This window comes from Paenibacillus sp. SRL342 (assembly GCF_984798905.1).
The window spans coordinates 1-230,686 of the sequence record NZ_OZ481790.1 but is presented as its reverse complement, the minus strand read 5'-3'; the positions used below and the strand labels follow the sequence as shown (position 1 = coordinate 230,686).

Sequence of the window (230,686 nt, the reverse complement as noted above, 5' to 3'; positions counted from 1 at the left end):
TTTTTGGATGATTCCTCAAATATTGATGGATATATTCCCGGAATACACCGACGTTTGTCAGTTGTCTGCCATTCACGTTGCTTTCGGTATTCACCTGGTGCTCCATGTTGTAAGCCTGAATTTCTTTCAATTTCGCCGTGACATAATCAGTCAGGTAGTGGATTTTCTCAAATTCAGCCACCATCTCTTCCGTACAAAAACGGATACTGCTGATATCAATATAGATACTCCGCTTAATCCTTCTGCCACCGGACACCTGCATCCCTCTCCAGTTACGGAACGAATCCGAAATGAGGGCGTAGCTTGGAATCATCGTAATCGTTTTATCAAAATTCATAACCTTTACCGTATTCAAAGTAATGTCGATGACGTCACCGTCCGCATTATACTTTGGCATCTCGATCCAGTCACCAACACGCACCATATCGTTCGACGATAGCTGTACACCAGCCACGAGGCCCAAGATCGAGTCTTTGAATACCAGCATTAATACTGCCGATAACGCCCCCAGTCCACTGAGGATAATGAGCGGGTTCTGTCCGATCAGGCTGGAGATGACGATAATGCCCCCGATAATGAACAGGACAATCTTGGCTACCTGAATGTAACTCTTGATTGGGCGAATCTTCGACACCTCATAGGTACGATAGATATCATCGAACACATTCAGCAGAGCATTCAGAACCGTAATCATGATGACAATCATGTAGGTCATTGCTGATTTTTCAATTATGGCCTGATAGGGCGAGAAAATATAAGCAGAATAATAGATTATAATGGCTGGTACAAGATGCGACAGTTTCTGAAATAAATTTTTTTGAACCACAATATGGCCCCACTTGAAACGGTTGTTACTTACGATACGATGAACCGTCTTCAGTACCACTCGCTTAGCAATCACATTTGCCAATATCGAGATCACTGCTATAAAAATAATCATAATGATGTTTGAAAGATAACCAATGGAGGGTCCACTCATGCCGAGTTCTTCTAGTTGATTTCTGATAAAGTCCATTGTTTCCTCCTGACATAATCTAGTTTAGCCTATTATTATAAAGTAGTTTGAGAGGGCAAGCAAAGTTTGATCTCCCGCTCCGTTCTTCCTATGCATTATATATATTAAAAAAGGACCCTGTCATTCAAAGAATGATGGGCCCACTTGATTATGTCGTCTTTGCATCATGCTCACTAGAAATGTCTAACAGCTCACTCACCGTCACCATACGGTACCCTTCCGTGACCAGTTCCTCCACCAGCACACGAACCGCCTCCACCGTCTGGGAACGATCCCCGTACCCGTCATGAAATATGAGCACGCTACCAGGTTTCACCGCAGACCGGGTGTGCTCCAGAATGTGCTCAACACCGGGATTGTCCCAATCCCTCGCATCACCGTTCACCGCACCAATCGTGCGATATCCACGCTCCGCTGCCAGAGACAATATATCATCGTTTACGCCAAAATACGGCGGTCGGAAGCTGCGGGCAGGTTGCCCCGTAACTTCTTGAACAAGATTTTCTGCGCGTTGTAGCTCCTCCCCGGCTTCCTCCAGCGTCAACTTGGTCAGATCCGGATGCGTGTACGTATGGTTAGCGATCTCATGCCCTTCCCGGTGCACCTCCGCCGCAATCTCCGGGTGGTTCTCCATCTCTTGGCCAATCATGAAAAACGTCGCCCGCCCACCCGCACGGCGGAATATCTCAAGCACTTGAGGTGTATACACCGGATGTGGCCCATCATCAAACGTGAACGCCACAACTTTTTCCCGAACAGACTCCTGCACTACCATCGCGGTATTGACCATAAATAATGACCCCTCTCTGCAACTGCCTGGCTACTTACCCCCTTATTATTCCATGTCCACAGGCTCCGGTCTAGTCCAGAGATCACTCCTTGCGAAGTCCCGAATCAAGCCGATATCCACCAGAAAGAGAGTACAGTGAGTGAGCAGCAAGCCCCTTCTTACGCTCCCCAGTCCAGCCTCCAGCTAACCTTTGATCGCACCTGCGATCATACTCTTCTGCACCTGTTTGTTCAGCAACAGATAGATGACCACCGTTGGCACCGTCGTAATCATCAGTCCAGCACCAATGATACCCCATTGCGTAATGTACGTTCCCACCATCGACATCATGCCCACCGTCAACGTCTGGTAAGCCGTGTTATTGATAAACGTAACTGCAAACATCAGCTCATTCCAGCAGGACAGAAATGTGAAGATCGCTACAGTTGATATGGCCGGACGCACAAGTGGCAGGATAATGGAGAAAAACGTCCGGTATACGCCGCAGCCGTCGATAACCGCCGACTCTTCCATCTCTCTTGGGATACCTTTGAAAAAGCTACCCAGAATGAATACCGCCATCGGAATGCCAAATGCCACATAAGGAATGATCAGAGACCAGTAGCTGTTGAGCAGGCTCAGATTCTTCAAAATAATAAACAATGGCAGCAACGCCGCATGAATCGGCACCATCATGCCCAGCAAAATAATCGTCATCGTCAACCCGCTAAGCTTCCAATTCATTCTCGTGATTGCGTATCCCGTCATGGAGGACAGGATCAGTACCAAGACAATGGAGGCCGCAGTAACCAGCACACTATTCATAAAATAGGTCAGCACATGGCCGTCGGACATTGCTTTGGTGTAGTTGCTCCACAGAAACGCTTTGGGCAACCCGGCTACATCACCGCTGAAAATCTCACTGTTATCCTTCAGGGAAAACAGTGCCAGCCAGATGAGCGGGTAGATCTGCACAATCGCGACGAGGATCAGAAACGCTTGCAGGAACACTTTCCCGATCGGTCCGGAGATGGACCTCGGCTTGGGCTTTTTTTTCAACATGACTTCTACGGTACTCATGCCTTTTGCCTCCCTCTACTCCGTTTTGAACAATGAATTAATGAGGATCGTACAGACCAGACACTCCACAATGATAAAGACCGAGATTGCACTGCCATATCCGTACCGGAACGTATCAAAAATGGTAGCGTACATCAGCGTGCTCGGCACTTCAGTGGTGTAGAACGGCCCGCCTCCAGTCAGCACATAGATCAAGTCAAACACCTTGAATGCGCCGATGACCGAAAAAACAAGGCTTACCTTCAGTATTGGCTTCATCAGCGGGATCATGATGGACCACGCCGTGCGAATACGGGAAGCACCATCCATTCGGGCAGCTTCGAGTACGTCCTGAGACACGGACTTCGCTCCTGCATACATCAGCAGCATGTGATACCCTACGTACTGCCACAAGGTCGGAATAAACGATGCCGCCAGCGCGGTGTCCTTCTGCCCCAGCCAGTCCTGTGCCAGGCTGGATAAGCCGATACTTTGCAGCAGCACATTCAGCAGGCCGTAATCGGCATTGTAGATTTTTGACCACAACTGGGCAATAACCACCGTTGAGATCAACACCGGGATAAAATACACGGTCCGGTAGAAACCTTCCCCCTTGACATTGGACGCCAGAATTAGTGCGAGCACCAGCGAGATCGGCAGTTGAATGAACACCGAAGCACCCGCGAATAACAGGGAGTTCTTGATCGAATTCAGCACACGGGTATCCTTAAACATCTCTACATAGTTGTCCAGACCAATAAATGTACCCCTGCCTACGCCGTTCCAGTCCAGCAGACTGTAATAACTGGAGACAAAGATTGGAATGAGCACAATGCCACAGAACAGAATCAGGGTGGGCAGTACAAAGACAGCTATCGTGCCTTTATTGGAAAATACAGAGTTCATTGTTGTTCTCCTCTCAAAGGCGTGACCGGATATTCCGGACCACGCCTTGTTTGGGTTCATCTTCATTGTTAACAGGCTTCAGCTTGGCAAGCTCACGAGCGTACACATGTAAGGATTACGGTTGCGCACATATTAACCTGCGCGACCTACAGGCTCAGCTCTGTTGGTTTGAGCTGTGCCATCTGTTTGCAGAACTCCTCCGGTGTTACATCGCCGGCAAGCAGCTGGGCAATCAGGTTTTTGTGCGCTTCGGCAGACTCCGCTGGCAGAATGTTATCCCACCACGCAATGAATGAGGTCGCCGTTTTCATAATATCTGCCGCAGACAGATCAAGGGAGGACAGGCTGGACGTGTCGAGTGCATCTGTTTTCCAGCTTGGCAGACCCGCTCCAGCCAGGAAACCTTGTGTACCAAGTTGCTCGCTCAAATACATGAGGAATTCCACGGCTTCCTTCGAATGTTTGGTATTCTGGTTGATGTAGAAACCATCGACGGCTCCGCCGAAGATTTCGGTACTTGTGCCTTTGCCATCTTCAAATACCGGGAATGGAATCACTTTCACTTTGCCTTTGACTGCGGAGGACGGGTCCTCAATTCCTGCATTTACCCAGTTGGCCTGGAACATCATTGCCCCGTTGCCTGCATTAAATGCCCCAAGCATCTCGTCATAGCTCATGCTGAACATACTGCTGTTGAACGCCCCTGCTTGCGCAAGCTGCTGCATTTTGGTCGCGGCGGCTACAAAGTCGGGCGAATCCCATTTCGACGGATCTTTAAAGGCTTCCATCACCGCAGCATTGCCTGCCTGACGCATCGCAATAACGTCGTACCAGTACATGCCCGGCCAGCGGTCCTTTTCCCCAATCACAGCCGGGGTGATCCCCGCCGCTTTCAGCTTGGAGACTGCATCCAGCAGTTCGTTATAGGTGGTCGGAATCTTGGCACCCGCCTGCTCGAACAGTTCCGTATTCACGTAAAGGTTGGCGATATGTGTGTACACGGGCAATGTGTAGATTTTGCCGTCCATATTGATCGCCTCAGCCATACCCGGACCCATTCGTTCTTTGATATCGTCCGTCAGGTAACTTGAGATTTCCAGTACATTGCCGGATTTAATATATGGCTGCATAAAGCTGCCACCACCCATGCCGTAGAACAGGTCTGGCGCTTCACCAGCTGCAATCGATGTTTTGACTTTGGTTTTGTACTGTTCTCCTGTCGTGCCCGTACGTTCAACCTGGATGTCCGGATGCTCGCTGTTCCATTTCTCAACAATCTCGGGCAGCAGTTTGGCCGAAGGATCGGTATTGCCGACCGATTGATCCCATAGCGTCAGCTTAATCTTGCCATCGCTCTCCCCCTGTGTACCACCGGACGAACCGGATGAACATGCCGCCAGACTGCTTACAATTCCCAGAGTCAGAATTAGACTTGCTGATTTTTTTAATAGCGCTTTCATCTCTATGGACCTCCCTATGTGTTTTAGTTGGTTCTAGCCCATATTTTAGGCGAACCGTGCGTTGTTCTCCATTTAGAAAACAGGCATCGATTTGTAATATTCGAGCATATGTGAAATCGGAAGTGAGGGTGCGCTCACACCTTCTCTACACTCCCGGGTTTACATCTCGTTTTTCAGGTTTTTACATTCCGATATTCGTTCATGGACCGACCGATATGTTTTTTAAACAAGACGCTGAAATAATGTGGGTCCGGGATGCCTACCTGTTGCCCGATCTCATACCCCTTTAAATCGGTCTGCTTCAGCAACGTTTCGGCCTTTCTCATACGAAGCTGCGTCATATATTCCACAAACGTCTGCCCGGTCTCTTTTTTCATCAGCCGCCCCAGATGGCCCGAACTTACGTAAAAAGCAGCCGCGGTGCTGGAAAGCCCCACTTCCGCATTGCCCATGTTCTCTTCAAGATAAGCCATCACCCGGTCGATCAGATTGCCTTCTTTGGCCTGTCGCTTAGCTTGTATGGCATCCGATACCGTGCGGACATGCTGCTCCAGCATGCTTTTTAGTTCAGGCAGATGACCTGCTGTAAAAATGGCCGCAACGGCCTCTTTGTTCAATGCGTGTTCTCCCTCAAGTTGCTGCTCTATGGCAGCACGCTGGCACTCCGTAACCACATCCATGGCAGCCATCCGAAACTGTGAAACGTCCGAGAACGGCACAGACAGCATACGCTCCAGCAACAATACGGCTTCTTCCCCCGCACCAACACTGACGTAAAATTGCAGTTGTTGGAGCAGCTGAGCATCCGAGTGGTAGGGCCTCTTACCGCCTTCGATGACCAGATCCTCGAAGCAAATAACCTGATTTTTCCCCACAAACGCCTGATAATCGAGTGCACGACAAGCTTCCCGGTATCCCACACAGGCCCTTCCCCATCCTGATTGCCATTGCCCAATCCCTACGGTCACATCAACTTCACACCCTTCGAGCTTAAGTGTATGTTGAAGTTCTTCCTGAAGCTGCTGTACCTGAACGGCAAATTCCGTATCCGCACCAAGCGAGAGTACAACTATCCGGTTATGTGGGTCCATGACGATAATGGTTTGCGAATCCTGCGGATAAAATGCCTGCACCTGCTTCATGCCTACCATTCGCAGCAGAATATGTATTTCCTCGGCAGTATGTGGATGACCTTCTGTCTGATGCTGGCTTAATTGGGACTGACCGTGTTGTTGTTGAGGCCCTCGTTGTGCTTGGTGTGTTTGGTGATATGATTCGGACAGATGTGGATATACCTCTGGTGCAGCTATCTTAGCTTGCGGTACAGCAACCTCCACCTCCATTACTGCGATGCGTGATCCTGGTTCACCAGACGAGATAGGAATACCGAAGAAACGCGCCTTCTCTTGTAGTTCATCCTCAGGTATCACGTTACTTAACCATTGATTTACAAACCTCTCCCTGAGATAAGGCAAGCTCTGCTTCATCTCCTCCCGCAGCTTCATCAGCTCGTACTCACGCCCCATCTCCTGCTCGATTGCCACTCGTAGCTTCGTCGTAACCTGTAATAATTCAGAAGCACGGATGGGTTTCAAAATAAAATCGGATATGCCCAGCTTCACACTCTGACGAGCATATTCAAATTCATCATGTCCCGTCACTACCACGATTTTTATGTTTGGGTAACGCTCCATGAGGATGCCGCTCAGTTCAATGCCGTCCATCTTGGGCATGTATATGTCCGTGAACACAATGTCTGGACGCAACAGCTCAACCTGATTCAAAGCCTCTTCAGCATCGGAGGCCTCACCAATGATGCTCATGCCTTGCTGCTCCCAATCGATACGCATGCGCAGCAGATTTCGGATGAGGTACTCATCATCCACAATCAATACCTTTAATGGTTCCACAGTGAATTCCATGATTCATCGGCTCCCTTCGGGATCGTTATGATAATGGTGGTTCCTTTTCCAACCTCGCTCTGCAGCTTAAGTCCATCTTCTCTGTCATAAAAAATCCGAAGCCGCTCCATCGTCCCCCATAAGCCAAAGCTTGGATTGTATTTAGCGTTATAGGTAGGATTAGAAGTATCAGAAGAGTTAGAAGAGTTAGATGGGTTAGATGGGTTAGATGGGTTAGATGGGTTAGATGAGTTCGAGCGATTAGACCTGTTCATTTCTGTGCGTTGAACCTGTTGTACTTCTTCCTCGGACATGCCGACTCCGTCGTCAGTGATCGTTAGAAGTACTCTCTCTTTGGATCGACGAGCTTGAATACGTATCGTGCCTGGGCTGCCTTTGGGACGAATACCATGATAAAGAGAATTTTCCACCAGCGGCTGGAGTACAAGCTTGGGAATCATCACTCGTTCACAGTCTGAATCGATATCGTACTGCACCTCAAATACACCGGGATATCGCACCTGCTGGATCGTCAGATAATTGCGTACAATCTCAACCTCCTCGTGCAGCGTAATCAGTTCGCGCCCTTTGCTGACACTCAGCCGATAGTAACTTCCAAGCGCTTCTAACAGCTCACATACCTTATCGTTCATGCCGGACATCGCCAGGGAGGTAATGGAATCAAGTGTGTTATATAGAAAATGCGGCTTGATCTGCGCCTGAAGTGTATTCAGTTCTGCTCGGCGGATCGTCTGCTGCTCCTGAATGATGCGTTTCAGCATCTGGTCAATCTGCTCAATCATCTGGTTGTATCCTCCATATAGCTGTGCGAACTCGTAACTGTTCAGCTCAACCGTCACTTTGCGGAAGTTGCCACTTGGCGCTTTCTGCATGGAACGAAGCAGCTTGTGAATCGGCTTAATGACGCTGCGGGAGATGATAAACGAACTGACGAAAAAGACAGTCCCGTTCACCGCCAGTAGGATCAATGCAAGCAGCACCATGGATTTATTACGGGTATCCGTAGCCCGGTATGGACTCATGCTGATGAATTTCCACTGATCATCACCAGCCGAACGATACGTCACAGCATATTCCTGACCACCCGATTGCAAGGTGATGAAGCCGGAGGATTGCTCTTGAAATGTTTGTTTTAACTTGGCCTGATTGGCCTCTAACATCTCGTGCATCCCTTCCTGTCCAGAAGCCGCTGACATGGGTTCGTCGGATACAGCAGGCACGGCCTTCTTTCCATCGGTTACGTTCGTTGCGATCACCCGCTGATGCTCATCCAGGATGGCCACCTGAAATGAATCCGGTGCAGACAGGTTGGCATAGGCTTGAGCAATGGATTTTCCCTTGATGTTCATGACCAGAAATCCAAGTGGAGACGTATCATCCAAATCTCGAATGAGGCGAATAAACGAGACCACCTCTTGCCGATCATTCTCCCCCGTTGCCGAGACTCCGCTGTCGTTGTTGCCACCATTCAGCCTGAGCAGATATCTTCCGTTATGTTTCAGTGCCTGTTCGTACCAAGGCGCTTCCTTCACATTCGCTTCCATAAACGTGGGCCATTCCTGTGTACCAACCGAGAATCGGTGCCCCGAATTATCGTAAATATATACTGAATCGATAATTGGAACCGCTTGCATAAGATTAGTCAAATACGCGCTGACCTTGGACTGTGTTTGTAAATTGGAGTACACATTGCCCTGCCGCAGCAGGTTCTGCAAGTTGGGATCGGAGAAAATCATTTTCGAATAATTGTTCACGTTCTCGATCATCAGATTAACGTTGGTCTCAATAGATGTAATTGTCTGCAATGATGCTTCATTGATCTTTCGCTGCGTATCATTTTCCGAGATACGACTCAGTACCAACGCACTGAACGCCACCGTTAGCAGAATAATGATAAAGTAGGCAAATGGGATTTTAAAAGCGAGTGTCTTGGGCTTGCGTTGAATATACTCTTTGAAACGGGGAGTCCAATTCTTCTTCATTGCACTGGTGTTTGCTTTTGTATTTGCGTTTACTTCTGCATCGGTCTCAACATCTGATTGAGCTGTTGCTTTCACTTCTATTTTTCATCTCCTTCTGTTGTTGCTCCTGCATCTGTTGTTGTATCTTTTGCTCTGTGTTTCACTGTGACCCTCCCTTGGTTCCGATGTGTGATGGGTTTATCCGATGTGATCGGATGACCTATTGTGATATCCACCACTCTCTCGGATTTTATACAATTGTATATTATAGAACTGTGCATGGAGGAGGCTCAACTCTTTTTATCGCATACGGATGGCTTGACTGAGTGAAGTAGAATGAGGCTTTGGAAAGACGATTGCTGTGAACGCTGTGGGTGAGGCCCCGTAATTGGAGCCGCAAGGAGTACTGCCTTATAAAATGTTGGAGGTACAGATAATAAGTTGTGGGTTTGTGCCGGATGGAGAGTGAGGCGAGGGAGAGGCGGAGGGTCTGATTACACAAAAACGATGATAAACGTCTACCTTGATATGCGCATACTTTTGAGCAAGATTACAATATCTACGGGCATAATCTTACTACTTACAGAGTGTTGATCGAGTGGTTAAGGGTGGTAAATCCAATTATCGTTTTCTCGTATGATGAATTTAAGTGTAGAAAGTGTCGGGGGCAAACCGCCCTCGGGCAGGACAAGTACAGAGTCCGTTATGGTAAGAAACAGCGAATAGTGATCAAAGCGAGAATTCGGTAACGCCTTTTTTGGAGGCATATTTCAACGTGTAGTTTCCTTCTGTGCCATATGGCATCGTAGCGATTTGGATGCGGGTGTAATCCAGCCGACTCTCTCTCAGCACTTTTTTAATTAGCGCTATGCTCCGATCTTCGTCCGTTACCACACAGAAAATGTTCATTACATATTCCTTTAGATCAGCCACACGGCTACCCATATCACATCCATCCACCTCTCCCAACTCCGCCTGGGTCAGAACAGTTTCCAGATATTCCATTACCTTTTCCTTCAACCAATGATCTCGTTTGCTGCCCTGCGCGCTCTTCAGCGGATATTGCACCACAAGCCAGTATTTTTCACTCATTTAGCTTCACCAACCAATCTTTATATGATAGGGCATTACGTTATGTGCGGGCACTTGAACAATAAGGATGCATATGTCAGCCTTACATTCCTCCAGTTCAAAACGGGCTAGATAATTGACCTTACTGCTTTTTGGAATTGTACTGCCCTTCCATTTGCAGGATGAGGAACATGGTGATGTTTAATGAGATGTGAGCTTAACGTGTCTGCTGACTTTCTGCCAATAGCCACGATCTGAGCATCAGGATTCAGTTGCATAAGCTGTCTGGCAAATACCACACCATCCTCCAACTCTGCCAAAGTCGGCGTTCGATTCGTCATCCTGTTTTCAGAAGATTGATAAGGATGAAAGGGATAGATGTTCCAAAATATAAAGTCCGTTGGTTTCCACATTGAACTGGATAACACTTCGCCCCATATGATGGATGCTGTCGGTTCTGCGAATCCATACAGTGCCTGACTCCGGTTAGGTTTGGCGATATTGGGCAGGCTTGTTCGAACACCCGGCTCGCCTGAAAAAATCATCTGGTGATTCACCAGTGAGTGATTCCCGGTAACCATTCGCTCGGACGTCAAAGGTACGCCGGAGAACCTCGCCCCTTGATATCCCACAGCTTCAGCTATAAAAATGTACCGAGCCTTGGACATTCTTGGTTCCAAATACCTGACCAAATGTTCAGAACGAATCTTTACCGCTTCGGGGCCGATATCATAACCCATCACATAATCTCTCCAAGGATTAATCACATTTACTGGCGAGACATATGCTTGTACCCCTGCAACAAACTCGTGGCTCTGTTGCTGTGTTTGGCTCATGCTTTTTTGCCTCCTTTGGGAGATTACAGAGTATATCGGGCTTGCATCAGCTTATTTTACAAATATTATATCATAAACAGAAAAACCACCAACCAGAACGCTGGTTGATGGTGGATAGAAACTGTAGAAAACTATTGCGGTATAACTTCTTCCCACTGACCATTGGTGGTTTCTTTGTAGGTAAGAAGGTTTCCATCATACTTTCCCTGAATAAAGTTAGAACCCGCTTCTTTCCATTCCTTAGTAACAGATATCACAACTTTAGAATCCTGTAAATTTATTGAAACATACTTTCCTCTTGATAAATTTATCTCAAAGGCTACTGGATAAAAATCGTACCAGAATAGTTTGTCTGATTTCTCTCCCAGTATACCCGCATCACCACCTTTAGAGAAATGAGGACTGATGACTCGAAACCTGAACTCTAACCACTTTCTGGGATCTAAAGGAAATTCATAATGACTATCGGGCTCCACTATAATATATGACTTTTCAGGAACTGGGTGTTGAACTTGAACTTTGTGCTCGATTATTTCTTTTGATATTATTCGAAAAACTAAATATACCAATATGAATAGTATCGAAGTAATTACAGGTAATTTAGACTTGTTCCTCAAAAAAACACTCAATCCAAGACCAATAATTAACGGAAACCATATCCATGGATCTCCCAATGTAATGGCTTCCATAATATATGATTTATCGCTAAGGGGATAGAATGCTGGTAAATCATGTCCCATATAGTCTAAAAATAAGTGTCCAAACAAGACAGACAAAATAGAAGATCCCCAGATTAATTTGAAACTTGTCTTTTTATAGAACAGTTTTGTCAAATAGGCTATTCCTAAAACTAAAAAGGGTGTAAATAATACCGAATGGGACCACGGAGCTACACTTCTATCCCCAAAAATATCAGGGATTATTCCACACAATGCACCCGAACATAGACATATCATAAGATCTTTCCATGTATTCCTTGGCAAAAAGCAGTATGCAATTACCGCCCCAAGAAGAGCATGTGATAGAACATGAAAAAACAAATATAAATACGGATCCAAAATAACTACTCCTTTACTCTGTTAGCATCAACAATATGATATTTAATGTTAAACATTATAAATTAGTTTTTCATATAAAAGACCTGAGAGTCGAACCTCTTCCAAAGGTCTGCGGGGAGTAGTCTCCGTTTGGATGTATCCAATCTACTTTCTCTTATCATAATTCGGTCTAGTTAAAAGCAAACTTTGGATACCTGGATATGTTTCAAGCAAATATGTACCTGATAAGGTTGTCTCTTTCAAAAAGCGTTAACCGCTTTTAATAAGCAACTACACTTCTTTTGCTGTTTCCATATGTTTTAAAACAAATGATCCAGAAAATGTCGTTTCAATAGCGAAGTTTACACTACTTTTAATGAGAGATCGGATCCTTTTCACAGCTTCCCTGCCAGCAGACAGGTCAGCACTGCGCGGATTCTCTGGCTTCAACTCTCTTGCAATTTGATCCGGATCAACCAGTTCACCAAGCCACTCTCTCATTTGCATACTGAGTGTACTTTTCCCTGCTCCATTGGTTCCAGCAAACACAGTCATAACTGGTCTGATTTCACTCATGATACTCAAACTCCTGGCGTTTCCCAGTAGCATCAAATATAATTTCAAATTTATTTCCTTCAGCATCCTCACGAACGCGTTTGTTGTTCTTTATATAATAAATAGAGGCACCTGATTCTTTAGCTTGTTTCCGTGCATGTTGAATTGCCTTTTTCAAAATTTCTTGGAGCTGTTCTCGATTTTCAAACATCTTGAGTCCCCCAATCTAAATTTCTGTTTATTATATCATAAACTAAAAAACCACCAACCAGAACACTGGTTGATGGCTTTTGACTCTAATGGAGGCGAGGGGAGTCGAACCCCTGTACTATCTATTTTAACAAAGATTAATATAAACCTCTCTATCTCAAAAAACCTTATCAAACGCATTTTTTAACCTGGGTAACCTCTGTTACTTTTTAACACGTATTAAAATTAATTATCAGGTTTTCTTTTCTTTGACTACTATTGTCTACAGAAATCGGACAGGAGTTTTGAGAATGTCAATTCTCAGGAATGCTTCTATTCATATAGTTTATCAGGACTTCCTCAATCCCAATCTCACCTTGAGAATTAGACAGCGTTTCAGCTAGATGTGCCATTGCTTCATTAAGAAAGTCGTCAGCAAAAACTTCGATACCTTGCTCAGTTAGATTATTCAGTCCCTCAATGTTATCTTTTTGTTGAGTTGATATTACCGTTTGATTTAGAATAAATGCTCCAAGCCCCACTGTCATTGAAGCCAAATCAGTCTCATCTACTTCTCCAGGATAAACCTTCGACAGTACATAAAGAATACCAATAATGCTGTACCTTGAAATCATATCAATTGTTGTCTTGTTTTTTTCATCATCTTCCAAAGATAGGATTAGGGATAACACATCTGGATGTGCAAAGCTACATAAAAAACGATAAATATATTTTAGAAGGTCACTACCTTCACCTATTCTATTAATAGCATAATTAGGCCCAGGACTTCTACCAAGGATTTTAAATGCATCAGGGGATCTTCTAGAAACTGATGACTTATAATATGTATATTGATATAGTCTCGCTGCACTTTCAAATGTTACCCTTAACAGTACGGGGGTTTCTAAGTAGTAGACATTCTCTCTCAACACCTTAATACTTTTGATAGTCGAAATCATGCGCTTTATTAAAGCACTTTTATAATTATCATTATCACTTTCGTGAGTTTGCACAATTTTCAGTAATTTTTCAAGATAGTAATCAGTTGGTTCTACCTCAGTAGTTGAATAGTTTCTAAATAAATTAACCAAATCCATCAGTTCCACCCCTATAATTTAATTATAAAATTCAATAAGATTAGTGTGGGTGTTCCACACATATTTATTACTAGTTGAATTGTGATTAAAAATCCAAAAAAGGAAAGGAAGCAACTTTAAAAGTTTGCTCCCAATTGTAACAATGCTCAAACATAATATTGAATTGAATTTTTAAACGTAATTTGTATCAATTAGCGAATTACTTTTCTCCGTTTTCCTCCATTATCGACAAAGTTGTGTCAATAATATTCTCTACTACTGCCGTTTTCCCTACAAATCCATCACCAGTTAAATGCATCTTTAGATCACTTCGCAACCTGTGTTTTCTTTCATCCGTCATTGAGCACCAAATCATTTTTCGGTATTTATAGTCAGTTCTTAGCTTCAACAAAGCATAAAACTCATCTTTGAATTGAGAAATCAAGTGAAACTTTACAACATCATAAATCGTTTCAAGAAACTCTCTAATGAAATCATCCTTATCTTTATAGTTTTCATCAAGGAATATTGAAACTTGTTGCGTCTCCATCACTTTCATTATGCAACTCTTAAATTCTAGTGCTGGTTGAATTCTCCTCCATCCCTCGCGATCAGAATACATTTCTTCTATAGCTTTTTGCAGAGGACTCCAAATAAGTAGACGATACTGCAAAGGTATCATTTCTTCTATTCTTTTTTCAGTAAATTCAGTAAATATGTCCTGCATAAGACTTGTTCTATATAAGAGTTTGATAAACCCATCTTTAAATCCTTCAGGGTATCTAACTCTAGTCTCTTCAAATTTAATCGACAAAATTTTAAGCATAAGAATTTGTGGAGAATAATCCTTGAAATACGGATAAACTTGTTTCTTGTCGCATAAATAGATATTTTCATTCCCTACAATTTTACTAAGGTGCTGCTTTTCCGACACTAAGTATTCATCATCTATATGAGCCTCAAATTTTATAATATCTATGTCTTCAAGAATCTCACCGTTTAATTCTTCTTGTTCAATGTCAAAAAAGGTCTCAGCGTACCTTTCAAGACAAGTATCAATTCTACCATAGATTACTCTTGTTCTTTTGCCGTAACCCAGTGCATTAATAAACTCTACATTACCATTCAATGAATCATCTTTCTCATCCAATCTAGTGTGATATAAAATGATGTCTGGTTTATATTTTTGAAGATTACTGGAAATTTGACTTCTGACATCATTTTTTTTTTGATTCAAGCCAACTGTATCCACTACTCTTATTGTAGGAAGTTCACTTAACACATCATAGTAAGGAAGCTTAATTTCAGCAGATGCGATAAAAGGTGCAATAGTATAAAACCCTTCTACATTCGTCATGCTTTTATTGTCAAATATTACGGATAAAAATCTTTTTGTTTCAAGTTTTTCCTTCTTTGTTTCTCCAATTTCTTTAGTAATAACATAACATGTTCTTGTATTCCCACTAAGGTCTTTCATTTTAGATTCTTTAAATACTTCGTTATAATCGCTCTTGAATTTATTCATCCTTTCTTCGAGCAGATTTTTAACCTTCTCTATTGTTTCCCTCGCCTCGTTTGTCTCCATCAAAACCATTAATCTTCTATCTAATTCACCCGCTTCAACTTTGTTTTTCTCTTCATATGCGACCTTTTCTATTCCTCTTATAATTACTTCATCATATTCGCTTTTTTCATAAGATGAACTGTTTAGCAACTTCCGTTCTACGGATAAGAACATGTTTCTCAAACCACTATCAAAATCTATACGCAACTTTTCAATTTCATTCCCAATTGCTCTGTTTAAGTTAATCGTATTATCCTGTGTTTTTTTCAATCTATCTACAAGGTCTACCGTCGCCTGTTCAAAGGCATTATTTGCTTGTGGGTTATCAATTAATATGTTCCCCATTGCATTGAATGTCTCAATATATAAATCTGAAATAATATTTTCAATACCATTAATTATCTCCATACTATCCTTTAAGAAAGCATATACTTGAATTTCTGTTTCGGAGTTATTGTCGTTTAATGTTATCCCCGTTTCAAATGAGGTGGTCTCTCTTAAGCTCACTAACGGTGAAAAACACGAACGATATTCTTGTTTAACCGCACCGTTTAGAGTAAAAGATGATTTACCAGCAGTACTCACCCCCATGTTCAAAACTGTGAAACATTTTTTTAACCCTTCTACTTTCGCCTCATCAAAATCTACTATTCGAAGGGCCAATTCCAGAGATCTATTGTCGAACCTCCCCTTCAATCTGTGTTTAGTACTATACATAAGGGCATTTTCCAGAAAACTCTTTGTATACTCACCGTTAACAAGTACATTTACTTCTTCAACGATTGCTAGCGCTTTTTCTGTTGTTAATTCATCACCAAATATCTTACCTATTGCAAACTTCGAGCTTTTTCCACTCTTAGAGAATAAAATTTTGTGATACCCGTTATCCGAAATTAACGAACCACTAAATTCATCTGTACTTGTCATAAAGAGCGCTCCTTCTTATATTGACTTAATAAAACATCCAAAACTAATCTTAAATACAAGATACACAAAAAAGAAAAAACAGTCAACTTATTTCTCCTATAAAACATAATAACAAATAATATTTAAGTATTATTTTATTTAAAATGATAAATTCACATGTTTTTTTCTCCATCAAAGGTATAAGAGCGATCCTATTAAGAATAGGATCGCTCTTATGCATTACTTTCTATCCGATAAATTTCGGCTAATCAATCTTCCATGATAACAAATAAAACTTCAATTAATCTCAAATCTATATTTACATCAATTTGTCACCGAAATTACAGTTTAAACACCTCATATTCTTTAACTCTCCTATAAAACGTTCTATGTTTCATTCCTAATTTTTTCATAGCAACTGTAGCTGAGACCAATCCAGTTTTCCATTCCTGATACACTTCAACAAATGCTTCGTTGACTTCAATCTTTGGACGACCAAACTTAACCCCTTCACTTTTAGCTACTTGAATCCCCTCTGCCTGACGTTGCTTATTTTTCTTCCTTTCCTGTTCAGCTACATACGCCAGTAAACTCAAAAATTGATCCTCCATTACTTTTCCGAAATCACCCATAGTTTTGAATTTTCTTGAATCAAATAGTGTCTCGTTATCCAGGCAAACGATATCCGCTCTCACTTCACGAGTAACATACTTCCACTCATTTATGATTCCCTCATAATCACGCCCTAATCGGTCCAAAGCATCTATATAAATTAAGTCACCTTCGCGAATCATTAGACGCATAGCTTGATATTGTGGTCGATTAAAGTCTTTCCCACTTAGCCTATCAACAAATATATATCTTTCATCAATTCCAATCTCTCGAAATTTCAAAAGTTGCCTTTCTGGATTCTGATCTTTAGCTGATACTCTCCCATACGCCATCTCCAACAACTACACCCCCAAAAAATTGTGTGCCAAAATATATACGCCATCCGTGGCACATGCCAAAAGTAAATTATCGATATTTTGGCACGTTAAGAAACCTCCTTTTGGAACGTGCCAAAACGCATGCTTTAAGACACACAAAAGAAAGCAGTACTGATTCCCTTTTGTGTGTCTATTTTCATATCACCGACCCCTTAATGCATCACTCATTAGGTTTAATGTATCCTTGTGAGTTTTATCAAATACATGAGTATATATTTTATTAGTAGTGCCTATGTCGGAGTGACCCAATGCTTCAGAAATTGATTTTAAGTCCACTCCCTCATTGTGTAGCACACTCGCGAACGAATGTCTAAGATCATGAAGACGAATTTTAGGAAATTCACTTTTTTCAAGAAAGTCCTTGAACTGCTCTGTGACTGAGTTCACACGATATGGCTTTCCATTATCATGACAGTAGAGGTAACCAGATTTATCATACTCAGTTCCAAACAATATCTTCATTCCCTCATGTTTAGCTTTTAAATTTGATAGTAAACAGTGAAGGTCATCACTCATATGAAGTGATCGCCTGCTTTTATCTGTCTTTGGTAGTTTTGTTATCACCTTGTTACCTGCACTTGTACGAACCTCTTCAATATGAATTTTCCTTTGATCCAGGTCAACATAATCCCATCTAAGGCCAACGATTTCTTCCCTTCTTAGCCCCAAATGTATAGCTAGGTTAACTGGAACCTCCAATCTTGTATTCTTTACCTTTTCCAGCAGTACAAAGAGTTGTTCTTTAGTATAAGCTTTCCCTTCGAATCTTTTCTTTTTTGGTAAAGATACAGCATCAGCCACATTCCTATGGACTAATTGCTGTTTCAAAGCATAATCCAGAGTCTTACGAATGAGTGCGTGATGTTTATGCACTGTATTTGGTGATAAATCTTTATCCTCCATAAGAGCTTTATAATATTGTTGAATGTGTCCCGGCTGGAGCTTTTGCAGTTCAAGAATTTTGAAAAAAGGAGCTATGTGCTTATTTAGAATATTCAGATACCCATAAATCGTAGTCTCCTCACAATTGTACCTCACATAGTTATCCATCCAATGATGGATTGTCTCTACAAAAGTCATCCCACTACTCATTACCATAAGATTACGGCTTTGATTATACTCAAACTCGTTAAGGAGCTTTTCAGCTTCCTTTTTTGATTGAACTGTAACGTATTCTCTTAATCTCTTACCGTTTAAATCTTTACCTAACTCAAATGTAACTCTATATCTGTTTCCTATCTTTGAGATACTACCAGCCACTCTAGATTCCCCCTGACGTTATTAAGATACTGAATTTTGCTCAATCCAAAGATTAAGTCCTTTTACAGGTATGAGAATTTTCCTACCCACTATGACCTTGGGAAACCCCTCCTTCTTAACCAGACTGTATAACGAATTTCTTCCAAGTGGTAATATTTCATAAAGCTCATCAATTGTGTAAAACAATTTTTCAAAATTGACCATTTTTACCATCTCCATTTAATAATATATTAATAAAAAAGCGGGAAATACCATGCTTTTTAATCCAAATCAAAGTATTGAATCGCTTCATAATCCTAAATTTCCAATGTCGTAGCTACTCTATGAGACACATTGTAGACTGTAAGTTCTACGTGAAAAACGTCTTAGAACTATGCTGTGTAAGGCTTTGCTGGTAGTCGTAGCTACTGTAGCCTGTATTTTTATGAATCCTTTAGCATAATGCCTCGAAATCCCGCTAATGGTGTGGTTCCGTCTATGCGGAACTTCCCTGGTTCTACTCCAGTTTTCACAACTTCGTTAAAGAACTCCCTTGGACTCATAGCCTTCGACTGATTATTTTTGCAGTAACTAATGTAAGCATCGTACAACACTTTTCTATGAGTTTTAAGTTCTCTATCACCTACATCGATCAAGCAACAGTCTTCTACAAACCCTGTAATTCCCGACTCAAGTATGAATTGCTTTTTAAAATCTATAGCATCACTACTCTCTGTGAAGATAAAGTTCCGCTGCTTCAACCTTTTTAGCCCTTCAAGAGCCCAGAGTATAATATAAGACTTTTCTTCTAAAATTTTTTCTAACAGGTCTTTATCCCGTCTCTCCTCTGGTATTGAATGGTTAAATATTATAAACAACATTCTGTCTGTTAACGCCCCTGTCGTATCCACTTTACTTAAACTAGGCATGTGATTTCCTGCCGCTACAATCTTTGTTTTACTATAAAAGTAAAAGGGATCTTTACCCTTTTTTTCTGCGGCAATTAAGTCTCCACCAGTTAAGGCTTTAATAACATCGACACCTTTAAAACTTCCCTCCTCATTCATCTCAGGAGAGATATTTAATTTGGATTTGAATAACTCAGCTGCCATAAATCGATTAGCCCCAAGTTGTTTGAGAGTAACCGCTGTAGTGAAGCTTTCACCGATTAAACTTCTCCAGATTCCTAACCATAAAGATTTGCCTGAATGGGCTTTTCCTAACAAAATGAAAAACTTCTTTGCGTTGCAGTAATTGCTAAGAATATACCCAGTAATCTCTTGAAGAGTCCTTTGCTTATCAATATTGCCTTCAGTACAATCATTAAGAAACTCATCAAAGTAGTTAGCATATTCGTAATAATTATTTGCTAGTCTTTCCTCATAGTATCCATCAATGAAAGTAGTAAATAGATAATCCGAATGGTGTTCCTGGAAACTATTATCCTCCAAGTTATAAACACCATTTCTAAAATTAATCAGATGACTGTACCTGTTGAATTTTTTACCTTCTATCTGTAACTCGGGATTACTTTCTATTCGATGTATCACTTCAATCATTCTGTTTTTATTCATCTTTTTATCAACGTCAGTAGGAATGTTTCTTCGAATATGAATTGCCAATTGCAATTCTGTCACCTCTTGAAAATATCCGTACAAATCATTATATACGTATATTTTTTTATCACTACACTTTATGATAAGTTTTTTAACAATTTCAGTCGCTACCTTATAAGTAACATCGTCACCTCTATTCTGATATAGACGATGGTCTGGTATGTCACTGATCTGATTGTTACTGACATGACTGTCATTATCTTTAACGAGATGCGATATAGACTGCCCCTTTCCTAAACTCTTGGTATTGTCTAGGTTGAACTCTTCTTCATCACTAAATTTCTGTATAAAAACTTCTGATGGTACACTTTCCTTTCTAACTACTCTTACATAGTTATTATCCAATGTTTCATTTCTTTCCAAATACCCTGAACTAACAGTTCTCATGGTGTTAGAGATATCGAGACTAAAATGATTTTTCTTTTGACTCATTTAATTGACCCCCACTTGGTTTTTTAGATTTTCGTAAAAAGAAGAGAATCGATTATTCATCATACTAAAAGCAATTACTCTTAACTTATCTCTTAAATTTGCTGCTGTTACAAACATATGACTAATCTTTTGTTCAAGGCTTCCATCATAAATTGTTAGTTGAAGAAACTCTGCACATTCAACCATTACGACCATAAATATATTGTTAGAATCATCATCGTTCTTCAGCTTTAAATACCTATCATTTTGAACAACATGTAATTTTATATCTTTTTTTCTGCAATCGAAAGTAACCCTTAAAAAGTCACCTTCATCAACGCCCTGAGACCAATAGGAATTAGATTGATGTGTCATTATAACCTTATTGTCACCCTCTACCAATCCAATGAATAAATGTCCTTGGGCTAAGACACAATCATTGATATACATCATTGATTTCTCCTTTTCAATCATGTGACACTGGATATCATCTCGATCAATTCTCTTATTGTCGAATAGTTTAATTTCGTTCTCATGTACATTTGGTATTTTCATCTTTTACAAACCCCTCTCAATTTGTCTTAGCAACTTACAAATTGGAGTATACCCTATCATTTTTAACTGTAAGAAAGGTAAAATCATTTTTTATACACTAAAAAATAAGAAGGGAAATACACTAATTATTGTTAATTAGTGTATTAGAAAATACTTAATCTTTCATACCTAATGTTGTAGTAATAAACGAGTTATATGCTGTTATAGTTAAAAGATCTAAAATATCATTTTTTTCCTTACCAGTTTTGAATATCGTCTCAACGTATGTGGAGATATCATCCAATACGATATTATCAATAGTTTCTAAATCATTTCTAATCAATTTTATATTATAAGGAACTCTCGTAAGCATTTTATCGTTTATAGAGCCAAGTCTTATACTCCTAATATACTCAGTATATTCATGGATTAAATTATTTCCCCAAACATCACTCATTTTTATGAATTCATAAAGGAACGCAGAAGAACCTATATCTGTGTAATCTTTCTCTGACTTCAAATAAAAATTATCTAAGATTTCTTCTTTAATAAACTCTTTTAGTAATGGCAATATAAAATATCTAATTTTCATTAAAACTAGAACAAATAATTCTAAGTAATCTAAACCATTTTCTTTTATTGAATTTAGAATCTCTCCCCTTAGAAAGGGGGATTCAATGATAAATACAGAAGCTAAGGCTCTCATTTTCACTTTTTTTTCTGGATCATTTTCATCAATTTCATTAAATATTGAAAGAAGATCCAGGCCTAAGAATACACCAGTATCTGATTCAAATGCGTAGATCTCATCTAAAACTGATATGTCTTCTAACTTACATAACATCCTTAAAAAAGATTCTGTATTGTCTTTAATTAGTGTTAAATCAGATTGGGTTAGTCGTATAGAATTCATAATTTTCTTCAAAGGTTTTTTATGACGTATACATGTATTTACATAAACGTTATATATCGAGCCATTTTTCACAATTTTATTCCCTTGCATTAGTTTTATAATATCTCTATGTATGTATACATCACTACCCCATATCTCAGTTAGATATTCCTGGATAATATCCCCGTAAACTTCGCTGTAATCATCTACAGAAGTAAATAGAAGATCATCATATACATCTGCTTCATCGAAATCATCAATTTCGTGTATGTTTTCGTGTGCTAGCAATTCTTTTTCCGTACTTTTTTTCAACATAAAAATAGCACTTTTAATTAATGACAATTTAAATTTCTGATTATCTAGATCCAAAACACCCAATATACGATTTACTTCATTTCCAAAACGAATAGAATGTATCAAGGTATTTAGATCTTTGGGCTTTTGCTCACTCCCTAGTTCTAACTTGAATTCCAAAACTGACATAAGAAGTTTCATAGAAGTTGCATCATATCGTAGCAATTTTATTCATCCGTTCTTTTTTTAACAAAAAATATATCATTGCCTTCAAAGACCAGCTAGACATTATTTGGAGATAAACTCTCAATCAACTATGAAAACCACAAAAAAAGGTGTTCAGAAAGAACACCTCTTAAGTACATCAAAGCTTCAAACTTTATATTTTTCTATCCAGCCGCTCCAGCGTTTTGTCCTAAGCTCATATTAGGAATCATTTTCTCAAGGAAATAATAATACGCTTCATCATCTAATTTTTGATATGCATCATAAATATCTTGAGTAAAATTGATAGAATATACCTTATTTCCAACAAAGGCCATAAGTGTTGTAGAATCACTACTCACTCCTGAGTCATAAAAACGTTCCTCAACAATATACGCACTCTCAGCTCCTTTTACAGATACTTTTTTTAAACTTGATAGAGTCCCGCTGTATGTCATACCTAAAAGTTCTAAGAAGTCCTCCCCTTTGATTCCATCATAATTTTCCCATACGGTTCCAATAATTGAAGCATTATCGGTATAGTAGAATATCGTATAATAATCAACATCGACCTTACCTTCAATTTCATCTGCTCCTGAAATAACTCCTTTTCCGAAAGGTATTACTACAGGAGTTCCCCATGAATTAAGAAATGTTGTTTTGTAGGAGTAATATTGCTTTCCTCCATCATAGTAAATGCCCTCCTTATTATTTTGCTTTCCAATATGCTGGCCTGCATACCAAGGAGTATAGCCTTCAGTTTTCTCCATCAAACTAATGAATGAGCTGGCTCCATGCCAAGTAACAACAATTTTAAACTGCTCTAAGAACCTCAGAGGAACAACAGCGGTTCCATTAATAACGGTAGGTGCCACAGAAAGCGATACTGGTTTCCCGTTTACTTGTGCTTTTAAATTATCGGGTTTCAGTACCGCAGTACTGCCCTTGTACTGCAATGTAATTTCCTTACTAACGCTGTTCCATCCACTTTTCCCACCAAAAAGCTTCATCACACTGGCTACTGGCAAGTAAGTTGAACCATTCTTAATGATAGGAGTACTACCACGCTTATCAAGCTCTTGATTTTGACCATTAACGATAACATTATTAGAGCCGACATGAAGAACAACATGAACTGGAATACTATCGACACTTTCTGCACGAGCTATGTTTGTGTTTACTGAAAAGTTAAACACCATAAAACTTAGTGTCAATATAGATACAATAGCTCTCCTAAATGTGAGTTTCATTTTTACCCCCTGAGTATATAAGCATTGTCTACACATCATCAATTAATTAAAGATACTTAAGAATACGGCTGGTGCTTTGGCTTATCAATCTTTTAAGTCTATCTTGCTCCTTCATCAACTCTTTTACCTGATAGTATTTATCATAATCCGTCTGAGATATTTCCCGGTATATAGGGTACTCCTTCTCAAACCCTCTGTTATCTACAAGTTTAGTTACTCCATTAGGCACTACGCTTGTTTCATAGATTCCTTCTCCAGATAAATTAGAGCCTTCGCTCAATCGCAAAACAGCTCCCCACTCCTCGGAAGCAGAGTAACCAAATAGTTCAGAGTAAGAATAGCTAGAGATATAATAACTGTCTGAATAATTTCCATTGGAGATTGTGAGATCCCCAATCTTGGTATCCGCATCCTTAATTCTGTAACCGATATATCCTTTTATTGTCTGTATTTCAGATTCATCCTTTATAGCACCGTAAAACAGCCGTGGATGTTCCTTTTGGAAATTTACAAAGTCTTTGTTTGCTTTAATTAATTTTTGGGTCTCATCAACAATAATACCAACATTGCTGTCTTTGAGTCCCGTAATTCCATTTATAAAATTTATCTTATCGTATAATTTCTCCAGCTTATCAACTTTTGGACTAGTATATAAATCCTTGTTTTCTTGAAAAATCTGAATGTATTTTTCTTTCGTGCGTTCTTCAATGTATTTCTTTATTTCTAAATTTTCTGATGAATTATATATCTCCAGAAGCTTCTCAGTTTTCTCCTTTTTTAGACTCTTGTCGATTTCCTTTATAGTTTTCTGATAAGTATCTTCTGGCTCTGAATTAAATAAATTGCTGAACCAATTAGAAAAAGATGATTCATTATCTGTGTTATCTTTTATTTCACTAGTGTTATTCATCTCAACAGGTTGTTGCTCTGGTAATACTTCTTCTTGCTCTGTTTGATTTCCCACTGTACTTACAGTTTCTTCATCCTCCGCCTGTTGCTCTAATTGTTTATCCAATGTACTTATGCTTTTTTCTTTAGTGGCCTTTCCTTCTAATTCTAATTGGATCTTTTCTTCTTTTGCTAGAGCGACTTGCTTTTCAGCTTCTCTTTTTTCCTTATCTTTTTGTACTTGGATAGCCTTATCCTTACGTTGCTCCTCTTGTTTAGCAATGAATTCAGGTGAGTGCATACCGTCTAGAGCTGCCATGCTAGAAAACAATCCTGTTAGCACTATTACTAACGACAATATCCATGCCATTATTTTCTTAATTACAGTGCCGTTACTAAATAGAGGTAATTTATTTTTTATATTCCCTAAATTTGATATAAGTACAAACGGAATAAAAACAAGGAATACAAATATGACAAACCCCTGCCACCTTGAGACGGTATTATCCAAAGCCGATACTGTCGAATCTCCAGTCCCTATGAGTACAATAGCTAAAAGAACTATGCAAACATATAGAATTATCGATACAATCTTCTTCCATCTTTTGTTGGATCTGAATCCTGGTAATTGAGAAACTATTTTCTTAACCAAATGAATACCTCCATAGAATCCTCATTAATAATTTGGATTTCTCTATCCTGTCACTGCTATGTATGAGATTGTCCTCCCTCCTAACATAAAGGAATAAAGCTAGAAACCAGCATATAAATGCCTGATCATCTTCTAGCAAGATGTCAAAACTATAATATATAAATTAATAGTGTTTCAGTACGTACTAGACTTACAGATATTAAAAGATCTAGTCCTATAGATGCACTAATTATACGAAATTAAAAGCTTATAGTAAATATTTAAAAAGCTTATGGTTTGTTATGTTTCCTCCTCATTTTATCTACTGTTGTATTGAGAGGGGCTGAAACAAAAATGGATTACGAGCTTTTGGGAAAGAGAATTCGTGAAGAAAGAAAAAGACTTAATCTTACTCAAGAAAAGCTGGCAGAAAAAATAGATTTATCTGAAGCGTATATTGGTCAAATCGAAAGAGGGGAACGAATTCTGTCCCTTGACACGCTGTTAAAAATCACGGATCAATTTGGCGTAACAGTTGATTATCTTCTAAATAATTCAATAGATTTGAACGATGACCAATTCTTGAATCAACTTAAAAAAATCATGATAGATCGTTCAACTAAAGAGAAAAAAATGATATTAGATGTCCTTAGAGTAATGCTGACACATGTCGATGAGTTACAAGAGTAACAAGTCAATTCAGAAGCATATATTTCTATATAAAGTTATCTGTAATTTTGGTCAAGATAATATGTAATAATAATACAGCATCATACAATTATAGGTAATAAGAACCACTACATCAACTCTTTTATGCATAATTATTATCAAACTAAATTCTGTTTATAGATAACTATCCCCTATTGTTAGATAACAATATCCAAAAAAAAGAGAGTTGCCTAATCGACATAGAAACTCTCTTATGACTATTCTATTATTTCCTCTTCACTTCGGAAATTTTACTTCGATTGTGTTCATCAGCATACTTCTCGTGCAAATCTTTTGCAGTTTTGAGTACGTCGAATCCATTTTCCAACGTTTTGATAATGGCATCAGATGCCGCATTTTGTGCTTGTTTCCAACGATTAATCAATTTATCACTCTCCTGTTTTTTTAGACTTGGTTGCAACTGATATACCTGCGCCAGCCCCCAAGATGTAACCTAGTGCTGTTCCAGCTCCAGGTAAAACCAGCGTCCCAACAGCTGCACCTGTGGCCCCACCAACCAATGTCCCTGATGCCACATTTAATGTCTCTACAATTACTGATACAGGCCTTTTAATCAAGTTTCCTCACCTCCTTTCCATAAAACAAAAGAACACGTCACATATGTCCGTGTTCCTTCAAGCTATAATATCGATTTTCTCCAATAATTATATGATCCAACACGTCGATACCAATGACATTTCCTGCCTCAACCAATCGCTTTGTTGTTTGAATATCTTCTTGAGAAGGTGTAGGATCTCCACTAGGATGATTGTGAACACAAATAAGAGAAGCACTACAATGCCTGATCGCTGCATTGAATACTTCTCTAGGATGTACGATAGATGCGTTTAGTGTGCCGACTGAGACAACCTCTTTATGAATAAGCTGATTCTTACTATTCAACAACAGGCATACAAAACTCTCTCTATTCAGAAACTTATACTCAACACCTAAATAATTAAAAATATCGATCGGTTTACGAAATGTAAACAGTTGCTCCTCAGGGGATATCATTTCTTCAACAAGTTTCACAATAGCTAATATTTTCTTTACTGTTAGCATATCGGCGCTTGTTGCTTGTAACAACTGTTTTTCTGTAACGTTCATTAGTAGTGCTTTTGTAGGCAGTACTCTAGATACATTATTGATAAGTTCACATTCTTCCTCTTCTCCAAGAGAAATAGCAAGTAAACTTTTCAGGACTGAATTCATTTGAACCCTCCTCCAAAACGCGTTAAATAAAAAGGGACATGACCCAAAGAGCTAGGTCATGTCCTATTATCATACCTCTATAGTATTTAGATTAAGAAGCTCATCAATATTCCACTTAGGGGCTGTAAAGTCGTATGGTACACCAGCATATGTTTTCAAGACTGCTTCAATAATAATTCGTGCCCCCTCAGGAGGAACAGCCATTCCTACTTGTTGGCGAACTTTGTCTTTTGGCCCCTTAAATTCGAAAGAGTCAGGAAAAGACTGAAGTCGAGCGCGTTCTCTATTTGTTAATGCACGTGGTTCTTCCCAGTGATACATATGAGTACCACCACCTCCGCTACCAGTGACTGTATAAGATGGTGAGACTGTATCAAGTCTACGATAAATTTGACTCATCCTAGCCCCCCTTACATTCAACCTTAAATGTTCAGGGACACCTTCATACCATGCATTTTGTCCAGGTGGGATAGATTCTAGAAACTCTATTACCTTTTTTGTATGCTTGGGCATATCGTGATTCAAAGCCTCATCAGGTATTGGTGGATCCGTTATTGCTTCGTACGCAGTTTTAAAAGGGAATTGACGACCTGGACCATGAGTTGGCGCAGGTACTTTAAACTGTACATTTAAATCATTTCTAAAACCTACAATTAAAATGCGCTGTCTAGACTGTGGGACACCGTAGGTAGCAAAGTTGTACAAATGAGGAGTTATTCGATAACCAGCTTCCATCATCTCTCTTAAAATCTGCTTAAATGCTTGTCCTTCATTTGCACTTTGCAGACCACCCACATTTTCTGCAATAAACCATTTTGGTTGATACTTTTTTAGAACCTTGATCCCATAGGTGTATAAAGGTCCGAATTCACCATTAAATCCCTTTTTCTCACCAACAACACTAAAATCATTGCATGGAAAACCATATATGAAAGCATCAATATCACTTAAACTATTTAAGTCTAATTCAACTACATCTCCATGATATACAGTCTCTGGTTTATCCGGACAGATGTTATGTCTATAGGTTTCGCAAGCACTGATATCGTAATCATTGGACCATGCATGTTCAATTGAGTATATTTCACCATTTGCTTCTACTTTGGCATTTTTTGCAGCCCACGCGAAGCCGCCCGGGCCATTAAATAACTCGCCCTTTTTAAAAATCAAGATACATCCCTCCTGCCAACTTAGATTATCGTATTATACCATACTTTTAAGCACCGTTGTTTATATAATACATTTTATACCATATTTAGATTATCAATATAATAATATATAATTAAATGTTGTAGGTTTGCAGTTGATTCTTTTAAACAGTGATTTTATTCCAGAGATACGAAGGTATTCGAAAAAGAAGAGTCGCAGATTATATCTGCGACTCTTGAATTTCCATTAGGTGATGTATAGTTTCTTTTAAATCTAACCATCCACTCATGTAAATTTCCTGCTCTTTAAATGTATTTTGCTTTTTGATGCCAGACCAACCAATCAGAATACCTCTTAGTACGTTTTCGTCATTCAAGTAAATCGATTCATAATCTTTAAAGTAACCAAGTAACTTATATACTCCATCCACTAAATATTCTCTTTTTTTAGATCGTTTCACCTCTAAGATATAATATTTTCTACTTGTGGATTTTTCATCACTAATTTCTATAATGATATCAGGTCTTCGTAATTTATTGCTTAATCCGTAGTTTCCCATAATATCCTTATAACGACTTGATGAAGAAAAGAGCTGCGGTAAACCTTGATAATATAACCTTAAAATAGAATTATTTTTAGAAAATTCACTCACAATTCTTGAAGATCCACCAATTAATCCAATATTATTTTCATTCCATCCATTTTCATTTAATATCTCCATTGTTTTAAACAACACGGCTAACTCATAGAGTGTATTTTTATCAAGGGGCTCAAGAACTTTATGCGGTGCCTTTTTAAACAAATATTTCAGAGGGTCTCTTTTGCATAGATAATAATCCATTGCAATCTCAGCAAGTTTTGAAAACCATACCCCTCTCGTCTTATGGACGTTACCTATAAACTGTTCACTCAGATCAAGCATCTGTCCAATACTCTTCATATAGGGATTTTTCAGCAGTTTTTTTGAACTAGTGTACATCCATTGAAGATATTCGCTCCAAGAACTCTTTTCTATGAACTCTTTGTCAAACACAATCAACGAATCACTCCGTTTAACTTTCCCATAAATTAAAGTTAGAGATTCTATTTCCATTATCATATACAAGAGAAGCCGGTTTTCAGGAAGATCAAACTCTATAGAACGTTTATCGACTACAAACGTAGACGGATCATTTCCTCTAGCCATTCGCTCTATATAAGTTTTTTGCCAAAGGACTCTCCCTGTAATTTTACCTCTTGTAGAATAAGATTGATTATTCGACTTTTTTTTAAGGCGATTTATCAGCGCAGGTGCAACGTCAGTCAAAAAGTTTTTTGCTTCTTCAGACATGAGAAAATGAATTTCCGCTAACATTCCTAGCTCTTTAAGATTGAGCTTAGTAAGCTTCAAAAAAGCCTCTTCGGGGCTACCTATCCTTCCATTACTCTGAATATATCTCCATAAGTACTTTGATGTAGAATCAATCATCTTTCTGTGAGTAGGATTATCCCAACAATCTACTCCATTATTCAGCATCCTCTAAATCCTCATCACTTTCATCCTCTACTTCTATAGAAAGAGCCGGAATTACTAAATAATTCTGATTAATTTCAAAAAAATCACATAAGTATTTTTGGAATTCAACTTTTTCAGATTCATTTAAATACCTTATGATTTTCTCGAAAAATATCTTCAGCTTTTCTGGAGTCAAACCTTCGAATTGTGGAGTAACAACCCCACAAAGTCCATCCAAAAAACCTTCGGAATCAGTTATTTCCAAGTAATTAATAAGCTCTAGGATTATTGATGGTCCTAAAGGTCTTGGAGATACACTAAATACATCTTTGACAAACTGAATACCTTTGGGTTTGATATTAGATGATTCTATTAAAGTGTGTATAAAATTTTTCTCTGGAATTGGTAATTCAATGAAAGCAAAACGTCTCATAAACGCATAAGAAAGAGAAAACAGACTATTTTTATCGTACGTGTTCATAGTCCCAATGATACGCCAGTTCCTACCCATATAATATGTTCCTGACTTGAAATAACTCTTCGGTTCCTTGCTATTCATAACCTTTACATATTGCCCATCAACTTCAAAAGGGAGCTCTACATCTTTGCCTGAAAGTAAAGTAAATAACGGACCAAAGGCTTTATCAATTTCTGCACGATTAATCTCATCAATTATTATCCACTTATTTTCTCGAAGACTTCTGAGTACAATTCCTTCATGGAAATCAAGCTTTCCATCTTCTTTAGGCATAAAGCCTCCAATTGTATCAAAAGTACTCCAGTCAGAAGTCGCTGTTGTAATTATACTTCCACTAATAAAATTAGTTTGAACAGCTTCATCCACAGTACGTTCAGCTATCGTAGTCTTTCCAGTCCCTGGCGGACCAGTTAGAATGATATGTTTACCCATATTAATAAAATTTCGAAGACTATGGACTGGTCGCTCATTCATTTCGAAATTAAACATGATATTTGATATATTTGGATCAAAACTAATTGGAACTTCCTCTAGCTCATCTTCCTCAACCATAATAGAATTTGTCAAAGGAGCGGAACCAAAAGGAACCGATTGAACAAGCAGATATTCTTCATCATCCTTGACGCCTCCAATAAATGCCTCTCCGAATATTGCCTCAAGATAGGATTCGCTCAATGGATATTTATCCAATATTGCTCTTACCAATGTAGACACCTTAGACTCCGAAATCTGCGAAATGGCCTGATTAGGTTCCCATTTAGTTATAGGACCAATCCCAATAATATTAAATGCGTTACGATATTGTAAGAGGTCTTCTCGCTTCATGGTCTTATCTAAAAGATAATCAACATCAATTTTTATCTTAAAATATTTGTTTTTTTTACCTCCAAATTCATAAGGTTCCGAAACAATATGGCCTATTCCAGCTAACCCCGTATCCCAAGTAACTTCAGCTTTACCCGAATCTCCCCCAAATACAATAAAGACTGTCTGTCCTAATTTAAGTTGATCACTAAAAATATTTAACCCATCAACTTCAATATTTGACTCTTTATTCTTTATTGCATTTACAATCGAAGGTGTCTTAGTTTTAATACTGAAAAAGTTCATTTTATTACTATCAGTCAACATTATATTATCAAATGTCTCTTTAAGCTTTTCATCACTAATATCACGATATTTCATATATAGATTGTACATTTGCTTATTTTGTTTTTCTAAAGGTTCTTGATGCCAACCCTTTCTCCCATTATCAAATAAGGGATCTAATCGATCTTGATTATTACGTATAGTACGTAAGTTTTTATCATATCGCTTTGATAACTCTTCATAACACGTTTTACTTCTTTTATATTCTGGATCACTTGATTTTTTTTTAGAAAAATACAAATTCACTAAAAACATTTTTTCCGTAGAAGACATACTATCAAAATTCATTTTAGGAACTCCCATCAATATGTAATATTCTATATCTATTATCCTACACTTTTCTTTTATTTCCTACAAATTTCAAGTGGTAATGCCCTTGAATTTTCAAAAAATGATATATATGCCCTATAAAAAAGGATTCAGTCATATTATGTCGAATAGTTTATTGTTGATGTTTCATGAAATTTAGAAAGTTATTCAAAAGGAGGGAAAATATGCCTAATGCTGGAGATTCATTTATAATTACATTACAGGATGCCCACTTAAAATGGGGAAGTCATAGGCACACTTCTACAAGGGGAACAGTTTATGGAGAGGGTTATCTTCAAATACCCAAACATGTTGCAACAGCTTATGATATCTTCAATAGTAATAAGGCTAGTGCAAACACAATCTATATATGTACCTCTGTAGATGGATTTCTAAGAAGTGTATCTCTGAAAGCTTCTGGCTCTACTTCTAAAGGAGACCCATATGCAAAACAGTTTCAAGGTAGCGGTGATTTGAAATTACTTGGGGATTGGTTTCATGAAGTGAATGCAGTAACTGGGGATAGAGTAGAAATAGTTTTTACAAGTTCGACTGAAATTGTAATCAAAAAATTGTAATGATATAACTAAATCTAATAATACTTTTTTAGTTAGTAAGATAATACATGGATCTATGCCACAGAAAAAGTCTCTCTAAAACCGTCAAAAAGGCCGAGCCTCTAGAATTTCTTCTAAGGCTCATTTCGCGTTCCAAGAGACGTATTGCTTTGTATTTTCGAGTAAGCAAAAGTTCTTCAGTAACCTCGATAGATCTTTTGCCTCCTTAAGTATCCGATAACTATTTTATTAATACAATAACATCCTAAAGCCGGTCAATTCGTTTCCATTAACAAATATTTTATCTTTGGCTACTACTTCATTAAGTATACCTATACTTGGATGGCCATACCTATTCGAAAATGCAGAAGAAGACATAAATACATCTAAACTACTACAATCATTAATTATGTTTGAGTTCCAATTATGCTTTGAGCCATGATGCGGTAATAGCAAGTATGTTATTTGGCTTAGTTCCCTACTATAGTGATATTTCCACTCTTTGTAAATATTACTATTTTTTAAGCATATATCTCCTAAGAGCATTTGCCCAGTATATAATTCCGAATCCCCAGCCCTATTACTAATACGCCAGAAAATACAGTGTTCATTACTTGATATAATAACAGAGGAGCAACCTTTAACTTTTGATTCGACAGAACTAATAGTGTTTTCCATTGGATTATGAAAAACAACAAGTGAAGTATTGTTAAAATCTTTTATATTCTCATTAAAACAATTAGTATAGCAATCTCGAATTTTCTTTCTATTTTCTTTCACTTTTATTTGAATTTTAAGTTTCTCTCTATTTTTAACATCCAATATCTTGCTAATTTTTTTTTCAAAATTCTCCAATGCTTTAGAACTAACCTCTACGTTAAAAAACTTGAATTTCCAAGTTTTATTTAGCAAAGCGTAATTATTATGCTTTAAAATAAAAAGACTTTTATCATCAATTTTATCTTTGTAGTTTTTATCTTGTTGCGCTAGTTCTTCTGTGAGATTGGTGTCTCTTTCCATATTACTGAAATTGAATCTTTCGTTTTCTTCATTATTTTCAATATCGAGACTTTCAAAGTCCGTAGAGCTTGGTTCCCCTTTACCAGGAGCGATAAGAATAACTCTCTTAACCCTTTTGTCATTCAAAAAAAATTTAACAGGGTCCATAATAATATCAAAAGTAGTTTTGGTCTTACCGTGTCGGTCTTTTGTTAACAAGATAGCTTTTTCTAAATTATTTATGTATGGCAAAACTACAGTATCCACTTCGAAATTTACTAATAATTTCTCAATTCCATTTATGTGATCTTCGTGAAAATGAGATATCATTAGTAGATCAATCTGTTTTCCCTTTGATCTCAGATCAAATTGTTTAATAGTCTCTTCTAGCCTCTCAATATTATGAGAACCACAGTCATACACGACTAACGCATCTTGTATATTTCCATTGTAAAATAAACCTTGACCGATTGGCTCACATGTAAATTCTGCTTTTCTATTCAAAATCTCACCTCACTAAGTATTCACTAGCTAAGATATCTCTGTCATTTTAAACTAATAAAGATAATGCACCCATAGTTAATGTAGTCAACCCGTCTACTAATTCTAGAATTCCACTATAATCTTAAGCCCTTGTCTACTTTCTGTCTACAATCTTATCCCTGGAAATAAAAAAACCCGCTCAGTAAGCGGGCTTTTTGAATGGAGGCGAGGGGAGTCGAACCCCTGTCCGAAGATAACGGCACATAAGCTTCTACGGGTGTAGTCACAGTTTTGATGTCACCCGAGTATCGCCCCGTAACCGGCTATACGTTGGGTCAGCCTGATTGTCTTCTTCAGCACACCCCAGGCGGAGATGTGACAGCGTATCCCACTACTTGTTAGCCCCTATCCCTGTCACATGGGCGATGCAGGGTAGAAGCACGCACACAGTTTCTTAGGCTGCGAAAGCGTAGTTTGTTTGTTGTTTGCCGTTTAATAGGCTTTAGCGTTGATAAAGCGGACGCGTCCCCACTACCCGCTACCCATGCTCGAACTATCCCCGTCGAATCCATAAACGCCCCCTCAATGAAGAAGGGCTCCAGGATTAATCCGTGAATACGGAGCAAAGGTGCTGCACATCTTTTTCCTCCAAGGTAAAAAGATGCTTCTTTCAAACTCGGCATTCCTGTCTGCTACATGAGTAATCATAACACAGGACACATCACCGAAATAGTACAGATTGCTGGAAGACATTCCAGCATGCTGAGCACGTGTACAAAGTTATCCAATACAACAGGCTCAATCGTCTACATATTATACCGCGTCACCAATCGGAAGTAAAGTTTACCCAGATTGGATCACGAACAACGGCACCTTAGTATCTTACCCACGTTTCAGGCAAACTACGCAAAGGCTAAAAATTTAGATTCATCAACGTGCCAAGCTCCATGCTCCTACCGAATTCCCTTCAACACATATCAAAGGAAATCACCACATAATACACTTCAGCAACTCACATCACATTACCTTTCTCATTACAAATAAAAAAGCCTCAATCTTGCCCATTGCAGGACAAACCTTGAGACTCCTTAACTCATACATCAATCTTCCTAACTTCATCACAAAAAATATCTTCTACACTGAAAAGTAAAGCCTTTAGCCCAGCGCTCCGCTTAACGCGCAACCTTCTGCTTCTCGCGCAGTACCCGTTGGATATCACGTTGAGCATCCCGCTTCGCGGCAGTTTCACGTTTGTCGTATTGCTTCTTACCTTTACCCAGTCCAAGCAAAAGCTTTGCATAACCGTTGCGGATATAGATTTTCAGCGGCACAATGCTGTACCCATCCTGTTTCGACAGTCCGAGCAGCTTGTGAATCTGCACTTTATGCATCAGCAACTTGCGCGTACGCGTTGGATCGAGCGGATTATTTCGGTTCCCTTGTTCAAAAGGACTAATATGCATATTGTGAATATGAATCTCACCGTTTCGAATCGTGGCAAATGCATCACCAATATTCGCACGGCCGTTACGAAGAGATTTGATCTCCGTTCCGGTAAGCACCATGCCCGCTTCATACGTATCTTCAATGAAGTAGTCATGGGAAGCCTTTTTATTCTGTGCGAGCACTTTACTCTGTCCATCATTCTTGCCCATGTCCTCACTCCTTCTCCGTAAAATAAGCCGGTACCATGCTCTATAGCAGCGCACCTAATGTTGCACCAAGGTACCACGTGCCAGACCTTAATTGTAGCAAGTACGGCTGTTAAAATCAAGAAAGAGGCGACCTCTGCCGCCCCTCCTCATTACACCACTTTCAGACTGTGCGAAACAACACACCGGCTGAAGTGACTATTTTCTCCAACGCTTAACCTGGAGGAACGAATTGTAATCCATTTCTCCAAGTTACGTTAGCTTTATTTTTTCTTTTTCCGTACAAAAGCTGCCGTACCGTTACCAGCTGCACCTTTGCTCTTCTTCCGCTTGCGTCGTGGTGCTCCACCTTCCTGAGCGCCACCAGGAGTTGCATTTTCTCCAATAAATACGCCGCTCGGCGAAGTGTTTTTGCGTCCACTTCCGCCTTTGCCACCTTTACCGCCGCCCTTGCCGGACTTAAAGCTTCCTTCGCCACGACCGCTGCCGCTGTTCAGGCCACTTCCTTGTCCACCGGTTGAACTACTATCCGATCCACCCGATGTAGAGCTATATCCGCCTTTACCTGAGCCAAAACCAAAGCTCAACGCGCCTTTGCCCCGGCCAGTTGATCCACCAGCATCACCCGCACGACGCTCACCTTTAGGTTTGCCGCCGCCTTTACCTGCGTAGCCACCGGATGAGCCTGCGCCCGCGCCTGCACTCGCTGCTCCACCGCGACCGCCACGTCCACCTTTGCTGCTTTCTTCCGTTGATCTGCCACCACGGCTGGCGCCAGCAGCGGATGATCCGCCTTTGCCGCCACGCGAACCGCTGAAACCACCCGGTCCACCCTTGGCACCGCCGCGTCCGCCGCCGCTACTAGGACGTCCACCTTTACCGCCACGTCCACCACCGAAGCCGCCAGGACGTTCAGCGCGAGGTTTCATATCCACCATTTCAAAATCAATCGTGTACTCTTCCATGCTTACACGTGCCACACGGATCTTCACTTCATCACCGATGCGGAAGACTTTCGAGGTACGTTCACCAATCAGAGCCATATGTTGATCGTCAAAATGGTAATAGTCGTCCGTGAGCGCGCTCAGGCGAATCAGACCTTCAACCGTGTTCTCCAGTTCAATGAACATACCAAAGCTGGTTACACTGCTGATCATACCTTCGAACTCTTCGCCTACTTTATCGAGCATGTACTCGGCTTTTTTCATTTTCTCCGTATCCCGCTCAGCTTCTACCGCCACACGTTCACGTTCCGAAGACTGCTGCGCAATATCGGACATACGTGCTGCCAAATATTCCTGACGGTTCTCCGGCAAAGCACCATTATTTTCAATGACTTCGCGAATCACCCGGTGAATGACAAGATCGGGATAACGACGAATTGGAGAAGTGAAGTGACTATAGAATTCTGCCGCGAGGCCAAAGTGACCTGACATTTCAGAATCATACTTCGCCTGTTTCATGGAACGGAGCATCATCGTACTAATCACGGTTTGTTCTTTCGTTTCTTTGATATCCTCAAGCAACGATTGAAGCGCCCGTGGATGAATCGCATTGCCACGTCCTTTGACCTGGTGTCCAAAATTCGCCGCAAAGGCGAGGAAATTTTGCAGTTTTTCCTGATCCGGATCTTCGTGCACACGATAAATGAACGGAACCTTCAACCAGTGGAAATGCTCTGCCACTGTTTCGTTCGCTGCCAACATGAATTCCTCAATGATTTGCTCGGCAATCGAACGCTCCCGTTTCACGATATCTATCGGTTTACATTCTGCGTCCACAATGATTTTGGATTCTTCAAAATCAAAGTCAACCGCACCACGGCGCATACGCATAGCACGCAGCTTCAAAGCGATCTCTTTCATCAGATGGAAATCATCTACCAGATCCTTATAACGCTCGAGCAATTCCGGCTCTTCACCTTCAAGGATTTTACGGACATTAGAATACGTCATCCGCTCTTTGGTTTTGATTACACTTGTGAAAATGTCATGTTTTACAACCTTCATCTGGTCGTTAAACTCCATCTCACAAGACAGTGTCAGACGATCTACCTGTGGGTTCAAACTACAGATCCCGTTGGACAAACGCTGTGGCAACATCGGAATAACCCGATCCACCAGATACACACTGCATCCACGGTTGTAAGCTTCCTGATCAAGCTTGGAATTCTCCTGCACATAATAGCCAACGTCAGCAATATGAACACCCAGACGATAGTTACCGTTAGGCAGCTTCTCTACGTTAACAGCATCATCCAGATCCTTGGCATCTTCGCCATCAATCGTGACAATGTTAAGTCCGCGCAGATCACGGCGACCCTGTTGTACAATCTCTTCATCCGTGATGGAGTCGGGTGCTTTCTCCGCCTCTTCTACCACCTCATCAGGGAAAGCTTCAGGCAACTGATGCTTGCGAATGACGGACAAAATATCAATACCCGGCTCATCCTTATGACCGAGAATCTCGATCACTTCACCCTCGGCTGCCGCACGACCCTCCGGATAGCTGACGATCTTTGCTACGACCTTCTGTCCATCAACCGCCCCAGCAAAGTTGGTACGCGGGATGAAAATATCGCGATTAATCCGTTTGTCATCCGGAATGACAAATCCGTACACTTCATGGCTTTGGAACACACCAACGACTTGTGTTACAGCACGAGTAACAATGCGAACGATCTCACCTTCAAGGCGACCGCCAGAAGGTCCTTGAGACGTGACTTTAACCAATACCGTATCACCATTCATCGCACTCTTCATATCATTGGCATGAATGTACACATCCGGGTGCTCCCGATCCTCAGGAATGAGGAAAGCGAACCCTTTGGCGTGAGCCTGTAAACGTCCACGTACCAAGTCCATGCGCTCTGGCATACCATAGCGATTGTTACGGGTCAGCAAAACTTTACCGGATTCCTCCAGCGTATTAAGCATAATCAAAAAGGCTTTGAAATCAGCTGCATCTTCGATCGCGAAGTGCTGTTCCAACTCCTGATAAGTCATGGGTTTATAAGCGGTCTCCCGCATGAAGTCGAGCAATTGTTGTTCTGTTATCATTAATATATTCACCTCGGGAAACATAAAAGTGTAATCAAGTCTCATCTCTTTATGTATCGGAATTCTTACCATTTTCATGATACATATTGCCGTTGTCGTGTAGAGTGTAGTAGTGCAACCATACTATCTCATACCCTAGTATACACGAATTCAATCCGGACCATCCGTACCTCGCAAAAAAACCACAGTGGCCTGACGCTCCGTTATAATCACGCTTTCACATATCTCTACAGACATTTTATGCGGCACATATACAGTACGCATCTGGAAAAGGACTAGACCCGAAAAATTTTCTGTACACATGACATTCATTATAAGGAGTGAATTCGCGTAACGAATAAGCGAGGGACATACCATGCATGATAGGGGTGTTTCACGCTAAGGAAGGAATTCTGAACAGAAGTTGAGAAGAAGACCGAAATCATGGAGTCTATTAGTCATTGGAAAAGTTTGGACGCGTAAGAATTTATTAAAAAACCCCCGTTTCTCCACGAAACGAAGGTTTATCAATTAAGCCATTAGCTTAAAAGCTATTCATTGCCGTGCTGATCCAAGTCTTACTTGGAAACCACCGTAACAATAATAGACAAAATCATAAATCCTGCACCCAGTACCACCGTTGCACGTTGCAGGAAGAGATCCAATCCGCGCGCTTTCGTTTTACCGAAAAGATGTTCCGCACCACCGGAGATGGCACCCGCCAAACCAGCGCTTTTCCCGTGCTGCAGCAATACTACAGTGATTAGACCGATCGAGAAAACAACGAGCAGCAATTTCAAAGCAATATCCATTCTTTCCACCTCCTACCCATGTGGGCATACATCTCACCATAAAAACAGTTACTTTAATTGTAACATAGCTATGGTTGTACTACAAGTAGTACAGTTTATACAATGCCCTAAATTTCACCATCTGCTCGCTCCTTACGTTATGCCATTACATCGTTGCAATAAAAAAGACAAGCCGGTTACCCGGCTTGCCTGTAACAGCTGGATATCCAGCTTATTTTTTAAGGTTGTAGAATCCTTTAAGACCATTGTATTGAGCCAGTTCACCCAGTTGATCCTCAATGCGGAGCAATTGGTTGTACTTCGCGATACGGTCTGTACGGGAAGGAGCACCCGTTTTGATTTGACCAGCGTTAGTTGCAACAGCGATATCAGCGATTGTGCTGTCTTCGGACTCACCGGAACGGTGGGAGATTACAGCTGTGTATCCTGCGCGTTTAGCCATTTCGATTGCATCAAATGTTTCAGTCAATGTACCGATTTGGTTAACTTTGATCAAGATGGAGTTACCGATACCTTCGTCGATACCTCTGCCCAGACGCTCAGTGTTTGTTACGAACAGGTCATCACCAACGAGTTGTACTTTGTCGCCCAATTTCTCAGTGAGCAATTTCCAACCATCCCAGTCATCTTCGGACATACCGTCTTCGATTGTGATGATTGGGTATTTCTCAACCCATGAAGCCAGAAGGTCAACATACTCAGCGGAAGTGTAAGATTTACCTTCGCCAGCAAGTGTGTACTTACCATCTTTGTAGAACTCAGTGGAAGCAACGTCCATACCCAGGAATACGTCAACGCCTGGTTTGTAACCAGCTTTTTCAATTGCTTCGATGATTGTAGTGATTGCTTCTTCGTTTGAACCAAGGTTTGGTGCGAAACCACCTTCGTCACCTACAGCTGTGTTCAAGCCTTTTGAGCTCAATACAGATTTCAGGTTGTGGAAGATCTCTGCGCCTACGCGAAGAGCTTCTTTGAAGCTTGGTGCTCCAACTGGAAGAACCATGAACTCTTGAACGTCGATGTTGTTGTCAGCATGCTCACCACCGTTGATGATGTTCATCATTGGAACTGGCAATGCTTTAGCGTTGAATCCGCCCAGGTAAACGTACAATGGCAGGTCCAGAGCGTCAGCAGCTGCGCGAGCTACTGCCATGGATACAGCCAGGATTGCGTTAGCACCCAGTTTACCTTTGTTTGGCGTACCATCCAAAGTAATCATCAATTTGTCGATACCCAGTTGATCCAATGCATCCATACCGATAACTTCTGGAGCGATTGTTTCGTTTACGTTTTTAACAGCTTGCAGAACGCCTTTACCGAGGTAACGGGATTTGTCGCCATCGCGAAGCTCAACGGCTTCGTGGGCACCAGTGGATGCACCGGATGGAACGATTGCGCGTCCGATTGCGCCGGACTCCAGGTATACTTCAACTTCTACTGTAGGGTTACCGCGGGAGTCGAGGACTTCGCGAGCGTACACGTCAGAAATAATAGTCATTTGTTATAATCTCCTTTAAATTTAAATTTATTATAAATTAGGACCACTTGTGTTTTCCCTTTTCCACTACGTTAGCAGAATTGTCCTCTGATCGCTGTTATCCCCTGATTCCTTTGAACTTATTTTCATAAGTTGGAATCATGTGATAAAGGCGAACGCTAACGCTTCTTCAGACAATTTCTGCTTCCTTCGTTCAGGGGTAAACTCCAAACTTCCCAATTTCATATATGTTGTTGCGTAACTTATTTACGGGTAGAGATAACGGATGTACCTGTCATCTCAGCCGGTTTAGGCAATTGCATAAGGTCAAGGATCGTAGGCGCGATATCTGCCAGGATTCCACCTTCACGCAAGGTTACATTTGCATCCGTAACGATGAATGGAACCGGGTTCGTTGTATGAGCTGTGAACGGACGTCCTTGCTCATCGAACACCATATCCGCGTTACCATGATCCGCAGTGATCAGTACAACGCCGCCTTTGGCAAGTACTGCATCTACAACACGGCCCATGCACTCATCTGTTACTTCAACCGCTTTGATGGTAGGCTCCAGCATACCGGAGTGTCCAACCATGTCAGGGTTAGCAAAGTTCAGAATGATGGCGTCATGTTTGTCTGCTTCGATCTCACGAACACATGCGTCAGCCACTTCATACGCGCTCATCTCTGGTTGCAGATCATACGTTGCAACTTTTGGTGAGTTGATCAGTACGCGAGTTTCGCCCGGAAGCTCCACATCACGACCGCCGCTGAAGAAGAAGGTAACGTGCGGGTATTTCTCAGTTTCTGCAATACGCAGTTGTTTTTTATTGTTCTGTACCAGAACTTCACCCAGGGTGTTGTCGAGGTTCTTCGGCGAATAAGCCACATAACCTTCAACCGTCTCGCTGAACAAAGTCAAGCATACAAAATGCAAGCCCACAGGGAACTTCGGACCACGATCGAAACCGCGGAAATCCTGGTTGGTGAATACTTGCGACAACTGGATCGCACGGTCAGGACGGAAGTTGAGGAAGATAACGGAATCGCCGCTTTCTACCAAACCTACCGGCTCACCATCCGCTTTGACGATAACCGTTGGTTCAACGAATTCATCAAATACGGACTTCTCATACGATTCTTCAACCGCTTTGAGTGGGTCAGTGTATTTTGGTCCATCTCCATAAACGATGGCGCGGTATGATTTCTCAACCCGTTCCCAACGTTTGTCACGGTCCATCGCGTAATAGCGACCTTGAACCGTTGCGATTTTCCCTACACCAACTTCTTCAATCTTGGCGATCAGCTTCTGCATGAAGTCTTTACCACTGTCTGGCATAACATCACGGCCATCCATGAAGGCATGAATATATACATCGTTCATTTCTTCTTTTTTGGCCAGATCCAGCATAGCAAACAGGTGGTCGATGTGACTATGTACGCCGCCATCGGACAACAAACCGTAGAGATGAAGCTTTTTGCCGCTTTGTTTCGCTTCGCGAACAGCTTTGACAAGTGTTTCATTGTCGTAGAACTCGCCGTCACGAATGGATTTGGATATACGGGTCAAATCCTGGTATACGATCCGGCCGGCACCAATGTTCAGGTGACCTACCTCGGAATTCCCCATTTGCCCTTCTGGCAAACCTACAGCTTCACCGCAAGCAGTCAGAGTTGTATGTGGGAATTGGCTCATGAAACGGTCGTAGTTCGGTTTCTTGGCTTGCGCTACCGCGTTGCCTTCCACCGTGTTACGCAGACCAAAGCCATCCATGATGATCAGTGCTACAGGTTTTGGAGCTGTCATCTTACTTCGCCCCCTCAACAAGCGCGATGAACGAAGCCGGCTGCAAGCTGGCACCGCCAACAAGTGCGCCGTCGATGTCGCTTTGTCCGAGGTATTCTGTTACGTTTTCCGGTTTAACACTGCCGCCGTATTGAATACGAACTGCATTCGCAACCGTCTCGTTGTACAGATCCTTCACCAGCGTACGGATGTAAGCAATAACTTCATTCGCATCTTGGGAAGTGGATGATTTGCCTGTACCAATCGCCCAGATTGGCTCATAAGCGATAACAACTTGTGCCGCTTGCTCTGCAGACAGACCTGCAAAAGCAGCTACTGTTTGCACTTTGCATACGTCTTTTGTTTGGTTCGCTTCACGCTCTTCAAGCGTCTCACCAAGGCAAAAGATTGGAGTCAATCCGTGACGGAATGCTGCATGCAACTTTTTATTAACAGTCTCATCGGTTTCCGCAAAATATTGACGGCGCTCCGAGTGACCAATAATGACATAATCCACACCCAGGTCTTTCAGCATCACACCGCTGATTTCACCTGTGAATGCACCGTTATCTTCAAAGTGAAGATTTTGTGCACCAATTTTGATGTTTGTGCCTTTAACGGCTTCTACCAGGGATGGCAGATTTGTAAACGGTGCGCAGATTACAGTCTCCACGCCTTCAACTTCCGCTTTTCCTTTAACTTCCTGAATGAAGTCATTGGATTCGGAAACCGTTTTGAACATTTTCCAGTTACCTGCGATAATCGGTGTTCTCATGGGTTTCAACTCCTTCATGCTATAGACTACTAAAACTTACTTGTCGTTCAATGCCACTACGCCTGGAAGTACTTTACCTTCCATGAACTCGAGCGATGCACCGCCACCTGTAGAGATGTGGTTCATTTTGTCAGCCAATTTGAACTTCTCAGCTGCTGCTGCGGAGTCCCCGCCACCAATTACAGTGTAAGCTTCTGTCTCAGCGCAAGCTTCCGCTACTGCACGAGTACCGTGGGAGAATGGCTCGATTTCAAATACGCCCATTGGTCCGTTCCACACAACCAATTTGGAGTTTTTGATTACGTCAGCATAGATCTCACGTGTTTTAGGACCAATGTCGATACCTTCCCAATCTGCTGGGATACCATCGATGTCAACGATTTGTGTGTTTGCTTTCGCACTGAAATCGTCGGATACTACGATATCTACCGGCAGGTAGAAGTTTTTACCCAGTTTTTTCGCTTTTTCGATAAAACCGAGAGCAACATCAAGTTTGGAATCATCCAGCAAGGATTGTCCAATTTCATGTCCTTGTGCTTTGAAGAACGTGTAAGTCAGACCGCCACCGATGATTACGTTGTCTGCAATGTTCAGCAGGTTGTCGATTACATCGATTTTGTCCTTAACTTTGGATCCACCAATGATAGCTGTGAAAGGACGCTCAGGGTTGGAGATTGCTTTACCCAACACTTCAAGTTCTTTCTCCATCAACAAACCGGACACTGCTGGAAGCAAGTGAGCGATTCCTTCAGTCGAAGCGTGTGCTCTGTGAGCCGCGCCAAACGCATCGTTAACGAAAACGTCAGCCAGTTCAGCAAATTGTTTTGCCAGTTCCGGATCGTTTTTCTCTTCGCCTGCGTGGAAACGAACGTTTTCAAGCAACAATACGTCGCCGTTGTTCAGTTCAGCGATTTGAGCTTTAACAGCGTCACCAACAGAACCGTCAGCTTTAACAACTTTTTTACCAAGCAATTCAGACAAACGCTCAGCTGCTGGAGTCAAACGCAAAGATTCAACCACTTCGCCGTTAGGACGACCCATGTGGCTTGCCAAAATGACTTTAGCGCCTTTTTCAATCAAGAAGTTGATTGTAGGAAGCGTTGCACGAATACGTTTGTCATCTGTAATTTTACCATCTTCGAGCGGCACATTGAAATCTACACGGACAAAAGCCCGTTTTCCTGTCAATTCGATATCGCGTACACTTTTTTTGTTCATCTGTATTTCCTCCGCACCCATGTATTTGGTGGACCAATCAAGAGCTAAAATCCCTCGTCAATCCTGGTGTTTTTGAGAAATTTGCAAAATGTAGATATATAAAGAGCGGAAACAATATAGCATCTGTTTCCGCTCTATGTTATTGCAGATATTACTTGATCATTTTTGCAAAGTGCTCCAAAGTGCGAACCAATTGTGCAGTGTAGGACATTTCATTGTCATACCAAGCTACAGTTTTAACCAATTGTTGGTCGCCAACAGTCAGAACTTTAGTTTGAGTTGCATCAAACAGGGAACCGAAAGTGATTCCTTGGATATCGGAAGATACGATTTCGTCTTCTGTGTATCCGAAAGTTTCTGGATCGGAAGCTTCTTGCATAGCTGCGTTAACTTCTTCAGCAGTTACTTTTTTGTTCAGAACAGTTACGAGTTCAGTCAGGGAACCAGTAGCTACTGGTACACGTTGAGCTGCACCATCAAGGATGCCTTGCAGTTCTGGGATTACCAGACCGATTGCTTTAGCAGCACCAGTTGTGTTAGGGATGATGTTTTCAGCTGCTGCACGAGCACGACGGAAGTCACCTTTAGGGTGTGGAGCATCCAATGTGTTTTGATCGCCAGTGTAAGCGTGAATTGTAGTCATCAAACCTTGAACGATTCCGAATTTGTCTTGCAATGTTTTTGCCATAGGTGCCAGGCAGTTTGTTGTGCAAGATGCGCCGGAGATTACAGTTTCAGTACCGTCGAGGATTTCATGGTTTACGTTGTAAACGATGGTTTTCATGTCGCCAGTAGCTGGTGCGGAGATAACAACTTTCTTAGCTCCACCTTTCAAGTGTTTCTCAGCTGCTTCTTTAGTTGTGAAGAAACCAGTACATTCCAGAACGATATCTACGCCCAGGTCGCCCCAAGGAAGTTCTTCCGGGTTACGGTTAGCCAATACTTTAACTTCTTTGCCGTTCACTTTGAAGAAGCCATCGTGTACTTCAACATCGCCATCGAAGCGACCTTGAGTTGTATCATATTTGAGCAAATGAGCGAGCATTTTAGCGTCAGTCAAGTCGTTGATTGCTACTACCTCGATGCCTGCTACATTTTGAATACGGCGGAATGCCAAGCGTCCAATACGTCCAAAACCGTTAATACCTACTTTAATCATGAGTAAGTTCCTCCCAAGTTTTGATTAATTTTTTTATGAAACTTATATATTCAAGACAGACGGTGAAGTCCGTCAAGACAACAATAGTTGTGATGCAAAGTAAAACCTTATTCCATTTCAGCAACGATGACTTCGGCAGCAGCCTCATCAATAATCAGAATATCTTCCTGTCCAAATCGCAACACGGAATGTATAGCAGCAGCTTTGCTTTTGCCACCTGCAATTCCAATCACAACATCGGTTCGTTCAATATCCTGAAGTCGCATACCCAGTGTAAGCATGGTATGTACCACCTTACCCTGATCATTAAAGTAATAACCGAAAGATTCAGATACGGCTCCTTGCTCCTGAAGTTCATCTATAATCTCCGTCGCAAGTTTACGTCTTGTAGCCATCTCCACGGCATCACCAATTCCATGAATAACAATCCGCGATTTCCGAATCAGCTGCAGAATCTCCTGAACACTGGGGTCCTGGATTAATGATTCATAGGCATGATCACTAAGCAAATCCGGTACATGCAGGAGTTTGTATTGCGCTCCAACCCGTTTTGCCATTGTGGATGCAATCGTATTCGCCTGAATTTCAAGGCTTTCTCCAAGTCCACCGCGTGCCGGTACGAACCAGACACCTTTGAGCGATGTTGGCGGAGTCAGTTGCTCTGCGACTTCAGCCGTTGTTGATCCGCCAGTAACGGCGACAACGTCGTTGTCACTCATGATATTGCCGAGAGCCTTCGCTCCGGCTCTGCCCAGTTCCCTTTTGGCAAATGGAGAAACGTCCGAATCACCAGGAACCACAACTACCTTTTGCAGACCGTAGGCTTGCTTGATGCGCTCTTCCAGCTCGGATAATCCGAACAACTCTTTGGCTACGGGCTCTAACTGCTGCAGCAAATCATACCCTGCCTCGCTGATCTTCATTCCTGCACTGTCAATTTCAATAAGTCCCTGAGCCTTTAACAGATCGGTCTCAGCCCTCAGAACCCGCTCGGTCATCTGCATGGAATTAGCTAACGTTCTCCGTCCGATCACATCCGATAACATGATCTGTTGCAGAATCGTATACCTCTTTTTCAAGATATCCATGAGATCAGGCAGAAGCTGCTTTTGTACTTCTAAAATCGTTCGCATGCTTTCCACTCCCGCAAGTTCTCGTTCTAAGCTCTCTTTCGTGGCCCTAAAACGTCCCGGGTTAACTTTTTAAGTCCCACGTCTATTCTACCTAAAACTGACGTGACATGCAAGTGTTTCAACGTGTTATTTCGACACGCATTCAGCGTTTGTACGCGCCTATTTTCACAATCCTAGACTTCCATGATCAAGGACTAGCTCACGCATACCATATATAGAAGAAACAAATGAATTCAATCTACATATCGCTCAGAATCACATTTCATACGGCATGTCCAAAACCTCTAATAGCATTTACTTAAATGCACTCTTTATCCACTCTTCTTCATCATGATCATTTTTAGGTTAATCCAAACCAATACCACAACGAACTGCTTGCAATTAAATATTTCATGAGCTATAATCATTATTGCTGTCACATAATGTGCGCCCGTGGTCCAATGGATATGACGTAGGCCTCCGAAGCCTGAGATCCAAGTTCGATTCTTGGCGGGCGCGCCATTTTTATTTAACAGCTCATAACCCATTTAACCAATGAAACCGGAAAGGTTTCTTTTTTTTGCAAGTTAGTTTGACTTTCTTTGACTTTTTGTTTGGAATTGTTTATTATGTGGGTAATACGGTAACAGTTTAAGTATAAACACCAATAACATTTACATTCCGAGGAGGTTTTTCACGTGAGTTTTATTCCAATGGTCGTTGAACAGAGCAACCGGGGTGAGCGCGCCTACGACATCTACTCCAGATTGCTGAAGGATCGTATTATTTTCCTTGGTAGCGATGTTAATGACGTAGTGGCTAATGCCATTATGGCACAGATGTTGTTCCTGGCTGCGGAAGATCCGGAGAAAGACATTCACTTATACATCAACAGCCCAGGCGGATCGATTACAGCCGGTATGGCGATTTACGATACAATGCAATTCATCAAACCGGATGTATCTACCATCTGTGTAGGTATGGCGGCTTCCATGGGTGCATTCTTGTTGAATGCCGGTGCAAAAGGTAAACGTTTTGCATTACCAAACAGTGAAATTATGATTCACCAACCACTTGGTGGTGCACAAGGTCAGGCTTCTGACATCGAAATCCGTGCTCGTCGCATTTTGAAAATGCGTGATACGTTGAACCGCATCATCTCTGAGCGTTCAGGTCAACCGCTGGAGCGGATTGAGAAAGATACAGATCGTGACTACTTCATGAGTGCTGCTGAAGCCGCCGATTACGGTATCATTGATAAAGTTATCGAAAACGTAGGATCACAAGGCATCTAAGTGTGACGTAGACCACGGTCTATGCGTTAACATCATCAACACCCGCGTAATCAGCAACACTTCGTGTGTTGTCTATACGAGAAGAAGCCCTCATCATGATCATGATGAGGGCTTCTTTTTTTCATTTTATAAGGAATAAGGAAGATAACTTAAGAGTGCATAATAATGATTTCTTTATTTGGTTTTAGATACATTACTGAAAGGTTCTGTGCCTTTAGGGAGAAGCTCTTTATACGTAAATGGCATTTCAGGGAATCCCTCTGCGTACGCCGTATATTCATACAACTGGAAGAACACGACTACACCCGTTGGTGTCACATAGAAATCTTGATCTTTATTCAATCCTTTGTAACCGTCGAGGTATCCACCGCGGGCTTTCAGTTGTTCACCCACTTTTTTACTCAACGTCTCGCGCATGGTTTTATTATTTTGCAGCACATCATCTAACGTAAGCTCCTTGCCTGTGTCCAGTGCAAAGGTGTGGCCCGTACGGTATGTCATACCATGAGCGCCAGCATAATCCTCGTATCGTTGTGTAATGAGTCCCAGCACGCCTTTTTCGTTGTACGTTACTACATAGGAGCTCTCAAATGCATATGGACGGTTGGCTGTTGCACCGCCGAATTCAGATGTCTGTTTCTTGAAGTCAGTTACATAAGCATCCACTTCATCTTTCAGCACTTTGTTAATCGCCGCTTCAGCTTCTTTGCTGGCAAGTCCACTCACCTGCGGATATTGAACATCTACTTCGGCATTTTTCACAGTGACATTAACTGTTGCCGCTTTAATTTTTACGTTATTTTGTTTCACCTTGCTGAGTGTCAACGTTTTGGTTTTGCCATCCCAGTTCCCCTGTACACCCAGATAATCTCTCATTGCTGAGAATGGAATATACAATCTGCCGTTGATCAGCTTTGCGTCCACTTGAGGATAATAGTTGTTAATTCGAACACTCGGTTCGCCATCCGATAGGCTGATCGTCATCGTGTTATTGGCTGCTGTCAAAGCGTACTCTTTGGTTTTGGCATCATATTTCAGCGTTCCACCTGCCACATCTTTAACTGCCGTAAGAGATACCCAAGTTGAGCCACCTTGAAGAAGTCCTTTTTGAGTCAGTGTTTTCCCACCCGATTTCAGAGTTACCTCAGCTGGGGTTGTCACTTTAGAGGATACCGATGCTGCCTGAACCGAGCTGTCCTGCCACACCGAACCGCTACCTACAATAATTCCTGCCGCAAGCAATGCACTTGTCCATTTTTTCCATGATGTCATATATAAAACTCCTCTCTGAATTCACAATTAGGGATCATTGCGTATGTAATCCTGACCTGATCGCATATCTCATACGCTCACCTCTCTATTATAATTAACCCGATTTCGGAAAGGTTTACAGCTCGAGTTACAATGTTGATGAATATCAGGCGGAAAATATATGGGGATATGACCTTTTTGTCACGAACAACTATACAAAAAAGATACCAATATACAGCATTTCATGTTGCTTCAAAAAGGTACCCTCCTATCTAACTTCATCAAAGTTTGCCTTTCCAACAAAAAAAGACTCTGTCCACAGGACAAAGTCTTTGTCATTATTCCGTTGTACCCTTCAAATAAAGGTTACTTGAGCTTACAATCCTAGTTGCCTCTTGTTTATTTCATTTCATACGTGATATTCAGGATTGTGCTTACTTTAACCTGGCCTGTTTCAATCTCAGTGCCACCTGCTGTATCTTGTGCTTTGGACATTAATGCCTCACTTGCATAGAACACAGGCACATTGGCATCACCTTGGCTTACGGAAAGAACAGCACCCAGTTGACGTTTAACTGCTTTTGCAATGGCGCCAGCTTTCACATCTGCATTGGCAACAGCCTTCTCAATCACTTGGGACTCATAACTTTCCGGGTTTTCTACAGTAAAGCGCACATTTTCAATATTGTTGGCACCCGCACCCGAAGCAGCATCGAGCAACTCGCCGATCTTGTCCATCTCACGATATGTGACAGTCAGCGTATGATGCGCTGTATATCCTTTAATTTGTTGTCCGTCTTTTTCGCTATACGTATAGTTGGGTTGTACAGAGAACTGACTCGTTTGAATGTCGTCTGCACTGATCTTCCACGTATTCTTCAGCAAGTTGGATACCTTTTGAACTTTGGCAGCATTCGCTTTTTGAGCAGATGCAGCTGTCTCTGCAGTACTGTTCACACCAATGGACAGATACGCGATATCAGGCTTCACTTGAATCTCACCTTTACCCACAACATTAATCACATTCTGTTGTACTCCCTGAACCTCTGCAGCGTAAGCATAGTTACCTGGTGCAACCCATGCCGTTCCTCCAACAAGCAACGTACTTGCCACCAGCACCGCACCAAACGGTTTCATCCATTGTTTACCCATTACGATAGCCTCCTTATGTGTTAACATCTCAAACTTTAAACGATTTGATACCTTAACAGACGGGACAAATTCCATAATGTTGCACTTGACGATAGCATAAACGTGAAAAACGCAAAAAAGCCCCTTTCGGGACTTCTTCATTGGATTGATCATATCTTATTGGTTTTCGAGCTCTTCCTTGCTTACCAGACTAACTAAAGCGTTTACAGCCTGTTCGGCATCCGCGCCTTCTGCACTAATCTGGATTTCCGTACCTGTGCTAATCGCAAGGCTCATGATCCCCATGATACTTTTTGCATTAACTTTTTTGTCGTCCTTCTCGACGAACACTTCAGACGAGTACTTATTCGCTTCTTGAACGAACAGTGCCGCAGGTCTGGCATGGAGACCCGTTTTCAAACGGACAACTACCGGGTGCTTTGTCATGGAAACTTACCCCCTATTATGAAATCTGGACATTAAATACACAATTATATTTATACAACATTATACCATTAACCCGTGCAGGACACTAGAAGAAAAAACTCAGGGTGCTTTGATGGACATTATCTTGCCCTATTTCATCTTTTGCACAGCGCATCCAATATCCTAAATAAGTCCTCTAGACCCTTAACGGTTGACTTTCCCGACCTTTCTGTTCAGCAGAAACAGCCGACCTTGTTACTTTACCCTACTCCGTCTTAACCATAACGTTCTGTGCGTACTTTCTCAGCCAGCTCATCAATTTTACGAAGCCGATGGTTCACTCCTGACTTGCTAACTGTACCTTTAAGGAGTTCGCCCACTTCCTTCAAATTGATATCTGGATGAGCCAGTCGAACCTCCGCCACTTCGCGAAGCTTCTCAGGCAGCGACTCCAGACCAACTTCCTTTTGCAATAACCGAATATTATCGATTTGTCTTACCGCCGCTCCAATGGTTTTGTTCAGGTTGGCGGTCTCACAATTGACAATTCGGTTAACGGAGTTACGCATGTCTCGCATAATTCGTACATCTTCAAACTTGAACAAGGCCTGATGAGCACCAATGATGCTGAGCAGCTCAATGATTTTCTCGCCTTCCTTAATGTATAGGATGAATCCTTTTTTCCGTTCTATACACCGGGCATTCAGATGAAATTCATTGGCCAGGTCAACGAGTGCCTGACAGTGCTCTTCATACATGGACGCAATCTCCAGATGGTACGAGGAGCCTTCCGGATTATTAACCGATCCACCGGCCAGAAATGCACCGCGAAGATAGGCCCGTTTACAACAGTTCTGCTGAAACAACTCCGTATTAATTCCTGGCGTAAACAGAAAACCTTCCGATACAATATGAAGACTGTTGAGAATCTCCTGTACCATGGTTGGAATACGAACAATATATACATTGTTCTTTTTCAGCCGCATTTTTTTGCGGACCAGTAATTCCGTATGCACTTGAAAATGCTTTTTAAGCAGAGAGTATGCCCGTCTTGCAATGGCGGCATTCTCCGTCGAAATATCCAAGATCACTTTTTTATTCGATAACTGCACTGCACCAAGCATACGGATGAGGGCTGAAAGTTCCGCCTTTTCGCAGCACGGTTCGCTCTCGATCATGGTTAACTCTTTTTTGGTCTGTGCTGCAAACGACATGGGACTTCACCTCTTCCGTAACATCCAATTTTGTACCAGTTGGTAGATGTGATGACTCAACTTGTCGGCATCATGACGCAGATAGGTTTTGAACAGAACAAGGGTATCTGCAACCACCTGATAGCCGGCACTTTCGAGTACATTCATATCCAGTACAACCGGTTTTGCTCCTTTTTCCGCATACTTATTCTGCACTTGCAGCGGAATATCACCATTATTTACGATAACATAGTCGAAGAGCTGATGACCTATATGCTCGTGTACCGCCTTAAGGTGGTCACTTACCGTATAGTTATCTGTTTCTCCCGGCTGTGTCATAACATTACAGATAAACATCTTCACCGCATCAGCCTCTACCACAGCCTCAGCCAGCTTAGGTACGAGCAGATTGGGAAGGATGCTTGTATAGAGGCTGCCCGGCCCGATTAGAATGGCGTCAGCTTGACGAATGGCCTCTACTGCCTCTGGCAACGGCTCCACGTGATCCGGTTCAAGGAAAACACGTTTGATGCGTCCACCCGCCTCAGGGATTTTGGACTCACCTGTAATAATTGTCCCATCTTCCATCTCCGCATGCAACACAACGGCCTGACCGGCTGCTGGCAACACCTCACCTCGAACGGCAAACACGCGGCTAAGCTCCCGCACTGCGGTCACAAAGTCGCCCGAAATATCCGTCATTGCAGCCAAAATCAAATTCCCCAAGCTGTGGCCTGCAAGCCCCGCGCCTGTGTTGAAACGATACTTTAACATATCTGAAAGCAATGGTTCTACATCAGCCAGTGCCGTAAGCACGTTGCGAATGTCGCCCGGAGGCGGCATCTGTAGCTCATTGCGCAGGATGCCTGAACTTCCACCGTCATCTGCAACTGTGACGATGGCCGTGATATCCAGCGGCTTTTCTTTCAAACCGCGCAACATCACGGATAATCCGGTTCCGCCGCCCATTACAACTATTCTCGGACGTTCTCTTCGTGGTCCGGCCTCTTTCATCCCTTCACCCTCTTCAATGACGGTCCCGGTCAGCGTCGCGATGGCTCACGGTGACAGCTTCTGTCTCGCTGCTTCCCAACATCTTGCCCAAATATTCCGATATTGCTACCGAACGATGCTTGCCTCCGGTACAGCCGATTCCAATAATAACCTGGCTTTTGCCTTCCTTCCGGTATTGCGGAATCAGGAAATGCAGCATATCCAGCAGTTTCGTCAGAAAGGCCTGTGTCTCTGGCCATTTCATGACATATTCATAGACATCACTATTCTGCCCCGTATTCGGACGCAAATGATCAATATAATGCGGATTCGGTAAAAAACGTACATCAAACACGAGATCAGCATCAATCGGAATGCCATATTTGAATCCAAACGACGTAATATTCACCGACAGCATTTGGCTTTCCAGATGAGAAAAGCGGGATATGATGCGTTCTTTCAGTTGAGCAGGCTTCATTGTGCTTGTATTCAGTACCTGAGTCGCAGAGTTTTTGAGTTCCTCCAACATCTTGCGTTCCAGTCGGATGCCGTCCAGCGGCATGCCCTCAGGAGCCAGTGGATGTCTGCGCCTACTTTCTTTGTAACGCTGAACAAGTACAGAATCTGTAGCATCCAGGAATAAAATCTCGCAATGAATGGTAAAATGATCTTTAATATAGTTCAAAGACTCGGACAGAGCCGTAAAGAATTCACGCCCGCGCAGATCGATAACCAATGCAACCTTACCAATCTTGCCGTTTGACTGTTCAATTAGTTCCGCAAATTTCGGAATCAATACCGGCGGCAGATTATCCACACAGAAGAAACCCAGATCCTCCAGGCTTTGTACTGCAATGGTTTTACCTGCTCCGGACATACCCGTAATGATAATGAGCGTGGCGCCTGTGCCTGGTGAGCCTTCACCTTCAAGCATAAATGTCCCCTCCTTATCATATTGCTGTCTTCATATATTGTTACGAGGTCACTAGGAACGCAAGAGAAGACCTGCCGCACCTACAATACCTGCATTATTACCAAGTGTAGCTTCCAGAATCTGAACCCCTTCTTGGAGTGGTTCCGGTGTCAACTTAGCAAATACGGTACGGATTTCATCGAACAAGAAATTACCTGCTTTGGATACGCCACCACCAATGATGAACATCTCCGGGTTAATGACAGCCGCTACAGTAGCCATGGACTTGCCCAGGTAGAAGGCCGCACGATTCACAATGCGCTGTGCCACTTCATCGCCTGCCTTGGCAGCATCAAATACTTCTTTGGCTGCAATCTTGTCGACGAGAGCCAGTGACGTATGATCACCACGTTCTACTGCATCCTTTGCCATACGGATAATACCCGTTGCAGACGATACTGTTTCTACACATCCCATTTTACCACAACCGCACTTGATGGCCTCCAGATCAGGTACAACACTGATATGACCCAGTTCTCCCGCCATACCGGAGAAACCCTGATAGATGTTGCCATTCAAGATCAAGCCTCCGCCAACACCCGTACCGAGTGTATAACATACGCAGTTGTCTACGCCTTTGCCAGCACCTGCCCATACTTCACCCAGTGCAGCCACGTTTGCATCGTTATCTATTTTGATTGGCTTGCCCAGACGTTCCTCCAGAATCGAACGAATGGCCACATTCCGAAATCCGATGTTAGGGGCATGAACGATAATTCCCTCGCGTACATTCGTGAAACCGGCCACTCCAGCACCTACACCCTCAAGCTGTTCCCAGCTGTACGGTGATTCGGCTACGATATGTCGGACATACTTCTCGATGTTGGCGATGACCGTGTCTACGCCCTTATCCACTTCAGTCGGTCCTTCATACGTATGCATTAGCTGACCTTGTTCATCGCATATACCGACCTTGATTGCTGTTCCGCCGAGATCGACCCCAACGTAGATTTTCTCAGACATGCTGCAAGCCACCTTTATCTATCTAAAATAGTTTAAGTCCTACGTACCAACTATAATTGAAGGATACGCCTGGGTCAAGACGATAAGAGCTTGTATACATCATGCTTCACCAGGGTTGTGAACCACATCACATAGCATTTTTGAATACGTATACATCCTCATTACCTTCATTTATAAACGCACGCTTTATTCCTTCCTCCATAACAGAGGAAGCCTCAACTCATGATATTGCATCTTCACTCGTTCCATTCATAAAAGATCAACATCGTCCCCTCATAGTGGTGACTCGTCTTATGCACCCGCCACCTGTCATTCTCATGCAGAAAGTTATCTAATGACGGTATTGCCAACAAAAAAGTGCCTTCTACATATAGAAGGCACCCTTACTTTTATGAAAATTCTGAAGTTGTAGAATTGGGGTTAAACTCAGTTGATTTTTCTGCGTTATAACTTCGTTTCCACACGTACCGGCTCTTCTGTCTTCTCCATCTTGTTCACATCCAGAATATCGAGCAGGAAGACAAAGATCGGAATACCAATGATCAGTCCCCAGATCCCCAGGAAGTGTTGCGACAGAATTAGTACGATAAAGGTGTAGAACATTGGCAATTTGGTCTTGTGTGCCATCAGTTTTGGATTCAGGAAGTACGTCTCCAAAGCATGAATAACAATAATCATGATAATTACAATAATGCTTAATTTCAGTCCACCCATCTGATACCCGATCAGACAGAGCGGTACAAGTGAGATGATAACTCCCGCAACGGGAACCAGACTGAGCATGAACACCAGAATAGTCAGAGCGAACAGATACGGGAAGCCCAGAATCCATAAGCCAAGTATCGTCAGCACCGTATTAAACACCGCAATAAGAAGCTGTGCCTCAATGACTTTACCAAAAGAAGACACGAATTTGTCTCCCAGATAAGCCACTTCATTGTAGAACCATCCAATTTTACTTGTTTTGAACTTGGACGTGAACTTGGATATCTCCTGCTTCTGCAACAAGAAGAACAGACTCAGAATGATGACGAGCAGAATAAACTCCAGCCATTTGCTCAAAGCGAAAATATATTTCAATGCATCATTGGTGTAATTTTTAATATCGAAGGATTGAAGATAACCCGCAATTTTGGATGCAAAATTATCACCGTCTGCACTATCCAGAAATTTCATAATCTCGTTGGTCAACTGAACGACCTGATCCACGATCCGTGGTGAATATCTGGATATGCCAAGCACAATGACTGCGATCACGATCATATAGAGCAGAATGACCACAACTTTATAATTGATCGGAAACAATCGATTCAGACCACCTGTAATGAAATGCTGTAACCTGTTCATGACATATGTCACCAGGAACAACAGCAGAATCATGTGCAGCATACTCCCCATACTGAACAAAATTAAACAGAACAAGAGCAAGATCAAAAACCGTCTCACTGTCGCATTCTGTAACCAATCTTTTATCATTTCCCCCAAAATCTTCACCTCACAGCTAATATGCCCTATATGTATACGAACTCATGCCCACTGTAGTTTCAAAAAAAGAGAAGCCTTCCGGCTTCTCTCATTCATGAGACTTCCCGTTGTCTCTTATTCCTAACATATGCCTAACCTCAAGCATGTAATGCTTATTTATCCAACGTTTCGCTCCAATCATGAACAATGCTTCCTTCAAGGAACTTCTCACAATCCATCGCGGCCATACATCCTGATCCTGCAGCTGTAATAGCTTGACGATACTTCGTATCTTGAACATCACCACAGGCGAATACACCCGGAATATTGGTCTCCGTTGTTCCCGGTTTAACGACAACATAGCCATGTTCGTCCAGAGTGATCGCATTCCCAAGGAATCCTGTATTCGGTGTGTGACCAATGGCAACGAATACACCATCTGCTTCGAGCAACTCTTCCTGCCCCGTTTCGTTGTTGCGCACCTTCAGTCCTTTGACACCCAAAGCTTCTGGTACGACCTCGAGTGGAGTACGGTTCAGCGCCCACTTCACCTTTTCATTGCTGCGAGCCCGATCCTGCATAATCTTGGATGCACGCAATTCATCCCGGCGGTGAACCAATGTCACGTCTGTTGCAAAACGAGTCAGGAAACTCGCCTCCTCCATCGCGGAGTCTCCGCCGCCCACGACCACGATTTTTTTGCCTCGGAAGAAGAAGCCGTCACATGTCGCGCATGTACTTACACCACGTCCCACATTTTCCTGCTCACCCGGAATACCGAGATAACGAGCGGAAGCACCTGTGGAGATAATGATCGATTCAGCTTCCAGTTCACCAATTCCTCCAACTTTTACCTTGAAGGGTGGTTTGCTGAAATCAACCTCTTCTACCCAACCGTTTTTGAATTCTGCTCCAAAACGTTCAGCTTGCTTACGCATGTTGTCCATCAGTTCCGGACCCATGATACCTTGCGGGAAACCGGGGAAATTCTCAACTTCCGTTGTCGTCGTCAATTGACCACCCGGCTGAAGACCTTCGATAACCAGTGGTTTCAGATTAGCACGAGCCAGATATATCGCTGCTGTCAGACCCGCAGGTCCCGTTCCGATCACAATCGTTCTGTATTTAGACATATAGATACAGCCTCCTTAATTAAGGTGAGAATGTGTTGTACTAGCGATGAACTTGCCAAGATGATATCCTACAGGCGTTTACGAGGCCCATTCGTTAAGTTTACCCGTTTTCCCGGTTGTTGTATCCTTCACCTGATGATGTCTTTCTGAAAACGAGTTAAAGCGAACTTTTTCTATACAAGTGGTGGCTTGCTGTTACAAACCGAATGAATCTGTTTAGCATACTTGCTAACCGTTGATGCCGATATCCCATACCGCTCAGCAATGCTTTGATAGGTAACGGGCCGTCTGTGATTCTTCGCTGCCAAATATTCCAGTCCTGCAGCCCAACCCTCAATCTGCTTCGTACCTGGAACCTCCGGATGTACCCGGGATACATAATCCGTCCAGAGCCGTTCCATCTCTTGCTGCAACTCAGCCTTGGCTTCAGACATCTGTAACGCACGATCAACAACAGCCTGCCAATGGGAGGTTGATCCATTGTCCGATTGCTCTGAAGTGGATTGAACCTTCCCAATAGACTTCAAGGCTACAGGAGAAAAGGGACGAACCACCTGAGAATTCCGATCCTCTTGTTCAGCCGATTTCAATCCGTTCAGTACAGCTTGTGCTGCCTCAAGCAGATCCTGTTCTTCTCCTGGCTCTTCAATAAAGGATTGCAGAGCCTGTTGCACCTCATAGTCACCGATCATCCCAAGCGCATGAATTACCTGTAGCTTGGTTGCCCGATCACCATGACGCAATGCCCAGAAGAAAGATGAGCGAATCAGTGGATCATTTTTCATTTCTTCAGGTATGCCACTACCATAGTTCTCCCACTGTCTGAACTGCTCATCAAATGGCAGATGATAGTGATAACTCAGCTTCTCTGGCTCTTGCTCGCCTTGTCTTACAGCCTTAAGACCTGACAGATAATACCGGGATACTTCGGAACCCGGATCAAGCTTGGACACATGATGCCATAAACGCTCAGCAGCATCGTACCGTTCTGTATTATAAGCCGCCACGGCTGCATAGTGAGCAAGTGCCGGATCAGCAGCTGTCTCTTCGTCCTTGAGCAAACGCCGGAAGTGAACATAAGCCGTATCGTGTTGGCCCAGAATTCCCATTGTTGTCGCCAGTTTGTAGACTTGTTCGTGCTGAAATGGCACGATGACCCGCAATTTTTTGATCAGAAGCAGCACTTGATCAGCCCGGTTCTCATTTTGATGGAAAATGGCCAGATTACAGAGTGCATGCAGATTACCTGGTTCCTGTTCAAGCACTTCGGCAATGGTCTCTTTTGCTTTGGGAAACAGGCCCATATAATAGTAGGCGAGTGCCAGATTGTTACGGGCAGCCAAGTAATCAGGATAATCAGAAGACATGCCTTCGAGCAATTCAGCAGCCTGTGCAAATTTCCCTTCTTCCAGCAGTTCCCGTGCCTGATCGTGCTCCACTACACCTTTGCGTGATTTGATTCGATTCAGTTTGGTCGGACGATCCAGCTCATAGTACAGAAGCTCCATCATCTCTTCGGCTTCCGTCATGAACTGACCTTGGGTGTCCTCCTCCAGATAGGTAACAAGTGCTTGCTCGGCTTCCTCAAACCGATCCATATTTGCATAATTGTTCGCCATATAAAAATAGCATTCCGTCATTGACGGATCTACCACTTCCAGCACGTTAGCCAGAATGGCATTGGAGGCTTCGTAATCCCCCTTCTCCGATAATATACCCGCCATATTGCAATGATTTACCGGATTTTCCGGTTCGTATTCAACAGCTTTGCGAAAATATTTTAATGCCTTGTCGACATGATTTCGGTCCAGCGAGCGGACAGCTCTTTCAAAGAAGAAAGAAGCATCCAAGTGAATCGGTATAATATTGGCAAGGTGTCCCTCAGCCCGCACTAGCTTGCCCTTCATCTTCCAAGGCACCTCCTCTTTGCATTTCATTCATACTCTTCAGTATACCACATCTTAAGGCCCACTTCTCAATATGTAGTTTCATGTCGTTTATGAAAAAAATGCAAATAAAGACGACATTCCATCATACACGGATGAAATGCCATCTTTATTTTTTGTAAACAGATAATACTCAGGTAACTACATCAATTGAAACTGCATTAGATCAACTAAAACGATAGACTTTGTTAACATCCGAAGAATAGAGTATCAATCGCTTTAATTTTTCAACGCCATCGAAGGTGAAAGTGAAATATGAAGGGTCTTATAAAAAGGCGTCATGAAATTGACCAGCACAACCTTGCATTTGTCCGGCAGTTTTGCCTCACGTACCGTTGCCGCCAGATGACCCAGTTCGCCCCCGGTGATCTCCAGCCAGTCTTCTCCGCAGGTATAGCGTAATGTACCGCCTTTCCACAAATAATGACCCTCACTCGTTTCAATCGAGTCTTCACAGATCAGCTCACCTTCGCTTCCGAATACAAAGGATAACTGCATCATGATGTCCGCCGGTTCCTGTCCAGATAGATGCATGCTCCATCCGTTTTCAGTTGGCAGTAATTCTGCTCCTACACGGAAGGTCTGCTCATGAGTAAGCTGACGACTCTGATGAGGTAACAAGTACCATGGACTGATGGCTGATGCAGCCGATTCTGGCAGCAGGTTTGCAGGGATTGGGCCGTAGTAACCTTTTTTCTGCTCACCAGTTAGTCGATACCCTTCGGACAACCTCGTCATTTGCTGCATAGGTACATACCCTGGATTAAAGTAAGAAGCCAGTTGCACAGCCAGCAGGCGCACCTTGCCATGACGAAGTGCGAAGAAAGAAGGAACTTCTGTCATCACAGTCACACTAGTAGCGCCATCCCGAATTCGAGCTACCGGAGCACCAAAATCCGTATGCATCCGACTGTGAGAGATACGTCCGTGATGTCCTATTAAATCCATCTGCTCCAGATATTCTCCCCGGAGAAAATGTTCATTCAGCATGACCTCATACTGTTCCGGTAATGCATCAGGTGCCTCAATTGTCTGCTGAAGCTCAGGCTCAAGCATCAACCGAATGAGCGTATTCACTGAGCAAACTCCCGGATCTGTTAATGTATCTCCCGCCCAGGCTGCCATGCCAGCAAAGAGTGGATCACCGTCCAACCGCGCCAGAATGGCATACGGCAGATAGTAAGGTGACAGATCATGAACACTGCCCAGATCCTGTCGACCTGAATAGTCCGTAACAATCTCACCTGTAGGATGCACAAGGTACACCATCATGCGAAGATTGAGCCTCACCGGTTCAAGCAGTTCAGGACGATTGAGCAGACGCGCTGCATGAATTAACATGATGTCGCTAACAGCGCTGTATATCCCATTGCTCCGCTCCGTCCACTCTCCATCGGGTGTAATATCCATGCCTTCATCCATCCACTGCTCTGCGCGCTGCACAGCTTCCTCCAGATCAAATAGTTCATGCAGGAAACCAAGCGCCGCGCATAGCACCCAGCGATGATTTGGCGTATGACAGCCTCCCGTTAGCATGGTTGGGATTGTCCGTTCCAGAAACAGCCTCATATTGTCCAATACAGGTTGCAGCGGCTCCCATTCCTGTTGCAGAAGAAGCTGATACAACTGCGAATACCCTACAACGACAAATGCAGTATCCGGAGGGGAATGGTAATTGGTCCAGCCAGGTGATATTGAGCCGTCTTCATGCTGGAAGCGAAGTACATATTCCGTAGCTAACAGCAGTCGATTTAACAATGCCTCATCCCGGTAATAGACGGAGTCCGGATTGGAGATCGCAGCTCCCCAGTAACACATATCCGTGGGCGTTCCTGTCGTATGGTTGACCCAGGCAACACCTGTGAAGGGATCAATTGTCCCTCCATAGTAACGGCTTTCCGGATCAAGCATTTGCCGGGTTATGCCTCTTTCTACCGCTCTGTCATTACTGTCCACCAGTTGTTTGTACATGTGCAGTCCCTCCATACCAATGCATTCTCCCGATGTGCAAAGTATGTTGCTTCAGCTCTTCGATTCAGACCGGGAGCTGCTTCCCATACCGCCCGTAACGTGAGTTCATTTTTTCTCGTCTGTATTTATCATATTTTTACAAAAGTCGCTAGAATTCCGTTCTTGTTTCACCAAACTTCATGTGATTTTCATCACCGAGAAAACCGCCGTTCAACACACGTTTTTAACACGCAGAATGTTCCTAACTTCACGGCTCCTATTCTGCTACTCTGCCAATCCAAGCTTCTTCATAAGCAAGTCATGACTCTCGTGGATCTCTTCTGGCTTACAGGCAGACTTTAACTCGTATACCTTCACCTGTGCCCGGCGAATCATAGGCAGATAGGCATCATAGAAATTCATGTCCTTACTGTGTACATAAGGGCACCAGTGGTCAGAGAGACCCAGTGTCTCATGAATATGAACACCAACGATATCATCCATCAGGCCCTGCATTTCCCCTACACTGTCATAGAGGCCCAGTCGATCCATCATGATGGCATGACCGGTATCGTACCAGATACCAACTGGAGCCCCTTTAAGGGCCGTGATGATGGTCTTCGCTTCGGCCAGGGTAGGAATCTGTTGTGGTCTGGATCTTGTCTCGATTCCGAAACGAACATCCAGACCTTTGGCTGCAGCTCGATTACAGACCTCATCCAGGCTAACAATAATCTTTTGTACATAATCAGAGCTGAGTGCCTCCCGCCGTTCCATCAGTTCTGCCCATTTGCTTTGATACTTCGGGGAATCCGGACCTTCCTCGTGATAGAGCTTTCCAAGATCTTTGCTGATATCCTCAGGAAAAGGTACTTCCCCAGGGTGTACGACTACAGCTTTAGCACCATAACGATGGGCACATTCTGCCGACTCAACAAGTAACTCTATTGCGCGCTGACGTTTAACCTCATCCTTGAATCCAAGCAGGACTGAATCCGTACCATAATCGGGATCAGGGTCATGTGGAAACGTATTATGGACACTGGAGATACCGATGTCTCCGCGTTCAATCATGGGCTCAATCGTCGTGAGCATTTCCTTCGTTACGTTATAGTTGAGTTCGACCTGGCGAAAGCCAAGTTCGGCAATCTCCCGAATCATGGCTTCCCCGACATCATGTTTTCGGATATTCCAGCATGTGGAGAACGAATATATACCCTTATCTATGTGCTGCATCTGTTTTCCTTCTCCTTCCCTCTGGCGAAATGGCTATAACTCTTGCACCAGCCTTAACTCAACCTTTTACCGCGCCAAGCATCGCACCACTGACAAAATACTTTTGCAGCCACGGATAGACGAGTAGAATCGGTACAGTTGCGAATACCACTGTTGCTGCCTTGAGACTTTCCGGAGTCAGTGGTGTGCGGTTAGCACCTTCCATTAATGTAAGCTCACTCACCATATTGTTTTGAACCATTTGGAAGAGCTTCAGTTGTAGTGGATACAACTTTGGATCATTAATATACAAAAGTGAATCTTGGAATCCATTCCAGCGACCAACCGCATAGAATAGCGCTAATGTGGCAAGTACAGGCATGGATAATGGCAGTATGATTTTGAATAGCGTGTGTACATGCGAGCTGCCGTCAATTTCTGCTGATTCTTCCAGACTTTCAGGAATGCCTCTGAAAAATGAGATCAGGATAATGAGGTTAAATGGACTAACCAGTCCTGGCAAGATCAGTGCCCAGACTGAATTGAGCATGTTTAGATCACGAATGAGCAAATACTCGGGGATCATCCCGCCACTGAAAAACATCGTAATGATGATGACATACATAAAGAGCTTGCGCCCTTTTAATTTTTTCTTGGTTAGCGGGTATGCAGCAGCAAGTGTGAATAACATACACAACACTGTAGTAGCCACTGTCAACACAGACGTAAAGCCCAATGAGTAGAGCATAGATTGATCAGAGAATACTTGAATATACGCATCCCAGTTAAATTCTTTAGGAAAAATGGTCACTTCTCCCGAAGTAATAGCCCGGTTAGAACTTAGAGATATCGCAATGGTGTGTAAAAATGGAGCCAGACAGAATATAACAAACAAACTGATAAAGGAGATATTAACGATATCAAAAATCCGATTTGAGGTGCGTTCACTCATATGCGCACAGCTCCTTTACTGATGGTCTATACATACAAGCCGATTGGCGTATCTTTCATGCTTTGATAACTTATAAGATGCCTTCGCCGGTTGCCTTTTTTGAAATATAGTTAGAGCCAAGTACAAAGATTAGCCCTACAACAGCCTGGAATAGTCCTACGACAGTTGCAAGCGTGTATTGTCCTGATTCAAGGCCGACCCTGTATACAAAGGTACTAAGTACATCAGAATATTCACGTACCGCTGTGTTACCGATAATATAAGGTCGATCAAAGCCAATGCTGACCATATGTCCGAGATTAAGAATGAGCAAGGTCACGATGGTTGGTTTGATACTTGGCAGCGTTATGTGCCAGATTCTCTTCAGCCGCGATGCTCCATCGATCTCAGCTGCTTCAAACAATTCCTTGTTGACGCCGGTTAATGCGGCCAGATATAGAATGGTTCCCCACCCTGCACTTTGCCAGACACCTGTGAATAGGTACGTCACAAGCCATGGATTTTTCTCTGTCAAAAATGGTATCGAATTAAAGCCCATACTCTCCAGTACACCGTTAACCATACCGGATTGATTACCGAACAATTGGTATACAATTCCCCCGATGATAACCCAGGAGATAAAGTGAGGAATGTACAGAATCGTTTGCGATATTTTTTTGAACCATTTGAATCGAACTTCATAGAGCATGATGGCCAATAAAATTGGAGCAGGGAACGAAACAAGCAGGTCGAGGAAATTTAGCATAAAGGTGTTTCGCAATGTGGTGTAGAAGTCCCTCATTCCAAATACTTCACGGAAAGCATCGAAACCGATCCACTCACTCCCGTTGATGCCCTGAAACAAGTTGAAATCCTTAAAAGCGATCTGAACCCCGTACATTGGGCCGTAACGAAAGATCAAGAAGTAGATCAGAGGCAGTGAGATGAGCGCATATAATTGCCAATACCTTTTCAAGTATGTGATGGTCAAGTCGGTTTCCTCCTATCAACAGAGAAACGGCTGTGCCGCCATACTGGCGGCACACGTTCCTTCCAAAGTTATGCGGTAAATTACATATTGATTTAGTAATCACAAGATGAATCTGTTTAACGCTTACTGAAGTGCTGCTTCAAGTTCTTTCTTCAGTTCTGTTCCACCGAGTGACATGAAATCATTCATTTCTTTTTCATATACAGCTTCGAAGTCTGCCGGTTTAGCCATCGCAGTTTTCACAATAAGCACTTTCAACTTATCATTTAGCGCTGTACCATATTTAGATTCTGATTCAATTGGTTTGCTGAAGATAACCGGGCCAATCGTATCCGTATTAGCGATATCAATGGACTGTCTCATCAGCTCTTGGTTACGCTCTGGGAAGCCTGCAATCCATGCGGCTTCATTGGCTGCCTGATCTCCAACAACTTTACCGTTGGCAATAATGGCCATGTCACCACCGTTGTAGATACGATCTTTGACATCCTGTGGTGCATCATCTTTAACAACTGGAACACCATCAACCATATCGTAATTTTCACCTTCGACACCGGTGTTCATCTCCAGCAAGTTCGTTCCAGAAGCCATCCAGTCTAGGTATTTCACTGCTTCAACCGAACGTTTGCTGCTTTTCGGAATCATGATGTACATACCATTGCTGCCATAACGTGATTTGATGTGTTTGTTGTCCACATTCGAATTGGTGTAAGCGTCAACTGCTACAACTTTGCTATCCGGTACATTCTTTTGCAAATTATCAAGCATACCATCTGCATACAGAATCTGACCTACGTCCTCAGACATGTAGCCAATATTACCGTTCTGGAAGTCTTTGACCAATTGCGTTTTTTCTTCATCCAGACTGAAGTCTTTGCTGATCAGACCTTCATTGTAAAGTTTGTTAAGGAACTGCATCGCATCTTTGAAGCCATCATGCAATGGTAGTTCGTAACGCTGACTGTACGTAAGCCCATCTTGTACGGGTTTGATAAAGGAGTAAATCAATGTTTCGTACTGCGCTGGGGCAAGTGCCATACCCATTGGGATGTTTTTGCTGCCCAGATTGCCCGGATCTTTCTCTTTGAATGCTTTCAGCGTTTCGTACAGCTCATCCGTTGTCGTTGGAGCCTTCATGCCGACTTTGTCTAGCCAATCCTGACGAATATAAGAATTGTAGCGGGAAGTAATGGCACGTTTACCCGGAATAGCGAATTGCTGACCTTCAAGCTGACCGAATCTCAACAGGTCTTCGCCGAGATATTCTTTTAAGTTAGGTGCATGTTCATTAAGCAGTTCACCTACTTCAGTTAGACCACCTTGCTGAGCATAACGGTAGAACACACTGGAGTCGTATACAAACACAATATCTGGAACGTCGCTTGGGCTGGCCATTAACACGTTGAGCTTGGTTGTTTCTTCTGAACGTTGAACAGGTACGAATTGCACATCAATGTTATTCGGATCGCCGAATTTCTCTTGAACAAATTTAGTTAAATAGTTGTTCGTGATCGTATGTGGAGAAGGACTGTTACCACGATCGAAAACCTCCACTTTCAAAGTAACACGCTCACCATTAGTTGTTGCCCCGCCTTCTGCTGATTCTTTTTCTGATGCAGACGAGCACCCTGCAAGTAAGGACACTCCCATTACCATCGTAAGTGCCAGACCCATCCATTTCTTCTTACTCCCCTTGGTTGCTTTTCCAATCATTTTGTCATCCCCTTTTACTTTGCGTGAATGTTAAGGCTTGCTCCGAGTATTCCACATCTTTCCGAACTCTAGCAATAAACCAATTTCGGAAGCGCTTACAAACGGAATTTAGTTTATGCATTAAGCCCATTTTCTCAGACTGATTATTTTCCCGAAGCTGTGCCGCTCTAGGCTGTAATTGCTCTCAACGCCTCACGACCTGGAAATGCCTGTCCCAAGTCGGATAAACCATTTTCACACACTGCCTATATTCGTAAACGGGAAAAAAACAGGAATATTAGCTTGCTATCCTGCGAAAACAGTTGCATCCGATCTCGGGCAGCAGAGAACTGTTCAACGAAAACAGGGCGAACCTCTGCAAACCTCTCTCCTAAGTGGAAAGTGACTGCATGAAATTCACCCTGTGTTATCCTGATGTACAATTCTCAGAATATGTTCACTTTTGCGTTACTCTTCGGGTTCTCGATGTTCACGTTTCAAACGACGATAATCTCCTGGTGTAATACCCGTTACCCGCTTAAATACACGTCCCAACGTAATTCCATTTGCATACCCAACCTTCAGGGCAATATCCTGCAAAGAGTAATCGGTATTGAGCAGAAGCTGCTCCGTCTCCTTCATGCGCAGCTCTGTAACAAAATCAACAAACTTCATGTTGAATTCTGTCTTGAACAAATAACTCGCATGTTTGCCCGTAATCTGGAATCGATCGCTCAGATGTTTCAATGAAAGATCAGGATTTGCAAACTGTTCTTCGATATAATTTTTCATTTCATTAACCATGGCTTTGTAACTCTTGGTTTCCGTTACCGCTACATACGTTCTGAACAAGTCCGTCAGACCATCAAACAAAAGACTTTTCACATCGGTAAGCGTCACTGCCTCTTCCACAGCACTCAACCATCTGTTGATGTTTTCTTCGGACAGCTCTTCCTGGAGTCCTTCCGACATCATGGCCACTTCTCGGCTAAGCATCTGTAACATGGCCTGAATCAGAGAACGAATCTCATCATCCGGCAGTTTGTTCTGTTCAAATGCCGTAAAGATCTCCTCCAACTGTTCCCGCCACTGTCCACTCGACATCCGGAATCGCTTAACAAAGTCCGCAATCATCTGCAGATAGGTATAGGTATCCAGCAAAGGATGCTGTGTTTCACCGCAGTCGGCTTGGCCGACATCTCCATTCATCAACAGTTTACGCTGCATTACCGCTTCTGCAGCTGCATAGGAATCTCGTATTGTACCGATTCCCTGAGCGATAGGTCCAATGCCAAAGCTTAAGGAAATGCGTAGATTTTGTTCTACCCAAGATTTGCATTCCTCAGCTACAACAAGAATCTGCCCAGACATATCCATGTTGTTATCATTCTGTTCTTTGAACACAAAAAGGATTGCAATTCGATCTACACTAATCCATTCCGTCCAGCATTGGACTCCCGTATTACGTGACAGCTCTTGCAAAACGTTCATCAAGGCAAACTTCAGCGTATTTTGTTCGCCTCTCGTGTATCTCTCCTGAAATCCCTTCTCATAACGGTTAATCTCTCCAACAACAACGACAAAACGCGACGAGTCACGCACTTCATTCAGTGGTGAGAGCTCTTTTAATTGCTCTGCTGCATTTTCCATGTGTTCACCATGCAACAGGGCATTGAACAACTTGCTGCGCTGCATGAGTACATTTTCCCTGCTTTTTTTGTCATAATCCATCATATGATTAATCAGATTCTCAAGCACACCGTCAATCATCTTCATCTCATCCGTGCGAGCACCTGAGTGTTCAAACGCCCGAATCTGATGAGACTCAATACGGTTCATGATGATCTGAATGGGTTTATAGTTACGGCGAGTAATGTACACGATATATACAATTGCACAGATAACAGTCACAATAGCAATGATTACCCATACATAAGATATAACAGATACCCAGCCAAATAAGTTGCCGGCCTTAATTCCACTGGATATTGTCCAGCCCAGTCTTTCTAGCGATAGCCTATTCAGTTCCTGACCGTCTATCGAGCCCTCTTGGTCCGAGTGTGCATTATACACAACCTTACCGTCCCGATCCGTAATCGTCAGGAATGAGAGCTGACCATTAACCATACTATCTACACTCTGTTCAATGCTGCTCATCTTGATATTAATGACCAATGTGCCCTGCGAGCCAAAAGGCAAAGGCATGTCCTTGTTCACGGTTAATACGCGAATAGGAGTACGTTGGACAGAATCCGCATCAAATTCCCGAACCGGCTGCCAGCCCGAACCTATAGACCCGTTAACCATTTGATCAATCCATGCGTTATCCGAGTAACTTTCTGCTTCTTTGGAACCACTTACAGTCAGAACATGTTCATTTCGCTTGTCATATAGATAGATGGACTGAATCCATGAGGACGAATTGGATAGCTCACGTAAATTCTGCGCAATTGCATACACCGTGTCCGAGCTAGTTAGGTTTGTGTTATTAAAATAGAGTTTGTATGCCTGCTGACTCTGTACCGTCTCCAGAATGGATAGTTCAATATCCCTGATTGTGCGATCCACTGTGTCGATCATATAACTGGAGGAGATCCGGTCTGCTTTTTTTGTTTCTTCTTTAGAGATGTCATTGATGAATACAAACGCGATGAAAATGAGTATGGTCACCGTAAGAAAAAAAATTGGGAAATACGAAAACAATAACCGGTAGTACCAATTACGAGACAATAGACCCCACTCCTCACTCCACGATGCCAATGTTCTCAGCCGTGGTTCTACTGTTCAGCATCCATCTCGCCTTAGAGGCTGAATACTATATGATAACGCTATCATAACTGATTTTATGTTATTATAGCACAAGCCTCTGAGCAGCAAAGCAAGAATTGAATTCAAAGAGCCAAAACAAAAAAAACCGTGCTGAGCAGACAACAACTCAGACACGGGACAGTTCATCTGGCAGCACACCGTTATATCCTCGATGCTCTAAATGCCAGAATCTTTAAACAATGTGGCCATAGAGCCACCATCCACAATAATGCGTACGGCGCGGGCCAGCATTGGTGCAACAGGTAACACTTTGAAGCATTCGGGGTGGTCATCTGGCAGTGCGATCGAGTCCGTAACGACCACCTCTTCAATTGACGGGTGATTCAATTTACTCACTGCCCCATCGGAGAACAATCCGTGTGTTGCACATACATATACATTTTTGGAGCCACGTTCCTTCAACCCTTCCACAACATTCAGAATGGTTGTTCCGGTGTCGATCAGATCCTCAATAATAATAGGTGTCCGCCCTTCTACATCACCAATGACATGGGTAATCACCGATTCATTATGGCTTGGACGTTTCTTGATCATAATGGCAAATGGAGAATCCAGACGGTTCGCCAGCTTCTCTGCCATCGATGCTCGTCCCGCATCAGGGGAGACTACAACAGGGTTCTCAATTCCTTTGCTTAACAAATAATCACTAATTAGATCCAGTGATGTCATATGGTCAACCGGAATGTTGAAGAATCCCTGAATGGCCGCTGCGTGCAAATCGATTGTTACTACTCGATTGGCGCCAGCTGTCGTTAATACATCTGCTACCATCTTGGCCGAGATTGGTTCCCGTGGAGCGGATTTACGCTCTTGACGAGCATAACCATAATAAGGAACAATGATGTTCACAGTGCGTGCGGAAGCCCTCTTTGCGGCATCAATCATCACAAGCAACTCGACAAACAGCTCATTGATCGGATGAGACAACGACTGTACCAGAAACACATCACAATTACGGATCGTTTCTTCATAATGAACGTATATTTCTCCGCTCTTGAACCTGGACAGCTTGATCTTGCCCAGTTGTACACCCAGCTTGTCACATACCTGTTCTGCCAGCTTAGGGTTCGATGAACCGGAAAAAATACGTAACGAATGCTGCATAATGCCCTCCCGAGGGTTGAAATCCCTATATAATCCCTTATCTAAAAGCGATTGTTCAAAAAGACCGGATTTCAGTACCGAGAAGATGGGATAAAGCTAGAAATGGAGTAGCGGAGCGTAGGCAAAACTACGTGAGCAACGGACATTTCGGCTGAATTCCAGCTTCGATGCTGAAGATGCCATTAGGCATCCTTCGTAATCAAAGGCGGACTTTTTGAACTACCTCTAAAAGGTTATTTCCTACCCTCATTATACTCTAATGGCTTATACATTTAAAGGAATGAACGAGCGATGACGGCCTTCGAAAACAGCGACTTCCGTACAGCCCAACTCATGTAAAAGTGCTTCAGCTTCAGGCAAATAATCGCCCAGCTTCATTGGGTCATGTGCATCAGAGCCCATGGTTAATGGAATACCCAAGCGAATGGCTTCCGTCAGCATTCTGCGACTAGGGAACATCTCGGCACAAGGCTTCGATAACCCGGAGGCATTCAGCTCCATGGCGCAGCCACTTTTGGCAATAGCCTGCAGCGCTGCGTTCTCCAGTGAGATACGTTCTTCTGTCTGCTCTGTTGAAGGAACAAAACCAAACCGTTTAATGACATCCGTATGACCCATAATATCGTACATGCCCGTGGCGGCTGCTTTGCTTACGGCATCGTAGTACTGACGATATACCTCAAGGATGTCTTTGCCCTCCCAGTGATGGGTCTGGCGGAAATCCGTAATGTCCCATTCCCCGAGGAAATGAACAGAGCCAATCACATAATCCCATGGATAACGCTCAATGATTGCACGGATCTCTGTTTCCCAGCCTTCAATATAGTCACCTTCCAGACCAACACGTACGTCAATCTGCCCGCGGTAACGTTCTTTCAGGGAGAAACACTCCTCCACGTAACGCGGCAGTTCATCCATAGGCATCGCCATTTCCGGATAATATTGAGCCGGATCGACATGCAACAATGGCATGTGATCGGACAATCCAATCTGGGAGAGTCCGATCTCCACACCACGCTGCACGTACTCTTCCAGTTTGCCAACGGCATGTCCACACCGCTCATGGTGTGTATGATAGTCTATACGCACGAAACTCGCCTCCTAATCGCGGCGAGGCCGTTCATGACGGCGGCTCAGCTCTGACATAATGTCGTCCAGCGGCAGCTTGCGCTCTTGTAACAGGACGAGCAGGTGATACATCAGGTCACTGACTTCCAGACGAAGCTCGTCATTATCTTTATTTTTGGCGGCGATGATTGTCTCGGACGCTTCTTCACCGATTTTTTTCAGTATTTTGTCTACACCTTTATCAAAGAGATACGTTGTATATGCACCCTCAGGACGCTCACGTTCACGCTCTGCAATAACGGATTCCAGTTCAGCCAATACCTCAAAGCGACTTTCGGAACCGGAACTTGCAGAAGCAGATGCCGCACCCGCTTCATCCGAAGCCTTGTCTGCCGATTTCTCTGGCAAACCAATGATTTCATTATGGAAACAAGTTACCGCCCCTGTATGGCAAGCCGGACCGTTCGGTTTCACCTCAACCAACAAGGTATCACCGTCACAATCATATTTTAGGGAAGTAATCGTCTGCACGTTGCCAGATGTTGCCCCTTTATGCCACAACTCCTGACGCGAGCGTGACCAGAACCACGTCTCACCGGATTCTAGCGACAACTTCAGAGATTCGCGATTCATATAAGCCATCATTAAGACTTCCCGAGTATCCATATCCTGCACAATGGCAGGAACCAATCCGTCACTCCAACGAATGTGTTCCACAACCTGCTCCAAGGATAGCTGTTCCTTGATTTCATCGCTCACTTTAGTCACGGATCTCCACCCCTTGTTCTCTCAAATGTTGTTTTAACGCCGGTACGGCGATTTCTTTGTAATGGAAAATCGTTGCGGCCAGCCCTGCGTCCGCTTTGCCTGTGGTAAATACATCATAGAAATGAGATTCCTTGCCCGCACCGCCCGATGCGATGACTGGAATACGCACAGATTCGGATACCGCTGCCGTCAGCTTCAGATCAAAGCCGTCTTTTGTTCCGTCCGCGTCCATACTGGTGAGAAGAATCTCCCCCGCGCCCAAGCTCTCAGCCTTTTTAACCCATTCCAGTGCCTTGATCCCGGAGGGTTTCCGTCCACCATGGGTATAGACTTCCCACTCGCCCCAAGCTTCGTTATACTTGGCATCGATCGCTACCACGATACACTGCGAGCCAAAGCGACGTGCACCATCGGCAATCAACTGCGGATTAAGTACCGCGGCTGTATTCACTGCAATTTTATCCGCTCCCGCACGGAGAATCCGCTTCATGTCCTCTACCTTGGAGATGCCACCGCCTACTGTAAAGGGAATTGCAATCTCGCCCGCTGTCTGCCGCACGACTTCTTCCATCGTTTCGCGGCCTTCCACTGAAGCGGAGATATCGAGAAACACCAATTCATCCGCGCCCTCGCGGTCATATAGTGCCGCCAGCTCTACCGGATCACCCGCATCGCGGAGATTAACGAAGTTGACGCCTTTGACGACCCGTCCGTCCTTCACGTCCAGACAGGGGATGATTCTTTTTGCCAGCATGTTACCTCTTCCTCTCTATCCGAATATCTCTTACTTATTTACCGCACGTACTGCTTCAGACAGATCGATGCTTCCCGTATACAGTGCTTTACCCACGATTGCTCCACCAACACCATCATCCGCGTGGCGACTCAGACGAAGCAGATCATCCATTACACTCACACCGCCGGAAGCAATAACCGTCCGTCCGCTTGTCTTGGCTAGAGATACAATCGCTTCCACATTAGGACCCTGCATCATGCCATCACGGGAAATATCCGTAAAGATAAACGTTTCTGCCCCATATGCCGCCAATTCCTTCGCGAGTACCTCTGCTTGTACTTCCGATGTTTCAAGCCATCCGCGGGTTGCCACGTAACCATTACGAGCGTCGATGCCAATTGCCACTTTGTCACCGTAACGTCCCAGTACTTCCTCTGTAAATGCACGATCCTCAATCGCTGCTGTTCCAATGATCAGCCGGCTAACACCCAGACCCAGCAAACGTTCTACATCAGCTACCGTACGAAGTCCGCCGCCCACCTGAACAGGTACGTTCACAGCCGAGGCAATCCGCCCGATCAGCTCATCGTTAACAGGGCGCCCTGCTTTCGCACCATCCAGATCCACCAGATGAACGTATGTACCGCCTTGCTTCTCCCAGGATAGAGCCACTTGAACCGGGTCATCGTTATACACGGTCTCCTGATTATAATCTCCCTGCACCAGTCTTACACATTTGCCGTCCCGGATATCAATCGCCGGATATAGGATAAAAGATGACATACAAGGCCTCCTGAATATGAATTAGATTTGTACGCTTTCTATAGTTAAGAAGAGATGATATTTTACCTTTGTACAGGTGATCCTGTCAGAGCCAAAAAGTTGCCGAGCAGCTTCATACCAAGCTCTCCACTTTTCTCCGGGTGGAATTGCATGCCGAAGTTGGATCCTCTGCCTACAATGGCTGTCACCGGATGTCCATAATCCGTTACTGCCAGCAGATCGTCCCTGTTTTCAGTAAGCGCATGATAGGAATGGACAAAATAGACGTGACCTGCCTCAAGCCCCTTAAATAGCGGATTTTCCGCGTGCAGGAATTCCAAACGGTTCCATCCCATATGAGGAACCTTCAGCTCTCCTGGTGCGAATCGCACCACTTTACCTGGCAAAATATCCAGTCCTTCATGCTCGCCATGCTCTTCACTTGAGCTGAACAACAATTGCATGCCCAGACAGATACCGAGCAGTGGCTTGGACCCGGCAGCGGCTTCCTTCACCACCGTATCCAATCCACTCTCCCGCAGATGAACCATCGCATCACCAAAAGCACCTACGCCTGGCAGAATGACACCATCTGCGCCAAGAATCTCTTCCCGGTCACCCGTGACCAGCGCTTCGTAGCCAAGACGTTCGACCGCTTTGCCGACGCTGTGCAGGTTACCCATACCGTAATCGACAATTGCAATCGCCATCGTCTACAGCACTCCCTTCGTGGAAGGCACACCTGTTACACGTGGATCAATCATCGTTGCTTCATCCAGTGCACGTCCCAATGCTTTAAAGATCGCTTCAATCATGTGGTGGGTGTTCTGACCATAGTGCACAATGACATGTAACGTAATCCGAGCTTCCAGCGCCAATTTCCACAGGAATTCATGTACCAGTTCCGTGGAGAAACTGCCTACCTGTTGGGAAGGGTATTCTGCACGATATTCAAAGTGAGGCCGGTTGCTCACATCAATAATGACCTGAGCGAGTGCCTCGTCCATCGGTACAAAAACACTGGCGTAACGCTTAATTCCGCGTTTGTCACCCAACGCTTCTCGTAACGTCTGTCCCAGACAGATTCCGATGTCTTCAACCGTGTGATGATCGTCGATATCAATATCTCCACGGGCCTGCACGTTCAGGTCGAATTGTCCGTGCTTCGTGAACAGATCCAGCATATGGTTCAGGAAAGGTACATCCGTTTCAATCGTGGATTGTCCTGTTCCATCTACATTAAAGGCCAATTGAATATTGGTCTCATTTGTTTTGCGGTCAACCTCTGCTTGGCGCACTGCACCTTTGGTTTCAAGTTCCACACCATTATTTTGCTTATCCATTGTCCGATTCCGCCTTTCCTTCCTGTTCTAACCGTACAGCAATTGCACGGGCATGCCCTTCAAGACCCTCATGGCGGGCCAACTCTATAATAGCCGCTCCGTTCTTCAGCAGCGCTTCTTTACTATAATAAATCAGACTCGATTTCTTGATAAAATCATCCACGTCCACTGGCGAACTGAATCGCGCAGTGCCATTGGTCGGTATAATGTGATTGGGTCCTGCAAAATAATCCCCTACCGGCTCCGAGCTGTACGGGCCGAGGAAGATCGCACCGGCATTTTCGATCCGGCCAGCATAAGCCATCGGCTCCTGCACCATGATCTCCAGATGCTCCGGTGCAAGCCGGTTCACCACGTCGATTCCCTCATCGATGGAATCAACCACAATAATAGCGCCATACTGCTCCACGGATGAAGCAGCGATATCCCGCCGCGGCAGCACTTCAAGCTGCCGCTGCACTTCGCCCTGCACGGCTTCCGCCAGCGTGGCCGAATTCGTGACGAGAATGGCCGATGCCATCTCGTCATGTTCCGCCTGCGACAACAGGTCGGCGGCGACATACACCGGATTCGCCGTATCATCGGCGAGCACCACAATTTCACTCGGCCCGGCGATACTGTCGATATCGACCGCACCGTACACCTCGCGCTTCGCGAGCGCCACGTAAATATTGCCCGGTCCACAGATCTTGTCGACCGGTGCAATACTCTCCGTGCCGTAAGCCAAGGCGGCGATAGCTTGAGCGCCGCCAACCCGGTACATCTCGCTCACGCCTGCTTCCGCAGCAGCAACGAGAATGTACGGGTTTATACCTTCGCCACCGTTCGTTGACGGCGGCGTCACAAGAACAATCTCCGGCACACCTGCCACCTGTGCCGGAATCACATTCATCAGCACAGACGATGGATATGCTGCTTTGCCGCCAGGTACATAGACCCCGACTCGCTTCAGCGGTCGGATGACCTGGCCCAGCAGGCTGCCGTCCGGCTGCCAATCCATCCACGAGTTGCGTTTCTGTTTCTCGTGAAACGCACGAATGTTGGCGGCGGCTTGCCGAATCGCCGTCACAAAGGATGGCTCCACGGCTGCATAAGCCGCCTGCAGCTCTTCCTGCGGCACGCGCAAATCCGCGGCCGTCAGCTTTGTGCGGTCCAGCTGCTCTGTGTAACGCAGCAGGGCCGCATCACCCTCACGGCGAATGTCGCTGACAATGCGCCGTACCGTCTCATTTTGCTCCGGCGTGCCATACTCCACTTCCCGCTTCAGATCAAACTCCCGTGCAGGTACAATTTTCATACGTACAACCTCCTCATCCTCTGTAATACCTGCCTTCTTGTGGCCGATTTGCTTCTTTATTTTGTCTCTTACTCTTAATTTTGCTTCTGCTTCTGCTTTGTATGTTTCTCATCTATGTTTCCAACGCAGTACTTCATCCCCGAAAGCTTCCCGCAGAAATCTCATTCGATGCCGGAATGACCTGTTGAAGTGCATCACACAAAGCCTGGATTCGTGCATTTTTCATCCGATAACTTACCCGATTGGCGATAAGACGGCTAGTGATGTCCAGAATGCCTGTCATCTCCACCAGTCCGTTCTCGCGCAGCGTCTGACCTGTCTCCACCAGATCGACGATCCGGTCTGCCAGACCAATCAAAGGCGCAAGCTCAATGGAACCATTCAGCTTGATCACCTCGACCTGCTGCCCCTGCTCCCGAAAATACTGTGAAGCAATCCTTGGATACTTCGTTGCAACACGTTGCTGTATGCCTGGCTTCCAGTCGGGGAGTCCGATCACAGACATACGGCACTGGGCGATTCCCAGATTCAACAGTTCGTACACGTCCCGATCTTCCTCCAGCAGCACATCTTTACCAACAACTCCGATATCGGCAACACCGTACTCCACATACGTTGGAACATCTACTGGCTTAGCCATAATGAATTCCATTCCCGCTTCCGGTACTTCGATGACCAATCTGCGTGTATCGTCCACGTCTTCTGGAATATCCAGCCCCGCTTCACGAAACAATTTGGAGGCTTTTTTATAGATTCGGCCCTTCGGCATGGCCACCTTCAGAATATCCGACATCTCAGCGTCCTCCTTCTTCAGATCCGTAAGTAATAACCTGCTCAGCCTCAGCGGTTCTTGCTTCAACCGATACGGCACTTGCCCCAGCCCCGTCTTCAGGAAGAAGGAGTGTCACTACATTTTGTCCCATACTGCGTAATCTTGCCGCTTCTGTTAGTGCCTCAGCCCGACGTTTCGGGGTATATTGGATAAGTACCGGTTTTTTCTCTTCAATCGTAATGCCATGAACACCATCAATAATCCGGTTTGTTTTCAGTGCAAATCCTGTAGCTGGCAATGAACGACCAAACTGTTGTAACAGATTATCATACCGTCCACCGCTACATACCGGAGATCCCAGTTCGGCTGCATACCCTTCAAAGGTCATGCCCGTATAATAGGAGAAATCACCGATCATCGTCAGATCAATCAGCACATGATCGGATACACCGTACGCTTCCAATACTTCGAATACGGCACACAGATGTGCAATTGACTGTGCTGCTTCAGCACTTGAACTTAGCTCTACCGCATGTGTGCATACTTCCTTGCCACCACGCAGACGAAGGATCGCTTCGAGCTGTTCTTTCAGCTTAGGCTCCAGATTCAATGCTTCAATGGACTGGCGGTAGCCGACATAATCGCGTCCGAGCAGACCTTCCTTCAATTGCTCCTGCTCAGCGGTCTGACCTGGAATCACTTCCTCCAGTAATCCGTTCAGGAATCCCATATGGCCCATCGCTATTTTAAAAGAAGACACGCCCGCTGCCTGCAAAGAGGCAATTGCTAACGCAACAACTTCTGCATCCGCCTCAGGTGAGTCGTCTCCCACCAACTCCACGCCCGTCTGGAAAAATTCAGCCTCACGCCCAGCTTCCTCTTCAATAGAACGAAATACGTTCGCATGATAGGACAGACGCAGCGGCAACTGCTCATCTTTGAGCATGGATGAAACGACGCGTGCAATCGGAGCCGTTAGATCCGATCTGAGCACCAGCGTGGTTCCCCGGCTGTTTAGCAATTTAAATAATTTTCGATCTGATGTAGAGCTTGCCACACCTACCGTGTCGTAATATTCAATCGTTGGTGTGATGATCTGACGGTAACCCCAGCGTTCCATACATTCCAGTACATTGCGTTCAATCGTCCGCAGCTTGGATACTACATGTGGTGTATAGTCGCGGAATCCGGTCGGTTTTTCAAAACCTTTTGGTTTGGACATTGGTAATATTCACCCCGAGTCAGTAGTTTAAGAGTAGTGCTCGTTCTATTTCAACAGGATTTATGTAGTGTAAATCCCCATTCTATCTTGTAACCCTGAATCACCGTATTGCTGCAAAAACCTTCAACTATTGGTTTAGTTCAACCTTTATCACGTTAAATTCCCTCGAAATACTTTCACATGGTAAAGTGCTAACAAACTAAAGGATATGGGATATGATAACATGAAATCCGCACTACCGTCAACAATACCAAAGCTTGATTGCCCATGGAACGACATATCGTTTTATATACACACCGTTACGCCTACCAATCGGTATTTATATACGAAAAAAGCTGCCATAAGCAGCTTTTTACTTCAACCCATCTTCATTCCTTACTTACTTTATTGGCTCATTACTTTATTGACTCAATGCACACTACCCTGAGAAGAATCATCCGTGTTAAAGACCGTTTCTTCCGTAGAAGCTGCCGCACGGGATAAATCACGAAGTGGATTACCTCCAACAAAAGCTCCTGGTGCAACATCCTTATGTACGACTGCTCCAGCAGCCACAACGGCTCCATCTCCTATGGTTACCCCGGGAAGAATCGTTGTGTTAGCACCAATCAGTACATTTTCGCCGATATTCACCTCACCGAGCCTGTACTCCTTAATGAGATACTCATGAGCGAGAATCGTTGTGTTGTAACCGATGACCGAGTTTTCGCCGACCGTTATTTTCTCCGGAAAAAACACATCGACCATCACCATCAGGCCAAAGGCCGTGTGTTTTCCCACCTTCATACCGAGCATTCGGCGGTAAATCCAGTTCTTCACCGATAGGACCGGACAATAGCGGGACAACTGGATCCAGATAAAATTACGAACGCCCTTCCACGGACTCACTGTCTTGTAGATATGCCAAAGTGCATTCTGGTCCTCTACCGGATAGCGGGTTACTTTTCTCATGAACGTCCCGTTTCAATACGGATGAGTTTCAACAAATCTCTCATGTCGTGCAACATATGATCGGGTCCATATCCGTTCAGGATTGTTTCCCCTTTAAGGGACCATGCAACCCCCGCCGAAAGAGCGCCCGCATTTTGTGCCGATTGGATATCCACTGGACTGTCACCTACCATCAGCGTTTTAGCAGGATCTGCACCCAGTTCCGTCATCGCTTTCAGTACAGGTTCAGCGTGCGGCTTTGGATTCGTTACATCGGTCACTGTTACAATTGTCTTCATATATTTCAGTAGATCAAAACGTTCTAGCACCTTTAATGTGGATGGGCGAATTTTGGTTGTGACCACACCCATCACAATGCCGGCCTGATGCAGCGCCTCTACTACCTCAATAACATGTGGAAAAGGTCTAACCATCGCTTCATGATGGATATCATTATAAGCACGGTAACCTTTCACGTACTCGGAGACTTCCTCCTGGCCAGAGAAAGTGCGCATTTGCTGCTCCAGTGTGCCACCCATATGTGGAATGATCTGTTCCCGTGTCCATGGAGCTGAATGCTCCCATCCCCCCATGACATGCTGGAATGAGCTGATAATCAACTCATTGGTATCAATAATCGTTCCGTCCAGATCAAACAATACCGTGTCAATCATGTTGCATTACTCCTTTTTATCATCAACTTGCTTGGATTCATCTTTGGCTGGAGGTGTTATCTTGTTCTCTTTGCCAGCAACTGTTCCCGTATGCTCCATATCATCTGAGGTAACTTTGGACGATACAATCGGATCACTATAACGAACATCTGCTTTACCTGTCACTCTTCTCACCACAATGAATATAACAGCAACAATAATGATGCCAATCGCGAGCAGTTGCGAGATTCTTACGTTACCGTAAGCAGGATCAAGATATCCTTGTTCAAAGCCCATTGCAGTCATTGGAGACCACAGCCCGTTCACTAATGAAGCAACCCACTGCGGGGCCTGAAAGCCCAAACTGTCTGTACGTAAAGCTTCAATGAAGAAGCGACCGATAGAGTACCAGATGAAATAAGACATGAACAGTTCACCTGAACGCAGAAACTTCTGACGACGCAGAACCAGCAGCAAGACCAGACCAACGAGACTCCACATCGATTCATACAAAAATGCAGGGTGGTGGAATACGCCTTCTACGTTCATTTGATTCACAATAAAGTCCGGCAGATGAAGCTTGTCTCTCAAAAATGATTCTTCTACAGGACCGCCGTAGGCTTCCTGATTCACAAAGTTCCCCCAACGTCCGATCAACTGTCCAACGAGCAGTCCAGGCGCACAGATATCGGCCATACGCCAGAAGTTATACCCTTTACGACGGAAGAAAATAACTGCACAGATGATTGCACCAATAAGGGCACCATAGATGGCTATACCACCATTCCATATCTTAAAGACATCCCAGAAATTATCCCTATAATCTTCCCATTTAAATGCGACGTAGTAGATGCGGGCACCAATGATGGCAGAAGGCACGCCCAGCAGGACCATGTCCATGAACACTTCCTGTGGAATATTGTATCGTTTGCCCTCCCGGATCACGAGCAGGAGTCCTATAAGTGCCGCGGCACCAAGAATAAGCCCGTACCAGTGAACCTTTAACGCTCCAATAGAGAACGCAATCGGGTTCAACAGTAATAATGTATCCATTCATTCACACTCCTATTTATTCAATCAATCGCACGCATGACGAAGGGTTGGCATGCCCTGCGCCTTAAGAGAAGCAGTACATGTCAACCATTTATCTTCATTTCCTTGTATAAAATATTTCTTAATCCATGTCTTCCATATCTTCCGAGATGGTTGCTGTCAGCTTGTTTGTAAACTGCAGTGCAGCATTAAGACCCATCTGTTTCAGGCGATAGTTCATACCTGCCACTTCAATAATAACTGCCAAGTTCCGTCCCGGACGAACTGGAATCGTAACGAGAGGTACATCCGTATCAATGATACGTGTAGTTTCTTCATCCAGACCCAGACGATCATATTGTTTATCCTGCTGCCATGCTTCCAGACGTACAACCAAGGTAATCCGTTTGTTATTCCGAACCGCACCAGCCCCGAACAATGTCATGACGTTGATAATACCGACACCTCGAATTTCGAGTAAGTGGCGGATCAATTCTGGTGCAGTACCGTGCAGCTGAAAATCTGACGTTTGGCGGATCTCTACCGCATCATCGGCAATCAATCGGTGTCCACGTTTCACCAGTTCAAGTGCTGTTTCACTCTTACCAATACCGCTACTACCTGTGATCAGCATACCTACGCCATAGACATCACAAAGTACACCGTGAATGGTTGCTGTTGGTGCCAATTTCTTTTCCAGGAATCCCGTGATCCGGCTGGATAGAATCGTTGTAGCCATATTGCTGCGAAGTACAGCCAGATTCTGCTCTTCACTAATATCAATCAGCTCTTGCGGAACTTCCAGTCCACGCGTGACAACGATACACGGCGTCTCTTCCGTACAAAGACGTTGCATACGATCGCGCCGCTCTTGCTCAGGTAACATTGCAAAGAAAGCTAACTCCGTTCTTCCAAGCAGCTGTACCCGTTCTTGTGGATGGTATTCAAAATAACCGGCCATTTCCAGACCAGGACGGTTCAGGTCATCTACCGTAATGACTCTTTTCAATCCGTGAGATCCAGAAACAACCTCCAACTGAAATTGCTGCACGAGTTCAGATACTTTCACTTTTTTCGCCATTTGTCTCTTCCTTTCAGCATTAGCTGTCCCTCTATGTACATCAGATCGTGTATCAGTTATTTCCATTATTAGCGCATTCACAACATGGGGTACAGAATACATACCCTTCCAACAGTCGATTCTCTCAAATAAATGAAGACAGACCTTCAAATAATCTTAAATGAATTCCGGGATGAATGCAATCGCAGCCTCCGACAACCATTAGTAAGAAAAGTCTTCTGATCGAAGCACCTTCTGGGATACTACATTCGGAGTTTAAGGGGTGTTTTTCTTACGATTATTAATCCTTCAACTCTGCCGAAACTTATAAATTCATTAATCTTAAAAAAGCCCCTTCCAGCAATAACGGAAGGGGCTCTCATTACAATGTATAATTGCGTTAACTGTCAGGTTCCATCGTCACCGAGGAATCCCAGTATTATTTGTCTTGAAGAAGTACGTTCACTTCAGTCTCTTTGTCAAAGATATGAACTTTGTTCATGTCGATGGCCATTTTAACTGTAGAACCATCACGAGTGTTAGAACGTCCGTCTACACGTGCGATCGTTGTATCATTACCAACACCGCTCAAGTAGAGGAGCATTTCGTGACCCAGGTTCTCTGTAACATCTACGTGTGTAGAGAATACAGAGTTCGGGGATGCTTCCAGGAATACTGGCTCTTCGTGAATGTCTTCTGGACGAACACCCAGAATCACTTCTTTGCCAATGTATCCTCTAGATTTCAACACTTGTGCTTTACCTTGCGGGATTTCAACATCCACACCAGGAGCTATGAAATGCATGCTAGTACCTTGCTCAGCGAGTTTACCCGAGATAAAGTTCATTGTCGGGGAACCGATGAAACCAGCTACGAACAGGTTAGCCGGCAGGTTATACAACTCTTCCGGAGAAGCTGCTTGTTGGATGATACCATCCTTCATAACAACGATCCGATCACCCATCGTCATAGCTTCGATCTGGTCATGCGTTACGTAGATAACGGTTGTTTCCAAACGTTTCGCAAGTTTAGTGATCTCTGCACGCATTTGACCACGCAGTTTGGCATCCAAGTTGGAGAGAGGCTCATCCATCAAGAACACTTGTGGATCACGGACAATCGCACGTCCCAAAGCGACACGTTGACGTTGACCACCGGACAGTGCCTTAGGTTTACGCTCAAGCAAATGCTCGATATCCAGGATTTTAGCTGCTTCACGTACACGTTTGTCGATCTCATCTTTTTTAACCTTACGCAATTTCAAACCAAACGCCATGTTTTGATATACGCTCATATGCGGATACAAGGCATAGGATTGGAATACCATCGCGATATCGCGGTCTTTAGGTGCAACATCATTAACGACACGGTCACCGATATAGAGTTTACCTTCAGAAATTTCCTCAAGGCCTGCGATCATACGAAGTGTTGTTGATTTACCACAACCGGACGGACCTACCAGTACCAGAAATTCTTTATCTTTAATGTCCAGGTTAATGTCAACTACAGTTGCTTTATCAGAACCCGGGTATTTTTTGAAAATATGCTCTAAACGTACTCCAGCCATGATTGTTGCCTCCTCAGAGATCATTTTGTAATCGAATACAATTTGTATTTTTATAATACCCTATCTACGTGAGGTTTGACTATTCGCAAACTGCACAAAAATATCAATGCTTTTTCGTCACTTTGTACATTAGTAGTAAAAACTGCACTAGAACGGCACTTTCGAAGTGCCTCACATCATAGCCAATCTCCTGTTTGATCTTGTCCAGACGGTATACCAACGTATTACGATGAATGAAAAGTCGTTTCGCTGTCTCGCTGACATTACAGTCCAGGCTAAAAAAAGTCTCCAGCGTAGCAAGTGTCTCACTGTCATTGAAGATAACCGTGTCTTTGCCAGTTTCCTTTATAAAACGTATACGTTGATCATCTGGAATGCTCGCTACCAACCTCTCCAGGTGAAGATCCCATGGGAGATGAATATGCTGCGTAACATGGAATGCTCTCCCTAAGTGAACACTCTCTCTAAGAAGAGTTGTGACCGATACAAGTTGTTGCGCAGGAATGCATGGCAGAGATGCAGACAGATGGAACACCCCAGCCCACTCACTGGCAACCAATTCATGCAACCCCAGACAAAAAGCGTTCAGTGAGTCCTTTTTGGCCTCCGTTGTATCTTCCTCGGCTTCTTCTGTAACAATTTCTTTATCACCCATGAAAATCCACTCTTGCTCCCCCAAAGGAATCAAGACAATCTCCTCGCCAAAGTAACTCTCAAGCAACTTGTTGAGCTCCTTGGATCGTAAACGATGGGCATCCGGTGTATCTCCTTGCAGCAAGAAGAGAATCTTCTCCGTATTCAACTCTGCTGCCACTACAAAGCGATCAGGAACAGCTTCAGCTTCCTTTTCGGTAGGTTGTTCAACCTGCTCTTTAAGCCAGAGACCCAATTCAGTCAAATACTGCTCCCTATCATTCTCATATACAACAGGTTGTACCTCATCGGGTAGAGCCGTGTTAGTACGGATTACAAGCTCGATCAATTGCCGTGTTTCCAAGGTAATAGATCTTGCAGCGCATCCCCAACACACGACGGTCTCTTCTTTCTTATTCATCCGAACCTTAAAAAATATACGCTCTCCCGTATTCAAACTGATCACATCGGATGAACTTGGAGATGCAGATTGATCAGATAACTCCTGACTCTCACCTTCATCATCACCAAAAGTCTCTGAATTCTCATGATGACCAATCAGATTTTCCACGGATTGCATCCATTCTTCTATTGTAATTTCATATTCGTCCAAAGTTGTGCCAATAATGACTTCAATTTGCTGTTTTAGATCAGGTATGAGCTTCATATAATGAACGTCACCACTCTGCATGTTTTCTACTAGTTTATCATATCTTGCCGAGTATTAATAAAAATCCATATTGAGTTAAAATCACATAACAAAAAAGAGCGACTAATCAAATTAATGATTAATCACTCTTTTCTTAAAGATGAGTCATGAAGGGCTCGAACCTTCGACACCCTGATTAAAAGTCAGGTGCTCTACCAACTGAGCTAATGACTCATAAAACTGGTGGAGGATGATGGATTCGAACCACCGAACCCGTACGGGAGCAGATTTACAGTCTGATGCGTTTGGCCACTTCGCTAATCCTCCAGGGATTAAAGGTGGCTCGGGACGGAATCGAACCGCCGACACGAGGATTTTCAGTCCTCTGCTCTACCGACTGAGCTACCGAGCCATATTTAATTTTTAGGATTAATGGCGGAACCGACGGGATTCGAACCCGCGATCTCCTGCGTGACAGGCAGGCATGTTAGGCCAACTACACCACGGTTCCAGGCATTAATGGTGCCGGCGAGAGGACTTGAACCCCCAACCTACTGATTACAAGTCAGTTGCTCTACCAGTTGAGCTACACCGGCGTATATGGTGGAGGCTGAGGGGATCGAACCCCCGACCCTCTGCTTGTAAGGCAGATGCTCTCCCAGCTGAGCTAAGCCTCCTGGGTAATATGGTAGCGGCGGAGGGGATCGAACCCCCGACCTTACGGGTATGAACCGTACGCTCTAGCCAGCTGAGCTACACCGCCATATTAATTATGTCTTGATTGCTTGTCCACCTTTAGGTAAAGATGGCGGAGAGAGAGGGATTCGAACCCTCGCACCGCTTACGCAGTCTAACCCCTTAGCAGAGGGTCCCCTTATAGCCACTTGGGTATCTCTCCGAATAACAATCATCAACATCATTCAAGGATTGCTCCCTGAAAACTAGATTCGAAACGAAACACGCGAATTACAACTTGCTATTGGATAAGCCCTCGACCGATTAGTACTGGTCAGCTCCATGCATTGCTGCACTTCCACCCCCAGCCTATCTACCTCGTCGTCTTCAAGGGGTCTTACATACTGGGAAATCTCATCTTGAGGGGGGCTTCACGCTTAGATGCTTTCAGCGTTTATCCCGTCCGTACATAGCTACCCAGCGGTGCTCCTGGCGGAACAACTGGTACACCAGCGGTACGTCCATCCCGGTCCTCTCGTACTAAGGACAGCTCCTCTCAAATTTCCTACGCCCACGACAGATAGGGACCGAACTGTCTCACGACGTTCTGAACCCAGCTCGCGTACCGCTTTAATGGGCGAACAGCCCAACCCTTGGGACCTACTTCAGCCCCAGGATGCGATGAGCCGACATCGAGGTGCCAAACCTCCCCGTCGATGTGGACTCTTGGGGGAGATAAGCCTGTTATCCCCAGGGTAGCTTTTATCCGTTGAGCGATGGCCCTTCCATGCGGTACCACCGGATCACTAAGCCCGACTTTCGTCCCTGCTCGACTTGTAGGTCTCGCAGTCAAGCTCCCTTATGCCTTTGCACTCTTCGAATGATTTCCAACCATTCTGAGGGAACCTTTGGGCGCCTCCGTTACTCTTTAGGAGGCGACCGCCCCAGTCAAACTGCCCACCTGACACTGTCCCCGCACCGGATTACGGTACCAGGTTAGAACCTAGATACGATCAGGGTGGTATCCCAACGTTGCCTCCATGCAAGCTGGCGCTCACACTTCAAAGGCTCCCACCTATCCTGTACAGATCGTACCCAAATTCAATATCAAGCTGCAGTAAAGCTCCATGGGGTCTTTCCGTCTTGTCGCGGGTAACCTGCATCTTCACAGGTATTAAAATTTCACCGGATCTCTCGTTGAGACAGCGCCCAAGTCGTTACGCCATTCGTGCGGGTCAGAATTTACCTGACAAGGAATTTCGCTACCTTAGGACCGTTATAGTTACGGCCGCCGTTTACTGGGGCTTCGGTTCACAGCTTCGGGATTACTCCCTAACCACTCCCCTTAACCTTCCAGCACCGGGCAGGCGTCAGCCCGTATACTTCGCCTTACGGCTTCGCACAGACCTGTGTTTTTGCTAAACAGTCGCTTGGGCCTTTTCACTGCGGCCCCCTCGTGCTATTCACACTACCGGGGCACCCCTTCTCCCGAAGTTACGGGGTCATTTTGCCGAGTTCCTTAACGAGAGTTCTTCCGCGCGCCTTAGAATACTCTTCTCGCCTACCTGTGTCGGTTTGCGGTACGGGCACCATCACCTGGCTAGAGGCTTTTCTTGGCAGTGTGAGATCATGACCTTCGCTACTATAATTTTCGCTCCCCATCACAGCTCAGCCTTACAATGTGCGGATTTGCCTACACATCAGCCTCACTGCTTAGACGGACATCCATCAGTCCGCGTCACTACCCTACTGCGTCCCCCCATTGCTCATAACGGCTTACGGTGGTACAGGAATTTCGACCTGTTGTCCTTCGACTACGCCTTTCGGCCTCGCCTTAGGTCCCGACTTACCCTGAGCGGACGAGCCTTCCTCAGGAACCCTTAGGCTTTCGGCGGATCAGATTCTCACTGATCTTTTCGTTACTCATACCGGCATTCTCACTTGTATAATGTCCAGCGCTCCTTACGGTACACCTTCAACCCTTATACAACGCTCCCCTACCCCTGATGCAAAGCATCAAGCCATAGCTTCGGTGGTGTGTTTAGCCCCGTTACATTTTCGGCGCAGAGTCACTCGACCAGTGAGCTATTACGCACTCTTTAAATGATGGCTGCTTCTAAGCCAACATCCTGGTTGTCTGTGCAACTCCACATCCTTTCCCACTTAACACACACTTGGGGACCTTAGCTGATGGTCTGGGCTGTTTCCCTTTTGACAATGGATCTTAGCACTCACTGTCTGACTCCCGGAAGTAAGTCTATGGCATTCGGAGTTTGACTGAGCTTGGTAACCCTTGCGGGCCCCGCACCCAATCAGTGCTCTACCTCCACGACTCTGTTTTCCGAGGCTAGCCCTAAAGCTATTTCGGGGAGAACCAGCTATCTCCGAGTTCGATTGGAATTTCTCCGCTACCCCCACCTCATCCCCGCATTTTTCAACATGCGTGGGTTCGGGCCTCCAGTGCGTGTTACCGCACCTTCACCCTGGACAGGGGTAGATCACCCGGTTTCGGGTCTACGTCCACGTACTAAGTCGCCCTATTCAGACTCGCTTTCGCTGCGGCTCCGGCTCTTCACCTTAACCTTGCACGGGAACGTAACTCGCCGGTTCATTCTACAAAAGGCACGCCATCACCCCTAAAACGGGCTCTGACTTTTTGTAAGCACACGGTTTCAGGTTCTATTTCACTCCCCTTCCGGGGTGCTTTTCACCTTTCCCTCACGGTACTGCTTCACTATCGGTCGCTAGGAAGTATTTAGCCTTGGCAGATGGTCCTGCCGGATTCATACGGGGTTTCACGTGCCCCGCACTACTCGGGATCCGTCTCGGAGGGAACCAACTTTCAACTACAGGGCTTTTACCTTCTTTGGCGGGCCTTTCCAGACCTCTTCGCTTAACCGGTTCCTTTGTAACTCCATGTGAGACGTCCCACAACCCCAAAGAGCAAGCTCTCTGGTTTGGGCTTCTCCGCGTTCGCTCGCCGCTACTGACGGAATCACTATTGTTTTCTCTTCCTCAGGGTACTTAGATGTTTCAGTTCCCCTGGTATGCCTCTACATAACCTATGTATTCAGTTATGAGTAACTGGAAATTACCCCAGCTGGGTTTCCCCATTCGGACACCCCCGGATCAAAGCTTGCTTACAGCTCCCCGAGGCAGTTTCGTTGTTCGCCACGTCCTTCATCGGCTCCTAGCGCCTAGGCATCCTCCGTGTGCTCTTAGTAGCTTAACCATTTTGTTCCGGTTTCGGTCGTTCGCTTCCCTTGGTTTGCTTGCGCAAAGCCAAAAGTCACTCTCACCCGATACCATCACAAAAGCAATTTAACTACCTTTATACACTTGACTTGTTTGCACAAGTTCAGCTTAAAGGAATGTTCTAATTCGCGTTTGTTTCGTTTCGATATCTAGTTTTCAAAGAACAAACTTGTAAAACATTTTTGGTGGAGCCAAGCGGGATCGAACCGCTGACCTCCTGCTTGCAAGGCAGGCGCTCTCCCAGCTGAGCTATGGCCCCATATAAAGTTTAAAGGTATAGATGGTGGGCCCTGGTGGACTCGAACCACCGGCCTCACCCTTATCAGAGGTGCGCTCTAACCAACTGAGCTAAGGGCCCACATTACATATACTATTTTAACCCAAAATGGGTTACGCTTGGCGGCGTTCTACTCTCCCAGGACCCTGCGGTCCAAGTACCATTGACGCTGAAGGGCTTAACGGTCGTGTTCGGGATGGGAACGTGTGGAACCCCTTCGCTATCGCCACCAAACGTTTGAGAGTTTAAGCTCTCAAAACTGAGCAACGAGTGAGTTGCTTTGCTCTTCATTTCATCCACACCGAAGTGATAGACCAAAATGAATCGCTGTTGTAGGTTCTAAGAACCTACTTATTTGAATGTTTCCACTCGGGAAACGATTCTCCATAGAAAGGAGGTGATCCAGCCGCACCTTCCGATACGGCTACCTTGTTACGACTTCACCCCAATCATCTATCCCACCTTCGGCGGCTGGCTCCTTGCGGTTACCCCACCGACTTCGGGTGTTATAAACTCTCGTGGTGTGACGGGCGGTGTGTACAAGACCCGGGAACGTATTCACCGCGGCATGCTGATCCGCGATTACTAGCAATTCCGACTTCATGCAGGCGAGTTGCAGCCTGCAATCCGAACTGAGACCGGCTTTGTTGGGATTGGCTCCATCTCGCGATTTCGCAGCCCGTTGTACCGGCCATTGTAGTACGTGTGTAGCCCAGGTCATAAGGGGCATGATGATTTGACGTCATCCCCACCTTCCTCCGGTTTGTCACCGGCAGTCTATCTAGAGTGCCCACCCGAAGTGCTGGCAACTAAATATAAGGGTTGCGCTCGTTGCGGGACTTAACCCAACATCTCACGACACGAGCTGACGACAACCATGCACCACCTGTCTCCTCTGTCCCGAAGGAAAGGTACATCTCTGTACCGGTCAGAGGGATGTCAAGACCTGGTAAGGTTCTTCGCGTTGCTTCGAATTAAACCACATACTCCACTGCTTGTGCGGGTCCCCGTCAATTCCTTTGAGTTTCAGTCTTGCGACCGTACTCCCCAGGCGGAGTGCTTAATGTGTTAACTTCGGCACCAAGGGTATCGAAACCCCTAACACCTAGCACTCATCGTTTACGGCGTGGACTACCAGGGTATCTAATCCTGTTTGCTCCCCACGCTTTCGCGCCTCAGCGTCAGTTACAGCCCAGAGAGTCGCCTTCGCCACTGGTGTTCCTCCACATATCTACGCATTTCACCGCTACACGTGGAATTCCACTCTCCTCTTCTGCACTCAAGTCACCCAGTTTCCAGTGCGATCCGGGGTTGAGCCCCGGGATTAAACACCAGACTTAAATGACCGCCTGCGCGCGCTTTACGCCCAATAATTCCGGACAACGCTTGCCCCCTACGTATTACCGCGGCTGCTGGCACGTAGTTAGCCGGGGCTTTCTTCTCAGGTACCGTCACCTTGAGAGCAGTTACTCTCCCAAGCGTTCTTCCCTGGCAACAGAGCTTTACGATCCGAAAACCTTCATCACTCACGCGGCATTGCTCCGTCAGGCTTTCGCCCATTGCGGAAGATTCCCTACTGCTGCCTCCCGTAGGAGTCTGGGCCGTGTCTCAGTCCCAGTGTGGCCGATCACCCTCTCAGGTCGGCTACGCATCGTCGCCTTGGTGAGCCGTTACCCCACCAACTAGCTAATGCGCCGCAGGCCCATCCCCAAGTGACAGATTGCTCCGTCTTTCCAGTTTCCTTCAGGCGAAGAAAACAACTATTCGGTATTAGCTACCGTTTCCGGTAGTTGTCCCAAACTTGAGGGCAGGTTGCCTACGTGTTACTCACCCGTCCGCCGCTAAGTATCAAGGAAGCAAGCTCCCTATCAACTCCGCTCGACTTGCATGTATTAGGCATGCCGCCAGCGTTCGTCCTGAGCCAGGATCAAACTCTCCAATAAAGTATTGAAAAGAGCGATAAGCTCATTTTGAATCTGACGAGATTAAAAATCTCATTTGTGCTCCAGTCGATCCAAGCCAAGGCTTGTCTCCAACTTTTGCGTTCATTCTGCAAGCAGAATGTTTACTCACTCGTTGTTCAGTTTTCAAAGATCAAACTCGTTTTTTCGTCACCATTTTCTCTCAGCGGCGACTTTTATAATATATCATACTTCGTTTGTTTTGGTCAAGTGTTTTTTTGAAATTCTTTTTCGAAGTTCGTAATGAGCTCCTTCATTTCATCTAAAGCATCTAACCAAGCAAGCAAAGCAACGAGATATAATGTACCATATAAATATCCTGCGAGTCAACTATCCGAACAAAGAAATTTTCAACCCTAATAATAGCCCCACACCTGGCAATCCCAAAACAGTTACAGTCCCTATCGTTGCAGGGTTCAGCGGGATGTAGGTTCCTGTAATCCAGCCAGAATAATTCACGATATATATCCCTACTGCAGCCAACACCAGATGAATTCCAAATGACGTGAAAAACGATAACCCTATCCGCTTTCTGAATAAAATAACGATAAGCCCCAGTAATGATATAACCAATACACTTCCCAGTATGATACTCTTCATATGTTACACCTCCATGTTTAATGTAAACGCGTCTACATACTAATCCCCCGTTGTGATGTAACATCATCATTAGCTCTGGCTCGCTTTGCTCTTCTCAAGTGGATCTGGTACTTCCGCTCAGCTGCCTCCAATACATAAATGGCATAATCAATCTCATCCTGCCCCTGTGCATCTTCAAACTGTCTCATAGCCCGTTCCCATTCCTGCTTAGCCATCTGAATATCTGCATAGATCTGATCCGCCTCAAGTTCCTTCAACATTCTGTTGTGTTTCTCTACCGAGTTCCGTGTATTTCGCCACAAAAACATAAACTCTCCCCCTCCTGATCAGCACAGCATATTCTCATACTTATCAGGGAAAGGACAAACTTAGAACTCGGACATTCATTTTCTTCATAAAAAAAAGAGAGCCCTAAGGCTCTCTTTGCACATCGAAACTTATTTAGCATCCGAAGTTACCAAGGAAGTCCGCTGCGTAAATTGAACACACTAACGCATCTCCCTGCGCCCTTCCAACGCTTTGGAAAGGGTCACTTCATCCGCATACTCAAGATCGCCACCTACAGGCAATCCATGCGCAATCCGGGTCACACTGATCTCAAACGGACGCACCAAGCGGGAGATATACATCGCTGTAGCCTCCCCCTCAATATTGGGGTTTGTCGCCAAGATGATCTCTTTTATACGTTCATCACTTAATCGAATCAGGAGTTCCTTCAAACGAATATCGTCTGGGCCAATTCCCTCCATAGGTGAAATCGCGCCCTGTAACACATGATAGTACCCATCGAATTCCTTGGTGCGCTCCATGGCCACCAGATCTTTCGAATCCTGAACTACACAGATTACAGAGACATCCCTAGACTTATCCTGACAGATGCGACATGGGTCCGTATCAGTGATATTACAACATACAGAACAGTAATGAAGATTACGCTTCACACTTACGAGCGCTTTGGCAAAATCGATAACGTCATCTTCCTTCATGTTAAGCACATGAAAAGCTAAACGCGCTGCCGTCTTGGGACCTACACCCGGCAACCGGGTGAAGGCATCAATCAGCTTGGCTATTGGTTCGGGATAATACAATCGATTGTGTCTCCTTTGACAGGATCAATTTTTAATTAAAATAATCCCGGAATATTCATGCCGCCTGTGAACTTGCCCATATCCTTGTTGGCAATCTCATCGGCTTTGGCCATTGCATCATTAACAGCTGTCATAACGAGATCCTGCAACATTTCAACATCTTCCGGATCTACCGCTTCAGGTTTAATCGTGATAGCAAGCAATTTCTTGTGTCCGTTAACTTCAGCCGTCACTACACCGCCACCAGAAGTACCTTGGACTGTTTTGTCCGCCAGTTCCTCTTGTGCTTTCAGCATTTGCTCCTGCATTTTCTTCACTTGTTTCATCATTTGGTTCATGTTGTTCATAATTGTTCATCTCCTTTGTTATGGTTATCGCGCTATGCGCATTATTCTTTGATCACTACAAGGTCCTCACCAAAGAGCTGGATAGCTTCATCAATCCAAGGCTGTTTGTTGCCTGAACCGCCGTCTTCATGCTCAGGTTCAAGCTTAAAGTCCTCCTTTGGCGCTTCAGAAGCTCCCTCCATTGCTCCGGTCCAATCTTTGAGCATCATCGTCACCAATCGTGCAGGACGCCCAAGCTGTTCCGACAACACCCGCTCAATGACTTCACGGTTAGCCTGCTTCTCCGTTGTTTCACGGTGAATGTTGTTTTTGAAAGCAACCAACACATTGTCTTCAAGCAATGATACCGGCTCACCATCCACAAACCAGGCGTGGACGGTAACCCTCTCTTCCTTCACTCGTTGCAGGATCTGACTCCATTTTTTGCTGATCTCTGCGAACTCAGGGGCTCCCTTGCGTGCAACATACTGATCCAACTGTGCAGGAAGCTTCGCAGGCGAATTGCCTCTCGATACCGGCGCTCTTGTTGCCGGGCGAGATGGAGCACTCGATGCACCTTCTCCACCAGACAAACCACTTTTCAGTGCACGATCCAACTTCTTCTCCAACTCAGCAAGCTGCTGCTTCAAGCGGTTGATCTCTCCTCCATCGGCAGGTGCTGCATGAGCTGAAGCTCCCACCTGAATAGAAGCCTCACCTTGAGCTGGAATACTACACAGTTTAAGCAATGCAACTTCAAATAATGTCTGTGGTTGTACTGCATATTTCATTTCACTCTGGTACCGATTAAGGGTGTCAATCATGTGGAACAGTTGTTCCCTGGTGAATGACTCCGCCATATCACGGAAAGATTCCGGATTAAGTACCCGGTCCGTCAGTTTATCTGCATCAGGTACCATCTTAATCATAAGCAAATCACGGAAATAATACAGCAAATTCTCCATACACTTGTCTGCACTCTTTCCTTCATGCATGAAACCTTCAATCATCTGTAAAATATGACCAACATCACCTTTGAGCAGCGAAGTAGCCAGTTTGGCAAATTGCTCTGAAGCAATGCCACCCGTCATGTCCATAACCTGCTGGTACGTTACTCGTCCATCCGTAAATGAAGAGATCTGATCCAGCACACTAAGTGCATCCCTCATTCCACCGTCCGATAAACGGGCAATGTATTGGAGCGCATCCTGGTCAGCTTCCATGCCTTCCTGTTCACAAATCAGTGTAAGTCTTGCTGTCTGCTCTTCCAGGGATACCCGGCGAAAATCAAATCGCTGACAGCGCGATATAATGGTAGCCGGAAGGCGGTGTGGTTCCGTTGTTGCCAAAATAAACATCACATGTGGCGGTGGCTCTTCCAATGTTTTGAGCAAAGCATTGAATGCCTCCGTTGTCAGCATGTGCACTTCATCAATAATATAGACTTTCTGCCGGACTTCGGTTGGCGCATATTTAACCTTTTCCCGAAGATCACGGATTTCCTCAACGCCCCGATTGGATGCAGCGTCAATCTCCTGCACATCCATCACAGCGCCAGTCGTAATTCTGCGGCAAGCTTCACACTCGTTACAAGGTTCAGGCGCAGGCCCACGTTCGCAGTTCACAGCTTTGGCCAAAATCTTGGCGGCACTTGTCTTTCCCGTTCCTCTGGGCCCGCTAAATAAGTAGGCATGGGAAGTCCGCTGTTCACGAATCGCGTTCTGCAAGGTCTGAATAATATGCTGTTGCCCCACCATATCTTGAAACGACTGGGGACGCCAAGCCCGGTATAACGCGATATGCTCCATGATGCGTTACCTTCCTTCCACTTCGCATTCGAGTCCTTTGTCGTTCCCCTATTATACTATATTCTAGGGTGAATCCAAACTTTATCTGACTCATTCATGCGGTTTATTAAGACATATCAAAAAGACCTCTGCATACATACTACTGCAAAGGTCTCTACATTTAAAAGGTAAGCCGTGCACCTGCTATCGATATTTGCGATCCAAGTGGCACCCCTGAACAATAGCTCGGGCTAGGCAACCCTCCGGCACAAGAGTGATCTCACTTATGGCTGCTTCCTTCCGGACCTGACCAGGTTCATGAGTACTCATTGCGGAGGACCCAACCGTCAACACCACGTTTAGGGACCAAACCTCACATCGGCAAAACCTCTAGCAGGAATTCAACCTCGCTATAGCGGATTGCGAGTTACAGGGCACCGCTACCTCCCCATCTAGCACGGTAAGAAATAGTATAACGTAAGGTTATCCAAATTGCAACCAGAGGAACTCGTAAGCAAACATGCTTACCTATAAAATATATAAAAACCCCTGCCAGATCAGCAGGGGTGTGTTGGATGCAATTAGCAGACAACTCCAAGAATTGTCCAATTAGATTCCGTATTTCTTCTTGAAACGATCAACACGGCCGCCAGCATCGATAAACTTCTGTTTACCTGTGAAGAACGGGTGGCACGCGGAGCAAATCTCTACACGAAGTCCGTCTTTAACCGAACCTGTCTCAAAAGTATTCCCGCAAGCGCAAGATACTTGACCAATCGTGTAATTAGGATGAATTGCTTCTTTCATTACCTTTCACCTCTTTCCGCCCTGAGCCTCAAGCGGACCCAGAGTAAATGGCACAACTCTGAGATTATAACACGGCCTTGTGCCTGTTGCAATCCATTATTGTTATGAGGTAATCAACCGTTTTGGACGTGCCATTCCAGCGGGTGGAACATGGGTATACGATCCGATCACAACATCAGGCAGCTCGTCTTCAAAAATCTCAATCATCTGCTTCATGCCCAAGATATCACCTTGAGCAGGAGGAATTAATTCCAGATAGCTCTCTGGATCAATATTGAGATTACGCATCTGAATCAAGCGTAGATCGGTTCTTCTCGCAAACTCAATCATCGCCTCAATCTCTTCTTCTCGGTCTGTTACGCCTGGGAAGATCAGATAGTTAATGGACGTATATACACCCTGCTGCGCTGCGTATTTCATTGATTTCTCAACATTGGCTAAGGTATAACCACGCGGTTTATAGTAGGCGTTATAGTGGTCATCCAGTGCACTAATTGTACTTACGCGCATCAGATCCAATCCAGCATCTACAATACCTCTAATGTGATCGTTCAGTCCGGCATTGGTATTAATGTTGATATACCCCATGTCCGTTACGGAACGCACTTCGCGAATCGCTTCAATAATCAGCTTGGCCTGCGTGGAAGGCTCCCCTTCACAACCTTGTCCAAAGCTAATAATGGACTCCGGCGTCTTCAGGTGTTCCAGCATAACCTCCACAATCTCATCCACACGTGGTCGGAAGTTCATACGTGTCTGCGGGGAAACAAAGCCGCTATCATCCGGTTGCTCGGAGATACACCCGAAACAGCCCGCATTGCAAGAATAGGATACCGGTACTCCACCTTCCCAACGATTCAGGAACGTGTTTGATGAAGTTAGGCATTCATATCCAAGCGCACAGTTGGATAGATGGGTATAAAGACGGTTCTCGGGATATTGCTCTGTCAATCGTTTAACCCCGGAACGTACATCGTCACGATCACAGTTGAGCGGATTCCATTGGTCAGGACTATCTGACTTCGCAGCCGTGACATAGAAACCGCCATCTTTCCAAACTACTGCGGAATAGCCGAATAACGGCAATTTATACTCTTTATCCGTCTTCACATAACCAGGGAGACACAAACGAGTGAATCCCTGTGGAAGTAAAGCACCTACCGCCTGTGTGTCCGTTGGCATTGGAAGCATCTCACCTGTGTCCGGGTCCATACCAATCGGCCGGGTACTCGGGAGTCCAACCAACGTTGCACCCTCTGGCAAAGGGATGAGTTCGTCTTCCATAATCTCAACGATCATATCTCCACTGCGGGCAAGCCCGTACAGGGAAGGATGATCAAATACATTACCTTTTTCATCTGCGTATACTAAATACATGATGTTCTCCTCACATCTAATGGGTTAAACCTAACGACGAGTGTATTGTAACATTCACAGCAATGCTGCAAAAAGAAAGTGATTAGTCAAACGGCAATTACGTCGATGTACCTGACGTAGCTGTCTGTCTAGGTGAACGACGGGTTGTTGTTGTCCCGGAATTGCTTGTTGGACTATTACCAGCTGAATCAAATGCCGCCAAAAACTCTGCATTTGTCTTGCTGTTACGAAGTTTTTTCAGGAATCCTTCAACAAAGTCATGGGAATCATTCATGTTTTTACGAATCGCCCAGATTGTATCCAACTCTTCCTTGCTAAGCAACACTTCTTCACGACGTGTACCCGAACGACGAATGTCGATTGCCGGGAATATGCGGCGCTCTGCCAGACGACGGTCTAGATGAAGCTCCATATTACCTGTACCCTTAAATTCTTCATAGATGACGTCATCCATACGTGATCCAGTATCAATTAATGCCGTTGCCAAGATGGTCAAGCTTCCGCCTTCTTCCACATTCCGGGCAGAACCGAAGAAACGTTTCGGACGATGGAATGCAGCTGGGTCAATACCACCACTAAGCGTACGACCGGATGGTGGAATAACCAGGTTATATGCACGGGCAAGACGTGTAATGCTATCCAGCAGGATAACGACATCCTTTTTGGCCTCAACCAAACGAAGCGCACGTTCAAGCACCAATTCCGCCACCTTAATATGATTCTCAGGCAGTTCATCAAATGTTGAAGCCACAACTTCCCCTTTTACCGAACGCGACATATCCGTTACTTCCTCTGGACGTTCGTCAATCAACAGGACAAACAGTTCAATTTCAGGATTGTTAGTTGAGATGCTGTTGGCAATTTCTTTGAGGAGAAGCGTTTTACCCGCTTTGGGAGGTGCTACGATCAATCCGCGCTGTCCCAATCCTACCGGGGCGAGCACATCCATAATGCGTGTGGACAAATGGCTGGGGGATGTTTCGAGAACCAGTTTTTTCTGCGGATACAGTGGGGTTAGTGCCGGGAAGTGAAGTCGCTCTGCAGCCGCCGATGGATTCTCACCATTTACAGCGTTGACTTGCAACAAACCGAAGTATCTCTCATTTTCCTTAGGCGTTCTACACTTACCTGATACGAGGTCACCTGTTCTGAGGTCAAACTTGCGAATCTGAGAAGCTGAGATGTAGATGTCTTCCGTACTTGGCAAGTAGTTGATAGGTCTTAAGAATCCGTAACCTTCAGGTAAAATCTCGAGTACGCCTTGCATGAACATCAGGCCGCTCTGTTCAGCTTGTGCACGTAGTATAGCAAAGATTAATTCTTTCTTTTTTAACGTACCATAGTAAGGTATCTGATATTTTTTGGCCAGTTTGTAGAGGTCCGTTAGTTTCATTTCTTCCAAATCGGAAATTTGTAGATCCATATAATAACCACCTATTCAATTAATAAGTCCGTGTGAAATGGATAGTTTCGCTAGATGTTCGGCTATAGAGCGCAGCGTCTGCCACAATCTCTTCTGTCCATTGTACGGAATGTAACCGTTATAATGCAAATACTTGTCTTTGAGTGTAAGTTTCCGGGTGGGATGGCCAACATTCGGCAGATCCGCTATTGAGTGAACGATGCATTGAGGCGATCAATCCGGATAGACCGGCTGTGGAGCGCAGTTCAAACAAAACCGGGGGTTGGGGATGAGAAATGATGTTCTTACAGCCATATGAAGTTTAATTCAAAAAAAGACCCTCCGGTAAAGGAAACAGAAACATTTCGTCTTATGCCGGAGAGACTGAGAACTCTATTAAAACAGGTTTACCCAATCAACAAAAAGATATGCAGTTCAGTTAAAAAAAACATGTGTAGGACCGAACTATGCATAACGCTTCCTATTAATCAGTTTCCCGCCATACATCTGCACCGAGCAGGCGCAGATTAGTCACCAGATGATCATAACCGCGGTCGATATATTCGACCCCCGTTACTTCAGTCACACCTTCACTGACAGTGAGACCTGCAATTACCAGCGCTGCCCCAGCGCGAAGATCGGATGCTTTTACTTTGGCTGCGTTTAATGCACTGCCTTCAATAATCGCTGACCGTCCTTCTACTCGAATCTTTGCACCCATCCGCACTAACTCAGGCACATGCTTGAACCGATTACTGTATACAAAGTCGCTCAGGACGCTCACACCGGTTGCCTGTGTCAAAACACTGGTCATGGGTGACTGTAGATCCGTTGGAAAACCAGGATATACAAGTGCCTTCACGTCAACGTGGTTATAGCTTGGTTTACCAATGACACGTATACTTTCATCCAATTCCTCAATACCAACACCCATTTCCAGCAGCTTTGCCGTTAAAGCTTCCAGATGTTTGGGAATCACATTGTCAATCAGAACATCTCCGCGCGTCGCCGCTGCAGCGATCATATACGTACCTGCTTGGATACGGTCCGGAATGATGGAATGACGGCAGCCTTTAAGCTCCGAGACCCCTTCAATACGGATCGTTTCGGTACCTGCACCCTTGATGCTGGCACCCATGGAATTCAGAAGTGTTGCTACATCTATAATCTCAGGCTCTTTAGCCGCGTTTTCGATAATTGTAGAGCCTTTGGCACGAGTAGCCGCCAGCATGATATTAATGGTTGCGCCGACACTGCTTACATCAAGATAGATTTTTGCTCCGCGCAGCTCTTTGGCATGCAAATGAATGGAGCCGTGTTCGTTTGTTACTGTTGCGCCAAGCGCTTCAAAACCTTTGATATGTTGATCAATTGGCCGAGGCTCAAAATTACAGCCCCCTGGTAAACCTATGGTCGCTTCTTTGAAACGCCCTAGCAATGCACCCATCATATAATACGAAGCGCGAAGCTTCTTCACGGGACCATTCGGCATAGGAATGGATTTGATGTCAGAAGGGTCAATCTTCATCTGACTGCCTTCCCAAGTCACACGTGCTCCGAGTTCCTCCAAAATTTCTGCATAAACCGCCACGTCACTCAAAAGTGGCAGGTTGTCCAACACGACTTCTGACTCGGCAAGCAATGCTGCAGGAATAAGCGCAATGGCGCTGTTCTTGGCGCCGCTTATAGTTACAGTTCCCTGTAACGGACGTCCGCCACTAATCATCAATTTTTCCATAAAGCTTAATGTCCCCCTACGTGTTTTGCAGCCGATGAACGGCAATACGTGCTGTTGGCTTCCGATGTAGAAATAAGGTGTGAAAATGGAAAGACACCGGCTAGGCGGTGTTTTTCCATTTCACAGTATGGAACTGGTAAAGATAAATTACGCTTTGTTGTTAGAACCAAACTCGCGGATTTTACCTTTAACGGTTTCTTTGATTGCTTCACGGCCTGGTACGATGAATGTACGTGGATCGTAAGCATCTGGTTTAGCAGCAAGCACTTCACGAACCACTCTTGCAAAAGCAATTTGGTTCTCTGTGTTTACGTTGATTTTGGATGTACCCAGGGAAATGGCTTTGTCGATGTCGTGTTTAGGAATACCTGTACCACCGTGCAATACGAGTGGAACTTGTACCGCGTCACGAACTTCTTCCATTTCTTTGAAGCCCAGGTTAGGCTCGCCATGGTAAGGACCGTGTACGGAACCAAGAGCTGGTGCCAATGTATCAATACCTGTTTCTTTAACGATACGGATACACTCGTTCAAGTCAGCATACATAATGCCGCCGATAACGTCGTCTTCTTGTCCGCCTACAGTACCTACTTCAGCTTCTACAGAAACGCCTTTAGCGTGTGCATATTCAACAACTTTTTTAGTCATTTCGATGTTCTCATCGATAGAGTGGTGGGAACCGTCGATCATAACGGATGTGAATCCAGCATCGATCGCTTCTTTACACTTGTCGAAGCTTGAACCGTGGTCCAGGTGAATTGCAACTGGAACGGTGATTTTCATGTCGTGAATGAGTCCTTCTACCATTTTAACTACAGTGTAGAAGCCACCAATGTGACGTGCTGCGCCTTCGGATACACCCAAGATTACTGGGGATTTCTCTTCTTCAGCAGCACCAAGAATCGCTTGAGTCCACTCAAGGTTATTGATGTTGTATTGACCAACTGCATATTTTCCTTCAAGTGCTTTGTTCAACATGTCTGTCATAGATACTAATGGCATGGTTTCAATCCTCCTAGGGGTTTGGGTTGTGTCTATGGTTTTTAGCCGAAATCACATACGGGCTTATTATACCACATCCCATGTCAAATACTAAACAAGCATTTGCAAAAATGCTGTGCTTTGCAGCACAGTTTTCATAGACACCGCTTTATAACTTCCACATTTCCAATATTCCCCGGATGTAGGAGTGAATTACCCAATTCTCCCACCAAGCACCTTCTATGTTCTCCACACGCAAAAAAATCCTGTATCAACAGGATTCAGCTGCATTTATTGGCAGTACCATTGCGAAGTTGCATATTCACAGCCACTCGCATCTCATCGATATCAAACGGTTTCGTAAAGTGCATGAGCGCTCCGAGATCTGTTGCTTCCTTAATCATGTCCAGTTCACCATAAGCGGTCATCATGATCACCTTGATACCCGGATCAATCTCTTTAATATGCTTCAGGATTTCAAGACCTTCCATCCCAGGAATCTTCATATCGAGCAATACCAAGTCAGGCTTGTCATTATTCACAATCTCCAGAGCAACCTTGCCGTTGGGTGCTTGAAACGTGTTATACCCCTCACTGCTGAACACTTCCATTAACAGGATTCGAATACCATTCTGGTCATCAACAATCAAAACTTTTTTATCTTCCACTCTGTAACCTCCTAGAATTAGGAAAGCATGCACATCATCGAATCTGGATAACTATCCCATAGTCGTCATGATAAGTATTCTACCTCTTCCATTAAAATCCTGCTACCTTCACAAAATGACAAAAAGCATTTCCATCTGCTCTTTATACAAAAAAAAGGGATGTTCCGGCAGCCGCTATGGTTGCCAGGAACATCCCCAATAATCTATTACATTAACACTAAAAACATGTATTACTTCTGCGCATTCTCCAGAGAAGCTTTTACAAACTCACGGAACAATGGTTGCGGACGGTTTGGACGGGAAGTGAATTCCGGATGGAATTGTACCGCCAGGAACCATGGGTGTCCTGGAAGTTCAACGATCTCAACCAGACGTCCATCCGGAGATGTACCCGAGATAACCAGTCCTGCTTTTTCGATCGTTTCACGGTATTCATTGTTGAACTCATACCGGTGACGGTGTCTCTCATATACCAGTTCGTCATCATAACAAGCCATCGCCAAAGAACCTTCTTGAAGCTTACAAGGATACAGACCCAGACGCATCGTTCCACCCAGATTCTCGATATCTTTTTGCTCAGGCAACAGATCGATCACCGGGAATTCCGTAGCCGGATTAATCTCGGAACTGTTCGCGCCATTCAAACCAACGATGGAACGTGCATATTCAATAACGGAAACCTGCATACCCAGGCAAATACCGAAGAACGGGATTTGTTTCTCACGAGCATAACGGATTGCCGATACTTTACCTTCAATACCACGATCTCCGAATCCGCCAGGAACAAGGATACCGCCAATACCATGCAACAGGTCGCCTACATTCTCATCCGTAATATCTTCAGAAGGAACCCAGCGGATTTTCACATCGGCATTGGATGCAAATCCTGCATGAGACAACGACTCAACAACACTCAGGTATGCATCATGAAGCGCTACATATTTACCAACAATAGCGATCTCAACTGTATGCTCCAACTTGTTGATCCGGTCAACCAGTCCTTCCCACTCGCTCATATCCGGTGCAGGAGTAGTCAGTTTCAGGTGATTTACCACGATCTCATCCAAACCTTCTTCACGCAGGTTCAGAGGTACTTGATACAACGTGTCTGCATCACGACATTCAACCACGGCATTCTCATCAATGTCGCAGAAGAGAGCGATCTTGGCTTTCATGTCTTTAGACAATTCATACTCTGTACGGCATACAATCACATTTGGTTGAATACCGATGCTTCGTAATTCCTTAACACTATGTTGCGTTGGTTTTGTTTTCACTTCACCAGCTGCTTTGATATAAGGAATAAGTGTTACGTGGATATACATCACATTGTCGCGACCTACATCACTTTTGATCTGACGGATAGCTTCCAGGAAAGGCAAACTCTCAATGTCGCCCACTGTTCCGCCAATTTCCGTAATAACCACATCCGAACCCGCTTCACGCCCAGCGCGGAATACCCGCTCTTTGATCTCGTTCGTAATGTGTGGGATAACTTGTACCGTTCCGCCCAGATATTCCCCGCGCCGCTCTTTGCTGATGACGGAAGAGTATACTTTACCAGTCGTGACGTTGCTGTTTTTGGAGAGATTGATATCAATAAAACGTTCATAGTGGCCAAGGTCCAGATCCGTTTCCGCGCCATCATCCGTTACAAAAACCTCGCCATGCTGATAAGGACTCATTGTCCCTGGGTCGATGTTAATATATGGATCAAATTTCTGGATCGTTACCTTAAGCCCTCTGTTTTTCAGCAATCTGCCCAGAGAAGCAGCCGTAATCCCTTTGCCCAGGGAGGACACAACTCCGCCCGTCACGAAAATATACTTTGTCACTGTTATTACCCTCCTAATATAAGTACAGAAATTCAGGCGATATATGGTGTTATCGTAACCTGTTTCCCAGGTAATCATCGTTAAAAAGAGCAATGGCAGAAATTCCCTGCATCTGCGAACTGCTCTTTCTGCGAAGACGGTTTAAATAAACATTGTTTTACAGCAAAAAATGGTGCAAACATTCCGGTAGCCTTCATTCCATTTCGTGTTTTTGATATACAAAAACGGGCCACGAAATGTTGGCCGGGAGCATGTGGAATTGAAAACATTTTGCAAAATTATGCCTCTAAAAATACAAAAAAAAGTACTCCCGCAGGACGGGGCACCTTCTATAAAAAACATAAATATATTGTCGCTCATTCATAAGCCCATGCAATAGTTTACCCGTTACCCCGTCTGCTGTCAAGGCTGACTATTCCGGGGAAACGGGTAAATTATAGACGTCAAAAATGACTACCGATTATCAGAATCGTCGTCAAATTCATCCTCGTTTTCGGACTCTTCTTCGTCTTCTTCGAGGTCTTCATCTTCCAGATCATCATCTTCAACCAGCACTTCTTCTTCGCTGTCTTCTTCGTCAAAGATGTCATCTTCGTCTTCATCTTCTTCGTCTTCTTCTTCTTCTTCTTTATCCGTGCTGTCGAAGTCTTCATCACTGTTATAGCTGTCTTCTTCACCGAAGTCTTCATCTTCCAGATCATCGTCTTCATCGTTGATGATACGCGGACGCTTCGCACCCGTCATGGAATCTTCTGTTCCAGCTACCGGATACCAGCGCTTCAAGCCCCACAGACTTGTACCGACGCAAGCAAAACGGCCATCGATATTAATCTCGGTATATAGCTGGGCGATAAACTCGTTGATTTCTTCATCAGTCATTCCGCGCTGCTTCGCTACCTCATTCATCAAGTCACGATAGTAATACGGCGTATTAGCCGCTTTCAGCACCATAAAGGCAAGGTCCACCAAAGGGATCTCTTTTACCTTTTCTTTATCAATTTTCAAATTGAGCGAGGTACTCACTGCAGACACTTCCTCTCACACAAAATTCACTTTTTAACCCCTACGAACTGGACTGTTACGTATAACATATCCATTAACAAACCTAAGTAAAACCTATTTAGCGTTAAAAAGCAAGTTTTTATGTACGGATGTGACGCAAATGCGGAGAGCAGCAACAATATGTCCATATATTAAACGTGAAGTGGCATCGATCCCACAGAAATATCCTCTATTGCCAAAGAGACAACTCCATCATAAAAAAGACGGAGTCCCCTCCGCCTTCTGACTGTATACCCTTGGAGGATTACTCCTCACCAGGTTCCCCGCAAGAGCCCTCTAGCTCTCCATCCATCATATGTCTCTGCGCCCGTTTTGACACGAAGAGAATGTGTTTTTGTAAAAAAAGGGCAAGTTCCCCATGCGGCGGGATGAGCGCATTCATAGAATACCTCAGCATGTTCATCCCGAAGGGGGCTGCCCATTATGGACTATACTGGTTTATTGCATCAATTGATTGACGGAATGCGACGCCCTGAACCAGAACAAGGAGGGCGATATTTGATCCGATTTGCCAAACCGCAGCAGTACGAGGCCTGTCTCGTAGAATTGTCCCGAATGCGGAATGAATTCACCGATCTTGGGGTTGTCCGTTCCTCGCGACTGGCTCGTTCCATTATCGCTCCAGTCCAACGCCCGGAGGACCTATACCGCTATGGGGATGAGATTACAATTGAAGCAGACGTACCCATCTCCCTCCATGCCACCGCACTCCACAGCAAACCAAGCAATGCCCAGGGCATACCCTGGGGAGTGAAGCAGATTCGGGCGCCCAAAGTATGGTCTGTTTCTACCGGACACCGGATTAAAATCGGTGTGATTGATACAGGTGCTGATTATCACCATCCTGATCTTCGTTATTCCCTGGCACGCGGAATCAATCTGTTAAACCGCAGCCTGCTTCCTCATGATGATAACGGACACGGTACCCACATTGCAGGGACTATCGCTGCTGCCAACAGTACCGCAGGCATGATTGGTGTAGCGCCACGCTCCCTGATCTATCCAGTAAAAGCATTTGACCACAACGGATCGGCTTATGTATCCGATATTGTACTTGGCATCGACTGGTGTGTGCGCAACAAGGTCGATATCATCAATATGAGCTTTGGCATGAAAACACGCAGCAAGGCGCTTCTTGACGTTGTCAATCGTGCGTACCATGCTGGAATCGTTATTGTTGCTTCGTCAGGAAATGACGGCAAACGCCGCAGTATTGATTACCCTGCACGGTATCCCCAGACCATATCTGTTGGGGCAACTGACAAAAACAGACGTATTGCATCCTTCAGCAATCGTGGCGCATATGTGGATGTCTATGCACCCGGTGATAAAATTGTCTCCTCCTGGGTACAAGGCAAACATCACGAGATGAGCGGCACATCCATGGCGACGTCCCATGTGAGTGGCGCTATCGCCTTGCTGCTCTCCAAACATCCGGGGTTATCCCCTAGTGAAATCAAGACACTCGTCAAACGTGCTACGATCCCGCTGCGCGCCCGCAAGACCACCACCGCAAAAAGCAAGGTGCGCGGTGGTGAGATTGATGCCCTGAAGCTAATGCAAGAGGGCGGTGAGTGAGCCAGCTCTGTCAGCCGTCAGCAGAACTTGATTGAGGCTCGTGGCGAAACGCAGTAGCCCGGCCCAGGCAGTACGCACGAGGGAGTATTACGTAGCGGCTGAGACCCTAGATTACGCCTGCTATGATGTCAGGGCAGGCTAGTGTGCCTTGGATGGGTCAGGCATTCCGTTTTCTTCAACTCAGGGTACACAACAAAAAAAGTCTCCATGTACCACGTTGAAGGCACTCAACGTGGACATGGAGACTTTTTGCCTTAGGCAGAGCGGGATAGGCCGCGAGCCTGGAATTTACATTTTGTCAGGAGCGGTCACGCCTACCAGACGAAGCGCTGTTGCGATAACGGTACGTACAGCACCGATCAGTGCCAGACGTGCTTGAGTTTGCTGCGCATCTTCCGTAATGACACGTTCTGCACGGTAGTAGCTGTGGAACAGGGATGCCAGCTCGTATACATAACGGATGATACGATGAGGCGCATATCCTGTTGCTGCTGCCGAGATTTCCTCAGGCAGCTCTCCCATTTTGCGGAGAAGGTCATACTCGTGCTCTGTTGTCAGCTTGGACAGGTCAATCTGTGCCAGTGGCAACAGCTCAATACCCTGTTCTTCAGCCTGACGATATACGCTGCATACACGGGCATGCGCATATTGTACGTAGAATACCGGATTCTCATTGGATGTCGAAATCGCAAGGTCCATGTCAAAGTCCAGATGGGAGTCCATACTGCGCATTGTGAAGAAGTAACGGATGGCATCAATGCCGACTTCATCCATCAGATCTTCCATCGTTACAGCTTTACCTGTCCGTTTGGACATCTTCACTTTTTCACCGTTCTGGAACAAGCTCACCATCTGTGCAATCAAGACCACCAGTTTCTCAGGGTCATTGCCCAGTGCTTGCATCGCGGCTTTCATCCGTGGAATATATCCATGGTGATCGGCACCCCAGATGTTAATCATCGTGTCGTATCCACGAGCATATTTGTCGCGGTGATAAGCAATATCTGGTGTCAGATAAGTATACGTGCCATCGTTCTTGATCAATACACGTTCTTTGTCGTCACCGTACTGCATCGTTTTCAACCAAGTTGCTCCATCTTGCTCATAGATCTCATTGCGGTCACGCAATTCATCAAGTACTCGCAGCACTTCTCCGTTGTCATACAGGGAAGTTTCGCTGAACCAGATGTCAAAGTTAACACGGAAGCGATTCAAGTCACGTTTGATCTTGTCCAGTTCCTTCTCCAGGCCAAAGTCACGGAAATAAGCCGCACGGTCACCCGGATGCATGGACAGCAATTCGTCACCCTTTTCAGCAACAAGTTGCTTGGCGAATCCTTTGATATCTTCACCGTGATAACCGTCTTCAGGCATCTCAGCATCCTGACCCAGCTCTTGCAGATAACGAGCTTCAATGGAACGAGCCAGATTAAACACCTGATTACCTGCATCATTAATGTAGTATTCACGGGTTACATCATATCCTGCGTAGTCAAGGATGTTACATAGTGCATCACCTACAGCTGCTCCACGGGCATGGCCCAGATGCAAACTGCCTGTCGGATTGGCACTGACAAACTCCATCTCGACTTTGCGTCCTTCTCCGATGTTAATTCTTCCGTAGTCTTCACCCTGCTCCTGCACAAGCGCAAGTACTGGGTAAAGGTAACTCTTGTCCAATTTGAAGTTGATGAATCCTGGACCAGCAATCTCAGCCTTCTCGATTCCGGCTTCTGCCAGATTCAGATTGGCAATGATCTCTTCAGCAATCTGACGCGGATTGCGCTTGGCAATCTTGGTCAGCTGCATGGCAGCATTGGTTGCCAAGTCCCCATGTGTTTTCTCGCGCGGCACTTCCAATGTGATGGCTGGCAATTCCTCCTGCGTAACAATTCCGGCCGTCACAATGGCGTTGCCGATGGCCGTGCTTACCCGTTCGTTAATCGTATCTAGTGGATTACGTGTCATGAAATTGGTTCCTCCTGTATATGCAAACTAATCGCGAAATGTCCGGATTCTTCATCAAAGCGGTAAAAGTCGTAGCTCCACGCTGCGCGTGCGCTCAATCCCTGAATGGAAAGTTCCAGCTTCTGTGTATGCGTGGACAGGGCAAACGACATGTATGGTGATCGGTAGAAACCAGGAAGCTTCCGATTCAACTCAAAAGTCTGCTCCGATTCCACCTCACCGTGACGTATAATCTTGATGGATTGTCCGCCCAACTTCAATGTTGTACGGGTTGTACCTCCCTCAGGTCCAACCTGCGGTTCTTCATAACGAACATAAAGAACGGACCCTTTTAACACAGCTTCACCCTGCATTTCCTGCAGCACATCTTCACCTTCATAACGGCTGTGCAGCCGGATGTGTACCGGTCGCATGTTCGACATGAATGTTAACCTCCATTATATTCGAGGCGACGCAAAATCAGGCACGGCTGGTGAGAACAGCCCTTCCCGTATTGTTGTGTCGCTATACGCGCTCATATTCCCGGATAGCTCGCTATCCTACACTCTACTGTATAACTATATCCAGTTCCCTCGCTCAATTCAAATCCAAATTCAGAGTTTTTTCCTCATCAAGCCAAAAAAGAAGAGCCGCACCTGTAAAGTGCAACTCCCTTTTGCTTCATTATAATAAGATTCGTTCATCCGATCAGGCCCATTGCGATTCATAAGGAAAAGGACATGTTGACTCACTCAGCTTCGCTCGTACCTGTACGAGACAACCACAATGCCGACAAGTTGTGCCATATTGCAATCCCGGACAAGCAGAGCAGATGGAGAGCCGACGTTCATATTCCTCATCCTGTACCGTCGGACGCGAACGCGAGGCAATCTCCACAAGTCTGGCCATTTTGGCATCGCTAATCTTCACATCGTACTGATCATTACAGCCCTTGCAAGGTTCCTGCCTTTTCATCATTAACCCTCGACAGCGATGACCCCAACCGATGCTGGTGGAAGGACAAAACGCAAGGTGTTATTCTCCAGTGTGAGTCCTTCCCACGCCACAGGCTGAACTCGGTTCGGCTGTTCAAAGGTATTGAATGCACCAAAATCAGTATGGTGCAGAATCTGCCCGGTTACTTTAGCGGCTTGAGCTGCGTCCAGCTGGCATACAACTTCCAACTCATCCGTGTGGCTAAGATTACAAGCCGTCACGTGAATGACCCCATCCTTGTTGCGGGAGGCTGACAAGCTGAGCTGAGGAATGGTTTCTTCTCCGAAGGTATACCCAGGGCTTTCATAATTCAAATCCAGTCGCTGCGCATCCATATGAACCTGATACATATCAAATACATGATACGTAGGGGTCAGGAGCATTTTGTCCCCTTCCGTGAGCACAAGCGATTGAAGCACATTGACGATCTGCGCAAGATTTGCCATGTGTACCCGTTTATTATGTTGGTTGAAAATATTCAGATTAACACCTGCAAGCACAGCGTCCCGCATCGTGTTCTGTTGATATAGGAATCCTGGATTGGTTCCCGGCTCAACGTTATACCACGTACCCCATTCATCCACAATAATGCCGACTCTGCCCTCTGGATCATATTTGTCCATAATCTCGGAGTGCTTCACCAGTAATTCATCCATATGGAGCGTTTTTTTCAAGGTGGTAAACCATTCAGCTTCACCAAATCCTGTAGCTGCGCCTTTATCATTCCACTCTCCTGTAGGGATAGTGTAATAATGAAGACTGATTCCATCCATAAAGCGAGCAGCCTCCCGCATCAGGACTTCCATCCATTCATAGTTACCTTCGTTCGGTCCGCAAGCGATTTTATAAATCTCGTTTCCGGAATAGTTACGTACATATGTAGCATACCGGCGATATTCATCCGCATAATATTCAGGGCGCATATTGCCGCCGCATCCCCAGTTCTCATTTCCCACGCCAAAATACTTCATTTTCCACGGTTCTTCCCTACCATTACTCTTACGCCAGTTCGCCATCGGGGATTCGCCGTCAAATGTGATGTACTCCACCCATTCCTGCATCTCCTGCACTGTACCGCTACCCAGATTGCCACTAATATATGGCTCCGTGCCGAGCAACTCACATAATCTCAAGAATTCATGTGTACCAAAGTGATTGTTCTCTTCCACACCGCCCCAGTGTGTATTGATCATACGAGCACGCTCACTCTTCGGACCTACACCATCTTTCCAGTGATATTCATCGGCAAAACAACCGCCTGGCCAGCGAAGTACTGGAATATTAAGCTTCTGCAAGGCCGTTAATACATCATTTCGAATCCCATCCGTATTCGGAATAGGTGAATCTTCTCCTACCCACAGCCCCTCATAAATACAACGTCCCAAGTGTTCGGAAAAGTGACCATATATATTGCGATTTATTAATCCTTTATCAGAATCCGCCTTTAAAATAACATCAACCATGATTTCAACCTCCATATAATGTATTGTTATCGCTTACAATAACTCGTTTTAGAGTAGGTTTCAACCGTTTTTATTTCTACACAAACAAGCCTCTTCCTGTGTAATTGATTAGGAAGAGGCTTGTTTGTTATAGAAATTCATACAGAGACTTACCAAATTGATTTTTATACATTTCTAATTTGGATTTGCCCGTTTATTATTTCAGAATAAGAGACTACTTAATCCTGCTCTGAAGGCAACAACATTTTTTGTGTCCACGTCGTTCCACCATCTGTAGTCTGATAGATCACAGGAGAGTTATCACTTGTGACTACGAGCCAACCCGTCTTGGCCGATGGGAACGAGATACGGGAACTGTATCCCGGATCTTTCAGGTCAATATTTTTCCACGTGGAACCTGTATCATAAGAACGTCCAATACCCACTTTGCCAGCTGCGGGTGAACCTGCAGACAGATACGCCGTCTGATTACCAATCAACGCCATGTTGCCGGGATGACCACCCGGGTTGGCTGGTCCGTTTCCTTTGCCCGTACTGTTTGTACCCGGTGCAGGACCTCCCCCTGCTGTGGATTGTGCAAATACTTGGGTCCAGTTCTTGCCTTGATTACCGCTCGCATAGAGGGAGTACGATTGTTGGGACATGCCTGCATCACCATACAAAAGGGCCCATACTTGCTGGCCATGTGCATACAGATCCCCTCCGCTCCATGTGTCTGAGACAACTCGAAGAGAGGTGGTCCACTTCTTGCCGCCATCACTCGTTTGCTTCAGATGATATCCCGATCCAGGTACAACCACGACGGCATACCCTTGTTTCTCTGTTGCAAAGGCAGCTGCACGCGTGTTGGCAGGTGTATTCATTTTACTCCAGGTTACCCCGCCATCCTTCGTCTGATATGCACCATTATAGGTGTAACCATAACCTACATCTTTATTGCGAAAATCAATTCGCTTGAATTGAATGCCCGGCGTATCGAGCCGCGTCCAGTGCGATCCCCCATCATGGGTACGGATCAGATAGGTTGCAGGTGAATCCTTCACTCGCGCCAGCGCATATCCGTTCACATTATTCGGAAAATCAAGCTGAGTGAATTGCCACTGCCCGGTATATATGGACTGCCACGTACATCCTGCATTCGAAGTACCGATCAGGAAGCCTTCACCCCCAGCTCGTCCAGTCGTATCATTAAGAAAATCAATGTCAGTAAATTGCAGGTGTTGCTCTTCCACACCGCTGACCTTTTTCAATGTAGCAGATAGTCCATGATCTCCCTTTCCACATGCCTGTGAGGATGCAGCGTTAGCACCTGATAACGTATGTACCGGTCCCATCCCCCAAGCCAGTGTTAACGATAATGCGAGTGCACCAATCCGTTTCCATGTCATTGTACTCTTGGTTGTCATCGTAACACCTCCTTTTATGGTTTTACCCAAATTTGATGGTTCTAACGTAACAATCTGATTAACCCCGATGACAATTTCGCAAGAAAAAAACCACCTTTACCCATGATTGGATCATGTAGGCAAGGGTGGTTCATCACCAAACATTGTGTACTCTAAGTTAAATGGGATACGTCACCACAGCAAGGATAACAAAACTGACACTTAAGAAAAGGCATAAATATTAAGATGGAGTCATGCCAAGGCAGGAAACCTGCATGTGCGAGCTATACTAACACAAGCAAAAAATGGTAGAGACACGGGAACATACGTGCTATAATTAATGTTATGGACTTTTGAATATTGGTGGATGTTTTTCAGACCACGGCGCAGCTTCCCGAAAGGGGGTGACCGTCGATGGTCAAACTTGTGGCGCTTGATGTAATCCGATGGATTGCTGCGATCCTCAGTATTGTACTGAGTGGGCGGAAGCTTTACCGTTGGTTGCGCAAAAAGTTTCGTAGCAAGCGAAAACCCACCTCATAAGGTTGGATGCCTGACGGTGGGTTTCGCTTGAATAACAGTATTTAGTTCATGCGCGCCGTGGCAATCCACAGCCTTTCGGGTCCTAAGAGTCTTTACCGTTGGCAGCGGTAAAGGCTCTTTTTAGTATATGACCGAACCGAATCACCATATACTTCACGAATGTAATATATCAATTAATATACTACTGAATACTTATGTAGTCAGTATAGCACAGCTCTGTCCAAAAGTTAACAATACAAAAACGCTCTCCCCTGCGCAAAGTTGAAACCGCGCAGACAGAGAGCGTTATAATTATCGGTTATTCTGTGATTATTTCACGAATCCAAGCAGCATTTCACGGATCAGCTTTGCAGCTACAATCTGTGTCTGTTGTGTTGGATCATAGATTGGTGCAACTTCAACCAAGTCACAACCAACGACATTCACATCAGATCCTGCGATCATATGAACGGCTTCCAGCAGTTCCTTGGACGTAATGCCGCCCGCTTCTGCCGTACCTGTTCCTGGTGCTGCTGACGGATCAAGCACATCGATGTCGATAGTTACGTATACCGGACGATTACCCATCTTCGGAAGAGCTTCCTTCATCGGAGCTGCCACTTCAAATGGATAGAAGTTGATGTTCTCGCGACCATACTGGAACTCCTCACGGGAACCGGAACGGATACCGAACTGATAGATGTTTTTGCCCCCCATCAACTCAGCCGCTTTACGCACTGGTGTGGAGTGGGACAATGGCTCGCCTTCATAGTTTTCACGAAGGTCAGCGTGAGCATCAATATGAATCAGGATAAGATCCGGGTATTTCTTGTACATCTGTTGGATGACTGGCCAAGTTACCAGATGCTCGCCACCGAGTCCCACTGGGAATTTGTCGTCAGCGAGCAGACTGCCGATGTATTCATGAATTACCTCAAGGCTGCGTCCCGCGTTACCGAAAGGCAAGAGCAGGTCTCCAGCGTCAAAGTATGTCATGTCTACAATGCTTTTGTCGAGATATGGGCTGTACTCTTCAAGTCCAACCGATGCCTGACGGATATGAGATGGGCCGAAGCGGGAACCCGGACGGAAGCTGACGGTGTAATCCATTGGCATACCATAGATAACCGCTTTGGAGTTCTCATAATCCTCAGAGCTGCAAATAAATACGTTTCCTGAATAAGCTTGATCCAGTTTCATTAATGATTTCCCCTTTTATTTCGTTAAATCTTCCACGAATTTAGGAAGTACAAATGCTGCTTTGTGTAGACGCGGAGAGTAATACTTGGTATCCATCTCCGGGATTTGTGTCTCATCCACTTCGAGCGGGTCATGTTTCTTGCTACCCATGGTGAATGTCCACAAACCACTTGGATAGGTTGGAATATTACAGCCGTACACATGTACGATCGGGAAGATTTCTTTGACGTCTTTGTTCACCTTCTGGATCAGATCGGCCTTGAACCAAGGGTTGTCCGTTTGGGCAACGAAGATTCCGTCTTCTTTCAATGCTTCGTAGATGCCTTGATAGAACCCACGCTCAAACAATGGCGCAGCCGGGCCTACAGGCTCCGTCGAGTCTACGATGATCACATCGTATTCATTTTTATGTTCAATAATATGCATGTAGCCGTCGTTTACGAGCACTTCAACATTAGGCTCGTCCAACTTTCCGGCGATTTCAGGCAAATATTTTTTGGAGTATTCAATGACTTTACCGTCAATTTCGACGAGAACTGCTTTTTCTACAGCTGCATGTTTAATGACTTCACGAATGACTCCGCCATCGCCACCACCGACAACCAGAACTTTTTTCGGATTCGGGTGAGTGTTCAGCGCAGGGTGTGCCGCCATTTCGTGATATACGAATTCGTCTTTTACAGTCGTCATCACCATGCCATCAAGAAGCAACATGTTACCGAATTCTTCGGTCTCTACCATGGCCAAATCTTGAAAATCCGTTTTCTCTGTAACATAGGTCTGCTTAATCTTCGCGGTGATCCCGAATACCGGGGTCTGTTTCTCCGTAAACCACAATTCCATAATCTCTACCTTCTTTCCGTAAAGTTAATGATCAGCCATACCCGACCAAGTGCTGTGCACTATAATCGGTTCGCCCAAGCACGTCCAGCGTTCGGCGCCATATCGCGTTATCATTGCTGGCCTGCGGGAAAGGTCCGCGGTTCACTTCATTATATAGATTAAATTGACCAGAGCGTGCAGAGCGTCTGACTAATCAATGAATCAATGACCATTCGTCTGTTCGTCCTTACGCGCTTTAGTATCTTGTGCCGAATCTTACCTTTTCATTACCCTTTTGCATTATACGCGATTGACGTTTATACTGCAAAACGGTTTTTAAGGCGAAAATGCTACATTTTGTTTGCTTATGCACCCGATTGAATATCCCTGCCAATCAAGTCCCATACTGGAAGAAAAGAGAGGAGCCCGTTCCATGACCAAGCCAAATCAAAAGACCCGCAAACGCGGGTTCCGTATACAAAAATTGTTTAAAAACCTGTCTCTGCTCGCCGTGCTCGCCATACTTGCTACCGCTGCGGGATTGGTTTACCTATACGCAACCAGCCTGCCCCTAGCAGACTCTGATCGGAATTCCAGATTACTGGACAGTCAAGGTGAAGTCATCGCTACCTTCTCTGCAGGTGGCAAAGACTCTGTACCCGTTCAACTGGAGGATATCGCTCCAGATCTGGTCAATGCCACTCTGGCTGTAGAGGACCGCAAATTCTATAATCACTACGGGTTCGACGTGCAAGGGATGGGACGGGCTGTGCTTGTTAATCTCGAACATATGCAGATGTCGCAGGGTGCGAGTACATTGACTCAACAGCTGGCGCGTAACCTGTATCTGTCTCATGAGAAAACATGGACTCGCAAAGCCAAGGAAGCCATGTACACGGCGCAATTGGAGATGAAATATAGCAAGGATGAAATTTTGCAGATGTATTTGAACGAAATCTATTATGGGCATGGTGCGTACGGAATTGAAGCGGCTTCACGAATGTATTTTGGCAAATCAGCCAAACAGCTGGATCTTGCAGAGAGCGCCATGCTGGCAGGAATCCCGAAAGGACCTACCTACTATTCACCCTATAACCATATGAAGAATGCCAAAGACCGACAGAAGATTGTGCTGAATGCCATGGCGGATATCGGCAAGATCACCCAGGCTGAAGCCGATAAGGCCTATGAGAAAATGCTTTCGTTCAAACCGGAAAGTGAGCGTAAAACGGTGGAAAGTGCCCCGTATTTCCGTGACTATATCCGGAGTCTGGCTATCAAAGAGCTGGGAATCAGTGAGGCAATGCTGGATCATGGGGGATTAAATATCTACACCACCCTGGATCTGCGTGTACAAAAAGCGGCTGAAGATGCTGTAGCAAAAGGTATGGATGCCAAAAGCGAGCTGGAGACGGCTCTCGTGTCCATCGACCCTCGTACGGGCTACATCAAAGCCATGGTAGGCGGCAAGAATTACCGGACCAATCAGATTAACCATGTACTGGCGACAACGCGCCAGCCAGGTTCGGCGTTTAAACCCATTATGTATCTGGCAGCCCTGGAATCCAAGCAGCTCACCAGCGCATCCATATTTAACAGTGAACCTACCCTGTTTCACTATGACAATGACCGCAAAACCTATAAACCCGGCAACTTTGGAGACAAGTATCTGGGTGAGATTGATCTAAGACAAGCGATCGCCGCTTCAGATAATATCTATGCGGTGAACACCATTATGCAGATCGGTCCTGAACAGGTTGTGAGTATGGCGAAAAACCTTGGCATTACAAGCAACCTGAGCGCCGTACCTTCTCTTGCACTGGGAACGTCACCTGTCAGTCCGCTGGAGATGGCGTCAGCCTTTTCCGTCATTGCTGCTGGTGGACAACGGACGCCACCTGTCGCCATTCTGCAAGTAACAGATGCCGCAGGACGTGTACTCTATGAATCGCCTCAAACCAAAGCTGAGACCGTCGTGGAACCTGCAGCAGCTTATGTCCTGACTCGTTTAATGGAAAGTGTCTTCGAAAATGGAGGAACGGGCAACCGGGTGTCTAAGGCGATCAAACGTCCGGTTGCCGGAAAGACAGGGACGACCAATACGGATGCCTGGCTGGTTGGGTTCACACCCGAGCTCTCCACCTCTGTATGGGTAGGGTACGACCAAGGCAAAGCCATCTCGACTTCGGATGGTCGCCGGGCGGCGCCGATCTTTGCCCAATTCACAGAGCAGGCTCTTGCGAGCGTACCACCCAAAATTTTCACCGTGCCTGATCATGTTGTAAGTGTCTATATCGACCCGGAATCCGGAAAGCTGGCAGGCAACGGCTGTGAAGAGAAACGATTGGAAGTCTTTATTGATGGCACTGAACCAAAAGAGGTTTGTCATGGTACGACGGATGATTCGGATTCTGGAGAAGATGAGAAGACCCGTCAGGTACAGAATCAACAAGGCATACAGGAAGAGAAACATTCATGGTGGGGAGATTTCAAACGTTGGTGGGTAGAATGACGCAAATGCGCTATGACTTAGTTGCGCCACCTATAACCCCTGATTATATTGAACAATTGGAAATTCTCTCTGGATGAAAAACTCATAATTATTCAGATCGATGAATACGATTATTTCACAAGCAAAAGACCCCCAACCGAACTTTCCGGTCAAGGGGCCTTCTGCTTTTTTTTGCTTTTATAACTTTGTTGAAAATGATTTGCCTTAGGCGAGTGCTTCCTTCAATACATCTGGAGAAGCATTCCACCACTCTTCGTTGTGTGAGATCAGCAGTGTCTTAAGTGCAGCTCGAGCTTCAGGTCCAAGCTCATCCAGCATGAAGCGACGCTTCAAGGCATAATCCATGCGATTCACATGTTCGGCCAGCAGTTTCCATCCACGTCTTGCTTCTGTATCAATCCACATCTCACATGCCGTTGCTCCACCATACAGTTGGCCTTCCTCCGTGCGATCGACAGCTACCCACACCAGCCATACCTGGCGTCCGTTGGGCACATCCTCACGATTGGTAGAGAACTTGATATTGCGTTCCACTTTACTCTTCGCATGCATCGCACCAATATCGATTTTGGCTTCGCCATTATCAATAATGACCGGGGAAAGGTTATTCAGTTCAATGGAACCTGCACCGAAGCCTTTATGCTTGCTTTTTGCACTAACGATATTCAAGGCAATCTGTTTTTTGCCGTTTTGCTCGTTTTGGTCCATGTTTATAGCCTCCAAGGGTTGATACAAATATTTTAACTAATAATTGCCCCATTGCAAACATATACATGCTGTAGATGCTTGTCAACGGGAGGTATTTAACGATGATTCCACGACGCGCCAAGAGCTGGCTCACTGCATCCCTGGCCCTGTGTGTACTTGCCGGAGGGATATGGATCACTCTGGGTTATAATCGCTCAACTCATTCCGAATTGCCAGTACTCGCCCCCGAATCGGGCAAGCCCAAGGCAATAGCTCCAATTCCAGCACCTCCAGAGAGTGTACAGACCCCTACAGCCGAAGTGTACAGCAACCGTGTTGTGGAATACCACATGGATGTGAAGCTGGTCGAAGGAAACGTATTGGAAGGGACTCAGACGATCACCTGGACTCATCCAGGCAAAAAAACCGTCAACGAGCTTTACTTTCATATGTATCCCAACGCCTTCTCTTCTGCTGACACCACCTTTATGAAGGAATCCGGCGGAAAGCTTCGGGGTGATGTCATGCCTACCAATGGTTACGGCTCCATGAACATTACCGAAATGAAAACGGAGGACGGGCTCTCTCTGCTGCACCGGATGCAGTACGTGCAACCAGATGACGGAAATATCAAGGACACCACCCTCATTAAAGTACGCCTGCCCAAACCCGTCAAAGGCGGGGAAAGTATCACACTCCACACCCGATTTGAAGTGAATCTGCCAAAGATTTTTGCCCGGATGGGAACTGCTGATCATTTTGTCATGGCAGGTCAATGGTTTCCCAAATTAAGTGCCTATGAACCTGTAGGCAGGCGTGGACGAACAACGGAAGGCTGGAATCTGCACCAATACCATGGCAATTCAGAGTTTTACGCCGACTTCGGTATATATAGTGTGCGTATTCGGGTGCCTGAAACATACAAAGTTGCTGCTACCGGATTTCCAACGCAGCAAGCCGTGGTGAAGAATGGAGAAAAGGTCTATCAATTCTACGCCGATGATGTGCATGACTTCGCATGGGCAGCCTCACCCGATTTTGTGTACGCAGAGGAGCCATTCTCCGCACCCAATGTGCCTGGTGTACGAATCAAGTTATATCTGGACCCAGCTCATCAGGATCTGAAAGAACGTTATTTCCATGCTGCGAAGGCCGCTCTAGCCAATTATAGCAAATGGTTTGGCCCGTATCCTTACGCTACCTTATCCATCGTAGTTCCACCCAAAGCGGGGAACGGTGCTGGAGGTATGGAATACCCTACGCTAGTTACGGCCTTTGGAGCCGATGACACTACGCCAGGTTATGACCTGGAACGTACCGTAATCCACGAGATCGGACACCAGTACTTCTACGGCATGGTTGCCAGCAACGAATTCGAGGAGGCCTGGCTGGATGAGGGATTCACCTCTTATGCAGAAGACAAACTGATGGAGCAGGAATACGGATTGATTCCGAATCTGCCGGTACAATCGGGACTGATTACGTCTCCTTCATCCTTAACACAAGAATCTTGGAAGTTCGATTCACAGAATGAGTACGCCGCCAATGTCTATACACGTGGCAAGCTTGTATTGCTTGGTATCGAACATCAAGTCGGTGCCAAAAAGATGGAACGCATTCTCTCTACCTATGTGAAGAAATACCGCTTCAAACATCCCACTTCGGCTGATTTCCAGAACGTTGTGGAACAAGTGACCCGCACTTCCTGGTCTGATTATTTTGATCAATACGTCTATGGTAACGGGATGGCTGACTTTGCTGTAGAGAAGATTCGTGTTACGCCCGTACAGAAAGACGGTCAAACATTGTACGAGTCATCCGTGACGATCGCAAAAAAGGGCAGTGATTACAGCGCCGTTCCTGTTCGCATTGCTTTTGAAGACGGGCATATCCTCACCAAGCAATGGAATGGACAAGAAGATCGCATCACGTATAAATTAACTCACACATCCCCCGTATCCTGGGCCATGACCGATCCCCTGTACTCGATCGTGCTGGAGAACCGCCATATGAACAATTTCCTGAAATCCGGACTGGATGAGCAGGCAAAGTCCCGCTGGAGCATGAGTGTAACCAAACTAATAGAAGCCATATTCGGAGGTCTGTCATGGTGAGGTGGAAACGGTGAAAGCGAAAATACGTGAAGGCTGGTTTCTCGTCCGTCAGCATATGTTCATTGCCGCACTCTTATTTCTCTATCAACTCATTTGGGGATATTTCTTCTATCGAATGGTACAGTCGGCGGTCATCCCACTACTCCTTCGCTATCCAGATGCTGATGCCGGTGAGCTGAGTACACTTTTGTTCAAAATGGAAAGTCAACTTAACCTGTCTACCCATCCGGAGGTTCATCGTTATCTATGGATTCTAGGGGGCATGCTGCTAGTTCGCATGTTGATCAGCCCCCTCATTCAGGCAGGACTGCTCTACTCACTTCAGCACTTTAATTCTACAGAAGAGCGCATCCCCTTTGTCCGCGGAATCAAAAATCTGTGGAAACCGATGCTGCTTCTCCACACTATACGTACATTATTGATCCTTCTGCCCGCCTACTGGCTCATACCGAAGCTCTACTCCATTCTCATGGACGGATTTCACTCGCTTCAATTACTTTTGCCTGGTATACCTTATGTTGCTGCTTGGATTGTATATGGTTGGATCATCCACCATGTCATACTCTACATGCAGTTCGGTGTGTCGGCACCAGAAGGAGAAGGCGGGGCTCACGGTACCCTCAAAGCACTCTGGATTGCAATGCGTCATCTCATCGCTGTAATCGGCATTGCACTCCTGCTGGGCGGAGTACACCTGCTCGTCTTTGGGGCCTTCACTTCAGCCTCATGGTTATTAACGGGACTTACCGGACTTATACTACAACAGACGTATCCACTTGCCAGATGTCTATTGAGTCTGTGGAAAATATGCAGCCATTTCCGATTATGGCAGTCCAAAATATCCAAAGGTGAGAGCAGATAGTTTAAAAATTGTTACCATCACATGTTAAACTCATGGCCTAATATGTACTTATAAATAGGCAAACCTCAACCTTTCCCCGTCAAAGGTCGAGGTTTTTTTTGCTAAATTTGTTGCTAAACGTTGCCAAAGCCGTACTCCTCTGTTACAATAATCGCAGTGAGTTTTTAGTAACAACTTTGTAATCTTTACATTCATATTTGTAACTACTTAAAATTAAATCGTCATTTCTTGATTTCGCAGGTGCATAACTAGCATAGCCAAATTCCTGGCACCTGGGAAGCGGGGGAACCAGTTATGGGTGAATTGATCTTGCTACAGAGGGATCATAGGGGACCTTCAACCGAATCCTTAAGCTAACCTCGCAGGCATTGGAAGGGGAATATCTCTTGTTCAAGAAGAAATTAACCGCAGCTGTACTTAGCATCACATTCGCTTTATCGCTTGGTGCAGGTAGCGCATTCGCAGATTCAAAGATGGACACAGTAATTGATTCAGCAATGGGAACTACATACAAAAGTGGGGGAACAACGCTTAACGGCTTTGACTGCTCCGGATTTACACGGTATGTATTCGACAAGTTGGGTATTGATTTGGCACGTCAATCCAGTTCCCAATTCGATATGGGTGATTCCGTATCCCGCATGGAAATGAGAGCTGGTGACCTGGTGTTCTTTAATACAACAGGTAAAGGCGTATCTCATGTAGGAATCTTTGTAGGGGATGGAAAGTTTGCACACTCCTCTTCTTCCAAAGGCGTTACGATCAGTGCATTGAGTGAAAACTATTGGGCCAATCGTTATGTTGGCGCGAAACGGATTATGAGCACGGACGCATATGAATCACTGGCCCTTGACTAGGGACAAGCTGAGCAACATGATGCTGTAACCATTAACCATACTGGAACGAAGCAAGAAGCATAACAGAACCGCCCGGTACATTCTCCGCAGGAATGTATCCGGCGGTTTTTTTGTGATTCAATCCTTATTCATGTTGCAAGTTACTCAGGGCATATCCTGCGACATCAACAGGTTCATTTTGCGTTCGTTCGTCCGTGCCCTTATGATGTTTTTACCCATCCCGTTATAATATAAACGGAATTACCGGAACTTTTGTTTCATTTTTTTCTTGGGAAGGAAGACTTGCTAAATGAACATCTCTTTTGTAGAGTGGACAAAGAGTTCTGTTTCAAGGAAAGGAGCATGCGGGTGTATGAAGGAAACCCCTGTGACGTTTCACGTTGTACCCATGCGAGAAGAACATGCGGAGCTTATCTGCAGTTGGCAGTATGACCCGCCTTACAATATCTACAGCTGGCTCCCCTGGGAGCAGATGAAAGCTCTGGAAGTGGAATTCGGAGATGCGCAGCTGCGGCAGGAGCAATACGCGATCGTCCTGGATCAGAACGATCGTATATGCGGGTTTGCTCAATACTTCCCACTTCAAGGGGTAACCCGGATTGGCCTTGGCATGCATCCAGAGCTGTGTGGTCAGGGTCAAGGGACAGATTTTGTCACTGCCATTGTACAGGAAGCCATTCGCCGAAATCCCACGAATGAGATTGATCTGGAAGTACTCACTTGGAATGCTCGTGCCATTCAAGTCTATCTGAAGAGTGGATTTGTCACCCATGATACCTACGAACGACAGACCCCAAGCGGCTTGAAGCCCTTTCACTGTATGGTTTATGAAGGGCCTCGCGGTTAGAATCCATTGTAAAACAACCAAATTTGCCCCTTGTTATGTGATTAGTTCAAAAAATTCCCACAAAATGCTATGATGTCAGTACAGGTTCCGTTATAATGATATGGATAGTTTCAGGTTAGATGATCTTTCATTCTGGAGGGGACATAAGGGATGCACAAATGGATCATGAGCGGAGTATTTTTTGCAGCATGCGCTTTAGCTATTGTTTTAATGTTTACGCTTCCAGGGAAAGAAGAAGTGGCTGAAGAAGCCAAACCAACCATGCCGGAAGTAACATTGGATGCCGGACAGGCTGAGGCACTGGTCAAAGCCAATTGTATCTCCTGTCACGGGGATCAGCTTCAAGGTGGCGTAGGACCTGCTCTGGCAAACATCGGCAGTCAGGATGATCTGGAGAAGATCTATTCTACGATTGTCAAAGGTAAAGGTGGTATGCCTTCCTTCAAGGGCAAACTGCAGGATGAAGAGATTGCAAATATCGCCATATGGCTGTCAGAGAAGAAATAATCTCTGCACGAACTACATAATGAAGAGGCCCTTAATCCCCTTTTGGGAGAATAAGAGCCTCTTTGTTATACCAATTATTAGGCATCTGCCGCGTGCTCGGCCAGAAAGGCCTCAACTTCACTTGCGGACGGCATCCCGGACTGGGCGCCGAGCTTCGTCACGGATAACGCGGCCGCACCCATGGCGAAGCCTACGGCCGCGTCCAAAGTCTCACCGCGCGCGAGGGCTACCGCCAGCGCGCCGTTGAAGCAATCGCCAGCGCCGGTCGTATCGACGGCGCTTACGGCGTAGCCGGGCGCACGGCACGCGCCGGCACGCCCTGCTTGTACGCGGCCACCAGGCGCCGCCGCGTACACAGCCCCCTCGGGGCCGAGCGTCGTAACGACAGCGGCCCCGAGGGATGCGGCGAGCTCTGCGACCGCCGCATCCAGGTCTTCCGGCCGGAGATGATCCCGGCCGGTAAGCACGGCAAGCTCGCTGCGGTTCGGCGTGACAACGTCGACGCACCGCAGGAGCTCCTGGGGCAGACCCGGCACCGCGGGAGCCGGGTTGAGCACCACCAGTGCGCTGCCTTCAGCCGCCAGTTGGGCGGCGCGGGTAACCGCTGGCAGCGGGATCTCCAGCTGTAGCAGCACCGCTGCGGCTGCAGTCAGGCTTTTTACCGTATCCGCCTCTTCCAGCATCTCAGGCACCACTTGCCCATTCGCACCAGGAATAACAATAATCCGGTTGTCTCCCCTAGAGAGCCAAATGGACGCCGTCCCTGTAACCGTGTCTTCCAATACGCGAACCTGCGAGGCATCTGCACCACTTTCCGTCAGACTGTGCAGCAGACGTTCGCCAAAACCGTCCGATCCCACCGCACCAATCATCGTAGTCTGTCCACCCAGACGCGCAGCAGCAACAGCCTGGTTGGCCCCTTTGCCACCAGCGAGATAATGCAGTTCCTCACCGCTCACAGTCTCTCCCTCTTCCGGAATCATGTCTGTCTTCACCACGAGATCCATATTGAGACTGCCTACGACAGCAATGAGAGGTTGTTTCTGATTATAGTCTGACATGTATGGTTCACTCACTTCTGGCCGCGCGATAATAACTGACCTCGTTATTCCGACCTCATTTTGTCATAAGCTTCGTTATATTGTCCTGCTTCCTTGATATCTACAGATGTGATACCACCCGCATCCCATGACGTCAGACGCAGCGTAACCGTTGTATAGTCAATCGTAATAAAAGGATGATGATTGAATGCTTCCGAGATCGCAGCGACCTCATCCACAAATGCAATCCCTTTCATGTAGTTGGAGAACACGAATTTACGTACAATCCACCGTCCCTCTTCCAGTTCCCAGCCTTCCAGCCTTCCCAGATGAGCTTCGACTTCCTCTTGCGAAAAAACCATGCGTTATCTTCCTCCCCATAGGATGGTACATTACAGACGTGTGTCCGTATAACCACCGACACCTTCGGTGCGATCAACAGCAACCTCAAAGGCCAGGCTCACCGCCATGCGGTTGGCCCATTTCACGACTAACATCTTACCACGGACTAGCTTCAAAATCCAATCAACTACGTGGCTTAGAACCAATAACCATAAGGCTTTGAGGGAAATTCCAATTCCATTTACACCCCTGAAAATGCATATAAACGCACTAAATTAAAGGTACAAACGTCAACTCTTCTTCCCCGATCAAAATATGAATGCGGTGCTGTTCCTTATCATGGATGACCACGCCACTTCCAACCGGAATAACGGACTCCTCGCCCAGCGCATAGAACAGATCCTCAGCCAACGCCTCATCCACTTCAAGTTGGTCAGATGCAGCCAGTCTCTCCCACTCTTCCGCGTCCATTTCAAAGAAAACATACCGATCCGGTATGCGTCCGATTGCCGTTGTCAGATCTGTCAAAATTCCTTCATAATCCCGTCCATGCTTTACGCCCATTGGCTTTTCACTCCTATTCGGCCCCTAAGGAGCGGATTTGATCTTATTATACCTGAAAATAGCCCTTAAAAAAAAAGGCCTTCTGGTCGATAAATACATATATGACCGTTTTAACTGTTTTAGCAACCGTAAGGAATGCCTAACATTGAACGGATTGCGGCCAAAAATTCGTCCGGAAGCCCGAACACAGCCGCTTGAAAGGATTCAATTTTATCTCATGGATGAGGTGTATGATGAACATTTCAACGATTATTGGACTAATTTTGGGGCTGGTCTCCCTTGTATTTGGTATGTTCTTGAAGGGTGCGCCCTTAATCAACCTGGTTAACAATCCCGCAGCCTACATTATTATCTTTGTTGGTACGGCAGGAACCATCTTTATCGCATTTCCGATGTCTGAAGTTAAAAAAATCCCTAAGCTTTTCGGGATTGTTTTCAAAAATCAAGTACTTATTGATCGCGTATCCCTGATCGGCACATTTATGGATTGGGCTTCCACTACCCGTCGTGAAGGTTTGCTTGCACTGGAATCAAAAGTAGAAGAGATTGACGATCAGTTCCTTCGTGGCGGTATGCGTATGATTATAGACGGCAACGATCAGGAATTTGTAAGTGATGTACTCATGGAAGATATTCATGCTACAGAGGAGCGCCACCGTGGCAGTGCCTTGATCTTCGCTCAGGCGGGGATGTACGCACCAACGCTTGGGGTTCTCGGGGCCGTTGTAGGTCTCATCGCAGCACTTGCCGATCTCAGTGATATGGAGAAACTCTCCCATGCGATTGCGGCAGCATTTATCGCAACACTCCTTGGTATATTTAGTGGTTACGTGTTATGGCACCCGATGTCTAACAAGCTGAAACGGATGTCCAAGCAAGAAATGGAGATCAAGCTGATGATGGTTGAAGGACTGTTATCCATACAATCCGGTGTCTCCACCATCGCCATCAACCAAAAGTTATCCGTATTCCTGACACCTTCCGAACGTAAACAACTGGAAGAGAAGGAGGGATCATCAGGTGAAAAAGGCTAAGAAGCACGAACCACATGAAGAGCATATAGACGAGAGCTGGTTGCTCCCCTATTCCGACTTGATGACCTTGTTGCTTGCTCTGTTTATTGTATTGTTCGGCATGAGTTCAATCGATGCAGCTAAGTTTGAGCAGATGGCTTCCGCACTAAACAGTGCATTAAATGGAGGTTCCGGAATTCTGGACCATTCGTCCATGAATCCGGATACGCCAGGTGCCGATTTAGGTAAGAACAAACAGGAACCTACAGAAATCACCAAGAAAACACCAGCTCAGATTACAGATGCACAGATGGCTAAGAAAGAACAAGAAGACCTGGAGAAACTCAAAGAGCGACTCGACAAATATATCTCGAAGAACGGGCTCTCGGACCAGCTGAACACCAAGCTGAATCAGTCTGAATTGAAGATCACCATCAGTGATAACGCCCTGTTCTCCTCAGGCCGAGCAGATGTGAAGCCTGAATCACGATCCCTGGCCAAAGCAATCTCAAGCATGCTGCAGGAGTTCCCTGAATATGAAGTGGTTGTATCCGGTCATACCGATAATATTCCCATTTCGAACAACCAATATAAGGATAACTGGGATCTAAGCGCAGATCGTGCGCTCAACTTCCTGAAAATCCTGTTGCTGAACACGCAATTGGACCCTTCCAAATTCACACCAAGTGGTTATGGAGAGTATCACCCGATTGCCAGCAATGACACCAATACCGGACGGGCACAGAATCGACGTGTAGAGGTATCTATCATTCGGAAGTATCAAAGTAACAATACAAATGTAAAAGCTGTTGGCGAAGGAAACTAGAGGCCTGCAGCGATTCATTAACCAAAGACCGTTCTCCAGGTACAAGGAGAACGGCCTTTTTGGTTTATATAATGCTTATGCTTTGGTTTATCTCTACATTTTTTCACACTATTTGCGAAGGTTCCCTGTCGTTATTGACCCTATACCAAAAAGCCCTGCGCTCCTTTTCGGAAAGCAGGGCTTCAATCAGTTAATTAGTCAAAGTCGAATCAACTATTCCAGTGAATAGTCCAACAGACCGCCCAGCTCAGCTTTTTCAGCAGCGGTAAGCTCTCTCCATGCACCTGTCGCCATTTCTCCAAGATGAATATTCATGATCCGAACACGCTTCAACTTACGAACCTCGTAGCCAAAGGCACTACACATCCGCCGAATCTGACGGTTCTTTCCTTCAGTCAGGATGATACGGAATACTCGATCCGTCATCCGGGTCACTGTACAAGGCAGGGTCATTTCACCCAGGATCTTCACCCCAGTGCTCATACCTCTAAGGAAACTCGGGGTTACAGATCGATCAACAGTAACGATATACTCTTTCTCATGGCGTCCTTCTGATCTAAGAATCCGGTTAACGATATCACCATCATTGGTCATCAGGATCAAACCTTCTGAGTCCTTATCCAGGCGCCCAATTGGAAAGATACGTTCATCGTGTCCGACAAAATCAACGATATTGCCCTGAATATGCTGCTCGGTTGTGCTTGTGATCCCGATCGGTTTATTCAGCGCGATATATACGTGTTTTCTCTTTTCCTTGATTGGCTTGCCGTTGATTCGTACATCGTCGCCTTCTTCTGCCTGACTGCCCAGTTCAGCCTTAACTCCATTAATGGTTACCTGACCACTATCCACCAACTTATCTGCTTCGCGCCGGGAGCAGTAACCTGTTTCACTAATAAATTTATTAATACGCAAAAGGTAATCTCACCTCATCTATTTCTCTTCATCTGTAAATGGTTCATCCGTTATCTGATCTACCTCAATAACTTCCGGTTGTTGCTCGGATGCAGGCAGTTCAATAATAACCGTTGTTCCCTTGTTCATGATGCTTTTAATATCCATCATGCCCTTATGTGATTGAATAATGCGCTGACTGACCATCAGGCCAAGCCCTGTCCCAGACTCTTTATTCGTAAAGAAAGGCTCCCCAAGCTTGGGCATCATCTCTTCCGGGATACCAATGCCTTCATCCCTGATCTCAATTCTGACGCGTTTCGACTGCTCGTCATGCTTGAGCTTGATATGGATGCTTCCTCCATTTGGCATGGCCTCCATACCATTTTTCAGCAAATTGATGAATACCTGCTTCAATTGGTTCTCTTCACAGTGTACCATAGCCGAATCGGATGAGGCACGCAGTACAAATTCTACACCATGCAGATGCGCCTGACTATCCAGTAATGAGATGACATCGCCAAGAATAAAACGAATATCCCGATTCTGAAAATGAACCGCCTGCGGTTTCGCCAAAATCAGAAATTCACCGACAATAAGGTTGATTCGATCCAGCTCCGATAACATCAGATCCAGATGACGATGATTCAGCTTGTTGCTCTCTTGCTGTAACTGTAGGAATCCACGCAGCGTGGTCAGTGGATTACGAATCTCATGTGCCACACCTGCTGCAAGCTGGCCCACGGTTGTTAGCTTCTCAGAACGCCTGAGCAACTCTTCCATCCGATTACGACTTGTAATGTCCCTGGAGACGCTAATCAGCGCTGTAATCTCTCCAGCCTCGTCTCGCACCGGAGCCGTACTGACACTGACCTCTACTCGGGTCCCGTCTTTCTTCATCCAGGTGGTTTCGTTGGACGTAATGGACATCCCTTCAACGAGTTGGGCATGCTGACGTTTCATTTCTTCTTCTGCTTCTGGCGGGATGATCTTCAGATTACGACCTTCCACTTCACGACTTCGAAATCCATATAATTGTTCAAATGCCCGGTTAACCCGAAGCACCTTTCCTTCAAGATCCGTAATGTGAATGGCATCCGCTGTCTGATTGATAATGGACTCCAGATGTTCTTTCACCGCCCGATTCTCTTCATACATCTGTTTCAGACGGCTCGTATAATGGCCTAGATTACGAATCATGGCATTAATACGATTGGCCAGTTGACCAAGTTCATCCTTCCTCCGTACTTTCAGACGGAAATCAAAGTGCCCTTCCGCTACATCATTCACTTTGCCCAGTATGGATTGGATCGGACGCGTAATATACCCTGCGAGCAGATAGCTGCCAAAGATCACGATCTCCAGCAAAACCAACGATATGGAGGCATGGCTCACCAACTGCTCAGATACCATGGAGGATATTTGCTTATAGTCCATGACAATACTGATCACATAGGAAGACTGATTGGGTGTGAAAATGGGAATAAAACTCTTCAATACCTTCTGTTCGTGCGTTTCACTGACAAAAGATACATTTTGCCCTGTTCGAATGGCGCGCACCACAGCACGATGATCCTCATCCGTAGAACCATACTGGTATGTACCAAAACGAATCGGTCTGTTATTCAACTTGCTAAAGTTCGAATCTCTTCCGTCATCACCCATGTTCGGGCTGCCAAAAGTCAACGGATTGATGCCTGTAATCTCCAGAATGGAGGGATTGACCTCACGAATTTTATTTAAAATCTCATCCGGACTAGAGATTTTCACATAGTCATCAACTTCCGTATTATTATAGAAAGGATTGATTATGTAGTTTCTCTTTCCATCATGGTAGTAACCCCAGATATCAATATCCGAAGGACTGGATGTCGAATATTCGAATCCATCTGACCAGAAATGCTCCAGCTTCTGCCCTTGGGGAATCGTCACCTGTTGTTTTTCAAACAACTGCTTAAAGGCCTGATACCAATAGGTCATGGATTTGGTGGATAGCCCGATTTCTCTCGGATCTGAAGAGCGGCTAACAACGATGTCATCATCCGTCTGCTCCATTAACGATATATGTGAGACGCCGACCTTTTGGCTCAAGCGTACAAGTTCTTCATTTGTGATATTATTAATATCCGGGTCCAACTCTTCCGCTGCCATGACAGCAGCAAGCCACAGATTGTTTCCAATCTGCCGTTTTACATAATCCGAACTGTATTGATTCTGTTCGACAGCAATTGCAATCTGCTTTGCAGTGAGCACCATCTTGTTTTCACTGTCCTGCCTCAGATTCTCTTCTGTAGTATAATAACTCAATGCGATATTCAACACTAAAATAACGAGCACTGAGCACGACATAATCATGGATAATTTCGTTTTAATAGACAAGTTTTTTTGTTCACCTCTCGGCTTGTACCCTCTGGCGATATATGGCAAAACCTATCTCCATCATAACGCTTGTATGTCTTTTTGAAAAGGATAATTGACCTGTGCCCAAAAGTTACCGAATGACTGAAAAGCTTGAAATTCGTTGTTTTTTGCATTTTTGAACTCTACAATGAAATTAAACACTATATTTATCCACATACCCACAGGCTTGTGGATAGTTTGTTTATAACTATGTGAGCAACTACACGGTTATCCACAATTCTATACACAACATGTTAACAACCCGAATACTTGTTCGCTGAATAAACGATTTTGGAAGGAGTTATATAAGTAATGACTGACCATTCTCTCCAGCCCGATCTTGGGAATTTATCTGAGGAGGCTCAACATGAGCACTGGATGCGGGAGGCCATTGCCGAGGCCTACAAAGCTGAGGCTCTTGGGGAAGTGCCGATTGGAGCTGTAATCGTACAAAATAACCAAATTATCGGTCGGGGATACAATCTGCGTGAAACTACCCTGGATTCCACCGCCCATGCAGAGATGGTGGCTATTCGTCAGGCCAGCGAGACCATCGGAGCTTGGCGTTTGTTGGATTGTTCTCTGTACGTCACACTGGAACCTTGCCCGATGTGTGCAGGTGCAATTGTACAATCCAGGGTCCCCCGCGTAATCTATGGTACGGCTGATCCCAAGGCAGGCTGTGCAGGTACACTGATGAACCTGCTACAGGAGCCTCGTTTTAACCATCGCACCGAGGTGATCCAGGATATCCTTCAGCCTGAATGCTCCACGATGCTAACTCAATTTTTCAGACGTCTGCGTAAAAAATAACATTAATCATTGAATATCAACATTCCAATCGGAAAGGAAGTGTGCTGTAATGGCACTAACACTCTATGATACAGCCAACGGTATAAGCCTTCGGTTGCTCACACCCCAGGATACACAGTCCTATCTGGACCTGATTCAGATCACACGCGTCCCCTACCAGGCTGTAGAACCCGTGCGAGACGATGAATTCTATACACTGGATGCTCAGACTCGGCGGATTGAGGATCGGGTCAAGGCAGCAGAAGAAGGTACAGGATATCAATTTGGAATCTATACCATTAAAGACAGCCTGTTGATTGGACAAGTAAGTATCAACAATGTCGTACTGGGCGTTGCCAATTATGCGGATATGGGTTACTTTATCCATCCAGATTATCAGGGTGGAGGACGAATGACAGCAGCGGTTAAACTGGCAGTAGCTTATGGCTTCCGTGCGCTGAAGTTAAATCGGGTTCAGGCTGCGGTATTGCCCTCCAACAAAGGTTCACAGCGCGTACTGGAGAAGAACGGATTCCAGTTTGAAGGTACTGCTCGCAAATACCTCAAGATCAACGGCAAATATCAGGATCATCAGATCTATGCTGTACTTGCTGAAGACTTGGACGAACTTGCGAATTAATTGATTTAGAATTCCACCACAAAGCTGTCTGTATTTCCAATTCAACAATATAAAAATTTAATGTACAAAACCGCACTACTCTAGTTATGTAGGAGAGAGTGCGGTTTTATTTGTATAGATCGCCAGCCACGATTCAACTTCAAAGATCAATTATTTTGCGGATATCCCCTTACGCTGTGTAGCAAAAAAAACCGCCTGTATCCAAGCGGAAGGAGATTATCCTTCACTTGAATCACAGACGGTTTGAACTCAGCGAGATTAGTATCCGTATGAAGCGTTCATCAGTTCTTCGAACTCTTGCATAGTAATTACGTCATCGCCAGTAGGGATGTTGATTTTGAATGCTGCTTTTTCGTTAATCTTGGTGTACGTATTGGAACCGGTAAATGCCAATTTCACTTCGTCTTTTGTATCTTCTGGCTTGATCAGCACATCAGCGACCATCTTTTGATATACCGGGAAGTCGTTTTTGTCCAATGCGAAATCGATGTTGAATTGGTTAATTGTCAGAACATCTTTCAATTTGTCCAAGTCTTTAGCCATTTCAGTCTGATCCGCTTCAGTGATCTTCAGATCTTCTTTAGCTTTGTCGATATCAGCCTGATCCATTTGCAGCATTTCACGATATTCTTCTTTGGACAGAATATCCAATACTTTAGGCATTGCTTTTGTTACCAGTACAGTAACTGCTTCTTTAACATTGTCATTATTCACCGAGAATTGTACAACCTGCTTCGCATCTACACCTTCAGGAAGTTGTGCATCTTTGGTGTCTAGATTTTTGAAGAATTTAGCTTGATCGTACTCGCTCAGCACTGCGTCCATAACTTCGTTGCTCAGCTTTTGAGTTTTGGCTGCGTCCATAGCATCCGGGTTCCATTCCGTACCCTCTTGCTCAGCCAGTTCTTTCAGATCCAGCTCCAGGAATTTGCCAACAACATTCTCCGGAATCGGGAAGAACGGAATATTCGGCACTTTCACATAGAGTTTCTCTGCCGTCATCACCATTGGAATGTTAAAGGTCATACCCATATCGCCTTTAAGCTCGATGCCAAGAGTCATCTCGGTCTGCATTGGCTCACTTTGGTATACACCTGTTACATTCAACTGAGCATCCTTCAGCATGCTCATAAACTGAGTCATAGTAGGATCCGTTTGTGAAGCATCCCCAGGTTTATAGCTCAATTCATTAATTGTAAAGTTGGAACTCATTTCATACGAAGTCAATTTGGAAGCATTGGCCGCAGCCGTCTTCAATGCCTCTTTTGGTTCCTGCTTGCTGCTACATGCTGTCAATGCCATAGATACGGTCAACAGCAACGTAAGAAGAAGCGCCCCCATACGTTTAGTCATTTGTTTCTCTCCTCTCGTGATAACCCCAAAAAAAGTAATTCAATATCAATGATATACCATATCGTCAGATACCGAAACCTAATTTGGGAAAAATGTGATCTTTCCTCTTTAAAATGGCTACAAAGACCTATGTCAGCTTTGGGAATAAGCATGTCCTTGTCTTTATATATGTATGAATACGCAAAAGCCCCCTGTTAGGTAACAAGGGACTTTTGCGTGAATCTGTTTCTTCTATTAACCTTGGGGATTCAAATGATCCACATGATTTTGATTTTTTACTTTTTTAGAACCGGATAATGGTTCCTGCATGGAAGAGCGTTTGGATGAATGACGATGCTGTTCGGATGCTTGCGCTTCCGGTACGGGAATTGTTTTTGGTTTACTCATATTATTGCCCCCTCATCATTGTTAGGAATGGGATGGGTCCCTATCTTCCGTTTTGTCATGATTCAGTGCATCCTGATGACGGCGATCATTAATATCTTGCTGAATTTGCTGGGCATGATGACTGTTTACGGCAGGCTGCTCCAGATCATCGACTACATTTTGCAGGTTTTTGTCTACTCCCGCTTTGGCTTTAGTCAATTGAGTTCACTCCTTCAGATTTCAGGCTATTATCTCGTCTGGGATTGTAACGACTGGGCGCATTCATGAATGTGCCGTGTATAATCGTGAGCCAGTTCCTGAATCGGTTCTGTACGCTCATCCGTCGTTCGTCCATCCCGTTCCACATCAATCAGCTGTACGCTGACTTCACGGGAATCGACATATGCACATTTGAAATCAAAAGAGTACATCTCGTGCCCTGCTGTAGCAATGTGTATCCGAATCGCCTGCTGATCGGCTTCATCGGCCATTACCTGAGCCTGGTCTCCAACATTCAGGACTTGAGGCAAACGTTCTTGCCAAGCCCCTACAAGGTCTGTCTGATCGATGTTTAACTCGCGGTTCATCTTACCACCTCCACTCCTTTAAAGTGCGGCGATGAGGATGTTTTTATACATATTAACCTCATTCCAAATATAATGTTGTACTGTGCAACGTATACATCAGTCACCAACCTGTATACTCACTACATTTAACAAACTCACAACGCAAAAAAGGACCCAAGCGAGATCGCTCGAGTCCTTGTTATAAGTGTAGTATGGCGGAGAGGGTGGGATTCGAACCCACGTGGAGTTGCCCCCTAACGGTTTTCAAGACCGCCCCGTTATGACCGCTTCGGTACCTCTCCAGGGAATTAACTTTTATAAACTTGCCACGAAAAGTATCATACCACATCTCGACATTATAATGCAACCTTTTTTATATAAAAAATGATGATCCTGTATTAGACAACTGCCTCCGTTATACAAAACACTCCAATCCGCCATTCAGAAATGACGGATTGAATTTGTATTCCTCTTGATGAGGATGGTTAACTAACTCTTAAGAGCGACGTGCAATTACACTTGTGCCACCCATATAAGGACGCAATGCTTCAGGAATAACAACCGTACCATCTTCCTGTTGATAGTTCTCCAGGATAGCGGCTACCGTCCGTCCAACGGCCAATCCTGACCCGTTCAATGTATGAACAAATTCCGGTTTGGCTTTTGGCTCTCTGCGGAAACGGATATTGGCACGACGTGCCTGGAAGTCCTCACAGTTGGAGCACGAAGAAATCTCACGATAGGTATTGCTCTCAGGCAACCATACCTCAATATCATACGTTTTAGCTGAAGTGAAGCCCATATCTGCGGTACACAATGTCAGAACACGATACGGCAAGCCCAACAATTGAAGCACACGCTCCGCATTTTGAGTCATTTGCTCCAGCTCTTCATACGAAGTCTCTGGAGTAGAGAGCTTGAGCAGCTCTACTTTGTTAAACTGATGCTGACGAATCAATCCACGTGTATCCCGTCCAGCGGAACCGGCTTCAGAGCGGAAACAAGAGCTGTATGCCACAAAGTGCTTAGGCAATTGATCTACATTCAGAATCTCTTCGCGATGGTAGTTCGTTACCGGAACTTCAGCAGTAGGGATCAGATAATATTCAGTATCTTTTAACTTGAACAGATCTTCTTCAAACTTAGGCAGTTGACCTGTTCCAAACAAGCTGTCCCGATTAACGATGTATGGAGGCAGAATCTCTTCATATCCATGTTGATCACTGTGCAGATCCATCATGAAGTTAATCAATGCACGTTCCAGACGCGCACCCAGACCTTTATAAAAGGTAAAACGGGAACCTGTTACTTTGGCAGCCGCCTCAAAATCAAGAATATCGAGATCCTGCGCAATTTCCCAGTGTGCTTTCGGTGCAAAAGTAAATGACTTCGGCTCTTCCCAACGACGAATCTCAACATTGTCGTCTTCAGAAGCTCCAGTAGGTACACTTTCGTTAGGAATGTTCGGAATCGCCATTGTGAGATCATTGATCTTCACTTCCAGTTCCCGAACTTCTTCGTCCATAGCTTTGATTCGATCAGAGACATCGCGCATCTCCACAATCAGATCATCAGCATTCTCACGATTCTTCTTCAGTCTAGCAACTTCCGCGGAGACTGTATTCCGACGACTCTTCAGCGTTTCACTCTCTTGAAGCAATTCCCGACGCTTGGCATCCATCTCGGTAAATCCAGCGATAAGATCCAGAGATTTGCCACGTTTAGTCAATGCTTCTTCTACACGTGCATACTCATTCCGCAATATTTTCACATCAAGCACGATATACCCCTCCTAAATAACCTCACAACGTGAAGCCTTATGTTAAATCCATTCTCAAAACTCTACTGTATATACCTTACTATATACTTATCGGAACCTGTAACCCAAAAAACAACCTATATCCCCGGTGTCACCCTCCGCTGCGATTCCCGCTTTGAAGCAGATACAAGCAACATCAGGCATCCGTTCAGATGCAACTGCCATCCAGTGGCCTTACAAGGCTTCTGGGGAAGTGATCCGATGACCGGGAGATCATAGGTTGTACATCATGTATTATTTAGAGTCTACCGTATGTTTGTAGGATCTGGCCATGTCTACAAAATAAGTATGCAGACGATAGTCATCCGTCAATTCCGGATGGTAGGAGCAAGCCAGCAAATGCCCCTGACGAGCAGTAACAATCTCATCCTTGTATGTGGAGAGAACTTCGACCTGGTCTCCGACACTCTCGATCAAGGGTGCCCGTATAAATACAGCTCTTACCGTTTCCTCAATGCCTTTGACTGGCAAATCCGTCTCAAAACTTTCTCTCTGCCGTCCAAATGCATTTCGGGATACAGTCATATCCATTAGCTCCAAATGAGCTTCTTCTTGCCCTGCAATGTGTTTAGCCATAACGATCAAGCCAGCACAGGTACCAAATACCGGTTTGCCCTCAGCAGCAAACGCGCGAATGGCATCCATAAACCCATACTTGCGCATCAGTTTACCGATCGTTGTGCTTTCCCCGCCAGGAAGGATAAGACCGTCCAAGTCCTCCAATTGCTGGACCTGTTTGATAGCTATACCTTCTGCTCCAGCACGTTCAATACTTCGAATATGCTCTGTTACAGCTCCTTGAAGTGCTAAAACGCCGATCTTCATACGCTCATTCCCCTTCTCTTACCAGCCACGATCTTGCATATGGTAAACGAACATTGTACTTTTTTTACTTCATCATACGTGAATTCTAACTTGATATTTTACCGGAAAAATTGTAAATATACAATCCATCCGGTCGGAAATATAGACTAAAAGAGATTTTTAATTCCGTCAAAGAGATCCACGAAGAAATCTTTCACAGCACGGAAGAACAAACGGAACCATCCGCCTTTTTCAGCCTCTTCAGCAGTGATCAAGTTCACTGTTTTTTCCTGAGGTTCAATTCCTTCTGCTTTATACGTGTACGTTACTGTACCAACCTTTGTACCTGCCTTGATTGGTGCTACCAGCTTGTCAGCCTCAGTTACGTTAGCTTTGAAGGTCACATCCAGGTTCTGAGTACCTTTGGGAACAACGAAACTTACCGCATTATCTGTTACGACAGGAACCGTTGTTTCTTTACCTTTTTTCAAAGGTACCGCTTCCCAGCCCGTCACTTTGGTCTTGCCTGCGACAGCCTGCTTCACTTCAAAGTTGTTAAATCCATAGTCCAATACCTTTTTAGTTTCTCTGAAACGTGCGGATTCCGAATCTGTGCCCATAACAACACTAATTAGACGCATACCGTTACGTTCTGCTGTACCTGTAAAGTTATTACCTGCGTTCGTGGTATGGCCTGTTTTCATTCCATCCAGACCTTCATAGGCATAGCTTTTGAAATTGGTTATATTTTTATTCGCTTCCAGCATCCAGTTGTAATTGATAATTGGGGCTTTATCATTTGGACGGAACTTGTAGGATTGAATCGTTGTAAATTCTGTGTAGTCCGGGTGATCCATAATGATGTATCGGCATAGAATTGCAGCATCCAGAGCGGACATCACAGTTTCCTTGTCTTCAGCTGGGCGGAAGTCGGCAGGCATATCTGCTCGATCCAGACCGGAAGAGTTGATGAAGAAGGTATCCTTCATGCCCATACGCTTCGCTTCATCATTCATCATTTTCACGAAAGCTTCTTCCGAACCGGCAACATGTTCTGCCAAAGCAACCGTAGCATCATTGGCAGAGCCAACAGCCATAGCAATATAGAGATCCTTAACTGTGTGCTGGTCACCTTCCGCGAGGAAAATTCGCGACCCGATACTTTGTGCAGCATTCTTTTTGACAGTTACAATATCGTCCCAGCTGAATTTTCCTTGTTTGACCTGTTCTGCGACAATGTACTCTGTCATCATCTTGGTCATACTTGCAGGTGGCATCGCTTTATCCGCATCAACATTAAGTAGAATCTGTCCCGTTGAGGCTTCCATAAGCACCGCTGATCTAACCTCAAGCCCAAGTGAGTCTACCCCAGGCACCTGTACAGCTTTCTCCGTCTTCGTTGTTGTTGCCGCAGCAGTCAGAACCTGACCGGAGTTATCCGCAGCAGCCATGACCGGCATTACTGCAGACATGCAAAGCATGTTAATTAGCATTACCGATGCTACGCTCTTTTTGAGCATTTGGTGTTTCTTTTTATTCATGTGTTTGGCTTTCAATGATGAATACTCCCTTCGATCCAAAGCATTGTTAATTGCTTCAGTGCAGCTTATGCTGCGATTTTCTTGTTCCCTAACCTGCGTGGTTGATGTATGAGATGTGTACTATATGCGCTGTATCGAACGAGCAATATTATTGCTCCTAAAGTTCGTTATCGATTGTCACTTAGTCCGCATTTTGCAAATGCTTATGTAAAAGGACGTCCGCGCTTCTGTTTAACTGGCAGCCTTTTCTGGCACTGCATTTGCTTTTCAAAACCATATTCATAGATTCACGTCAAATAGCCGCCGCAACGCCTTAATCCACCCTTGGATCGTCACCGCTTGTTCTATTCTATCACAGGGGTATCTGCAAAAAAAGACAGACCCGGTGAAAATCACCGAGCCTGTCCTGGAAATGATTAACTCTCTTCCGATTACAACGAGTAGTTAGGTGCTTCTTTGGTAATCTGTACATCATGGGGATGACTTTCGCGCAGTCCCGCACCTGTAATTCGGATAAAGCCTGTATCGTTACGAAGTTGCTCCAAGTTACTTGTACCACAGTATCCCATACCCGAACGCAGACCACCAATCAGTTGGTGGATCGTATCAGACAGTGGTCCTTTGTAAGCGACACGACCTTCGATTCCTTCCGGAACCAGTTTCTTGTCATCATCTTGGAAGTAACGATCTTTACTACCTTGTTTCATTGCAGCCATTGAACCCATACCGCGATAAACTTTGTAGCTACGTCCTTGGAAGATTTCAGTTTCCCCCGGGCTTTCCGCTGTGCCGGCAAACAAACTTCCCAGCATCACCGCGTGTGCGCCTGCAGCCAGTGCCTTCGTAATCTCACCAGAATATTTAATTCCGCCATCCGCGATAATCGGAACTCCATATTCGCGTGCCACTGTTGCACAGTCGTAGACTGCAGTTACTTGAGGTACACCAATACCAGCGATTACACGTGTTGTACATATCGAACCTGGACCAATACCCACTTTGACTACCGAAGCCCCTGCTTCGATCAGATCACGAGTGGCTGCGCCAGTAGCAACGTTACCTGCAACGATAGTCAGACTAGGGAAACGTTCACGAAGCTGACGTACAGCTTCAATGATATTGATGTGGTGTCCGTGCGCCGAGTCTACCGTAATCAGATCGACACCAGCTTGTACCAAAGCATCTGCACGTTCAAATGTATCTTTGGAAATACCAATCGCTGCACCAACCAACAAACGTCCTTGAGCGTCTTTGGCTGCATGAGGGAATTGAATGGCTTTTTCAATATCTTTAATGGTGATAAGACCTTTCAATGTGTTTGTCTCATCAACTAATGGAAGTTTCTCAATCTTGTGCTTCTGAAGGATACCCTCAGCTTCTTGTAATGTGGTGCCAACAGGAGCGGTGACCAGATTCTCACGAGTCATGACTTCGCTAATTTTGATGCCGTAATCATGGATAAAACGCAAATCGCGGTTGGTCAAAATACCAACCAGCTTCTGATCTCCTTCAATAATAGGTACACCGGAGATCCGATATTTCGCCATTACTGCTTCCGCATCAGATACCAGATGATCTGCAGTCAGTGAGAATGGATTCGTAATAACACCACTCTCCGAACGTTTAACACGGTCTACTTCTTCTGCCTGTTGTTCAACCGACATATTTTTATGGATAATACCGATACCGCCTTCACGTGCAATGGCAATAGCCAATGTCGCTTCAGTTACCGTATCCATGCCCGCACTGATCAAAGGAATATTTAGCTTTACAGTATCGCTCAAACGAATAGATACATCTACTTCTTTAGGCAGTGTCTCGGATTTCCGTGGCACTAGCAATACATCATCAAAGGTGAGGCCTTCCTTACCAAATTTATCTTCCCACACGCAAGTGTTCCTCCTTATGTTTGCTCAGCTTTACGGTCCAAAACCCGAAGATTCCAGGCTGTATTTTACGCCGAAAATACGTTTTCTGAAAAATTTATTATTGCCATCTTAGCAAAGCGATATTTAGACTGTCAAGGAAAAGTACTTGGTTATATCAGGTGTATTGCCTGATGAACACAACTGTTTTTCCAGAGCGGACAAGTCTAGTTGTTACGCAAAAAAACGTCAATTCGTATCGAATAACGTTACTTTTATACATACTATTGTGCTGATAAATCACCAAATTCAATCTGTATTTTAATACCATACTGCATAATATAACTATATAATAAAAACCACCACCGAATAACATCGGCAGTGGTTCTTTGCTTGGCGGCGTCCTACTCTCCCAGGACCCTGCGGTCCAAGTACCATCGGCGCTAGAGGGCTTAACGGTCGTGTTCGGGATGGGTACGTGTGGAACCCCTCCGCCATCGCCACCAAACGCGTAGCTTACATTTCAGAGTGTTGTTCTCTGAAAACTAGATTCGAAACGAAACATGCGAATTATCACTTGCTATTGGATAAGCCCTCGACCGATTAGTACTGGTCAGCTCCATGCATTGCTGCACTTCCACCCCCAGCCTATCTACCTCGTCGTCTTCAAGGGGTCTTACATACTGGGAAATCTCATCTTGAGGGGGGCTTCACGCTTAGATGCTTTCAGCGTTTATCCCGTCCGTACATAGCTACCCAGCGGTGCTCCTGGCGGAACAACTGGTACACCAGCGGTACGTCCATCCCGGTCCTCTCGTACTAAGGACAGCTCCTCTCAAATTTCCTACGCCCACGACAGATAGGGACCGAACTGTCTCACGACGTTCTGAACCCAGCTCGCGTACCGCTTTAATGGGCGAACAGCCCAACCCTTGGGACCTACTTCAGCCCCAGGATGCGATGAGCCGACATCGAGGTGCCAAACCTCCCCGTCGATGTGGACTCTTGGGGGAGATAAGCCTGTTATCCCCAGGGTAGCTTTTATCCGTTGAGCGATGGCCCTTCCATGCGGTACCACCGGATCACTAAGCCCGACTTTCGTCCCTGCTCGACTTGTAGGTCTCGCAGTCAAGCTCCCTTATGCCTTTGCACTCTTCGAATGATTTCCAACCATTCTGAGGGAACCTTTGGGCGCCTCCGTTACTCTTTAGGAGGCGACCGCCCCAGTCAAACTGCCCACCTGACACTGTCCCCGCACCGGATTACGGTACCAGGTTAGAACCTAGATACGATCAGGGTGGTATCCCAACGTTGCCTCCATGCAAGCTGGCGCTCACACTTCAAAGGCTCCCACCTATCCTGTACAGATCGTACCCAAATTCAATATCAAGCTGCAGTAAAGCTCCATGGGGTCTTTCCGTCTTGTCGCGGGTAACCTGCATCTTCACAGGTATTAAAATTTCACCGGATCTCTCGTTGAGACAGCGCCCAAGTCGTTACGCCATTCGTGCGGGTCAGAATTTACCTGACAAGGAATTTCGCTACCTTAGGACCGTTATAGTTACGGCCGCCGTTTACTGGGGCTTCGGTTCACAGCTTCGGGATTACTCCCTAACCACTCCCCTTAACCTTCCAGCACCGGGCAGGCGTCAGCCCGTATACTTCGCCTTACGGCTTCGCACAGACCTGTGTTTTTGCTAAACAGTCGCTTGGGCCTTTTCACTGCGGCCCCCTCGTGCTATTCACACTACCGGGGCACCCCTTCTCCCGAAGTTACGGGGTCATTTTGCCGAGTTCCTTAACGAGAGTTCTTCCGCGCGCCTTAGAATACTCTTCTCGCCTACCTGTGTCGGTTTGCGGTACGGGCACCATCACCTGGCTAGAGGCTTTTCTTGGCAGTGTGAGATCATGACCTTCGCTACTATAATTTTCGCTCCCCATCACAGCTCAGCCTTACAATGTGCGGATTTGCCTACACATCAGCCTCACTGCTTAGACGGACATCCATCAGTCCGCGTCACTACCCTACTGCGTCCCCCCATTGCTCATAACGGCTTACGGTGGTACAGGAATTTCGACCTGTTGTCCTTCGACTACGCCTTTCGGCCTCGCCTTAGGTCCCGACTTACCCTGAGCGGACGAGCCTTCCTCAGGAACCCTTAGGCTTTCGGCGGATCAGATTCTCACTGATCTTTTCGTTACTCATACCGGCATTCTCACTTGTATAATGTCCAGCGCTCCTTACGGTACACCTTCAACCCTTATACAACGCTCCCCTACCCCTGATGCAAAGCATCAAGCCATAGCTTCGGTGGTGTGTTTAGCCCCGTTACATTTTCGGCGCAGAGTCACTCGACCAGTGAGCTATTACGCACTCTTTAAATGATGGCTGCTTCTAAGCCAACATCCTGGTTGTCTGTGCAACTCCACATCCTTTCCCACTTAACACACACTTGGGGACCTTAGCTGATGGTCTGGGCTGTTTCCCTTTTGACAATGGATCTTAGCACTCACTGTCTGACTCCCGGAAGTAAGTCTATGGCATTCGGAGTTTGACTGAGCTTGGTAACCCTTGCGGGCCCCGCACCCAATCAGTGCTCTACCTCCACGACTCTGTTTTCCGAGGCTAGCCCTAAAGCTATTTCGGGGAGAACCAGCTATCTCCGAGTTCGATTGGAATTTCTCCGCTACCCCCACCTCATCCCCGCATTTTTCAACATGCGTGGGTTCGGGCCTCCAGTGCGTGTTACCGCACCTTCACCCTGGACAGGGGTAGATCACCCGGTTTCGGGTCTACGTCCACGTACTAAGTCGCCCTATTCAGACTCGCTTTCGCTGCGGCTCCGGCTCTTCACCTTAACCTTGCACGGGAACGTAACTCGCCGGTTCATTCTACAAAAGGCACGCCATCACCCCTAAAACGGGCTCTGACTTTTTGTAAGCACACGGTTTCAGGTTCTATTTCACTCCCCTTCCGGGGTGCTTTTCACCTTTCCCTCACGGTACTGCTTCACTATCGGTCGCTAGGAAGTATTTAGCCTTGGCAGATGGTCCTGCCGGATTCATACGGGGTTTCACGTGCCCCGCACTACTCGGGATCCGTCTCGGAGGGAACCAACTTTCAACTACAGGGCTTTTACCTTCTTTGGCGGGCCTTTCCAGACCTCTTCGCTTAACCGGTTCCTTTGTAACTCCATGTGAGACGTCCCACAACCCCAAAGAGCAAGCTCTCTGGTTTGGGCTTCTCCGCGTTCGCTCGCCGCTACTGACGGAATCACTATTGTTTTCTCTTCCTCAGGGTACTTAGATGTTTCAGTTCCCCTGGTATGCCTCTACATAACCTATGTATTCAGTTATGAGTAACTGGAAATTACCCCAGCTGGGTTTCCCCATTCGGACACCCCCGGATCAAAGCTTGCTTACAGCTCCCCGAGGCAGTTTCGTTGTTCGCCACGTCCTTCATCGGCTCCTAGCGCCTAGGCATCCTCCGTGTGCTCTTAGTAGCTTAACCTCGTGCTCCGGTTTCGACTGCTCGCTTCCCTTGTTTTGCTTGCGCAAAGCCAAAAGTCGCTCTCACCCGATACCATCGTACGTGCAATCTACCGTTTTTATTTAAACTTGTTTAACACAAGTTCAGCTAAAAAGGAATGTTCTAATTCGCGTTTGTTTCGTTTCGATATCTAGTTTTCAAAGAACAAGCTCCATGCAAAAGCAAGCTGTTTTGAGAGTTTGAGCTCTCAAAACCGAACAACGAGTGAGTAGTTTGTGCAGATCTAGTCTGCGATTTGAATGTTTCCACTCGGGAAACGATTCTCCATAGAAAGGAGGTGATCCAGCCGCACCTTCCGATACGGCTACCTTGTTACGACTTCACCCCAATCATCTATCCCACCTTCGGCGGCTGGCTCCTTGCGGTTACCCCACCGACTTCGGGTGTTATAAACTCTCGTGGTGTGACGGGCGGTGTGTACAAGACCCGGGAACGTATTCACCGCGGCATGCTGATCCGCGATTACTAGCAATTCCGACTTCATGCAGGCGAGTTGCAGCCTGCAATCCGAACTGAGACCGGCTTTGTTGGGATTGGCTCCATCTCGCGATTTCGCAGCCCGTTGTACCGGCCATTGTAGTACGTGTGTAGCCCAGGTCATAAGGGGCATGATGATTTGACGTCATCCCCACCTTCCTCCGGTTTGTCACCGGCAGTCTATCTAGAGTGCCCACCCGAAGTGCTGGCAACTAAATATAAGGGTTGCGCTCGTTGCGGGACTTAACCCAACATCTCACGACACGAGCTGACGACAACCATGCACCACCTGTCTCCTCTGTCCCGAAGGAAAGGTACATCTCTGTACCGGTCAGAGGGATGTCAAGACCTGGTAAGGTTCTTCGCGTTGCTTCGAATTAAACCACATACTCCACTGCTTGTGCGGGTCCCCGTCAATTCCTTTGAGTTTCAGTCTTGCGACCGTACTCCCCAGGCGGAGTGCTTAATGTGTTAACTTCGGCACCAAGGGTATCGAAACCCCTAACACCTAGCACTCATCGTTTACGGCGTGGACTACCAGGGTATCTAATCCTGTTTGCTCCCCACGCTTTCGCGCCTCAGCGTCAGTTACAGCCCAGAGAGTCGCCTTCGCCACTGGTGTTCCTCCACATATCTACGCATTTCACCGCTACACGTGGAATTCCACTCTCCTCTTCTGCACTCAAGTCACCCAGTTTCCAGTGCGATCCGGGGTTGAGCCCCGGGATTAAACACCAGACTTAAATGACCGCCTGCGCGCGCTTTACGCCCAATAATTCCGGACAACGCTTGCCCCCTACGTATTACCGCGGCTGCTGGCACGTAGTTAGCCGGGGCTTTCTTCTCAGGTACCGTCACCTTGAGAGCAGTTACTCTCCCAAGCGTTCTTCCCTGGCAACAGAGCTTTACGATCCGAAAACCTTCATCACTCACGCGGCATTGCTCCGTCAGGCTTTCGCCCATTGCGGAAGATTCCCTACTGCTGCCTCCCGTAGGAGTCTGGGCCGTGTCTCAGTCCCAGTGTGGCCGATCACCCTCTCAGGTCGGCTACGCATCGTCGCCTTGGTGAGCCGTTACCCCACCAACTAGCTAATGCGCCGCAGGCCCATCCCCAAGTGACAGATTGCTCCGTCTTTCCAGTTCCCTTCAGGAGAAGAAAACAATTATTCGGTATTAGCTACCGTTTCCGGTAGTTGTCCCAAACTTGAGGGCAGGTTGCCTACGTGTTACTCACCCGTCCGCCGCTAAGTATCAAGGAAGCAAGCTTCCTATCAACTCCGCTCGACTTGCATGTATTAGGCATGCCGCCAGCGTTCGTCCTGAGCCAGGATCAAACTCTCCAATAAAGTATTGAAAAGAGCGATAAGCTCATTTTGAATCTGACGAGATTAAAAATCTCATTTGTGCTCCAGTCGATCCAAGCCAAGGCCTGTCTCAACTTTCGCGTTCATTCTGCAAGCAGAATGTTTACTCACTCGTTGTTCAGTTTTCAAAGATCAAACTTATTTTGCTACCGAGTGTTGTTATCCTCAGCAACTTTTATATCTTATCACATCCGTACCAACTTTGCAAGCTCTTTTTTTAAGTTTCTTTCGAAGCTTATTTCATTCGCTTGCCGCACCGTGTAAACTGTGTTTTCTTGGCCAGATTTAGAATATACCATGTACAGATTTGCATTGCAAGTCTTTTTTTGAATCTATATTAACAATCGGTTCGATTTAATACGGGGCGTACATACGGGATTCTCCCAACTTAGCCAGTTCGTATGCACGCTCACCCAGCTTTTTAATGTTTAACATTCCTAGCAGGAACCTTTCTTGGCCATAAACTATAACTAAAGCTTATCAGAAAATCGATTCCGAGTATTATTCCCCACACTCTGATCAGATTATCGAAGGCAGCTGTACGTTCAGCATCTCCGATCCACCATATCATGGCGAATAGAAAAGCACTTCCTATAGCCCAAGCCAATAGATGTCTAAACCATCCACTACGCTCACGACTCGCATGTTCTCTACCATATAACTTGTTTCTGCGAGGATTCTCTCCACCCTTGAACCAATATAGGAAATATCGATCCGCCCAAGCGATCATCTGGTGACCATAAGCAATGCTTGCTCCTATATACACCGCAGCTATGCCATGAATCATACTTGCTGTAGCTCCTCGCTGTAGATCCATAACTGTAGCTACCAGCAATAACAGATCAATAACCGGCGTCGCCATTAACAAACCGATACCTAACCGCTTCATACCAAGGAGATACCTTACACTCAGACCCGTGAACACAAACACCCAAAAGGCAATCTCACAACCTATAATGAAATAACCAATCATTTCAGCCTCTCCTTTTTTTGATACAAATGTATTAAATATAATTTAGCACGTGTGTACTATAATAATCAACAGTGATATACTATGCCTATGCCTAAAATTGTTGATCACGATAAACAGCGTATGCTCGTAGCCGAGGCAGCATGGCGTATTATACGGAGAGATGGCATGGAACAAGCCTCTGTTCGGAATATCGCTGAAGAAGCTGGAGTTTCGGTCGGTTCGATGCGTCACTACTTTTCTACTCAATCGGAATTACTACTATATGCTATGAATTTGGTATCTGAACGGGTGTCTCATCGAGTCCAACAAATGTCCTTCACCGGCTCTCCCATGGACAATATGAAATGCTTATTGCTCGAGTTCTTACCAAACACGGAAGAAAAACTGGCCGAAATGGAGGTGTGGTACGCTTTTACAGCCAGATCGAAAACCGATCCTGCACTCAAGGGACTTGCTAATACCGTATATGATGAACTTAGAAAAGCTGTAGGTTCTGTTATCACCTACTTGATTAAACTCGATCTCTCCAAACCTGATCTGGACAAAGAACTGGAGATCGAGAGATTGTATGCACTGGTGGATGGCTTGGGTATCCATACCGTGCTTAGACCAGATCAGATGAATGGCAGGCTCATGGACGATGTTCTCACCTTACATCTTGCTTCCTTGTGTCGTTAAACCAAAAAAACCGCAGCACATTCGTTGTGACTAAGGCCCGTTACGATAACAGGAGTTAGTTCTGAATGTCTGGCGGTTTTTCTTTTTATCCGATAATGATCCGGCCTTCCGGATGACGATACAGTTTCTTCTCTTTGCGCGGACGAAGGGCATACGCGATGGTTAATGGCCCAATCCGACCTACAAACATGGTAAAGGTAATAATGATTTTGCCCCAATTGGTCAACTCATTAGTCACTCCTACAGAAAGACCCACGGTACCGATTGCGGATGCAGCTTCAAACATCAGTGAAAGGAATGGCGCATCCTCTGTCGTAAGCAGAAGCATCACCACAATCATGAATATGATCAGAGAAACCATAATAATGGTCAGCGCCCTCATTAGTAGTTCTTTCGGAACACGCTGGCGGAAAAACACAATATCCTTATTTCCCCGAATCATGGCATACACTGCACCAATCATGATCAGGAATGTAGTCGTCTTGATCCCACCCCCTGTCGATCCCGGGGAAGCGCCGATGAACATCAGCAGAATGAAGAAAAATTGGGTAGCCTGCCTCATCTCCGTGATATCGATTGTACTTGTTCCCGACGAACGTGTAGAGACAGACTGGAAGAAGGACGCATAGATCTTCTCGCTCCAGGTGAGTGAAGCCAGTGTATGTCCATTGGTGAATTCGAAAACAAACAACACAATCGCTCCTATACCGATCAGTGCTCCGGATACAGACAGCACCAGTTTGGACTGAAGAGATAGACGACGGCGTTTACGATACTCAAACAGGTCATTCAATACTACAAATCCAAGTCCACCAGAGATAACGAGCACAGAAGCGGTCACATTGAATACCCAGTCTCCGGTGTAGTATTGGAAGCTGTTACCGAACAGATCAAATCCGCCATTATTAAACAGTGAAACAGAATGGAATATTCCATAGTATATAGCCTGACCAAATGACATCTCCGTTGCCCAGCGCAGCGCCAGTATGACGGCAGCCACCCCTTCAATGGTAAAGGAGAAAATCAACACTTTGCGGATAATGCGTACTATCCCTTCCATACTGTCTGCATTAATGGCTTCTTTGAGCAACAGCCTGTCCTTGAGCGAGATTCGTTTGCCCAACACTAGCGCAAAGAGAGTAGCCATAGTCATGAAGCCGAGTCCACCAAGCTGCATTAATACCATAATGACGATCTGACCAAACAAATTAAAGGTCGTCCCTACATCCACAACGACAAGTCCAGTCACACAAGCGGCAGAGGTTGATGTAAAGAGCGCATCAATAAACGCCAAATGCATACCGCTTTGGTTGGAGATTGGCAACATGAGAAGCACCGTTCCCATCGCAATGATAAGCAGAAAACCACCGACCAGAATTAACGGAGGAGATAAGAATTTGGCAAAGTGAAGCCTGAACTTCATGAAGGGCACCTCTTTTAACAAAATACGAACAGGTTAATCTAACAAATTCAAGACGCGGTGTTACCCTAATGGTGTGCTGAGAGCAAGGGCCATCTGACAAACTTTATTTTTAGCGTCTATGTAAACCTAAAGAGGAACTTGCCCCAGCATGATACTGAACGGCAGGTTCCTCTTCTATTATGAACGTATTCTACGTTCCTTATTTAATCTTGCGTACGAGGACGCATGTGTGGGAAGAGCAGTACGTCACGAATCGACGGGGAGTTAGTAAGCAGCATGATCAGACGATCAACTCCGATTCCCAATCCGCCTGTTGGTGGCATACCATATTCGAGCGCACGGATGAAGTCGTCATCCATCTCATGAGCTTCGTCGTTCCCATGTTCTTTCTCCAGCATCTGTGCTTCAAAGCGCTGACGCTGATCGATTGGATCATTCAGCTCTGTGAAGGCATTGGCATGCTCGCGTCCAACGATGAACAATTCGAAGCGATCCGTGAAGCGTGGATCTACATCATTTTTCTTCGCCAGTGGTGAGATTTCAAGAGGATGTCCCATGATGAACGTCGGTTGAATCAACGTTTCTTCTACAAACTCTTCAAAGAACGCGTTCAGGATATGACCAAATGTCATATGTTTCTCAACCGGAACCTTATGTTCCTTCGCCAAGTTATGTGCTTCCTCATCCGTCATGTGTACGGAGAAGTCTACACCCACAACTTCCTTAACTGCATCCACCATCGTAACACGGCGCCACTGCGGCGTAAGATCCACTTCATAATCTCCATACTGGATCACTTGCGTACCCAGTACTTCCTGTGCAATATGAGCAACCAAATTCTCCGTCAATTGCATAATATCCTTGTAGTCGGCATATGCCTCATACAATTCAATCATTGTGAACTCCGGATTGTGACGTGTGGACATACCTTCATTCCGATATACACGACCGATCTCATATACCTTCTCCAGTCCGCCAACAATCAGACGTTTCAGGTGAAGTTCAATTGCAATCCGCATGTACAGTTCCATATCCAGCGCGTTGTGATGTGTGATGAACGGACGTGCTGCCGCTCCTCCTGCGATGGTATGCAACGTAGGTGTTTCCACTTCCAGATATCCAAGGGAATCCAGATAACGACGCATCGATTGAATGATTTTGGAACGTGCGATAAAGGTCTGTTGTACGTCCGGGCTCATAATCAGGTCAACATAACGCTGGCGGTAACGCAGCTCTACGTCGGTGAGACCATGGAATTTATCCGGAAGCGGATAGAGCGATTTGGACAGCACTTCAAGATCTTTAACTTTGACAGAAGTTTCACCTGTTTTGGTCTTAAAGATCACACCCGTTACCCCAACGATATCGCCAAGGTCCAGCAGGCTAAATGCCGCATACTTGTCTTCAGGCACGCTATCCTGACGAACATAGATCTGGATTCTGCCGCTCAGGTCCTGAATATGTGCGAAGCTTGCTTTACCCATTCCCCGCTTCGCCATAATCCGTCCGGCAATACTGACTTCGATGTGCTTCTCTTCCAGCTCTTCCTTGGTCAGTTCTTCATACTTCTTCAGAATGGAGCCGGCTTCTTCGGTACGTACGTATTTTTGGCCAAAAGGGTCGATTCCCAATTTGCGGAGCTCGTCCAATTTGTCACGGCGAATTTGTAAAAGCTCGCTAAGTTCGGTTTCCTGATTCAAGACTTCATCCGTCATGATCTGTATTCATCTCCTTATTTACATTGCAGGCATCCCGTGAGGACACTCTTCCTCAAATGTTGAAAAAGCTTCCCAAGGGAAGCTTTTGTTTACCGTGCCCAACTGCTTCGTTACTATAGCTTTTTAATATCTACAATTTTATATTGAATTACGCCAGCAGGCACACTTACATCAACCACTGTACCATTTTTCTTGCCCAGGATCGCTTTACCAACAGGGCTTTCGTTTGAGATCTTGTTCTGAAGCGGGTTAGATTCAGCAGAACCTACAATTGTATATTCTGTGATATCACCAAATTCCAAATCTTCCACAGTAACTGTTGCACCTACACTAACGACATCGGTGTCAATCTCATCACTGTTAATAATGCGTGCGTTCCGAAGCATTTTCTCCAAAGTAATAATACGACCTTCAATGAAAGCCTGTTCGTTCTTGGCATCTTCGTATTCAGAGTTCTCACTGATATCTCCATACCCGATGGCTACCTTAATCCGTTCAGCCACTTCGCGGCGCTTCACTGATTTCAATGTTTCCAGTTCTTCTTCCAGCTTCTTAAGTCCCTCTGGTGTAAGGATAACTTCCTTGTCGCTCATCTCAACCGATTCTCCTGTCATGGGAATAATTTGGATTGTACGGCAACGGAATCAGTGCTACTTACATAGCTCCGCCCGCATACATCTTCAAAACTATATGAAGTTCTCCAGAGAAATAGAATATTCCTCCTGATGACTAGCCTTTAATTAACGCACATGGCGAATTTATACTGTGAAAGTATAGGGGAACGATCTCGAAAAGTCAATGTTACGTCCTCTATAGCTGTAAACGTTTTACAGTCTTAATTACGATGCACTTCCGGCAATTACCGGTTCTGACTCCAAATTGCCTTCGCTTTTCAGCTGACTCACAAAGTTCTCCAGAATCTGTACCATCTCATCACGCTTGGTACCTTCCATAATAACGTCCTTGATGCGAGCAGATCCTTTCAAGCCTTTCAAATACCAAGCCAAGTGTTTGCGCATCTCGCGTACAGCAACCGTCTCATTCTTCAATGCGATCAGGCGATCCATATGCAGGATGGCAACACGGATCTTCTCTTCGCCATTCGGGTCAGGAAGCAATTCACCCGTGCTTAAGTATTGAATGGTACGATACAGCATCCAGGGGTTACCCAGGGCGGCACGGCCGATCATAACTCCGTCACAACCCGTTTCATCCAGCATACGGCGTGCATCCTCTGGTGTATGGACATCACCATTGCCGATCACCGGAATAGAGACAGCCTCTTTTACATCTTTGATGTGTGACCAGTCCGCTGTGCCTGTATAGAGTTGCTCACGCGTACGTCCATGTACACTTACCGCCTGTCCACCAGCACGTTCAACCGCGAGCGCATTCTCCACCGCGAAGATATGCTCGTTATCCCAGCCGATGCGCATCTTGACCGTCACCGGCTTCTCAACTGCGTCCACGACAGCCGATACCATCTCATAGATTTTTTTTGGATCAAGCAACCAACGTGCGCCTGCATCACATTTCGTTACCTTTGGCACAGGGCATCCCATGTTAATGTCGATGATGTCTGCATTGGTTTCTTGGTCCACGATTTTGGCTGCTTCTACGAGGGAATCACGATCTCCCCCAAAAATTTGAAGGCTCAGCGGTTTCTCACGCTCATCTACAAACAACATCTCACGTGTACGCTGGTTGCCATGGACAATGGCTTTGCCACTCACCATCTCCGCGCATACGAGGCCTGTTCCGAATTCTTTTGCGATCAAACGAAAAGCCGGATTACATACGCCAGCCATCGGCGCAAGTACGACCTGGTTTTTCATTTCAATGCCACCAATGTTAAGCACGGTAGTCGTTCCACTCCTTTTTTAATTCTGTATATATCACGATATAAAGTTCGATCAGTGTCTTGGTTGTTGTAACATGGCGAAACCGAAACGGTCCTAGTTACCCCGCAACTCCTCGATACTAATTGCCAGTACACCAGCAATTCGATCGAGCTCCTGCTGTGATACCTTACGGTTTCCCCGTTCAATGGTTCCCAGAATGGCCAGCGAGATGCCGGTCTCGGCCGCAAGTTCATGTTGTGTTAAACCTTTCAGCTTCCGGAATGCCCGAATTCGATTGGCCAATTGCATGTTTTCCAAAGCTGTATTCCATCCTTTCCATCCAGTACAGACAACGATGCGTGTACAAAGGTATGCAAACCTGAAATCTCGCCCTCCGGTACGATATCCGACAGTGGCACCAGTACAAAAGCGCGTTCTCCCATACGAGGATGAGGCAATTGAAGTAATTCCGTATCACGCGTCTCACCTTGCATCCAGAGCAGATCCAGATCAACGGTGCGCGGTCCCCAGCGAATATCACGAACACGTCCGAGCCGGTTCTCGATATCCAGTAATTCCGTGAGTAATTGCTCTGGTGTCAGCATCACCTGTACGGCGACTGCCATATTCAGAAACGCAGGCTGATCTACATATCCTACAGGCTCCGTCTCATATAGTGCAGAACAACGCAGAACGGATATATGAGGGTGTTCATCCAGCAAAGACAATGCTTCAAACAGCGTCTGTTCCCGGTCACCCAAATTGGCCCCTAAAGCAATATAAGCCTCTGAGAATTCAGAGGTCGAATGTGCAATCATGATCGGTTCTCACTTTCTTGTGCGGCGAAGCTCTACCGTTACGCCCTCAAAATGAATATCGAATGGCGGATGTGGCTTCGTCACCTTGACTGTCAATGCATTGATAATAGTATAAGTGTCTAGTAAAGAAGATGCAATATGTTCGCCCAAAGCTTCAATTAACTGGAATGATTTATTCTCTACAATCTGTTTTACCAGCTCATGGATCTCCGCATAATTAATCGTTTTGGTCAGATCATCGTTACGTCCAGCCTCACCCAGGTCCATATCAATCTCCAGATCAATATAATACCGCTGCCCAAGCTTCCGTTCTTCTGCAAAAACGCCATGATATCCGTAATACTCCATACGATGCAATACCATTCTATCCATACGTCCGCCTGCCCTCTATATATATTGAAATTTTAATCTATTTGAAGTCATCCCTTAGCTTCGCCTTTGAAAAACGCTTCGCTTTCACTGGACGGGTCACTCGGATCCCCCAGCATTATTTCCTCCGTAGACCCGGAGAAGCATACAACATGGCATCACACATGTCTGCCGTCCGCCGAATCGGCTTCACATCATGAACCCGAACCATCTGGCAGCCCTGGGCAATGCCAAATGCAACGGTGGCAGCCGTTCCTTCCAGCGCATCATCCGCCCCGACATTCAGGGTGTTCTGGATGAATCTTTTGCGTGAGGTGGCTAGCAGAACGGGATACCCCATTTCATTGAGCAAACCGAGCGATGACATGAGCTTCAGATTTTCTCCGAGATCCTTCACAAAACCAATGCCCGGGTCCAGGATAATTTGCTCTGCTTTCACGCCGGCTGTTAATGCAATCTGTATGCTCTCCTGCAAATCACTGACGACATCACTCAGATAATCGGTATAGTTTCGCTTCTGCCGATTATGCATCAGAATGATGGGACACCCCAGCTCTGCTGCCGTGCGGGCCATATTTGGATCTGCCTTGGCACCCCACACATCATTAATAATATGAGCACCTGCCAGAATAGCCTGACGTGCAACATCGGCTTTATACGTGTCTACCGATATCGGAATGTGTGGGGCTTGCTGATGCAATGCTTCAATAACCGGAATAATCCGGCTAAGCTCTTCATCGGCGCTCACGACATCTGAACCTGGCCGGGTAGACTCCCCGCCGATATCAATCAGGTCCGCTCCATCCTCCATCATCTGCTTGGCATGGGCAACCGCCCGCTCCACGTTGGTATAACTTCCACCATCTGAAAATGAGTCAGGCGTGACGTTAAGAATGCCCATAATCTGTGTTCTTGTACCCAGCTTTAATTCAGCTGGCCCCCATGCATATTTCCGTTCATAGATGACAGGTGTAAGTGTCATGAAGTATACCCCGCTTCCTGCCGGTACATACCCAGAAGGACTGCTGTAACCGGGCCAATATGTCCGTTGCTAATTATCGTTTCGGCTCCGTCCTGATCCCGCAGAGTTGTCACCGGAACCAGTTCAGCCACCGAGCCTGTTAGAAATATTTCATCTGCTTGCAGGAGATCCTCCCAGGCATCTAACGTTTCTATACAGGGGATTCCTTGCTGCGAGGCAATTTCCAGTACCAAAGCTCTCGTGATACCCGGCAGAATGCCGGTTGAAAGTGCTGGCGTGTAGAGCACATTTTCCCGTACCCAAAACACATTGCTGACGATCCCTTCCGCTATATGACCATCCCGGGTTAATTGTAACCCTTCCGCACCCTGCACATGCTTCCCGTACCCATTAAGCTCCCGTTTTGCCAGAATGCTGTTCATGTAATGCAGCGACTTGAACCGAACTTCCCCTTCGGGCGTGTTGCGAGGTGTAGACAACCGTTGAAGCATTTTGCCGCACTCATATAAAGAAGGAGATGGTTCAGGTAATGCTTTTGCCAGTACGATATGATTTGGCTTCGAATAATCACCAGAAGGTAGGCCTAGCGGTGCTTCACCGGCTGATACCGTATAACGTACATACGCATCCCGAAGTCCGTTCGCATCCATCAAACGTTGAATCCAATCTGTCACCTCTGCCGCGGTCGTTGTAAAAGGAATGCCCAGTTCCTTACACCCCGAGGCCATGCGCTCCAGATGCCGTTCCAAAAGATATGGGACACCTCGATACGTCCGGAACGTCTCAAACAGTCCCAGTCCGTACAAAAAGCCGTGATCCGTTACAGGAACCACGGCCGCCGCCATATTGACCAACTCTCCATTTATCGCGGCATATTGCATGTTATACCTTCACTTGTTGGGACAAAAAGTTACGAAGCATCTGATGACCATGGTCTGTAATAATGGACTCCGGGTGGAACTGAACACCTTCAATCGCATATTCTTTGTGGCGCAGACCCATAATTTCACCTTCAGCTGTCTCCGCTGTAATCTCCAGGCAGTCAGGCAAGCTGCTGCGCTCGACAATCAGGGAGTGATAACGGGTAGCTGTAAATGGGGATGGCAATCCGGCAAATACCGATGTTCCATTGTGGTGCATCTCGGATGTTTTGCCGTGCATCATGCGCTCCGCACGAATGACATTGCCACCAAACGCTTGTCCAATGGACTGATGCCCCAGACAAACACCAAAGATCGGAATGCTTCCCTTGAAATGATCAATGACTGCCAAGCTAATGCCTGCTTCATTCGGTGTACACGGGCCCGGAGAGATCAGAATATGATCAGGTGCCAGTGCCTCTATGCCTGCCAGATCAATCTCATCGTTGCGGCGAACTTCCACCGTCTCACCCAGTTCACCCAGATATTGAACCAGGTTGTACGTGAAGGAATCGTAATTATCGATAACCAGTATCATATGCCTGCTCCTCCTCATCTTCCGTCAATGCAAGTGACGGTTGCTTCGTTTTATTTTATTTTAACAGCTTCCGCCTCTTCGCTGTAATTCACAGCTCTCATCATGGCTCTTGCCTTGTTGCGGCATTCCTTGTATTCCCGATATGGATCGGAATCAATGACAATTCCTGCCCCGGCCTGTACATAACCAATACCATCCTTGATGGCAAGTGTACGAATGACGATGTTCAATGCCATATTTCCACTGTAATCCATCCACCCGATGGAACCCGTATAAGGCCCACGCCGTACAGGCTCAAGTTCCTCGATAATCTCCATGGTGCGGACTTTCGGCGCTCCGGTAATCGTTCCACCCGGGAATGTCGCAGCGATCACATCAAATATGGATAACCCTTCTGCCAGCCTGCCTTCCACCTGGGAAACGAGATGCATGACATGGGAATACTTCTCGATGGTCATCAATTCAGGTACATGAACCGAACCATAGGCCGCAATCCGTCCGATATCATTACGTTCCAGATCAACGAGCATAATATGCTCCGCCCGTTCTTTCTCACTGCTGAGCAGTTCATCCGCCATAGCCTTATCTTCTGCTTCATCCCGGCCCCTTCTTCGGGTCCCTGCAATGGGACGTGCACTGACTTTGCCATTCTCCACTTTGACCAGAAGCTCGGGAGATCCGCTTACCAGTTGGAAGTCTGGACTACGCAGCATACCCATATACGGCGATGGATTCACAAGGCGCAGCCATTCATAAATATGCTCAGCGCTCGAATGAAGCCGCTTCTCCTGTCTCAAGGACAGATTCACCTGGAACACGTCACCCTGCCTGATATATTCCTGCACCGTGCGTACAGCCTGTTCAAAGTCCTCCTGGGGAAAGGAGGTCTCCCATCCTTCCGATTCCCTTTCCGCATCTTCAGGCTGCGGGGTACGATTGACCCGCTTGTTGCGACGTTCCATTGCCTGCTGCTGTTCCTCGGCCTGTGCAAATCCCATAATGTGAAGCCAACGTTGCTGCATCGCTGTCGCTCGTGCTTCTGCCGCTGAATATAGACTACGGATATCAGTTTCGTTCCGGTTAGGCTCTATAGCCAGATGAACCATGCAGAAAAGCGCCTGCTGCTCATGGTCATAAGCCCATATTTCTTCAAAGCGCATCCACCAATAATCCGGTAGGGACGGATTATCTTCAGCCAAATCTGGGAGCTTCTCCAATGATCTTGCTACATCGTAGCTGAGATAACCTGCGTATCCACCCCCAAAGTCCGGAGCCCCATTAACCTTGGGTGCGTTATACGGGGCAGTCCATCTCTTCAATACATCAAGCGGCTTGCCGCTGTCCGTCGAGGTGGTTCCTTGCGTCACATCATGAATGACCGCTTCTTGACCTTTACCGGAAATAACGGATACGGGGTCTAACCCCAGAAATGTATATCTCCCGCCTTTGCCATTCTCCAGCACAATTGCGTATGGTGACGCCTGCTCCCAGGCTGCCTCCCACGATAACGGTAAACCGCCATGATACGGCCCCTCATCCGACTTGGTGATATAAGGCATCATGGTCCAGCCTTGTTCAGCCCACTCCATCCAGTCGGCGTATGTTGTCATCAGGTGTGTCATTGCGGTGTGCCGCCCTCCATCTGTCGCTAGTTCTATTGTCTGATAGTATACTAAAGCGTCGCGCCTTTTAAAAGCATTACGCCAAAAATCCTCCATACCCGTCATACGGGCAAGGAGGATTGGTTTTGTCATTTGTAGACTTAGCCTTCGAAGTTGTAAAGAGGTGTGCTGAGGTAACGTTCGCCGTTACTTGGCACGATTACCACAACGCGCTTGCCTTCACCCAACTGTTTCGCAACCTGAAGACCTGCACGGATCGCCGCACCGGAAGAAATACCGGACAGGATGCCCTCTTCCTTCGCTACCTGACGAGCCGTCTCGAATGCATCATCATTCTCAATGTGAATGATCTCATCATAGATTTCCTGATCCAGAATCTCAGGGATAAAGTTGGCACCAATCCCCTGGATCTTATGTGGTCCTGGTTTGCCGCCCGCCAAAATTGGCGAAGCTGCTGGCTCAACTGCAACAATTTTAATACCAGCAAAAGCTTCTTTCAACACTTCGCCTGTACCTGTAATTGTTCCACCTGTACCGATTCCCGCAACAAAAGCATCCAACGTACCGCCTACAGATTGAATTGCTTCAACAATCTCAGGGCCAGTCGTTTCACGGTGGATCTTCACGTTGGCTTTATTTTTAAATTGCTCAGCCATGAAATAGGAAGGGTTTTCTTTCAGCAGTTCTTCGGCTTTTTTAACAGCACCATTCATGCCTTCAGCTCCAGGTGTAAGCACAAGCTCAGCACCATACGCACGAAGCAAGTTGCGACGCTCCAAGCTCATCGTCTCAGGCATTACAATAACAGACTTGTAGCCTTTGGCTGCAGCCACCATCGCGAGTCCAATTCCCGTGTTACCACTTGTTGCTTCGATAATGGTATCACCTGGTTTTAGCTTGCCTTCTTTTTCCGCTTCTTCCACAATGCTAATTGCGATACGATCTTTCACGCTTGAACCTGGATTCTGGTACTCCAGCTTCACGAATACTTCAGCACTGCCTTCAGGTACGATACGGTTCAGACGAACAAGCGGAGTACCTCCGATGAGTTCTGTTACGTTATTAACTACTTTAGCCATATGAATGCCCTCCTTAGTGGATGAATAAAACTTGAGTCCTGTTAACCTATACTGTGCGGCCGATAGCCTCTAGCTGTTATAGAAGAACTGCGGAAATCCTGTTGATCCTATCCCTTACTGCCAAGATTTCTAGCAGGGCGGAGGTTTCCGAAAGTTTCTTTGTTCATAAATAAATCTTTTATATCCGAGTAAACGAGTAGGTATTTATTATTTTCATCTTATCAACGTTAACCCTTATTGTCAATATGAGTACTCAAAAAAAATACTCTGCCTTTGGCCCTAAGACCGCAGACAGAGTATTTTTATCAAGATGCAGCAGTACTATACAATCTTCTCCATTGAATTCAGGAGGCAGGAATCTCGGACAGGATTACGGCTTCATACTTGTTACGCAGCATTTGCTCTACCTGCGGCAACGGATCAGCCTGACTCAGAGCCAGTTCCATTCGAATCTCCTCACGGACTTCTTCGGCAGATTGCACCTGGCGTTCTTCTTTATCATTAAGTCTGATAATAACATAACCTTCTTCCACTCGAACCGGTCCGGCAATATCGCCTACATCCAGCCCGGCAGCAAGTTGAAGGATTTCTTCTGACTGGAATGGATCATTCCGCTCAATCCACCCCAGCCTCCCACCAGCATCACGAGAGAAGCTGTCTGTCGATTGCTTGCGAGCAGCTTCTTCAAAGTCCTCCCCCTTCTCCAACGCATCCAGTAAGGAATCGGCTTCATCTTCTTCCTTCACTACGATGATGGACAAGTCATATTTCTCGGGGGAAACGTAATCCTCACGGTGTTCAGTCCAGTAATGCTCAATATCTGCATCCTTGATCTGTATGCCGATCGTTGCGATTTTCTCAAGCAGCAGCCTGTAGCCGGCTTCCAACTCAAGTTCCTGTTTCGACAGGCCCAATTGAGACCTCATTTCGTCAAAATATGATTTCTCTGAATCATACCCATCCATCGCGGCGGCAAGTTCTCTTGCAATCTCTTGGGGAGTGACGATCAGCTTGCGTTCGATTGCTTCGGCATATACTGCTTTACGGTTTAACATCTGGAGTAATAACTCACTGCCGTAACGTCGTTTCAGCGCATCGGTCCACTCTTTGTCCGTGATGACTTCTCCGTTGATCGTCGCTACGGTGCTTCCTTCTTCCGTATTGGCATCATGGGATGCATCTGCCTCGTCTTTGCCCTGTCTGAGACCATGCATAGCCATCACACTACCCATGACCATCATACCTAGCGTCAAGACAATTACAGCCGTCCACAACCCTTTTTCCTGTCTTGTCATTCCGCATCCCGTCCCCGCATAGATCAGTTCTTGGCTTGCTCTAGGATGGTCTCAAGTTGTTCTTTGTTAAAGTCATAGGCTTCATTACAGAATTGGCAGACCACTTCAGCCTGGCCCTCTTCTTCAATTAATTGCTCCATCTCCGTTTGGCCCAGGCTGATTAGTGTCTTCTCTACCCGCTCACGTGAACACTCACAGCTAAAATGAATATCCAATCCTTCCATCACTTGTACATCTGGCAATAATTGGCGAAGCAACTCTTCCAATTCAAGTCCCTGCTCCAGCAACGTCGTCACTGGCGGCAACGTACTAATGGCGTTTTCGATCGCCGTGATCTCTGGATCTGTCAATCCCGGCAACAGCTGCATAATGAATCCACCTGAGACAATAACGGAATTATCCGTATCAACGAGCACACCAACGCCTACAGCAGAAGGTGTTTGCTCCGATTGCGCAAAGTAGTACGTGAAGTCTTCGCCCAGTTCTCCTGAAATAATAGGCACACTGCCACGATATGGTTCTTTCAGTCCCAAATCCTTCGTTATGTTGATGAAACCTTCCGTTCCAACCGCGCCTGCAACGTCCAGTTTACCCACACTATTGCTTGGCAAATGTACATGCGGATTAGAAACATATCCTCGTACTTCGCCTTTCGCATTGGCATCAGCTACAATCTGTCCAATGGGCCCATCACCGTTGACTTGTACCGTTAACTTCTCTTCACCTTTGAGCATTGCACCCATAATGGCTGCTGTTGTAACCGTACGCCCCATGGCAGCTGTAGCCGTGGGAAACGTATCGTGTCTTCTGCGTAGTTCCTCAACCAGTTCCGTAGTCTGGATAGCAAAGGCTCTTACCTTTCCATTCATTGCTGTACCACGAATTAACCGGTCATGCTTGTTGTTGTTTTCCAAGTCATTCAGCCTCCTTTGGCGTATCGCCATAATAGTCGTAACACAGAAAAAACGGCACAACACTTAAGCTGTAATCTCAGCCCGCTGTATGCCGTCACTATGCTCACCTTTCCCGGTTCCGCTCATATATAATACGCAGCCCTTCAAGCGTAAGCAGCGGATCAACTTCCTCTATACTACGGGTTTCTTCTGCGATAAGTGTAGCGAGACCACCCGTCGCGATAACTCGGGGCTTCGCCCCCATCTCCTCGCGAATACGTTCTACAATACCATCTACCTGCCCTGCATAGCCAAATATAATACCTGCTTGCATGGCATGAATAGTATTACGGCCAATAACCTTTTTAGGTTTCTCCAGCTCTATACGAGGCAACTTGGATGCCCGCTCATAGAGCGCTTCAGTGGCGATCTGAATGCCAGGTACAATAGCTCCCCCCAGGTAGTGACCTTTCTCGTCAATACAGTCAAAGGTCGTTGCGGTACCGAAATCAACCACGACGAGAGGGCCGCCATACTTCTCAACGGCTGCCACTGCATTAACAATACGATCTGCACCCACTTCACGAGGGTTCTCGTATCGCAGATTCAAGCCAGTTTTGATACCAGGCCCAACGAGCAAAGCTTTTTTGCCTACATACTTCTCACACATCGCTTCAATTACATTCACCAGTGGTGGAACCACAGATGAGATGATGACACCTTCGATGTCACTTGCCCTGATGCCGGACATATGAAATAAATTATAAATCAATACGCCGTATTCATCCACTGTTGACTGACGTGATGTACTCAGACGAAAGTGGTGCAGCAATTCCCGGCCTTGATATACGCCGAGCACCATATTGCTGTTCCCCACGTCTACAACTAGAATCAAAGAGGTTCACCCCTCTTTCTTTTCATTTAAATCCAGACTAATATCCAGGCTCTCAAAGGAATAGGTTAACCTGCCAACCGAAATTACATCCACACCACTCTCTGCAATACCACGAATGGTCTGAAGAGACACGTTACCGGATGCTTCAACCTTCACATGAGGAGCCTGTTCACGAATAAGTTCAACCGCTTCACGCATCCGCTCTGGATGCATGTTATCCAGCATAATGATATCTGCCCCGGCTTGCAAGGCTTCTCTCACCTGCTTCAGATTTTCAGTCTCCACTTCAATCGTCATCGTATGTGGGATAACAGTTCGCGCACGCTGTACCGCCTCGGTGATTCCGCCTGCACCCTTGATGTGGTTATCCTTAATCATAACGGCATCGTACAGTCCAAATCGATGATTCGCTCCACCACCCACGCGCACTGCGTATTTCTCAAGTAATCGGTGGCCCGGCGTTGTCTTACGTGTATCCACGAGCCTAGTCTCAAGACCATCCAGCACATCCACGTAGGCACGCGTACGCGTAGCTATTCCGGACATACGTTGCAGCAAGTTAAGTGCCAGTCGTTCCCCCGTAAGCAGTGAATGTGTACTTCCCTCTACCTCGGCCAAAATCGTGCCATGGGTAACCTGGTCTCCGTCTGTTACCTTCGGTGTAAATACAAGATCAGGATCAACGACCTGAAATACAAGTTCAGCCACGGTCATGCCTACAATAATCCCATTGTCTTTGGCGTGTATAATGGCCTTGGATTGATTGCCTGCCGGGATCGTCACACTTGTTGTAACGTCACCTGCACCAACATCTTCACGAAGCCAGTTTTTGATTGATTCGATAAGCCCTTCATTATATCCATTCAGTATCATGACATCAATTCCTCCACAATCGCTTGTTCTCGCTGCTGCAGACTATGCTTCTGCCACACGATATCATCACGCGCCGGGAAATCCTCACGATAGTGAGCCCCCCGACTCTCCTCGCGGTGTAATGCTCCGCTGGTAACTAACCAGGCACAGGTCAGAAGGTTGGCATACTCCAGCTCTTCCTTATGCGTGAGTGTCTGATCAAAAAATTGCAATTCCTGTTGCAGCTTGTCCATGGCCTTCTGCAGGTCCTCACCATTCCGGCGCAAGCCTACCTGACGAACCATCATTTTCTGTAGTCGTAAGCGTCGTTCGGATACCGGCTTTTGCTCTTCCGTGATCTTGTTGATCTTGTTGATCTTGTTATTCATGCCCACAGATGAATGCGCAGCCCCTCTTACTTGTAATGAACCGAGCGGGGAAAGTGATTGAATGCGATCAACAATTCTCCGGCCAAATACAATCGCTTCTGACAAGGAGTTGCTTGCCAGACGGTTGGCTCCATGCACTCCTGTAGAAGACACCTCGCCACAAGCAAATAATCGGGAGATGCTGCTCTCTCCACTTAAATCCGTTTTCACTCCACCCATCATGTAATGGGCAGCAGGTGCAACGGGAATCCAGTCCGTTGTCATGTCCAATCCATAACGCATACAAGTCTCATATATGGTAGGGAACCGATGCTTGATCATCTCTGGCTGTTCATGTGTAATGTCCAAGTACACAAAGGTACTGTTGGTGGACTCCATCTCACTAACAATCGCTCGTGCCACGATATCTCGTGGGGCCAGTTCAAGCTGGGCATGATAACGATCCATGAAGCGCTCACCCTTCACATTGCGCAAATATGCTCCTTCGCCGCGTACGGCTTCTGACACAAGGAAACGCGGGGCCCCCGGGTAACAAAGAGAGGTGGGGTGGAATTGGATGAATTCCATGTCACGAACAATAGCCCCAGCCCGATAGGCCATGGCTACACCATCGGCAGTAGCTACATCCGGATTCGTCGTGTATCGGTACAGCTGCCCTGCTCCACCAGAGCAAAGAACAGTTGCCTGTGCCTTCACGAACACTTGAGATCCGTCATCCTTCTGAACCAGAGCACCAATGCATTCCCCTCGATCTCGATCTGTAACCAGGTCAACAACAAAATGCTCATCCCATACTTCAATCCCGGGATGCTCATTCACTTCAACAGCAAGCGCACGTACAATCTCATATCCCGTTGCATCTCCGTTGGCATGCAAAATACGGCGGTGGCTATGCGCACCTTCCTGCGTCAACGCCAACTCGCCGTTCTCCAGATCAAATAAAGTACCCAAACGAATCAGTTCCTTCACTCCGTCCGGACCCTCATTCACCAATACCTCTACCGCTTCGGAGCGGCATAAGCCCGCTCCTGCTACAAGTGTGTCCTGCAAGTGGTAAGCAGGTGAATCATCCTCAGCAATAACCGCAGCGATGCCTCCCTGCGCATATCTGGTGTTACTTTCAAGTAATGACTTCTTCGTGATCATTAATACACGTTGTTGTTCACTTGCCTTAATGGCAGTAAACAAACCAGCAATCCCTGAGCCTATAACCAGTACATCCGTCTCTACCATGGGTAGTGCAGACAGATCAAAATCAACTAAATATTGCGGTATCATGTTATTCACCTGTCTTGGAGCAAGAGTAGCGCATCCTATTTTACCAACAACATGCGCTCTAGTGATTCTCTGGCTTTGTCGGCAACGGCCGGTGGCACGTAGATTTGCGGCTTCATCGTTTCCAGGCATTTTACCAGTTTCTTCAAGTTGTTCACCTTCATGTTGGGACATACGAGGAACTTGGTAGCAAAGTGGAACTGTTTATCCGGACTATCCAGACGAAGCTGATATCCTGTACCATCTTCGGTACCTACGATAAATTCCTTCGCTGATGAATTTTTGCAATACTCCAGAATAGCTGTTGTGCTGCCTACAAAATCACCCATTTCTACAACCTCAGGGCGACACTCTGGATGGACAACAAACTCTGCATTTGGATGCTTGGCTCTCATCTCCACCACATCTTTGACTGTAAGCATATCGTGAGTGTTGCAGTAACCTTCCCAGATAATCATTTTCTTGTCTGTATGCTGCTGCACATAATGTCCCAGGTTTTTATCCGGGACCCAGATAATTTCGTCGGAATCCACCGATTGAATAACCCGGACTGCGTTCGCCGATGTACAACAGATGTCAGTCTCTGCTTTGATCTCAGCCGAGGAATTGATATACGTAACCACCTTGGCATTAGGATGTTGTGCTTTCAATTTGCGTAGTCCATCCACATTCACCATATCTGCCATTGGGCAGCCCGCACGTTCGTCCGGGATAATAACTGTTTTATTTGGCGCCAGAATTTTAGCGCTTTCACCCATAAAATGAACACCACAGAAAACGATCACATCCGCATCTGTTTGGGCTGCCTTCTGGGCTAATAGAAACGAATCTCCACGGAAGTCGGCAACCTCCTGTACTTCGTCACGTTGATAATAATGGGCAAGAATAATGGCATTACGTTCCTTCTTCAACTCCATAAGCCGCGCACGCAGCTCGCGGTTCATCTCAGCCTTGCGCTCTAAAGCCAGAGCTTCCACCTGTGATCCTCTCCTTTATCGGGACAGCGTCATGCGCTGTTTCGTGGGCTAACCTAAGTCGTTATCTTCGCTTGAGAAACGAATCACAAGCGGTTTAACAACTAATTTACACAACGTTCACGACTCTGTCAATAAATGAAAAAGGCCCGGAACAGCGCTGTAACCACCTGTTTGCTAACTGGTTCGCCATCTAACTCCCGTTTATCTTTATCTATCCTCTTTTAAAATAATGGATAAAAAAAGAGAGCCTCGAGGGCTCTCTTGATTTCACCTGCTATCATAGCCAGATGTATTGTGCATTAAGACGTTGGCTTAGTTCCGCCATCATCCGGGTTATTGTTATTACCCTTTTCCAGATTCGGAGCTTCGTTTGGAATATCTCCGGCTGGTGGCTCAGGCGTTTCATCTTTACCTTGAATACGAACACGCACATCACCGATGGTGTCGATGATTGGCTCTCCGCCTTCAGTTGGTGTGCCTTCACCATCATTGTCATTCTCTGCTTTTGGAGTCAAAGAACCTGTTTCGATCAATTGCTTGATCTGATCCATTTCCAAAGTCTCAACCTCAAGCAAAGTTTGAGCGATCAGGTGCATCTCTTTTGAATGTTTAACAAGCAAGTCCTTACACTTCTCATAACAGTCGTTGATAAAGCGTTGCATTTCCTGATCAATCTCGTAAGCAATGGAATCCGAGTAATTCTGTTCATGACCGATATCCCGACCAAGGAATACCTGTCCTTGTGAACTTCCGAATTGCATAGGTCCCAATTTCTCACTCATACCGTATTCCATAACCATGCTGCGAACAATACCTGTCGCTTGCTGGAAGTCACTGTATGCACCAGTACCAATTTCTCCGATGAACAATTCTTCAGCTACACGACCCCCGAGAAGTCCGGTTACTTTATCCAGCAATTCTTGCTTGGTAACCAGCATACGGTCTTCTTTTGGCAACATGATTACATATCCACCCGCACGTCCGCGCGGAATAATGGTCACTTTATGTACCATATCAGCATGTTCGAGGAAGTATCCTACAATGGTATGACCTGCTTCGTGATAAGCAACGATTCGTTTCTCGCGATCACTGATGACACGGCTTTTCTTCTCCGTACCAACGATGACACGGTCAATCGCTTCGTCAACTTCCTTCATGGAAATATCTTTACGGTTACGACGCGCTGCAAGCAATGCCGCTTCGTTCAAGAGATTTTCCAGATCTGCACCAGAGAAACCTGTTGTACGCTTCGCGATAATATCCATCTTCACATCTTTGGTCAATGGTTTATTACGGGAATGTACTTTCAGGACAGCTTCACGACCTCTTACATCAGGGCGGTCAACCGTAATTTGACGGTCAAAACGTCCAGGACGCAGCAAGGCAGGGTCCAAAATATCTGCACGGTTCGTTGCAGCTATGATGATAATACCTTCATTAACTCCGAATCCGTCCATCTCAACGAGCAACTGGTTGAGTGTCTGTTCACGTTCATCGTGACCACCACCGAGACCAGCACCACGCTGACGTCCTACAGCATCAATCTCATCGATAAAGATGATACATGGGGCATTTTTCTTCGCATTTTCAAACAAATCACGTACACGTGATGCACCGACACCGACAAACATTTCCACGAAGTCGGAACCTGAAATAGTGAAGAATGGTACACCCGCTTCACCGGCTACGGCACGAGCGAGCAATGTTTTACCGGTACCTGGAGGCCCTACGAGCAATACGCCCTTAGGAATCCGCGCACCTACTGCTGCGAATTTACGAGGGTCCTTGAGGAAGTCTACAACCTCAACAAGTTCCTGTTTCTCTTCGTCAGCACCCGCAACATCTTCAAATGTAACCCGCTTCTTCTCTTCGTTGTAGAGACGAGCACGGCTTTTACCAAAGTTCATTACTTTACCGCCGCCGCCTTGAGCCTGATTAAACAGGAAGAAGAACAGCAGGAACATAATGATCAAAGGAATAAAGGAAGTCAGCAACGTCAACCAGATGCTGTCACCTTTCATTGGCTCCTGATGATATTGGAAATTGTTAGTTTCACTTGCAGCTACAAGCTCACTAATTGCCTCATCCGTAGGAGGAATATACGTTGAGAAATTTTCTGATTTGGCGCCATCAGGTGCCTTCTTGTATTGACCGGTCACGAGATACGTTTGACCGTTGAATTGAACCGTCAATTCAGAGACATTGTTGGCTTTGATCGCTGCACGCAACTGATCATATCTAGGATTATCGGTGGCTTCGCCGCCATTGCTGACGAACTGGACTATCCCCACCACAACTAAAAAAAGAATCAAATAAAAACCAGAATTCCGGATGAACCGATTCATCCCCTACCTCCTCTCGAGACACTTTAATTATTTTAACATAGCCCGACATGGCTTCTCAACAGAAGCCAAGAACAGCTCAAGGCTTGGGTCGGGCAGGATATTAGCTACTATAGACTTCCGGCTTCAAAATCCCGATATAGGGCAGGTTCCGGTACTTCTCCGCAAAATCCAAACCGTAACCAACGATGAACGCGTCAGGAATGTCAAAGCCTGTGTAATGAGCTTCCAACTCAACTTTACGGCCTGAAGGCTTGTCGAACAGCGTAACCACACGCACCGACTCGGCGCCGCGGTTTTCTAGCAGTTCAATCAGATAGCTGAGTGTAAGTCCGCTGTCGATAATATCTTCGACAATCAGAACTTCCCGTCCTTCAACGGATACATCCAGATCCTTAATGATTTTGACAACACCTGATGACTTGGTGGAAGCGCCGTAACTGGATACTGCCATAAAATCCATTTCAACAGGTACCGTTATGTTTTTAACCAAATCAGCCATAAATATAAACGCACCCTTGAGCACACAAATGACCAAAGGATTGCGATTTGCATATTCGGCACTTAGTGTTGCGCCTAATTCCTTGACTTTACTCTGAATTTCTTCTTCACTGATCAATACTTCCTGAATGTCGTTCTGCAACTGTGCGAACCTCCTAAGTTATACTATGAAAGCCTTACCTGAACCATAACCACTACCCCTGAATCGCTGAATCGCCTACAGTCATGTACAGGATTGCGGAAGTGCCCTCCCTGACAGGAGCCACACTGGACCGTCGAACACCCGGTAACCAGATGATATGACCTGCTCCATCACATACCACAGGAATACGTGGACGGACAGATGGGGGGATTTTCTCATCGATGAAAATATTTTTCACCTTTTTGCTTCCGTTTAATCCCATCACTTTAATGGTATCTCCAGGTAACCGTGAACGCACAACCAGCGGCATAAGCAGTTGATCCGCATCAAACGCGGCTTGATCCGCCGATTCCGGTACATGATAGTCCTCGGGACTCACCGTCATCAACCGAATATACCGGTTAATTGGGGTGAGTGAAAGCTCATAAGTTCCACTCCATTGCGCAAGACGATACTCGTAAGATTGATCCTGTACGTCCGTCCGTATGCCAAAAGAAATCAGATTATACTCCCGAGTGCAGGCGAGTGTCTGTCCTATATCCAGGCTCCAGGTCGTCACATGGGTCTCTATGACCTTGCGCCGAATGGTTTCTATACGGGTAAAGTCGACAAAATCACTGTCCAAAGGCAGATAATTCAATATTAGTTTAATCAACCTTCGTTGTAAAGCGACATGTAACTTCAAGAAGGAAGGCACCTCAAAGGTTTGCCTTCCGCCGTTCACCTGCACTAGACACCTGTATGTGTCATATGCACTCTGCTCCATGAAATCGTCTTCATCACCCACAATTTCGGCAAGCCGATTCAATGACGGCGTGAGTTGTCCATTATACTGCCCCAAAAAAGGAAGCACATCCAAGCGAATGGCATTACGCCGATATTTACGCAGGGCGTTGCTCTCATCATTGAAATACATAAAACCCTGGGTATTACAAGCTTCTACAAGGTCTGTCTTGTTTATACGAAGGCATGGACGAATAAGTTCCACATTTTTTTCTCTTCTTTTAAACTTCATTCCTGAGAGTCCCGACAAGCCGGTTCCACGAAGCAAATGAAGCATGACCGTCTCCGCCTGATCATCGGCATGATGTGCCAAAGCGATGCTTGCCGCATTATATTTGGAAGCCACTTCGTGCAGAAAGGCATATCGCTTGTTGCGAGCTGCTTCTTGTGGTCCTTGACCCGTAAGCTCCATATATGAAGGTACATCGGCCTTGGTCCATTCAAATGTAATACCAAGCTGCTGTGCCAGTTCCATCATTTTCTCCGCTTCATCATCAGATTCACTCCGGAAGCCATGATGCACGTGGGCACAGATCAATTCAAGTGGCACATGCTGCTTGCTGATCTCGTGCATGATATGCAAAAAAGCTACCGAGTCCGGCCCGCCCGATACTGCGACGACAATCCGATCCCCGGGAACCCATAACTGATGCTCTTCCGCTGCATCCAGCACATTCTTCACCAGCATGTTCCAGCGTAAAGCCTCCATACCTGTTCCTCATTCCTTGCGTTATGTATATGCACTCTCACAGATCAGAAAAGTAGTGCATAGATGAGCACTCCAATAAGTAATATCACAGATACAGCGAATGCATTTTTAAGCCAGCGCGGTGTTGTACTTTTGGAACGACGGCGGAGAGGCGTGGGGCGTGCCATCATTTCCTTCCACCCTTGTGCCGCATGACCTGCATCACGAAACTGACCTCGTAATGCCTGAGTCGTCCAATTGCGAAAAGGACCCAGTCGTTCACTGCGCTCCACCAGCGCTACGAGCTGATTCACACTTCGCAGTTGCGGTAATCCCTCGGCCGCCAGTGCCTTGAGCGCGTCTGCTTCAAGTACATGAATCAATAATAATGCAAATGCAAATACATCATAGGTACCATCTGCAGTTCGGCTGCCTGCATTCCAGAAGCCCCGATCATACCATTCGGTGAACTGTTTGACGCTTCGACCAATCGACGTAACTCCGCCGTAGTCAATCAATTCCACCTGCCCATAGTCGGATACCAACACATTCTGAGGTTTGAGATCACCAAACACCCATCCCGCCTGATGCAATTGTGCCAGCTTCTGCAAGAGTCTAAGTCCCACCAGAAGTGTCCAGTCTGTCCCCTGACGCCGAATAAAGTGATGAAGTGCCTCACCTCTAACGTAACGCATCACATAAAAGGGAATATCCCGGCCGCGAACGGCATAATCATCCACATCTTTAAGATAGGAAGGAATGCCGCTCTGCCGAAGGGCCTCATGATTACGCTGTAGTTGAAAGGATTTGAGTACATTAACTTCCGATTGCAGATCAACCGGATCAAATCCCATTTTTAGCGCGTAGTGTTTGCCATTTTCACCCCGTTGGACAAGAAAAACGATGCCATTAGCTCCTTTGCCCAGTAGTTTCCGAATCGTGTAACGACTGCGATTCCATTTCCCTGTAACCACTGTTCCTGGCGGGAAAGAGGCGTCAGACAACGTTGTCACCGAGCATCCCTTCTCTTTCAATGCGATAGTTCCCTTCTATTTCCTGCTGTTTCTCCAGTGTACCATAACGGTAAAAATCAATCACCTTCTGAATTGCAGGACCTGTCGGCGTTGCACCCTTCATCTGCAACCTTCCAAACAAGGACCGAACACGGCCTGGATCCGTTGTCCAGTCAATATCCATTACCGCATCTTCTCCACTGTGTCGCCCCGGAAAATGAAATACGGAAAGCTTGCTCTGACCTATACGCGCCTGCAAACTTAACATTAAATCACGAATGCCTTCTTCTACCGCAGCCAGTTTGGGCTTCATGCTGGCACTTACGTCGATTAACAATATAACCTGTAAGGCTGTAGTTTCAGCCATATCATCCATCACTTCCACGACCCGGGCGCGTTGTGAAGGCTCCAGATCCGTTACCGTTTTGGGCTCCTTCTCTCCCAAAATTTGTGTTAACTCTCTATTAACCGCCTGCTGAATAGTCTGAACCACCGTTTTCCTTGTCATCATCTGCATGGTATGGGCAAGCTGACGTGTACCTACAATTTGGCTGATTCCACCTCCGGCTCTGGCAATATCCTCAATCTCCCGACTACCCAGCTCACCAATGGTTCCATAATCAATCACGCCAACCACATTAACCGTAATCCCCTCTTCCAGCGCTTCGGCCGCTGCCAGCACCGGACTTGGTCCTACATTGGAACAACCGTCGGTGATCAATAAGATTTGCTTCATCCGATATCCCTCCGTTATTCGTTACTCTCCAACTCTATGACTAGCATTGCCAGAATGAAGAGACTTCAAACAGAAGAATATGCAATTAACTGACGGTCCGTGGACGCTCCATCCGGTTGATGCCAGGCACACGCAGTGTGGCCCATTCAGGGCGGAAATGCTCTACTTTTCCAACAACAACGGTCATATCATCCAAAATCTCATGCTGCTGATATCTTATAACACTTTCAAGCAGGCAATCGGCCAAATCTTGCGGATCCTCTGTATCAATCTCTTGAATGAGCCTTTTCATCCATAACTCTTTGTTCACCGCATACCCCGGTGCGTCATAGATGCCATCCGTCATCATAATGAGGATATCCCCCGGCTGAAGCTGTACCGTTACCAGATCCACTTCAATATCTTTAATAATACCGATTGGCAAATTGCTGGCCGAAACCTGAATAACCTCCTGTCCTCGTTTGATAAAACTTGGCGTCGATCCGATTTTCATAAACGTGGTCTCTGCCGTATATTCATCGATCAGCGCCATATCCACTGTGGCATACATCTCTTCAGGGGAGCGCAGCATCAGAACGGAGTTCACGGATTTGATCGCCAGTTTCTCATCCATGCCGGACTGTAACAACTGTTCCAATATGTTCAGAGCCGCGCTGCTCTCCATGCGTGCCCGTTCCCCATTGCCCATTCCATCACTGAGCGCCACCGCGAATGTACCGTTGCCTAACTCAACCGTACTGAAGCTGTCGCCTGACATCACATCTCCCCCTTTTGCAGCGGCAGCAACACCCGTGGTTACCTCGAACGTTTTGGCTGAACCAAACGTAACGGTCGCCAATCCCTGACGAGGATCAGTCATGGTCTCATGCAAGACAGCAATATGCTCGTCCAGTACATCCGAGATCAGCGGAGCTATCATTTTACGGCACTCATCGAATCCACGTGTATATGCATGTACAATCTCAATCTCTACATTGCCCGCTTCCAGATTGATGATCTCAATGGAGTGAATGGACAAGCCCAATGACTCCAGTGCGTCCCGAATCTGCTCCTCCTGCTGTACCATCTCATCACTTTCCCGCTGAATTTCTTTGGCCAGGTCCTCCATGACCTGAGATACACCGGACAATTGCTCTGCAACCAGCTGCCGGCTATCGATAATTTGACGCTTCCATTGCATGTTATGTTGATGCAGTCCATACTGGGCACGCATGACTTCAAGGACCTCTTCCGGTTTTGCACACACCCTGTTCCAGTCCACTGGAATCTGCTTGCCTGAGATCTCCGGGTTTCCTTCAATTGTACTCATCACGTCCGTCATATATTTGTAGGTTTGAATAAACTTCGCATCCCAGCATTGTGTACGCTTGAAGCAGCTTGCACATGTGCCCTCGGCAACCGCATTCATGAAATGGTCCATTCCACCTTCTTTCTGTACCTGCTCCCCTGCACCGGACATCTGATCAAAGCTACGTGACAGTTGACGGAATACCTGTGAGAACCGGGTTACCCGTTCTGCCGTGATATCCCGTATTCGTTTGGCATACTCATGCTGCGATTTGGTATGATCCTGCGTACCCGGTACATATTTGGATATCGCCGTCATCAGGCTTTTAGGTGTTAACATGAATAGTACGATAGCTGCACACGTCTCCCATAATGAGTTCATCACATCGCCCGGTCCGCCCAGATATATGGATAGAATGGACGAACCCAGCAGCATGCCCAGTGCAACCGCCGCACGTTTGCCTTCTCGAAGCATACCCGCCAGCATCCCGGCAAAAGCAAGCAGGCTCATCTGATACACCGCTGACATGTCAGCCAGACTCAGAATCAAGCCGGTAATGACCCCAACTGAGGCTCCAAGGGGGGCTCCGCCCACCAGCGCAAAGATTAATATGAGATAACGGGAGAGCATATGCTCGACGGATAAAGACTGAATGGTCCACCCTACGGCTCCCGTCATAACGGAAGCGAGCAATATGATCAGGCAGAGGATCTCCTCGTTCTTTAGGCTGAATTTTTTTTTGCGGTAGGTGAAGATCGGTATGGCTTGTATAAAAACTAGGGTGAGCACGAAACTTAATACCGAATCCATCGTGAGCATCAGCATCGCGTACCAGCTGAAGGATGGTCCAATCACAACCGCGAATAATTTGACCATAAATGTAGTCGTAAACACCATCGTTGGCGCATAAGATAATTCAGCACGATCATACGATTCCAGTCCACGGAAGAGCAGATAAAAGATGGCGATCTCCGATGCAACAATGAGTGGTACCGGAAACGGTGCAAAGAGACTGCCTGCGAGAAGTGCAGCGCCTACCGGAATGATGTAATCCCTGCGCATGAAAGCAATTACAGCGAAATAAGCAATGGCAAAGGGAGATAACTCATTTAGGATCATCGCCTTTCCGAGCAGAAATCCCATGAATGTGAGCAGCAGTACCCATTTGCGGGAAGCAACCATCTGGACAGCCTTGCGGGAGCCAAGCCAATGTTTCAGACGTACCGACAGCTCCTCCCGAGCTTCCGTACCTCCTTTACCTGCTTTCATTCCCGGAAATTGAATGACATTCCACTTTTCCATCATCCTCAAGGCACCCCATTCGATTAATTTGAATTTTCGTGTTTCGTTCTCGATGGTTCTGATTATAGATAGATTAGAAGACGTAGTTTGTCAGAATAGGTGGGCAGGGTCCAAAAAGTTTACGACAAAAGAAACAAGCCTGGCGCGGTGGAGCGAAACCCCCGGCCTTATTGTGGTTTCATTCATTCTCCTACTTGATTCCGACAATCGGAATGTCTGATTTTGAACCGGCGATGGTTTGGTCTCGCCATCATTTGAGCAGGATAACTGTGGAATGCCACGGAAACCTGTCGGTAAAAAATGGTAGACGACAAATGTTCTTATGGTTCCATTTTGTCGTGCAGAAAAACTGGGGATATGGAGCTTCACCTTACAAAAAAAGCTATTCAACTCCTTATCTGTGATAGAAACGCAAAAAAACCGCTAGCCCATGGGCTAACGGTTTTACTTATATGTTTAGATCAGGTTGTGACAGATTACACACGCTTGGCCCCACGGCCTCCGCGTTTGCCTTCTGTGTTCTTCTTAAGCGAAGAGATCCGCTCTTCACTATCTTTCAGGAAACGTGACATTTTATCCTCAAATGAAGGTTTGCCTGCTGCGGGCTTGAAAGAACGGCCTCCGCGGTCACCACGGTTAAATCCACCGCCGCCACCACCACGACCTTGGCCACCACTTGGGCCTCCGCCGCTGAATCGTTCGCGATCTCCTCCACTGCGTTCCGGTCTAGGAGCTCTCGGGGGTCTAGATTGGGTTTGTTGCTCAACCGGTTTGTCAACAGCTTGCTTAATGGAAAGTCCGATCTTGCCATCCTTGTCAACGTTGATAACCTTCACTGTAACGAGGTCATTCAGCTTCAGGTGGTCGTTGACATCTTTGACGTAATTGTCGGCGATTTCCGAGATGTGAACGAGACCCGTGACACCTCCTGACAGATCCACAAATGCTCCAAAATGCGTGATTCCTGTCACCTTGCCCTCTAACTTGGTGCCCACTTCAATTGCCATAGAATAAAATGATCCTCCCTTAAAAATATACAACCCGATTTTTTGAATGCCAAAATCAATGCTGCGCTAATGTAATTATACCTTATGCCGTAAACCAAGGTCAACTGAACACTACCCCATCAGAGAGCCTATTTTTTCCGGTTTAACGGCTTCAGACACACGGATAACAAACCTAGCTCGGTAATAGACCGAATTCCATCAGTTCCCTGACTCTTCAACCTGGATCGGCGTTTCCTCAGGAAGATAATATCCTTTTTTCCGTGCCAGCTGTCCTATGTATTCAGGGTCATTCAACCGGCTGACTTCGTACTTCAACTGTTCCAGCTTCTTCAACGTATCTTCCTTTGAAGCTTGCTGAGTGGCCAGATGAGAACTCTTGTCCGAAATTTGTGCAGTCTGCACAAGGAATGTATATCCTGCCCATATTACAAATACAATCATAAACGTCATCCAAAGCATGAGGCGCCTTTTTGCACCGGCAGATTTTCCTTGGTTAGTTGGAGCCTTTGATCTGCCCACAGGTGTTTTACCCATTACGGACCTCCTTAAAACCAGCGTTTCCATATCGCTGCAATTCTTGTACCCACACGGATCATGAAGCGTGGCGTTACCCAATGTTTCAGGAGCGGCCTAAACATCCAGCGGAACAACTTGCCGAAAGGTACCAAACACTGCAGCACCAGCCTGCCCAGGAATAATAGTATCGCAATTACAAAACCGAATAATACGCGAATTAACTTATAAATTCCTTTAGCCGGCATAACGATCAGGATGTTAAGGATATGTCCACACCAATGAATCAGCGTTCTTGCGAGTTTAATTAACATTACCACAAAACGCTGGGTTGTAACACTTAAAAGCCAAAAATAGAAGCAAACCCCTATAATCAGCCCCAAAAAGACATAAAACCGCAACTGTCCGTGGTTTCCGGCGTATAGCATCCGAAAAACGAACAGCGCGGAAGCAACCCAGTACAACAGATCGAGCGTGTGAATACTCCATCTCGGAAACCGCAGCTGTCCGGACAGTACCCGGTAACTGTCGTAGGCCATTCCCATCACGACCCCCGAGGTAAGCATCCACATCAATGTGATCCATTGAGTATCCGGACTCATCGGAACATCTTGCCAAACAGGCCCTTACCATTTTTGGGCTGGGAACCGGGGTCCAGATATTGGAGCGAACTGACTGTGCCTTCAATGGATAACAAACCTTCCTCCAGGCTCAGGTTTTTGATATGTAAATTGTGCCCCCGGATGGTCAGATGCCCAAGTTCAGTCTGCAGCAAAAATTCCTCACTGTCGAAGCTCTCCACGTTGGAGACACCCGTCAGATCCAGCAGTTTCCGATTCTGCATGCTCAGATGATGCTGTTTGGCCTTACCGTGCTCAACCATGGCATGTACCCCTCCTTCTTACACCTAGCTTATGGGTGTGGAGGTTGGAATAGAACCAGCGTTGTTGAACAAATAACCGGCATCCAGTAAAAACAAAAACGCCCTTCCCTGTTACAGGAGGACGTTTCGATTCAACTTGCATTGAATGAATATTCAATACCAGATGTACTGTTACCAGTTCATTCCGTTATCCTTGGCGATCGGCTCTTCCTTCACCAAGGTGTAGAGGCTGCTCGCCTCATCCTTCTTGGTACTCTCGGCAATTCGTTCCACCCTCACGGTGACCAGTTTCTGACCGAACTGAACCGTCAGCTCATCGCCTACTTTAACAGCGGCGCTAGGCTTTGCTTCACGTCCGTTCACCAGAACACGTCCCTGTTCAGAGACGTCCTTGGCCACAGTGCGGCGTTTGATTAGCCGGGAGACCTTCAGGAATTTATCAAGACGCATTATTTTACGGCTTCTTTAAGTTTGTTGCCTGCTTTGAATGCAGGAACAGTGGACTCAGGAATCACAATTTCATTCCCTGTTTGTGGGTTACGTCCGGTACGACCGGAACGTTTGCGGGTCTCAAAAGTGCCAAAGCCGATCAATTGTACTTTGTCTCCGCTGGCAAGTGCATCTGTAATTTCTCCCAAAAAGCCGTTTAATACGGACTCAACGTCTTTTTTAGTCAAACCACTTTTGGTTGAAATGTTGTTAATCAGATCTGTTTTGTTCATTTTTAAAAGCCTCCCAAATTGAAAAAAAAGTATCTGCGAGCCTGAGCAATAGGTTATTGCCGCTGGTTTCGCGTTAGGTTACTACACATGTATTCTGGCTTGGTATCTGAAATCCTGCCTTGGTCCGCGACTTTTTTTAGCTTTTTGTCGATGGTCCGCAGGGACAGTCTAAGACCAGTACCCGAAACCATCTGTCGCTAAACACCAACCTCAGTTTACACAGATGAACACATGTTCGTATTATCATAACACACTGCATAACATGATGGAATAAGGTTTATCGGTATTTCCCAGAAAATTGAACCCGTTATAATCCTGCCTTCTTCGCATCCTGCCAGAATTGCTCCATCTCTTCTACATTGCTATCTACTGGTGTTCTTCCCTGTTCACGTAAACGCTCCTCGATGTACTGGAACCGCCCGACGAACTTGCGGTTGGTCGCAGCAAGCGCCTCTTCCGGGTCCGTATCGATGAATCTTGCAACGTTTGCGGCTGCAAATAATAAATCACCCAGTTCTAGCTTCCGTTCTTCCGCAGACTGGCCTTGTTGCACCGCTTCTTTCAACTCCGCCAATTCTTCCTCGATCTTGGCAAACACACCTTCAACATCATCCCAGTCAAAGCCCACTTTGGCTGCTTTCTTCTGTAGCTTGTATCCCTTCATCAATGCAGGCAAATCACGCGGTATGCCGTCCAGCACGGAAACCTTCTGCTGATCCTGGCCCTTGCGCTTCTTCTCCTCTGCCTTCATCTGTTCCCAGTTCTGAAGAGCTTCATTCGCATCTTCGGCCTGATGATCACCAAAAACGTGTGGATGACGGAAAATCAGCTTATCGTTCAAGCCTTCGATGACATCATACACATTAAATGTGCCCACTTCTTCTTCCATCTGGGAGTGCAATAAAATCTGCAGCAGCAGATCACCCAGCTCTTCTTTCATATGGTCGGGGTCATCCTCATCGATCGTCTCAATGACCTCATAGGTCTCTTCAATCAGGTTTTTGCGAATGGACTGATGTGTCTGCTCCTGATCCCATGGACAGCCACCCGGACTGCGAAGAATATTGACGATCTCATGTAAACGCGCAAAGGAACGGCGACGCAGGGCATCATCAGTGTTCTTCGGCACATAGATCAGTGACAGATTGCCGTACCCTTCGATCCGGTCCAGTTCATGCAATGGAATCTTGTGAATGACCTCTTGGTCCTGTACACCCAACGCGTGACCAACAAATACCGGATAATCATCCGGGTAAACTTCCATCAAGCACAGCTTCACGTCCGAAGCAGTGAACACATCGTAGACTTGTCCGATCAACGTATGTAGCTGTGGTTGTACCAGTTCTGTGTTCAAGCTGCTGGCATCCAGAAGTTGAAACCCTTCGATTGGATCGAATCCAAGTCGTATAAAAGCTTCATCTAGGAAGCTCTCCCCGCCCATGACACGCAATGAGATACCCATCTGCGGACAACGTTCTTTGAGCAGGCGTACACTTGCTTCTGCCACCATCGGATGACCGGGTACGGCATACACAATCTCCGTTCCGGCCTCCCCCTTGCGAGCGGCTTCTATCAGTTGATTCGCGATCTCATCATATACTTCGGGGAAGGAGGACTTCGCCTCATAGATAGCATCAAATGATGTCATCCCCAGCCCCTCTTGTTGCAGATCATTCAATACGGGATGATCCAGGGTACGTACATACAGTGTAGCTGCATGTTTCATTTTTTTGATAATACCTACGGTCAGTTGGTCTGCATCTCCAGATCCAAGACCCACTACGGTTAAAGCTGCACTCATTACGTAAACCTCCATCCGGACTATCCTGTCCAGGCTCATAATCATCGTGTCTGAACAGGACTAATTACACGTATTATACCAGAATCATTCGATATCCTATAATTGCATATTCGCTGTGCCAGGTGTAGAAGCACCGTGAGCATGGAGCTAGCGCAGCACACGCAGTCTGCGCAGCTGCTTGGCAAGGCGAGGCCCCAACTTGGGCACAGCCGCCAGCTCCGCGGCGGTCAGTAACCCTGTCCGGGCCGCCGCCAGCAAGAACACGGCCGAGCCTGCGGCAATGCCCAGCAGGCTCACGCCCATCGCGGCCAGCCTGCGATCGGCCGCGATACCCATGCCGCCGAGTACCGCTTCGGCGGCCCAGGCCGTGCCTACCGCCGCCAGACTCATGGCGGCGATCACCAGCGCTGGCTTCGCCAGGACGGCGCCAGGGGCAGGGCGCAGGGCGACAAGTCGCGCCAGCAGCGCCACATTCAGGCCAGCCGCCAGCATGTAGGCGACTGCGCCTGCAAGAGCCGCGCCGCTGATGCCCAGCGCCGGCACAAGCATGACGTTCAGCATCGCCTTGACGCCTGCGGCGGCCAGCATGCTGAACGCGGGTGCACGCACGGCGCCGAGGCCTTGCAGCAGCGCCGCTGCAATGATGCTGACGGTGCTGCCCGCAGCCGTCAGCGCCATGTACCGCAGTGCTTCGGTGCCTGCGGCATCTCCGTACAGCATGCGGTTAATCGGCTCCGCCAGCACCGCGAGACCCGCGGATGCCGCCAGGCCGATCAACCAGAACCAGCGCAGCGCGAGGCCTGCTTGCTGCCGGACGGCTTCTGGCCCGCCCTTTAATCGGGCTTCCGCCATCGCCGGAATAAACAGCACAGATAGTGACGTGGCAAGCATCGTCACCAGTTGAACCAGCGGCAATCCACGGTTGTAGATGCCGAAGGAAACCATCGACTGAAGCTCATCCAGTCCTTCTCCCCGCAGCAGCCGTGGCACGGTGAAAGTATCCACCAGATTCATCAGCGGCACAGCCAGTGAACCGAGACAGACTGGAATGGCATACATGAGCAACGTCCTGATCCATTCCCCGTTGGATCGTGACCGTTCTCCCAGAGCGGGATTAATAGTACTTACCGTTTTCTTCTGCGGCGTAACCGACCTATGCTCCTGACGTTCATGCCTGTCTGATCCAACCTCTCCAACGTTGCTGCTCCATTCCGAATTCAATTGCCCTGTGACCACTTCCTTGTCTTTCCGCCGATGTCGGGCCATGTACCCTAACATGGTTAACAGACCAACCATTCCACCAGCAACAGAGCCCATCATGGCACCAGCGGCAATAGTCTCAAGCGAAGCGTCCCGTCTCATCAACCACAGAAGCAGAACAATCATGACGGTAACACGTATCGTCTGCTCCACCACTTGTGATACCGCTGTTGGCACCATCTGCTGTAATCCCTGAAAATATCCACGCAGCCCTGTCATCACCGGTACGAACAACAAGGCCCATGAAGCTGCACGAATCGATGGAACCACATGACGGTTGCCAATCATGTCAGCGATCAGCGGCGCACCTGCATACATCAAGAGCGCCATTATAATTCCAATTCCCCCGAGCAGAAGGGAAGATAATCGAATAATTCTTCTGCTCTCGTCTGGTCTTCCGAGTGCGTTCTGTTCTGCTACGAATTTGGATACGGCCAGCGGCAGTCCTGCAGCAGCAAGTGTGATAATGAGCATATATAACGGATATACCGTATTGTAGATGCCAAATACACCGTCTCCCCCCAGATTCTGCAGCGGAATCTTCTGAAAAGCACCAATAATTTTAGAGATAATGGCAGCAAACCCAAGTATAAATGCACCCTGTAGCAGCCTTGAGCCTGTAGACGGCTGTTTCATAAGTCCCTCCTGCGTAATCCTTTTAAGCATACCTTGCTATTATACCTGCCTGAAGGCACACAGACTAACCCTTCCCCATCACAATCAGCCGGATCTACTTCTTTGTACCTTTAAAATGCAAAAACTCCCGTATGCCCAAGACAGGGCACCAGGAGTTGGTCTGCGGTCTATTGTTCCATTTGCTTGCCAAGGAAACCAGCAGCCGTCTCAGACATCTTCACTTCCATTTGAGACATCTTAACTGATTCGTCCTTATTGAACAAAATAACCGTTCCGATGGGGTCACCACCTGAAATAATCGGCGCAATAACAAAAGAGGATAACGTCTCGTCATGATCTTTGCTAAGCTCATAAGAACCATTGTTTGTTTCCAAAATGGTCTTTCTGTTTTCCATACAACCTTCCAACAGTTGACCCACCTGTTTGTCCAAATATTCTTTCTTGGAGCCTCCTGCCACCGTGATAATAGTATCACGGTCCGAAATCATCGTTACATGTCCTGTACTTTCATACAGGGATTCTGCATATTCTTTGGCAAAATCACCAAGTTCACCAATTGGCGAATATTTTTTAAGGATAACTTCTCCATCACGATCCACGAAAATTTCCAGTGGATCACCTTCACGAATACGTAACGTACGGCGGATTTCTTTTGGAATGACCACACGACCAAGGTCATCTATACGGCGGACAATACCAGTAGCTTTCATTTCACATGTTGCCCCACTTTCTCGAGAAGATTTTTCAACTACTGTTCCTTAATGGGTAGAGGAAAGTCCCAGAACGTTTAGTGTGATATCTTGACCATAGTATTCATCTGTTCCCATTTCCTTATACATGCTTCGGAGAATATAGTTGTGTAACTTTCGAAGAAGGCGACCATGTACCCATACGACTTGAATATATAAAAGAAGAAGCAAGAAGGAGGTCCTAAGTCCTCCCCTTGCTTCTCTGTATGGTTGTCCATATTTGCGTCATACAAAGCATTCATTCGGGCAAATTTAACCCCTGAACGTATGCTAACACAGCAATTTTACCAGCTTACTTGCTGCTTGTACCTTCATCTGTAGTTGCATCTTTGTCTGTTCCAGTCGTACCTTGGTCAGTCTTGGTATCCGTACCTGTGGAGTCATCCGTTTTTGGTTCGGTTGTTTTCTCTCCTTCAGTTCCTGTACCCGTAGTGCCTTCAGTTGTGCCTTCAGTCTTACCTTCTTCAGCTTTTTCTGTTTTTGGCAGTTTAACTTCTTTTACGATTTTGTCCAATTCATTTTGCATGAACGTATCGATTTCGGCTGCAGCCAATTGGCTCTTCAAACTTTCTTTTTGTTCAGCCGTCAATTTGGCAAAGTCAGCTTCTGTACGAGCTTCCACTTTCATGACGTGGTAACCGTACTCTGTCTCTACTGGATCACTGATTTTGTTCAGTGGCAATGTTTTTGCAGCTTCCTTAAATGCCTCTACCCAGCTGCCTACAGGTGTATTTTCATACAGTCCACCCTTTTCAGCAGAACCTGGATCTTCGGAATATTTTTTTGCAATTTCAGCAAAATCAGCTCCGCCATCCAACTTGGTTTTTACTTCTTTTGCAATTTTAAGTGCATCTTCTTTTTTACGTTCTTTTTGCGTTTTTGGATCTGTGAAGTTAATCAGCACGTGACGAACGGAAGCCGTAGTGAACTGATCTTTGTTTTTCTCAAACTCAGCCTTGATGGCATCTTCCGTAACGCCTGTTTCTTTGTCTTTGATTACCGTCATGATGCGAGTCATATAATCTTTAATGTTCTGGTCAGTCAGGTTCTGAGCTTTCAGCATCTCAGTCCATTGATCTGCCTGAACAGAAGCTTTCATTTTATCAAATTGCTCGGTTGCTGTTTTGGTACCTGCTGTTTTGGCTTCTTCACTTGCTTTGCCACTCAGATATTCATAAGCAACTTCCTGTTTCACCAGATACTCTTTGAAATCATCCATATCCATCATTTGTGCATACTCCGGATAAAGGAATTTCATGACACGTTGCTCCATGTCGAATTCATTGGCTGTAATGGTACCACCATCATACGTAGCGACTACAGCACTTGTATCCGTCGATTCAGGTGCTTTTGCTTCTTCCTTCTTGCCACATGCAGCAAGCAGTGATAAGGATAGTACTGCGACCATGCTCACAGACAGTACTTTTCCTACTTTTTTATACTTTGGTAACATCCTTTAGTTCCCCCTTTGATTTAAAAGCAGTTTTCATGGACTCCAGAATTTTCTCTACCAGCTCCATCAGTTGCTTATCCCCAAGCCCCTTGCCTTTAGCGTGAATCAGCATATGGGGTCCTTGTTCAAATTGTACACGTCTTTCGAACTGATTTCCAATGTGCGCGATTTTCGAGAGTTCAAAGGCATGTTCACGCCCTTCATAGAACTTCACGGTAATGTCCTCACCACGTTGGGAAATCGACTCAATACCGTAGATCTTGCCGTATACTTTCATCCGTGCAACAGCCAGCAGGTTGATAACGGCCTCCGGAAGATCACCGAATCGGTCAACCAATTCGTCTTCCAACTCCATCGCATCGTCGAAGGATGCAATGACCGCCACTTTTTTGTAGATCTCAATCTTCTGAATGCTGTCGTAGATATAATCGGACGGCAAGTAGGCATCGATACTGAGATCCAGAGTTGTGTTCCACTGGTCTGAAAGTACCGGCTCTTCGCCAAGCATCGTAACTTTGCGTTTGTTGATCTCCTCTGCGAGCATCTGGGAATACAGATCAAACCCGACGGAAGCGATGAAACCATGCTGCTCCGCTCCTAGCAGATTTCCCGCACCACGAATCGACAAGTCACGCATGGCGATTTTGAATCCTGAACCCAGTTCGGTAAATTCTTTGATTGATTGCAGACGTTTCTCAGCAACTTCAGTAAGGACTTTATCCCGTTGGTACGTAAAATAGGCATACGCAATACGATTGGAACGACCCACACGTCCGCGCAGCTGATACAGCTGGGAGAGTCCCATTTTATCCGCATCATGTACGATCAGTGTATTTACGTTCGGAATATCTACCCCGGTCTCGATGATACTTGTGCTCACAAGCACGTCATATTCACCATCCAGGAAGTCGAGAATCGTTTTCTCCAGCTCTGTTTCCGACATCTGACCATGTCCCACACCAACTTTGGCCTCAGGCACAAGTTCAGAAATTTCGGCAGCCATCTCCTGGATTCCCTGAACACGGTTGTAGAGGTAATACACTTGCCCACCACGGGCAAGTTCACGCTCAATCGCTTCGCGGACAAGCGCCTGGCTGTGTTCAACCACATAGGTCTGTACCGGGAACCGATTCTCTGGCGGAGTCTCGATAACGGACAGATCACGCACACCCAGCATGGACATATGAAGCGTACGCGGAATCGGCGTTGCCGTCAGCGTCAGCACGTCCACATTGGTTTTCAGCTTCTTCAGTTTTTCCTTATGAGTTACTCCGAAGCGCTGTTCTTCATCAACAATGAGTAGTCCCAGATCCTTGAACACCAGATCCTGCGACAGCAATCGATGCGTCCCGATGACAATATCCACTGTGCCTGCCTTGATGCCTTTGGCTGTTTCATTCTGCTCTTTACGGGAGCGGAACCGGCTAAGCACATGAATGTTGAACGGATAACCGGAGAAGCGCTCACGGAATGTCTCAAAATGCTGCTGTGCCAAAATGGTTGTTGGAACAAGTACAGCCACTTGTTTACCTTCAATAGCTGCCTTAAATGCAGCTCGAATAGCGACCTCAGTTTTGCCGTAACCAACATCCCCACACAATAAACGATCCATTGGACGGTTTTGTTCCATGTCCTTCTTGATTTCTTCAATCGCACGTACCTGATCACGCGTCTCATCGTAAGGGAACATGTCCTCAAACTCCTGCTGCTCCGCGGAATCCTTGTCGAATCCAAAACCTTTGGAGGTCTGACGCTCTGCATACAGCTTAATCAGATCATCAGCAATATCCTGTACGGATGTGCGGACTTTATTTTTAACCCGTGTCCACTCATTGCCGCCCAGCTTATATATTTTCGGTTCTTTCTCTTCGGAACCAACATATTTCTGAATCAGATCGATCTGCTCAATAGGTACAGACAGTTTGTCTCCACCCGCATAGAGAATATGCATGTAGTCCTTATGAATACCGCCAACCTCGAGCGTGCCGATCCCAAGGTACTTACCAATCCCGTGGTTCTGATGAACGACATAATCGCCCACTTTTAGCTCGCTATAGGATTTGATCCGTTCAGCATTATCTACATTCCGAATCGGTTTGCGTACTTTACGCTGTTTTTGCGAGAACATCTCGCCCTCGGTCACAACAGCCAAATGAATGGACGGCATTTCAAATCCCGTTTGCAAATTACCGATCATCATCTCTGGCTCTGGAATATCATAGTCCATCAGTACCCGGCGCATCCGCTCGAGTCGCTCTTCACCGTTCGCCAGCATGAGCACTTTGACTCCGGCCTTCTGCCAACGCTCCATCTCTGCCTTAAGTACGTTCATCTGTCCATGGAAATCCTGCATGCCACGACTGATGAAGTTCAGAATGTTTTGTGGTTGAGTGTGTGGAACTTGGCGCAAAAAGATCGACATAAACAGCGTCTGGAATGGACGCTCATACAAGAGTTCATCACCGTCTGCGGATAATGGAAGATCCGGAAGTGTTTTTCCGTTTTGCATCAAATGCAGGTTCCACTCCGATTCATCACGGTCCAGTTGTTTCGATGTCTCCGATAGTCTGGCAGGCTCATCTAGTACCAGCAGGGTATCTTCCGGCATATAGTCGTAGATCGTTTTGTTCTCCGGATAGAGCGGAGAAATATATTTGTACATTTCGGAGAAATACACGTGTTCCCGCAAAAGCTCGATCTCCCGGTGAATTTCTTCACGAAGACGCAGCTTCGCCTGCCGGTCCGTCATTTTCTCCAGCTGTTGCTCCAGCAAAAGAGCAGCCGCATCGGCAGCCTTTTCCATACGTTCACGATCTGCAATTAACTCCTTGCATGGTAAAACCGTAATTTCTTCAATCCGTTCAATCGAACGTTGATCTGCTGGATCAAATGTCCGAATGGAGTCGATCTCATCATCAAATAACTCCACCCGATATGCGATCGATGAAGTAACCGGATAGAAGTCGATGATACCTCCGCGTACACTCATCTCACCACGAGATTCCACGCGTTCCACACGCTCATATCCGAGCTTTACCATCTCCAGCAGGAAGGAGTCCAGTTGAAGTGTGTTGCCTTGTTTAATCAAAATTCGAGCATTGGCCATCACTTCCGGAAGCGGAACATAACGTCTTACCCCGGAAAAAGGAATAACAACAACGCCCCTGAATCCCTGGGCGCAGCGGACCAACACATCAATGCGCTGACCCAATGTTTCCGAGCTGGAAACAGCAGCTTCAGCAGCGACAAGTTCGTTGGCAGGATAGATCAACACCTGATCAGGTGAAAGCGCTTCCTGTAAATCTTCTGCAATTTTTTGAGCTGAAAACATATTATGTGTTACTACGAGCAATGGTCGGTTCATTTCCTGATGCAGAGCAGCCAGCATAATCTGACGCGCCGAGCCGGATAGACCCGAAACCAATTGTTCCTTCATGCCGGACTTGATTCCGGCTGTAATGGACCCGAAGTCCGGATCTTTGGAAAAAGCCTGTATAAGTGCTTGTAACAAAAGGGGCACCTCTCTTATAACTTACTTGATTATCTCACGCATACGCGTAGCATCACTATTAAAATGGATACAAATTCCTTTTTGTCCTGTTTCATCATATCGGATTACTCGCAACATTGCCACATCTGTTGATGCGGCTGAGCCTGATTTCGAGATAGCTATGGCTTTCATGCCAACTGAAAAGAAGCCTCAGCAGGCTGCCAAGGCTATAAAAGGTGGAGCGTTATTACGCAACCACCCTCAACTGTCATTCGATCCTGTGCAGGCGATGTCTACTGAAGCGGACTCGCGAGCAGGCTAAGCTCCGGATTATGCTCCAGGGCTTCCTTACAGTAATCACATGTAATCCGAACGGTAATGTCACCACCGGAATTATACGCTATTATATCCCTCCGCTCGTCGGGGGTCAAGAAATGAAAGCCGAGCTCTACTTCCGTTATCTGGGCAGAATCGATTCGTCCAATAAAGGTACGGCAATGCCTACATACGTAATTCACTGACATGTTTATGCCTCCTGAACATGGTTTATACATCCAGTATGTCCAGTATGGCTGAATCGAACCCGTCTTTTATGATTATTTTACCAAGTATGTCTACAAAATTAACCGTTAAACTTCGCCATTGTTTGTTCGAACGTATGAGTCAAGCTATGCTCCAAGGCATCACACGTTTGCTCAATGGTCTGATCCAGGGCTTCTTTTTCTTTCTTCATGAATGTTGACAGTACATAATCAACAATGGCATGTCCTGGTTCGGGCCGGGATATTCCCATGCGTACCCGGTTAAACTGCTGTGTACCGGTATGCTGAATAATGGACTTGATTCCATTATGTCCGCCTGCACTACCTTGATAACGCAATCTGACTTTGCCAATCTCTGTATCCATGTCGTCATACACAACAATCAGATCTTCAAGACTAACTTTATAAAAATCCATATAGGCTCGAACCGATTCACCAGACAAGTTCATATAGGTCATTGGTTTGATCAGTACGGTTTTCACACCGCCAATATTGCCTTCTCCAATCAGCGCCTTACATTTATTCTGTGTAATGGAGATATTATGACGATTAGCCAACCGATCCAATGCCATAAAACCGATATTATGACGAGTTTTGGCATAGTTCGAGCCTGGATTTCCAAGTCCAACAATCCACTTCATCTTGTTCCCTCCTTCGGATTAGCCTGAGGTGAGGCATAGACTTCGAATGTTATATTTCATATAATATCAAGAAAGTAAAGATCGATTTACTGTAGTGTTCACAGTTAATATTTTATCGACCCAGGAAGGTGAGCGGGTTTTGCGCGAAGACAATGGACAACTGACTCAACATAGCGATTTTATCTATCATCTCGAATATCACGTACCTGTACAGGTATACGACCGCGACACCCATATTGAGATTGGTCTAATCACACGTTTCGATAATCAATTCGTCGAAATTGCTGACACGCTTTTTCATCGGCGTCGTTTCCGATTTATCTCCCGCCCCGGGTATTAACCATATAAGATGAACGAACCATTTTACACTGGATTACTGCGCGTGCAGAAACATCTTCCGAAGCAGCTTTCTTTCAGAAAGCTTTTAACTTCACTTCTTCAGATCTTTTCTGCCCTCTCCATTATTGTGTAAATTAGTAGTTCAAATTATATGGACTGACCAGCGTCTGTTTCACTTTTAATAAAACGGCACGCCGACAGGGGTTACATTTTCCATTGAACCGGAAAACGTAACCCCTCTACTACTTTATGCAGACATCCTTATTCAATTTCAAACAGCTTGCTGATTGATAATTCCTCATGAACCCGGATAATCGCTTCTCCGAGCAAAGGCGCTACAGACAACACTTTGAGTTTGCTTGTCGGATTAGCATGCGTAATTGGAATGGTATCCGTTACGATGACTTCCTTCAACGGTGCATTCTCCAAACGTTCCATCGCAGGTCCGGACAATACCGGGTGAGTACAGCACGCGTATACTTCTTTTACGCCGCCTTCCATCAGAGCATTCGCTCCCAGTACAATCGTTCCCGCCGTGTCAATAATGTCATCGATCAGGATGGCTGTTTTACCCTCGATGTTACCGATAATGTTCATCACTTCGCTCACATTTGGCTCAGGACGACGTTTATCGATAATCGCCAGGGGCGCATTCAGGAAATCAGCCAGTTTACGTGCGCGCACTACGCCACCGTGATCAGGCGACACAACAACTGGATTTTCGATCTGTTTCGACCGGAAATATTGAGCCAGAATTGGCACGCCGAGCAAATGGTCAACCGGAATGTCGAAGAATCCCTGGATCTGCATTGCATGCAAGTCCATCGCGATGACACGGGTTGCACCCGCTTTTTCAATAAGGTTGGCAACCAGTTTCGCTGTAATCGGGTCACGCGAACGTGCCTTGCGATCCTGTCTTGCATAGCCATAGTAAGGAATAACGACGTTAATCGTCTTGGCAGATGCCCGTTTGAGTGCATCAATCATAACGAGCATTTCCATCAGGTTATCATTAACCGGCAAGCAAGTGGACTGCACGATATAAACGTGACAACCCCGAACACTCTCGGAGAGTTTCACTTGAATCTCGCCATCACTAAAGCTGGTTGTGTGAGATTCACCCATAGGGATCCCGATATAATCAGCAATTTGATGGGCAAGCTTGGGGTTAGAATTGCAAGTAAATATTTTTAATTTCGAATCAAAATAAGTCATAAAATAAAAACCCTCCGTGCTGGTTCATTGGAATCAATAAGCGTCTGCGACATGTCGGCACCTCCCCGATTTTCGGGAGGCAATCTTGTTATCAAAACCCCTTATTGGGGTTTGGCATTTTGTTTCTTGGCTTTGGCACGTCCGCGAATCTTCTCCGCATAACCAGGTTTATTCTCCTGACGTGGACGAGCAATGGCCAGATCATTCTCGGGAACGGAATGGGTAACGGTGGAGCCAGCAACCACATAAGCGCCTTTTCCTACCGTAATCGGTGCAATCAGATTGACGTTGCTGCCTACAAAAGCATCATCTTCAATCGTTGTCACAGCTTTATTATAACCATCATAATTGACAGTTATTGCCCCGCATCCAACATTTACGTTTTTCCCTACTTTGGCATCTCCAATATAGCTGAGATGAGATACTTTGGAACCTTCATCAATTGTAGCATTTTTCACTTCAACAAAGTCACCAATTTTTACGTTGCGACCCAGTTTAGTCCCTGGACGCAAATTAGCAAATGGACCAACCGTTGCATCAGAACCAACCTCGGCATTGGATACTACCGAATGTTTAATCGTAACTCCGTCCTGAATAACGCTGTCTTCCACATCTGCCTGAGGACCAATATGACATGCTTCACCAATGGAAGTTGTGCCTTTGAGAATCGTCCCCGGATACAAAACTGTATCTGATCCAATCGTAACATCCGCTCCGATATATGTCGATGACGGATCAATGATCGTAACACCGTTCAACATATGACGTGCGGCAAGACGTTCACGCATGAAGGCTTCGGCTTGCGAAAGTGCGAGTCGGTCATTAACCCCGATAGATTCTGCGATGTCATCCGACATGTAAGCTTCAACTACTTCTCCATCATTGCGGAAAATGCCAACTACGTCTGTGAGATAATACTCTCCCTGAGCGTTCTGGTTCGTCACTTTCTCCAGGGCAGCGAACAATTTTGCATTATCGAAACAGTATGTGCCCGTGTTAATCTCATTCACAGCATCTTCCTGCTCCGTGCAATCCTTCTGTTCCACAATCCGTTGTACAGATCCATCTTCTCCGCGAATAACGCGGCCATAACCTTTGGGATTGTCCAACTGAGCCGTAAGAACTGTCGCTGCTGCTCCGCTACTCTCATGGAGCTTCATCAGACCTTCCAACGTCTCACTGGTTACAAGCGGTGTATCTCCACAGACCACAATTGTAGAGCCTGTTTCGCCGCCAAGCAAAGATTTAACCTGCTTCACTGCATGACCTGTACCCAGTTGTTCTGCCTGGAGTGCATACTCTGCTCTGGAACCCAAAAATGACTGCACCGCTTCGGCACCATGACCGACTACAACTACACTGCGTTCAACGCCTGCGCTGAGTGCTGCATCCAGCACATGTCCAACCATAGGTTTACCGCATACGGGATGCAGTACTTTGTACAATTTTGATTTCATTCGTTTCCCTTGCCCTGCGGCAAGAACGATTGCCATTCGTTTCAAAATTAACGACCTCCTGTTCTGAAAATCCCATTGAAATGCATTGCTGATCCATATCCAATGAGTATCGTTCAGCCGGCTTCAAGCCGGTCCTGTTCATCGCCTGCTGTCTCTGTAATCACACGTAACAACGCGGACACCAACGAATCGTGACCTATATGTATACGCCGTGTACCTGCGAGCTTAACCGAATCCCAATGATTCCTAAGATGCCGCCCTGCCACCAAGCGCACGATGCGCTTTTTGTTCTCTGCTAATAAACTCAATACTGAATATATCTTATTCCGGTCAAAAAGAAAAGAGAGCCATAAGACATGGCTCTCTTTTCCTTCGAACCCCAATAATGTTCTCAGGCACCTTCTTCAATGACTTCTTCCTCAGTTGCTGCACGATCGTATTCAGTCAAAACTGCTGCCTGAATCTTCTCACGCGTACCGGAAGAGATCGGGTGGGCGATATCACGGAACTCTCCATCAGGAGTACGCTTGCTCGGCATAGCAACAAACATTCCGTTGTTACCATCAATGACACGAATGTCATGAACGACGAATTCGTTATCGATGGTAATGGATGCGATAGCCTTCATTCTCCCCTCCGAGTTAACACGGCGGAGTCTGACATCCGTAATTTGCATGTGTGTGTTCACCACCTTTTTCCATCAGAACTTGGTGTATAATTCCACACAGCATATACGAACTCCTTCTTTTTATAACCACAAAAATTTCCTAATTTCAGGAATTTTTTTATTTAATACACAATTCGACAACGTTAGTGCCAGGTCGATGGAAAAGACCTTTTAACGACATAACATTCGTCATCTTTCTACAGGTCAAAATAGTTGCCCGGCTTGACGGAAATCTGTCTGCTCTTGGCATCAACCGCTGTCAGTTTCGCCAGAGATACGTAATCTGTTAGCAGGCGTTCTTCTGAATCTACAGAACCAGATTCAACCAGTACCCCTACCCCGGCTACCGTAGCATTAAACTCGGCCAAAAGATCGATCATTCCTTGCACCGTACCCCCAGCCTTCATGAAGTCATCCACAATAAGTACTCTGGAGTGCTCACGCATCGCCCTGCGAGACAGGGACATGGTGTGCAGACTTTTATGGGACCCCGATACATAATTGATACTTACGGCCGATCCTTCTGTAGCCTGATGGTCCCTGCGTACGAGCACAACAGGCAGGTTGAGCTGGGCTCCGGTCGCATAAGCCAGTGGAATTCCCTTGGTTTCTACCGTCATAACCACATCAATATTCATGTTGCCAAAGGCCGTTGCAAAGATCTTGCCGGCTTCATTCATCAATGCGGGCTGTCCGAGCAGATCAGACATGTACAGGTATTCTCCAGGCAAGATCCGATCAGGCTGCGCGAGCTGGGTCGAGAGTCGCTCTGCAAAAGCCAATGCCAGCTCTCGGGACACCTTCGGAATCCATCTAACTCCCCCGGCTGCTCCAGCCAGTGTATTCAGTTCTCCTGACCCACCTTCTTCGAACACTTCCTTGATAATCGCCAAATCTTCACTAATCGAAGACTTCGCGGCTCCATAGCGTTCGGCAAATGTGGTGAGCGGAATAACCGTATGCGGTCTGGACAATAAGTATTGCGTCATTTCAACCAGCCTTGCGCTTCGTTTTAACTTCTTCACAGAGATCCATCCTCACGATCACGGAAACATCTAAATCCGAATAATTATTTAAAAATATACCACCTTTATACGTGTTTGTACATTATAAAAGCGAATTTTACGTCAACATACGTACAGCGTACACTTCTTTGCAGAAGCCGCGCAGACCATTGTATATCCGGGCAACCTTGGATTCTTTCGACACCAAACCAAATACCGTTGGACCACTGCCTGACATCAGCACACCGTCTGCACCCAGACGAATCATGGCATCCTTCAGATGCTGAACTTCCGGATACAGCTTCAACGTTACATCTTCAAGCACATTGCCCATCTGGTTACATACATCCGTAAATGATTGGTCACGAATAGCCTGCTCCATTTTCTTCGCACTCGGATGCCGAACAATCTTGTCACTACGAAACCGTCCGTATACATCGGCTGTAGACACATTAATAGGAGGCTTGGCCAGAATAACCCAGCATTGCGGCGGATTAGGCATGGGCGTCAATTTCTCACCACGTCCTGTAGCGAGCGCTGTCCCTCCTGTGATACAGAATGGAACATCCGAACCAAGTTCAGCTCCAAGCTCCTGTAGTTCGTGATCCGGTATATTGAGCCGCCAGAGACGGTTCAATCCGCGCAGAGTTGCTGCTGCATCACTGCTACCGCCTGCAAGTCCAGCTGCAACTGGAATCTTTTTGTCCAGATGAATATGAACTCCCGTGCGCACGTTATAGCGTTCCTTAATAAGCCGAGCTGCCTGGAAAGCCAAATTTTTCTCATCCAGCGGGATATACCCCGCCTGACTGGAGATGAAAATAGTATCTCGCGGCAGCTCCGACATTTCCAGCCGATCAGCCAGATCGACCATGGTCATGATCATTTCAACTTCATGGAACCCATCGCTTCTTTTATGTAAAACGTCCAGCATCAAATTAATTTTAGCAGGCGCTTTTTCGTAAATTTTCAAGGCGTTCACCCGTCCTCACCTTTTCCCTAAGACAACTTAACATATTATATCAAAATGGGGCTGTCAAGTCATTTCTATTCCGCATCTAAGGGGAAAAAGCGGGGTAGTTCCTGATGGATTTCCCCCGCTTTTCTGTCAGCTTGAACCAGATTAAGATTTGCGGGCAGCCTGCTCAGCGAGTTGAATGGCTCTTTTCACCATGTTTCCTGCATCCTTGGCTTTGATTCCACCCCAACCTTCCTGTTGGACCGTATCGTAGAAGCCCAGGTCTTTCGCAAGTTCATTCTTCAGATCCTCTGACATGACACTTCTTCTTCTGCGACTCATGAAACCATCCTCCTCCAAAGTATCCTTCATAATGTGATGAGTTCGTTCACGTTTTGGACATCTTGCCATCAGGCCAAATTCAGTTTCCCTGCATTGCTTCAGAAACTGACTCTTTACCTGTCCATATAGTATGCCGCGACCGTTCCTTGCTCATTCCTGAGTATGTATGGGTTACGTTAGAGGGCGAATTGATTTTAAAAAAACAAAAAAGCGATCCGCCTTGTGGGGCGAATCGCCTGTAAATCGATACTTACGTCTCCATATAGGAGCTATGCGTCTGGCTGCCCGGGTCATAAACCATGACTTCCACCGACTCCGTAAGTATATCCGCATAACTATAAGAAACTCGCTTGAAGGTTTCTTGCTCCTCATCAAGCTTAACAATAAAAACAGAAGGGTACGTTTCTTCCAATACACCCGTACGCTCAATGGTCTTACGGCGGCCACCATTAGCCCGCAACATAATTTTCTGACCAATATGTGCATCGAGATTGCGTTTGATATCCAACAGCGTGTTTTTAGCCATTGTCGACGACCACCTCTTTTCTTGTCCATTATACCGGTTTTTACAGTCATTGTCAAATCAAAACTAATTATTATATCAGCATCAAAAAGTTGTTGTCAATGAATTTTTTTGCAAACAAAAAAAGCCCCAAATTGGGACTTTAAATGGCCTACATCAGACTGCCGAGGGGTTCACTTTTAACGTAGATAAATCATTCAGTCCAGGCAGACCTACTCGATAACTCCCCCGTGTCTCGACACCACCCACACCCTGGCTGCCACTGATGGTATTGTGCAGAACATCACTCATGTTGACCGTATCCCGCACAGAGGTAAAGGAGGCCTTGGCTGCCACATAGACCGGATCAAGTGCATGAATGAGAATTCTCCCTGGAGAACTGGCAAAGTTCGCTCCAGCGCGCAGCAGTGCCTCAAAATGGGACTGACAGGCCCCTGCCACAATAGTCAGTGCATCCAGATGGCGTTCATATTGTCGGGCCACCTGAATGGCCGACACAAAATTTTGCGAGTTCTTGTAGCTACCAAGACTATATAAGTCATAGGGCTGACGTGTCTTTAGGACCCCATCATGACCCGTAATGACTACGATATCCGGACGTACTTTGGGTAATAAACGGTATAGGGTATCTGCCATTGCCGATTCATGGACATATTGTCCCTCTGCGGGCACACGAAGTTGCTCATAGAGATCCATACTTTTTTTCAAATAGTTCGGATCTCCATCCAGATGAAGCACCTTTCCAGGCATTTCAAAATAAGCCGGTTCCTGCTGAGCAGACCAATCCTGTACCAGACCTTCCCGATTCCGCTCAGCCTGTTCCATACGATTCTGCTGCAGACGGGACAGGGTCTGATGTGCTTTAATATGCGCCTGTCTGGTCTTGGCGCTTTGTGGTTCGTAGGGAACCTGTATCAAATCGTCCACCGGGGAATCGGCAATCAGCCGGAACTCAGTCCCTTTAATGACCGCAGCATCCAACTGGAGGCCTTCCACCCGAAAAGTCACATCGCCGCCGTATGACTTCCGAACGACCAAGTCTCCGATATTCATCAACGTAATCACCTCTACCCCATCGTATGGGCAGAGACCCGGTTTGGTTCATTCAAATTTTACAGTGCTGCACGTACCCCTGCTTCCCACATTACGGTGCTGAGTGTGGCATACTCTTGCAGACTCAACGTCTCTCCACGTCGGGACGGTTGAATACCTGCCTGCTCCAGCAGAATGTCTGCCTGTTCCCGGTTCTCCTTTGTGAAGAAACGTGCCTTCAAGTTGTTTGAGATTGTTTTTCTCCGTTGGGCAAAAGAAGCCTGTACCACTTCGAAGTAGTGTGCTTCATCCGGAATCTCCACTGGTGGTTTCTCACGCACTTTCAGCTTAATGACAGCTGATTCCACATTAGGTTGCGGAATGAAGACTGTAGGCGGCACAATACACACAAGCTCCGGCATACTGTAGTACTGAACTGCGATGCTCAGACTGCCGTAGTCTTTTGATCCTGGTGCAGCAGCCATGCGTTCAGCCACTTCTTTTTGGATCATGACAACAATACTGTCTACCGGCAGCTTCTCTTCCAACAGTTTCATCATAATTGGAGTCGTTACATAATAAGGCAGGTTAGCCACGACACTGACTTTGTCCACGGATGCAAAATCCGTATTAAACAACTCAGCCAGATCAAGCTTCAACACATCCCCATGATGAACACGTACATTCGAATAAGGCTGCATCACTTCTCCCAGGATTGGGATCAAGCGCTGATCAATCTCTACGGCTGTGACAGGACCTGCTACCCGAGCCAGTCGCTCCGTAAGGGCTCCAATACCCGGCCCGATCTCTAACGCGCCCTTGGACTCGTCCAAATCGGCTGCATTAACAATTTTGTTCAGTATATTTTGATCGATCAGAAAGTTCTGACCCAGACTTTTCTTGAATGAGAATCCGTGTCTTTGAATAATCTCTTTGGTTCGCTTGGGCGTTGCAATTTCTATCGTCTCTTCCATATCCTTCATATGCTCACATTCCTTCACGTTCAATTTGCGCTAATGCTGTAGAGAACTCTTCCCGTGTAATCTGAAATACACTGAGACGTTTGTGGAACTGCTTACCGTTACAATAACCGATGCCCAGCAGATTGCCCATCTCCATGCGACGTGCAGCAGCCTGCGGATGCACGATAAGTCCTGCCGCGATCAGGTCCTCCCAATCGATCAGGCTCGGAGCACCTTCGTATGAAGTATGTACGCGCGCCAGAGCATGACGGATCGCTTCAGGTGAGGCATTCTCCACCCCAATGTCCCCTTTACGCGTTGCATCGGCTTCCGGAATGAAGGCATGTTTGCAGCCAGGCACCTTATTCGCAATAATTTTACGAATGCGTTCGCCAGCATGATCCGGATCTGTCAGTACAATGACTCCCCGTCTCTCCTGAGCAAGCGCAATCCGCTTCAGAATGCGTTGGTTGATTGCTGATCCACCTGTTTCTATTGTATCGGCTTCAACGGCCCGACGGATAGCTACCGTATCGTCACGGCCTTCCACCACAATGACTTCTTTTATCATGTTCCATTTCTTCCTTTCTAACGCAAAAAGAAGAGGAATATCCTCTTCTCTGCCAAACGGCGGGGGAGACTGAATTCAGACTCCTCCGCCGCATATTCCGCATGAATCATTCATGCAACTATTTTATAGCATTCCCATTTCAAAGTAAAACGATTTTAGTTCGCTTCCGGCTTCACCGGACCGATCACGTAGACCGTCTTGCCTTTCTTACGTCCAAAATTCAGGGCATGCTTCACACTGTCATAATATACATCAATTTTGTTGCCTTTAATGGCACCGCCTGTATCTTCCGCACGACGGAATCCCAGACCTTCGATATATACCCACCAGCCAATTGGAATGACTTTGGGATCAACCGCAATGGTGCGACCTTCCGTTACACGAGTACCGGAAGCTGTTTTAGTACCAATGCCAGGCTCTTCGGAAGAGTAGGCAGTCATGGATACATTTTTAAGTACTTTGGAGTATTTAAAAGAAGTCCCGGATACAGTAATCACTTTGCTGCCCGAGGCAGATGTTTTCTTCGAGTTCGTTGTTGTAGCCTTTTTGGTTGTTGAAGTTTGAGCCGATACAGTCTGAATCTCAGGTTCTTTCACGACCGGTTTTGCTTTGGTGCCGACAGCGATCACTTTATCTACACGATTATTCGCGACAGATTTGCCGACCATTTTTTTGGAGACCAATTCTCCATCCTGAAATACCTTTTCGATATGCTGTACAAGTGTGCCTTCTTTGCCGTTTACAACGACACGGTTATCCCCTTTGTACAAGCTAGGGTCAGCCGTTTTAATAACTTTGTAAGCGATCGGTTGCTCTACTTCCACTGTACGCTTTGTTACGCGCACTACACGGATCTTCATCTCCGCTTTGATCGCAGTTCCGAGCGCCGGATACACTTTATCATTACTTTCAACTTGAATACCTGATTTTTGAATTGCATCTTCCACCGATGAATCGGTTGTATACAGAGTCTTGGTGTCTCCGTCTGCCGTAATGTTAACTGGAACGGCCCGCTCAATAACGATTCGGTCTCCATCTGTAATCGCCCCATTCATGGACATGGATACCTTATCGTGAGGGCTGACTGTGATCGACTGCTCCTCCAGCATTTCCTGAAGCATTCCTGTACGAGTCTCTACCACCTGAGCTTTGCCATCAATAACCAGCGAAATTTGTTTCCCGGCCTGACCGTAAACGACTAACAAGATCATGATTGTAAGCGCAATTGAGAAAATCGCGATCAATGCCATTTGACGCATGTTCTCATGCTTCCACCGCAACGCGAAAGACTTACTGGATGATCGTGACTCATGGGTCTCTTCTGGTTGGAATGTGCCCACTTCTCCGTCCTCCTTCATAGCCTCGCCGTCTAAAGTAATGCATGATGTCTTTGACGTGACTATACCAAATTTTCTACAGAACACAGATTGGACCAACATAATCCGGTTCTGCACCATGAATCAATCTTCGCAACATGATGTCATCCTCCTGAATACCTACCGTATGATGACAATATTTCTTTTATTCAAAAACAAAAAAGCCAAAGAAAGAGTGTAAGAGGAACTCTTTCGTGGCTTCCGAATGATTTTGAATATCGGAAATTCATGCACGAGGTTACCTCTCTTTTTCCGCTTGCGAGGTTAGCTGTCGGGTTCGGGCGAAAGAGAGCCGCCCTATCTTGGGTCACCCGCTCATGGCGGACGCCCTTGAATTCACCCCGAGACCCAAAGAAGAAATCAAATACGGCTTCGCAGTTCCCTTCGCTGCTTTTGGGTCAGCGAACGTTGCGCATCGGCCAAATACACCGATGTTTAAGCCCTATTGGTTCCCCCGCTCTCCGTTAACGGAGACTCAGCGAGACTGATTCATGAAAGTAATGTTGTTTCATCGGAAAGTGTCCCTTTGTTCATCCCCCGAACATCTGTCCAATTTTCCGCACAACAATTCACTGAAAAGATGATATCCTGTTTTGATGCATGTTGTAAAGCGTTGATCAAGTACGTTTTTCTGAATATTTGGTTAAAATATTGTAATATTCTTGATTTATTTGGATCAAAGGGCAAATTAACTCCGCTTACCTGCCTTTTTCACCTCATTTACTCGTTTTTTTAACGAATTCCAAATCGTTCCATGGCATTTTTGGTTGTTATTGCAGCAATTTCCTCCACCGAAATGCCTTTAATTTCCGCAGCTGCCTCTGCAACCAGACGTACATGCGCTGTCTCATTTCGCTTCCCACGATAAGGGTGAGGTGTCAAATATGGAGCATCTGTTTCAATGAAAAACCGGTCCATAGGAACCTTCTCCAGCACCTCTTTGGGCTGCTTTGCATTTTTGAATGTGATTGGTCCTCCGAAGGAGAGATGGAAGCCCATATCGAGACAACTTTTTGCTGTTTCCCAGCTGCCCGAGAACGAGTGCATCACACCACCAACCTCACCCGCTTTCTCTTCACGCAAAATTCTTATGATATCCTCATGTGCATCCCGATTATGGATGACAATCGGCATCTTCACTTCACGCGCCAAAGCAATTTGTTGTCGTAATACGCGATGCTGTATTTCCTTTGGTGAAGTGTCCCAGTGATAATCCAATCCAATCTCACCAATCGCAACCACTTTTTCATGCTTGCATAAAGATGCAATCCACTCCAAATCGCCCTCCTGCATTGTGATCGCATCTACGGGATGCCACCCTACAGCTGCATATATAAAATCATATGTTTCAGCGAGTTTCATTGTGGTTGGAATCGTCTCCCGGTTAAAGCCAATGTTGATCATGCGACCAACTCCTGCATCCACAGCACGCTGAATCATGTCCTCGCGGTCCTCGTCGAATTGTGGTGCATCCAGATGTGTATGTGTGTCGAACAGCATCATGTCTGTATCTCCCTTCATGTCGAAATAACGACTATCTTCTTTTGTAAATTTAATTTGTAAATTCCAATAATTTAATGACTCGTACATAAAACATTTTGGGTAATCTGTGTATTACATCATCACGTTTGTTTCTTCACAACTACAATATATAGAAGAGATACGGATATTCTGATCTATATATTGCTAATTGCGCTCATTTTGCCTGCTTGCATTTACAAAATTATGTCGATCTACATATACTCCCCATTAAAGCAGATTACTGTATCATGAAAAATAGCTCTTTTAGAAAGTGTTTTGATATCAAAATTCTTCATCGGATTATACCCACACGATTACAAGAAATAGGGGCGTATATGTGACGGTAATTCGTGAATAATCGCATCCACCTTGTTTTGCGGGTAATACAAATGATGTTTCCCTCGGTGAAGCCCACTGATGGAACGGACAATGTCAGATACTTCTGACAACTCACGTAAATTGTCCTGTCGATCCAGAAGAAGAATCTGCTTATCTGTGGATTCATCCGGACGAAACACATCATACGGATTATCCGAAGGAAAATCAATTTCAAGATCATATTCGGGATCGAGGCCAGCCTGTACAAAAGCTTCCCGAATCTCTTCCATCATTGTCAAGTCGACCTGTTCAAGCTCTACATACTTATATAACTTGCGATCCATAAAACGTTCGCATAACTCACTCAGAACAGTATCGTCCTCCTTGCGCCACTGCGTAAATGCCGTCTGAATTAATGCTTCATCCAACTGCAAATATTCATCTACGGATAATTCCCCTTCAAATAGTTGAGGGAGTGGATCAATCATGAAGCGGAATTGAAAACCATGTTGTATGAGTGTTTTCGCTCGCTTGAATATTTGCCGCAATATAATTTCAGAACTACGAGTTACCGGATGGAAGTAAATCTGCCAATACATCTGATACCGAGACATTAGGTAATCCTCCACAGCATGCATGCCTGACTCCTTGACTACAATCCGCCCATGATAAGGACGCAGCATCCGAAGGATACGATCAAGGTCAATCGTGCCGTAATTTACACCTGTAAAATAGGCATCCCTGAGCAAATAATCCATTCGGTCTGCATCAAGCGGACTGGTCACCAAGTTCACAACAATCGGCTTTTCATACGTTTTTTGAATGACAGATGCTACTTTCTCAGGAAAATCAGGAGCATACCGTCTTAAGATCGCCCCTACTTCGGTATCACCTGTAATGATGCGACAAGTCCAATCTTCGTGATTCATGTCAAAAGCTTCCTCGATGGAGTGAGAGAATGGCCCATGCCCGAGATCATGAAGCAGAGCTGCACACAGAGCTACAATCTTTTCTTCCTTCGGCCAATCCGAATAATGACTTCTTTCAAATTGAGAGATGATCTTGCGTGTGATCTCATAAACACCTAGTGAATGTGAGAACCGACTATGCTCTGCTCCGTGAAAGGTAAGGTAAGAAGTACCCAGCTGACGAATCCGGCGTAAACGCTGAAATTCCGGGGTGTTAATTAACTGCCATATAACCGGATCTTGCACGTGGATATAATTATGTACCGGATCTTTGAATACTTTCTCTTCCGTTAAACGTTGTTCCATGTCGACTCACTCCTTTAATTTCTTTTATATTAACGCTTTGAGCTCTACGATTCACCTAGGATTCGACACGACATGACGAACTTTGTCGAATGAAGTAGTTTTGTCGTTTTCCAAATCGACAAAGCTGACATTGAGGTTTAAATGCGAAAAACAGCTTCCAATCCCTTACCACCCGTAACCTTGTGAAAAACAGCCTTAATTTTAAGCTAATTTTAAGGTTGACTGATTTGGGAATCGTTGGTATGATGAGTATCATAAAACATAAAATAATGTCGAATAATGACAATGATAGTTAGCTGAGAGGAGCACTGATTATAATGATGAAATCAACAGGTATTGTAAGAAAAGTGGACGAACTGGGACGGGTAGTTATTCCAATTGAATTGCGCCGTACGCTCGGTATTGGTGAAAAAGATGCTCTGGAAATCTACGTTGACGGCGAGCGCATCATGTTGAAAAAATACGAGCCTGCTTGTATCTTCTGTGGTAATGCAGAGAACGTTACTTACTTCAAAGGTAAAATTGTTTGTAACGAATGTATTTCCGAAATCCCTGCACCTGTAGCAAAATAAAAAATACAGGTATACTGGACTTATCTAAATTGTTATTTCTAACCTTTTTAATATTCCTTAATGACCTTCCCGGTGTGAACCCCACCGAGGAAGGTATTTTTTTGCCTTGTTATGGGTTCCATTATCCAAAATAATTCTGTCACACGAGAACCGGAAGAAACGATGAAATTTTTTTGAGTCACTCTGCTCTTTTTAATATTCCACTAAGGTTGGTTATAAGCTTCTTTTCAGGTTATGTTCCCCACAACAGAAGATATTTGGTTAGATTACTGCTCAATTAATGCATTATATACATCACGCTTCGTCAGACCGCGATCAGTAGCCGTTTTTTTCATTGCATCTTTGCGGTTATGTCCTTCATCCTCATAATGGCTGACATGATCCGCGAGTGACATGAGCTGCCACCATGCTTCGCGCTCAGCCTTACGCTCCTCTTCCTTAATGCCTTCTACCAGCAAACAGTACTCGCCAAGAGGCGGATGTTCTTCAAGCCAGTCTATACATTCCTTCACGGTGCCCCTTGCGAATTCCTCATGACGCTTGGTTAGTTCACGAGCCAGGACAATCGAACGATCACCCAGAATCTCTTCGAGGTGGACTAATGTTTTCCGAATACGGTGAGGCGATTCATAGAATAACAAAGTCCCGTTGGATTCGTCAAAAGCCTCCAGCACTTTTCGCATGTCCTTTTTCTCCCGCGGCAAAAAACCGCCGAATGTAAAACGCTCCGTCGGTAATCCGGACACGATCAGAGCAGACAACGCAGCGTTGGGTCCAGGGATGGGAATGACCGTTATTCCGGCCTCCAGTGCAAGCTGTACAAGGTCAGAACCAGGGTCCGAAATGGCTGGCAAACCGGCATCACTGACGAGTGCCAAATTTTTTCCTTCTATTATATAGCGTATCAGTTCAGGTCCACTCGCCCCCTTATTATGCTCATGATAACTAAACAGCATCGAAGGTGTAATTTCAAAATGCGTAAGCAGCTTTCGGGTCTGGCGTGTATCTTCTGCTGCAATGATGTCGCAACTCTGCAATGTCTTGATCGCCCGGAAGGTCATGTCCTCCAGATTACCAATGGGTGTTCCAACCAGATATAGCTTGCCTGATCCTTCAGGCTGCTCCGCATAGCTTTTTTGAATATGCAAAGTCATCTAAAGCCCTCCTTTCGTAGTACGCTCAGCATGTTGCTGACCATAGTAAATATCCATAATCTCTTCGCAGTATGTCCCCTCTTCATTGTAGACAATGAGTGGAGGAAGCATCCTAACTTCGGGTTTACCATCTTTCATTCCTTCAATTAATACCATGTTGGCTTCCAAATGAGCACGGGGATGCACCATCCGAATCCGTTTGGGTTCCAGCTTATATTCGCGCATGAGCGAGATAATCTCTGCAAGGCGTTGTGGACGATGAACCATCGATACTTTTCCGCCATTACGAACAAGTCGACTGCAAGCCTGAATTACTTCTTCCAGCGTACATCCGATCTCATGACGTGCCATGGCCTGATGTGTGTTCATTTTAAGATCACTGCCATTCAAAGGCATGTATGGAGGATTAACCGTTATTGCATCGTATACAGCATGTCCTGTTTCTTTCACCAATTCTCGCAAATCACCTTCACGAATCATAATCGACTCGTCCAGTTCATTCAATTGCACACTTCGACGCGCCATATCAGCCAAACGTGGCTGAATCTCGACCCCTTCCAGATTGGCCTGCGTACGCGTTGTAAGCAAAATGGGAACCACCCCGTTACCCGTACACAAATCAAGTACACGCCCCCGTTTAGGTACGGAAGCAAATCGGGCTAATAATACGGCATCCATCGAAAAACTAAACACTTCATCACTTTGAATGATTCTCAGATCATGAGAGAGCAGATCATCAATCCGCTCTGACTCATGTAACACAACTTCATTTGCTTTCATATGTTACGCTCATCCTCCGGTACTCTGTATCTCATGTTCGTTTAGTTTAGGTTTATAACCTTGAAAAAAAACCGTAGGGGATCCCTACGGTCACTTCATTTATTCAAAAAAGACAGGCAGAACAGACAATCGCCTTCCGTCCGCAAATGTCCATAATAGACGTTGCAGATATGGAAGCCTTCGTGATACAACCGAGCCAGATTATCATACCCTTCACCCACAACATCCTCGCCTGTAGCCGGACCTGCTGGCCTCGCTACAGGAGCGAGTGCTGAGGAGATTGGCAGATCTGCCGGAGCCTCACGTTTGAGCAGTTTGCGTAACTGCTCATTCTCGATGGTAAGCCGCTGATTATCCTCAAGCAGCTCCTTCACAATCATTTTTAACTCTCCTAAATCACCGTGCAACTGACCCAGTTGGGTTTCCATTTCATGAATGTGCGTAAACAGATTTTTCTTTTCCAAGTTTCCACCCCGAAGCAACCTTTATGGTTTACTTGATAACGACGTCATCCAGCGGAAGTTCTTTGACTTTACTGATGTCGAACAGTTGAACATGGACTGTGCGGCTACCGGCATTAATTCCGACAACTTTTCCTTCACCCAATGAGGTGACGACCAATTTGCCTACAGCTGGCAGTTCTTCTCTCACACTTTCATAGTTATCATGCTCAAATTTCAGACAGCACATGAGTCTTCCGCACAACCCTGAAATTTTCGTCGGATTCAGTGACAGGCTCTGATCTTTAGCCATCTTGATTGATACCGGCTCAAAGTCTCCCAGCCAGGAAGAACAACACAACACACGGCCGCAAGGTCCGATTCCGCCAAGCATCTTCGCTTCATCACGTACACCAATCTGTCTCAGCTCGATTCGTGTCCGGAATATGCTTGCCAGATCCTTGACCAGCTCCCGGAAATCAACTCTTCCTTCAGCTGTAAAATAAAATATAATTTTATTGCGATCAAACGTAAATTCCACATCGACCAGCTTCATTTTGAGGCCATGGTCTTTGATTTTATTTAAACAAGTACCGAATGCTTCTTTGGCTGCACGCTTGTTCTCATCAACCACACGAGCATCTGTCTCGCCCGCAACGCGGATGACTTTCTTCAGCGGCAACACCACATCGGACTCGCCCACTTCCTTCTTACCTACGACAACCTTACCGTACTCAACCCCCCGCGCTGTCTCCACGATAACGCAGTTTTCTTTCTCAATGGGAAGGTCCAGGGGATCGAAGTAATAAATTTTGCCCGCTTTTTTGAAACGGACACCCACTACACTGTACAAAAAATTAACCCCCTTGTAAGCCAACCCCACTTCGTCTGAAGCCCTGTCTTCTTAGGGAACCGGCCGAAGTTATAACCGTTTGCATATGATTGGAGCTAACTCTGCCCTCTCCCAGTCTTATGCCAAACCGATCAAAAATTGCTCCAGACAAAGCTGGCCATTGACGTTGAAACGCAATTTTTTTCTGCATCCTGCGGCCATATCCATATAGGAGACCCACTGCTCTGTGCTGCGGGTATGTGCCAACTGAGATAACATGTCTAACTGATCTATAAAAACGATATGTTCATGCCTATCGTACTGAACATACAGCATGTCCCTAAACCATAGATGGAACAAACTAAGCAACATGTCCAGATGTTCAGAGAGTCCGGTTTTAAAAAGCTTCTGCTGTGCAGAGATCAATGATGTGCTTCCTCTACCCAGGGACTCCTTCCCTAATTGTAACATTACGTTTCTAATTTCTGCAAACCAATTCTGCTGGAGAATTTCTCTACATGCTTCCAATCCTGACGCTAAATGGACGGCAGAGCGGGCCAGATTGGCAGGGTGCCCTTCCTCGATCAGAGATTGCAGCATATCTTCCGGATTCAGTGCACTGAACGGCACCAATTGGGAGCGTGAGCGGATCGTTGGCAACATGGCCTGTCCATTATCCGTAATCAGGATGCCGACTGCTGGTACCTGCGGTTCCTCCAGAAATTTGAGCAAACTGTTTGCTGCCTGCACCGTCATTTTCTCGGCTTGTTCTATAATATATACTTTGGGATGACCTGCCTCTGATCGGTATGAAAAGATACGCTGCAGATCCCGTATTTGATCTATTTTAATGTTGTTTCCATCTGGCGCAAGCATGGTTAGATCCGGATGGTTACCATGATCCACCTTACGACATTCAAGACACTGCCCACAAGCGTCATCTTCAAGCTCTGTACAGAATATTGCCTTGGCAAAGGTAATTGCCGTCTTCCGTTGCCCGCTACCAGCTGGACCGCTAAACAAATACGCATGGCTTATTGCATGACGTCTTAAACTGCTTTGTAACATTTGCTTGGCCGCTTGTTGACCCATAATCTGTTGAAAGGACATACTTCCTCCTCAGAAGCTTAAATTAATAAGCATCCCCCGAATTTCGCCTACTTGTTGTAATAGAGAGATTTTTCCTTCTTCTGTATCCAGCAATTCATCAGCCATGGATAACAGAGCGGAGTCAATTTCATCAATCAGCTTATACCGCTTGCCTCTGCCACGACGATCCCAACCCCTTGTCTCTTTCATGGATACACCGCGACGAACGGTCTCTTCCAGGAACCTTTTAACAAGTTGCTTATACGCCTTCAGTTCACGAATCGTCATGGAACGTGCCAAGCGATCGCCCTGAAGCTGGATTTCACTAAACCGGCGATTCAGTTCAGCTTGTGAGGCCCGTTCCCCCTGGTGATTCATCATATCAGAGAAATTTTTGGATTGAACCGGTTTGGAACCTGAATCAGTAGTACTGATCCCGCTCTGAATCGGTCTGAATCCAGGATTGATTTTCATGGATACGCCCGCTTTCTATCATAGTTAGCCAATCGCCCATCAGCACAGTGCGCGTTGCGCCTGTGCGTGAGAATGAGGCTTTTATATATGCTGATCACACTCTATATATAATGGTAGATACACATCACCATCAAGGACTTGTTCTTTGTATTCAACCTCTTCCCGAAATGAGCCATTCCCCAGCTGGGAAATGCTCATCCGGAAAGAGTATGCTGATTCTTCTCATCAAGAAAGGCGTTCCGTAAGTGGCACGCACGAACTCTGTTAATTCTTCTTGCATCCATCGTTTCCTACATGCTATCGATCATGAAGGACCCTCATGGGATCCATGCAATAGTTTGAATTAGAAATGTTCGAAGCGATCTACCGGGAGAACAAATACAGTAGCTCCGCCTACTTGAACTTCAACAGGTAGCGGCAGGTAAGAGTCGGTTGTTCCACTCATCGGTGTGACCGGAGTCACGAGCTGTTCACGAACCTTACAGCTGCTGCGAATGACGTTCATTACGGATTCGACTTGACCATCATCGACACCGATCATAAACGTCGTGTTGCCTGCCTTCAAAAATCCACCCGTACTGGCAAGCTTCGTTGCCCGAAAGTTTGCTTTGACCAATGCGCTGGATAATCGGTTGCTGTCTTTATCCTGTATAATCGCAACAATCAGTTTCATCCTGCATAACCTCCTTTAGAATAAGCACCTTTATCAAATGCCCTGTCTACATATTAGACAATTACTCGTCAAAATCCTTCAAAATTCCTGTTTCCAGCGACAAAATCATTGCTGCCAAGACATCCTCCTGCTTCATGGAAGCATCGATAACCCTGATCCGTTCTGGGAACTGCTCTTTTAATAGGAAGTAACCCTCTCGGACTTTACGATGAAACTCCAGATTTTCCAGATCCAGACGGTTCACTTCCCTGCCATCATGAGCATCGATCCGGCCAAGCCCCACTTCAGGCTCAATGTCCAAATATAAGGTCACATCCGGCATGAGATCACCAATCGCAAAGCGATTAATGGCCCATACATTCTCTATCCCGAGTCCACGGGCGTAGCCTTGATAGACCAGACTGCTATCGACAAATCGGTCACAGATGACTGCTTTTCCAGCTCTCAGCGCAGGCTCTACTTTCTCCGCCAGATGCTGGCTGCGTGCAGCTGCATACAATAGCGCTTCGGTTCGAGCATCCATTGCCGTATGAAGAGGGTCCAGTATAATTGAACGTATTTTCTCCGCAATCTCAATTCCGCCAGGCTCTCGCGTAACTACGTAAGGTATACCCCGTTCTTCAAAATAAGAACCTATTCTACCGATCATCGTTGTTTTACCGGAACCCTCTCCCCCTTCCAGCGTAATGAATTTACCTCTGCCCTGCATATGCTTCCCTGCTTTCTATGTCGATAATTGCATCTATTGCTGCTGTAATGAAATATGCTTAGACCCTCTTGCTACAAGATATGATATCCCCTGCCCAGAGGTGTATAGCTACAGCTATATCGGTACGTATTAATAACACCAAGATCATACAAGCTTGTTTCTTTCTATCATACTATAGGTCAGCAGTTACTCCAACATGAACAACAAAGTAAAGCGTTCAACCGTAGATAATCCACACCCATAATGGAAGCATAATTGATCCGGCAATGGCACTGACAATCATGGAAACTGAACTGAGGGCTACCGCATTCTCTCCATATTCAAAAGACCTTGCCATGCCGAGGGCATGAGATGCTGAACCCAGTCCAATTCCATAGGCATGTTTACTGCGGACTTTGGCCCATTTCAAGAGCATCGGCCCCAATAATATCCCTGAGAATCCTGCAATCATCACAAACAGCGATGTAAATGAGGCATTCCCTCCAACCTGATTAGCGAGTTGAATAGCGACAGGAGTTGTCACTGATTTTGGCAATAAAGCGATGACCATCTCTTGAGGATAGCCAAGCAGAATGGCGATTAAAGCACCTGTGGAAACACCTGTAATACTGCCTCCGATTGTTCCACCCACAATGGGAATGACATTTTGCTTCAGCACATTCAGATGTCTGGACAAGGGAAAAGCGAGAGATACAACTGCTGGACCCAAGAGCTCCTGTATCCATTTGCCACCCAGCATGTATGTATCCAGCTTTATATTGGAGATCACCAAAATCAGGATCAGTATGGCAGTCGTTGTGAGTACAGGCATCAGTATCGGCCATTTTAACCTTTTATATAGACGAGTGGCTGGAATATATACAGCGATGGTTAGCGCGATCATTCCAATTCCGAGGATGAATGTTGACAAGTAATCGCCTCCTTTTTGCCTGAATGAGACGATCTCCATGTCATAAGCCACTCACTTAATTTGGCAGATATCAGACATGTGATTAATGTGCTAACGATCAACCCCAGAACCAATAATAATGTGTTAGCTCGAAAAAAATCAAAATGATTAATAATGCCCACAGTTGGCGGGATGAACAACAATTGCAGATGAGATTGAAGCCACGTCGACCCTTCTTCTCCCCAGCTCATTTTGATCCATCCCAGTTGAATGGTGATAAACAATACCAGCATGCCCACAATACTGCCTGTTAACGGCAGATGTAATACAGCTTGAATCAAGTTTCCAATCCAGTAAAAACCGTACATCAACAAAACTTGCAGGACTATTCCTGTATATTTTTTTAGCGGAATACCCAAAGTGTTCCCTTCTTTCTTATGTCTATCTTTATAGGTGGTTGAACTAGCAAGTAAATTAATGACCAAGAGACCCTCACATGTGTAGGGTCCGGTATCGCTATCCGTATTGGTCATATTGCCTACCTATTGGTGAATGCAATTCAGTTTTTATCTGTCCTTCAATCCTTCATGACCTTCAATGACTGTAGAGATACATCGGATACTCCATGAAACTTTGCTCCTTCATCCCGCAGGAGTTGTATACGTGCCACCATCGATGGACTAATACGCTCACCCGGATATACAAGCGGAATCCCTGGAGGGTATGGAATAACCATCTCGGCTGATCGACAACCCGCGCTTTCTTCTATCAGGACATTGATCGTATCCGTCTCCACAATCGGTTGCAGTGTAAAGGAGATTGGTTCCGAGTAGTGAGTGTTTTCTTGTAAATTGTTCCACGTGGAAATATAATGGGCCGAGTCTTTCGCAAGCTGTTGCGATGACTCTGCATTAGATTGAACCTGCTCATGCCCATTGGCAGAGCTGATATGGTGTAAAGCCTGCAACAGGTGCTGAGCATCTTGCACCGTTGAGCCCAGGCTGAAGAGCAAGACGACGTACCGTTCGTCGCTCATCTCGGGCACACAGCCGCATGCTTCCAGCTGCTGCTGTAGCCCATAACCGCTCAGCACCCCTGTGCTGTCATAGATGACGGCCTTGAATGGGTCCTGAGCGGTATACCCCGCGGCAGCTGGCAGCTCCGCCGCGGTCAGGTCCTCCCGTGTCTGCTGCGCAGCGGACACGGACATGCCAGCCGGCTTCGCTGTTCCGGCTGGCGGTTCTGGCTGCAGCGGCTGTGCAGGCTGCAGCAACTGGAAGCGCGGCAGCTCCGCGAGGCCGCGCTTAAAGGCATTCACAGCGGCGAGTCCCGCCGTGAGGGTGTTCGCGCCCTGCACGTGCAGCAGGCGGCGCGCCAGATCAAGCGAAGCCATCACCGGGTATGATGGGCTTGAGCTTTGCACCATGGCCAGGCGCTGCCTTAACAGGGACCGGTTTAACCGTGATCCCTGAATGTGCAGCATGGCACCCATGGTGAAAGCCGTCAGCATCTTATGCGTCGACTGCACGACACCGTCTGCTCCGCATGACAGTGCAGAGACAGGCAGCTCCGGATGCTGCCCATAATGTGCGCCATGCGCTTCATCCACGAGCAATGGCATGCCAGCGGCGTGGCATACCTCGGCTATGGGCGTCAGATCAGCGCCCATGCCGTAATAATTGGGCAAAGTGACTAACACACCCTTTGCCTCAGGATAGGCCTGGACAGCAGCCTGCACCGTCTCCACCGACGGCATGACTGCAAGTCCAGACGCTGGATCGACCCACGGCTCCAGAAATACGGCTCTTGCGCCTGCCAGCATTAACCCGTGAATAACGGATTTGTGCACATTCCGTTGCACCAGCACAATACTGTTCGGCTCATCACACACAGTTAGTAATAGAGACAGGTTACCTGCCGTACTGCCTCCTACAAGGAAGAAACTCTCCTCAGCACCAAAACAATCTGCCGCAAGCTCCTGTGCTTCCTTGATCACACCTTCTGGATGATGCAAATCGTCGGTGCCCGTAATCTCCGTAACATCCATCTCCATCATCTCCAGAAATGAACGATCCGGCACCAATCCTATTTCCGACAGATTCCCTTCGCCATCAAAACGTTTCCCGCTCTCCAGATCAGTCCCATGTTCATCCATCGAACTGAATTGTTCTATCCTTCGGTTAACGTTCCCCCCTGCATTGCTCTGAATCTCTGCGTTGTGTTGATGTTCCTCATTGACGATATATTTAGAGGGAAATTGCCCTGCTTCTGCTTGTTCCAGCAAATGTCGGTAAGCTTGTCCATTCTTATGCCCAGGCACATGAAAAGAACGCTGCTTCGAATCACGATACGCAAGCAACGCTTCATATAAAGGGGCTCTACTAGATTTATTTTTATGATCCATGAAATAACCATCCTGTACATATATTATGTGCGTCCTATGCGTTCCAAAATGCTTTCTAATCCAAGGAACGCCCTTCTTCCCTATCTTCACACGCTCTACTGCAAATGATCTATACCATTATATCAGCATACGCCTTCCCAAGATGGCATACAAGACAATCTCTCCTCATACAAACAGAAAAAGGCCCATCGGGCCTCTATACACATCAGCATCGTTAACAATGTGATGTTTCGCTTCTACTTCTATTAGCAACATTTATTATGCGTTCTTTTGTACCCAAATCTGTTTCATCTGATGAATAAAATAATTGTACTTGGCATCCTGCGCGTCGGTATGAACCATTTCTGCTTCACAAGTGTCACATATGAATTCAGATACAATAAAAATGCCTTCTCTTTTTCTTTGCTCGCAGATAATACATGTGTGTTCGGCATGTTCTTCCATGAACCATCCCACCTTGTTTTACGTTTACTATCAGTATTGCACAGTTTCTATTATTTTAAACATTTTCATAGTTCTTTCTTTCTATAAAATATATATATTCGCCCACCACCTCTTGGGTGTCTGTACCGAAAAATACGTTCATTCTCCCTACAAGAATATCTCCTGCTTATGTATATACAGTTATCCTATATTCCATTGCATTTACCTCAACATCACGTATCCCTTGGTCTGAATCAAACTTATATTCAATTTCCTTAAAAAAACTTGGAATCTCAGCCGATATATAATACATGATAACGATATCAAAGCCTGACAGTCCGTGTATTCGGGAGTATACTGAGATAAGTTCCGTCGAATCTCAATAACTTGTACAATTGTCATGGCGTGAGATACAAGGTTCATATATACATACATGCATGATTCATTTCCTTTTACTCGTGTAAGAAAACGAATACCCACACAAACGTGAATCCGAAGGAGGATATATAATCGTATGATCGCCGAACCGGAGAATAAAGCAACATTTTATCAATACCGGCTTCTGAAAAAAAAGGCTATCGCCCGCAGTGTCATTTACAGCTATCTGTGTCTGCCGGTCATCATGCTCTTATTCAATCTACTCGCCTTCTCCTGGACTGGCCTCTTCTTTTTTGTACTGGCAGGTCCAATCACCATCTGGATTCATTATGTCATCGCCAGAACGATATTACTGCTGGTCCGTACCTCTTACGCCAAGCGCTGGCGCTGGAATCTGCGTATGCCCTGGTTAGGTTATATCCCTGATCAGCATTTTAGCTTCCGTATGTTTGTCCGGGTACACCTTAATATGAGCTGGATTGGACTATGTATCATTACAGTATGTTTGATATGGTCCCCATTGTCCTTCACCCTCTCGCTGATCTTCTGGCATTTGTGGTTGCTGGGTCCTCGCTTGTATGTTGTAATGGTACTCTCGCGTGAGCGCAAAGATGGACTCATCAAATTGAATGAACAAGATGTCTCATACTATCTGCAATAACACCCCCTCTTTTATGCAATACTAAATGTACTTCATTAACCTGCAATACATAACCGCTGAGCCCAACGGATAATCTGATGCAAAAACATGATCTTGTATCGTTCAGTTGACTCAGCCTTATATGCTCAAATAAAGGTTATCCACTGTGGATAACCTTTATTTGTCGTCCCTTCTTATCCCTTATCCACAGTATGGGTATAGTAAAATGAGTTATCCCCACTCGCGGCTCCATTCTTCTCCTCTTTTCCTCCAGCGTTCCATATCCTCATAACTCCAGATATCTCGCAGATCTTACACCTTTGACCGATCTGTTGCTCACTCTGAGCTCTATCTGTCTTCTAGCTGCTTTCCATCAGCGTTCATTACTTCATTCCTTCTGTACCTTTATGACCTCTGATCCACCATACGTCATAGGTTCTCCCATCATTACTAAAGCCTACTTCGCTAAATAACAAAAAGCCCCCGATCAAGTACACGGGAGCTTTACTATATTATAAGGAACATCACAACGTTAATTAATCATATACAACCTTACCCGCAACAGCTCAATCGTCTTCAGCCAATGATTTAACTGTCGCTTGAGTAGCATCATTTCTAGGAACCATTAGTGTAAAGGAACCATCATGTACTGCTAAATGCACAGTATGTCCTTCCTTTGCAAATACACGCAAGGTACTGGATTCATTGGATGTACCCTTGGCTTGCCTCTCTGTCCAACCCCAGCTTTTAATCTCGTCTAGATATACCTCAGGCAAGCTAGTACTTTCACTAATACCAGACAGCGTATACCGAACATAATCCATATCCGAATTATTTTCAGACTGGTCAGATTTATTCGCTACTTTAGGTACCGGAAAACTCTTCTCGTTCACCGCACCTTCATATGAAGTCCATACAGATCCTGAAGCTTCACCGCATCCTGCCAGAACAACGGTCAAACAAAGCAACAGAAATGATTGTAATCCAAGTCTCCGCCAACTTAACACACACACCCTCCTTTTCACAGCTGCACATTCCAGCTCTGTGGTCAGGTACTTTTAGCATATTTAACATAGTCCTATTATACTGGTTTTGCCGCTGTTATCCGTAACAAAAATGTTACCTTCCAGTATCGATCATGTCAGAGCTTCCGATTATCATATTTAATCCTTATAAACAAATAAAAACCACCACCGAATAACATCGGCAGTGGTTCTTTGCTTGGCGGCGTCCTACTCTCCCAGGACCCTGCGGTCCAAGTACCATCGGCGCTAGAGGGCTTAACGGTCGTGTTCGGGATGGGTACGTGTGGAACCCCTCCGCCATCGCCACCAAACGCGTAGCTTACATTTCAGAGTGTTGTTCTCTGAAAACTAGATTCGAAACGAAACATGCGATTTACAACTTGCTATTGGATAAGCCCTCGACCGATTAGTACTGGTCAGCTCCATGCATTGCTGCACTTCCACCCCCAGCCTATCTACCTCGTCGTCTTCAAGGGGTCTTACATACTGGGAAATCTCATCTTGAGGGGGGCTTCACGCTTAGATGCTTTCAGCGTTTATCCCGTCCGTACATAGCTACCCAGCGGTGCTCCTGGCGGAACAACTGGTACACCAGCGGTACGTCCATCCCGGTCCTCTCGTACTAAGGACAGCTCCTCTCAAATTTCCTACGCCCACGACAGATAGGGACCGAACTGTCTCACGACGTTCTGAACCCAGCTCGCGTACCGCTTTAATGGGCGAACAGCCCAACCCTTGGGACCTACTTCAGCCCCAGGATGCGATGAGCCGACATCGAGGTGCCAAACCTCCCCGTCGATGTGGACTCTTGGGGGAGATAAGCCTGTTATCCCCAGGGTAGCTTTTATCCGTTGAGCGATGGCCCTTCCATGCGGTACCACCGGATCACTAAGCCCGACTTTCGTCCCTGCTCGACTTGTAGGTCTCGCAGTCAAGCTCCCTTATGCCTTTGCACTCTTCGAATGATTTCCAACCATTCTGAGGGAACCTTTGGGCGCCTCCGTTACTCTTTAGGAGGCGACCGCCCCAGTCAAACTGCCCACCTGACACTGTCCCCGCACCGGATTACGGTACCAGGTTAGAACCTAGATACGATCAGGGTGGTATCCCAACGTTGCCTCCATGCAAGCTGGCGCTCACACTTCAAAGGCTCCCACCTATCCTGTACAGATCGTACCCAAATTCAATATCAAGCTGCAGTAAAGCTCCATGGGGTCTTTCCGTCTTGTCGCGGGTAACCTGCATCTTCACAGGTATTAAAATTTCACCGGATCTCTCGTTGAGACAGCGCCCAAGTCGTTACGCCATTCGTGCGGGTCAGAATTTACCTGACAAGGAATTTCGCTACCTTAGGACCGTTATAGTTACGGCCGCCGTTTACTGGGGCTTCGGTTCACAGCTTCGGGATTACTCCCTAACCACTCCCCTTAACCTTCCAGCACCGGGCAGGCGTCAGCCCGTATACTTCGCCTTACGGCTTCGCACAGACCTGTGTTTTTGCTAAACAGTCGCTTGGGCCTTTTCACTGCGGCCCCCTCGTGCTATTCACACTACCGGGGCACCCCTTCTCCCGAAGTTACGGGGTCATTTTGCCGAGTTCCTTAACGAGAGTTCTTCCGCGCGCCTTAGAATACTCTTCTCGCCTACCTGTGTCGGTTTGCGGTACGGGCACCATCACCTGGCTAGAGGCTTTTCTTGGCAGTGTGAGATCATGACCTTCGCTACTATAATTTTCGCTCCCCATCACAGCTCAGCCTTACAATGTGCGGATTTGCCTACACATCAGCCTCACTGCTTAGACGGACATCCATCAGTCCGCGTCACTACCCTACTGCGTCCCCCCATTGCTCATAACGGCTTACGGTGGTACAGGAATTTCGACCTGTTGTCCTTCGACTACGCCTTTCGGCCTCGCCTTAGGTCCCGACTTACCCTGAGCGGACGAGCCTTCCTCAGGAACCCTTAGGCTTTCGGCGGATCAGATTCTCACTGATCTTTTCGTTACTCATACCGGCATTCTCACTTGTATAATGTCCAGCGCTCCTTACGGTACACCTTCAACCCTTATACAACGCTCCCCTACCCCTGATGCAAAGCATCAAGCCATAGCTTCGGTGGTGTGTTTAGCCCCGTTACATTTTCGGCGCAGAGTCACTCGACCAGTGAGCTATTACGCACTCTTTCAATGGTGGCTGCTTCTAAGCCAACATCCTGGTTGTCTGTGCAACTCCACATCCTTTCCCACTTAACACACACTTGGGGACCTTAGCTGATGGTCTGGGCTGTTTCCCTTTTGACAATGGATCTTAGCACTCACTGTCTGACTCCCGGAAGTAAGTCTATGGCATTCGGAGTTTGACTGAGCTTGGTAACCCTTGCGGGCCCCGCACCCAATCAGTGCTCTACCTCCACGACTCTGTTTTCCGAGGCTAGCCCTAAAGCTATTTCGGGGAGAACCAGCTATCTCCGAGTTCGATTGGAATTTCTCCGCTACCCCCACCTCATCCCCGCATTTTTCAACATGCGTGGGTTCGGGCCTCCAGTGCGTGTTACCGCACCTTCACCCTGGACAGGGGTAGATCACCCGGTTTCGGGTCTACGTCCACGTACTAAGTCGCCCTATTCAGACTCGCTTTCGCTGCGGCTCCGGCTCTTCACCTTAACCTTGCACGGGAACGTAACTCGCCGGTTCATTCTACAAAAGGCACGCCATCACCCCTAAAACGGGCTCTGACTTTTTGTAAGCACACGGTTTCAGGTTCTATTTCACTCCCCTTCCGGGGTGCTTTTCACCTTTCCCTCACGGTACTGCTTCACTATCGGTCGCTAGGAAGTATTTAGCCTTGGCAGATGGTCCTGCCGGATTCATACGGGGTTTCACGTGCCCCGCACTACTCGGGATCCGTCTCGGAGGGAACAGACTTTCAACTACAGGGCTTTTACCTTCTTTGGCGGGCCTTTCCAGACCTCTTCGCTTAACCGGTTCCTTTGTAACTCCATGTGAGACGTCCCACAACCCCAAAGAGCAAGCTCTCTGGTTTGGGCTTCTCCGCGTTCGCTCGCCGCTACTGACGGAATCACTATTGTTTTCTCTTCCTCAGGGTACTTAGATGTTTCAGTTCCCCTGGTATGCCTCTGCATAACCTATGTATTCAGTTATGAGTAACTGGAAATTACCCCAGCTGGGTTTCCCCATTCGGACACCCCCGGATCAAAGCTTGCTTACAGCTCCCCGAGGCAGTTTCGTTGTTCGCCACGTCCTTCATCGGCTCCTAGCGCCTAGGCATCCTCCGTGTGCTCTTAGTAGCTTAACCTCGTGCTCCGGTTTCGACTGCTCGCTTCCCTTGTTTTGCTTGCGCAAAGCCAAAAGTCGCTCTCACCCGATACCATCGTACGTGCAATCTACCGTTTTTATTTAAACTTGTTTAACACAAGTTCAGCTAAAAAGGAATGTTCTAATTCGCGTTTGTTTCGTTTCGATATCTAGTTTTCAAAGAACAAGCTCCATGCAAAAGCAAGCTGTTTTGAGAGTTTGAGCTCTCAAAACCGAACAACGAGTGAGTAGTTTGTGCAGATCTAGTCTGCGATTTGAATGTTTCCACTCGGGAAACGATTCTCCATAGAAAGGAGGTGATCCAGCCGCACCTTCCGATACGGCTACCTTGTTACGACTTCACCCCAATCATCTATCCCACCTTCGGCGGCTGGCTCCTTGCGGTTACCCCACCGACTTCGGGTGTTATAAACTCTCGTGGTGTGACGGGCGGTGTGTACAAGACCCGGGAACGTATTCACCGCGGCATGCTGATCCGCGATTACTAGCAATTCCGACTTCATGCAGGCGAGTTGCAGCCTGCAATCCGAACTGAGACCGGCTTTGTTGGGATTGGCTCCATCTCGCGATTTCGCAGCCCGTTGTACCGGCCATTGTAGTACGTGTGTAGCCCAGGTCATAAGGGGCATGATGATTTGACGTCATCCCCACCTTCCTCCGGTTTGTCACCGGCAGTCTATCTAGAGTGCCCACCCGAAGTGCTGGCAACTAAATATAAGGGTTGCGCTCGTTGCGGGACTTAACCCAACATCTCACGACACGAGCTGACGACAACCATGCACCACCTGTCTCCTCTGTCCCGAAGGAAAGGTACATCTCTGTACCGGTCAGAGGGATGTCAAGACCTGGTAAGGTTCTTCGCGTTGCTTCGAATTAAACCACATACTCCACTGCTTGTGCGGGTCCCCGTCAATTCCTTTGAGTTTCAGTCTTGCGACCGTACTCCCCAGGCGGAGTGCTTAATGTGTTAACTTCGGCACCAAGGGTATCGAAACCCCTAACACCTAGCACTCATCGTTTACGGCGTGGACTACCAGGGTATCTAATCCTGTTTGCTCCCCACGCTTTCGCGCCTCAGCGTCAGTTACAGCCCAGAGAGTCGCCTTCGCCACTGGTGTTCCTCCACATATCTACGCATTTCACCGCTACACGTGGAATTCCACTCTCCTCTTCTGCACTCAAGTCACCCAGTTTCCAGTGCGATCCGGGGTTGAGCCCCGGGATTAAACACCAGACTTAAATGACCGCCTGCGCGCGCTTTACGCCCAATAATTCCGGACAACGCTTGCCCCCTACGTATTACCGCGGCTGCTGGCACGTAGTTAGCCGGGGCTTTCTTCTCAGGTACCGTCACCTTGAGAGCAGTTACTCTCCCAAGCGTTCTTCCCTGGCAACAGAGCTTTACGATCCGAAAACCTTCATCACTCACGCGGCATTGCTCCGTCAGGCTTTCGCCCATTGCGGAAGATTCCCTACTGCTGCCTCCCGTAGGAGTCTGGGCCGTGTCTCAGTCCCAGTGTGGCCGATCACCCTCTCAGGTCGGCTACGCATCGTCGCCTTGGTGAGCCGTTACCCCACCAACTAGCTAATGCGCCGCAGGCCCATCCCCAAGTGACAGATTGCTCCGTCTTTCCAGTTTCCTTCAGGCGAAGAAAACAATTATTCGGTATTAGCTACCGTTTCCGGTAGTTGTCCCAAACTTGAGGGCAGGTTGCCTACGTGTTACTCACCCGTCCGCCGCTAAGTATCAAGGAAGCAAGCTTCCTATCAACTCCGCTCGACTTGCATGTATTAGGCATGCCGCCAGCGTTCGTCCTGAGCCAGGATCAAACTCTCCAATAAAGTATTGAAAAGAGCGATAAGCTCATTTTGAATCTGACGAGATTAAAAATCTCATTTGTGCTCCAGTCGATCCAAGCCAAGGCTTGTCTCTAACTTTCGCGTTCATTCTGCAAGCAGAATGTTTACTCACTCGTTGTTCAGTTTTCAAAGATCAAACTTATTTTGTTACCGAGCGTTGTTCTCCTCAGCAACTTTTATATCTTATCACATCCGAACCAACTTTGCAAGCTCTTTTTTTAAGTTTCTTTCGAAGCTTATTTCATTCGCTTGCCGCACCGTGTAAACTGTGTTTTCTTGGCCGGAATTAGAATATACCATGTACAGATTTACATTGCAAGTCTTTTTTCGAGTAATTATATATAACTCTACAATCTTTCTGTTTTTTCTACACTTCCACATTTATCTCACGTAAAAAGCCTCTCTATAAAAGAAAGGCCCTCTCATCAAGTTACTTTAATATCTATTGTTATCCGATAACCTCTTGGATGTGAAGCTGCCGTTGCTGCATCAGGTTAATAATGTTTCCTTCTACTGACACCATAGGCCGTGTAGGATGATCTCGATCAGAGAATACGATCTCACCAATCTGGTTATTGCTGAGTTTTACTCGGATGCCATTATGGATCTGGGTTGACCGTTGAACAAATACTCTTACAATTGCAGGATCCAACTTCCCAAATGCCTCACTTTGGATCTGTTCTAGGACTAGGTATGGTGATTGAGCCTTGCGGTAGATCTTCTCCAGCGTCATGGCGTGGAAAATATCAGCGATAGCTACAATCTTGGCATAAATATGAATCTGCGTCCCACTAAGCTGCAACGGGTAGCCTGATCCATCCACTTTTTCATGATGCTGCAAAGCTGCAAGCCTGGCTCCCTCATTAATGGCCTTTGCTTGTTTAAGGATCTGATACCCATATTTCGTATGCTGACGAATCTCTTCCTGCTCTGCAGCGGTCAACGTGGATGGTTTATGGAGAATCTGCGGATCTACCTTGTTGTTACCAATATCATGGAACAAGCCTGCAAAGGCCACTTGCATCCAATCCTTGGAGGGGAGATCAATCCATTGTGCCAGTTGATAGGATGTGATTGCACTCAGTACGGCATGGTGATATACATAATCATGTTCTTGTATTACTCGTGGAGTGAAGGTAAGCACATTATATTGTTTGAGATGTGCAAACACAGACTCCAACTGTGTACGTAACTCATAGACCGGTAATTCGGCCGCCAGAGAGGACAGGAAAGCATTTTTCGTTAGTCCGACCATCTTCTCATACTCATCCTGCAAAGACGTTACTACAGGAGCTGTAGTGACGTTCCCTGTCTTCCCTGCCCGTTCACCATTGTTGTCATTGGCAGAACTTCCTGCTGACACAGATGCACCTTTGCTGCCTGTACTACTCGACCCCAATCTTTCTTGTTCAATATCTACCTGTTGAATCATAAAGGCTCTGAGCACTTCCATGTCCTTGGGTAAAATGACTTTTCCCTTCTGAAGCAGAACGTTGCCGCGAAGTGTTTGCACATCACTCCCAAGTTTGAGTCCTGGTTTGACCTCTGACAGGGTGATTAATCCCATGTATATTCCCCTCACTCATCGTTCTTCTATGTTAATAACAAACAAGACCATAGTCCCGGTTTTTCATGATATTTCCCATTATATTACTCAGGAATCAGGCTGTACATCCCAGATTCGTAAGAATAAAAGAAGAGATTCCTTTATACAAACAAAAGGGCTCCCACCGGGAGCCCTCACAATCTTCTTCCAATCTCAAGAGATTGGTCTTTATAAAATTCTATTTTATGCTTCCGAACCGGAATCGTCGTCGCCTTCAACTTCATTAACGTCAGCGTCAGAAACGGTGCCTTCTTCCAAGCTTACTACTGGAGCTTGGGACTCCTCGCCTTCCAAGCCTTCAAGCGACTCATCGTCTGGTTCCTCTTCATTTTTGTCAATTCGACTGACTGTAGCCACTGAATCCTCATCACGAATATGAATCAGCTTCACACCCTGCGTGTATCGACCCATAGTGGATATGCCTTCCATGCTCATCCGGATCAACGTACCGCTAGACGTGATAATCATCAGATCCTCTTCGGTTTTAACCATTTTGAGGCTGACGACTGAGCCGTTCTTCTCTGTGACATTAATAGTCTTGATCCCTTTACCGCCACGAGTCTGCATCCGATAATCACTGACAGGTGTACGTTTACCGTAACCTTTGGCTGTAACGATCAGAACATCAAGCTCTTTATCAACTACATCCATGCCGATAACAGCATCCTGTGCATCCAATGTAATCCCCTTAACTCCGGTTGCGCTACGTCCCATGGAACGTACGTTACCTTCCGAGAATCGAATAGACATTCCGTGAGCTGTACCCATGATGATCTCTTGCAATCCATCGGTCAGCTTAACATCGATCAGAACGTCATCATCACGTAAGGAAATACCGATCAAGCCGCCTTTGCGAATATTGGTGTAATCCTCAAGTGGCGTCTTCTTCACAACCCCTTGGCGGGTAGCAAAGAACAAGTATCTGTCACTTTCGAATTCCTGAACCGGAATTACGGCATTGACCGATTCGCCCTGCTCGATCTGGATCAGGTTGATAATCGGCGTTCCCCGTGCGGTACGTCCAAGCTCTGGAATCTCGTAAGCTTTGAGACGATACACTTTACCTTTGTCGGTGAAGAACATGAGGTAGTTGTGAGAGTTGGTCACAAACAGATGCTCGACAAAGTCGGTATCTTTCGTATCCATACCCACGACCCCACGTCCACCACGTTTCTGGCTGCGGTATGTGGATACCGGCAGACGTTTCACGTAGCCTGTATGAGTAATCGTAATGATAACCTCTTCACGTGGAATCAGGTCCTCATCCAGAATACTTTCTTCACCTACAGTGATCTCCGTACGACGATCATCGCTGAAGCGATCACGAATTTCTTGCAGCTCTGTACTGATAATCTCAAGTACAAGGTGCTCGTTGGCCAGAATTTCGCGATACTCTCTGATTTTGACCATCAGTTCGTTATATTCATTTTCAATACGTTCGCGTTCCAGACCTGTGAGGCGTTGCAAACGCATATCGAGAATAGCTTGAGCCTGATCGTGACTGAGTGAGAAGCGCTCAATCAAACCTTCTCTGGCTGCATCCGCATTACTGGATGAACGAATCAACGTAATAATCTCGTCGATATGATCCAGTGCAATACGCAAACCTTCTAGAATATGTGCACGAGCTTCAGCCTTTTTCAGTTCAAACTGTGTACGTCTGCGAATAACCTCAATCTGATGCTGCAGGTAGTGATACAACACTTCACGCAAGTTCAGGATTTTAGGTTCTTTATTAACAATCGCAAGCATGTTAATACCGAAAGTGGATTGCATCGATGTATGTTTGTACAAGTTGTTCAGGACAACCCCCGGATTCACGTCTCTGCGAAGCTCAATTACAACCCGCATACCATTACGGTCAGACTCATCACGAAGGTCAGTAATGCCATCAATCTTCTTATCACGTACCAACTCGGCGATTTTCTCAACGAGTCTCGCCTTGTTTACCTGATAAGGCAGCTCCGTAACGATAATTCTCGCCTTGTTGTTATTCTCTTCGATGTTGGTTTTGGCCCGCATCGTTACTGAACCACGTCCGGTCTGATACGCCTGGCGAATGCCTGAACGGCCCAAAATGTAGCCGGACGTAGGGAAGTCTGGTCCTTGAATGTAATCCATGAGCTCCATGGATGTAATGTCCGGATTTTGAATCATGGCCTGTACACCATCAATGACCTCACCCAGATTATGAGGAGGAATATTGGTGGCCATACCTACCGCGATTCCGCCGACCCCGTTGACAAGCAAGTTAGGAAAACGAGCAGGCAGAACGATTGGCTCATGTTCTTCACCGTCATAGTTCGGCTGGAAATCAATTGTATCCTTGTTGATATCTCTGAGCATTTCCATAGCAATCTTGGACAAACGTGCTTCGGTGTAACGCATGGCTGCGGCCATATCACCATCGACTGATCCAAAGTTACCATGTCCATCTACATGCATATAACGCAGGGAGAAATCCTGTGCCATCCGTACCATCGTCTCGTAAACAGCAGAGTCACCGTGTGGGTGATACTTACCGATAACTTCGCCGACGATTCTGGCTGATTTTTTATGTGGTTTATCGGGTGTCATGCCGAGCTCTGACATCGCGTACAGAATACGCCGGTGAACCGGCTTCAATCCATCACGCACGTCAGGTAAGGCACGGCTAACGATGATGCTCATCGCATAATCCATAAACGATTCACGCATCTCGACGCCTATATCCCGATCTGTAATCTGAGAGTTCATTTCTTCCGCCATGCTGGACCTCCTTCTTGTCCTTCAACAAACGTTCCATTCCGTCATGCAAAAAAATTGATTATATGTGAAAAGCCTAACAAGGCTAAAACCGCGCAAGAACGCTACTCTTTATTATATTACTTTCACAAAAGTTACACAATTAAACGTCCGCTGGGCAATAGCCTTTCTTCCGGGAACTTCTGCGTGTCTGGGGATACGCCCTGCCTTCCTCCCCAATTGCACATACAATGCTAGAAAAACGGCATATGTACTGTGCCTACAGAGGCTAAAGCTATTCCCGTCCTACGACCAAACTGCAAATTGTGCAGCTCATCGCACAAAACGCCATATTTCTCTATTATACCACTGAAATCGTCTCTTGTCCTTTGATTTCTCCGTGTCTGTCCCTCTTTAGAACTGAACAAAACATGAAAGGACTGATGAATCTTGGGTATCCAACGCGTCTCCAGCAAATGGGCCAAAACAGCTGTGTTACAACGCAGTCGCATTGTGAATGAATATATCCCAGTGACCCGAAAATATAGCCGTCAAACTCTGGAACGAATGACTGAGTTATTTGAGTCCAACTATATCAAACCGGACCGTGGTACTTACGGTAATGGGGTCATGCGGGTGAAAACAACCCGTCTATACGAACCTGTCGTTCATTCCGAGGATTCCACCACAGATGCAGAGGTTCCGGAAGAAACCAATGATCGGAGCCTGCCTGATGAACCCGAAGCAAGTGCTGTTATCTCCAGAGCTACCTATCTCACAACAACATATCATCTCCAATACGGTACAGAGGAGAGATCATTTCATTCCCTAGACGAACTCGAACGAGCACTGAATGATCGCATTCAGGAACGTGATTATATCATTCAACAGGGAATCTCGCTGATGAAGCATGGAGAATTACCTTTTGACTTGCGTGTGTTAACTCAGAAAAATCTGCAACACAACTGGGAAACAACAGGTATTTTGGGACGTGTAGCTGCCCCGGGCAAAATCATCACCAACATTCATGGTGGTGGACGATTGGCCACGTATGAAGAACTCGTACTCCCCCATCTTCACCAGGATGGCTTCAAAAAACTTCGTACTGAGCTGTACCGCTTAGGTATTCATACCGCTGTGCAGTTGCAAACATCATTTCCAAGGCTCAAAGAGATCGGTATTGATATTGCACTAGACGAAGCAGGGCGTCCCTGGATTCTTGAAGTCAACACACTGCCAGGCATTTATGCCTTTGGCTTATTACCGGACAAGGAGGCATACCGGAAGATCAAACGTTATGCCATTGCGTACGGTCGTTTGCCCTCCAAAAAGGGTAAGAGCTCCCGTCCATCCCCTAAAGCACAGGCTTCGTCTGCCAAAAAACGTGTACGCAGATAACAAAGGGATACGGAAGTCTAAGTATACGACTTATCTGTTCCATACTTTCCCTAATATAAAAAAAGGCGCCCTCTCAGGCGCCTCTTTGAATATGTTAAATGTCGAGGTTTTTCACGTATTTTGCATTTTCCTGGATAAAGTCACGACGGGGTTCAACGTTATCCCCCATCAGGGTGTCAAACATGGTATCAGCAAGGATGGCATCATTAATCGATACTTGCATCATGGTCCGACTCTCCGGATCCATCGTCGTTTCCCACAATTGTCCGGCATTCATCTCGCCAAGACCTTTGTAACGCTGAACGTTGAATTTTGCATTTTCGCCGAGCGTTGCAATAATTTCATCACGCTCTTTCTCGGAACCGGCATAACGAATCACTTTGTTACGCTCAATCTTGAACAATGGCGGTTGTGCAATATATACATAACCTGCCTCAATGATTTTGCGCATATACCGATACAGGAATGTCAGCAATAGTGTTCGGATATGAGCACCATCGACGTCGGCATCGGTCATCAAAATGATTTTGTGATAGCGTGCTTTGGCAATATCAAAGTCATCACCAATACCTGTACCCATTGCCGTAATAATTGCTCTAATCTCCGCATTACCCAAGATCCGGTCGAGACGGGCTTTTTCCACGTTCAAAATCTTACCACGCAGCGGCAAAATCGCTTGGAAATGACGATCCCGGCCTTGCTTCGCTGATCCGCCTGCAGAGTCACCTTCGACGATGTACAATTCGCTGATTGAAGCATCCTTGGATGAACAGTCTGCCAGTTTACCTGGAAGTGAGCTTACTTCGAGTGCACCTTTACGACGTGTCAGTTCACGGGCTTTACGGGCAGCTTCACGCGCACGTGCTGCTTGCAGTCCTTTTTCCAAAATGCGACGGGATACGGAAGGATTCTCTTCCAGGAACTCTTGCAGCTTCTCGGCAAACAATGATTCGACAATCCCACGCACTTCGCTGTTGCCCAGCTTGGTCTTGGTCTGTCCTTCAAATTGCGGTTCTGGAATCTTGACCGAAATAATAGCTGTCAAGCCTTCACGCACGTCATCCCCGGAAAGGTTCCCCGTGCTGTCCTTGATTACCCCTGCCTTACGGGCATAATCATTGATAATCCGCGTAAGGGCACTCTTGAAACCTGATTCATGCGTTCCACCCTCATGGGTGTTGATATTGTTGGCGAAGGAATAGATATTCTCGGTGTAGTTGTCATTGTATTGCAGAGCAACTTCCACCTGGATGTTATCTCTGGAACCTTCAACGTAAATTGGATTCTCATGCAGTACTTCACGCTTCTGGTTGAGGAAGGAGACGTATTCGATAATGCCGCCTTCGTACAGGAATGAGTTGGTTGCACCTGTACGCTCATCCGTCAGTGTAAGACCAATACCTTTGTTCAGGAACGCCAGCTCACGAATACGGGCCAGCAAGATGTCATATTCATAAACTCTTGTTTCCGTGAAAATTTCTGGGTCCGGATGGAATCTAACCGTTGTTCCTGTTTCATCGGTTGTACCGATCACTTTCAGGTCGTACTGTGGAGCTCCACGGCGATATTCCTGTTGATAGATATGTCCCTCACGTTTAACCGTTACAACCACTTTTTCAGAGAGTGCATTCACAACGGACACACCAACACCATGCAAACCACCAGATACTTTATATCCGCCGCCGCCAAATTTTCCCCCTGCATGGAGGACAGTCATAACTACCTCAAGTGCAGGACGTTTCATTTTGGTATGTTCGCCGACAGGAATACCCCGTCCGTTATCGACGACAGTTACGCTATTGTCTTCATGGATACTGACCTCAATGTGGTCGCAGTAACCTGCAAGCGCTTCGTCAATACTGTTGTCCACTACTTCCCAGACCAGATGATGCAGGCCCTTGGAACTGGTGGAACCGATATACATGCCCGGACGCTTCCGTACGGCTTCCAATCCTTCAAGGACCTGAATTTCATTCGCATCATATGACGGTTGATTCATAGACATGCCTTTCACCTACTTCTATAGATTCAATATCGTAAATATGCGTTAACTAATAATGTTTGCTGAAATAGGCTACGTCCTTCATTTCAGCCAGCTATCCAAATTTAAAGACAAGCAGCAAAAGAGATATCTTTTATGCCATACAATGCTAGAGATCCGGAAAAATGTGAGCCCGCTTCTTCAGCGTGGCTGAGGATATAGGCGAGTAGTACACAATGTTTTTGGTCACCACAATGGACTTGGCTTCCTCTTCGCCGATATGTTCCACGGTTTTTTCCTGCTCGGCATGCGTGACATACTGCTTGGAGATCTTTGAGGATTTTTCAATCGATATATCAAAAATAGCGACCAATTCGGAAGAACGGATGATCTTCTCACCGCCCAGATGAATGTACATAAGCCCTCACTCCTTAGCGTTCAACCTGTCCGGCATGAACGTGATAAATACTGGCATCTTTGAGCTTGTCAACGTTCAGGCTCTCGATCCCCGTAGCCGTAATAAAGGTTTGCACCTTGCTCTGGAACGTTTCGATTAGCTGCGTCTGGCGAAAAGGGTCCAGCTCAGACAGAACATCATCCAGCAACAGAACTGGATATTCTCCGATTTCTTCATGAATCAGTTCAATTTCCGCAAGTTTAAGGGACAACGCCGTTGTGCGCTGCTGCCCCTGCGAGCCATATGTTTGTACTTCCCGATCGTTAATGAAAAAGGACAGGTCATCCCGATGCGGCCCACTAAGGGTTGTGCCTCGGCGAATCTCCTGCTCTTTCATTTGTGATAATTTTATCATAAATTGGTCCATTAAGACAGCTTCATCTTCCTCAGCGGCTTCGCTGAAGGAAGGAAGGTAGGCCAGCCGCAAGACTTCTCCGCCTCCGGTGATCCCCTGATGAATCGTTTCTGCCCACTTTTGCAGTTTCTTTATGAATTGTTTCCTTTTTTTGACGATTTTAACACCGTGCTCCACCAATTGCTCGTTCCACACCTCAAGCATGGTCTGGGCTGATGCCCCTTTTCCCCATAACTGCTTAAGCAAATTATTTCGTTGTACGAGCACTTTTTGATATTGCTGCAGGTGATACAGGTAGCCTGGTGCAACCTGTCCGATCTCCATGTCAAGAAACCGGCGGCGGACCCCCGGTGTGCCTTTTACAATCTCCAGATCCTCCGGTGCAAACATCACAACATTGAGCGCTCCGACAAAATCACTTAACTTGCGCTGCTCCAAGCCGTTAATCTTTGCTTTTTTGCCTTGTTGCGACAAAGATAGTTCAAGCTTGACCGATCCGTACTTTTTGTCGACCTCTGCTGCAAGTCTGGCACGTTCCTCACCGAAACGAATCAGTTCCTTGTCACGGGATGTACGGTGGCTTTTGGTGAGTGCGAGTACAAAAATCGCCTCTGCAAGATTGGTCTTGCCTTGGGCATTTTGCCCGATCAACAAGTTTACGGGACCAAAAGAATCCAGTCTCAGATGTTCATAATTGCGGAAATTCTGCAGATCAATGCTGTTCACAAACACGCGGTAACCTCCCTTTTATCCCGTCCGTCAGGAGGCAGCAGGATCGAACTGGTCTTCTTATTCTGCAGCAACTTCGAATGTGCCTTCTCCGTCCACTTCAACGATATCCCCAGGGTATAACTTCCGTCCCCGACGTTCCTCAGGCTCTTTATTCACACGTACAAGTCCTTCTTGAAGCAGAGCTTTGGCCATACCTCCAGTTGGGATGCAATCAGCCAGTTTCAAAAATTGATCAAGCTTAATATATTCCGTACGAATCGTAACTTGGTTCACTGTGATCTTCCTTTCGTTAGTTGGTCGTCCGATATGGCAATATCACGTAAAGGCTGTGACTGTCATCCAGCGGTTTCAAGATAATTGGACTCATGACTCCTGTAAAAGCGATCATCAGCTGCTCACTTTCAACAACTTTCAGCACATCCAGCATGTATTTGGAGTTGAACGAGATTTTTAACGGATCTCCTGTAAACTCGGCAGGTTCGATTTCTTCTCTTACTTTACCTAGCTCGGAAGAGCTTGAAGAAATTTCAACGGATCCCGAATCCATCGTCTGCATACGCACGATGTTTGTTTTCTCTTCACGCGACAGCAAATAAGCCCGGTCAATGGATTCACTTAATTTTTTTGTATCTAAAACAAGTTCTGTTTTGTATGACGTTGGAATAATTCTAGAAGTATCCGGATATGTTCCGTCCAAAATACGGGAGTAGAACAATACACGGTCGATTTTGAACAGGACCTGGTTATCTGCAACAACGATATCCACAAGGGTATTTTGATCCGGAACAATTTTGCTGAGCTCGTTCAGCGTTTTACCGGAAATGACCACGTTGTTGAAGCGGATACCTTCTGCATTATCCAGCATTGCTGATCGAGTAGCAAGACGGTGACGGTCTGTTGCCACAAATTTCAATTCGTTGTCACCCAAACTCCAGAGTACACCTGTCAGGATTGGAGTAGTCTCATGTGTGGAAATGGAGAAGACCGTTTGTTTGATCATATTTTTCAGCAAATCTCCTGGAATGGAGACCGTTTGGTTTTCTTCGATGCTTGGCAGTACCGGGAATTCTTCCGGATCAAGACCTACCAGTTGAATCTCGGTAGCACCTGCGGAGATAAAGGTGTTGAAGTTCTCTTTGACTTCCATGTGTACTTCCTGTGATGGCAGCTTCTTGATAATCTCCACGAAAAACTTGGCTGGCAAAACTACACTGCCGGGTTGATCTACCTGAACTACGCTTTTATCCCCATCTTCAAGCGGGATGAAGGATTGAATGGATATATCGGTGTCACTTGCTGTCAACGTTACACCTTGATGATTCACGTCGAATTTGATACCGCTCAGAATCGGAATCGTTGTACGGCTTGAGATCGCTTTGGATACTTGCTGTATGGAATCGTTTAAGTAGTTTTTCATTATGCTGATTTTCATGGTTTCACTCCTAGCTGATTTTTTTTGGGTGTTGGGGTGTTTAAAGGTGTTTTTCAAGGCCGAAGGCTAAGCTCCGAAATGGCTATTTTGGAGATGATATCTTTAAGATCTTTTTAGTAATAATAGTAATAGGGGCACTGAATATGTGGATAAGTGGGTATAAACCCGTACACCCAAGCCTATCCACATGTGTATACGTTGTGCATAGGCTTGGGACTTGTTCAGGTTGGATTCTTAATTTTTTCGGTTAAGTTGTTGATAACTTTATAGAGATCCTGATCGTTTTTAATCGCTTGGGAGATCTTTTCGTGAGCATGTATGACAGTGGTGTGATCTCGTCCTCCGAATGCTTCCCCAATTTTGGGCAGAGAAAAGTCTGTCAGTTCACGAGAGAGATACATGGCAATCTGTCTTGGAAAAGCAACTGCCTTGGTCCGTTTCCGTGCTTTGAAATCTTCAAGTTTAAGGCTATAATACTCGCCGACCTTTTGTTGGATGTCGTGAATAGTGATCATTTTGGGACGACTGGACGGAATAATATCCTTCAGTGCTTCAGCTGCCAGATGAGTGGTTACATCTTGATTAGTCAGTGAAGAATAAGCAACGACCCGAATCAGGGCGCCTTCCAGTTCACGGATGTTGGTGTCAATCTGGTTGGCAATGTACATCATCGCTTCATTCGGAATATCCAAGTTTTCCGCACGTGCCTTTTTACGCAAAATTGCAATCCTCGTCTCCAAATCTGGAGGCTGGATATCCGTAATTAACCCCCATTCAAAGCGAGAACGAAGACGTTCTTCCAGTGTCGGAATTTCCTTCGGTGGTCTGTCGCTGGAGATGATAATCTGCTTCCGTTCCTCATGCAGCGCATTAAACGTATGGAAAAATTCCTCTTGTGTCGATTCTTTTCCCGCCAAGAACTGAATATCATCAATGAGCAAAATGTCGACGCTCCGGTATTTGTTACGGAAGCTCTCCCCGCGGTTGTCACGGATCGAGTTAATGAATTCGTTCGTGAATTTCTCAGACGACAAATAAACGACTTTGCTGCCCGGATCATGCTCCAGAACATAATGTCCGATCGCATGCATCAAGTGAGTTTTACCGAGACCTACCCCTCCATACAGAAAGAGAGGGTTGTAAGCTTTGGCGGGCGCTTCAGCGACCGCCAGCGATGCGGCATGGGCAAAACGGTTGCCCGGCCCGATGACAAATGTATCGAACGTATATTTCGGATTCAGCATGCTGAGTACCGCTTCTTCCTGGACAACTGTAGGCGTTGGTGCTGGCAGTTGCGGATCCGGTTCAACAGGCTTGTTCTCTTCGATGACAAATTTCACATCGACTTGCTTGCCAAGCAGCTCGTATACCGTCGAGCCAACCAATTTGGTGTAACGGCTCTCCAGCCATTCGACGGCAAACGTGGTTGGTGCGGAAATGACGATTGAACGGTCATTCAGCTTGGTCGCTTTGGTTGCTTTGAACCAGGTGTCAAAGCTGGGTTTGCTGAGTTTGTTTTGTATGATTGATAAAATTTGCTGCCATAAATCAGAAGTATGGCTGTCCAC

Annotated in this window: 198 protein-coding genes, 12 tRNA genes, 9 rRNA genes, 2 other RNA genes and 2 riboswitches (1 of these 223 cut by a window edge); of the genes, 21 read left to right on the top strand and 200 right to left on the bottom strand. The window is 45.9% G+C overall.

Translation table 11 applies throughout. The annotated features are described in order from the left end of the window. The 22 genes from AC4E8D_RS01105 to AC4E8D_RS01000 all read right to left on the bottom strand — a co-directional run. Window positions 1-1,015: the 5' portion of a mechanosensitive ion channel family protein gene (locus AC4E8D_RS01105; RefSeq protein ID WP_221822323.1), read on the bottom strand. 239 nt of this gene lie to the left of the window's left edge; 1,015 of the gene's 1,254 nt are visible here — the first part of the coding sequence; it begins with the start codon at window positions 1,013-1,015; its stop codon lies beyond the left edge, outside the window. Window positions 1,016-1,163: 148 nt separating this feature from the next. Further along, on the bottom strand, window positions 1,164-1,805 hold the full coding sequence (locus tag AC4E8D_RS01100) for a polysaccharide deacetylase family protein (RefSeq protein WP_221822325.1): 642 nt from the start codon (window positions 1,803-1,805) through the stop codon (window positions 1,164-1,166). A 183-nt stretch (window positions 1,806-1,988) separates the two neighbouring features. After that, window positions 1,989-2,864 (bottom strand): carbohydrate ABC transporter permease, encoded by an 876-nt coding sequence (locus AC4E8D_RS01095; RefSeq protein ID WP_221822327.1) that lies wholly within the window; start codon window positions 2,862-2,864, stop codon window positions 1,989-1,991. Between the two features lie 15 nt (window positions 2,865-2,879). Further along, window positions 2,880-3,749: a carbohydrate ABC transporter permease gene (locus AC4E8D_RS01090; protein WP_076210184.1), complete on the bottom strand. Its 870-nt coding sequence runs from the start codon at window positions 3,747-3,749 to the stop codon at window positions 2,880-2,882. Between the two features lie 146 nt (window positions 3,750-3,895). Next, window positions 3,896-5,209 (bottom strand): extracellular solute-binding protein, encoded by a 1,314-nt coding sequence (locus AC4E8D_RS01085; RefSeq protein ID WP_221822329.1) that lies wholly within the window; start codon window positions 5,207-5,209, stop codon window positions 3,896-3,898. Between the two features lie 173 nt (window positions 5,210-5,382). Next, the gene (locus AC4E8D_RS01080) at window positions 5,383-7,131 is read right to left on the bottom strand and encodes a response regulator (protein ID WP_490205747.1); all 1,749 of its coding nucleotides are present in this window, start codon (window positions 7,129-7,131) and stop codon (window positions 5,383-5,385) included. Then, window positions 7,107-9,188, bottom strand: a complete 2,082-nt coding sequence (locus tag AC4E8D_RS01075) for a cache domain-containing sensor histidine kinase (RefSeq protein ID WP_490205746.1) — start codon at window positions 9,186-9,188, stop codon at window positions 7,107-7,109. The genes AC4E8D_RS01080 and AC4E8D_RS01075 overlap by 25 nt, the downstream gene beginning before the upstream one ends. Before the next feature lie 633 nt (window positions 9,189-9,821). Further along, a complete protein-coding gene (locus AC4E8D_RS01070; protein WP_490205745.1) occupies window positions 9,822-10,184 on the bottom strand; it encodes a hypothetical protein in 363 nt (120 codons plus the stop codon). A gap of 107 nt (window positions 10,185-10,291) precedes the next feature. Further along, window positions 10,292-10,999, bottom strand: a complete 708-nt coding sequence (locus tag AC4E8D_RS01065) for a uracil-DNA glycosylase (protein WP_490205744.1) — start codon at window positions 10,997-10,999, stop codon at window positions 10,292-10,294. Between the two features lie 131 nt (window positions 11,000-11,130). Next, the gene (locus tag AC4E8D_RS01060; RefSeq protein WP_490205743.1) at window positions 11,131-12,057 is read right to left on the bottom strand and encodes a metal-dependent hydrolase; all 927 of its coding nucleotides are present in this window, start codon (window positions 12,055-12,057) and stop codon (window positions 11,131-11,133) included. 270 nt (window positions 12,058-12,327) lie between these two features. Beyond that, window positions 12,328-12,612, bottom strand: coding sequence for a hypothetical protein (locus AC4E8D_RS01055; RefSeq protein WP_490205742.1), 285 nt, complete (start codon window positions 12,610-12,612; stop codon window positions 12,328-12,330). Next, window positions 12,605-12,802, bottom strand: coding sequence for a hypothetical protein (locus AC4E8D_RS01050; RefSeq protein ID WP_339181135.1), 198 nt, complete (start codon window positions 12,800-12,802; stop codon window positions 12,605-12,607). Before AC4E8D_RS01050 ends, AC4E8D_RS01055 begins: the two co-directional genes overlap by 8 nt. 292 nt (window positions 12,803-13,094) lie before the next feature. Further along, window positions 13,095-13,877 (bottom strand): hypothetical protein, encoded by a 783-nt coding sequence (locus tag AC4E8D_RS01045; protein ID WP_490205741.1) that lies wholly within the window; start codon window positions 13,875-13,877, stop codon window positions 13,095-13,097. A gap of 199 nt (window positions 13,878-14,076) precedes the next feature. Further along, the gene (locus AC4E8D_RS01040) at window positions 14,077-16,347 is read right to left on the bottom strand and encodes a hypothetical protein (RefSeq protein ID WP_490205740.1); all 2,271 of its coding nucleotides are present in this window, start codon (window positions 16,345-16,347) and stop codon (window positions 14,077-14,079) included. A 320-nt stretch (window positions 16,348-16,667) separates the two neighbouring features. After that, window positions 16,668-17,276, bottom strand: a complete 609-nt coding sequence (locus tag AC4E8D_RS01035; RefSeq protein WP_490205739.1) for a recombinase family protein — start codon at window positions 17,274-17,276, stop codon at window positions 16,668-16,670. Window positions 17,277-17,456: 180 nt separating this feature from the next. Continuing rightward, the gene (locus AC4E8D_RS01030; protein WP_490205738.1) at window positions 17,457-18,575 is read right to left on the bottom strand and encodes a site-specific integrase; all 1,119 of its coding nucleotides are present in this window, start codon (window positions 18,573-18,575) and stop codon (window positions 17,457-17,459) included. 21 nt (window positions 18,576-18,596) lie between these two features. Continuing rightward, a complete protein-coding gene (locus AC4E8D_RS01025; protein ID WP_490206456.1) occupies window positions 18,597-18,779 on the bottom strand; it encodes a helix-turn-helix domain-containing protein in 183 nt (60 codons plus the stop codon). A 218-nt stretch (window positions 18,780-18,997) separates the two neighbouring features. Next, window positions 18,998-20,602, bottom strand: coding sequence for a DNA primase family protein (locus tag AC4E8D_RS01020; RefSeq protein ID WP_490205737.1), 1,605 nt, complete (start codon window positions 20,600-20,602; stop codon window positions 18,998-19,000). Then, entirely contained in the window at window positions 20,603-21,136 is a 534-nt protein-coding gene (locus tag AC4E8D_RS01015; RefSeq protein ID WP_490205736.1) for a hypothetical protein, read from the bottom strand. It lies immediately after the preceding gene. A 154-nt stretch (window positions 21,137-21,290) separates the two neighbouring features. Further along, window positions 21,291-22,502 carry a hypothetical protein gene (locus tag AC4E8D_RS01010; protein ID WP_490205735.1) on the bottom strand — a complete coding sequence of 404 codons (1,212 nt, stop codon included), beginning with the start codon at window positions 22,500-22,502 and terminating at the stop codon, window positions 21,291-21,293. 188 nt (window positions 22,503-22,690) lie between these two features. Beyond that, window positions 22,691-23,755: a copper amine oxidase N-terminal domain-containing protein gene (locus AC4E8D_RS01005; protein ID WP_490205734.1), complete on the bottom strand. Its 1,065-nt coding sequence runs from the start codon at window positions 23,753-23,755 to the stop codon at window positions 22,691-22,693. Window positions 23,756-23,801: 46 nt separating this feature from the next. Next, window positions 23,802-25,295, bottom strand: a complete 1,494-nt coding sequence (locus AC4E8D_RS01000) for a hypothetical protein (RefSeq protein WP_490205733.1) — start codon at window positions 25,293-25,295, stop codon at window positions 23,802-23,804. Between the two features lie 333 nt (window positions 25,296-25,628). Here AC4E8D_RS01000 and AC4E8D_RS00995 point away from each other — a divergent pair, with 333 nt between their 5' ends. After that, window positions 25,629-25,964 (top strand): helix-turn-helix domain-containing protein, encoded by a 336-nt coding sequence (locus AC4E8D_RS00995; protein ID WP_490205732.1) that lies wholly within the window; start codon window positions 25,629-25,631, stop codon window positions 25,962-25,964. 244 nt (window positions 25,965-26,208) lie between these two features. Here AC4E8D_RS00995 and AC4E8D_RS00990 read toward each other — a convergent pair whose 3' ends face one another. The 6 genes from AC4E8D_RS00990 to AC4E8D_RS00965 all read right to left on the bottom strand — a co-directional run bounded on the left by AC4E8D_RS00990 (window position 26,209) and on the right by AC4E8D_RS00965 (window position 31,753). Further along, window positions 26,209-26,367 carry a hypothetical protein gene (locus AC4E8D_RS00990; protein ID WP_490205731.1) on the bottom strand — a complete coding sequence of 53 codons (159 nt, stop codon included), beginning with the start codon at window positions 26,365-26,367 and terminating at the stop codon, window positions 26,209-26,211. A 4-nt stretch (window positions 26,368-26,371) separates the two neighbouring features. Beyond that, window positions 26,372-26,560 (bottom strand): hypothetical protein, encoded by a 189-nt coding sequence (locus AC4E8D_RS00985; protein ID WP_490205730.1) that lies wholly within the window; start codon window positions 26,558-26,560, stop codon window positions 26,372-26,374. A gap of 37 nt (window positions 26,561-26,597) precedes the next feature. Then, window positions 26,598-27,194: a JAB domain-containing protein gene (locus AC4E8D_RS00980; RefSeq protein WP_490205729.1), complete on the bottom strand. Its 597-nt coding sequence runs from the start codon at window positions 27,192-27,194 to the stop codon at window positions 26,598-26,600. Window positions 27,195-27,263: 69 nt separating this feature from the next. Next, window positions 27,264-28,364, bottom strand: a complete 1,101-nt coding sequence (locus tag AC4E8D_RS00975; RefSeq protein WP_490205728.1) for a DNA cytosine methyltransferase — start codon at window positions 28,362-28,364, stop codon at window positions 27,264-27,266. A gap of 199 nt (window positions 28,365-28,563) precedes the next feature. Then, complete coding sequence (locus AC4E8D_RS00970) at window positions 28,564-29,859, bottom strand: hypothetical protein (RefSeq protein ID WP_490205727.1); 1,296 nt, start codon at window positions 29,857-29,859, stop codon at window positions 28,564-28,566. Continuing rightward, window positions 29,849-31,753, bottom strand: a complete 1,905-nt coding sequence (locus tag AC4E8D_RS00965; protein WP_490205726.1) for an AAA family ATPase — start codon at window positions 31,751-31,753, stop codon at window positions 29,849-29,851. Before AC4E8D_RS00965 ends, AC4E8D_RS00970 begins: the two co-directional genes overlap by 11 nt. A gap of 206 nt (window positions 31,754-31,959) precedes the next feature. Here AC4E8D_RS00965 and AC4E8D_RS00960 point away from each other — a divergent pair, with 206 nt between their 5' ends. After that, entirely contained in the window at window positions 31,960-32,352 is a 393-nt protein-coding gene (locus tag AC4E8D_RS00960) for a hypothetical protein (protein WP_490205725.1), read from the top strand. 228 nt (window positions 32,353-32,580) lie between these two features. Here AC4E8D_RS00960 and AC4E8D_RS00955 read toward each other — a convergent pair whose 3' ends face one another. From AC4E8D_RS00955 to AC4E8D_RS00905, 11 genes are all read right to left on the bottom strand, one after another. Next, the gene (locus AC4E8D_RS00955; protein ID WP_490205724.1) at window positions 32,581-33,834 is read right to left on the bottom strand and encodes an MBL fold metallo-hydrolase; all 1,254 of its coding nucleotides are present in this window, start codon (window positions 33,832-33,834) and stop codon (window positions 32,581-32,583) included. 196 nt (window positions 33,835-34,030) lie between these two features. Continuing rightward, window positions 34,031-34,395, bottom strand: a transfer-messenger RNA (tmRNA) gene (ssrA, locus tag AC4E8D_RS00950). A gap of 590 nt (window positions 34,396-34,985) precedes the next feature. Further along, the gene (smpB, locus tag AC4E8D_RS00945) at window positions 34,986-35,468 is read right to left on the bottom strand and encodes an SsrA-binding protein SmpB (RefSeq protein WP_036674736.1); all 483 of its coding nucleotides are present in this window, start codon (window positions 35,466-35,468) and stop codon (window positions 34,986-34,988) included. Window positions 35,469-35,728: 260 nt separating this feature from the next. Then, a complete protein-coding gene (gene rnr, locus AC4E8D_RS00940) occupies window positions 35,729-38,524 on the bottom strand; it encodes a ribonuclease R (RefSeq protein WP_221822438.1) in 2,796 nt (931 codons plus the stop codon). A 557-nt stretch (window positions 38,525-39,081) separates the two neighbouring features. Beyond that, entirely contained in the window at window positions 39,082-39,315 is a 234-nt protein-coding gene (gene secG, locus AC4E8D_RS00935) for a preprotein translocase subunit SecG (protein WP_062837740.1), read from the bottom strand. A 211-nt stretch (window positions 39,316-39,526) separates the two neighbouring features. Beyond that, entirely contained in the window at window positions 39,527-40,813 is a 1,287-nt protein-coding gene (gene eno / locus AC4E8D_RS00930; protein WP_062837741.1) for a phosphopyruvate hydratase, read from the bottom strand. A 242-nt stretch (window positions 40,814-41,055) separates the two neighbouring features. Further along, window positions 41,056-42,600, bottom strand: coding sequence for a 2,3-bisphosphoglycerate-independent phosphoglycerate mutase (gpmI, locus tag AC4E8D_RS00925; protein ID WP_221822440.1), 1,545 nt, complete (start codon window positions 42,598-42,600; stop codon window positions 41,056-41,058). 1 nt (window position 42,601) lies between these two features. Continuing rightward, on the bottom strand, window positions 42,602-43,354 hold the full coding sequence (gene tpiA / locus AC4E8D_RS00920; RefSeq protein ID WP_036616221.1) for a triose-phosphate isomerase: 753 nt from the start codon (window positions 43,352-43,354) through the stop codon (window positions 42,602-42,604). 36 nt (window positions 43,355-43,390) lie between these two features. Beyond that, window positions 43,391-44,572: a phosphoglycerate kinase gene (locus AC4E8D_RS00915; RefSeq protein WP_221822442.1), complete on the bottom strand. Its 1,182-nt coding sequence runs from the start codon at window positions 44,570-44,572 to the stop codon at window positions 43,391-43,393. A 151-nt stretch (window positions 44,573-44,723) separates the two neighbouring features. Further along, window positions 44,724-45,731: a type I glyceraldehyde-3-phosphate dehydrogenase gene (gap, locus tag AC4E8D_RS00910; RefSeq protein WP_017691243.1), complete on the bottom strand. Its 1,008-nt coding sequence runs from the start codon at window positions 45,729-45,731 to the stop codon at window positions 44,724-44,726. 107 nt (window positions 45,732-45,838) lie between these two features. Then, window positions 45,839-46,864 carry a sugar-binding transcriptional regulator gene (locus tag AC4E8D_RS00905; RefSeq protein ID WP_221822444.1) on the bottom strand — a complete coding sequence of 342 codons (1,026 nt, stop codon included), beginning with the start codon at window positions 46,862-46,864 and terminating at the stop codon, window positions 45,839-45,841. A gap of 426 nt (window positions 46,865-47,290) precedes the next feature. On the opposite strand from AC4E8D_RS00905, the gene AC4E8D_RS00900 reads away from it, so the two are divergent. Both AC4E8D_RS00900 and clpP read left to right on the top strand, forming a co-directional pair. Further along, window positions 47,291-47,365: transfer RNA gene (locus tag AC4E8D_RS00900), tRNA-Arg, on the top strand. Window positions 47,366-47,541: 176 nt separating this feature from the next. Next, window positions 47,542-48,138 (top strand): ATP-dependent Clp endopeptidase proteolytic subunit ClpP, encoded by a 597-nt coding sequence (gene clpP, locus AC4E8D_RS00895; protein WP_017691245.1) that lies wholly within the window; start codon window positions 47,542-47,544, stop codon window positions 48,136-48,138. Between the two features lie 174 nt (window positions 48,139-48,312). On the opposite strand, the gene AC4E8D_RS00890 is transcribed toward clpP, so the two are convergent. From AC4E8D_RS00890 to rpoE, 59 genes are all read right to left on the bottom strand, one after another. After that, on the bottom strand, window positions 48,313-49,410 hold the full coding sequence (locus tag AC4E8D_RS00890; RefSeq protein ID WP_221822452.1) for a stalk domain-containing protein: 1,098 nt from the start codon (window positions 49,408-49,410) through the stop codon (window positions 48,313-48,315). 378 nt (window positions 49,411-49,788) lie between these two features. After that, window positions 49,789-50,541 carry an SIMPL domain-containing protein gene (locus AC4E8D_RS00885; protein WP_074092967.1) on the bottom strand — a complete coding sequence of 251 codons (753 nt, stop codon included), beginning with the start codon at window positions 50,539-50,541 and terminating at the stop codon, window positions 49,789-49,791. A 156-nt stretch (window positions 50,542-50,697) separates the two neighbouring features. Further along, on the bottom strand, window positions 50,698-50,967 hold the full coding sequence (locus AC4E8D_RS00880; RefSeq protein WP_017691248.1) for an HPr family phosphocarrier protein: 270 nt from the start codon (window positions 50,965-50,967) through the stop codon (window positions 50,698-50,700). Window positions 50,968-51,221: 254 nt separating this feature from the next. Beyond that, complete coding sequence (gene whiA, locus AC4E8D_RS00875; RefSeq protein ID WP_091038642.1) at window positions 51,222-52,160, bottom strand: DNA-binding protein WhiA; 939 nt, start codon at window positions 52,158-52,160, stop codon at window positions 51,222-51,224. 6 nt (window positions 52,161-52,166) lie between these two features. Continuing rightward, entirely contained in the window at window positions 52,167-53,153 is a 987-nt protein-coding gene (locus AC4E8D_RS00870; RefSeq protein WP_017691250.1) for a gluconeogenesis factor YvcK family protein, read from the bottom strand. Between the two features lie 13 nt (window positions 53,154-53,166). Then, entirely contained in the window at window positions 53,167-54,066 is a 900-nt protein-coding gene (gene rapZ, locus AC4E8D_RS00865) for an RNase adapter RapZ (protein WP_017691251.1), read from the bottom strand. A 51-nt stretch (window positions 54,067-54,117) separates the two neighbouring features. After that, complete coding sequence (locus AC4E8D_RS00860; protein WP_062837749.1) at window positions 54,118-55,068, bottom strand: ROK family glucokinase; 951 nt, start codon at window positions 55,066-55,068, stop codon at window positions 54,118-54,120. A 444-nt stretch (window positions 55,069-55,512) separates the two neighbouring features. Further along, window positions 55,513-56,544: an AI-2E family transporter gene (locus tag AC4E8D_RS00855; RefSeq protein WP_036616412.1), complete on the bottom strand. Its 1,032-nt coding sequence runs from the start codon at window positions 56,542-56,544 to the stop codon at window positions 55,513-55,515. Between the two features lie 161 nt (window positions 56,545-56,705). Next, a complete protein-coding gene (trxB, locus tag AC4E8D_RS00850; protein WP_091012024.1) occupies window positions 56,706-57,665 on the bottom strand; it encodes a thioredoxin-disulfide reductase in 960 nt (319 codons plus the stop codon). Window positions 57,666-57,838: 173 nt separating this feature from the next. Further along, window positions 57,839-59,572 (bottom strand): tetratricopeptide repeat protein, encoded by a 1,734-nt coding sequence (locus AC4E8D_RS00845; RefSeq protein WP_221822454.1) that lies wholly within the window; start codon window positions 59,570-59,572, stop codon window positions 57,839-57,841. A gap of 258 nt (window positions 59,573-59,830) precedes the next feature. After that, complete coding sequence (locus tag AC4E8D_RS00840) at window positions 59,831-61,582, bottom strand: hypothetical protein (RefSeq protein WP_339306422.1); 1,752 nt, start codon at window positions 61,580-61,582, stop codon at window positions 59,831-59,833. A 264-nt stretch (window positions 61,583-61,846) separates the two neighbouring features. Then, on the bottom strand, window positions 61,847-62,797 hold the full coding sequence (locus AC4E8D_RS00835) for a sugar phosphate isomerase/epimerase family protein (protein ID WP_221822458.1): 951 nt from the start codon (window positions 62,795-62,797) through the stop codon (window positions 61,847-61,849). Between the two features lie 58 nt (window positions 62,798-62,855). After that, window positions 62,856-63,728 carry a carbohydrate ABC transporter permease gene (locus tag AC4E8D_RS00830; RefSeq protein WP_076216878.1) on the bottom strand — a complete coding sequence of 291 codons (873 nt, stop codon included), beginning with the start codon at window positions 63,726-63,728 and terminating at the stop codon, window positions 62,856-62,858. Window positions 63,729-63,798: 70 nt separating this feature from the next. After that, a complete protein-coding gene (locus AC4E8D_RS00825; protein ID WP_221822461.1) occupies window positions 63,799-64,698 on the bottom strand; it encodes an ABC transporter permease in 900 nt (299 codons plus the stop codon). A 123-nt stretch (window positions 64,699-64,821) separates the two neighbouring features. Then, window positions 64,822-66,411: an extracellular solute-binding protein gene (locus tag AC4E8D_RS00820; protein WP_221822465.1), complete on the bottom strand. Its 1,590-nt coding sequence runs from the start codon at window positions 66,409-66,411 to the stop codon at window positions 64,822-64,824. 447 nt (window positions 66,412-66,858) lie between these two features. Then, window positions 66,859-69,060, bottom strand: coding sequence for a helix-turn-helix domain-containing protein (locus AC4E8D_RS00815; protein ID WP_313771477.1), 2,202 nt, complete (start codon window positions 69,058-69,060; stop codon window positions 66,859-66,861). Between the two features lie 315 nt (window positions 69,061-69,375). Further along, the gene (locus tag AC4E8D_RS00810; RefSeq protein WP_036616184.1) at window positions 69,376-70,323 is read right to left on the bottom strand and encodes a ribose-phosphate diphosphokinase; all 948 of its coding nucleotides are present in this window, start codon (window positions 70,321-70,323) and stop codon (window positions 69,376-69,378) included. A gap of 264 nt (window positions 70,324-70,587) precedes the next feature. Next, complete coding sequence (hisJ, locus tag AC4E8D_RS00805) at window positions 70,588-71,412, bottom strand: histidinol-phosphatase HisJ (RefSeq protein ID WP_074092958.1); 825 nt, start codon at window positions 71,410-71,412, stop codon at window positions 70,588-70,590. Between the two features lie 12 nt (window positions 71,413-71,424). After that, the gene (hisIE, locus tag AC4E8D_RS00800) at window positions 71,425-72,159 is read right to left on the bottom strand and encodes a bifunctional phosphoribosyl-AMP cyclohydrolase/phosphoribosyl-ATP diphosphatase HisIE (protein ID WP_397376272.1); all 735 of its coding nucleotides are present in this window, start codon (window positions 72,157-72,159) and stop codon (window positions 71,425-71,427) included. Next, on the bottom strand, window positions 72,152-72,913 hold the full coding sequence (gene hisF / locus AC4E8D_RS00795) for an imidazole glycerol phosphate synthase subunit HisF (RefSeq protein ID WP_221822472.1): 762 nt from the start codon (window positions 72,911-72,913) through the stop codon (window positions 72,152-72,154). The genes hisIE and hisF overlap by 8 nt, the downstream gene beginning before the upstream one ends. A gap of 30 nt (window positions 72,914-72,943) precedes the next feature. Next, window positions 72,944-73,678: a 1-(5-phosphoribosyl)-5-[(5-phosphoribosylamino)methylideneamino]imidazole-4-carboxamide isomerase gene (gene hisA, locus AC4E8D_RS00790; protein WP_339181104.1), complete on the bottom strand. Its 735-nt coding sequence runs from the start codon at window positions 73,676-73,678 to the stop codon at window positions 72,944-72,946. Window positions 73,679-73,740: 62 nt separating this feature from the next. After that, the gene (gene hisH, locus AC4E8D_RS00785; protein WP_221822475.1) at window positions 73,741-74,367 is read right to left on the bottom strand and encodes an imidazole glycerol phosphate synthase subunit HisH; all 627 of its coding nucleotides are present in this window, start codon (window positions 74,365-74,367) and stop codon (window positions 73,741-73,743) included. A gap of 3 nt (window positions 74,368-74,370) precedes the next feature. Further along, complete coding sequence (gene hisB, locus AC4E8D_RS00780) at window positions 74,371-75,000, bottom strand: imidazoleglycerol-phosphate dehydratase HisB (RefSeq protein WP_260632859.1); 630 nt, start codon at window positions 74,998-75,000, stop codon at window positions 74,371-74,373. Further along, window positions 74,993-76,297 (bottom strand): histidinol dehydrogenase, encoded by a 1,305-nt coding sequence (hisD, locus tag AC4E8D_RS00775; protein WP_339306418.1) that lies wholly within the window; start codon window positions 76,295-76,297, stop codon window positions 74,993-74,995. The genes hisB and hisD overlap by 8 nt, the downstream gene beginning before the upstream one ends. Window positions 76,298-76,430: 133 nt before the next feature. Further along, complete coding sequence (gene hisG, locus AC4E8D_RS00770) at window positions 76,431-77,090, bottom strand: ATP phosphoribosyltransferase (RefSeq protein WP_339306416.1); 660 nt, start codon at window positions 77,088-77,090, stop codon at window positions 76,431-76,433. A 1-nt stretch (window position 77,091) separates the two neighbouring features. Further along, window positions 77,092-78,291 (bottom strand): ATP phosphoribosyltransferase regulatory subunit, encoded by a 1,200-nt coding sequence (locus AC4E8D_RS00765; RefSeq protein ID WP_339181096.1) that lies wholly within the window; start codon window positions 78,289-78,291, stop codon window positions 77,092-77,094. Between the two features lie 408 nt (window positions 78,292-78,699). After that, window positions 78,700-79,242, bottom strand: coding sequence for an acyltransferase (locus tag AC4E8D_RS00760; RefSeq protein ID WP_490205723.1), 543 nt, complete (start codon window positions 79,240-79,242; stop codon window positions 78,700-78,702). Continuing rightward, window positions 79,239-79,895, bottom strand: a complete 657-nt coding sequence (gene ppaX / locus AC4E8D_RS00755; RefSeq protein WP_017691276.1) for a pyrophosphatase PpaX — start codon at window positions 79,893-79,895, stop codon at window positions 79,239-79,241. Before ppaX ends, AC4E8D_RS00760 begins: the two co-directional genes overlap by 4 nt. 6 nt (window positions 79,896-79,901) lie before the next feature. Continuing rightward, window positions 79,902-80,927 (bottom strand): prolipoprotein diacylglyceryl transferase, encoded by a 1,026-nt coding sequence (gene lgt / locus AC4E8D_RS00750; RefSeq protein WP_221822479.1) that lies wholly within the window; start codon window positions 80,925-80,927, stop codon window positions 79,902-79,904. Between the two features lie 121 nt (window positions 80,928-81,048). Next, window positions 81,049-81,987, bottom strand: coding sequence for an HPr(Ser) kinase/phosphatase (gene hprK / locus AC4E8D_RS00745; RefSeq protein ID WP_017691278.1), 939 nt, complete (start codon window positions 81,985-81,987; stop codon window positions 81,049-81,051). A 418-nt stretch (window positions 81,988-82,405) separates the two neighbouring features. Next, entirely contained in the window at window positions 82,406-83,533 is a 1,128-nt protein-coding gene (locus tag AC4E8D_RS00740; protein ID WP_017691279.1) for an ABC transporter ATP-binding protein, read from the bottom strand. 103 nt (window positions 83,534-83,636) lie between these two features. Further along, on the bottom strand, window positions 83,637-84,833 hold the full coding sequence (locus AC4E8D_RS00735; protein ID WP_449003850.1) for a PucR family transcriptional regulator: 1,197 nt from the start codon (window positions 84,831-84,833) through the stop codon (window positions 83,637-83,639). Between the two features lie 143 nt (window positions 84,834-84,976). After that, window positions 84,977-85,049 (bottom strand) — tRNA-Lys (locus AC4E8D_RS00730). A 7-nt stretch (window positions 85,050-85,056) separates the two neighbouring features. Further along, a tRNA-Tyr gene (locus AC4E8D_RS00725) sits at window positions 85,057-85,142 on the bottom strand. Between the two features lie 12 nt (window positions 85,143-85,154). After that, window positions 85,155-85,227: transfer RNA gene (locus AC4E8D_RS00720), tRNA-Phe, on the bottom strand. 21 nt (window positions 85,228-85,248) lie between these two features. Continuing rightward, window positions 85,249-85,326: transfer RNA gene (locus tag AC4E8D_RS00715), tRNA-Asp, on the bottom strand. 9 nt (window positions 85,327-85,335) lie between these two features. Beyond that, window positions 85,336-85,411: transfer RNA gene (locus tag AC4E8D_RS00710), tRNA-Thr, on the bottom strand. 5 nt (window positions 85,412-85,416) lie between these two features. Beyond that, window positions 85,417-85,492: transfer RNA gene (locus AC4E8D_RS00705), tRNA-Val, on the bottom strand. Window positions 85,493-85,501: 9 nt separating this feature from the next. Next, window positions 85,502-85,578, bottom strand: a tRNA-Met gene (locus AC4E8D_RS00700). Window positions 85,579-85,621: 43 nt separating this feature from the next. Beyond that, window positions 85,622-85,713: transfer RNA gene (locus AC4E8D_RS00695), tRNA-Ser, on the bottom strand. An 81-nt stretch (window positions 85,714-85,794) separates the two neighbouring features. Further along, window positions 85,795-88,722 (bottom strand): 23S ribosomal RNA (locus AC4E8D_RS00690). A gap of 206 nt (window positions 88,723-88,928) precedes the next feature. Then, a tRNA-Ala gene (locus AC4E8D_RS00685) sits at window positions 88,929-89,004 on the bottom strand. Between the two features lie 22 nt (window positions 89,005-89,026). After that, a tRNA-Ile gene (locus tag AC4E8D_RS00680) sits at window positions 89,027-89,103 on the bottom strand. Between the two features lie 36 nt (window positions 89,104-89,139). Further along, window positions 89,140-89,256, bottom strand: a 5S ribosomal RNA gene (gene rrf / locus AC4E8D_RS00675). A 156-nt stretch (window positions 89,257-89,412) separates the two neighbouring features. Next, a 16S ribosomal RNA gene (locus AC4E8D_RS00670) occupies window positions 89,413-90,965 on the bottom strand. The 16S, 23S and 5S rRNA genes sit together here with 10 tRNA genes alongside, the layout of an rRNA operon. A 348-nt stretch (window positions 90,966-91,313) precedes the next feature. Further along, on the bottom strand, window positions 91,314-91,583 hold the full coding sequence (locus AC4E8D_RS00665; RefSeq protein WP_036607241.1) for a pro-sigmaK processing inhibitor BofA family protein: 270 nt from the start codon (window positions 91,581-91,583) through the stop codon (window positions 91,314-91,316). A gap of 32 nt (window positions 91,584-91,615) precedes the next feature. Beyond that, complete coding sequence (locus AC4E8D_RS00660) at window positions 91,616-91,843, bottom strand: DUF2508 family protein (RefSeq protein WP_083657421.1); 228 nt, start codon at window positions 91,841-91,843, stop codon at window positions 91,616-91,618. Window positions 91,844-92,071: 228 nt separating this feature from the next. Further along, on the bottom strand, window positions 92,072-92,671 hold the full coding sequence (recR, locus tag AC4E8D_RS00655) for a recombination mediator RecR (protein WP_062838113.1): 600 nt from the start codon (window positions 92,669-92,671) through the stop codon (window positions 92,072-92,074). A 35-nt stretch (window positions 92,672-92,706) separates the two neighbouring features. Then, a complete protein-coding gene (locus AC4E8D_RS00650; RefSeq protein ID WP_036607248.1) occupies window positions 92,707-93,018 on the bottom strand; it encodes a YbaB/EbfC family nucleoid-associated protein in 312 nt (103 codons plus the stop codon). Window positions 93,019-93,059: 41 nt separating this feature from the next. Further along, window positions 93,060-94,805 carry a DNA polymerase III subunit gamma/tau gene (gene dnaX, locus AC4E8D_RS00645; RefSeq protein WP_339306410.1) on the bottom strand — a complete coding sequence of 582 codons (1,746 nt, stop codon included), beginning with the start codon at window positions 94,803-94,805 and terminating at the stop codon, window positions 93,060-93,062. Between the two features lie 172 nt (window positions 94,806-94,977). Then, an RNA gene (gene ffs / locus AC4E8D_RS00640) (signal recognition particle sRNA large type) lies at window positions 94,978-95,245 on the bottom strand. 148 nt (window positions 95,246-95,393) lie between these two features. Next, complete coding sequence (gene rpmE, locus AC4E8D_RS00635; RefSeq protein ID WP_036607255.1) at window positions 95,394-95,591, bottom strand: 50S ribosomal protein L31; 198 nt, start codon at window positions 95,589-95,591, stop codon at window positions 95,394-95,396. Window positions 95,592-95,693: 102 nt separating this feature from the next. Then, complete coding sequence (locus AC4E8D_RS00630) at window positions 95,694-96,968, bottom strand: radical SAM family protein (RefSeq protein ID WP_091039190.1); 1,275 nt, start codon at window positions 96,966-96,968, stop codon at window positions 95,694-95,696. 97 nt (window positions 96,969-97,065) lie between these two features. Beyond that, complete coding sequence (rho, locus tag AC4E8D_RS00625; RefSeq protein ID WP_237178606.1) at window positions 97,066-98,391, bottom strand: transcription termination factor Rho; 1,326 nt, start codon at window positions 98,389-98,391, stop codon at window positions 97,066-97,068. 463 nt (window positions 98,392-98,854) lie between these two features. Beyond that, window positions 98,855-100,108 carry a UDP-N-acetylglucosamine 1-carboxyvinyltransferase gene (murA, locus tag AC4E8D_RS00620; RefSeq protein ID WP_017691290.1) on the bottom strand — a complete coding sequence of 418 codons (1,254 nt, stop codon included), beginning with the start codon at window positions 100,106-100,108 and terminating at the stop codon, window positions 98,855-98,857. A gap of 147 nt (window positions 100,109-100,255) precedes the next feature. Beyond that, entirely contained in the window at window positions 100,256-101,110 is an 855-nt protein-coding gene (gene fba, locus AC4E8D_RS00615) for a class II fructose-1,6-bisphosphate aldolase (RefSeq protein WP_036607263.1), read from the bottom strand. Between the two features lie 260 nt (window positions 101,111-101,370). Further along, complete coding sequence (locus AC4E8D_RS00610) at window positions 101,371-101,757, bottom strand: response regulator (RefSeq protein ID WP_490205722.1); 387 nt, start codon at window positions 101,755-101,757, stop codon at window positions 101,371-101,373. A 230-nt stretch (window positions 101,758-101,987) separates the two neighbouring features. After that, window positions 101,988-103,592, bottom strand: a complete 1,605-nt coding sequence (pyrG, locus tag AC4E8D_RS00605; protein ID WP_076217010.1) for a CTP synthase — start codon at window positions 103,590-103,592, stop codon at window positions 101,988-101,990. A 453-nt stretch (window positions 103,593-104,045) separates the two neighbouring features. Continuing rightward, a complete protein-coding gene (rpoE, locus tag AC4E8D_RS00600) occupies window positions 104,046-104,615 on the bottom strand; it encodes a DNA-directed RNA polymerase subunit delta (RefSeq protein WP_221824826.1) in 570 nt (189 codons plus the stop codon). Between the two features lie 462 nt (window positions 104,616-105,077). On the opposite strand from rpoE, the gene AC4E8D_RS00595 reads away from it, so the two are divergent. Then, entirely contained in the window at window positions 105,078-106,232 is a 1,155-nt protein-coding gene (locus AC4E8D_RS00595; RefSeq protein WP_221824824.1) for a S8 family peptidase, read from the top strand. Between the two features lie 288 nt (window positions 106,233-106,520). Here AC4E8D_RS00595 and argS read toward each other — a convergent pair whose 3' ends face one another. The 5 genes from argS to AC4E8D_RS00570 form a co-directional block, all read right to left on the bottom strand. After that, entirely contained in the window at window positions 106,521-108,200 is a 1,680-nt protein-coding gene (gene argS / locus AC4E8D_RS00590) for an arginine--tRNA ligase (protein ID WP_221824822.1), read from the bottom strand. Beyond that, window positions 108,197-108,622, bottom strand: a complete 426-nt coding sequence (locus AC4E8D_RS00585) for a YwiB family protein (protein ID WP_017691299.1) — start codon at window positions 108,620-108,622, stop codon at window positions 108,197-108,199. Before AC4E8D_RS00585 ends, argS begins: the two co-directional genes overlap by 4 nt. A 265-nt stretch (window positions 108,623-108,887) precedes the next feature. Beyond that, complete coding sequence (locus AC4E8D_RS00580) at window positions 108,888-109,157, bottom strand: DUF6171 family protein (protein WP_237178610.1); 270 nt, start codon at window positions 109,155-109,157, stop codon at window positions 108,888-108,890. Next, entirely contained in the window at window positions 109,157-110,638 is a 1,482-nt protein-coding gene (locus AC4E8D_RS00575; protein ID WP_339181074.1) for an alpha-N-arabinofuranosidase, read from the bottom strand. The genes AC4E8D_RS00580 and AC4E8D_RS00575 overlap by 1 nt, the downstream gene beginning before the upstream one ends. Before the next feature lie 218 nt (window positions 110,639-110,856). Continuing rightward, window positions 110,857-112,044 carry a WD40/YVTN/BNR-like repeat-containing protein gene (locus tag AC4E8D_RS00570; protein WP_490205721.1) on the bottom strand — a complete coding sequence of 396 codons (1,188 nt, stop codon included), beginning with the start codon at window positions 112,042-112,044 and terminating at the stop codon, window positions 110,857-110,859. Window positions 112,045-112,437: 393 nt separating this feature from the next. On the opposite strand from AC4E8D_RS00570, the gene AC4E8D_RS00565 reads away from it, so the two are divergent. Further along, on the top strand, window positions 112,438-112,566 hold the full coding sequence (locus AC4E8D_RS00565) for a hypothetical protein (protein ID WP_490205720.1): 129 nt from the start codon (window positions 112,438-112,440) through the stop codon (window positions 112,564-112,566). A 309-nt stretch (window positions 112,567-112,875) separates the two neighbouring features. On the opposite strand, the gene speB is transcribed toward AC4E8D_RS00565, so the two are convergent. Both speB and speE read right to left on the bottom strand, forming a co-directional pair. Further along, window positions 112,876-113,745: an agmatinase gene (speB, locus tag AC4E8D_RS00560; RefSeq protein WP_237178613.1), complete on the bottom strand. Its 870-nt coding sequence runs from the start codon at window positions 113,743-113,745 to the stop codon at window positions 112,876-112,878. A gap of 15 nt (window positions 113,746-113,760) precedes the next feature. Beyond that, window positions 113,761-114,588, bottom strand: a complete 828-nt coding sequence (speE, locus tag AC4E8D_RS00555) for a polyamine aminopropyltransferase (RefSeq protein ID WP_017691306.1) — start codon at window positions 114,586-114,588, stop codon at window positions 113,761-113,763. Window positions 114,589-115,000: 412 nt separating this feature from the next. Here speE and AC4E8D_RS00550 point away from each other — a divergent pair, with 412 nt between their 5' ends. Further along, window positions 115,001-117,079, top strand: coding sequence for a transglycosylase domain-containing protein (locus AC4E8D_RS00550; protein WP_490205719.1), 2,079 nt, complete (start codon window positions 115,001-115,003; stop codon window positions 117,077-117,079). A gap of 204 nt (window positions 117,080-117,283) precedes the next feature. Here the strand turns inward: AC4E8D_RS00550 and AC4E8D_RS00545 are convergent, their stop codons facing one another. Continuing rightward, complete coding sequence (locus AC4E8D_RS00545) at window positions 117,284-117,787, bottom strand: YwhD family protein (protein ID WP_221824814.1); 504 nt, start codon at window positions 117,785-117,787, stop codon at window positions 117,284-117,286. 101 nt (window positions 117,788-117,888) lie between these two features. Here AC4E8D_RS00545 and AC4E8D_RS00540 point away from each other — a divergent pair, with 101 nt between their 5' ends. From AC4E8D_RS00540 to AC4E8D_RS00520, 5 genes are all read left to right on the top strand, one after another. Continuing rightward, window positions 117,889-119,880, top strand: a complete 1,992-nt coding sequence (locus tag AC4E8D_RS00540) for a M1 family metallopeptidase (protein WP_339181063.1) — start codon at window positions 117,889-117,891, stop codon at window positions 119,878-119,880. A gap of 10 nt (window positions 119,881-119,890) precedes the next feature. Beyond that, complete coding sequence (locus AC4E8D_RS00535) at window positions 119,891-120,742, top strand: hypothetical protein (protein WP_490205718.1); 852 nt, start codon at window positions 119,891-119,893, stop codon at window positions 120,740-120,742. A 245-nt stretch (window positions 120,743-120,987) separates the two neighbouring features. Then, window positions 120,988-121,125, top strand: a riboswitch (cyclic di-AMP (ydaO/yuaA leader). A gap of 3 nt (window positions 121,126-121,128) precedes the next feature. Continuing rightward, window positions 121,129-121,599: a C40 family peptidase gene (locus tag AC4E8D_RS00530; RefSeq protein WP_036607285.1), complete on the top strand. Its 471-nt coding sequence runs from the start codon at window positions 121,129-121,131 to the stop codon at window positions 121,597-121,599. A 352-nt stretch (window positions 121,600-121,951) separates the two neighbouring features. Beyond that, window positions 121,952-122,446 (top strand): GNAT family N-acetyltransferase, encoded by a 495-nt coding sequence (locus AC4E8D_RS00525; protein WP_221824811.1) that lies wholly within the window; start codon window positions 121,952-121,954, stop codon window positions 122,444-122,446. A 150-nt stretch (window positions 122,447-122,596) separates the two neighbouring features. Next, the gene (locus AC4E8D_RS00520) at window positions 122,597-122,953 is read left to right on the top strand and encodes a c-type cytochrome (RefSeq protein ID WP_490205717.1); all 357 of its coding nucleotides are present in this window, start codon (window positions 122,597-122,599) and stop codon (window positions 122,951-122,953) included. A 77-nt stretch (window positions 122,954-123,030) separates the two neighbouring features. Here the strand turns inward: AC4E8D_RS00520 and rbsK are convergent, their stop codons facing one another. The 4 genes from rbsK to AC4E8D_RS00500 all read right to left on the bottom strand — a co-directional run bounded on the left by rbsK (window position 123,031) and on the right by AC4E8D_RS00500 (window position 124,899). Further along, window positions 123,031-124,029 carry a ribokinase gene (rbsK, locus tag AC4E8D_RS00515; protein ID WP_445253529.1) on the bottom strand — a complete coding sequence of 333 codons (999 nt, stop codon included), beginning with the start codon at window positions 124,027-124,029 and terminating at the stop codon, window positions 123,031-123,033. A gap of 29 nt (window positions 124,030-124,058) precedes the next feature. Beyond that, window positions 124,059-124,355, bottom strand: a complete 297-nt coding sequence (locus AC4E8D_RS00510; RefSeq protein WP_062838136.1) for a 4a-hydroxytetrahydrobiopterin dehydratase — start codon at window positions 124,353-124,355, stop codon at window positions 124,059-124,061. Between the two features lie 30 nt (window positions 124,356-124,385). Further along, window positions 124,386-124,511 carry a hypothetical protein gene (locus AC4E8D_RS00505; RefSeq protein ID WP_490205716.1) on the bottom strand — a complete coding sequence of 42 codons (126 nt, stop codon included), beginning with the start codon at window positions 124,509-124,511 and terminating at the stop codon, window positions 124,386-124,388. 94 nt (window positions 124,512-124,605) lie between these two features. Further along, the gene (locus AC4E8D_RS00500) at window positions 124,606-124,899 is read right to left on the bottom strand and encodes a hypothetical protein (protein WP_074092938.1); all 294 of its coding nucleotides are present in this window, start codon (window positions 124,897-124,899) and stop codon (window positions 124,606-124,608) included. Between the two features lie 233 nt (window positions 124,900-125,132). Between AC4E8D_RS00500 and motA the strand changes: the two genes are divergently transcribed. Both motA and motB read left to right on the top strand, forming a co-directional pair. Beyond that, window positions 125,133-125,933: a flagellar motor stator protein MotA gene (gene motA / locus AC4E8D_RS00495; protein WP_211085594.1), complete on the top strand. Its 801-nt coding sequence runs from the start codon at window positions 125,133-125,135 to the stop codon at window positions 125,931-125,933. Beyond that, a complete protein-coding gene (gene motB, locus AC4E8D_RS00490; protein ID WP_237178619.1) occupies window positions 125,920-126,738 on the top strand; it encodes a flagellar motor protein MotB in 819 nt (272 codons plus the stop codon). The genes motA and motB overlap by 14 nt, the downstream gene beginning before the upstream one ends. A gap of 213 nt (window positions 126,739-126,951) precedes the next feature. Here the strand turns inward: motB and AC4E8D_RS00485 are convergent, their stop codons facing one another. Together AC4E8D_RS00485 and AC4E8D_RS00480 are read right to left on the bottom strand one after the other, a co-directional pair. Beyond that, window positions 126,952-127,653 (bottom strand): pseudouridine synthase, encoded by a 702-nt coding sequence (locus tag AC4E8D_RS00485; RefSeq protein WP_339306393.1) that lies wholly within the window; start codon window positions 127,651-127,653, stop codon window positions 126,952-126,954. An 18-nt stretch (window positions 127,654-127,671) separates the two neighbouring features. Then, window positions 127,672-130,011 (bottom strand): PAS domain S-box protein, encoded by a 2,340-nt coding sequence (locus tag AC4E8D_RS00480; RefSeq protein WP_490205715.1) that lies wholly within the window; start codon window positions 130,009-130,011, stop codon window positions 127,672-127,674. 333 nt (window positions 130,012-130,344) lie between these two features. Between AC4E8D_RS00480 and tadA the strand changes: the two genes are divergently transcribed. Then, window positions 130,345-130,845, top strand: a complete 501-nt coding sequence (gene tadA, locus AC4E8D_RS00475) for a tRNA adenosine(34) deaminase TadA (protein ID WP_490205714.1) — start codon at window positions 130,345-130,347, stop codon at window positions 130,843-130,845. 49 nt (window positions 130,846-130,894) lie between these two features. Next, the gene (locus tag AC4E8D_RS00470) at window positions 130,895-131,464 is read left to right on the top strand and encodes a GNAT family N-acetyltransferase (RefSeq protein ID WP_341005692.1); all 570 of its coding nucleotides are present in this window, start codon (window positions 130,895-130,897) and stop codon (window positions 131,462-131,464) included. Window positions 131,465-131,722: 258 nt separating this feature from the next. On the opposite strand, the gene AC4E8D_RS00465 is transcribed toward AC4E8D_RS00470, so the two are convergent. From AC4E8D_RS00465 to AC4E8D_RS00405, 13 genes are all read right to left on the bottom strand, one after another. Beyond that, complete coding sequence (locus tag AC4E8D_RS00465; protein WP_490205713.1) at window positions 131,723-132,817, bottom strand: hypothetical protein; 1,095 nt, start codon at window positions 132,815-132,817, stop codon at window positions 131,723-131,725. 234 nt (window positions 132,818-133,051) lie between these two features. Next, window positions 133,052-133,204, bottom strand: a complete 153-nt coding sequence (locus tag AC4E8D_RS00460) for a small acid-soluble spore protein P (protein ID WP_036607296.1) — start codon at window positions 133,202-133,204, stop codon at window positions 133,052-133,054. Window positions 133,205-133,225: 21 nt separating this feature from the next. Next, entirely contained in the window at window positions 133,226-133,402 is a 177-nt protein-coding gene (locus AC4E8D_RS00455) for a hypothetical protein (RefSeq protein ID WP_017691325.1), read from the bottom strand. 29 nt (window positions 133,403-133,431) lie between these two features. Then, complete coding sequence (locus tag AC4E8D_RS00450) at window positions 133,432-133,770, bottom strand: hypothetical protein (RefSeq protein WP_490205712.1); 339 nt, start codon at window positions 133,768-133,770, stop codon at window positions 133,432-133,434. Window positions 133,771-133,962: 192 nt separating this feature from the next. Continuing rightward, a tRNA-Ser gene (locus tag AC4E8D_RS00445) sits at window positions 133,963-134,051 on the bottom strand. A gap of 194 nt (window positions 134,052-134,245) precedes the next feature. Then, on the bottom strand, window positions 134,246-135,529 hold the full coding sequence (gene serS / locus AC4E8D_RS00440) for a serine--tRNA ligase (RefSeq protein ID WP_490205711.1): 1,284 nt from the start codon (window positions 135,527-135,529) through the stop codon (window positions 134,246-134,248). A gap of 273 nt (window positions 135,530-135,802) precedes the next feature. After that, the gene (pdxT, locus tag AC4E8D_RS00435; RefSeq protein ID WP_036671585.1) at window positions 135,803-136,393 is read right to left on the bottom strand and encodes a pyridoxal 5'-phosphate synthase glutaminase subunit PdxT; all 591 of its coding nucleotides are present in this window, start codon (window positions 136,391-136,393) and stop codon (window positions 135,803-135,805) included. 146 nt (window positions 136,394-136,539) lie between these two features. Continuing rightward, complete coding sequence (locus tag AC4E8D_RS00430; RefSeq protein ID WP_490205710.1) at window positions 136,540-137,928, bottom strand: D-alanyl-D-alanine carboxypeptidase family protein; 1,389 nt, start codon at window positions 137,926-137,928, stop codon at window positions 136,540-136,542. Window positions 137,929-138,344: 416 nt separating this feature from the next. After that, window positions 138,345-139,802 (bottom strand): IMP dehydrogenase, encoded by a 1,458-nt coding sequence (gene guaB, locus AC4E8D_RS00425; protein WP_017691330.1) that lies wholly within the window; start codon window positions 139,800-139,802, stop codon window positions 138,345-138,347. Window positions 139,803-140,169: 367 nt separating this feature from the next. Then, window positions 140,170-140,286: ribosomal RNA gene (gene rrf, locus AC4E8D_RS00420) — 5S ribosomal RNA — on the bottom strand. A 75-nt stretch (window positions 140,287-140,361) separates the two neighbouring features. Further along, a 23S ribosomal RNA gene (locus AC4E8D_RS00415) occupies window positions 140,362-143,289 on the bottom strand. A gap of 309 nt (window positions 143,290-143,598) precedes the next feature. Then, a 16S ribosomal RNA gene (locus AC4E8D_RS00410) occupies window positions 143,599-145,151 on the bottom strand. A 439-nt stretch (window positions 145,152-145,590) separates the two neighbouring features. Beyond that, the gene (locus tag AC4E8D_RS00405) at window positions 145,591-146,142 is read right to left on the bottom strand and encodes a hypothetical protein (RefSeq protein WP_221825791.1); all 552 of its coding nucleotides are present in this window, start codon (window positions 146,140-146,142) and stop codon (window positions 145,591-145,593) included. An 87-nt stretch (window positions 146,143-146,229) separates the two neighbouring features. On the opposite strand from AC4E8D_RS00405, the gene AC4E8D_RS00400 reads away from it, so the two are divergent. Then, window positions 146,230-146,820: a TetR/AcrR family transcriptional regulator gene (locus tag AC4E8D_RS00400; RefSeq protein ID WP_221825794.1), complete on the top strand. Its 591-nt coding sequence runs from the start codon at window positions 146,230-146,232 to the stop codon at window positions 146,818-146,820. Between the two features lie 85 nt (window positions 146,821-146,905). Here AC4E8D_RS00400 and AC4E8D_RS00395 read toward each other — a convergent pair whose 3' ends face one another. The 37 genes from AC4E8D_RS00395 to pth all read right to left on the bottom strand — a co-directional run bounded on the left by AC4E8D_RS00395 (window position 146,906) and on the right by pth (window position 187,198). Further along, on the bottom strand, window positions 146,906-148,243 hold the full coding sequence (locus tag AC4E8D_RS00395) for a TrkH family potassium uptake protein (RefSeq protein ID WP_339306377.1): 1,338 nt from the start codon (window positions 148,241-148,243) through the stop codon (window positions 146,906-146,908). A gap of 203 nt (window positions 148,244-148,446) precedes the next feature. Next, on the bottom strand, window positions 148,447-149,958 hold the full coding sequence (gene lysS, locus AC4E8D_RS00390; protein ID WP_047844500.1) for a lysine--tRNA ligase: 1,512 nt from the start codon (window positions 149,956-149,958) through the stop codon (window positions 148,447-148,449). Window positions 149,959-150,074: 116 nt separating this feature from the next. Next, a complete protein-coding gene (greA, locus tag AC4E8D_RS00385; RefSeq protein ID WP_076216743.1) occupies window positions 150,075-150,554 on the bottom strand; it encodes a transcription elongation factor GreA in 480 nt (159 codons plus the stop codon). 246 nt (window positions 150,555-150,800) lie between these two features. Further along, a complete protein-coding gene (dusB, locus tag AC4E8D_RS00380; RefSeq protein WP_076216744.1) occupies window positions 150,801-151,820 on the bottom strand; it encodes a tRNA dihydrouridine synthase DusB in 1,020 nt (339 codons plus the stop codon). Window positions 151,821-151,916: 96 nt separating this feature from the next. Continuing rightward, a complete protein-coding gene (locus tag AC4E8D_RS00375) occupies window positions 151,917-152,111 on the bottom strand; it encodes a helix-turn-helix domain-containing protein (RefSeq protein ID WP_036668438.1) in 195 nt (64 codons plus the stop codon). Beyond that, complete coding sequence (gene folK, locus AC4E8D_RS00370; protein ID WP_339306374.1) at window positions 152,072-152,620, bottom strand: 2-amino-4-hydroxy-6-hydroxymethyldihydropteridine diphosphokinase; 549 nt, start codon at window positions 152,618-152,620, stop codon at window positions 152,072-152,074. Before folK ends, AC4E8D_RS00375 begins: the two co-directional genes overlap by 40 nt. Before the next feature lie 9 nt (window positions 152,621-152,629). After that, window positions 152,630-152,992: a dihydroneopterin aldolase gene (gene folB / locus AC4E8D_RS00365; RefSeq protein WP_036606103.1), complete on the bottom strand. Its 363-nt coding sequence runs from the start codon at window positions 152,990-152,992 to the stop codon at window positions 152,630-152,632. 115 nt (window positions 152,993-153,107) lie between these two features. After that, the gene (gene folP, locus AC4E8D_RS00360) at window positions 153,108-153,971 is read right to left on the bottom strand and encodes a dihydropteroate synthase (RefSeq protein WP_221825802.1); all 864 of its coding nucleotides are present in this window, start codon (window positions 153,969-153,971) and stop codon (window positions 153,108-153,110) included. Beyond that, a complete protein-coding gene (locus tag AC4E8D_RS00355) occupies window positions 153,968-154,852 on the bottom strand; it encodes an aminotransferase class IV (RefSeq protein WP_339306372.1) in 885 nt (294 codons plus the stop codon). Before AC4E8D_RS00355 ends, folP begins: the two co-directional genes overlap by 4 nt. Window position 154,853: 1 nt before the next feature. Next, window positions 154,854-155,429, bottom strand: coding sequence for an aminodeoxychorismate/anthranilate synthase component II (gene pabA, locus AC4E8D_RS00350; RefSeq protein WP_036606106.1), 576 nt, complete (start codon window positions 155,427-155,429; stop codon window positions 154,854-154,856). A gap of 50 nt (window positions 155,430-155,479) precedes the next feature. Next, window positions 155,480-157,051 carry an anthranilate synthase component I family protein gene (locus AC4E8D_RS00345; RefSeq protein WP_339306370.1) on the bottom strand — a complete coding sequence of 524 codons (1,572 nt, stop codon included), beginning with the start codon at window positions 157,049-157,051 and terminating at the stop codon, window positions 155,480-155,482. Between the two features lie 140 nt (window positions 157,052-157,191). After that, window positions 157,192-158,130 carry a cysteine synthase A gene (gene cysK, locus AC4E8D_RS00340; RefSeq protein ID WP_036668448.1) on the bottom strand — a complete coding sequence of 313 codons (939 nt, stop codon included), beginning with the start codon at window positions 158,128-158,130 and terminating at the stop codon, window positions 157,192-157,194. Between the two features lie 344 nt (window positions 158,131-158,474). Then, a complete protein-coding gene (locus tag AC4E8D_RS00335) occupies window positions 158,475-159,425 on the bottom strand; it encodes a peptidyl-prolyl cis-trans isomerase (protein WP_339306368.1) in 951 nt (316 codons plus the stop codon). Window positions 159,426-159,448: 23 nt separating this feature from the next. Continuing rightward, complete coding sequence (gene hslO, locus AC4E8D_RS00330; RefSeq protein ID WP_339306366.1) at window positions 159,449-160,369, bottom strand: Hsp33 family molecular chaperone HslO; 921 nt, start codon at window positions 160,367-160,369, stop codon at window positions 159,449-159,451. A 73-nt stretch (window positions 160,370-160,442) separates the two neighbouring features. Next, entirely contained in the window at window positions 160,443-161,213 is a 771-nt protein-coding gene (locus AC4E8D_RS00325) for a type III pantothenate kinase (RefSeq protein WP_026081372.1), read from the bottom strand. A 6-nt stretch (window positions 161,214-161,219) separates the two neighbouring features. Then, on the bottom strand, window positions 161,220-162,086 hold the full coding sequence (gene nadC / locus AC4E8D_RS00320) for a carboxylating nicotinate-nucleotide diphosphorylase (protein ID WP_339306364.1): 867 nt from the start codon (window positions 162,084-162,086) through the stop codon (window positions 161,220-161,222). Further along, the gene (gene nadB / locus AC4E8D_RS00315; RefSeq protein WP_490205709.1) at window positions 162,083-163,732 is read right to left on the bottom strand and encodes an L-aspartate oxidase; all 1,650 of its coding nucleotides are present in this window, start codon (window positions 163,730-163,732) and stop codon (window positions 162,083-162,085) included. The genes nadC and nadB overlap by 4 nt, the downstream gene beginning before the upstream one ends. 35 nt (window positions 163,733-163,767) lie before the next feature. Next, a complete protein-coding gene (nadA, locus tag AC4E8D_RS00310) occupies window positions 163,768-164,706 on the bottom strand; it encodes a quinolinate synthase NadA (protein WP_091039121.1) in 939 nt (312 codons plus the stop codon). Between the two features lie 299 nt (window positions 164,707-165,005). Continuing rightward, window positions 165,006-167,051 (bottom strand): ATP-dependent zinc metalloprotease FtsH, encoded by a 2,046-nt coding sequence (gene ftsH, locus AC4E8D_RS00305; RefSeq protein ID WP_036606115.1) that lies wholly within the window; start codon window positions 167,049-167,051, stop codon window positions 165,006-165,008. A gap of 100 nt (window positions 167,052-167,151) precedes the next feature. Next, window positions 167,152-167,691 (bottom strand): hypoxanthine phosphoribosyltransferase, encoded by a 540-nt coding sequence (gene hpt / locus AC4E8D_RS00300; protein ID WP_017691352.1) that lies wholly within the window; start codon window positions 167,689-167,691, stop codon window positions 167,152-167,154. Between the two features lie 52 nt (window positions 167,692-167,743). Beyond that, on the bottom strand, window positions 167,744-169,183 hold the full coding sequence (gene tilS / locus AC4E8D_RS00295) for a tRNA lysidine(34) synthetase TilS (protein WP_490205708.1): 1,440 nt from the start codon (window positions 169,181-169,183) through the stop codon (window positions 167,744-167,746). A 44-nt stretch (window positions 169,184-169,227) separates the two neighbouring features. After that, window positions 169,228-170,175 (bottom strand): serine/threonine protein kinase, encoded by a 948-nt coding sequence (locus tag AC4E8D_RS00290; protein ID WP_036668459.1) that lies wholly within the window; start codon window positions 170,173-170,175, stop codon window positions 169,228-169,230. After that, window positions 170,159-170,911 (bottom strand): VWA domain-containing protein, encoded by a 753-nt coding sequence (locus AC4E8D_RS00285; protein ID WP_221825814.1) that lies wholly within the window; start codon window positions 170,909-170,911, stop codon window positions 170,159-170,161. Before AC4E8D_RS00285 ends, AC4E8D_RS00290 begins: the two co-directional genes overlap by 17 nt. Window positions 170,912-170,996: 85 nt before the next feature. Continuing rightward, window positions 170,997-173,504, bottom strand: a complete 2,508-nt coding sequence (spoIIE, locus tag AC4E8D_RS00280) for a stage II sporulation protein E (protein ID WP_221825818.1) — start codon at window positions 173,502-173,504, stop codon at window positions 170,997-170,999. 473 nt (window positions 173,505-173,977) lie between these two features. Continuing rightward, window positions 173,978-174,508, bottom strand: a complete 531-nt coding sequence (locus AC4E8D_RS00275; RefSeq protein ID WP_017691357.1) for a S1 domain-containing RNA-binding protein — start codon at window positions 174,506-174,508, stop codon at window positions 173,978-173,980. Between the two features lie 198 nt (window positions 174,509-174,706). Continuing rightward, window positions 174,707-175,042, bottom strand: coding sequence for an FtsB family cell division protein (locus tag AC4E8D_RS00270; RefSeq protein WP_017691358.1), 336 nt, complete (start codon window positions 175,040-175,042; stop codon window positions 174,707-174,709). Between the two features lie 11 nt (window positions 175,043-175,053). Continuing rightward, window positions 175,054-175,623, bottom strand: coding sequence for a spore cortex biosynthesis protein YabQ (gene yabQ, locus AC4E8D_RS00265; protein ID WP_237178573.1), 570 nt, complete (start codon window positions 175,621-175,623; stop codon window positions 175,054-175,056). After that, window positions 175,620-175,904: a sporulation protein YabP gene (yabP, locus tag AC4E8D_RS00260; RefSeq protein WP_076216757.1), complete on the bottom strand. Its 285-nt coding sequence runs from the start codon at window positions 175,902-175,904 to the stop codon at window positions 175,620-175,622. The genes yabQ and yabP overlap by 4 nt, the downstream gene beginning before the upstream one ends. A gap of 171 nt (window positions 175,905-176,075) precedes the next feature. Beyond that, a complete protein-coding gene (locus AC4E8D_RS00255) occupies window positions 176,076-176,354 on the bottom strand; it encodes an RNA-binding S4 domain-containing protein (protein WP_017691361.1) in 279 nt (92 codons plus the stop codon). Further along, on the bottom strand, window positions 176,354-176,626 hold the full coding sequence (locus tag AC4E8D_RS00250) for an HU family DNA-binding protein (protein ID WP_017691362.1): 273 nt from the start codon (window positions 176,624-176,626) through the stop codon (window positions 176,354-176,356). The genes AC4E8D_RS00255 and AC4E8D_RS00250 overlap by 1 nt, the downstream gene beginning before the upstream one ends. 307 nt (window positions 176,627-176,933) lie before the next feature. After that, window positions 176,934-178,427, bottom strand: coding sequence for a bifunctional methyltransferase/pyrophosphohydrolase YabN (gene yabN / locus AC4E8D_RS00245; protein WP_221825822.1), 1,494 nt, complete (start codon window positions 178,425-178,427; stop codon window positions 176,934-176,936). 147 nt (window positions 178,428-178,574) lie between these two features. Then, window positions 178,575-180,323, bottom strand: coding sequence for a putative polysaccharide biosynthesis protein (locus tag AC4E8D_RS00240; protein WP_339180991.1), 1,749 nt, complete (start codon window positions 180,321-180,323; stop codon window positions 178,575-178,577). Window positions 180,324-180,490: 167 nt separating this feature from the next. Next, on the bottom strand, window positions 180,491-181,033 hold the full coding sequence (gene spoVT / locus AC4E8D_RS00235; RefSeq protein ID WP_036606123.1) for a stage V sporulation protein T: 543 nt from the start codon (window positions 181,031-181,033) through the stop codon (window positions 180,491-180,493). 331 nt (window positions 181,034-181,364) lie between these two features. After that, window positions 181,365-182,525 carry a peptidylprolyl isomerase gene (locus AC4E8D_RS00230; protein WP_221825827.1) on the bottom strand — a complete coding sequence of 387 codons (1,161 nt, stop codon included), beginning with the start codon at window positions 182,523-182,525 and terminating at the stop codon, window positions 181,365-181,367. After that, the gene (gene mfd, locus AC4E8D_RS00225) at window positions 182,509-186,036 is read right to left on the bottom strand and encodes a transcription-repair coupling factor (protein ID WP_490205707.1); all 3,528 of its coding nucleotides are present in this window, start codon (window positions 186,034-186,036) and stop codon (window positions 182,509-182,511) included. Before mfd ends, AC4E8D_RS00230 begins: the two co-directional genes overlap by 17 nt. A gap of 272 nt (window positions 186,037-186,308) precedes the next feature. Next, window positions 186,309-186,539: an anti-sigma-F factor Fin gene (fin, locus tag AC4E8D_RS00220; RefSeq protein ID WP_210110415.1), complete on the bottom strand. Its 231-nt coding sequence runs from the start codon at window positions 186,537-186,539 to the stop codon at window positions 186,309-186,311. 98 nt (window positions 186,540-186,637) lie between these two features. Then, on the bottom strand, window positions 186,638-187,198 hold the full coding sequence (gene pth, locus AC4E8D_RS00215; RefSeq protein ID WP_221825843.1) for an aminoacyl-tRNA hydrolase: 561 nt from the start codon (window positions 187,196-187,198) through the stop codon (window positions 186,638-186,640). Between the two features lie 139 nt (window positions 187,199-187,337). Between pth and AC4E8D_RS00210 the strand changes: the two genes are divergently transcribed. Continuing rightward, entirely contained in the window at window positions 187,338-187,538 is a 201-nt protein-coding gene (locus AC4E8D_RS00210) for a hypothetical protein (protein ID WP_024633712.1), read from the top strand. 260 nt (window positions 187,539-187,798) lie between these two features. Here AC4E8D_RS00210 and AC4E8D_RS00205 read toward each other — a convergent pair whose 3' ends face one another. The 14 genes from AC4E8D_RS00205 to AC4E8D_RS00140 form a co-directional block, all read right to left on the bottom strand. Continuing rightward, window positions 187,799-188,752, bottom strand: coding sequence for a ribose-phosphate diphosphokinase (locus tag AC4E8D_RS00205; protein WP_017691370.1), 954 nt, complete (start codon window positions 188,750-188,752; stop codon window positions 187,799-187,801). Window positions 188,753-188,853: 101 nt separating this feature from the next. Further along, the gene (gene glmU, locus AC4E8D_RS00200) at window positions 188,854-190,245 is read right to left on the bottom strand and encodes a bifunctional UDP-N-acetylglucosamine diphosphorylase/glucosamine-1-phosphate N-acetyltransferase GlmU (protein WP_405132370.1); all 1,392 of its coding nucleotides are present in this window, start codon (window positions 190,243-190,245) and stop codon (window positions 188,854-188,856) included. Window positions 190,246-190,322: 77 nt separating this feature from the next. Next, window positions 190,323-190,517: a hypothetical protein gene (locus AC4E8D_RS00195; RefSeq protein WP_124118801.1), complete on the bottom strand. Its 195-nt coding sequence runs from the start codon at window positions 190,515-190,517 to the stop codon at window positions 190,323-190,325. A gap of 83 nt (window positions 190,518-190,600) precedes the next feature. Further along, complete coding sequence (gene spoVG / locus AC4E8D_RS00190; RefSeq protein WP_017691372.1) at window positions 190,601-190,885, bottom strand: septation regulator SpoVG; 285 nt, start codon at window positions 190,883-190,885, stop codon at window positions 190,601-190,603. A 188-nt stretch (window positions 190,886-191,073) separates the two neighbouring features. Beyond that, window positions 191,074-191,901 (bottom strand): pur operon repressor, encoded by an 828-nt coding sequence (purR, locus tag AC4E8D_RS00185; protein ID WP_076216765.1) that lies wholly within the window; start codon window positions 191,899-191,901, stop codon window positions 191,074-191,076. A 97-nt stretch (window positions 191,902-191,998) separates the two neighbouring features. Then, window positions 191,999-192,853, bottom strand: coding sequence for a 4-(cytidine 5'-diphospho)-2-C-methyl-D-erythritol kinase (ispE, locus tag AC4E8D_RS00180; protein ID WP_339180979.1), 855 nt, complete (start codon window positions 192,851-192,853; stop codon window positions 191,999-192,001). A 150-nt stretch (window positions 192,854-193,003) separates the two neighbouring features. Next, a complete protein-coding gene (locus AC4E8D_RS00175) occupies window positions 193,004-193,180 on the bottom strand; it encodes a small, acid-soluble spore protein, alpha/beta type (RefSeq protein WP_017691375.1) in 177 nt (58 codons plus the stop codon). 250 nt (window positions 193,181-193,430) lie between these two features. After that, the gene (gene veg / locus AC4E8D_RS00170; RefSeq protein ID WP_017691376.1) at window positions 193,431-193,706 is read right to left on the bottom strand and encodes a biofilm formation stimulator Veg; all 276 of its coding nucleotides are present in this window, start codon (window positions 193,704-193,706) and stop codon (window positions 193,431-193,433) included. A gap of 153 nt (window positions 193,707-193,859) precedes the next feature. Further along, a complete protein-coding gene (gene yabG / locus AC4E8D_RS00165; protein ID WP_017691377.1) occupies window positions 193,860-194,756 on the bottom strand; it encodes a sporulation peptidase YabG in 897 nt (298 codons plus the stop codon). Window positions 194,757-194,815: 59 nt separating this feature from the next. Then, window positions 194,816-195,718: a 16S rRNA (adenine(1518)-N(6)/adenine(1519)-N(6))-dimethyltransferase RsmA gene (gene rsmA / locus AC4E8D_RS00160; protein ID WP_307415471.1), complete on the bottom strand. Its 903-nt coding sequence runs from the start codon at window positions 195,716-195,718 to the stop codon at window positions 194,816-194,818. A gap of 4 nt (window positions 195,719-195,722) precedes the next feature. Further along, window positions 195,723-196,268 carry a ribonuclease M5 gene (gene rnmV, locus AC4E8D_RS00155; protein ID WP_076216767.1) on the bottom strand — a complete coding sequence of 182 codons (546 nt, stop codon included), beginning with the start codon at window positions 196,266-196,268 and terminating at the stop codon, window positions 195,723-195,725. Window positions 196,269-196,423: 155 nt separating this feature from the next. Next, entirely contained in the window at window positions 196,424-197,608 is a 1,185-nt protein-coding gene (locus AC4E8D_RS00150) for a resuscitation-promoting factor (protein WP_339180974.1), read from the bottom strand. A 273-nt stretch (window positions 197,609-197,881) separates the two neighbouring features. Then, window positions 197,882-198,135: riboswitch (cyclic di-AMP (ydaO/yuaA leader) on the bottom strand. Between the two features lie 241 nt (window positions 198,136-198,376). Beyond that, complete coding sequence (locus tag AC4E8D_RS00145) at window positions 198,377-199,147, bottom strand: TatD family hydrolase (protein ID WP_237178565.1); 771 nt, start codon at window positions 199,145-199,147, stop codon at window positions 198,377-198,379. A gap of 332 nt (window positions 199,148-199,479) precedes the next feature. Continuing rightward, complete coding sequence (locus AC4E8D_RS00140; RefSeq protein WP_237178564.1) at window positions 199,480-200,757, bottom strand: HD domain-containing protein; 1,278 nt, start codon at window positions 200,755-200,757, stop codon at window positions 199,480-199,482. Between the two features lie 317 nt (window positions 200,758-201,074). On the opposite strand from AC4E8D_RS00140, the gene AC4E8D_RS00135 reads away from it, so the two are divergent. Next, window positions 201,075-201,329 carry an AbrB/MazE/SpoVT family DNA-binding domain-containing protein gene (locus tag AC4E8D_RS00135; protein ID WP_017691383.1) on the top strand — a complete coding sequence of 85 codons (255 nt, stop codon included), beginning with the start codon at window positions 201,075-201,077 and terminating at the stop codon, window positions 201,327-201,329. Between the two features lie 266 nt (window positions 201,330-201,595). Here AC4E8D_RS00135 and rsmI read toward each other — a convergent pair whose 3' ends face one another. The 12 genes from rsmI to AC4E8D_RS00075 all read right to left on the bottom strand — a co-directional run bounded on the left by rsmI (window position 201,596) and on the right by AC4E8D_RS00075 (window position 211,217). After that, a complete protein-coding gene (gene rsmI / locus AC4E8D_RS00130) occupies window positions 201,596-202,483 on the bottom strand; it encodes a 16S rRNA (cytidine(1402)-2'-O)-methyltransferase (RefSeq protein ID WP_221825848.1) in 888 nt (295 codons plus the stop codon). Continuing rightward, window positions 202,484-203,263 (bottom strand): tRNA1(Val) (adenine(37)-N6)-methyltransferase, encoded by a 780-nt coding sequence (locus tag AC4E8D_RS00125; protein ID WP_221825857.1) that lies wholly within the window; start codon window positions 203,261-203,263, stop codon window positions 202,484-202,486. A gap of 95 nt (window positions 203,264-203,358) precedes the next feature. Then, window positions 203,359-203,727, bottom strand: a complete 369-nt coding sequence (yabA, locus tag AC4E8D_RS00120; protein ID WP_017691386.1) for a DNA replication initiation control protein YabA — start codon at window positions 203,725-203,727, stop codon at window positions 203,359-203,361. A 28-nt stretch (window positions 203,728-203,755) separates the two neighbouring features. Next, window positions 203,756-204,556 (bottom strand): PSP1 domain-containing protein, encoded by an 801-nt coding sequence (locus AC4E8D_RS00115; protein WP_053778939.1) that lies wholly within the window; start codon window positions 204,554-204,556, stop codon window positions 203,756-203,758. Window positions 204,557-204,673: 117 nt separating this feature from the next. Continuing rightward, window positions 204,674-205,645 carry a DNA polymerase III subunit delta' gene (holB, locus tag AC4E8D_RS00110; RefSeq protein ID WP_221825859.1) on the bottom strand — a complete coding sequence of 324 codons (972 nt, stop codon included), beginning with the start codon at window positions 205,643-205,645 and terminating at the stop codon, window positions 204,674-204,676. A 9-nt stretch (window positions 205,646-205,654) separates the two neighbouring features. Further along, complete coding sequence (locus tag AC4E8D_RS00105) at window positions 205,655-206,098, bottom strand: YaaR family protein (RefSeq protein WP_076216772.1); 444 nt, start codon at window positions 206,096-206,098, stop codon at window positions 205,655-205,657. Window positions 206,099-206,441: 343 nt separating this feature from the next. Further along, window positions 206,442-206,771, bottom strand: a complete 330-nt coding sequence (darA, locus tag AC4E8D_RS00100; protein WP_017691391.1) for a cyclic di-AMP receptor DarA — start codon at window positions 206,769-206,771, stop codon at window positions 206,442-206,444. 61 nt (window positions 206,772-206,832) lie between these two features. Then, entirely contained in the window at window positions 206,833-207,480 is a 648-nt protein-coding gene (gene tmk / locus AC4E8D_RS00095; RefSeq protein WP_221825861.1) for a dTMP kinase, read from the bottom strand. A 217-nt stretch (window positions 207,481-207,697) separates the two neighbouring features. Continuing rightward, on the bottom strand, window positions 207,698-208,390 hold the full coding sequence (locus AC4E8D_RS00090) for an LrgB family protein (protein ID WP_221825863.1): 693 nt from the start codon (window positions 208,388-208,390) through the stop codon (window positions 207,698-207,700). After that, window positions 208,360-208,902, bottom strand: coding sequence for a CidA/LrgA family protein (locus tag AC4E8D_RS00085; protein WP_339306344.1), 543 nt, complete (start codon window positions 208,900-208,902; stop codon window positions 208,360-208,362). The genes AC4E8D_RS00090 and AC4E8D_RS00085 overlap by 31 nt, the downstream gene beginning before the upstream one ends. A 44-nt stretch (window positions 208,903-208,946) precedes the next feature. Continuing rightward, window positions 208,947-210,773: an aminotransferase class I/II-fold pyridoxal phosphate-dependent enzyme gene (locus tag AC4E8D_RS00080; protein WP_490205706.1), complete on the bottom strand. Its 1,827-nt coding sequence runs from the start codon at window positions 210,771-210,773 to the stop codon at window positions 208,947-208,949. Window positions 210,774-211,031: 258 nt separating this feature from the next. Further along, complete coding sequence (locus AC4E8D_RS00075) at window positions 211,032-211,217, bottom strand: sigma factor G inhibitor Gin (RefSeq protein WP_017691396.1); 186 nt, start codon at window positions 211,215-211,217, stop codon at window positions 211,032-211,034. Window positions 211,218-211,710: 493 nt separating this feature from the next. On the opposite strand from AC4E8D_RS00075, the gene AC4E8D_RS00070 reads away from it, so the two are divergent. Continuing rightward, window positions 211,711-212,235 carry a hypothetical protein gene (locus tag AC4E8D_RS00070; RefSeq protein WP_076216777.1) on the top strand — a complete coding sequence of 175 codons (525 nt, stop codon included), beginning with the start codon at window positions 211,711-211,713 and terminating at the stop codon, window positions 212,233-212,235. Window positions 212,236-212,780: 545 nt separating this feature from the next. Here the strand turns inward: AC4E8D_RS00070 and AC4E8D_RS00065 are convergent. The 6 genes from AC4E8D_RS00065 to gyrA form a co-directional block, all read right to left on the bottom strand. Further along, window positions 212,781-213,221 (bottom strand): hypothetical protein, encoded by a 441-nt coding sequence (locus AC4E8D_RS00065; protein ID WP_221825878.1) that lies wholly within the window; start codon window positions 213,219-213,221, stop codon window positions 212,781-212,783. 212 nt (window positions 213,222-213,433) lie between these two features. Then, window positions 213,434-213,550, bottom strand: a 5S ribosomal RNA gene (gene rrf / locus AC4E8D_RS00060). A 75-nt stretch (window positions 213,551-213,625) separates the two neighbouring features. Continuing rightward, window positions 213,626-216,553: ribosomal RNA gene (locus AC4E8D_RS00055) — 23S ribosomal RNA — on the bottom strand. A gap of 309 nt (window positions 216,554-216,862) precedes the next feature. Next, window positions 216,863-218,415: ribosomal RNA gene (locus tag AC4E8D_RS00050) — 16S ribosomal RNA — on the bottom strand. 466 nt (window positions 218,416-218,881) lie between these two features. Then, window positions 218,882-220,000 (bottom strand): HD-GYP domain-containing protein, encoded by a 1,119-nt coding sequence (locus AC4E8D_RS00045; RefSeq protein ID WP_221820264.1) that lies wholly within the window; start codon window positions 219,998-220,000, stop codon window positions 218,882-218,884. 222 nt (window positions 220,001-220,222) lie between these two features. Beyond that, a complete protein-coding gene (gene gyrA / locus AC4E8D_RS00040) occupies window positions 220,223-222,787 on the bottom strand; it encodes a DNA gyrase subunit A (RefSeq protein WP_339306339.1) in 2,565 nt (854 codons plus the stop codon). Between the two features lie 426 nt (window positions 222,788-223,213). On the opposite strand from gyrA, the gene AC4E8D_RS00035 reads away from it, so the two are divergent. Further along, complete coding sequence (locus AC4E8D_RS00035) at window positions 223,214-224,161, top strand: YheC/YheD family protein (protein WP_339306337.1); 948 nt, start codon at window positions 223,214-223,216, stop codon at window positions 224,159-224,161. A gap of 94 nt (window positions 224,162-224,255) precedes the next feature. Here the strand turns inward: AC4E8D_RS00035 and gyrB are convergent, their stop codons facing one another. The 6 genes from gyrB to dnaA all read right to left on the bottom strand — a co-directional run bounded on the left by gyrB (window position 224,256) and on the right by dnaA (window position 230,686). Next, window positions 224,256-226,166 (bottom strand): DNA topoisomerase (ATP-hydrolyzing) subunit B, encoded by a 1,911-nt coding sequence (gene gyrB, locus AC4E8D_RS00030; RefSeq protein WP_076216622.1) that lies wholly within the window; start codon window positions 226,164-226,166, stop codon window positions 224,256-224,258. 145 nt (window positions 226,167-226,311) lie between these two features. After that, window positions 226,312-226,560, bottom strand: coding sequence for an extracellular matrix regulator RemB (gene remB, locus AC4E8D_RS00025; RefSeq protein ID WP_017691405.1), 249 nt, complete (start codon window positions 226,558-226,560; stop codon window positions 226,312-226,314). A gap of 13 nt (window positions 226,561-226,573) precedes the next feature. After that, window positions 226,574-227,686 (bottom strand): DNA replication/repair protein RecF, encoded by a 1,113-nt coding sequence (gene recF, locus AC4E8D_RS00020; RefSeq protein ID WP_017691406.1) that lies wholly within the window; start codon window positions 227,684-227,686, stop codon window positions 226,574-226,576. Between the two features lie 57 nt (window positions 227,687-227,743). Beyond that, complete coding sequence (gene yaaA / locus AC4E8D_RS00015) at window positions 227,744-227,959, bottom strand: S4 domain-containing protein YaaA (protein WP_036611994.1); 216 nt, start codon at window positions 227,957-227,959, stop codon at window positions 227,744-227,746. Window positions 227,960-227,975: 16 nt separating this feature from the next. Continuing rightward, the gene (gene dnaN, locus AC4E8D_RS00010; RefSeq protein WP_017691408.1) at window positions 227,976-229,118 is read right to left on the bottom strand and encodes a DNA polymerase III subunit beta; all 1,143 of its coding nucleotides are present in this window, start codon (window positions 229,116-229,118) and stop codon (window positions 227,976-227,978) included. Window positions 229,119-229,339: 221 nt separating this feature from the next. After that, window positions 229,340-230,686 carry a chromosomal replication initiator protein DnaA gene (gene dnaA / locus AC4E8D_RS00005; protein WP_062327668.1) on the bottom strand — a complete coding sequence of 449 codons (1,347 nt, stop codon included), beginning with the start codon at window positions 230,684-230,686 and terminating at the stop codon, window positions 229,340-229,342.

Excerpts from the sequence above, each read along its gene's own strand:
- AC4E8D_RS01100 (WP_221822325.1), bottom strand. The coding sequence starts at position 1,805 with ATGGTCAATACCGCGATGGTAGTGCAGGAGTCTGTTCGGGAAAAAGTT.
- AC4E8D_RS01095 (WP_221822327.1), bottom strand. The coding sequence starts at position 2,864 with ATGAGTACCGTAGAAGTCATGTTGAAAAAAAAGCCCAAGCCGAGGTCC.
- AC4E8D_RS01090 (WP_076210184.1), bottom strand. The coding sequence starts at position 3,749 with ATGAACTCTGTATTTTCCAATAAAGGCACGATAGCTGTCTTTGTACTG.
- AC4E8D_RS01085 (WP_221822329.1), bottom strand. The coding sequence starts at position 5,209 with ATGAAAGCGCTATTAAAAAAATCAGCAAGTCTAATTCTGACTCTGGGA.
- AC4E8D_RS01080 (WP_490205747.1), bottom strand. The coding sequence starts at position 7,131 with ATGGAATTCACTGTGGAACCATTAAAGGTATTGATTGTGGATGATGAG.
- AC4E8D_RS01070 (WP_490205745.1), bottom strand. The coding sequence starts at position 10,184 with ATGAGTGAAAAATACTGGCTTGTGGTGCAATATCCGCTGAAGAGCGCG.
- AC4E8D_RS01065 (WP_490205744.1), bottom strand. The coding sequence starts at position 10,999 with ATGAGCCAAACACAGCAACAGAGCCACGAGTTTGTTGCAGGGGTACAA.
- AC4E8D_RS01055 (WP_490205742.1), bottom strand. The coding sequence starts at position 12,612 with ATGAGTGAAATCAGACCAGTTATGACTGTGTTTGCTGGAACCAATGGA.
- AC4E8D_RS01050 (WP_339181135.1), bottom strand. The coding sequence starts at position 12,802 with ATGTTTGAAAATCGAGAACAGCTCCAAGAAATTTTGAAAAAGGCAATT.
- AC4E8D_RS01045 (WP_490205741.1), bottom strand. The coding sequence starts at position 13,877 with ATGGATTTGGTTAATTTATTTAGAAACTATTCAACTACTGAGGTAGAA.
- AC4E8D_RS01040 (WP_490205740.1), bottom strand. The coding sequence starts at position 16,347 with ATGACAAGTACAGATGAATTTAGTGGTTCGTTAATTTCGGATAACGGG.
- AC4E8D_RS01025 (WP_490206456.1), bottom strand. The coding sequence starts at position 18,779 with ATGGTCAATTTTGAAAAATTGTTTTACACAATTGATGAGCTTTATGAA.
- AC4E8D_RS01020 (WP_490205737.1), bottom strand. The coding sequence starts at position 20,602 with ATGAGTCAAAAGAAAAATCATTTTAGTCTCGATATCTCTAACACCATG.
- AC4E8D_RS01015 (WP_490205736.1), bottom strand. The coding sequence starts at position 21,136 with ATGAAAATACCAAATGTACATGAGAACGAAATTAAACTATTCGACAAT.
- AC4E8D_RS01010 (WP_490205735.1), bottom strand. The coding sequence starts at position 22,502 with ATGAAACTTCTTATGTCAGTTTTGGAATTCAAGTTAGAACTAGGGAGT.
- AC4E8D_RS01005 (WP_490205734.1), bottom strand. The coding sequence starts at position 23,755 with ATGAAACTCACATTTAGGAGAGCTATTGTATCTATATTGACACTAAGT.
- AC4E8D_RS00995 (WP_490205732.1), top strand. The coding sequence starts at position 25,629 with ATGGATTACGAGCTTTTGGGAAAGAGAATTCGTGAAGAAAGAAAAAGA.
- AC4E8D_RS00980 (WP_490205729.1), bottom strand. The coding sequence starts at position 27,194 with ATGAATTCAGTCCTGAAAAGTTTACTTGCTATTTCTCTTGGAGAAGAG.
- AC4E8D_RS00970 (WP_490205727.1), bottom strand. The coding sequence starts at position 29,859 with ATGCTGAATAATGGAGTAGATTGTTGGGATAATCCTACTCACAGAAAG.
- AC4E8D_RS00965 (WP_490205726.1), bottom strand. The coding sequence starts at position 31,753 with ATGAATTTTGATAGTATGTCTTCTACGGAAAAAATGTTTTTAGTGAAT.
- AC4E8D_RS00960 (WP_490205725.1), top strand. The coding sequence starts at position 31,960 with ATGCCTAATGCTGGAGATTCATTTATAATTACATTACAGGATGCCCAC.
- smpB (WP_036674736.1), bottom strand. The coding sequence starts at position 35,468 with ATGGGCAAGAATGATGGACAGAGTAAAGTGCTCGCACAGAATAAAAAG.
- rnr (WP_221822438.1), bottom strand. The coding sequence starts at position 38,524 with ATGATAACAGAACAACAATTGCTCGACTTCATGCGGGAGACCGCTTAT.
- secG (WP_062837740.1), bottom strand. The coding sequence starts at position 39,315 with ATGGATATTGCTTTGAAATTGCTGCTCGTTGTTTTCTCGATCGGTCTA.
- eno (WP_062837741.1), bottom strand. The coding sequence starts at position 40,813 with ATGACTATTATTTCTGACGTGTACGCTCGCGAAGTCCTCGACTCCCGC.
- gpmI (WP_221822440.1), bottom strand. The coding sequence starts at position 42,600 with ATGACAGCTCCAAAACCTGTAGCACTGATCATCATGGATGGCTTTGGT.
- tpiA (WP_036616221.1), bottom strand. The coding sequence starts at position 43,354 with ATGAGAACACCGATTATCGCAGGTAACTGGAAAATGTTCAAAACGGTT.
- AC4E8D_RS00915 (WP_221822442.1), bottom strand. The coding sequence starts at position 44,572 with ATGAACAAAAAAAGTGTACGCGATATCGAATTGACAGGAAAACGGGCT.
- gap (WP_017691243.1), bottom strand. The coding sequence starts at position 45,731 with ATGATTAAAGTAGGTATTAACGGTTTTGGACGTATTGGACGCTTGGCA.
- AC4E8D_RS00905 (WP_221822444.1), bottom strand. The coding sequence starts at position 46,864 with ATGCGAACGATTTTAGAAGTACAAAAGCAGCTTCTGCCTGATCTCATG.
- AC4E8D_RS00890 (WP_221822452.1), bottom strand. The coding sequence starts at position 49,410 with ATGACATCATGGAAAAAATGGACAAGTGCATTGCTTGCGGCAGGAATT.
- AC4E8D_RS00885 (WP_074092967.1), bottom strand. The coding sequence starts at position 50,541 with ATGGGTAAACAATGGATGAAACCGTTTGGTGCGGTGCTGGTGGCAAGT.
- AC4E8D_RS00880 (WP_017691248.1), bottom strand. The coding sequence starts at position 50,967 with ATGACAAAGCACCCGGTAGTTGTCCGTTTGAAAACGGGTCTCCATGCC.
- whiA (WP_091038642.1), bottom strand. The coding sequence starts at position 52,160 with ATGTCGTTTGCAGCACAGACCAAAAAAGAGTTAACCATGATCGAGAGC.
- AC4E8D_RS00870 (WP_017691250.1), bottom strand. The coding sequence starts at position 53,153 with ATGAAAGAGGCCGGACCACGAAGAGAACGTCCGAGAATAGTTGTAATG.
- rapZ (WP_017691251.1), bottom strand. The coding sequence starts at position 54,066 with ATGCTTGAAGGTGAAGGCTCACCAGGCACAGGCGCCACGCTCATTATC.
- AC4E8D_RS00860 (WP_062837749.1), bottom strand. The coding sequence starts at position 55,068 with ATGTCTGAGAAAATCTACGTTGGGGTCGATCTCGGCGGAACAGCAATC.
- AC4E8D_RS00855 (WP_036616412.1), bottom strand. The coding sequence starts at position 56,544 with ATGATAAAAGATTGGTTACAGAATGCGACAGTGAGACGGTTTTTGATC.
- trxB (WP_091012024.1), bottom strand. The coding sequence starts at position 57,665 with ATGTCTAAATACAGAACGATTGTGATCGGAACGGGACCTGCGGGTCTG.
- AC4E8D_RS00845 (WP_221822454.1), bottom strand. The coding sequence starts at position 59,572 with ATGAAGGGCAAGCTAGTGCGGGCTGAGGGACACCTTGCCAATATTATA.
- AC4E8D_RS00840 (WP_339306422.1), bottom strand. The coding sequence starts at position 61,582 with ATGTACAAACAACTGGTGGACAGTAATGACAGAGCGGTAGAAAGAGGC.
- AC4E8D_RS00835 (WP_221822458.1), bottom strand. The coding sequence starts at position 62,797 with ATGCAGCACATAGATAAGGGTATATATTCGTTCTCCACATGCTGGAAT.
- AC4E8D_RS00830 (WP_076216878.1), bottom strand. The coding sequence starts at position 63,728 with ATGAGTGAACGCACCTCAAATCGGATTTTTGATATCGTTAATATCTCC.
- AC4E8D_RS00820 (WP_221822465.1), bottom strand. The coding sequence starts at position 66,411 with ATGATTGGAAAAGCAACCAAGGGGAGTAAGAAGAAATGGATGGGTCTG.
- AC4E8D_RS00810 (WP_036616184.1), bottom strand. The coding sequence starts at position 70,323 with ATGCAGCATTCGTTACGTATTTTTTCCGGTTCATCGAACCCTAAGCTG.
- hisF (WP_221822472.1), bottom strand. The coding sequence starts at position 72,913 with ATGCTGGCAAAAAGAATCATCCCCTGTCTGGACGTGAAGGACGGACGG.
- hisA (WP_339181104.1), bottom strand. The coding sequence starts at position 73,678 with ATGTCATCTTTTATCCTATATCCGGCGATTGATATCCGGGACGGCAAA.
- hisH (WP_221822475.1), bottom strand. The coding sequence starts at position 74,367 with ATGGCGATTGCAATTGTCGATTACGGTATGGGTAACCTGCACAGCGTC.
- hisB (WP_260632859.1), bottom strand. The coding sequence starts at position 75,000 with ATGGATAAGCAAAATAATGGTGTGGAACTTGAAACCAAAGGTGCAGTG.
- hisD (WP_339306418.1), bottom strand. The coding sequence starts at position 76,297 with ATGAAAATTGTACCTGCACGGGAGTTTGATCTGAAGCGGGAAGTGGAG.
- hisG (WP_339306416.1), bottom strand. The coding sequence starts at position 77,090 with ATGTCGGATATTCTGAAGGTGGCCATGCCGAAGGGCCGAATCTATAAA.
- AC4E8D_RS00765 (WP_339181096.1), bottom strand. The coding sequence starts at position 78,291 with ATGTCCAAACCAAAAGGTTTTGAAAAACCGACCGGATTCCGCGACTAT.
- AC4E8D_RS00760 (WP_490205723.1), bottom strand. The coding sequence starts at position 79,242 with ATGAGAAAAGTAACCCGCTATCCGGTAGAGGACCAGAATGCACTTTGG.
- ppaX (WP_017691276.1), bottom strand. The coding sequence starts at position 79,895 with ATGATTGACACGGTATTGTTTGATCTGGACGGAACGATTATTGATACC.
- lgt (WP_221822479.1), bottom strand. The coding sequence starts at position 80,927 with ATGGATACATTATTACTGTTGAACCCGATTGCGTTCTCTATTGGAGCG.
- hprK (WP_017691278.1), bottom strand. The coding sequence starts at position 81,987 with ATGGCGAAAAAAGTGAAAGTATCTGAACTCGTGCAGCAATTTCAGTTG.
- AC4E8D_RS00740 (WP_017691279.1), bottom strand. The coding sequence starts at position 83,533 with ATGGCTGGAGTACGTTTAGAGCATATTTTCAAAAAATACCCGGGTTCT.
- AC4E8D_RS00735 (WP_449003850.1), bottom strand. The coding sequence starts at position 84,833 with ATGAAGCTCATACCTGATCTAAAACAGCAAATTGAAGTCATTATTGGC.
- AC4E8D_RS00665 (WP_036607241.1), bottom strand. The coding sequence starts at position 91,583 with ATGAAGAGTATCATACTGGGAAGTGTATTGGTTATATCATTACTGGGG.
- AC4E8D_RS00660 (WP_083657421.1), bottom strand. The coding sequence starts at position 91,843 with ATGTTGAAGGAACTTGAGGCGGATCAGATCTATGCAGATATTCAGATG.
- AC4E8D_RS00650 (WP_036607248.1), bottom strand. The coding sequence starts at position 93,018 with ATGAACAACATGAACCAAATGATGAAACAAGTGAAGAAAATGCAGGAG.
- dnaX (WP_339306410.1), bottom strand. The coding sequence starts at position 94,805 with ATGGAGCATATCGCGTTATACCGGGCTTGGCGTCCCCAGTCGTTTCAA.
- rpmE (WP_036607255.1), bottom strand. The coding sequence starts at position 95,591 with ATGAAAGAAGCAATTCATCCTAATTACACGATTGGTCAAGTATCTTGC.
- AC4E8D_RS00630 (WP_091039190.1), bottom strand. The coding sequence starts at position 96,968 with ATGTATTTAGTATACGCAGATGAAAAAGGTAATGTATTTGATCATCCT.
- rho (WP_237178606.1), bottom strand. The coding sequence starts at position 98,391 with ATGGATCTACAAATTTCCGATTTGGAAGAAATGAAACTAACGGACCTC.
- murA (WP_017691290.1), bottom strand. The coding sequence starts at position 100,108 with ATGGAAAAATTGATGATTAGTGGCGGACGTCCGTTACAGGGAACTGTA.
- fba (WP_036607263.1), bottom strand. The coding sequence starts at position 101,110 with ATGCCATTAGTATCTATGACAGACATGTTGAACAAAGCACTTGAAGGA.
- AC4E8D_RS00595 (WP_221824824.1), top strand. The coding sequence starts at position 105,078 with ATGGACTATACTGGTTTATTGCATCAATTGATTGACGGAATGCGACGC.
- argS (WP_221824822.1), bottom strand. The coding sequence starts at position 108,200 with ATGACACGTAATCCACTAGATACGATTAACGAACGGGTAAGCACGGCC.
- AC4E8D_RS00585 (WP_017691299.1), bottom strand. The coding sequence starts at position 108,622 with ATGTCGAACATGCGACCGGTACACATCCGGCTGCACAGCCGTTATGAA.
- AC4E8D_RS00580 (WP_237178610.1), bottom strand. The coding sequence starts at position 109,157 with ATGATGAAAAGGCAGGAACCTTGCAAGGGCTGTAATGATCAGTACGAT.
- AC4E8D_RS00575 (WP_339181074.1), bottom strand. The coding sequence starts at position 110,638 with ATGGTTGATGTTATTTTAAAGGCGGATTCTGATAAAGGATTAATAAAT.
- AC4E8D_RS00570 (WP_490205721.1), bottom strand. The coding sequence starts at position 112,044 with ATGACAACCAAGAGTACAATGACATGGAAACGGATTGGTGCACTCGCA.
- AC4E8D_RS00565 (WP_490205720.1), top strand. The coding sequence starts at position 112,438 with ATGGTCAAACTTGTGGCGCTTGATGTAATCCGATGGATTGCTGCGATC.
- speB (WP_237178613.1), bottom strand. The coding sequence starts at position 113,745 with ATGAAACTGGATCAAGCTTATTCAGGAAACGTATTTATTTGCAGCTCT.
- speE (WP_017691306.1), bottom strand. The coding sequence starts at position 114,588 with ATGGAATTGTGGTTTACGGAGAAACAGACCCCGGTATTCGGGATCACC.
- AC4E8D_RS00550 (WP_490205719.1), top strand. The coding sequence starts at position 115,001 with ATGACCAAGCCAAATCAAAAGACCCGCAAACGCGGGTTCCGTATACAA.
- AC4E8D_RS00545 (WP_221824814.1), bottom strand. The coding sequence starts at position 117,787 with ATGGACCAAAACGAGCAAAACGGCAAAAAACAGATTGCCTTGAATATC.
- AC4E8D_RS00540 (WP_339181063.1), top strand. The coding sequence starts at position 117,889 with ATGATTCCACGACGCGCCAAGAGCTGGCTCACTGCATCCCTGGCCCTG.
- AC4E8D_RS00525 (WP_221824811.1), top strand. The coding sequence starts at position 121,952 with ATGAAGGAAACCCCTGTGACGTTTCACGTTGTACCCATGCGAGAAGAA.
- AC4E8D_RS00520 (WP_490205717.1), top strand. The coding sequence starts at position 122,597 with ATGCACAAATGGATCATGAGCGGAGTATTTTTTGCAGCATGCGCTTTA.
- AC4E8D_RS00510 (WP_062838136.1), bottom strand. The coding sequence starts at position 124,355 with ATGGTTTTTTCGCAAGAGGAAGTCGAAGCTCATCTGGGAAGGCTGGAA.
- AC4E8D_RS00500 (WP_074092938.1), bottom strand. The coding sequence starts at position 124,899 with ATGGGCGTAAAGCATGGACGGGATTATGAAGGAATTTTGACAGATCTG.
- motA (WP_211085594.1), top strand. The coding sequence starts at position 125,133 with ATGAACATTTCAACGATTATTGGACTAATTTTGGGGCTGGTCTCCCTT.
- tadA (WP_490205714.1), top strand. The coding sequence starts at position 130,345 with ATGACTGACCATTCTCTCCAGCCCGATCTTGGGAATTTATCTGAGGAG.
- AC4E8D_RS00470 (WP_341005692.1), top strand. The coding sequence starts at position 130,895 with ATGGCACTAACACTCTATGATACAGCCAACGGTATAAGCCTTCGGTTG.
- AC4E8D_RS00465 (WP_490205713.1), bottom strand. The coding sequence starts at position 132,817 with ATGACTAAACGTATGGGGGCGCTTCTTCTTACGTTGCTGTTGACCGTA.
- AC4E8D_RS00460 (WP_036607296.1), bottom strand. The coding sequence starts at position 133,204 with ATGAGTAAACCAAAAACAATTCCCGTACCGGAAGCGCAAGCATCCGAA.
- AC4E8D_RS00450 (WP_490205712.1), bottom strand. The coding sequence starts at position 133,770 with ATGAACCGCGAGTTAAACATCGATCAGACAGACCTTGTAGGGGCTTGG.
- pdxT (WP_036671585.1), bottom strand. The coding sequence starts at position 136,393 with ATGAAGATCGGCGTTTTAGCACTTCAAGGAGCTGTAACAGAGCATATT.
- AC4E8D_RS00405 (WP_221825791.1), bottom strand. The coding sequence starts at position 146,142 with ATGATTGGTTATTTCATTATAGGTTGTGAGATTGCCTTTTGGGTGTTT.
- AC4E8D_RS00400 (WP_221825794.1), top strand. The coding sequence starts at position 146,230 with ATGCCTAAAATTGTTGATCACGATAAACAGCGTATGCTCGTAGCCGAG.
- AC4E8D_RS00395 (WP_339306377.1), bottom strand. The coding sequence starts at position 148,243 with ATGAAGTTCAGGCTTCACTTTGCCAAATTCTTATCTCCTCCGTTAATT.
- lysS (WP_047844500.1), bottom strand. The coding sequence starts at position 149,958 with ATGACGGATGAAGTCTTGAATCAGGAAACCGAACTTAGCGAGCTTTTA.
- greA (WP_076216743.1), bottom strand. The coding sequence starts at position 150,554 with ATGAGCGACAAGGAAGTTATCCTTACACCAGAGGGACTTAAGAAGCTG.
- AC4E8D_RS00375 (WP_036668438.1), bottom strand. The coding sequence starts at position 152,111 with ATGCAATTGGCCAATCGAATTCGGGCATTCCGGAAGCTGAAAGGTTTA.
- folK (WP_339306374.1), bottom strand. The coding sequence starts at position 152,620 with ATGATTGCACATTCGACCTCTGAATTCTCAGAGGCTTATATTGCTTTA.
- folB (WP_036606103.1), bottom strand. The coding sequence starts at position 152,992 with ATGGATAGAATGGTATTGCATCGTATGGAGTATTACGGATATCATGGC.
- folP (WP_221825802.1), bottom strand. The coding sequence starts at position 153,971 with ATGACACTTACACCTGTCATCTATGAACGGAAATATGCATGGGGGCCA.
- AC4E8D_RS00355 (WP_339306372.1), bottom strand. The coding sequence starts at position 154,852 with ATGCAATATGCCGCGATAAATGGAGAGTTGGTCAATATGGCGGCGGCC.
- pabA (WP_036606106.1), bottom strand. The coding sequence starts at position 155,429 with ATGATACTGGTTATCGATAATTACGATTCCTTCACGTACAACCTGGTT.
- AC4E8D_RS00345 (WP_339306370.1), bottom strand. The coding sequence starts at position 157,051 with ATGACACACCTGATGACAACATACGCCGACTGGATGGAGTGGGCTGAA.
- cysK (WP_036668448.1), bottom strand. The coding sequence starts at position 158,130 with ATGGCTAAAGTAGTTAATAACGTAACAGAACTCATCGGAGGTACTCCG.
- AC4E8D_RS00335 (WP_339306368.1), bottom strand. The coding sequence starts at position 159,425 with ATGACAAGACAGGAAAAAGGGTTGTGGACGGCTGTAATTGTCTTGACG.
- hslO (WP_339306366.1), bottom strand. The coding sequence starts at position 160,369 with ATGGCGATACGCCAAAGGAGGCTGAATGACTTGGAAAACAACAACAAG.
- nadC (WP_339306364.1), bottom strand. The coding sequence starts at position 162,086 with ATGATACTGAATGGATATAATGAAGGGCTTATCGAATCAATCAAAAAC.
- nadB (WP_490205709.1), bottom strand. The coding sequence starts at position 163,732 with ATGATACCGCAATATTTAGTTGATTTTGATCTGTCTGCACTACCCATG.
- ftsH (WP_036606115.1), bottom strand. The coding sequence starts at position 167,051 with ATGAATCGGTTCATCCGGAATTCTGGTTTTTATTTGATTCTTTTTTTA.
- tilS (WP_490205708.1), bottom strand. The coding sequence starts at position 169,183 with ATGGAGGCTTTACGCTGGAACATGCTGGTGAAGAATGTGCTGGATGCA.
- AC4E8D_RS00285 (WP_221825814.1), bottom strand. The coding sequence starts at position 170,911 with ATGAAGCAAATCTTATTGATCACCGACGGTTGTTCCAATGTAGGACCA.
- spoIIE (WP_221825818.1), bottom strand. The coding sequence starts at position 173,504 with ATGATGGAAAAGTGGAATGTCATTCAATTTCCGGGAATGAAAGCAGGT.
- AC4E8D_RS00275 (WP_017691357.1), bottom strand. The coding sequence starts at position 174,508 with ATGGCAATTGAAGTGGGCACCAAGTTAGAGGGCAAGGTGACAGGAATC.
- AC4E8D_RS00270 (WP_017691358.1), bottom strand. The coding sequence starts at position 175,042 with ATGGGTAAAACACCTGTGGGCAGATCAAAGGCTCCAACTAACCAAGGA.
- yabQ (WP_237178573.1), bottom strand. The coding sequence starts at position 175,623 with ATGAGTCCGGATACTCAATGGATCACATTGATGTGGATGCTTACCTCG.
- yabP (WP_076216757.1), bottom strand. The coding sequence starts at position 175,904 with ATGGTTGAGCACGGTAAGGCCAAACAGCATCATCTGAGCATGCAGAAT.
- AC4E8D_RS00255 (WP_017691361.1), bottom strand. The coding sequence starts at position 176,354 with ATGCGTCTTGATAAATTCCTGAAGGTCTCCCGGCTAATCAAACGCCGC.
- AC4E8D_RS00250 (WP_017691362.1), bottom strand. The coding sequence starts at position 176,626 with ATGAACAAAACAGATCTGATTAACAACATTTCAACCAAAAGTGGTTTG.
- yabN (WP_221825822.1), bottom strand. The coding sequence starts at position 178,427 with ATGAGTGCAGCTTTAACCGTAGTGGGTCTTGGATCTGGAGATGCAGAC.
- AC4E8D_RS00240 (WP_339180991.1), bottom strand. The coding sequence starts at position 180,323 with ATGAAACAGCCGTCTACAGGCTCAAGGCTGCTACAGGGTGCATTTATA.
- spoVT (WP_036606123.1), bottom strand. The coding sequence starts at position 181,033 with ATGAAAGCTACTGGTATTGTCCGCCGTATAGATGACCTTGGTCGTGTG.
- AC4E8D_RS00230 (WP_221825827.1), bottom strand. The coding sequence starts at position 182,525 with ATGTTACCAAAGTATAAAAAAGTAGGAAAAGTACTGTCTGTGAGCATG.
- fin (WP_210110415.1), bottom strand. The coding sequence starts at position 186,539 with ATGTCAGTGAATTACGTATGTAGGCATTGCCGTACCTTTATTGGACGA.
- pth (WP_221825843.1), bottom strand. The coding sequence starts at position 187,198 with ATGAAGTGGATTGTTGGACTTGGAAATCCAGGCTCGAACTATGCCAAA.
- AC4E8D_RS00205 (WP_017691370.1), bottom strand. The coding sequence starts at position 188,752 with ATGACTTATTTTGATTCGAAATTAAAAATATTTACTTGCAATTCTAAC.
- glmU (WP_405132370.1), bottom strand. The coding sequence starts at position 190,245 with ATGGCAATCGTTCTTGCCGCAGGGCAAGGGAAACGAATGAAATCAAAA.
- spoVG (WP_017691372.1), bottom strand. The coding sequence starts at position 190,885 with ATGCAAATTACGGATGTCAGACTCCGCCGTGTTAACTCGGAGGGGAGA.
- AC4E8D_RS00175 (WP_017691375.1), bottom strand. The coding sequence starts at position 193,180 with ATGAGTCGCAGAAGAAGAAGTGTCATGTCAGAGGATCTGAAGAATGAA.
- veg (WP_017691376.1), bottom strand. The coding sequence starts at position 193,706 with ATGGCTAAAAACACGCTGTTGGATATCAAACGCAATCTCGATGCACAT.
- yabG (WP_017691377.1), bottom strand. The coding sequence starts at position 194,756 with ATGAATATCGGAGACTTGGTCGTTCGGAAGTCATACGGCGGCGATGTG.
- rsmA (WP_307415471.1), bottom strand. The coding sequence starts at position 195,718 with ATGAAGGATATGGAAGAGACGATAGAAATTGCAACGCCCAAGCGAACC.
- rnmV (WP_076216767.1), bottom strand. The coding sequence starts at position 196,268 with ATGATAAAAGAAGTCATTGTGGTGGAAGGCCGTGACGATACGGTAGCT.
- AC4E8D_RS00145 (WP_237178565.1), bottom strand. The coding sequence starts at position 199,147 with ATGATGCTGTTCGACACACATACACATCTGGATGCACCACAATTCGAC.
- AC4E8D_RS00140 (WP_237178564.1), bottom strand. The coding sequence starts at position 200,757 with ATGGAACAACGTTTAACGGAAGAGAAAGTATTCAAAGATCCGGTACAT.
- AC4E8D_RS00135 (WP_017691383.1), top strand. The coding sequence starts at position 201,075 with ATGATGAAATCAACAGGTATTGTAAGAAAAGTGGACGAACTGGGACGG.
- rsmI (WP_221825848.1), bottom strand. The coding sequence starts at position 202,483 with ATGACTTTGCATATTCAAAAAAGCTATGCGGAGCAGCCTGAAGGATCA.
- AC4E8D_RS00125 (WP_221825857.1), bottom strand. The coding sequence starts at position 203,263 with ATGAAAGCAAATGAAGTTGTGTTACATGAGTCAGAGCGGATTGATGAT.
- holB (WP_221825859.1), bottom strand. The coding sequence starts at position 205,645 with ATGTCCTTTCAACAGATTATGGGTCAACAAGCGGCCAAGCAAATGTTA.
- AC4E8D_RS00105 (WP_076216772.1), bottom strand. The coding sequence starts at position 206,098 with ATGAAAATCAATCCTGGATTCAGACCGATTCAGAGCGGGATCAGTACT.
- darA (WP_017691391.1), bottom strand. The coding sequence starts at position 206,771 with ATGAAACTGATTGTTGCGATTATACAGGATAAAGACAGCAACCGATTA.
- tmk (WP_221825861.1), bottom strand. The coding sequence starts at position 207,480 with ATGCAGGGCAGAGGTAAATTCATTACGCTGGAAGGGGGAGAGGGTTCC.
- AC4E8D_RS00085 (WP_339306344.1), bottom strand. The coding sequence starts at position 208,902 with ATGACCAATACGGATAGCGATACCGGACCCTACACATGTGAGGGTCTC.
- AC4E8D_RS00080 (WP_490205706.1), bottom strand. The coding sequence starts at position 210,773 with ATGGATCATAAAAATAAATCTAGTAGAGCCCCTTTATATGAAGCGTTG.
- AC4E8D_RS00075 (WP_017691396.1), bottom strand. The coding sequence starts at position 211,217 with ATGGAAGAACATGCCGAACACACATGTATTATCTGCGAGCAAAGAAAA.
- AC4E8D_RS00070 (WP_076216777.1), top strand. The coding sequence starts at position 211,711 with ATGATCGCCGAACCGGAGAATAAAGCAACATTTTATCAATACCGGCTT.
- AC4E8D_RS00045 (WP_221820264.1), bottom strand. The coding sequence starts at position 220,000 with ATGGGATTAATCACCCTGTCAGAGGTCAAACCAGGACTCAAACTTGGG.
- gyrA (WP_339306339.1), bottom strand. The coding sequence starts at position 222,787 with ATGGCGGAAGAAATGAACTCTCAGATTACAGATCGGGATATAGGCGTC.
- gyrB (WP_076216622.1), bottom strand. The coding sequence starts at position 226,166 with ATGTCTATGAATCAACCGTCATATGATGCGAATGAAATTCAGGTCCTT.
- remB (WP_017691405.1), bottom strand. The coding sequence starts at position 226,560 with ATGTACATTCATCTGGGCGGTGAGAAGATCATCCGTTCTTCCGAATTG.
- dnaN (WP_017691408.1), bottom strand. The coding sequence starts at position 229,118 with ATGAAAATCAGCATAATGAAAAACTACTTAAACGATTCCATACAGCAA.